This window comes from Dyadobacter sp. 3J3, assembly GCF_009801115.1.
Classification (GTDB): domain Bacteria; phylum Bacteroidota; class Bacteroidia; order Cytophagales; family Spirosomataceae; genus Dyadobacter.
Map to the genome: position 1 here is coordinate 230,687 of NZ_VTOL01000007.1, position 180,159 is coordinate 410,845.

General features: G+C 39.3%; 135 protein-coding genes and 1 pseudogene (1 of these 136 running past the window's edge). 57 read left to right on the plus strand and 79 right to left on the minus strand.

All coding sequences use genetic code 11. The features are described from left to right. From FZF08_RS16815 to tsaE, 13 genes are all read right to left on the minus strand, one after another. Positions 1-740 carry the start of a PVC-type heme-binding CxxCH protein gene (locus FZF08_RS16815; RefSeq protein WP_159470825.1) on the minus strand. 2,431 nt of this gene lie to the left of the window's left edge, so 740 of the gene's 3,171 nt are visible here — the first part of the coding sequence; the start codon lies at positions 738-740; its stop codon lies off the left edge, out of view. A 78-nt stretch (positions 741-818) separates the two neighbouring features. Continuing rightward, positions 819-1,697 carry a ThuA domain-containing protein gene (locus FZF08_RS16820; RefSeq protein ID WP_159470827.1) on the minus strand — a complete coding sequence of 293 codons (879 nt, stop codon included), beginning with the start codon at positions 1,695-1,697 and terminating at the stop codon, positions 819-821. 196 nt (positions 1,698-1,893) lie between these two features. Next, positions 1,894-2,646 (minus strand): outer membrane beta-barrel protein, encoded by a 753-nt coding sequence (locus FZF08_RS16825; protein WP_159470829.1) that lies wholly within the window; start codon positions 2,644-2,646, stop codon positions 1,894-1,896. A 139-nt stretch (positions 2,647-2,785) separates the two neighbouring features. After that, positions 2,786-6,097 (minus strand): VCBS repeat-containing protein, encoded by a 3,312-nt coding sequence (locus tag FZF08_RS16830; RefSeq protein WP_159470831.1) that lies wholly within the window; start codon positions 6,095-6,097, stop codon positions 2,786-2,788. 155 nt (positions 6,098-6,252) lie between these two features. After that, the gene (locus FZF08_RS16835) at positions 6,253-7,836 is read right to left on the minus strand and encodes a SusD/RagB family nutrient-binding outer membrane lipoprotein (RefSeq protein WP_200837113.1); all 1,584 of its coding nucleotides are present in this window, start codon (positions 7,834-7,836) and stop codon (positions 6,253-6,255) included. A 51-nt stretch (positions 7,837-7,887) separates the two neighbouring features. Beyond that, the gene (locus FZF08_RS16840; protein WP_159470833.1) at positions 7,888-10,950 is read right to left on the minus strand and encodes a SusC/RagA family TonB-linked outer membrane protein; all 3,063 of its coding nucleotides are present in this window, start codon (positions 10,948-10,950) and stop codon (positions 7,888-7,890) included. Between the two features lie 171 nt (positions 10,951-11,121). After that, the gene (locus tag FZF08_RS16845) at positions 11,122-12,444 is read right to left on the minus strand and encodes a vanadium-dependent haloperoxidase (protein WP_159470835.1); all 1,323 of its coding nucleotides are present in this window, start codon (positions 12,442-12,444) and stop codon (positions 11,122-11,124) included. Continuing rightward, complete coding sequence (locus tag FZF08_RS16850; protein ID WP_159470837.1) at positions 12,444-15,779, minus strand: VCBS repeat-containing protein; 3,336 nt, start codon at positions 15,777-15,779, stop codon at positions 12,444-12,446. The genes FZF08_RS16845 and FZF08_RS16850 overlap by 1 nt, the downstream gene beginning before the upstream one ends. A 99-nt stretch (positions 15,780-15,878) precedes the next feature. Then, positions 15,879-17,468, minus strand: a complete 1,590-nt coding sequence (locus FZF08_RS16855) for a SusD/RagB family nutrient-binding outer membrane lipoprotein (RefSeq protein WP_159470839.1) — start codon at positions 17,466-17,468, stop codon at positions 15,879-15,881. Between the two features lie 5 nt (positions 17,469-17,473). Further along, positions 17,474-20,587, minus strand: a complete 3,114-nt coding sequence (locus FZF08_RS16860; protein WP_159470841.1) for a SusC/RagA family TonB-linked outer membrane protein — start codon at positions 20,585-20,587, stop codon at positions 17,474-17,476. 300 nt (positions 20,588-20,887) lie between these two features. Then, positions 20,888-21,295, minus strand: coding sequence for a hypothetical protein (locus tag FZF08_RS16865; protein WP_159470843.1), 408 nt, complete (start codon positions 21,293-21,295; stop codon positions 20,888-20,890). A gap of 223 nt (positions 21,296-21,518) precedes the next feature. Beyond that, a complete protein-coding gene (locus FZF08_RS16870) occupies positions 21,519-22,745 on the minus strand; it encodes an alanine dehydrogenase (RefSeq protein ID WP_159470845.1) in 1,227 nt (408 codons plus the stop codon). 58 nt (positions 22,746-22,803) lie between these two features. Further along, positions 22,804-23,244: a tRNA (adenosine(37)-N6)-threonylcarbamoyltransferase complex ATPase subunit type 1 TsaE gene (gene tsaE, locus FZF08_RS16875; protein ID WP_159470847.1), complete on the minus strand. Its 441-nt coding sequence runs from the start codon at positions 23,242-23,244 to the stop codon at positions 22,804-22,806. A 173-nt stretch (positions 23,245-23,417) separates the two neighbouring features. Here tsaE and FZF08_RS16880 point away from each other — a divergent pair, with 173 nt between their 5' ends. The 3 genes from FZF08_RS16880 to FZF08_RS16890 all read left to right on the plus strand — a co-directional run bounded on the left by FZF08_RS16880 (position 23,418) and on the right by FZF08_RS16890 (position 26,807). Continuing rightward, entirely contained in the window at positions 23,418-24,470 is a 1,053-nt protein-coding gene (locus FZF08_RS16880) for a sugar phosphate isomerase/epimerase family protein (RefSeq protein WP_310590601.1), read from the plus strand. A 135-nt stretch (positions 24,471-24,605) separates the two neighbouring features. After that, positions 24,606-25,643, plus strand: coding sequence for a Gfo/Idh/MocA family oxidoreductase (locus tag FZF08_RS16885; protein WP_159470849.1), 1,038 nt, complete (start codon positions 24,606-24,608; stop codon positions 25,641-25,643). 333 nt (positions 25,644-25,976) lie between these two features. Next, positions 25,977-26,807: a hypothetical protein gene (locus FZF08_RS16890; protein WP_200837114.1), complete on the plus strand. Its 831-nt coding sequence runs from the start codon at positions 25,977-25,979 to the stop codon at positions 26,805-26,807. 1,197 nt (positions 26,808-28,004) lie between these two features. Here FZF08_RS16890 and FZF08_RS16895 read toward each other — a convergent pair. The 4 genes from FZF08_RS16895 to FZF08_RS16910 form a co-directional block, all read right to left on the minus strand. Further along, a complete protein-coding gene (locus FZF08_RS16895; RefSeq protein WP_159470851.1) occupies positions 28,005-28,370 on the minus strand; it encodes a hypothetical protein in 366 nt (121 codons plus the stop codon). 513 nt (positions 28,371-28,883) lie between these two features. Further along, positions 28,884-32,387 (minus strand): VCBS repeat-containing protein, encoded by a 3,504-nt coding sequence (locus FZF08_RS16900; protein ID WP_310590602.1) that lies wholly within the window; start codon positions 32,385-32,387, stop codon positions 28,884-28,886. A gap of 188 nt (positions 32,388-32,575) precedes the next feature. Continuing rightward, complete coding sequence (locus FZF08_RS16905) at positions 32,576-34,318, minus strand: RagB/SusD family nutrient uptake outer membrane protein (protein WP_159470855.1); 1,743 nt, start codon at positions 34,316-34,318, stop codon at positions 32,576-32,578. Positions 34,319-34,384: 66 nt separating this feature from the next. Continuing rightward, positions 34,385-37,636, minus strand: coding sequence for a TonB-dependent receptor (locus FZF08_RS16910; protein ID WP_159470857.1), 3,252 nt, complete (start codon positions 37,634-37,636; stop codon positions 34,385-34,387). 247 nt (positions 37,637-37,883) lie between these two features. On the opposite strand from FZF08_RS16910, the gene FZF08_RS16915 reads away from it, so the two are divergent. Next, positions 37,884-39,419, plus strand: coding sequence for a VCBS repeat-containing protein (locus FZF08_RS16915; RefSeq protein ID WP_159470859.1), 1,536 nt, complete (start codon positions 37,884-37,886; stop codon positions 39,417-39,419). A 137-nt stretch (positions 39,420-39,556) separates the two neighbouring features. Here the strand turns inward: FZF08_RS16915 and FZF08_RS16920 are convergent, their stop codons facing one another. The 7 genes from FZF08_RS16920 to FZF08_RS16950 all read right to left on the minus strand — a co-directional run bounded on the left by FZF08_RS16920 (position 39,557) and on the right by FZF08_RS16950 (position 50,075). Continuing rightward, the gene (locus FZF08_RS16920; RefSeq protein ID WP_159470861.1) at positions 39,557-40,693 is read right to left on the minus strand and encodes a carboxypeptidase-like regulatory domain-containing protein; all 1,137 of its coding nucleotides are present in this window, start codon (positions 40,691-40,693) and stop codon (positions 39,557-39,559) included. Positions 40,694-40,858: 165 nt separating this feature from the next. Then, positions 40,859-42,622, minus strand: a complete 1,764-nt coding sequence (locus FZF08_RS16925) for a phospho-sugar mutase (RefSeq protein ID WP_159470863.1) — start codon at positions 42,620-42,622, stop codon at positions 40,859-40,861. 150 nt (positions 42,623-42,772) lie between these two features. Next, complete coding sequence (locus tag FZF08_RS16930; RefSeq protein ID WP_159470864.1) at positions 42,773-45,463, minus strand: MGH1-like glycoside hydrolase domain-containing protein; 2,691 nt, start codon at positions 45,461-45,463, stop codon at positions 42,773-42,775. Positions 45,464-45,631: 168 nt separating this feature from the next. After that, on the minus strand, positions 45,632-47,365 hold the full coding sequence (locus FZF08_RS16935) for a D-alanine--D-alanine ligase (protein ID WP_159470866.1): 1,734 nt from the start codon (positions 47,363-47,365) through the stop codon (positions 45,632-45,634). Between the two features lie 153 nt (positions 47,366-47,518). Then, positions 47,519-47,776 (minus strand): NifU family protein, encoded by a 258-nt coding sequence (locus FZF08_RS16940; protein WP_159470868.1) that lies wholly within the window; start codon positions 47,774-47,776, stop codon positions 47,519-47,521. Between the two features lie 64 nt (positions 47,777-47,840). Continuing rightward, positions 47,841-48,950, minus strand: coding sequence for an Mrp/NBP35 family ATP-binding protein (locus FZF08_RS16945; RefSeq protein WP_159471117.1), 1,110 nt, complete (start codon positions 48,948-48,950; stop codon positions 47,841-47,843). Between the two features lie 123 nt (positions 48,951-49,073). After that, positions 49,074-50,075, minus strand: coding sequence for a GSCFA domain-containing protein (locus FZF08_RS16950; RefSeq protein ID WP_159470870.1), 1,002 nt, complete (start codon positions 50,073-50,075; stop codon positions 49,074-49,076). Positions 50,076-50,566: 491 nt separating this feature from the next. Here FZF08_RS16950 and FZF08_RS16955 point away from each other — a divergent pair, with 491 nt between their 5' ends. The 4 genes from FZF08_RS16955 to FZF08_RS16970 are packed head-to-tail and all read left to right on the plus strand — an operon-like array spanning position 50,567 to position 53,531. After that, positions 50,567-50,728: a hypothetical protein gene (locus FZF08_RS16955; RefSeq protein WP_159470871.1), complete on the plus strand. Its 162-nt coding sequence runs from the start codon at positions 50,567-50,569 to the stop codon at positions 50,726-50,728. Continuing rightward, on the plus strand, positions 50,709-50,849 hold the full coding sequence (locus FZF08_RS16960) for a hypothetical protein (protein WP_159470872.1): 141 nt from the start codon (positions 50,709-50,711) through the stop codon (positions 50,847-50,849). Before FZF08_RS16955 ends, FZF08_RS16960 begins: the two co-directional genes overlap by 20 nt. Positions 50,850-50,862: 13 nt before the next feature. Then, entirely contained in the window at positions 50,863-51,717 is an 855-nt protein-coding gene (locus FZF08_RS16965; protein WP_159470873.1) for a family 16 glycosylhydrolase, read from the plus strand. A gap of 35 nt (positions 51,718-51,752) precedes the next feature. Continuing rightward, entirely contained in the window at positions 51,753-53,531 is a 1,779-nt protein-coding gene (locus tag FZF08_RS16970; protein WP_159470874.1) for a DNA polymerase III subunit gamma/tau, read from the plus strand. A gap of 2 nt (positions 53,532-53,533) precedes the next feature. On the opposite strand, the gene coaE is transcribed toward FZF08_RS16970, so the two are convergent. From coaE to nusB, 6 genes are all read right to left on the minus strand, one after another. After that, positions 53,534-54,130 carry a dephospho-CoA kinase gene (gene coaE / locus FZF08_RS16975; RefSeq protein WP_159470875.1) on the minus strand — a complete coding sequence of 199 codons (597 nt, stop codon included), beginning with the start codon at positions 54,128-54,130 and terminating at the stop codon, positions 53,534-53,536. A 147-nt stretch (positions 54,131-54,277) separates the two neighbouring features. Beyond that, a complete protein-coding gene (locus FZF08_RS16980; RefSeq protein WP_229216574.1) occupies positions 54,278-54,964 on the minus strand; it encodes a hypothetical protein in 687 nt (228 codons plus the stop codon). A gap of 166 nt (positions 54,965-55,130) precedes the next feature. Next, complete coding sequence (gene yajC, locus FZF08_RS16985) at positions 55,131-55,430, minus strand: preprotein translocase subunit YajC (protein WP_159470876.1); 300 nt, start codon at positions 55,428-55,430, stop codon at positions 55,131-55,133. A 75-nt stretch (positions 55,431-55,505) separates the two neighbouring features. Further along, positions 55,506-55,949, minus strand: coding sequence for a DUF1573 domain-containing protein (locus FZF08_RS16990; protein ID WP_159470877.1), 444 nt, complete (start codon positions 55,947-55,949; stop codon positions 55,506-55,508). 14 nt (positions 55,950-55,963) lie between these two features. After that, positions 55,964-56,266 carry a YtxH domain-containing protein gene (locus FZF08_RS16995; protein ID WP_159470878.1) on the minus strand — a complete coding sequence of 101 codons (303 nt, stop codon included), beginning with the start codon at positions 56,264-56,266 and terminating at the stop codon, positions 55,964-55,966. A gap of 75 nt (positions 56,267-56,341) precedes the next feature. Then, positions 56,342-57,508, minus strand: a complete 1,167-nt coding sequence (gene nusB, locus FZF08_RS17000) for a transcription antitermination factor NusB (protein WP_159470879.1) — start codon at positions 57,506-57,508, stop codon at positions 56,342-56,344. Positions 57,509-57,869: 361 nt separating this feature from the next. Here nusB and FZF08_RS17005 point away from each other — a divergent pair, with 361 nt between their 5' ends. Then, positions 57,870-59,651: an ABC transporter ATP-binding protein gene (locus tag FZF08_RS17005; protein WP_159470880.1), complete on the plus strand. Its 1,782-nt coding sequence runs from the start codon at positions 57,870-57,872 to the stop codon at positions 59,649-59,651. 796 nt (positions 59,652-60,447) lie between these two features. Continuing rightward, positions 60,448-63,450, plus strand: coding sequence for a TonB-dependent receptor (locus tag FZF08_RS17010; RefSeq protein ID WP_159470882.1), 3,003 nt, complete (start codon positions 60,448-60,450; stop codon positions 63,448-63,450). 73 nt (positions 63,451-63,523) lie between these two features. On the opposite strand, the gene FZF08_RS17015 is transcribed toward FZF08_RS17010, so the two are convergent. Together FZF08_RS17015 and FZF08_RS17020 are read right to left on the minus strand one after the other, a co-directional pair. After that, positions 63,524-64,120: a 2OG-Fe(II) oxygenase gene (locus tag FZF08_RS17015; RefSeq protein ID WP_159470884.1), complete on the minus strand. Its 597-nt coding sequence runs from the start codon at positions 64,118-64,120 to the stop codon at positions 63,524-63,526. 69 nt (positions 64,121-64,189) lie between these two features. Then, positions 64,190-64,951, minus strand: coding sequence for a LexA family transcriptional regulator (locus FZF08_RS17020; RefSeq protein WP_159470886.1), 762 nt, complete (start codon positions 64,949-64,951; stop codon positions 64,190-64,192). Positions 64,952-65,085: 134 nt separating this feature from the next. Between FZF08_RS17020 and dinB the strand changes: the two genes are divergently transcribed. Next, positions 65,086-66,318, plus strand: coding sequence for a DNA polymerase IV (gene dinB / locus FZF08_RS17025; RefSeq protein ID WP_159470888.1), 1,233 nt, complete (start codon positions 65,086-65,088; stop codon positions 66,316-66,318). Positions 66,319-66,330: 12 nt separating this feature from the next. Here the strand turns inward: dinB and FZF08_RS17030 are convergent, their stop codons facing one another. Beyond that, positions 66,331-66,558, minus strand: a complete 228-nt coding sequence (locus FZF08_RS17030) for a hypothetical protein (protein WP_159470890.1) — start codon at positions 66,556-66,558, stop codon at positions 66,331-66,333. Positions 66,559-66,601: 43 nt separating this feature from the next. Then, positions 66,602-66,901: a HigA family addiction module antitoxin gene (locus FZF08_RS17035; RefSeq protein ID WP_159470892.1), complete on the minus strand. Its 300-nt coding sequence runs from the start codon at positions 66,899-66,901 to the stop codon at positions 66,602-66,604. Between the two features lie 129 nt (positions 66,902-67,030). Between FZF08_RS17035 and FZF08_RS17040 the strand changes: the two genes are divergently transcribed. From FZF08_RS17040 to FZF08_RS17070, 7 genes are all read left to right on the plus strand, one after another. Further along, positions 67,031-69,994 carry a DNA polymerase III subunit alpha gene (locus FZF08_RS17040; protein ID WP_159470894.1) on the plus strand — a complete coding sequence of 988 codons (2,964 nt, stop codon included), beginning with the start codon at positions 67,031-67,033 and terminating at the stop codon, positions 69,992-69,994. A gap of 90 nt (positions 69,995-70,084) precedes the next feature. Then, a complete protein-coding gene (locus FZF08_RS17045) occupies positions 70,085-70,591 on the plus strand; it encodes an RNA polymerase sigma factor (RefSeq protein ID WP_159470896.1) in 507 nt (168 codons plus the stop codon). Between the two features lie 184 nt (positions 70,592-70,775). Beyond that, positions 70,776-71,615, plus strand: a complete 840-nt coding sequence (lgt, locus tag FZF08_RS17050; RefSeq protein WP_159470898.1) for a prolipoprotein diacylglyceryl transferase — start codon at positions 70,776-70,778, stop codon at positions 71,613-71,615. Between the two features lie 153 nt (positions 71,616-71,768). Next, entirely contained in the window at positions 71,769-72,488 is a 720-nt protein-coding gene (locus tag FZF08_RS17055; RefSeq protein ID WP_159470900.1) for a lipocalin family protein, read from the plus strand. Between the two features lie 40 nt (positions 72,489-72,528). Then, complete coding sequence (locus tag FZF08_RS17060) at positions 72,529-74,481, plus strand: LTA synthase family protein (RefSeq protein ID WP_159470902.1); 1,953 nt, start codon at positions 72,529-72,531, stop codon at positions 74,479-74,481. Between the two features lie 21 nt (positions 74,482-74,502). Next, the gene (locus FZF08_RS17065; protein WP_159470904.1) at positions 74,503-75,354 is read left to right on the plus strand and encodes a sugar phosphate isomerase/epimerase; all 852 of its coding nucleotides are present in this window, start codon (positions 74,503-74,505) and stop codon (positions 75,352-75,354) included. Between the two features lie 189 nt (positions 75,355-75,543). Next, positions 75,544-78,351, plus strand: a complete 2,808-nt coding sequence (locus FZF08_RS17070; protein ID WP_159470906.1) for a pitrilysin family protein — start codon at positions 75,544-75,546, stop codon at positions 78,349-78,351. A gap of 254 nt (positions 78,352-78,605) precedes the next feature. On the opposite strand, the pseudogene tnpA reads toward FZF08_RS17070, so the two are convergent. The 3 genes and pseudogenes from tnpA to FZF08_RS17085 form a co-directional block, all read right to left on the minus strand. Continuing rightward, positions 78,606-79,007: pseudogene (gene tnpA, locus FZF08_RS17075) on the minus strand (IS200/IS605 family transposase); the annotation flags it as partial. 123 nt (positions 79,008-79,130) lie between these two features. Then, positions 79,131-79,373 (minus strand): DUF3820 family protein, encoded by a 243-nt coding sequence (locus FZF08_RS17080; protein ID WP_159470910.1) that lies wholly within the window; start codon positions 79,371-79,373, stop codon positions 79,131-79,133. An 18-nt stretch (positions 79,374-79,391) separates the two neighbouring features. Beyond that, positions 79,392-80,855 (minus strand): nicotinate phosphoribosyltransferase, encoded by a 1,464-nt coding sequence (locus tag FZF08_RS17085; protein WP_159470912.1) that lies wholly within the window; start codon positions 80,853-80,855, stop codon positions 79,392-79,394. Positions 80,856-81,058: 203 nt separating this feature from the next. On the opposite strand from FZF08_RS17085, the gene FZF08_RS17090 reads away from it, so the two are divergent. Both FZF08_RS17090 and FZF08_RS17095 read left to right on the plus strand, forming a co-directional pair. Next, positions 81,059-81,328, plus strand: a complete 270-nt coding sequence (locus FZF08_RS17090) for a helix-turn-helix domain-containing protein (RefSeq protein ID WP_159470914.1) — start codon at positions 81,059-81,061, stop codon at positions 81,326-81,328. A gap of 441 nt (positions 81,329-81,769) precedes the next feature. Further along, positions 81,770-84,211 carry an outer membrane beta-barrel protein gene (locus FZF08_RS17095; protein WP_159470916.1) on the plus strand — a complete coding sequence of 814 codons (2,442 nt, stop codon included), beginning with the start codon at positions 81,770-81,772 and terminating at the stop codon, positions 84,209-84,211. A gap of 835 nt (positions 84,212-85,046) precedes the next feature. On the opposite strand, the gene FZF08_RS17100 is transcribed toward FZF08_RS17095, so the two are convergent. Continuing rightward, positions 85,047-86,234: a phosphoglycerate kinase gene (locus tag FZF08_RS17100; protein ID WP_159470918.1), complete on the minus strand. Its 1,188-nt coding sequence runs from the start codon at positions 86,232-86,234 to the stop codon at positions 85,047-85,049. A gap of 299 nt (positions 86,235-86,533) precedes the next feature. Here FZF08_RS17100 and FZF08_RS17105 point away from each other — a divergent pair, with 299 nt between their 5' ends. After that, complete coding sequence (locus tag FZF08_RS17105; protein ID WP_229216575.1) at positions 86,534-88,225, plus strand: VRR-NUC domain-containing protein; 1,692 nt, start codon at positions 86,534-86,536, stop codon at positions 88,223-88,225. 60 nt (positions 88,226-88,285) lie between these two features. On the opposite strand, the gene FZF08_RS17110 is transcribed toward FZF08_RS17105, so the two are convergent. Both FZF08_RS17110 and FZF08_RS17115 read right to left on the minus strand, forming a co-directional pair. After that, complete coding sequence (locus FZF08_RS17110) at positions 88,286-89,905, minus strand: hypothetical protein (protein ID WP_159470920.1); 1,620 nt, start codon at positions 89,903-89,905, stop codon at positions 88,286-88,288. A gap of 270 nt (positions 89,906-90,175) precedes the next feature. After that, on the minus strand, positions 90,176-90,997 hold the full coding sequence (locus tag FZF08_RS17115; RefSeq protein WP_159470922.1) for an endonuclease/exonuclease/phosphatase family protein: 822 nt from the start codon (positions 90,995-90,997) through the stop codon (positions 90,176-90,178). A 212-nt stretch (positions 90,998-91,209) separates the two neighbouring features. On the opposite strand from FZF08_RS17115, the gene FZF08_RS17120 reads away from it, so the two are divergent. After that, on the plus strand, positions 91,210-92,532 hold the full coding sequence (locus FZF08_RS17120) for a pitrilysin family protein (protein ID WP_159470924.1): 1,323 nt from the start codon (positions 91,210-91,212) through the stop codon (positions 92,530-92,532). Positions 92,533-92,586: 54 nt separating this feature from the next. After that, positions 92,587-93,963 (plus strand): pitrilysin family protein, encoded by a 1,377-nt coding sequence (locus FZF08_RS17125; protein WP_159470926.1) that lies wholly within the window; start codon positions 92,587-92,589, stop codon positions 93,961-93,963. Positions 93,964-94,122: 159 nt separating this feature from the next. On the opposite strand, the gene FZF08_RS17130 is transcribed toward FZF08_RS17125, so the two are convergent. The 3 genes from FZF08_RS17130 to FZF08_RS17140 form a co-directional block, all read right to left on the minus strand. Continuing rightward, positions 94,123-95,580, minus strand: a complete 1,458-nt coding sequence (locus FZF08_RS17130; RefSeq protein ID WP_159470928.1) for an amidohydrolase — start codon at positions 95,578-95,580, stop codon at positions 94,123-94,125. A 144-nt stretch (positions 95,581-95,724) separates the two neighbouring features. Further along, positions 95,725-97,407, minus strand: a complete 1,683-nt coding sequence (locus FZF08_RS17135) for a RagB/SusD family nutrient uptake outer membrane protein (RefSeq protein ID WP_159470930.1) — start codon at positions 97,405-97,407, stop codon at positions 95,725-95,727. Between the two features lie 141 nt (positions 97,408-97,548). Continuing rightward, positions 97,549-100,803: a SusC/RagA family TonB-linked outer membrane protein gene (locus tag FZF08_RS17140; RefSeq protein ID WP_159470932.1), complete on the minus strand. Its 3,255-nt coding sequence runs from the start codon at positions 100,801-100,803 to the stop codon at positions 97,549-97,551. Positions 100,804-101,457: 654 nt separating this feature from the next. On the opposite strand from FZF08_RS17140, the gene FZF08_RS17145 reads away from it, so the two are divergent. Beyond that, positions 101,458-102,321 carry a sugar phosphate isomerase/epimerase gene (locus tag FZF08_RS17145; protein WP_159470934.1) on the plus strand — a complete coding sequence of 288 codons (864 nt, stop codon included), beginning with the start codon at positions 101,458-101,460 and terminating at the stop codon, positions 102,319-102,321. A 107-nt stretch (positions 102,322-102,428) separates the two neighbouring features. Here the strand turns inward: FZF08_RS17145 and FZF08_RS17150 are convergent, their stop codons facing one another. From FZF08_RS17150 to FZF08_RS17160, 3 genes are all read right to left on the minus strand, one after another. Beyond that, on the minus strand, positions 102,429-104,468 hold the full coding sequence (locus FZF08_RS17150) for a T9SS type A sorting domain-containing protein (RefSeq protein ID WP_159470936.1): 2,040 nt from the start codon (positions 104,466-104,468) through the stop codon (positions 102,429-102,431). A gap of 367 nt (positions 104,469-104,835) precedes the next feature. Next, positions 104,836-105,882 carry a hypothetical protein gene (locus tag FZF08_RS17155; RefSeq protein ID WP_159470938.1) on the minus strand — a complete coding sequence of 349 codons (1,047 nt, stop codon included), beginning with the start codon at positions 105,880-105,882 and terminating at the stop codon, positions 104,836-104,838. Between the two features lie 3 nt (positions 105,883-105,885). Next, positions 105,886-107,313: an MBOAT family protein gene (locus tag FZF08_RS17160; RefSeq protein WP_159470940.1), complete on the minus strand. Its 1,428-nt coding sequence runs from the start codon at positions 107,311-107,313 to the stop codon at positions 105,886-105,888. Positions 107,314-107,637: 324 nt separating this feature from the next. Between FZF08_RS17160 and FZF08_RS17165 the strand changes: the two genes are divergently transcribed. From FZF08_RS17165 to FZF08_RS17195, 7 genes are all read left to right on the plus strand, one after another. Continuing rightward, positions 107,638-108,594, plus strand: coding sequence for an isopenicillin N synthase family oxygenase (locus FZF08_RS17165; RefSeq protein ID WP_159470942.1), 957 nt, complete (start codon positions 107,638-107,640; stop codon positions 108,592-108,594). A gap of 91 nt (positions 108,595-108,685) precedes the next feature. After that, positions 108,686-109,873: a chromate efflux transporter gene (chrA, locus tag FZF08_RS17170; protein WP_159470944.1), complete on the plus strand. Its 1,188-nt coding sequence runs from the start codon at positions 108,686-108,688 to the stop codon at positions 109,871-109,873. A gap of 109 nt (positions 109,874-109,982) precedes the next feature. Then, the gene (locus FZF08_RS17175; protein ID WP_229216576.1) at positions 109,983-112,949 is read left to right on the plus strand and encodes a glycoside hydrolase family 3 N-terminal domain-containing protein; all 2,967 of its coding nucleotides are present in this window, start codon (positions 109,983-109,985) and stop codon (positions 112,947-112,949) included. Positions 112,950-113,032: 83 nt separating this feature from the next. Then, complete coding sequence (locus tag FZF08_RS17180) at positions 113,033-113,971, plus strand: M20/M25/M40 family metallo-hydrolase (RefSeq protein ID WP_159470947.1); 939 nt, start codon at positions 113,033-113,035, stop codon at positions 113,969-113,971. A 62-nt stretch (positions 113,972-114,033) separates the two neighbouring features. Continuing rightward, positions 114,034-115,584 (plus strand): alpha,alpha-trehalase TreA, encoded by a 1,551-nt coding sequence (gene treA, locus FZF08_RS17185; RefSeq protein ID WP_159470949.1) that lies wholly within the window; start codon positions 114,034-114,036, stop codon positions 115,582-115,584. A 3-nt stretch (positions 115,585-115,587) separates the two neighbouring features. Continuing rightward, complete coding sequence (locus tag FZF08_RS17190) at positions 115,588-116,085, plus strand: YdeI/OmpD-associated family protein (protein WP_159470951.1); 498 nt, start codon at positions 115,588-115,590, stop codon at positions 116,083-116,085. A 129-nt stretch (positions 116,086-116,214) separates the two neighbouring features. Further along, entirely contained in the window at positions 116,215-117,003 is a 789-nt protein-coding gene (locus FZF08_RS17195; RefSeq protein WP_159470952.1) for a PhzF family phenazine biosynthesis protein, read from the plus strand. 56 nt (positions 117,004-117,059) lie between these two features. On the opposite strand, the gene FZF08_RS17200 is transcribed toward FZF08_RS17195, so the two are convergent. Further along, positions 117,060-117,941, minus strand: coding sequence for a DMT family transporter (locus tag FZF08_RS17200; protein WP_159470954.1), 882 nt, complete (start codon positions 117,939-117,941; stop codon positions 117,060-117,062). Positions 117,942-118,014: 73 nt separating this feature from the next. Between FZF08_RS17200 and FZF08_RS17205 the strand changes: the two genes are divergently transcribed. Continuing rightward, a complete protein-coding gene (locus FZF08_RS17205; RefSeq protein ID WP_159470956.1) occupies positions 118,015-119,424 on the plus strand; it encodes an OmpA family protein in 1,410 nt (469 codons plus the stop codon). Between the two features lie 706 nt (positions 119,425-120,130). On the opposite strand, the gene pth is transcribed toward FZF08_RS17205, so the two are convergent. Next, on the minus strand, positions 120,131-120,691 hold the full coding sequence (pth, locus tag FZF08_RS17210; protein ID WP_159470958.1) for an aminoacyl-tRNA hydrolase: 561 nt from the start codon (positions 120,689-120,691) through the stop codon (positions 120,131-120,133). Positions 120,692-120,980: 289 nt separating this feature from the next. On the opposite strand from pth, the gene pyrR reads away from it, so the two are divergent. Further along, positions 120,981-121,520 (plus strand): bifunctional pyr operon transcriptional regulator/uracil phosphoribosyltransferase PyrR, encoded by a 540-nt coding sequence (gene pyrR / locus FZF08_RS17215; RefSeq protein WP_159470960.1) that lies wholly within the window; start codon positions 120,981-120,983, stop codon positions 121,518-121,520. A gap of 186 nt (positions 121,521-121,706) precedes the next feature. Here pyrR and FZF08_RS17220 read toward each other — a convergent pair whose 3' ends face one another. After that, a complete protein-coding gene (locus tag FZF08_RS17220; protein WP_229216577.1) occupies positions 121,707-123,260 on the minus strand; it encodes a hypothetical protein in 1,554 nt (517 codons plus the stop codon). Positions 123,261-123,422: 162 nt separating this feature from the next. Between FZF08_RS17220 and argS the strand changes: the two genes are divergently transcribed. The 4 genes from argS (at position 123,423) to FZF08_RS17240 (ending at position 127,288) form a co-directional block, all read left to right on the plus strand. Further along, complete coding sequence (argS, locus tag FZF08_RS17225) at positions 123,423-125,201, plus strand: arginine--tRNA ligase (protein ID WP_159470963.1); 1,779 nt, start codon at positions 123,423-123,425, stop codon at positions 125,199-125,201. 99 nt (positions 125,202-125,300) lie between these two features. Continuing rightward, positions 125,301-125,885, plus strand: a complete 585-nt coding sequence (locus FZF08_RS17230; protein WP_159470965.1) for a glutathione peroxidase — start codon at positions 125,301-125,303, stop codon at positions 125,883-125,885. 116 nt (positions 125,886-126,001) lie between these two features. Further along, entirely contained in the window at positions 126,002-126,376 is a 375-nt protein-coding gene (locus tag FZF08_RS17235; protein ID WP_159470967.1) for a DUF5618 family protein, read from the plus strand. 18 nt (positions 126,377-126,394) lie between these two features. Further along, complete coding sequence (locus FZF08_RS17240; protein ID WP_159470969.1) at positions 126,395-127,288, plus strand: 1,4-dihydroxy-2-naphthoate polyprenyltransferase; 894 nt, start codon at positions 126,395-126,397, stop codon at positions 127,286-127,288. 13 nt (positions 127,289-127,301) lie between these two features. On the opposite strand, the gene FZF08_RS17245 is transcribed toward FZF08_RS17240, so the two are convergent. The 7 genes from FZF08_RS17245 to FZF08_RS17275 form a co-directional block, all read right to left on the minus strand. Continuing rightward, on the minus strand, positions 127,302-129,071 hold the full coding sequence (locus FZF08_RS17245; protein WP_159470971.1) for an SGNH/GDSL hydrolase family protein: 1,770 nt from the start codon (positions 129,069-129,071) through the stop codon (positions 127,302-127,304). Between the two features lie 287 nt (positions 129,072-129,358). Further along, positions 129,359-129,808 carry a DUF4920 domain-containing protein gene (locus tag FZF08_RS17250; protein ID WP_159470973.1) on the minus strand — a complete coding sequence of 150 codons (450 nt, stop codon included), beginning with the start codon at positions 129,806-129,808 and terminating at the stop codon, positions 129,359-129,361. 78 nt (positions 129,809-129,886) lie between these two features. Further along, on the minus strand, positions 129,887-133,357 hold the full coding sequence (locus FZF08_RS17255; protein ID WP_159470975.1) for a gliding motility-associated C-terminal domain-containing protein: 3,471 nt from the start codon (positions 133,355-133,357) through the stop codon (positions 129,887-129,889). Between the two features lie 21 nt (positions 133,358-133,378). Further along, on the minus strand, positions 133,379-133,996 hold the full coding sequence (locus FZF08_RS17260) for an ABC transporter ATP-binding protein (protein WP_159470977.1): 618 nt from the start codon (positions 133,994-133,996) through the stop codon (positions 133,379-133,381). A gap of 49 nt (positions 133,997-134,045) precedes the next feature. Next, on the minus strand, positions 134,046-134,960 hold the full coding sequence (gene bla, locus FZF08_RS17265; RefSeq protein WP_409012663.1) for a class A beta-lactamase, subclass A2: 915 nt from the start codon (positions 134,958-134,960) through the stop codon (positions 134,046-134,048). Positions 134,961-134,989: 29 nt separating this feature from the next. Then, positions 134,990-136,216: a hemolysin family protein gene (locus tag FZF08_RS17270; RefSeq protein WP_159470981.1), complete on the minus strand. Its 1,227-nt coding sequence runs from the start codon at positions 136,214-136,216 to the stop codon at positions 134,990-134,992. Then, positions 136,213-136,449, minus strand: coding sequence for a hypothetical protein (locus tag FZF08_RS17275; RefSeq protein ID WP_159470983.1), 237 nt, complete (start codon positions 136,447-136,449; stop codon positions 136,213-136,215). The genes FZF08_RS17270 and FZF08_RS17275 overlap by 4 nt, the downstream gene beginning before the upstream one ends. Before the next feature lie 198 nt (positions 136,450-136,647). Here FZF08_RS17275 and fbaA point away from each other — a divergent pair, with 198 nt between their 5' ends. Then, positions 136,648-137,727 (plus strand): class II fructose-bisphosphate aldolase, encoded by a 1,080-nt coding sequence (gene fbaA / locus FZF08_RS17280; RefSeq protein ID WP_159470985.1) that lies wholly within the window; start codon positions 136,648-136,650, stop codon positions 137,725-137,727. Positions 137,728-137,812: 85 nt separating this feature from the next. Here the strand turns inward: fbaA and FZF08_RS17285 are convergent, their stop codons facing one another. Then, positions 137,813-138,214: a helix-turn-helix domain-containing protein gene (locus FZF08_RS17285; RefSeq protein ID WP_229216578.1), complete on the minus strand. Its 402-nt coding sequence runs from the start codon at positions 138,212-138,214 to the stop codon at positions 137,813-137,815. A gap of 97 nt (positions 138,215-138,311) precedes the next feature. Here FZF08_RS17285 and FZF08_RS17290 point away from each other — a divergent pair, with 97 nt between their 5' ends. The 3 genes from FZF08_RS17290 to FZF08_RS17300 all read left to right on the plus strand — a co-directional run bounded on the left by FZF08_RS17290 (position 138,312) and on the right by FZF08_RS17300 (position 142,536). Further along, the gene (locus FZF08_RS17290) at positions 138,312-138,944 is read left to right on the plus strand and encodes an NAD(P)H-dependent oxidoreductase (RefSeq protein WP_159470987.1); all 633 of its coding nucleotides are present in this window, start codon (positions 138,312-138,314) and stop codon (positions 138,942-138,944) included. Between the two features lie 39 nt (positions 138,945-138,983). Then, the gene (locus FZF08_RS17295) at positions 138,984-139,688 is read left to right on the plus strand and encodes a DsbA family protein (protein ID WP_159470989.1); all 705 of its coding nucleotides are present in this window, start codon (positions 138,984-138,986) and stop codon (positions 139,686-139,688) included. 274 nt (positions 139,689-139,962) lie between these two features. Beyond that, positions 139,963-142,536: a DUF5686 and carboxypeptidase regulatory-like domain-containing protein gene (locus FZF08_RS17300; protein WP_159470991.1), complete on the plus strand. Its 2,574-nt coding sequence runs from the start codon at positions 139,963-139,965 to the stop codon at positions 142,534-142,536. A 77-nt stretch (positions 142,537-142,613) separates the two neighbouring features. Here FZF08_RS17300 and FZF08_RS17305 read toward each other — a convergent pair whose 3' ends face one another. Further along, on the minus strand, positions 142,614-144,479 hold the full coding sequence (locus tag FZF08_RS17305) for a M1 family metallopeptidase (RefSeq protein WP_159470994.1): 1,866 nt from the start codon (positions 144,477-144,479) through the stop codon (positions 142,614-142,616). A 325-nt stretch (positions 144,480-144,804) separates the two neighbouring features. Between FZF08_RS17305 and FZF08_RS17310 the strand changes: the two genes are divergently transcribed. Beyond that, positions 144,805-144,969 (plus strand): DUF1328 family protein, encoded by a 165-nt coding sequence (locus FZF08_RS17310; protein ID WP_138477434.1) that lies wholly within the window; start codon positions 144,805-144,807, stop codon positions 144,967-144,969. An 84-nt stretch (positions 144,970-145,053) separates the two neighbouring features. On the opposite strand, the gene guaA is transcribed toward FZF08_RS17310, so the two are convergent. Continuing rightward, positions 145,054-146,583: a glutamine-hydrolyzing GMP synthase gene (gene guaA / locus FZF08_RS17315; protein WP_159470996.1), complete on the minus strand. Its 1,530-nt coding sequence runs from the start codon at positions 146,581-146,583 to the stop codon at positions 145,054-145,056. A gap of 188 nt (positions 146,584-146,771) precedes the next feature. Here guaA and FZF08_RS17320 point away from each other — a divergent pair, with 188 nt between their 5' ends. Next, positions 146,772-146,963 carry a cold-shock protein gene (locus tag FZF08_RS17320; protein WP_159470998.1) on the plus strand — a complete coding sequence of 64 codons (192 nt, stop codon included), beginning with the start codon at positions 146,772-146,774 and terminating at the stop codon, positions 146,961-146,963. A gap of 75 nt (positions 146,964-147,038) precedes the next feature. Here FZF08_RS17320 and FZF08_RS17325 read toward each other — a convergent pair whose 3' ends face one another. After that, on the minus strand, positions 147,039-148,523 hold the full coding sequence (locus FZF08_RS17325) for a glycine--tRNA ligase (protein ID WP_159471000.1): 1,485 nt from the start codon (positions 148,521-148,523) through the stop codon (positions 147,039-147,041). Between the two features lie 153 nt (positions 148,524-148,676). Between FZF08_RS17325 and FZF08_RS17330 the strand changes: the two genes are divergently transcribed. The 3 genes from FZF08_RS17330 to FZF08_RS17340 are packed head-to-tail and all read left to right on the plus strand — an operon-like array spanning position 148,677 to position 150,297. Continuing rightward, on the plus strand, positions 148,677-148,886 hold the full coding sequence (locus FZF08_RS17330; RefSeq protein WP_159471002.1) for a type II toxin-antitoxin system VapB family antitoxin: 210 nt from the start codon (positions 148,677-148,679) through the stop codon (positions 148,884-148,886). After that, complete coding sequence (locus FZF08_RS17335) at positions 148,867-149,271, plus strand: PIN domain nuclease (protein ID WP_159471004.1); 405 nt, start codon at positions 148,867-148,869, stop codon at positions 149,269-149,271. The genes FZF08_RS17330 and FZF08_RS17335 overlap by 20 nt, the downstream gene beginning before the upstream one ends. Positions 149,272-149,322: 51 nt before the next feature. Beyond that, on the plus strand, positions 149,323-150,297 hold the full coding sequence (locus FZF08_RS17340; RefSeq protein WP_159471007.1) for a helix-hairpin-helix domain-containing protein: 975 nt from the start codon (positions 149,323-149,325) through the stop codon (positions 150,295-150,297). 442 nt (positions 150,298-150,739) lie between these two features. On the opposite strand, the gene FZF08_RS17345 is transcribed toward FZF08_RS17340, so the two are convergent. The 4 genes from FZF08_RS17345 to FZF08_RS17360 form a co-directional block, all read right to left on the minus strand. Beyond that, positions 150,740-151,351, minus strand: coding sequence for a hypothetical protein (locus FZF08_RS17345; protein ID WP_159471009.1), 612 nt, complete (start codon positions 151,349-151,351; stop codon positions 150,740-150,742). 183 nt (positions 151,352-151,534) lie between these two features. Continuing rightward, positions 151,535-151,870, minus strand: coding sequence for a Crp/Fnr family transcriptional regulator (locus tag FZF08_RS17350; protein WP_159471011.1), 336 nt, complete (start codon positions 151,868-151,870; stop codon positions 151,535-151,537). Between the two features lie 21 nt (positions 151,871-151,891). Further along, positions 151,892-152,098: a hypothetical protein gene (locus FZF08_RS17355; RefSeq protein ID WP_159471013.1), complete on the minus strand. Its 207-nt coding sequence runs from the start codon at positions 152,096-152,098 to the stop codon at positions 151,892-151,894. Beyond that, positions 152,098-152,868 (minus strand): TIGR00730 family Rossman fold protein, encoded by a 771-nt coding sequence (locus FZF08_RS17360; RefSeq protein ID WP_159471015.1) that lies wholly within the window; start codon positions 152,866-152,868, stop codon positions 152,098-152,100. The genes FZF08_RS17355 and FZF08_RS17360 overlap by 1 nt, the downstream gene beginning before the upstream one ends. A gap of 127 nt (positions 152,869-152,995) precedes the next feature. On the opposite strand from FZF08_RS17360, the gene rpiB reads away from it, so the two are divergent. Then, the gene (gene rpiB, locus FZF08_RS17365; RefSeq protein ID WP_159471017.1) at positions 152,996-153,427 is read left to right on the plus strand and encodes a ribose 5-phosphate isomerase B; all 432 of its coding nucleotides are present in this window, start codon (positions 152,996-152,998) and stop codon (positions 153,425-153,427) included. 68 nt (positions 153,428-153,495) lie between these two features. Here rpiB and FZF08_RS17370 read toward each other — a convergent pair whose 3' ends face one another. After that, on the minus strand, positions 153,496-154,905 hold the full coding sequence (locus FZF08_RS17370) for a hypothetical protein (RefSeq protein WP_159471019.1): 1,410 nt from the start codon (positions 154,903-154,905) through the stop codon (positions 153,496-153,498). 186 nt (positions 154,906-155,091) lie between these two features. Here FZF08_RS17370 and rbfA point away from each other — a divergent pair, with 186 nt between their 5' ends. From rbfA to FZF08_RS17385, 3 genes are all read left to right on the plus strand, one after another. After that, positions 155,092-155,475, plus strand: coding sequence for a 30S ribosome-binding factor RbfA (gene rbfA / locus FZF08_RS17375; RefSeq protein WP_137340808.1), 384 nt, complete (start codon positions 155,092-155,094; stop codon positions 155,473-155,475). Between the two features lie 18 nt (positions 155,476-155,493). After that, a complete protein-coding gene (locus FZF08_RS17380) occupies positions 155,494-156,723 on the plus strand; it encodes an FtsX-like permease family protein (protein WP_159471021.1) in 1,230 nt (409 codons plus the stop codon). A gap of 82 nt (positions 156,724-156,805) precedes the next feature. Further along, positions 156,806-159,406, plus strand: coding sequence for a M1 family metallopeptidase (locus FZF08_RS17385; RefSeq protein WP_159471129.1), 2,601 nt, complete (start codon positions 156,806-156,808; stop codon positions 159,404-159,406). 69 nt (positions 159,407-159,475) lie between these two features. On the opposite strand, the gene FZF08_RS17390 is transcribed toward FZF08_RS17385, so the two are convergent. From FZF08_RS17390 to rplU, 6 genes are all read right to left on the minus strand, one after another. After that, on the minus strand, positions 159,476-160,543 hold the full coding sequence (locus FZF08_RS17390; protein ID WP_159471023.1) for a substrate-binding domain-containing protein: 1,068 nt from the start codon (positions 160,541-160,543) through the stop codon (positions 159,476-159,478). Between the two features lie 470 nt (positions 160,544-161,013). Further along, on the minus strand, positions 161,014-162,069 hold the full coding sequence (locus FZF08_RS17395) for a ferredoxin--NADP reductase (protein WP_159471025.1): 1,056 nt from the start codon (positions 162,067-162,069) through the stop codon (positions 161,014-161,016). Beyond that, on the minus strand, positions 162,057-163,130 hold the full coding sequence (locus FZF08_RS17400; RefSeq protein WP_159471027.1) for a hypothetical protein: 1,074 nt from the start codon (positions 163,128-163,130) through the stop codon (positions 162,057-162,059). Before FZF08_RS17400 ends, FZF08_RS17395 begins: the two co-directional genes overlap by 13 nt. A gap of 145 nt (positions 163,131-163,275) precedes the next feature. Next, positions 163,276-163,872 (minus strand): NifU family protein, encoded by a 597-nt coding sequence (locus tag FZF08_RS17405; protein ID WP_159471029.1) that lies wholly within the window; start codon positions 163,870-163,872, stop codon positions 163,276-163,278. Between the two features lie 169 nt (positions 163,873-164,041). Next, the gene (gene rpmA / locus FZF08_RS17410) at positions 164,042-164,335 is read right to left on the minus strand and encodes a 50S ribosomal protein L27 (RefSeq protein WP_137340813.1); all 294 of its coding nucleotides are present in this window, start codon (positions 164,333-164,335) and stop codon (positions 164,042-164,044) included. Positions 164,336-164,414: 79 nt separating this feature from the next. After that, a complete protein-coding gene (gene rplU, locus FZF08_RS17415) occupies positions 164,415-164,726 on the minus strand; it encodes a 50S ribosomal protein L21 (RefSeq protein WP_090335300.1) in 312 nt (103 codons plus the stop codon). A 337-nt stretch (positions 164,727-165,063) separates the two neighbouring features. On the opposite strand from rplU, the gene FZF08_RS17420 reads away from it, so the two are divergent. The 6 genes from FZF08_RS17420 (at position 165,064) to FZF08_RS17445 (ending at position 169,257) form a co-directional block, all read left to right on the plus strand. Further along, entirely contained in the window at positions 165,064-165,672 is a 609-nt protein-coding gene (locus FZF08_RS17420; protein ID WP_159471031.1) for a thioredoxin family protein, read from the plus strand. Between the two features lie 52 nt (positions 165,673-165,724). Next, positions 165,725-166,627, plus strand: coding sequence for an SMP-30/gluconolactonase/LRE family protein (locus FZF08_RS17425; protein WP_159471033.1), 903 nt, complete (start codon positions 165,725-165,727; stop codon positions 166,625-166,627). 105 nt (positions 166,628-166,732) lie between these two features. Continuing rightward, positions 166,733-167,419, plus strand: coding sequence for a DUF1361 domain-containing protein (locus FZF08_RS17430; RefSeq protein WP_159471035.1), 687 nt, complete (start codon positions 166,733-166,735; stop codon positions 167,417-167,419). After that, on the plus strand, positions 167,394-167,780 hold the full coding sequence (locus FZF08_RS17435; RefSeq protein ID WP_159471037.1) for a diacylglycerol kinase family protein: 387 nt from the start codon (positions 167,394-167,396) through the stop codon (positions 167,778-167,780). Before FZF08_RS17430 ends, FZF08_RS17435 begins: the two co-directional genes overlap by 26 nt. A 30-nt stretch (positions 167,781-167,810) precedes the next feature. Further along, positions 167,811-168,929, plus strand: a complete 1,119-nt coding sequence (locus FZF08_RS32205; protein ID WP_159471039.1) for a hypothetical protein — start codon at positions 167,811-167,813, stop codon at positions 168,927-168,929. A 31-nt stretch (positions 168,930-168,960) separates the two neighbouring features. Then, positions 168,961-169,257 carry a transcriptional regulator gene (locus FZF08_RS17445; RefSeq protein ID WP_159471041.1) on the plus strand — a complete coding sequence of 99 codons (297 nt, stop codon included), beginning with the start codon at positions 168,961-168,963 and terminating at the stop codon, positions 169,255-169,257. A gap of 76 nt (positions 169,258-169,333) precedes the next feature. Here the strand turns inward: FZF08_RS17445 and FZF08_RS17450 are convergent, their stop codons facing one another. After that, positions 169,334-169,846, minus strand: a complete 513-nt coding sequence (locus tag FZF08_RS17450) for a DUF2911 domain-containing protein (RefSeq protein ID WP_159471043.1) — start codon at positions 169,844-169,846, stop codon at positions 169,334-169,336. Positions 169,847-169,944: 98 nt separating this feature from the next. Between FZF08_RS17450 and recG the strand changes: the two genes are divergently transcribed. Next, the gene (recG, locus tag FZF08_RS17455) at positions 169,945-172,065 is read left to right on the plus strand and encodes an ATP-dependent DNA helicase RecG (protein ID WP_159471045.1); all 2,121 of its coding nucleotides are present in this window, start codon (positions 169,945-169,947) and stop codon (positions 172,063-172,065) included. 66 nt (positions 172,066-172,131) lie between these two features. Here the strand turns inward: recG and FZF08_RS17460 are convergent, their stop codons facing one another. The 7 genes from FZF08_RS17460 to FZF08_RS17490 all read right to left on the minus strand — a co-directional run bounded on the left by FZF08_RS17460 (position 172,132) and on the right by FZF08_RS17490 (position 179,607). Next, positions 172,132-173,478: an FGGY-family carbohydrate kinase gene (locus FZF08_RS17460; protein WP_159471047.1), complete on the minus strand. Its 1,347-nt coding sequence runs from the start codon at positions 173,476-173,478 to the stop codon at positions 172,132-172,134. Between the two features lie 144 nt (positions 173,479-173,622). Beyond that, entirely contained in the window at positions 173,623-174,318 is a 696-nt protein-coding gene (locus tag FZF08_RS17465) for a GDSL-type esterase/lipase family protein (RefSeq protein WP_159471049.1), read from the minus strand. A 75-nt stretch (positions 174,319-174,393) separates the two neighbouring features. After that, on the minus strand, positions 174,394-175,092 hold the full coding sequence (locus FZF08_RS17470; protein WP_159471051.1) for a hypothetical protein: 699 nt from the start codon (positions 175,090-175,092) through the stop codon (positions 174,394-174,396). Between the two features lie 12 nt (positions 175,093-175,104). After that, positions 175,105-175,764, minus strand: a complete 660-nt coding sequence (locus FZF08_RS17475; RefSeq protein ID WP_159471053.1) for a hypothetical protein — start codon at positions 175,762-175,764, stop codon at positions 175,105-175,107. A 208-nt stretch (positions 175,765-175,972) separates the two neighbouring features. Beyond that, positions 175,973-177,283 (minus strand): TolC family protein, encoded by a 1,311-nt coding sequence (locus tag FZF08_RS17480; RefSeq protein WP_159471055.1) that lies wholly within the window; start codon positions 177,281-177,283, stop codon positions 175,973-175,975. 35 nt (positions 177,284-177,318) lie between these two features. Further along, on the minus strand, positions 177,319-177,981 hold the full coding sequence (locus tag FZF08_RS17485; protein WP_159471057.1) for an ABC transporter ATP-binding protein: 663 nt from the start codon (positions 177,979-177,981) through the stop codon (positions 177,319-177,321). 210 nt (positions 177,982-178,191) lie between these two features. Beyond that, positions 178,192-179,607: an alkaline phosphatase gene (locus FZF08_RS17490; RefSeq protein ID WP_159471059.1), complete on the minus strand. Its 1,416-nt coding sequence runs from the start codon at positions 179,605-179,607 to the stop codon at positions 178,192-178,194. Between the last annotated feature and the right edge of the window lie 552 nt (positions 179,608-180,159).

Sequence of the window (180,159 nt, forward strand, 5' to 3'; positions counted from 1 at the left end):
GTAAGTTGAGAACCATCAATGGTTAACGGCTCCGTGGTAGTGTCATACCATTTTTGAGATGGAGTGAAAGCATCGACATACAAGACTTTATTTTGATCCGCCACTTCTTTCATCGCTTTTGCATAAAGTGCAATGTTGACGTTTTCTTTCTTCCCGTTTGGCAGATCCATTTTGGCAGACAAATCTTCAAAAGCAATCGGTGAAACCAACGCCAATTGCGGAGCCGTAACTCCATTGTATTTTTGGCTTAATGTATATTTTACAAAAGCATCCAGTTCAGCTTTGTAATTCGCAACACCTTGTGGGCCGTTAAAAGATTCATTATAACCGAAAAAGGCAATAATAATATCCGTTTTCAAACGGGTAAGCCATTGATCCGGCGTTTCGAAGTGACCTTCACTTTGGGAATTATTAGCAAGTTCCGTCTGGAATTTTTCTGCTCCTGGAAACGCCCAGGGAAGGTTACGACTTGCATGTGGACGAAAACCAGGGGTATCACCGCCATCACACATATTGCGGATGTAAAGCGTACTATCAGGATACCGTACCTGCATTTCAGTTTCGAAAGAACCGTAATTCATCATGCGCGATCCCAGATTATTGCCGATCAGCATAATATGAGATCCTTTTTTAATTTTTAGCGTATTCGATTCACTGAACTGAAAAGCGCTGAAAGCAATGATAGCCAACGAGAAAAAGATGACTGAAACATTGAAACTTATTTTTCGGGGTTTAGACATTTTGATTTTTGATAATGATTCAAAAATTTAAGAAAGGTTAGGCTGTGCCAGGGAGTACTCGGCATTGGGCAGAGTGTACTATTTCGCTTCTCGGTAAGGAACGTTGATATCAATTTTGCCTTTCCAGGTTTTTGGTACTTTCTGACCTAATTCCCAGTGAATTGCATTGATTATTAAATGCTGAAAAGGTTCAAGTTTGAAGTCGTCAGGATGGCCCATGGTTGTCATGAAAACCTTTCCACCAAAAGAATTGGTACCTGTCCAGGCAACCGGATTTTCGATTGCTTCTTTATCAGGATTAACAGATTTTCCCATCAAAAGCCAGGTAGAACCTTTGGTCGGATAATCAGGCAAAACGCGGTACAACCATGAACGCACATGGAAATTTGGAGAAACACCGGTAAGGATCGGATTATTTGCTTGTGCAGCAATGACAGAAACATCGGTACTGCTGTTGTGCCCATAATGCGTGTGAGCCGCTTTTCCACCCCAGCCCGGAGGCGCGTTCAGGGCAAATTCGCCGAAGGCGTTCCATTTTTCATTCTCATCTCCTTTTGGATAATTGAATGCGTGCGTTGTGGTACGGAAACCCATAACCGGTTTTCCGGTTTTCAGATAAGCTTCAATATGCGCAAGCTGCTCTTTGGGTAATTGACGCCAGCGAAGATAAAAAACAACCAGATCCGCATCTTTCAATACTTCCAGACCAGGAATATCTTTTTCTGCATTGTGATCAGGATAAGCTTTCAGAACGATCGTCCGCATACCGTAGTTTTTTTCAAGCTCGGCAGCAACCAAAGGCAAAGTTGCTTCACCGCTATACTCATGATCGCCTGTTACAAACACAACGAGCGGCTTTTTGTCCTTACCAGGCTTCGTCTCAGAAGCAAATGCAGTAATGGAAATGCAGCAAATAACTGCGCAAAGGATAAGGAATAAACGGGGTTTTAACATCATACTTCGATTTGTATCCAGTGGTTTAGTCCATGGAAATCTTATGAAAGAAAAGATTGAAAATGCTTAACTGGTTAAGGCCAAAAACGCGAAAATCTACCGTTTGAAAACCGTATTTTAAACCACACTGTTAAGGTTTTGCAAGTAAGACTTTTTTGTCCAACTTTTCCCTTACTTAATCATAAAACAAACGAAAGTATTAGTGCAGAAATTTCAGGCCTAAGGTTATTTCAATACGTGACAACTCTTCAAAATCTTCCCTTGAAAGCTTGATTGCCTCCGTTTGTCCGGCCATTTTTTTTCTGAATTTGTAGGAAGTTCCCAGGTAACAGGCACCTGAAAGATTCAGGGCCAGATGGTCACCCAGTTTTTGTTCAAGTCCAAGACTAACAGCCCAACCCGTTGCGCTGCCTTTTAGTGTAAAATCTTCACCGTAGGCTCTTGCACTGTTTTTGTAGGATTGATACCCCATAGCAAATCCTGCCAAAACAGAGGTTTTCCCATTTTCAAACGGCGACTGATACACGATTGACGGACCGATAAACTGAATGGAAACATCATCTTTAAAATCTGTATTGTATTCACCCTTACTCTTATAAAAATTGTATTTCAACCCTAAACCCACATGTGGCCAGAGAAATTTGTGAGCGTCCGCTCCTATTGAAAAGCCGGTTTTTAATTCTTTCAAATATCTCGAATAAGGAGTATCCGAACGGGTTCCGGCATTTGGCAAACGATAACTGTAACCGCCATTCAATCCAAAACTCCACAAAGACTGAGGTTTTATACTATTAGGTTTGGGTAAAGAATCCGTTTGAACCGGCACTGAGTTTTCAACAGAATCAGATTCAACTTTCAAAGAATATCCTTCTGCTGTTTTAATTTCACGTGCGTTTGTACAGGCTGGGATCAGACAAAATAAAAAGAAGAAAGCAGCTATATATTTATTCATTTATAATTTCCGGACAATTGTTTTCGAATTCACCAGCTACATTCCAGAGTACAGGTTTGCGAGCTAGTGAATTCAAAGATACAATTAATACTTTATGGCGGGTAAATCCTCTAATGCAAAAACCATTTTACGAATTGACTTATGGCTTGGCGTTCTGGTTTAATTTGTAGGTCAGCACGGCCGAATTATTCACTGTTGCGATTAAAATATTTTCATCCCCAACCGGTATCGTCAGCAAATCCCTAACTTCACCTTTAACGAATAATCCGGAATTTTTTTGAGGGATATAGTCAAATTTCAAGCCTCCTTTATTGACAAAAAGCTGGACATAATTGGCATCATTTCTGCCCATTCTTACTCGGGTATGATTCAGATTTCCTCCTAATAAAATATCAGGTTTTCCATCTTTGTTTACATCAACGAGAGAAATGGCATATATCGGAGCAAATTGCGCTTCCAATGGTAACGGGTGAAAAACCATGGTACCATTTTTATTTTCCAAAATTCCGCTTCTCCATTCGTTGGCAACTAATTTTTGTGCAGCGTCCAGTTTTTCCTGTGGCAAAATTTCTGACAAACCGGCCTTTGAATAACTTACATAATTCGGAAATTTCTTTTTGAGGGATGGAATCTGATCAAGCAATTCGTCACGGCTTGCGTATGGATATTGCTTTTCTCCTTCCGCAACGCTGATTACAGGAACAATTCGCCCCAATTTATCATAATCACTGGCATATAGAGTCAGGCCTTTTGGCGATGTGATAGTCCATTGCCAATTCCTCCCCATATTTCCGACCACAAAATCCATATCTCCATCGCCATCCAGATCAGCAGCCTGAATCGTATTCCAGCAACCGCTAAGTTTAGCAGTTCCCCAAGCATTACTTGCGTCTGTTAATTTACCTTTTTGATTAGAAAAAATTCTAATCGGCATCCAGTCAGAAACGATAATTAATTCCGGAAATCCGTCCTTATTCAAGTCCTGCCAGGAAGCATCAGTAACCATTCCGGCTTTTGCTAGTTGCGGTGCAAGTTTAGTTGTCTGGTCTGTGAATTTCCCTTTTCCATTATTGATCAACAATGAACCTCCTGCACTTTCAGGAAATCTGCCGGGCGTAACCCGAACACCTAAAAATATATCCAGGTCACCATCTTTGTCTGCATCTGCTATGGATACAGTTGACGCATTCAAAGCCACGGCCGCAAATTCACCGCGCGACCATTTCCCTTTGTCATTGATATATAACCTGGCTTGCAAAAGTTTATCACCCGCGTTCAGTTCATACCCTGCGCTGGTTACCAGCAGATCCGCATCACCATCATTATCGGCATCAAAAAACTCCATATCCGCATCCTCATAAGCAATGTCCTGCGTGAAAACCTCCTGTGGTGAAAGAATCCACTGACCGGATTTATTACTCATAAAAATTCCTTTGGATTGTCCGCGTGCACCGCCAATGTAAAGATCTTCAATACCATCGCCGTTTAAATCTTTATGTGCAATATGCGGGCCCTGATAGGATAACATAGCGGGAAGCAAAGTTTGCACCCGGAAATCGTTTCTCTGATCTTCGCTGTGTTTAAAATCGAGCATCTCTATTTTTTCAAATATTCCTATTTTGGCAGGAATTTGAGTAGAAACCTGAGGCGATGATTTGTTATAATGAAGGGTTAAATCCCTTCCTGAAATATTTTTCAAAGTCTGCACTTTTCCATCCGCCCAGGTAATTTGCAGTGAATCAATTTTAGTATCATGTCCCAGTCCAAAATGGATTCCATCCCATTGAGCCGACTGGAATCCTCGAACGGGCATGAAATTCTGTGTCTGGGTTAACGAATCACTATAAAGTACTACCCGCGCTCCCGCCATAACGGCGTATTTGGGAGCTTCCAATTTCACTTTAAGATATTTATTTTTAAGCTTTTGCTCTGCATTATTTTTGTAAACAAATGCTTTCTGGTTGACATTATTTGTGATCAGATCAAGATCACCGTCATTATCTAAATCCGCATAAATGGCTCCGTTTGCCTGATTTTTTTCATCAAAACCCCAGTCCGTTGTTTTCTTGGCAAAAGTCAGATTTTTCTGGTTTTGAAAAATATAACTTGGACCGTTAATGGGTGGCATCTTTGCGATAATATCCATCTGGCTTGGCACTTTTCCATTTGATCCGGCTTCTGCCTGTAAATCCGTGGAATATTTCAAAAATTCCATGTTGGTATAATCACGGGCATAACCGTTGGAAATAAAGATGTCTTTCCAGCCATCGTTATCAAAATCCGCCATTAATCCCGACCAACTCCAATCCGTATTTGAAACACCCGCCAGCTGCCCTACTTCGCTGAAAACCGGAATACCCTTTTCATTTACGCCGTTATTAATTTGTAACATATTCCGCATGGTCTGGTCGTGAAACCCGGCGCGAAGAAGTTGCTGGTATTTGTCATAATTGTCGTCACCGGCGGTTAATTTGATACGTTCATTTCCTTCCGGCAACATGTCCAGTGTTAAAATATCCATCCAGCCATCGTTGTTCAAATCGGCCGCATCCGTTCCCATCGAGTAAAGAGAAACGTGACCTGTTGCATCACGGATCACTTCTTTAAACTTTCCGTTTTTATCATTGAGATACAAATAATCATTTTCGTTATAATCATTTGAAATGTAAATATCCGGCCAGCCGTCGTTGTTGAAATCATTTACATTGATACCCAACCCAAAACTTAAAACATTGGAAACGATGCCCGAAGAATCTGTAACGTTGGTAAATTTATTGTTATCATTTCTCAGCAACTTGTTACCATAAATCGGATTTTTCTGCGAGCGGTACTCAGCAATAAGATTTGTAAAACCGGCGTATTTTTGAATCGAATGATTCAATAGAAAACAATCCGTATCCCCATCTTTATCATAATCAAAAAAGACAGCCTGCGTGGTGTAAGAATCATCATCCAGTTCGTACTCTTTTGATTTCTCAGTAAATGTGGGGATACCGTCTGCGGTTTTTCCATTGTTTACATACAACTTATTTCGTCTCAGATTTGCATCCTGCGCACCGGCGAGACTTACGTAAATATCAATCCAGCCATCGTCATTAATGTCAACCAGTGAAACGCCTGTTTTCCAACCCAGATTTAGCGCAGTTCCTGATTTTTCGGACACATCTTCAAATTTGAAATCGCCTTTATTAAGATAAAGTTTGTTAGCCACCATATTGCCGGTGAAATAAACATCAACCAATCCATCGTTATTAAAATCGGCGGCTGCTACGCCTCCGCCATTATAAAAATATCCATATTCCAGGACATTGTTTTCGGCATCCTCGTCAATAAAATTGTTAAATTCTATTCCGGTTTTACCCGAATTGAGTAGTGTGAATAATGTGTCTTTTTTTTGACAGGAAGAAAAAAAAATGATTAGTAATAAAATCGGAATGCGGCTATTTTTCATAATAAAGAATAAACTTAACCTCTCGAAAAGACAAACTCAGGCACATAAATTTGCGGCTTATAATCCGGAATTCAACAAAATAAAATTTACAAATAATAACAAAAAGGCAGGCATAACGCCTGCCTTCTGCTAACTGGTACAATACCCGCGAGGTATTAATTTTTATCCCACCACAGCGGAGTGCTTGCTTTATCGGGACCACCCAATAAGGTCACAGCAGCTGTTACGGCTGCTCCATTACTTGCTTTTTCTGCATCTATGAAAGGAATTCTGCGAATGAACGTACTTTTTGGCACATCGGCATTATCAGAGTTCACTACATTGTACAACTTAGGAAAACGTGTTCTTCTGAACTCGGCCCATGCTTCAATACCATCAGGGTAAATGGCAAGCCATTTTTGAGTACCGATTTGTTCGCGTTTAACAAGCTCGGTTGATCCATCATCCCATTTCACCGGGATATTTGAAATTGCAGGAGAATTTTGCTGATCCGCTGGTGCAACAGGAGTTTTTGTGCTGGCAACAAACGCCGTTGCAGTCGCCCCAGTAATGCTCCATTGCGCCAAAGAGGTAGTAATACCCAATTCGTAATAAGATTTAGCAGTACCACCACCCATGTTCCAGCCATTCAAAGCACCTTCTGCACGAAGGAAATAAGCTTCCGAAGCATGCATAATATCCTGGTGAACCGTCAGTTGACTATCCCAGTTGGCACCTGAACCTGTAACCCAGTGTGCACCAACATTCGAATTATTGTCATTACTGTTCGCATCAATTCCAAGCTCAGCAGCAGTTAAACCATTTCTTACACCTTCAAAAGTGTTGGTTTTGGATGCAGGCTGAAAGTATACACCGATACGAGGATCACCCGTTCCTTTCAAAACCGATTCCATGGAAGCACTCATACGGAACTCGTTCCAGATTGCGATTCTTCCCAAACCGTTGTGATCGTCGCCAGCAAGCGCTTTCACCATATAAGCGTCGTCAGTAATATCCGTAAATACGCCGCCGGCAACCGCAGCTTCAGCTTCTGTTTTTGCACGGGCAGGATCTACTTTTGAAATACGAAGTGCAAGACGAAGTCTCAAAGTATTAGCAAATTTGATCCATTTATTAACATCACCGCCATACATGATATCAAATGTATCGTAAGGTTTTTCTGATGTTTTTGCTTTCAAAGCCGTTGTTGCAGCGGCAAGGCGCTTAAAAAAATCGTCATAAATTAAATTCTGCGCATCATATTTAACCGTGTTTTCACCATTACCTGCATCGAAATAGGGTACCGGGCCGTAATAATCAGTGACACGGTGAAACGCGTAAACCCACATTATACTTGCCAAATTGTATTCAGCCGAAGTAGGATCTGTTAGCTCAAATACCTTTTTCAACTGCGGCACAACATCTGTATAAATAGGATTCCAGTGGCCAGTCAGCCAGTCGAAACGCATTACATAACGGTCAGACGGGAAATAGGTAGCCGTTGTGGCAAAATACTGCGCATATAAATCTGCGAAAAGATTTTGTGCAATCTGGTAAGTACCTCCGGAATAAGAAGCTTGTTGCTGAGCTCTTGAAAACAAAAAGGGAAGCTCGTCCTGTCCAACAGCCGCAGCAGTAAGCTTGGTTTTACTGGTATTCATTTCTTCAAAATCTCCGGTACAGCCGCTCCAAACCACCGCTGTGCCTGAAACTAAACCTACTACTAAAGATTTGCGAAGCAATTTATTGATATTTTTCATATTCTTTACAATGTTTTAGATAAGGTTTAAATCAATTTGTTACTGGATTGATCAGAAACTCAATTTTAGATTTAAACCAATACTTCTGGTTGACGGCATAGTACCATATTCAACACCCTGGTAGTTTCCTGAACCAAGTGTTACGTCCGGATCAAACGGCAATTTTCTTTTCGCGATTCCAGGAATATCCATTGTTGCATATCCTCTATAAATGAAGAAAAGGTTTCTTGCAACAAACGACACACGTGCACTTTTGAAGAAGAATTTCTCACCAACAGGAATGTTATATCCCACTGTAACTTCTCTTAAACGAACATTTGTAGTTGAATAAGTAAAGAATTCAGCCCATGAATATCGACCACCGGAAGCAGTTGTCCAGAAAGTTTCAGCGTTAATTGGCGTAGTATTTACTTCACCTGTTGTTGTTACCGCTGGAATTACCCAGCCACCATCACGGAAGTTAGTCGTGTAGTCAGCATTTCCGTCATTGGCAAGAATAGCCTGGCTACCCGAAGTCATCTGGCCACCAATACGAGCATCGACAAGGAAGCTTGCAACGAAGTTGCCGTAAGAAAATGCGTTGTTCAAACCAGCTGTAAGTTTAGGGTTGAAGTTACCAACTTTCTCATCCTGTGTTGCCGTTGAAACTGGTTTTCCACCATTTTTACCATCTGCATCAGGAGCTGTTACAACGAATCTGCCTTGTGCATCTCTTAACCATTTGTATCCAACAAGATCTCCATAAGAACCTCCTTCTTTAACAATTGGAGAAGCGGTACGGCCGTATCCACCTGAAAGAAATGCAGATTTAATGTTTGGATCAAGTTTAATAATCGTGTTCACATTTCGCGCCATGTTCAACGTTACATCCCAGTTCAGTTTTCCGTTTTTAATCGGCTTCCCGGTTAAAGTAAGTTCAAAACCTTTATTTCTGATTTTACCTGCGTTGATATACTGAGACAAGAAACCTGATGCAGGCGCTTTACCCAAACTTAGCAACTGATTGACGGTGTTTGAAACGTAGTAAGTCGCGTCAATACCAAGTCTTCCGTTGAAGAATCTCAAATCAGCTCCAAATTCAGTAGATGAAGAAATTTCCGGTTTCAGGTTTGTTGCAGGCTGCGTATTATCTCTTGAAATATAACCTCCGCCGTTGCCACCCTGATAAAACGTATAATTTTGGTTAAGACGATATGGATCTGTATCCGCTCCAACCTGCGCCCATGACCCACGTACCTTCGCGAAACTAATCCACTGAGGCATTTTGATTGCTTCGGAAAGAATTACATTACCGCTAAAAGATGAATAGAAATAAGAATAAGGTTTTGGCAATGTAGAAGACCAGTCATTACGGGCAGAAGCATCGATTGTGATGAAATCTTTGTAAGAAAGAGATGCTGTTCCAAATACATACTGCAATTCTCTTTCTGAATAATCTGCAATTTTTGTGAGTGTTCTGGCGAAAGAAAGGTCAAATTTATTTGGAACAGTCAAACCACCTGCGTTACCACCAATTTGTGAATATTCTCTGTGTGTTTGACCAGCACCTAAATTGTAAGATAATACAAAGTCTTTTCCAAGTTTGTTGTTACCTGAAAGAAGAACATCCAGATTTCGCTCCAAAACATTGTTTTGATAATCGCTGTAAGAACCACCTGGCAATCCTCCTAAACTGTTGTTGGCAGTTCTATTGGTTACCACATCATCATAACGGTCATAACTTATACGTCCCTGAACACTTAACCAGCTTGCAAGTTGATATTTTGCAGAACCCAATGCAGTAATCCTGTTTCTTTTTTCCTGTCCTGTGTTTTTGTGAATATTCCAGAACGGGTTTGTATAGATTGATGATGTCGTCCAATAAGTTGGATAACCATCAGAACCTTCATAATTACGATATGTGTCCAAATCAACGCTGCGCGGAATTTTATAAAGCTGCATGACATTACTGGCTTCTCCCGTTAACTGCTTGTTGTCGATTTTCTGATTTACATAAGTAATTTTTGCATCCACAGACAATTTACTTGTAACCTGGCTGCTGATACGCAAATTGAATGTATGACGCATCAAATTATTAGTCGGCACAATTCCCTGGTTGTAATTATTGGTATAAGATGTGTAAGTCTGAATTTTATCCGTACCACCTGAAATACCAATCGAGTTATTTGTAGAAACACCATGACGGAAGAAATCGCTGATGTTATTAGGATAAGTAGTGGTTTTTGGTCCCCAGCTGCTTGCTCCGGTTCCTGTTGCGCCTGCACTTCCCTGTCCATATTCATTTTGTACTTTTGGAAGTAAAAATGGAGATTCCATCGTTACACCTGAGTTTACATTTGTAGAGATCTGACCGGCTTTCCCTTTTTTGGTAGTGATCATGATAACACCATTGGCAGCACGGCTACCATATAATGCAGATGCAGCCGCACCTTTCAATACGTTCATAGACTCGATATCGTCCGGGTTAATGTTTGAAGCTCCATCCGAAGAGTTACTACCACCAAAATCACTGGCTACCTGACCAAGCAAACTGTTATCGATCGGTACACCATCTACTACAAAAAGAGCATTGTTATTACCTGTGATGGATCTGTTACCACGCAAAATAACGCGTGCAGCTGACCCCGGTCCGGCAGCACCTTGTGAAACTACTAAACCAGCCACTTTACCAGAAAGCGTGTTTACAAAGTTTGCATCACGGTTATCTGTCAATTGTTTTCCTGCAATTTGCTGCGTTGCGTAAGTAAGCGATTTCGCGCTTCGCTCGATACCTAAGGCAGTCACCACAACTTCATTTAAACTTCTTACATCCGGTTCCAGACCTACATTTACATTAGATGTTGCAGCGCTTACATTCAATTCTTTTGGCAGATAACCAACAGAAGAAATTACAAATGTTCCGCCTGTTGATGGAACAGCAATACTGAATTTTCCTTCGCCATCTGAATTTGTTCCGCGGGTTGTACCTTTTAGAAGAATGTTCGCTCCTGGTAATCCTGCTCCATTTTCATCCAGAATTTTACCTGTTACAGTCACATCCTGTGCAAAGATCGGAACGCTAAATAAAGCTACTGCGAGTAAAGTCAGCAGCCATGGTCGTAGTTCTTTAAACATAGGTTAATTGGGTTAGTTTTAATTTTCCAATAAATCTAAAAAAAACCAGACACCAATTAACTTATTCGGATATATTTAATTTGATTTTAATAAAATTTTTTATATTTAATAAAATCAGTTATAATAATTCACGAATAATACATATTACAAAATTTTATTCGCCATTATGACTTACTTTACATTTATTGGCATCACACCCGCCCTTTTAATTTTTGCAATAGCAAATTCCCCTACTCTCCTACCCTGATCCTGTCCGTTGACGATAGCATCCCGGAAATGAATACCTCCATAAAGTCTGGAAATAGATGCTTCCTCGGCAGCTTGCCGGAATGAGGTAAAATCCCGGGTTGGTAATTCAAAGATCAATTCCGTGTTATCCGTAAAAGAGAAATTATCTCCTAAAAAATATGTCAGCATTTCAGCCGCCGCAGTTGAAATTACGCTGTGCCCGCTGGTATATTCAGGAAATGGCGGCGTTTGTAAAAGTGGCTGCCAACGGGGATCTATATACCGGTTGATAACGGTTTCAGGCCTTACGCGACTTCCCTTATATTTTTCATCCCAACAGCTGATAAAGGCATCCATCAAAGTGCCCGCAACAATGGCGTGAATCATGATTCCATGATCCAGATCTACTTTTGCTTTCGTAGTAACAATACTCGTTATATTCATCCAGTGCCCGCCCGGACTGATTTTCTTAAATCCAATCATCATATGTCCGGAAGTATTAATCGCAAAAGGATTGCAGTCCCAGTAAGATGCAATAACACGTTTTTTTTCATCCAGGTTTTTCCCGGCTTCAAACACTTCATAAGTAAGTTTGTAAAAAGCACTGGAAGTATCTTTACTGAATGGCACTTCGGGTTTTGGTTTAAACTGGCTACTCGAATCAATCATAACCGGACGAATGGTACGCCAATGCGGCTCCACGCCTTCAATATAGCCGGGAGGTGTCGGGTACCAATATTGTTCTCCTTTCAACGGACGATATCTAAGCCTTGTACTCAGTTTGGAATAATTGTCCTGCGTGGAAAAAACGATTATCTTTTTGGCGACTTCCTGTGCTACCAAAACGGACTGCTGAATAATAGCCTCTGAATAACCTTGCTTTCTTAAAGCATCAACCAGTTTTGTCTCATCTTCTTCCAGCATATATCCGGACGGAAGAATTATTTTACCTGTTTCAAGGATGCAGTATAATGCAGCAATTTTATAATCATACCTGCCCTTTGTTTCTATTTCAATTTTATTCAAATCTTTGATATATGCCGTTGGCGAAACAATGGATTTGTTGTTTTGAGCAACAATCTCCTGTGCTCCTAAAAGGCAATAGGTATAAAACCGGCTGGCTGCTGGTGGATTTGCAACATCATGGATCATGACCATGGTGATGGCAAAAATCGCAGGCTGCAAATGTGAATCCAGCTCTTTTCCTGAATTTTGAGCTAGGGCAAATTGGCAAAAAAACAAATTTACTAACAAGAATTTCTTCATTACTTTTTCTCTGATTGATAAAATTGCAAGGGTTTATTGAAGGCTCCAATTACCAGAAAAGGCTGTTTTTTGACTTTAATTTCAAAAGCCGTTTTTACATCTCCTGTTACAGAAAGTCCGGAAATGGCCTGGTTTACATAAGCAAATTTTCCTTTTCCGTCACCTTTCAGGTAACAGCCATAATTGGCATCCATACTGCCCAGTTTCAAACGGTTGTCAGATTTATTTCCCAGTAATAGTAGATCCTTGTTTCCATCACGGTCAAAATCCTGGTATAAAATGGACGTAATGGGTGCAAACTGAGCCTGAATTGGTAAAATCTGTTTTTCAAAACGTCCGCTTTTGTTCATAAAGCAAACCGTGCGTGCTTCGTTAAAATCCAGCTTAGCCGCTTTTGCCAAAATTTCCGGTGAGAAAATATCGGTGATGCTGACGTTTGCATAATCTTTATAAAAGGCAAATTTCTTCCGCATTGGATAAATCTGGTCATTCAGCTCATCGCGACTTACGAATGGATATGATTTCCCCTGAACGTAAAAACTAAAAAATGGATCGATTGAACCGTTTTTATCAAAATCAGCAAAATACAATTCACCTGGTTCTTTATGGGAAACTTTGATCTGCGAATTAATCCCGAAATTCCCGGCTACGATATCCTTTTTCCCATCGCCGTCCAAATCTTCAATAATCATGGAAGACCAGGAACCCGATTCTTCCCCGGCAAAATATTGAAGCGTTTTATCAACAAAACCTTCTTTGGTATTGGCATAAACCTTAATTGGCATAAATTCTCCGCAGATAATCAAATCCTTTCTTCCATCGTCATCAAGATCAGCCCATTGTGCATCCGTTACCATTCCAACTTTTGAAAAAGGAACCACGGTAACTGAGAATTCTCCTTTTCCATTATTCGTCAGAAGGAATGAAGTCGGTGCTTCGGGATATCTACCTGGAATAATGCGGCCGCCTACAAATAAATCCTGATCGCCGTCGCCGTCATAATCACAGGCCCTAACGCAGGATTTGCTACTTGCCTTCATATTCGGCATCGACAATACGGCCAGGTTCAGTTTTCCTTTTCCATCATTCAGGTAAATTTCGTCCTGAAGGGAAAACGTGTTGGGCTCAAAAAGTGAATATCCTCCTTTCGCAATATACAAATCGTCAAAACCATCGCCATTGGCATCGAAGAAAAGTGCTGCCGAATTGCCGGATAAATTTTCATCCCCAATTGCAAAACCAGGCATTTCTTTGAATTCGCCTTTGGAATCCTGCAAATAAATTTTCGCCTGTTTATTTTGATCTCCGCTAACGTAAATATCTTCCAGACCGTCCTTATTCACATCACCTTTGGCAACGATCGGACCGGTTTGGGAATACATGGATAACATCAAAGGCTGTCTTTTGAAATCATTTTCATTGAAACCCTCATGCTGATACGTTATCAGGTTATCGGCTTTTATAAAAACAGTCCGCTCTTTTTTCTGGTCCGTTTTTACTTTTTTCAGTTTTCCTGATTGCTTTTCAACTACCAGCAACTGATTCGCGGTAACGTTGGTTAAATATTGTTCTTTCTGGTCCGGCCATATTATTCTCACAGAATCTACCTGCGTATCATTCCCTAAACCAAAATGAAGCTTAACCGGCAGGCAGGACAAATATCCACGGTTTGGATTTACTTCCTGATACTGCTGTTTTCCCTTTGAAAATAAATAAACTTTTGCACCAACGGCGTTGATATTACCCTCCGGCTGTTTCAGCTTTATTTGCAAATAAGAAGATTTCGATTGCTCCCGTCCCATGTTCTGATATACAAAAGCAGGCTCGTTAATGTTGTTTACGACAAGATCCAGATCGCCGTCATTATCAAGATCTGCGTAAACTGCTCCGCTCGAAATGGAAGGATTGTTTAATCCCCAGGTATCCTGCATTTTAGTAAAAGTCAGGTCTTTATTATTTTTAAAAATGTAATTGGCAAGTTTGGTTGAAGGCATGGCCTTGATCAGATCCATCAGTAAAAACGGCTCTTTACTGACTGCTTTTTTGATCTTATATTCTCCCCAGTATTTCAAAAAATCCTTATTGGTGTAATCCCTTAGATAACCGTTACTTACGAATAAATCCTTATAACCATCATTGTCAAAATCCGCCAAAAGCGGGCACCAGCTCCAATCCGTATTGGAAACACCCGACACCTGAGCGATTTCACTGAAGGTTCCGTCACCATTATTCAATTGAAGCATATTACGCATGTACTGTTTGTACAGATTTTGCTTCATCATCAATTCAAAAGCTTCATAATTTTCCTGAAGCTGCAAAAGTTTCTGACGCTGATTGTCCTCCGGCAGCATGTCCAGCGACATGATATCCGGCAAACCGTCATTGTTAAAATCAGCTATATCCAACCCCATCGAAAACTGGGCAAGGTGCCGAAAACATTGTTGAGAATCTTCGCGAAAAGTGCCGTCTCCGTTGTTGATATACAAATAATCCGGCTCGTTGTAATCGTTGGTAACGTAGATATCCTGCCAGCCATCCTGATTAATATCGGCAATGGCAACTCCCAAACCAAATGTTAACGGATATTGATAAATACCAGCCTTTTTAGTGACTTCTACGAATTTATTATTCTTGTTTTCAAACAATTTGTTACCTGCCAGTTCGTCCGTTTCTTTACGAAAGTTGGCTAATTCCATGTTATCAATTTTTTTTACACTGTGGTTCAGCAGGAACATATCCAGATCACCGTCGTTATCAAAATCAAAAAAATTGGCTTGTGTGCTGTAACTGATGTTATCCAGTCCGTATTCCTTTGCCTGTTCCAAAAAACTCACCGAGCCATTTTTAACTCCCTGATTTATAAAAAGCTGATTTTTCCGGGTTTCATCATCCACTTTTCCCGAATAACAAATGTGGATATCCAGCAATCCGTCACCGTTTACATCGGCCATTGTGACACCCGTTTTCCATCCGCCTTTTCTGCCTTCTAATCCTTTTCCCGCTGAGCTGGTAATGTCTTTAAATTTTATTCCTCCCCCACTTCCTGTGCCCAAGTTCAGGTAGAGTTTATTGGATTTCATATTCGATGTAAAAAACACATCTTCAAACCCGTCATTGTTCACATCACCTACGGCAACACCACCGCCATTATAAAAATATTCGTAGGCCATTACATTCAGACTTTCGTCTTCATTGATGTCGTTACGAAATTCAATATTGGTCTGTTTTGGTGTCAGTAATTGAAAAAGCGGTTGTTGGGCTTTCACATTCGAAATGAGAAAGCTTAGCAAAAATATTTGTATTGCGTAATGTGGCAACTTCTTATTCGTCAACATGAAATAGTATGAAAAATGTAACGAAAGATATTATATAAAAACTAAAAAAACTTCAACAATGCGTTGAAGTTTTTTTAGTCAAATTATTTAAGCGAAATACTATTTATCCCACCAAACTCTTCCTGTCAATTTATCACCTCCCGAAAGACGGCTAACCGCTTCAGTATAGCTTGTACCATTTGTAATAATCTCAGTTGACAAATAAATCATTCGTCTTGGGATTGTTGCGTTGGTTACATTACTTGGATAGTTCACAGGCGTTAAAACAGGATAACCTGATCTTCTCCAGTTACTCCAGTTTTCCATAAAATCAAAGGTAGTTCCTGTAACGATCCAGTATTGCGTGTTGATCATTTTCAAGGATGCATCCAAAGAGCTAACGTCCAAAGGATGTGCATCAGCAAAGGCAGTTGCCGTAGCAGAGGAAATTGTAGCGGAAGCATCAAGTTGCGCCAACGTTGTCATACCACCAACTACACCATTTTTGTAATGATCAGCAGCAGTTCCCGGAATATTCCAGCCTCTTGCCTTGGCTTCTGCCAAAAGAAGTTCAGTACCAGGATATGTCAACACTTCAAGAGTACCACCTCTTTTCAGGTAAACCGAAATACGTGGTCTTGAATATTTTCCAAGCGGCGCAACGTCATTTCCTGTTCCTGTTGGACCCGGATAACCTGCACTTTTTGTAATATCCGTAGCACCACCGATCAGGTCAAAACCATTAGGTAATCCCATTTGTACAGCAGCAGAATTGTCACCCACAAGCGTTTGAAGTGCGTTAGCAGCAGCACCAGCAGCAGGCACTTCTGCGACTGCGCTTAAACGTGGATCACCGGCAGATTTCAGATTATCAATAAGCGTTTTAGAAAAACGAAGCTCACGGAAATCATCTGTTACCTGATATACATTATATATTGCCGAGTTCGCATTGGCTGCATCTGCAATAACCTTTGCGTTGTCATCAATAGAAGTAAATGTTCCGCCAGCTGCCGCTTTTTCAGCCCATGTTTTTGCTGTTGCAGGATCAATTTTTGTCAAACGCATTGCTACACGAAGCATCAATGAATAACCAAATTTCTTCCATTTAGTGATATCGCCTGCATAAAATAAATCACCGGTTGGTTTCAATTTATTAGCATCAAGACCATTAATCGCTGATTCAAGCTCAGGAAGCATAGCCGCATAAATTGACTGCTGCGTGTCATACTTTGGCGTAGCTACTCCATCTTTCACTTTAAAAGCTTCTGAATATGGAATATCCCCGTAAGTATCCGTTCCCTGCTGAAAATTCATTACCTGAAGAATTCTACCAACGTTATACAGGTTCGTGTACTGATCTTTACCTGCACTCAGACGAATCATTTCTGCAAGTAACTTACCAACATTACCGTAGGTAGTATTGAAAATACTACCCTGATAACTTGTAGAGTTCTGCGTATTTACATACTTGTCACCGTTTCCATAGTAAGAAAATGTAGATGCCAAAACCTGCATCATCAAACTTTGATAGATGATATTTCCGTAACCCAGATTGATGTAATTGATCTGAGCGTTTGGAAGAAAGAAATTCGGATCCCAGGTCGATTCGCTGGACTTTGTCGGATCCGTGTTTATTTCATCAAACTTATCTGTACATCCCGCCATTACAAACAGGACCAGAAAAACACTATATATTGAAAATCTTTTCATAGTCATTATTTTTTGAATCTCGCGTTGATTGTGAAACCATAAGATCTGGTTGAAGGATATTGTGACCCTTCAACACCTGCGTAGCCAACGTTGGAAGAGAAACCCGCTTCCGGATCAAAATTCTTTGTATGTTTTAGCAAAGTAGCAAGGTTTCTTCCAACAGCAGATATTGAAATACCTTCAAATGGCAACTTGTTGTTAAACCATTTTGACGGCATGTTATAGCTGAAAACAACTTGTCTAAGCTTGATAAAATCGGAGCTAAATACGTTGATCTTGGATACGTTCGTTACCAGTTTCGAGTAATACGTTTGTGCATCCACATTCTTTGTATTTGTAGCACCATCAGCAGTAACACCGTCAGCCACAACACCTGTTTCTCTTCCAGGAAGTGTAATCTTGTTAAGACCATCTACGATAGAATAATGGTTTGTTGCAGATAAAACCTTACCGCCGAATTTGTAATCAAACAAGAAAGAAAGTGCAAAAGCTTTGTAATTCAATGTATTATTAAAACCACCATAAACTTTTGGCAAAGTAGAACCCATCGGTTTCAGCTCACCACGAACAGGAATACCGTCAGAACCAACAATTACTTTTCCGCTTGCATTGTAAGAATAATCGTAAGCCATTACTTGAGCAGCAGCCATTCCTCTTACATGTGCAATGTTTGCGTTCAAAGGACGATATGTTCCCAAACCGAAGATTTTGGTTTTTGGCTGTCCTGTTGCATCCAAACCGTCAATATCAACAATTGTGTTTTTCACTTTTGTAACATTGAAAGAAACATCCCATTTGAATTTACCTGTTTGTACCGGTGTAGCCGTCAATAGTAATTCAACACCTGAATTTTTGGTAGAACCAAGGTTTAATACCTGTGAAGTGTACCCTGTTGTTGTAGACAAAGGTCCATTTACGATTTCATCTGATGTTTTACGATTGAAATACGCAACATCAAGTCCGATTCTGTTTTGAAGGAATTTAGTCTCAAATCCAATTTCAAATTCTTTCAATCTATATGGTTTAAGATTGATATTTGGAAGCTGAGAATCAAATCCACCTTGTGGCAAACCGTTTATGGTATTACCCAAAGAATAATACTGACTTGTCAAATAAGCATCAAATGCTTCACCGCTTGTTTGAGCATAAGAAGCTCTGATTTTACCAAAGTCCATTGACGGCACTTTTATCAATTCCGAGAAGATGAAACTACCAGAAACCGAAGGTGCAAAAATACCTCTGTTTTTAGATGGAAGTGTTGAGTAAACATCATATCTACCGGTTGTAGACAAAGTCAGGTAACTCTTGAAATCAAAGTCGGCGGTGTAGTAACCCGACTGAACTTGTCTTTCATTGTAAGAATAACCCTGATTTTTCGTAAGCGTGTTTGACAATGTGTATAAATAAGGAATACTTAAAGTTCCACCACCAACAGAAACAGATTCAAGTTTGTTTTTTCTTAGGTTAGCTCCCAATGCCAGATTAACACCAAAATCGTCTCCAATTTTCTTATTAATTCCCAGAAGACCGTCAAAGTTTAATTCGGTAGTCTGTTGCTTGGCATTTCCAACACTACCTTTGCTGGAAAACGCTGTTCCCCATGGAGTAATACTAAAACCAGCGTCATTGATATTATCATACCCAATACGACCTTGAAGGTAAATCCAGTCTGCAAACTGGTATTTAGTAGTAATGGCAGAAATAAGACGTTTTCTGTTTTGCGTATTTTTGTATTGATTTACTACAAACCAAGGATTGGTCTTGTACGTATCATCACTGAAAGTCAACTCGGCACCAGTAACAGGATTGTAACCAGGTTTTAAAGCTTCCTGATTGAAACTGCTTGCAAGAAACGCAATACCGTAATTGGCATTCAACGGAGCATCACTTAACTGAGCTCTGTTTTTATCACTCTGATCAATGTAATTGGCCATTACACTAACATCCAGTTTGTCTGTTACTTTTTGTGTAAGGTTTAAATTGACCGTTCTTCTGTTCACACCGCTGTTACGCAAAACTGCATCTGCGCTCATGTTGGAAAGTGACAAACGGAAACTGTTTTTTTCACCACCACCTGAAACTGAAACCGTGTTTGTATACGTTGCACCTGTTCTGTAAAACTTGTCGATGTTGTTTTTTACAGGAGAATATGCATACTGTTTGCCATCAAACTGTGTATACTGCGCACCATCCATTTTCTCACCCCAGCTATAAATACCGGAATTTCTTGCACTGTTTACATCCGTTGGACGTTTACCTTGCTGACCCTGACCGTATTCATATTGATAATCAGTGTAATTGATCACCTTGTCAAACTGAGTATTGCTGTTGTATTCAACTGAAAGTGAAGAATTTTTGCTACCTGATTTTGTTGTGATCAAAATTACGCCATTCGCAGCACGAGTACCATATAATGCAGCGGCACTGGCACCTTTCAAAACTGTCATGGTTTCAATATCATCCGGGTTAATGTTACCGATACCGTCACCGTTATCTGCTCCACCCCATTCACCGGCAGTTCCTTTTGGTGTATTATCCATGGGTACGCCGTTAATTACGAAAAGTGGGCTACCACCTTTGAAATTGCTCACACCTCTAAGGTTGATACGAGAAGAAGATGCAGGTCCACCGCTTGCAGGGCTGATGTTCAAACCTGCCACACGTCCCTGAAGTGAATTAACAACGTTGGTTTCACGCGCCTGATTGAACGCCGTTCCTTCTACGGATGTCACAGAATATCCAAGTTTTCTGGTGTCCTTTTTAATACCAAGTGCCGTTACTACAACTTCCTGAAGATTGGCAACATCCGGTTCAAGTTTCACATCGACAACCGTACGGCTTCCGATTGTGATTTCCTGTCTCAAATACCCAATAGTACTAATAACCAGGACGTCAGTTGATTTTGCTCCTGCAATAGAATATTTTCCATTTGCGTCTGCATTAGATCCTTTGGATGATCCCTTTAGCGTTATTGTTGCACCAGGAAGCCCCTGGTCTCTCTCATCTGTTACTGTACCTGTAACGGTCCGTTCCTGAGCAGACGCATTTAAGGAAAATAACAAAAACATCCCAAATGGCACGAAACCTTTCAGGAAAATTTTTAGTAGTTTTTCTTTCATAAACAATTTACTTTTTAAAAATAAAACATAGGTTGCACACCAAAATAGCCAAATATTGGATTGGAGTTCTGGCAGTTGAACAAATATCCTAATATATTTCGTAATTAAATAATTTTAATTAATCTCTTAAGGCCTTATTATTATTATTTAATAATTGTAATAAATACATTTTAAATAGGCCTTTTACTACTAAACCCTTTTAGTAAGGTATTTTTCGAATAAAATGTGGCAAATAAAAAAGCCGCTACCCAAAGTTTGAGTAACAGCTTTTTAAAAAATTTTATCTTAAATAGAATTTTTTTAATTATCCTCCGGATATGGCACAAAAATAAAACCCGAAAAATCTCCAATTAATGCAAAAAGGCAGCAATACTCATCTGCATTTTTATAATTCTCTTTAAACAGATCAACGGACTCCTCTCCTATTAATTTCCTGTCTAAAAATTCCTGCATATATGAGGCTCTGTAATTATAACGGTTCGTCATTTCAGTGGATCCGATCAGTAAAACACCAAGATCTACTTCTTCATTTGTAATGACAAAAATCGGGTTCTCAGAAAATCCTCTTTTACGTATCTGATAAGAAGCATCTTTTAACTGATCCGAAACCCTGACAAAATCCTGTGACACATATCCCATCAATTTCCTGTTCAACTCGGGTGAGTTGGCATCGTCCATCATGGAGTTTTCATTGCTGTTGTTAATCATAATTTTCTTGCTGTTGGCTATTAGCTTTTAGCCGTTAGCTTTTCGCCCGTTAGCCGGTTTTGGTGGTTATTAAGTTTTTGGTGTAGAGAAATTGGCTTTCACAGCTACCCAGTTTATTACCTTACTTTTAATAAAACAATTTGAAAGACAATTTTGATGTATTAACTATTATTCCGAACGCTTGGTCAAGCTAAAAGCCATCCGCTAATAGCCAAAACCTACCTTACATTCTCGCCGCAAGTAACAACGTCAAATCCTTATAACGCATGTTGAAACTCCTGGCGATGTGCGAATTGGTTAATGTTCCTTTATGACAATACACTCCTTTCATAAACCAACGATTTGCATAAATCATTTCTTCGATGCCGCCAATTGTTCCGGTTTGTAATAAAAAAGGCAAAAAAACATTGCTTAAAGCTGTACTGGCTGTGTTGGCTACGCGCGATGGAATGTTTGGGACACAATAATGGATCACGTCCTTGTATTTAAAAGTTGGGTGTTTGTGCGTTGTCATTTTAGAAGTTTCAAAAGATCCTCCCTGATCGATACTCACATCAATAATGACGGAACCCTGTTTCATGCCCGCAACCATTTCTTTTGTCACAACCATCGGACTCATTCCATTTTCAGCGCGCATGGTTCCAATAACCACATCGGCACGGCTGATAGCCTCTGCCAGGGTATCCGAATCAATAATTGAAGTGTAAAGATTTTGCCCGATAGAATATTTCAGTCTTTGTAAACGATAAATATGTTTGTCAAAAATTTTGATATCGGCACCAAAACCCAACGCCGCACGTGTTGCGTATTCTGCTACCGTACCCGCACCAAGAATTACGATTTTTGTCGGTGGCACGCCGGTAATGCCGCCCAGGATAATACCTCGCCCGCCATTCGGGTTAGACAAATATTCCGCCGCGATCAGCAAAACCGTACTTCCTGCAATTTCCCCCATTGCCCTGATAATAGGTTTTCCTCCTACCTGATCCTCAATTAATTCATAACTGATACCGGTAATTTTTGCTTCATTCAGTTTTTCGAAATATTTCTTTTCCAGCGTTGGCAAATTCAATGCGGAAATGAGCGTTGTACCTGCTTTAATAAAACCAAATTCTTCTTCTACCAACGGTTCCACTTTCAAAATCAGATTGGCCTGATAAACTTCCTTAGGTCCGGCAACAATACTGGCTCCGGCCTCACTATAATCATGATCTGAGAAATTGGCACTTTTTCCTGCATTTTTTTCAACCCAAACTTCATGTCCGTTTCTCACCAGAATACTGACTGCATCCGGTGTTAATGCAATACGATTTTCCTGTAACGAAACTTCTCTGGGCAAACCAATAAGTAAGGAATTCTGATTTTTCCGGGTTGCCAGTAATGACTCCTGCGGATAAAGCGCCGACTGTTTTGCCAATTCTTCAAAACCCTTTATTTGCGGTTGTGCCATGGAATAGGTAAAAAATTAAATTTGTACTTGGTGAGTTGTATGAGGATATTTTACTTGATCAGCTTTTCACTTCATTAATTTCCAAAACGCGTTCGCCGGTTTCATCCGAATTTAGTTTTATCAGCAGATGCGGATATGGCCAAAGTGATTCTATTTTTTCAGGCCACTCGACGAAACAAAATCCGCCGGAATCAAAATATTCTTCAATGCCAATATCCAACGCTTCCACTTCACTCCTGATCCGGTAAAAGTCGAAATGATAAATCACTTTCCTGTCCGTGGTAATGTATTCATTGACAATTGAAAACGTAGGACTTTGCACAATAGACTGAACGCCAAGAAGCTCGCAAAGTTTTTTGATCAATGTAGTTTTACCAACGCCCATGGGACCATCAAACAGCCAAACCGGAACATTTTCTCCCAACTGTAATAAAGAAGCCGCAACAGTATCCAACTCGGATAAATCTTGAAAACGGATTGTAACAGGCAATGTATTCATGGTACAAAAATACCACAATTTAAATACAGTAATCACATTTTGTAGGTGACAATTGTTTTAAAACCTACAATCCTTATTGAACAACCGTCAGCTTAATATTTCTCAATACCATACAGCAGGCATTTTCAAACTGATTTTCAAAAATATCATCGCTTTACAAAATTACCCGAAAAATGGAATTATTACGGGTAGTTAGTTTCATTCTTCGTCTCCTTATAGTATCGGTGAATTCGCAATTTTCTATTATCACAGAAGTAAATCAAAAACAAATTATGCCAACCGCATTGTCCCGAAGAAACTTTCTGATCCATACTGCACTTGCCGGAAGCTTGGTTCCTCTGTTAACGCCTGAATCATTTTCCAAAACTGTTATGCCTGTGGCGAACATACCAAAAATCAATATTTTCTCAAAACATTTGCAGTTTTTGAACTATAAGGACATGGCAGAAGCTGCAAAAGAAATTGGTTTCGACGGAATTGATCTGACAGTTCGGCCTAAGGGACATGTGCTGCCAGAACGTGTTGAAAATGATTTACCCCTGGCCGTTGAAGCAATGAAAAAGGTAGGATTTTCTCCTTTATTAATGACAACAGCTATTGAAGATGCGAATAATCCTATGGACAAAAAAGTATTGGAAGTTGCCGCTGCCCAAGGAATAAAATATTACCGAATGAACTGGTATAAATACAACGACCAGAAAACAATTCCGCAGTCGCTGGATGAATACCGGAATAAGGTGGAGGCTTTAAGTAAGCTTAACACAAAACTTGGCATTACCGGTTGCTATCAAAATCATGCAGGAAGAATGGTCGGTGCCTCGTTGTTTGAAATCTGGGAATTATTGAAAAATGCAGATTTAAGCCACATGGGTGCACAATATGACATTCGCCATGCAACGCTGGAAGGTGGACTTTCCTGGCAAACGGGATTTGAATTAATTAAACCAAATATCAAAACCATTGTACTAAAAGATTTCATGTGGGAGAAAACCAAAGGAAAATGGGGACCAAAAAACGTACCGCTGGGTGAAGGTATGGTAGACTTTAAAACCTATTTCAAATTATTAAAAAGCAGCAATATCCAGGCCCCTGTTTGCCTTCACCTGGAATATGATCTGGGCGGTGCCGATCAGGGAGCTGATAAAATTACCGTTGCGCCAAAAGTAGTTTTTGATGCAATGAAAAGAGATTTACGGAAGGTAAAGGAATTGTGGGAGCAGGCGTAGCATTACGATTATTTGTACTCAATTCAGTCTGACATTTGCCCCTGTACACGTAAAAGTTAACTTTGCAACAAGAATTATCAATAGGAATTTGCCTTAGCCCGTTCCTTCATTTATCATTCATCTATTCCATTTATTATGTCTTCCAAAATTCTTAACGTTGGGCTTATCGGTTTCGGGCTTTCCGGCCGGTATTTTCATGCGCCATTTCTTTCAGTCAATCCTCGTTTTAAATTGAAAACAGCCGTTGAAAGAAGTAAAAATGAAGCACAGGAATTTGACGCCTCCATAGAAAACGCTCGCTCCATTGACGAGCTTTTGAGTGATACAGAAATTGACCTTGTATTTATATGTACACCAAATGATACCCATTTTCAATATGCGATGGATGCTCTTGAAAATGGCAAACATGTCGTGATTGAAAAACCATTTTCCGCAACAGAAGAGGAAGGAAAACAATTGGTAGCACTGGCAAAAGAGAAAGGTTTGATTTTGACTGCCTACCAAAACCGTCGCTGGGATTCTGATTTCCTGACCATTAAAAAATTACTGGCGGAAGGAAAACTTGGTGACGTCATTGAATACGAATGCCGTTATGACCGTTTCCGACCAGTGGTTCCCACAGAATCCTGGAAAGAAAAAAAAGTAGATGTGGGTGGAAATTTATATAATCTGGGTCCACACTTGCTTGATCAGGCGCTTAATTTGTTTGGAACTCCCGAAACCGTAACGGCCGAGGTTCGTAGTGTTCGCCCGAATAGTGAAATTGATGATTATTTTGATGTTCGGTTAGGCTATACAGACAAAGTTGTAATATTAAAATCAAGTCTGATGGTTTACGAAAATTTCCTTCGCTACACGATTCATGGCACCAAAGGTTCTTTTATTAAAGGTGGTCTGGATCCTCAGGAAGAAACTTTACGTAAAAATATTTTACCCAATGAAAAACCATGGGGTGTGGAGCCAGAAAATCGTTGGGGGAAACTCTCATCCGCTGAATTTACAGGTATTGTGGAAAGTGAAGCCGGAGATTATATGCCATTTTATGATAATGTTTACGAAGCAATTGTGGACGGTGCCGAACTTGCCGTTAAACCAGAAGAAATTTTAAGAACCTGCCGGGTAATTGACCTTGCCTTTCAGAGCAGTGCAGATAAACAGGTAATGAAGTATTAGTATATAAGCCTTCTTTCAAACAAAACCGCCGCGGAATTCATTTTCTGCGGCGGTTTTGTTTTATATCGCTTGTAAAATACAAGATTAAAAGCCAATCCTAATGTGTATTAGAAAAAAATTAAAAATGTTACTATTTCCAGTTTTTCACCTGGAAGAGGTCATGATAAGTAATTAAATAAATACAATCTTTCTAAATTTGCTCCACGGTTTATTTCATTGGTTTAACTCTGAACTTTATTTTACCAAAATCAATTAAACTACTAGTTTAAAATACAGATGCATAGGAATAAATCGGTGTGTTTGTTTACTTAATATCTCTTCTATCAATATCCTATGAAAAGAATATTCCTCGTCAGCATACTTGTTATGCAAGCTTTTTTCGCGTATTCACAAACTTATGATTTTGCAAAAGCTCACAATCAAAAAGGCAAAATCTTTATTTCCTGGGGATGGAATCAAAGTGCATATACAAAATCTGATATTCACTTTAAGGGAAACGATTATAACTTTACCTTGAAAGATGTTGTGGCAAAAGACCGCCAAACCGGATTTTCTCTACGTTATTTCAATCCTTCAAAAATTACAATTCCGCAGTACAATTTTAGAATAGGATATTATTTCAATTCCAAGTATAGTATATCTTTTGGCTTCGACCACATGAAATATGTAATGAAGCAGGATCAGATTGTTAAAATAAATGGTTCAATAGCCGGAAGCGGAACCGATTATGACCGGACCTATAACAATACTCCCATCCAGCTTAAACCGGACTTTCTGAAATTTGAACATACTAATGGGCTAAATTACCTGAATCTGGAATTGAGAAGAATGGATAATCTTTTTGATCAGCGGTCTCTGAAAATAAAGAATATTGATATCAATCTGATTGAGGGTGTTGGTGCCGGTGTTCTGTATCCTAAGTCGGATGTTACGCTATTAAATTATGCTGAGAATGACCAGTGGCATGTGGCTGGTTATGGTGTAGATTTGGTAACCGGTCTTAATGTTACTTTTTTCAAACATTTCTTTATACAAGCCGAAGCGAAAGGTGGGTATATCAATATGCCTAACATCTTAACGACTAATTTTACTGACGACAGGGCTGCCCAACATTTCTTCTTCCTCCAGGGAAATGTGAATTTTGGTGTGATGTTTAAATTGTAATGTAATCCGCTTCTTAAATAATTCAAATGCCGTAGTTGTGATCATATCGGTCATGATTACGGCATTTTTATTTTAAATTGTTTCCCCGTGTCCCCGGGTTAAAACCCGGCGCTACAATGTCGGTCATGCCTACGGCATTATGTTGTGAAATTTATTCTGGGTAAAGGATCGGCCGAGGGAAACAAGCCTTTGTGAAAAACAATCGATTTAATACAAATCATTTCATCAACCATAACTATTCTAAAAAAATGCCAGCGGCATGACCGATTTGATAGCCGCGGAATTTATTCCGTGGAAAAGGGTCAATTCAAAAAAATTATTTCATTAACCAAACCTATTCCAAAAAAATGCCAGAGGCATGACCGATTTGATAGACGCGGAATTCATTCCGTGGAAAAGGGTCAATTCAAAAAAATTATTTCATTAAACAAACCTATTCCAAAAAAATGCCAGAGGCATGACCGATTTGATAGACGCGGAATTCATTCCGTGGAAAAGGGTCAATTCAAAAAAATTATTTCATTAACCAAACCTATTCCAAAAAAATGCCAGAGGCATGACCGATTTGATAGACGCGGAATTTATTCCGTGGAAAAGGGTCAATTCAAAAAAATTATTTCATTAACCAAACCTGTTCCCAAAAAATGCCAGCGGCATGACCGATTTGATAGCCGCGGAATTTATTCCGTGGAAAAGGGTCAATTCAAAAAAATTATTTCATTAACCAAACCTGTTCCCAAAAAATGCCAGCGGCATGACCGATTTGATAGCCGCGGAATTCATTCCGTGGAAAAGGGTCAATTCAAAAAAATTATTTCATTAAACAAACCTATTCCAAAAAAATGCCAGAGGCATGACCGATTTGATAGCCGCGGAATTTATTCCGTGGAAAAGGGTCAATTCAAAAAAAATATTTCATTAACCAAACCTATTCCAAAAAATGCCAGAAGCATGACCGATTTGATAGCCGCGGAATTCATTCCGTGGAAAGATTGATTCAATACAAATCATTGCAAAGCCAAACAGGTTCATAAAAAAAATGCCAGAGGCATGACCGATTTGGTAGCCGCGGAATCTATTCCGTGGAAAGATTGATTCAATACAAATCATTTAATTCCGTGCGAAACGATTTAAAAAACAAAAAAGGAGAACAGCCTGAGCCATTCTCCTTTTTTTTGTTTTTAAAAACCGTATTCCTTATTTAACCGCAGTTACCAAACGTTTTGTTTCAGTAGCGATAACGAAAGGTTTTTCAGTAATTTCTGAACCGTTGTTCACGATGAAAGTATAGTTACCATCCAAAAGATTGGAAAGGTCAAATACTTTCGAGTAGTTTTCAGATTTAGGAATAGCAGAGCTATAAAGCACAGTTCCGAAATCGTCTTTAATAATTACAGAAGATTTTTCTTTTACGCTGTCAAGTTTCAAACGGAAAGTAACATTGTCACCAGAAACTAATTCGATTGCTGCTGCTGAACTGTTGTTGTTTTTTTCGTTAGCGTAAGAAAAATTTGCAGTTGATACTCCCACCAAAACTGCGATTGCCAAGATTGTTTTTTTCATGATGTCTTTAATTTTATGTTGTTTAATCTTTCTGTTAAGAATTGCACTTTACAGATATAGTTAAATTAATATTCAATTTCTACTCCAATAATCTAAAAGCGCCTTTACATTTGCTTTTGATATGTCAAAGGTAGATAACATTCTTAATATAAGTCAATAGCAATGTTTTCATATTAGAAAATTCCAATTTTGATTCTATGTTAATATTGAAATAATCATACGTTTATGTAAAAAGTACAACAAGTAGTTTAAAATTTGACAATAGTACTTTCACATGAATTGCAAATTAAATTGCACTATTTAAATAAATAGTAATCTTATAGACTTTAACAGAAAATTTGGCAAAAACAGTACTTTACTATCGAATTTCGATTAGTACAAGTATATCTGGAGAATCGCCTATTTTCAAATAAGTTTTAAGCTGATAACATCAATGTTTATTACAGGATAGTATAAAGAAAAAAGAGCAAACGCCATAAGACGATTGCTCTTTTTTCTTTGAGGTAATTATTGTTATTTAACTTTTCTCCTGATTCCCTTTGAATCTATAACATCTGCACTCAAAACATAGCCTGGTAAAAGGAGCTTGTGTGTAGATTGAGACAAAAAGGACGAGCCGTAGTTCAATTCTTCGCGCCTGGACTTACCATTTTTAAGCTTTAAAATCGCTATATTGTCAGTTGTAGAAATGGGGTATGACTTGGCAACAAGCTGTATCTCGTGAAATCTGAGAGAATCTCTGTTTTGGGATGTTATAGAGAGAACCTTTTCATTAATCCCGGCCAATTTGACCATTGCTTTTGCATTTCCCGTCACTGCATAACCGCCATTGGCAAAGTTTAGTGATTTAAAACCGCCTTTTCCGCTTCCTTTTAATATCAATCCATTAAGGGCATCATATCTTCCATTTGAAACATCGGAACCAAAATCATTTCCGCATAAAATCACATCCAGATTTCCGTCACCATCTATATCCTCTGTTACCATACCAAAAATGGGTGCAAACTGCGCCTCTATCGGCAATTCATGCATTTTGAACCGGCCATTTCCAAGATTTTCAATATAACTGCTTTTTAACCAGTTAGCTTTTAATACAAGTGCATCTTTTAATTCCTCCGGTTTAAAAATATCTTTAACCCCAACATCCGAAAACTTCCCATATTCCTGAAAACGCTGACGAACCTGAATAATCTGTTTCCCCATTTCATCGCGCGTATTGTAAGGAAATTCCTTATAAATGTCGTCCTTACCCCGATAAAAAACCGTAGGGATTGCATCAAAAAATCCGTCTTTGTTGAAATCCTTTGCATAGATACCAATCGGCTGCGTGTCGTTGGCTCGGTTTAAGGAGTTCAGCCCAAGATTTCCGGCCACATAATCCATGTCACCGTCATTGTCAAAATCACCGGTGGTTAAAGTACTCCATAGCCCTCTTTGATTCTCCAGACCGGAGGTATGCTTTTTAAATTTACCCTTTTCATTTTTGAGTAGAGTAAGCGGCATCCACTCTCCTGCTGCCATCAGATCAACCCAGCCGTCGTTGTCAAAATCAGTCCAAAGTACATCGCAAACAAGACCAATATTTACCAGTTCCGGTGCTATTTCAGACGTAACATTCTTAAATTTCACTTGTCCATTGGATGAATCATTTCTCAAAATATAGCTTGAAACCGATTTTGGATAAGCACCAGGCTCAACCCTTCCCCCAATAAAAAGATCCAGATCCCCGTCCCTGTCATAATCAGCCGCCTTAACACAAGAGCCGCTTTTCAGAAACTTGGGAAGTGCAGTGATATTCTGAGAAAATTTACCTTTTCCGTCGTTAATAAACAACCGATCCTGCAACGCCTCAGAATTAGCCTGCATCTCGTAACTTCCGCTTACTATATAAAGGTCCAGATCTCCATCCAAATCAGCGTCAAAAAGCAGGACACCCATATCTTCGGAATTTTTAGACGGCCCATCCAAACCTGGAAGTAAGTCAGTATTTTTGAACTGTCCGTTTGCCTGCTGAATAAGAAACCTGCCTTTATGAAACATCGCACCACCGATAAAAACATCATCCAGCTTATCACCATTGATATCCCCTACTGCCAACGCCGGACCATATTGTGATAACTTGTGAGGAAGTAATTTCTGAACATTGAAATCAATATTATCCTGTTCTTCATGTTTATAATTGAGATGAAGGGATGAGGTAATATCTCTCAAATAGCCGCTTTCCAAGACTTTCTGATCAGCAGGTGTTCTGTTTTCTGTAGCGTCTTTTTCAAAAACCGTAAGTACCTGATTGGCTTTGACATTTTTTAAAGTCTGTGTTTTACCCCCCGGCCAGGTAATGACCAGTTTCTCAACTGAATTTATTTTACCCAACCCAAAATGAGTAAAAGGTTCTATCGTTGATAGATAACCCCTGTATGGAGAATTTTCAGAATATTGTTTTTGATTTACTCCGTATGAAATTTCAGCAACTGCGCCAATCCCTTTGCTATTATATTTTTCTCCTTTGAATTGAATCCGCAGGTAATTACTTTCTTGTGGTTTTAACTGAATCGAGTTATTCCTATATACAAAAGCTGAATCGTTTATATTGTTAACTACGTAGTCAAGATCTCCGTCATTATCCAAATCTGCGTAAGCAGCTCCATTTGAAAAACTACCACGCTCAATGCCCCATGCATCCGTAACGTCTTCGAAACGAAGGTTTCCTTTATTTTTATAAGCAAAGTTCTTGATTTTCACGGAAGGAATATAATCTAGCATCATCATTTTGCTCATTACATTTCCAACTTCATTGCGATAGGCAATAAAATCCATATCGGTAATATCTCTTGGAAAACCGTTTGTAATAATCATATCCCTGAAACCGTCATTATCGAAATCGGTAACCATAGGTGTCCAGCTCCAATCCGTTTCTGCCACACCGCTTAATAAACCAATTTCACTAAAAACAGCATACTTGTCTGTTTTCTTCGTTTTGCCCAAATTCAGCTGCAACGTATTGCGTGCAACCTGATATTGGTATTTATATAATTCGTAATTCTGATAGGTAATATAACTGCTGGACGGCGTCATCATTTTCTTTCTGAAATTGGTAGCCGGCATCATATCCAGCGCTACAATATCAGGCAGACCATCATTATTGATATCGGCAATGTCATTACCCATCGCCGAATGGGAAGTGTGTTTGAATGAAACATCCGCCATATCGGTAAATCCGAGATGTTTGCCATTGGCGTCTTTTCCATTATTGATGTATAAAAGATCGTTTGTCAGATAATCGTTTGTGACGTAAATATCTTTCCAACCATCCTGATTTACGTCAGTAACATTTACACCAAGTCCATATCCTTCTATTAGTATTCCTGATTCTTTTGAAACATTTGTAAAAAAGGGATGGCCTTTTGCCTTATCCCAGTCATTGCGATAAAGCCTGTCGGTTCTTTTGGAAGATCCGTCCTTTATCTTTTCATGAAATTTGTTGGGGAAATTATTGTCATCCATTTCATTCACGACCAGAAAAAGATCAAGATCGCCGTCGTTGTCGTAGTCCAAAAAAGCTGCATTTGTTGTGTGCGTTGTATCCGCAATCCCATATTCTTTACCCATTTCCTTAAATACGGGTACTTTATCTTTTCCAAAACCCTGATTTACATATAGCAGGTTTTCTCTCTCCTTCGCAACTTTTCTTACCGTGGAGCAGACATAAATATCCAGCAGTCCATCGTTATTGATATCGATCAAAGCAACCCCTGATGACCACTTGTTTGCGGCAGCAACACCCGCTTTTTTGGTAACATCTTCAAAACTTAACTTGCCGTCATTCGCTCCCTTGTTCAAATAAAGTTTATTATCAACCGAGTTGCCTGTAAAATAGATATCCGGAAGACTGTCATTGTTGAAATCACCCAGTGCTACTCCACCACCATTGTAGATGTACTCAAAGGATAGAATGTTCATGGTATCATTTTCAGCAATCCGGTTTGAAAACGTGATACCCGTATCATCATTATTCAAAAGAGTGAATGTTTTAAGCTCTTTTTTACAGGACGTTAACAGAAAAAAGGTAAAGGTATACAGGAGTAAATATCTTGCAGACATTATTATTAGATAGTAAAACGACAGATTAGCACTAGCTGAAATTAACAAAAGGAGACGGTATATAAATACCATCTCCTTTGTTTTATTGGAAAAATCTCCCTTTATTAATACCCTGGATTCTGAATCAGGATATCCTTACCAACAAGGTCAACCTGATCCTGAGGCAAAGGTAGATATTCATTTTTGTTAGGGGTAAATTTCGATCCTCCCAAAGCTCCGGTCAATTTTTTGCTTTCGTAAGTCAGGTAGGCATTAATCTCCGTCGCCGCTGTACCCCATCTTACCAAGTCAAAGAAACGGTGGCCTTCTCCTGACAGTTCGAGCTTTCTTTCGAAACGAACGGCTGTACGAGCAGCCTCTTTACTTGCAAAAGCTGTTTTGTATATGTCGATCACATAGTTAGCAGCATTTTCACCAGAAGTGCGTTTTACAAAACTTGCCGGATTAGCGGCACGTTCACGAACAAGGTTTACATATTCACGCGCTTTTTCAAGAGATCCAACTTCCACCTCAGCTTCCGCTGCCATTAAAAGCACATCTGAAAAACGGATTATGTTTACGTTGATTGCGGTGTAACCAGGCGTCCATGAACTGTTATCTTGCAACGAACCAATATCCGTTCTGTAATAAGCATATTTCTTGGTCGTGTAAGGACCCGCATTTGACTGATTACGAATCCAGTCATTGCCCGGATGCTCTATCCAGTCAAGATAAGGTATTCCTCTGCGGCCAATTGAGTGATCAAGACGTGGATCCACAGGCCCCGCATCCGGAGTAAACGGATCCGATGATTTCAACCCCATATCTGTTTTCAACTCTTTTCCGGCTGTATTGTAAGAACCGTCCAAAAGAGGAAGTCCTGTTGCATCGGTACGGAAAGAATTACCTAATTCAAAACTCGGTGCAAAGAAGCTACAACAGTTACCCGGGCCATTCGGACCTGTGTTATAAGGCCAGTTAAGGTCAAATTCAGGGTTGGCGTTATTCACACTTCCTGTATTTGCCGCAGCCTGAATAGCAAAAACGGATTCTGAGTTATTATCATTACTTGCTTTAAAAGCATCCTGAAAACGTGGAACCAATGCATATTTCTTACCATTGGTAGTTTGGCCGCCAGCAATGATCAAATCGTAAAGCGCTTTTGCCTCAGTAAACTTTTTCTGGTACATATATACTTTTGCAAGATATGCCCCTGCTGCCCATTTGTTTACGCGACCCGCAGCGTCCTGTGTAGCAGGAAGGTTGTCATAGGCAAACTTAAGATCAGCTTCGATCAAAGGCCAAAGATCTTTTGTGTTTGAAACTTTTTCAATACCAGTACCATAATCAACAGTTTCGTCAACGTATGGCGTATTATTGAAACCTCTTTTCAACTCAAAATAATAATGACCTCTTAAAAATCTGGCCTCGCCTCCGATTCTTTTTTTATCCGCATCCGTTACATCTGCTTTGGCTACACCGATCAATTTCATAACCAGGTTGGCACGCGCAACGCCTTCGTATAAACCAGTCCATTTATCAGCAATAACGCCCTGATTTGTGATATAGGCGTAACGCTGAATCGGGTTGATATCACTGAAATCCCCCGGATCCGTTCCTTTATTAGCATCACCTCCACGGATGCTCCCCCAAACCCAGTTACTGGCACTGGCCATACGGTTCGCACGTCCGTTAAGTTGTCCATAAACCGATACCAATACACCTTCCAAACCTTTTTTATTTGAAAGCTGGTCTTCATCCAGCTGACCTGTCGCAGGCACTTCTAAAAAGCTCTCTTTACAGGAATAACCAATGAGCATAAGTGCAAAAACAAATGCCAGAATTCCTTTTGATCTAATTTTTTTCATTTTATAAATATTTTTGAGTCTAATCTTTATACTGGTTCCTTGCAGAATTTCAAGAATCAATTAGTCTTAAAATCCAAGATTTACCCCGAATGTCCAGCTTCTTGTAATTGGATAGTTTCCTACGTCTATACCGAAGTTTGTATCTGCATTTCCGCCTACACCCGGATCAAGCCCTTTGTATTTGGTTGCAGTGAACAAGTTATTTGTAGAAGCATAAATTCTCAGTTTAGACATTTTCAGTCTACCCAGGATATGGCTTGGAAGCGTATACCCCAAAGTGATATTCTGCATACGGAAGAAAGAACCATTTTCTATATAAAAGCTGTTGGATTGTGTGTTCGTACTAAAATTTGAAGCCGATTCAAAAATTGGAGTTTGCGTATTCGTATGGTCTGGCAACCATGAATCCTTAACCCTTGAACTTACAGCCGCACCCGTAAATGACGGATAGAAATCTGTAAACCATTTGGATACGTTAAAAATCTTGTTACCAATCGAGGTATACATGTAAGTAGCGACATCAAATCCTTTGTAAGTTAACTTGATGTTGATACCACCCGTAAATTTAGGTACCGGACTACCAAGGAAAGTTCTGTCATCTGCATCAATTTTACCGTCCTTATTAAGATCGACATAACGGAAACGGCCTGGTGCAGCTCCATCCTGTGTAGGTGCAGCATCCACTTCGGCTTTATCCTTATATAGACCTTCAACCTTATACCCATAGAAAGAGGAAATAGAATGTCCAATCTGGTTTCTAATCGGGTTAATTCCACGGAAACCTGGATTTACAGATGAAAGATAACTAATGCCAGGTGCTAGAGATTCGATATTGTTTTTAAGCACACCGGCCGTAAAATTCAACTCATAACCCAAATCATTCGTAACTTTTCCACGATTAATGATCTGTAAATCAATACCCTTATTTGACATTTTACCCACGTTGACCGAAGGTGCAGATGCTTTGTAACCAGCTGTTGCTGTAACCGGCACCTGGAACAACAAATCTTTGGTATCTTTTTGCCAGAAATCGATTATTACATCAAATTTACCTTTGAAGAATGTTCCGTCAATACCGATGTTTTTGGTGATACTGGTTTCCCATTTAGCATTTTTGTTACCAATACGAGTCCGGTAATATCCCTCCATTGCGCTGGTATTCGTTCCGTTAAGGTCGTATGCTGATTCTGCAATATTTGCTCCATATAAACTGTACTGGTTATTAGGATCCACGTTATTTGAGTTACCCATCAAACCATAACCTCCACGAATTTTAAGCTCCGTAATGAAAGGAATATTTTTCATGAATTGCTCAGAAGATAAGCGCCATGCTGCAGAGAACGCAGGAAATACACCATAACGGTTGTTTGAACCAAATCTTGAAGATCCATCGCGCCTTACAACACCTGTCACGATATATTTATCATTGAAGGTGTAGTTCGCACGGGCAAAAAGCGAGTAGAAATTAACCCCTTTATAATAATCACTGTTAGAAATTTTAGAACTAACATTGGTCATACTGATATAATTGATATCGGTAGAGAATGGATTCAAACCCGAAGAAGACTGGTTTTTACCGGCACCTGTATTCAGAGCTTCCTGTCCCAAAAGTACATCAAGCGTATGACGACCGAATTGTTTTTTATAGTTTAATGTATTGGTCAATGTCCAGCTTAAACGATTGCCAGAACCTTCATTGTAACCAAATGCAGAGTTATTTTCAGAGTTTTCGTATTGCAACCGGCTATATCCCTTGTTGCTGTAAGTTGTATATTGAGCTCCAAGACTTGAACGGAAGGTCAAACCATGAATGATATCCAGCTCAGCATAAAAGTTACCAAAACCTTGTCCTGAAAATCCTTTATTATTGGCAAGTCCGTCACGTGCAGCAACCGGATTACGAGGGTTATTAAAGCCTTTTGCCGCCGTTCCCGCATAGCCACCAAATTCGTCATAAATAGGTATAATGGAAGGCATACGGAAAGCAGAAAGAATATCATTTTCATCCGCCGATACACCTTGTCCACCGCTACCGCCGCTTTGACCTAATACCTGTAAATAAGTAAACTGTGCATTTTGGCCAATTCTCAGGTTTTTCAAAACATCAAACTCGGTATTTACACGAAAAGCATAACGTTTAAAACCATTGTTGGAAAGAATACCTTGCTGATCCTGAACGCTAAATCCGGTATAGTATCTGCTGGTTTCCGATCCTCCTGAAAATCCAAGAGAATGTCTCTGGATGGGTGCAACACGTGTAATGGCATCATACCAGTCAGTTCCCTGCTTATTCGCTTTTACAACCTGATAAATTGAACCTCTTGTAGGATCAACATTGTATTTCAATTTTTCCGCCGCAAGATCAAGCGTTCCGATTACACCTGTTTTTCCTCCAACATTTATATAATCAGGTAAAACTGGTGTATTTCCATTCCCGTATTGTCCACTCGCAATGCTTGAGAAATTCGGAGCTCTGTTTTCCTGGAAACCATTGTTACGTTCAGCCTGCCATGTCCAATCCGCCTGCTCCTGAGGATTTAACATACTCTGGCCTTTTCCTGGGGTTGTAAATCCCGCAAGACCGTCATATGTAACAGTCAATTTTTTTGCTTTTTTTGTTCCTTTTTTAGTCGTGTAAACAATTACACCATTCGCTGCACGTGCTCCATATATAGAGGCCGCCGCCGCATCCTTAAGAACCGTTGTTGATTCAATATCATCAGGATTCAGGAAATCAGTAGAACCCGTTGGTACACCATCAACAATATACAAAGGTTCATTACCACCAAAAGCACCAAATCCACGTACACGGATCTGGCTGGTCGTACCCGGCTGACCGTTCGTGATTACTGTTACCCCGGCAACTCTACCCTGAAGCTGTTGTTCTACGTTCCCCGAAGGAGAAGCCGTAAGGTCTTTTGATTTTACTGTAGAAACTGCACCCGTTGTTTCCCTGCGGCTATCAACTGTGTAACCTGTTACGATGACCTCTTCCAAAGCGGATACGTCATCTTCCAATTTAATATTGATTACACTTTGATTTCCCACATTGACTTCCTGGGTTTTATACCCAACAAAGCTTACTACTAGTACGTCTGTATTTGATTTTACATTAATGGTGAATTCGCCATCACCATTGGTGTTTGTTCCCAGTTGAGAACCTTTTAAAACCACAGTAGCTCCTGGAATTCCGCCACCTGCCACGTCGATGATTTTACCGCTTACCTTGCGTTCCTGGGCCATTGCAAGAATGGATGAAAAGCTCAGAAATAAACAGCATACTAAGCTCCGGACGGAGCTCGCGTAGATTTTTTTCATACTTTTTGTTAGGTTAATTAATAATGAACTTCCAAATTTATAATTATTAAGTCATTTTTTTTACTTATTTGAATTTTTATTTTTATTTATTGAAAAAATATAAATATATGTATCAAAATAAGATCATTTAAGTAAATTGATGAAATATTAATCACCAAAAGTTACATTTGATATAAAAATATTAATAGCAAAAAAAAAATCACTATTCTCTATTTCCCTCTTACCGCATAATTTCTACCAGCAAGCAATGTTAATTACCAATACCTCTAAAAATATTTATATATTTTTTTCTCTGATTTTTGTCGTATCAACTGGCTGTGAACGGAACGTTGGGGACAATACGCTGGCTCAAAGTGAGGCTCTTGCAAAACTCAGGTGCACAAGTTGCCATATGTTCCCTGACCCGTCTTTACTGGATAAAAAAACCTGGCGGGATGGAATTATGCCGGCCATGGCAGAACATTTTGGAATCGAGGTATTACAGGGCAATGTTTATCTGCCTCATAAAAATTCGACATTATCAATCAAGGAATGGCATGGAATACTCAGGTATTACGAGACTCTGGCACCCGATTCGCTTAAACCGGAAACATCCCAGGATAAAATAAGTGACTGGGCTGTTTTCAAATTAAAAACCCCTGATCCGGATTCCTCACAGGTTGCCGCCACAATTATGACGGGCATCAACCCCAAAGAGAAAAAAATCTTTACCAGCAGCCTGAATTATTCTGCGTTGTTTGAATGGAACACTTTACTAAAACCTTCACTGGTAACAGAGTTATCTACATCTGCTGTGGATATAAACTTCCCCGAACATGGTCCATTTGAGAGTATCATCACATGCATGGGTGGAATGCGTGCATTGGATAATACAAAAGGTGATGTTATTGGAATAACTGACAAGAAGGGCTCACAGAATGTCAACATAGCAAAGGATTTGATAAGACCAATACAAACACAAGTTCTGGATTATAACAAGGACGGCTTAACGGATTATCTCGTTTGTAGCTTCGGACACAATTTTGGAGGATTGTATATATTGCAACAGCTTCCGGATAAGTCATTCAAAAGAGTCACAGTCCGCGAAGTTCCCGGTTCAACCCAATCCGTCATTGTAGATTTCAATAAGGATGGCTGGCCTGATATTATGACATTATTTGCTCATGCAAATGAAGGAATCTGGCTTTTTATAAATGACAAAAAGGGAGGATTTGTTGAAAAAAATATCCTTCGTTTCCCACCGGTTTTTGGATCCAGCAGTTTCCAGTTGATCGATATAAATAAAGACGGAAGACAGGATATTATTTACACAGCCGGTGATAACAGCGATTATTCAAGAATTTTAAAGCCCTATCACGGACTTTACGTTTTTCTGAATAAAGAGGGTAAAAATAAAGGAAGCTTTCATTTTGAAAAATCCTACTTTTCTCAGTTAAATGGTGCTACAAAAGCCATGGCGGCAGATTTTGACAAAGATGGCGACATCGATATTGCCACAATAGCATTCTTTTCCGATTTTAAATCCAAGCCATATGATACGTTCACGTATTTCGAAAACGAAACGAAAACCGGATTAAAGTTCAAAGCTCATAGTATCCCGATTTCTGATAAAGGAAGATGGATTTGTATGGATGTAAATGATTATGACGGCGACGGCGATATGGATATTGTTCTGGGAAATTACTCCAAAGGATTCATGAACCAGGAAAATTTAAAACCGGATTGGAATGTTCATTTGCCATTTGTTGTCCTACAAAACACTGTTGTAATGGTTAAGGATTAATTGTTAATGGTTAATGTTTAAGGGTTAATGATTCAGGGAGCGAACACTAAGTTGTATTATGATTATTGTTGTAAAAAATCAAAGAAGTAACTCGCCACTCCCATTAACAATTAACCCTTAACAATTAACCATTAAAATTAGTCCTCTCTTTTCCAATCAGCTGGCAGTAAAGTTGAATATCTGTCATTCCCTAAAAATCCGGCGATTTCAAATCCCATGGGCATTACAACCCAGCCCTGGGGCGTGATCACGGCATATCCCTGGGGAAATTTGATTTGGGTATAAGCATAGGGCATATCGTTGTAAGGAGAACTTCCGTGTTTTTTGATATAAAAAACTTCCAACATCGTTCTTGATACAACCAGTCTTTCTGTGGATAATTCTCCGTCCCGGATGAGCCTGTCTCCACGAACCTGTTCAATGCGGTTGTGAACGTTATTTGTGATATAATTGTATCCGTTCATACTTCTTACAGAACGAAACATTCTTAAAGAATCAGGAATTTCCTGAAACACCTTGAATCCGTTTTCCTGTAGACTATCCGAAACCATACTTGCGAGCAAATGTTTTAGTGAGCCCTGGTATGCATTCACCTGATTTCTTCGCCAAAGATTCTTTTGAACCGAGTCTTTTGGTGTTAACAACTGAAAACGTGTACTGCCACCATAGTATACCTTTCCTTCATAATAATCAAAGTCGTCCAGATCCTGGAAAATTTTGTAGCCCAGCGCATTGTTTTCAATAATCAGCGCACCGGTTGTTTGTGCGCTCAAATGGCCGTTATCGTCGAGAGAAATTCGAAGAACTTCCGGATTTAAAATTTTGCAGAGTTTGGCAAAAGGAGATTTGCCCAATAATTCCCTGGTGATAATCGCCAGATGTTTTTCACGTTTTTTATTTTTCCTGGCGTAAATCGTCACGCCGCCCAGCTGCATACCTTCAATCAGCTTAAACTGAACAGTTTTTAAGCCTGGTTGTTCAAATCTTAAAGTTTGTTTTACTGTTTCATAACCCAAAAAAGACACCGCCATTTCAATATTACCAATCGTCAGGCCTGTCAATCTGTAATTACCGTTTTCATCCGCATTTGTACCAATCGTAGAATTATTTACAAAAACGTTAGCAAAAGGCAGTGGTTTGCCCGTTTTTCCATCTGTAACTTTTCCGGTAAGTACAACCGCATTATTTTGCTGAGCATTGGAGATTATGATGATAAAGCTAAAAAGGAAGCTTAATAAAAAGAATCTCTGAAAAAAAGATGGATAACGAAACATTATATGACGGATAACTAACGGGTTAAGTGCTTTTCAACTCAAAGATAAATCAGGAGTTTGGAATCTTCATCCTGATACCGATAATGTTGGCGGTCTGTTGCAAAAGAAAATTCCAACCGGAAAATATTTTCCGGTTGGAATTCCTATATCTCGGTAAAAGAAGATTTATTTCAATCCCAACTCCTCACCAATCGCCTTTACTTTTTCTTTCAATCCGGCATAAACGCTATCGAAATCCTCTTTGCTTTCAAGCTCAGCACGAACGCCTACGTAGAATTTAATCTTCGGTTCTGTTCCGGAAGGTCGGCAAGTGAATTTAGTACCGTCGACCGTGAAGAATTGAAGCACGTTTGATGATTCAATTCCCATTTCACCAGATGGAATTTCCGTTGTTATACCTGATGTAAAATCGGTAGTTGTCAATGCTTTGTAATCATCCATACGGATCACTTCAGAACCTGCCAGCGTTTTTGGCGGATTGGCGCGGAAGTCAGCCATCATTTGCTGAATTTCTTCTGCACCTGTTTTTCCTTTTTTGGTTAATGAAATAAGTCCTTCATAATAGAATCCGAATTTCTTATAAATTTCAATCAGCATATCAAAAAGACTCAAACCTTTGTCTTTTGCATAAGCCGTTAATTCCGCAATCATGGCGCAGGAAGCGATCGCATCCTTATCACGAACAGCATCACCGATCAGATAACCATAACTTTCTTCACCGCCACCGATAAATTGTTCAATACCTTCTTTCTCACGAATTACCTGAGCAATGTATTTGAAACCGGTTAATGTATTATAGCATTTCACGTCATAAGACGCAGCCATTTTATCAATCAGATCTGTTGTTACAATTGTTTTACAAACAAACTGCGTTCCGGTTAATTTTCCGGCATCTTTCCATGCGTTCAAAAGATAGTAAATCAGAACACTTGCAGTTTGGTTACCATTCAAAAGCTGAATTTCGCCATGATGGTTTTTGGCTGCGATACCAACTCTGTCCGCGTCAGGATCTGTTCCTAAAACAAGATCAGCATCAATTTCTTTTGCCTTGTTAACGGCCATTGACATCGCTTCGCTTTCTTCCGGGTTTGGATAAACAACGGTTGGAAACTGGCCATTACCGTTTGGTTCTGCCTGTTCTTCAATCACCGTAACCGATTCAAAACCCATTTTTTTCAATAACTGTGGAACAAGTGTAACACCGGTTCCATGCAAAGGCGTATAGACGATCTTTAAATCTTTCTGACGGGCAATTGCATCTTTTGAAATCGAAAGTGAGAGAATATGATCAAGATATTTTTCATCAATATCAGCTCCGATTTTGATAACTTTTGAAGGATCTCCCACAAACTTGATATCATCAATGGATTTGATCGCGTTTACTTCATCAATAATATTGGAATCATGAGGAGCCACAACCTGTGAGCCATCGTTCCAGTAAGCCTTATATCCGTTGTATTCTTTCGGATTGTGCGATGCCGTAACTACCACACCACTCTGACATCCCAGTTGACGGATTGCAAAAGAAAGCTCAGGCGTTGGGCGAAGCGCTTCAAAAAGATAAACAGTAATTCCGCTTGCAGAAAAAATATCCGCGATAATTTGGGAAAACTCATCTGATTTTATGCGGCTGTCATACGCAATGGCTACTTTGATTTCCTGATTTGGAAACGCTTTGTTCAGATAATTCGCTAAACCCTGCGTTGCAGTACCAACGGTGTAGCGGTTCATGCGGTTTGAACCTACACCGATTAATCCACGTAAACCACCCGTGCCAAATTCAAGATCCTTGTAAAATGCGTCAGTAAGTTCAGTATCATTTCCTTCGTCAATCAATTGTTGAATTGATTGTTTGGTATCAATATCGTAATCGCCTTCAAGCCAGGTATTTACTTTGGCAAGAACAGTAGGATCTAATTGTGCGGTCATAATTAAATTGAAAGATTGTTTTCAGAAACAGTTAGTTTTAAATAAGCCGTTACCGGCAAAACAACAGTACTACGCTGTGCTTTGGATAAAGACTAAAAATATCGTTCTCAGTTGAGTAATTAAAAATATAAAAGTAAAAATAATCCGGAATTACTTACTTACCGGCAGTTCTTCCCGGGCAACTTCTTTCATTTTTTCCTGAGAAGTTTTAAGGATCAGCTCGGCTACCAAACCCGTCCAACCAGTCTGGTGGTTTGCACCGCAGCCTCTTCCGTTGTCTCCATGGAAATATTCATAAAATAAAATATGTTCGCTAAAATTCGGATCCGTCTGCATTTTCTCATCGTCTCCGTTAAATGCTCTTCTGCCTTCCGCGTCTTTTTTAAATATATCAATCAAACGATTTGCAATCGCCATGGCTGCATCTTTAATCGTTACCAGATTTCCCGAGTTTGTCGGATATTCTATCTGGAAATCCTCGCCATAGTAAGCATGAAATTTCATTAAAGAGTCAAAAATCAGGTAATTTAAAGGAAACCAGATCGGTCCACGCCAGTTGGAATTACCACCCATGATATCCGTTAAAGCTTCGGCCGGTGTATAATCTACCTGTAAAACTTCTCCGTTGATATAAAACTTGTATGGATTATCCTTATGATATTTAGACAATGCACGCACACCATAATCAGACAAAAACTCATTTTCGTCCAGCATACGCTTCATGATCATTTTCATCCGGTGACCGCGAAGAATCGATAACAAGCGATTTTCTCCTTTTCCGGATTCAAACCAACGTGATATCAAACGCGCAAGATCAGGCCTGTTTGCCAAAACCCATTCCACACGTCGTTTGAATACAGGCATTTTATCAAGATTCGTAGGATCAAGGATCTCCACCGCAAAAAGTGGTATCAAACCTACAATCGAACGCACTTTCAATAATATGCTTTGACCATTCGGAATATGGATTACATCATAATAAAACTGGTCTTCTTCATCCCATAAACTAATCGAAGAATTTTTACCACCAATGGATTCCATCGCTCCGGCAATATGCAGGAAGTGCTCGAAAAATTTCGATGCCATATCCTGATAAACCGGATGCTGCAATGCAATTTCAACCGAAATTCGCAACATGTTCAGCGTATACATCGCCATCCAGCCTGTTGCATCCGCCTGCTGGAGTTTTCCACCAAAAGGCATTGGTGTTGAACGGTCAAATACACCAATATTATCAAGCCCAAGGAAACCACCACTGAAAATATTATTACCGGTATCATCCTTTTGATTGACCCACCAAGTGAAATTCAGCAATAATTTGTGGAATATCTTTTCCAGAAATTCGACATCACCAACGCCATTATTTTGCTCCCGGTCAATTTCGTATACCTTCCATGTTGCCCAACCGTGAACGGGCGGGTTAACGTCAGAGAAATTCCACTCGTATGCAGGAATCTGTCCGTTGGGATGCATGTAATATTCCCGTAGTAAAATTTCTAGTTGTCGTTTGGCAAAATCAGCATCAACCCTGGCGAGCGGTACACAATGGAAAGCCAGATCCCAGGCAGCAAACCACGGATATTCCCACTTATCGGGCATGGAAATAATGTTGGCAGAATACAAATGTTTCCATCCGGAATTCCTCCCCCACTTTCGTCCCTGATTAGGTTCAGGCTGGGCGGGGTCACCTTTTAGCCATTCGTATACATTGTAGTAATAAAACTGCTTGCTCCACAACATCCCGGCATAAGCCTGGCGCTGAATCGAACGGAGATCAGCATCGGCTACATCTTTTTGAATATCATCATAAAATTCATCAGCCTCGCGAATTCTTTTGTTGAAAAGATCTTCAAATCCACCGAAAGGCTCTGATATAGAATGATTTACATAACGCATGCGAAAAACAACACTTTCTCCGGCTTTGATTGTTTTGGTAAACCGTGCCGAAGCTTTTGTACCAATACTATTTGGATTGACGGTGGCCGTTTTTCTGCCGCTGACGATGTAATCGTTTATACCATCTTTTGGATAAGCCGTATTATTGGCTGTACCGTATAACTTTTTAAGATTTGATTCATTTTCACAAAACAAAAGCTCGTCTGCATTATCCAGGTACAGATTATACTTTCCGTGTTTCCGGTGAGTCACCTCGATCAAACGGTTTGAAATCCCGTTCATCATCGGTTTGTAGTTGAACGCCTCATATCCCCACGACCATGTATTCCTGAACATAATCGTTGGTAAAACCGTAATCGGAGCATCTTTTGGGCCACGGTTATGCACCGTCACTTTCATCATGATATCCTCTTCGTCGGCCTTGGCATGTTCTATAAAAATGTCGAAATATTCATTGTTATCGAACACACCCGTATCCATGATTTCATACTCCGGATCCTCTTTCCCCCTCTTCCCATTTTCCTGACGAAGTTTATCATAAGGAAATTGCTGCTGAGGATATTTATAAAGCATTTTGGTGTAGGAATGCGTTGGCGTACTATCCAGATAATAGTACATTTCCTTAACATCCTCCCCGTGATTTGATTCACGGTTTGTCAATCCAAAAATCCGTTCTTTTAAAAATTTATCACGATGGTTCCAAAAAGCGAAAGAGAGACAGATATGTTGTTTGTTATCAGAAAAACCTCCGATGCCATCTTCTCCCCAGCGATATGTTTTGGACAAAGCCATTTCGTGGGTAATGTAATTCCAGGCATCACCATTTCCGCTGTAATCTTCACGTACAGTTCCCCACTGACGCTCAGACAGATATGGCCCCCATTTTTTCCAACCTTTGTTTTCTTTTTGTAGGCTTAACCGTACTTTCTCTGCGCCGTGTGCCATTGGTTCGTCAAATTATCGGAGTCAAAAAACTCAATTAAAAATCTACACCTAACTAAATTCCAGGTTTGAAAAACCGTAAAAGTTGTGTAGAAAATGAAATTTACTAAAAAAGAGCTTTAAACAAGCTCTTTTTTGTCCTTAAAAATGGTAAATAAATTATTAGTCGATTTAGATGACAACCCAGTCCCTAATTAATTCTATGGCTTCTACGTTGTTAAAAACATGAATCTGATCGTCGATTTCACCCGCAAAAAAATCAGTAATTGACTTCGCTTTTTGAGCGGTTTCAGTCAAAAGCGGATGTCTTCCCTGACTTATCAATCCTTCAACATCTACAATATATTCTTTGAACATAAACGGATTCGGAAGCTGGTAGTATTTACCATCGGTTCCGTGTAAAACAGGAACCGGTTTATAAACTCCGTCTGCAAATAATTTACCATAGGTTTGTCTTGCCAAGGCATAATGCTCGTCCGAGGCATCAAAAAGAATCCCCTTAACTGGTTTGACAACATTTTTTTCAGCCGTTATTTTTTCATCCAAACTTTCAAGCAAATGTCTCAGATTCCAGGTATCTTTCCCCAAACGAATTCTTTCTCTAATTGATTGACGAATGAAATAAGTTAACGCTTGTGTAACGCTCAATCCAATTTCTGCCATTTGTTTAAAAATGAAAGAAGTCGGCGACATACCTGGAATCGTGTTCGGGTCATGAAGTAAAATAGTCCCTTCTGGGGTTAAAAATCCATCGATCCGAACGCAAACCGTAATGCCCAGTTGCTGGAAAACCTCTGCTATAACTTTCTGAATTTCCCGGTTTTTTTCAAGCGTAGTATCAACCGGTATTCTTTTCCGACTTGCTCCTGGTTTGTATTTGGCATTAAAATCAAAAACGTCAACCATTTTAATCACTTCACTTGGAGGCAAAGCCAATGGTTTTCCGTTGTCAAATTGAATACAACCACAGGAGAATTCCTGACCTTCAATAAATTCTTCAAGCAAAATCTGATCTTCTGCGTTGGAGCTGCTCAAAACAATAATATCGTCCTGAACAACAAACATATTTGTCAGTTGTTCTAGCAAATCTGCCGGATGATAAATGATTTTATCTCCGTTCACAACAACCGGAAACCCTATTCCTTCATCCAGATTGGCAATGCGCTGCACATATGCGCGTTTCCCGGCTGCGTCCAGTGCTTTCCAGGTTTTACTTTCCAGTTCAACCTGAAAAAAACATTGATTGACAGCCGCGACAAAAGCGTCCAGAGAATCTTCCTTTACAATAGCAACGCCAATCGAAGAACCCTGATGAGGCGCTTTTATTACCAAAGGTAAACCCAGATGTTTTTTAAGGACTGTAAAAAGAATGGAGTATTCGCGTGGAATCCACTGATCATAGCGTAATGTCCAGCTTTTCTTTTGCTGATTGTTAACCAGCGCGATCATTTCATTTTGAAGAATTTTATCAATTCCAACCGCAGAACCCATCAAACCAGGCCCGCTGTATGGAATTTTAAACCATTCCAGTAATCCCTGAATGGCGCCATCTTCACAATCGGGACCGTGCATGGCCAGAAATGCGAAATCAAAATGATCTTTAAATTGATCCGGAGATAAAAGAACACCAATTTCGCGTGAAACCGGTTGTTTTGCCATTTCCGGAAATGACTCTATATAAGTTTTGAAATCGTCTGTCTGATTACTTTTTGCCGGATAGAAGTCCCTGATTTCCTTTGAATACATCAAAGAATGTTCCAGTTTTATAAAGCGACCGAAGCTGTCGACAAAAACGGGAACCGGTTCAAAAAGTGATTTATCCAAGTACTCGAAAGCGGTTTTCCCGCCCGCAAATGAAATTTCCCTTTCGCGGGAGGGACCTCCAAAAAAAACTCCTATGCGCATATTATTGCCTGATTGATGCATTTAAAACGTACCTGCAATATAAGCAGTATTTAAAATGAATCAATTGCAACTTATGGTGCATAGGAAAAATTTATTTCAATTTGGCTGCTTTACAGTCAAACTGAATCAGGTTCGTTAACGATTAACGAACGGTTATGCTAATGAAGGCACGTTTGATGCTACTACGCGGTTGATATGCGGAACTGCCTTACGAATCGATTCTTCAAGACCGGCACGGAAAGTCATGGCACTCATCGGGCAGCTTTGGCAAGAACCTAAAAGTTCCAGTTTTACTGTAAGATCATCCGTCAATTCTACCAACTTCACGTCACCGCCATCTGCATGTAAATACGGACGAACAGTGTCCAACGCCTGCTCAATTAATTCTAATGTTTTTTCTCTTGAATCCATTATTAAAAAAGTCTATTCGGTAATATGCAAGATTTTATTGATAAAGTCAAACAAGGCTACTGTTTTAAGCCTGAATCTCTACAATTTGCGTTTTCTCTTTTGTTGCATTCCTGATGGCAACCTGTTGCGCCAAACCTTCTGCTGCATGGCGGAAAGCGTCATTCACGATCGGATTAACATCCATCACAGCCGGGCGACCTTCATCTCCCGCTTCACGAATGCCTTGTACCAAAGGGATTTGTCCTAACAAAGGTACATCAAATTTATCAGCCAGCGATTGTCCGCCGCCTTTTCCAAAAATATGATATTTACTATCCGGAAGCTCTTCCGGTGTGAACCAGGCCATATTTTCAATTACGCCCAAAATCGGAACATTAATTTGCGGTTGACGGAACATTGACATCCCTTTAACAGCATCTGCTAATGCAACTTTCTGAGGTGTTGTTACGATAATTGCACCTGTAACGGGCACTGTTTGTACCAAGGTAAGGTGAATATCACTCGTTCCCGGAGGAAGATCAATCAACAAATAATCCAGATCGCCCCAATCAGTATCTCCGAAAAATTGTTTCAAAGCCTGACTAGCCATCGGACCACGCCAAACAACGGCACTATCCGCGGGCGTCAGAAATCCGATAGAAATCATTTTGATCCCATACTGACGAATCGGATTAATATAATTTTTCCCATCTTTCGGTGTGATCGTTGGCTGCATGTTTTCTGCACCAAACATCAACGGAATGGAAGGGCCGGAAATATCTGCATCAATAATCCCAACAGAAGCACCTGAACGGTGCAGAGCCATCGCAAGATTAGCTGTAACGGTTGACTTCCCTACTCCACCCTTTCCCGAAGAAATGGCAATCACATTTTTAACACCCGGAATAAGGGCCGCCCCTAATGGCCTGATACTCGTTACATTTGAAGTTAAATTGACGATAACTTCAACATCCGGATTCAAATGTGTATGAATCGCTTCAACACACAATCTCTTTATTAATTCTTTCAAAGGGCAAGCCGGTGTGGTTAAAATAACCGTAAATTTCACCTGGTTTATACCGATTTCGATATCCGTAATCATATTCAGGGTTACCAGATCCTGTTTAAGATCAGGTTCCTGAACAGTGCCTAAAGCCTGTAATACTTTTTCCTTATTGATTGTAAATTCGCCCATCGTAATTATTTCGCCCGGAAAACCGGTGCGGTACTTGATATGAGTTTTGGATTTTCCCAAAACCGCTATTTTTTATATATTTCTTCTGATCTAACTGAACACGGAATACCGTGAATGAGTTTATCAGTTCACAGGAAATTCTCTAATTCTCCGATTTACTTCTATTAATTCATTGGATAAATCTACCTGTCCCTCCAAATCACTCAATCTGACTTGTAGTGTATGCAACAATGCCAGATGGCTCGGTGTAAATCCATGTTGGGCATTATGGTTCAGCATTTTCTGAATTCCCTCCCAGCCTTTCATAAAGTCCAATGCCGACTTATCTATATAAGCCTCCGCAAAAGTACGAAAGATATGCTCCTCAGCCACACTGTTTGGATGAATAAGATCTGGTTTATAAAAGCGGTAATCGCGTAATTCATCGACCATGATCTCATAGGCCGGAAAATAATTAACCTGCTTAAATTTCTCAGACAAGCGGTGACAAACCAAACGTAAAGTCGATTTACTAACCTGATTCAAAGAAAGTGTATCTTTTGTATGACGAACCGGACTAACGGTGAATATAATTTTCAGGTCTCTTTTAATCGATTGCAGTTTGAATAAAAGATGCTCAAGACCGATCATAATCTGATCAAGGTGAAGCAATTCCTTCACAAAACGATCAGAAGGCACTTTATGGCAATTTCCAACGAGCACATTTGTTGCCCTGTGTCGGTAAGCAAAAGCGGTCCCAAGAGTGATGACAAGCACATCAGCATTTCTCAAAAACTGATTCACTTGCTTTTGTTTTTCAATCAGTTTTTCTTCCAAACCTACCCGGCTTGTCGACCAGAGCGAAGAGTGAAAATCATGATGTAACCAGATCCCGTCGGCATTCTGGTGATAAAGCGCTGCATGTGGTGGTTTTCCTTCCAGTGACAAATCAAGAAGTTTGGCAATAGCCAGCGGGTTGAAAACGGTTCCAAAAGGATTATTCAATACCGAAAATTTATTCCCGGAAAGCTGATTCCCTAACACATCGGCAAAACAGGAACCGATGGTTGCTATATTGGATTGATGATTTATTTTCCATTCTGAAGGTATGACGTTGAGTTCTGTGGTAAGTTTTAATTGCTTCATTCGGTCTGTATTATGGGGCGAGCAAAATTAATAAGTTTTGGTCAGTCCGGCACAAAGAACCTGAGGAAGAGGATTTCAATAATTGATTTATAAACGTTAAATTTGATCAATAATGCACACACGGGAGGAATAATGATTGAATTAGTGAATGGGAGAATGATTGAATGTGGGCTTTTCGGAATGGAAACACCAATATTGCCCATTAATAGATTATCGACTTTTTCACGAAATAAAATCGTTGAATTTGCTTGAAGCAATTTTCTTTATCTCGTATTTTGACCTCAACGTGCTCCTTTGGAGCGTCCTGTTTATAGGAATATTTGATTTCCAGCCACTACCCTAACTCCGTCGGAGTTTCCTTAAATCTTAGGAGGCTCCTAAGGAGCCAGAAAAATAAATCTTGAATTACCTTTCTATACACAGAAAGCTCCACAAGAGCTGTTTATTTTGATTATCATTTCAATGTTTGATTTTACCATAACTCTTTGAACATGGCAAAAAATAGAAGGAATACTTCTCTCAAATTAAGCGGCGAGCAAATCGTTAATAAAAAACTAAAAGAAATGAATGAATTATTGAGAGGTGTTGATCTTTCAAATTTACCAAAAAAGCCAAATTCCAACCCGGATTGTTATGAAAACAAAGAAAATTGAGCCTATACAAAAACTTACAGGTGAACAGATTGTTCAAAAAAAGTTAGATGAAGCCAATGCGATGTTAAGAAAAATGGACTTCTCAAAATTACCACAACGAATTGCTAAAAATCAAGGTTAATTTGGATAGTAATATGCAAAAATCCCCTTTCCTAAAACTAAGTTTTCTCTCAGTTTGCCTAATCGGCTTTATTGATTGTTCACAATCCCAAACTCCACCTTCGCAATCTTCCACTGCGATATATGAGTTTGGATCGACACCGATCTGGCAGGATGAATTTAATGATTCAGGAAAACCTGATGTTAAAAAGTGGAGTTATGATTTAGGCGGTGATGGCTGGGGAAATCATGAGCTGGAAAACTATACTGACAAATCAGAAAATGCCCGTGTTGAAAATGGTAATCTTATTATTGAAGCCAGAAAAGAAAGTTCTGGTAAGCAGAATTACAGTTCGGCCCGATTGGTGACAAAAGGAAAAGGAGATTTTCTGTATGGCAAATTTGAGATTCGTGCCAAACTTCCGCTAGGCCGCGGAACCTGGCCTGCAATCTGGATGCTTTTTTCGCAAGAAAACTATGGCAATAAAGGCTGGCCGGATAATGGCGAAATTGACATTATGGAACACGTCGGTTTTGACCAGAATCATATCCACGGAAATATACACACCAAAGCATTTAACCACGTTTTGAAAACAAATAAAGGTGGCGACACACTACTAACCGATGCTTCAACGGCATTTCATACCTATATCTGTGAATGGACACCCGGATACGTCTCCATCGGCATTGACGGAAAAGAATATTTCCGGTTCAATAAAGAATCCGGCTATTCCTGGGAACAATGGCCTTATGACAAATCTTTTCATTTAATATTAAATATGGCTGTTGGCGGCGATTGGGGTGGACAGAAAGGCGTGGATGACAGCATTTTCCCTCAAAAAATGGAAGTTGATTACGTCCGTGTTTATCCGTTGGTAGAGAAAAAGTAATTTGAAATTCCGTCGCACGGAGCTAACTTGCACCCATGGATCATTTCGTTGTTTCGGCCAGAAAGTATCGTCCGGTCACTTTCGACTCGGTAGTTGGCCAATCACATATCACGACTACGCTTAAAAATGCAATTCGTACCAATCACCTCGCACAGGCTTTCCTGTTTTGCGGTCCGCGTGGTGTTGGGAAGACTACCTGTGCCCGTATTCTTGCAAAAACAATTAACTGTCAGAATCTTGGTGACGATGTAGAAGCTTGCGGTGAGTGTGAGTCCTGTGTCAGTTTTCAAAATAATGCCTCTTTCAACATCCACGAACTGGATGCTGCATCCAATAACTCTGTTGAAGATATCCGTAACCTGATCGATCAGGTGCGCTACCCGCCTCAAACCGGAAAATACAAAATCTATATCATTGATGAGGTTCACATGCTTTCGCAGGCTGCTTTTAATGCCTTTTTGAAAACATTGGAAGAACCGCCGGGATATGCGATTTTTATTTTGGCAACAACTGAAAAACATAAAATCCTGCCGACGATCTTATCCCGTTGTCAGATTTTCGATTTCAACCGTATCCAGCCAAAAGATATTGCTTATCACCTCGCTGATATTGCAAAAAAGGAAGGAATTGAAACAGAAAAAGAAGCACTCGAACTGATCGGACAGAAAGCGGACGGAGGTTTGCGTGATGCACTTTCGATGTTTGATTTAAATGTTACTTTCTCAACCGATAATCATTTGACTTATGCAGCGGTTTTAGAAAACCTGCATATTCTGGATTATGATTATTATTTCAAAATAACAGACGCTTTAACAGCTGCAAGTGTAGCACGTTCTTTAATAATATTTGATGAGATATTAAGAAAAGGATTTGACGGACATTTGTTTATTGTCGGTTTGCTTGAACATTTCCGAAATCTTCTGGTCTGTAAAGATCCGGCGACTGTTTCTCTTTTACAGGTTTCAGAATCTGCCGAGCGAAAATACGTTGACCAGTCCAGAGATGCGGATATGAGCTTTTTGCTTTCGGCATTAAGCGTCGCCAGTCAGTGTGATATCAATTATAAAGCTGCAAAAAATCAGCGATTGCATGTGGAGCTTTGCCTGATGAAACTGGCAAATCTCCCCAATATCCTTCAACTTCATTCTCTTGCGGCCGTTGATGAAACGGCAAAAAAAAAAGTTGAGCCTCAACAATCCGTAAATACTAACGAAGCAAAAGAGCCGACGCCGGTTTATGAAAATCAGGCGAAGGAAGTTTCGTATTCCAATGGTAATGTTGCACCTGTTGTTCAGCAACCGGTAATTCAGGCCACGGCAAAACCGTCAAAACTTAGAAGTACAACACAACTTACTCCACAAGACCCAACCGCTCAGAGCGGATCAGCGAAAGAAGTTGCAGCTCCTTCTAACGAAGTTTTAACTGCTCAACAACCCCCGAAAATACTTCTCGAACTTACGTTGGAAAACTTGCAGCAGGTTTGGCACGAATTCGCTGATATAAGAAAACGTACAAAAGATTCTACTACGGAAGGAATCGCATTGAACAGAGCGGTAGAACTGGTTGATTTCACCATTCAGGTTGCGCTTGATAATGATCCGCAAATGGATGCTTTGCAGAGTATGCGTTATGATTTGCTTGGGTATTTGAAAAGCAAATTTAATGCACCCAGATTGGAAATAAATGCGCGTGTAGCACCGCACGAAGTAAATCGGCTACCTTACACGCCTGCGGAGAAATTCAATTACATGGCGGAGAAAAATCCCTATTTGTTAGAGCTAAAACAAGCTTTGGGATTAGATGTAGATTTCTAGATTTACTTCCTGCTAGTTTCCAGAAATAATTTGTGAAGTTTCAAAACCTGCGGAATCAAGGCAACATTTTCGCCGTTATCGATCTTAAAATCTGCAATCTCATCTCGTTCTTCATCTGAAATTTGTCTCTCAATAATTGATTTGATTTCTGCTTCCGAGCGGTTCTTATCACGATTTCTTATACGTGACAAACGTAGTTCAACAGAAGCAGTTACCACAATCACAAAATCCAGATTGTTATTATCACCAGCCTTATTCATAATCGCTGCTTCCTTGATCACATATGGAAAATAGCTATTTTTTTCTAACCAGCCATCGGTATCTTTTCCAACAGCCGGATGAATAATCGCATTAAGTTTTTTAAGAAGATCCGGATCTTTGAAGACCTGTGAGGAAACATAAGGACGATTGTATTCACCATCCAAGGTATAAGATTCCGAGCCAAGTAATTGAATTACGGCCTCGCGGATTGCAGGATCATGGTTTGTAAGCCATTTCGCACGGGAATCAGCGTCATACATTGGAATATCCAGACAGGCAAATAACCTGCAAACAATGCTTTTCCCTGAACCAATGCCACCTGTTACACCAACTTTCATTTTTAATGATTAAGTATTAATTGTTAATTGTTAATGGGGATCAGGATCGAAATGAGATTTTGTCCGTAATAATTAACCTTATTAAACAACCATTCTGTATTATTCAAAAGGCTTCAAATGCCATCATTAATCCTTAACAATTAACAATTAATCCTTGTTTAGGACTTGCGCTACCTCGAAGCTCACATACACATCCCTGTGGCTAACTTCTACCAGTGGAGAAACTGCTATCGGAATTGGCAGGCTTTCATCGTAATTATTTTGAATTTTCTTGGTAGGAATTCCGATTCGGATGGTATCAGGATAATTGCGGATTATAGAAATTGGCCCGTCCACTGAAATCAGAGAAGGCGAAACATTGACAATACTCGAAATCACATAACCTTCGCGCATATTTATTCCGGCACTATCAATTCGGATAGGGATAATTTTCCTGATTTTTCTTTCAAAACTAAGTTCGAAAGTATCGGAAACCACGTAGTTCACTTTCACATCCGGAAACAATTCCGTGATCTGATCGGTCAAAGATGTAGAGTTGATAAAACTGGCTTTGGTTGGATTTAAGACTTTGTAAACAACCGGAAGCGCGTTGAAATTCAGCCATGATTTTCTCAGTAAATTCCACCCGTCGCCCGTTACATTCACAGAAATCCTTTTTGGTAAAGGCTGCAAAGGTACAAAAGAAGCGGCATCATACTCTACTTTTAACGGATAGCTGAGCCTGATGGAATAATCTTCCTTGTTCAGCACATTCATCAACCAGAAAAATGTAGCTGCCAAAAGACACCCTAAAAAAGTATTGATCTTATTCCGACCTGATGGAATGTTACTCACAGCTTGTATTTTAATAATTGTATATTTTACCAATATACAGTTAATACGTATTATACAAAAAAGCGGTGTCAGGATCTGATGTAATTACCTCAATATCAAATATAAAGGCCACCCCTGACACCACTCAAAAAATTATATCAAATAAATAACGTTGTTCTGTTATATATTATTCTGCTATCGTACGGGCAATTGCCGATTTGTCAACAGTCAATTTTACACCTTTATCAAGTTCAAGCGTTACCAAAGTTTCTTCAACTGTGTAAACTCTTGCGTGAATTCCACCGATGGTTACAACCTGATCACCTTTTTTAATAGCGTTCAAAAGTGTTTTAAGATCTTTTTGTTTCTTTTGCTGCGGACGGATCATGAAGAAATAAAATACCCCGATAATCCCAACCCACATCACCACCTGATAAATCATGGCCTGTGAGCCACCTGCTGCTTGTAATAAAATAGAAAGTTTCATTATTGTATTAGGGTTATTGAGATAGTTAAAACAATATCTGGGTATAAAAATTTTTATCGGGAAATTATTTCCCGGTTATTTTGCGGCTTCCGGTTTCGGTGCTGCATTCACTATTCCTCTCAAACGCAGTTCTGAATAAGCAGGATCGGTATTGGCATAAACTGTAACCGTTTTTACCTGTGGACCAGATTTCCCTTTGCTGTTGAAACGAACTTTGATGCTCGATGCAGTATTGGGAGCAATCGGATCACGTGGCCATTCCGGCGTTGTACAACCGCATGATGAGGTAATATTATTCAGTATCAGCGGATAAGGTCCATCATTTTTAAAATGAAAAGTATGTTCCACAACCTCTCCTTCCTGAATCGTACCAAAATCAAAAGATGAACTGTCTGTCAAAGTAAAAACGGGAAGTTTGATATCTCCCGTTTTTGAATCTTTTTTACTTTCAGAACCTGAACAATTTACAAGCATAATAGCAATTCCCGAAAGAATTACGAATGCAGCAAGTTTTTTCATACGTTAAGTTTAAATCAGGTTGTCTGACTTTTTATTTGTGCCATCAAACGATCAACGTCTTCAAGCAATTTCTCAGCTTTTTCACGCGCATCCGTTACAACACGCTCACCCTCAGCTCGTGCGTAGCTATCAGGCTGATTTTTTTTATCAATTAAATCTTCGATCACATCCTGTAACTTTTCACGGTATTTAGACAACCGGTATGTAAGCTGGGTGCGAAGTACATTTCCTTTATCAGGAGCATAGAGAATCCCCAAAGCTGCTCCTGTTGCACATCCAGTCAAAAATGCAATTAAACTACGGCTCGATTTACTCATGGCTTTATAATTTTAGCGGTTAGCCGCAACTGTTGATGATTAACTTTAAAACTAATTATCCTAAAATTTCTATGCCTATTTATTATCTATCAATCCACGGCCACTTTTTCTGATAATACCCTGCGCTGCTAATTTAACAGAAAGTACATCAAGTACACCATTCACAAACTTACCACTTTTGGGAGTACTATACCTTTTTGCGATCTCGATAAATTCATTGATCGTCACTTTTACAGGAATTCCCGGAAAGTGGATTAGCTCAGCCAGAGCTGTTTTCAGGATAATCATATCAACCAAAGCGATACGATCAAGCTCCCAGTTTTTCAGTTGTTCGTCAAGATAAAGATCATACTGATCATTTTCTTCAATTACATATCTGTACAATTCCTCAACAAAGAAACGATCTTCTTCCCAATCCTTTGTCAAAGGTGCCAAGGTGAAAGTTTCCGCTGTATCAGCGGATTTCAACGTTTTGATCGCCAGACCGCGGATCAATTCACTGTGGTCAACCCAGTATAAATCACGCTGTTCAAGGAATTCAAGCGGAATTTCATGTTTCAGAATTACCTGACGTAATATATATTGCACCAGCAATTGATCTTCTTCCGGAGTATGTTCAACTTTATTACAATATTCTTCATAAGTCGCATCCTTGCGTAATGCCTCACGATACGTTTTGCGTATCATGTTCATATCATTACTCCAGTTGATACCGTTTCTGATTATTTCCTCTTCAAGCGTTTTATCTTCCTGCAAAACCATGATCACACGGTTTGTATTCAATCCGCCGTTTTTTGAAAAAGGAGCTTCCGGGTCATCATATTTCCGCTCACGATCCATTTTCGCCTGATACGAAAGTTCCAGTAACATGGAAATAACACGGATAAAATCAACGTAAATAGATTCCGTTTCATTTAACACGCGGCGAACCATTTTCTCTCCGTCCGTTCCGGTTTGTCTTTTGTATGCCTGATATGCGCTGCCGGCAACTTTTGCCACATCGGCCGAAACATCATCATTTGGTTTTAATTCACCGGTTTTGATGAGTTCATCCAACGCCGCTCCTGCCAAATGTTTGTTGCTTGTTAGTTTTTGCTTGTCCTGAAATTCCATGGAATTCAAATCAGGCGCAAACGCTTCTTCAATCTGATCCAAAGCAAGTAAACGATTGGCATCAGCAGTTAATTTGCGTGCGTAAAGAGCTTGAACAGCTTTTGTTCGTAATAATCTTCTATTCAGCATAAGCCGGAATACTAATTGGGTAAAAGGTACAGTAAACCAAAGAACGGGTCTGCGTTTTCAGCAAGGTTTTTAATTTTACAATCCCCCGCGTTAATATTTAAAATTGACCGCAAAATTAGACTATTTTGTTTAGAAATGGAAAAATCGTGGCGATGGTTTTACATTTGCAACGATTTAAAACATTTGAATGTTGCTATTGAAACACCTGCAAATAGGTCTAAAAATCTTCTGGTTTGAAAAAACCGGGATTTATCAATTTAAGTATTTACCTCAATGCGGATAATCGATTAAGTGTGAAATGGATAACGGCCAAATAAATCACTGAAAATTAACGCAAATACAAAATCAACTCTTTTAACTCGTGAAAGCACTTAAGTACCTCAATAAGTACTTCTTGAAATATAAATGGTATCTTATTTTAGGAACAATTTTTACCATTATTTCTAATCTTTTCGGAATTATTCCTGCACAATTGGTTCGTTACGCACTCGATTTGGTAAGCGAAACCCTGGATGTGTATTATTTATTTGCAGGTTCCAAATTGCAAAGTGAAATGTACGACACCTTTGCTTTCACAATTTTGCTATACGGTTTGCTGATTTTGGCCATGGCGCTTTTAAAAGGAATTTTTCTTTTTCTGGTTCGCCAAACCATCATCGTCATGTCGCGTCATATTGAATATGAATTAAAAAATGACGTTTACAATCATTACCAGACTTTGCCGACAAGCTTTTTCAGAAGCCACAATACGGGCGATTTGATGGCACGGATTTCCGAAGATGTTAGTAATGTCAGAATGTACGTTGGTCCTTCTTTAATGTATGGCCTCAACCTGATTGTACTTTTTGTACTGGTTATTTCTTACATGCTGACCGTTAGTACAAAACTTACTGTTTACGTTTTGTTACCGCTACCGCTGCTTTCCATCAGTATTTATGTGGTAAACAATATCATGATGAAACGTTCGCAGGAAATCCAGAAACAGCTTTCCGCGCTTTCAACATATGTTCAGGAAGCATTTTCCGGAATTCGGGTGATCAAATCTTTTGTTCAGGAAAAACATTCTTTTACCAATTTCCAGACTGAGGCAGAAGATTTCAAGGATAAATCGTTGGGGCTGGCCAAAGTGGACGCGATCTTCTACCCTATTATTGTGCTGCTTATCGGTATCAGTAACATCCTGATTATTTACGTTGGTGGAAAAGAAATTATGAACGGCAATCTTACGCCGGGAAATATTACAGAATTTATTCTTTACGTGAATATCCTGACCTGGCCCGTTATGGCACTTGGCTGGACAACAAGCCAGATCCAACGCGCCGCTTCTTCTCAAACACGTATCAATGAGTTTTTAAACGAAAAAAATACGCTTGTTTCTGACAAGAATATTGAAAAAGAACTGGACGGAATTATCACTTTCAAAAACGTTGGATTTATCTATCCTGATTCAGGAATCCAGGCTATTGAGAATTTTGATCTTGAAATTAAACATGGCGAAAGCGTAGCAATTCTTGGAACAACAGGTTCAGGAAAAAGTACGTTAGCACATTTGTTATGCCGACTTTATGATCCGACAGAAGGTGAAATCCTGATCGATAATATTCCGCTTAAAGAGTATAATGTGCACGGTTTCCGCCGTCAGTTGGGTTATGTTCCCCAGGACGTTTTTCTTTTTTCAGATTCTATCGAAAACAATGTACGTTTCGGAACAAAAAACATGCCGCATGCCCAAATCGAACAGGCTGTGAAAGATGCAGATTTGTACCAGAATATTCTCAATTTCCCTCAGGGATTTGATACACGTTTGGGAGAAAGAGGAATTACATTATCCGGTGGGCAAAAGCAACGTCTTTCCATTGCCCGCGCCATCGCCCGTGATCCTAAAATATTGATACTGGACGATTGTCTTTCTGCGGTAGATACCAATACTGAAAATATCATTCTTAATAATCTGAAACGTATCATGGACCAGCGTACTTCGGTGATTATCTCTCACCGGGTTTCTTCTGCGAAACTGGCTGATAAGATAGTTGTACTTCATGAAGGCCGGATTGTTGAACAGGGAACACATGCCAATCTTATGGCTCAAAATGGTGCTTATAAAGAATTGTACGAAAAACAGTTGCTTGCCGAAGAAGTATAATCAAACCTATTCATTTATATAAAAAGTCACCATTAGGCGACTTTTTATATTTATTTCCAGTTTCCAAACCTTGCTTTTGGTAATTGAGAATGACCCTATTGTATTATTAAAATAATAAATTGAATCATTTTGCATTTTTTATTATTTGCATTTTTTTATTGTTTCTAAATTAATTCTACAAAAGTGCCTTCAATGCGATAAATGATGTTTTCCTATCGCTTTTTGAAAAAATTAAGTTATTTTATTTTGTATTTTACAAATACAGCAATACATTTACAGTGTCGATATCGAAAAGACAAAACCCAATCTAACGTCATATATCTTCCAGCCGCACCAGAAGAATATGAATTTTAAAAGTTTGGAGAGCTAACCAACATCCTGTTTACAGGATAGCTTGTGTTTGTTCTTTAACAAATAACACAAAATAATATCCTGTTAAATTTAAAATCGTGAAAGTCTGGCTTGTTATCGGGCTTACCTTATGATTTGCTGAACTTTATTAATTCTTTTTCGAATCCTAAACCATTTTTGAAAGAACGGATTAAAGCTATGAACAATCGTAAACGTATGCGTGCGGGCAGATATCGTATTGTTTCATAGTTTGATTTCAAGCAGGAGTACAAACAGATTTTATTAGTAAATCCTCAATTTATTGAGAAAAAAACGGTCGTTACAGTGTTTACGTCCCTTGGAATTACTATGTACTTACACTTTTGTTCAGAAAGTCGTCCGGCCATATTGCAAGTTAAAATTGTCGTTGTTATCGAAACCTACCATTCACTAACTCAAAAGCATCATGACAAAATCGTTACCATTTAGTGTCAGGTTTGTAATTCTTGTAGCCATTTGCTGTTTCCTGACGAATATATTATTCGCCCAGCAAAAAACCATTTCAGGCCGCGTTATCGCAACCGAGGACGGAGCCGGACTTCCAGGTGTTAGTATTGTCGTAAAAGGTACCAATGTTGGGGCAATAACAGGAGCTGACGGTACTTACAAATTGGCCGTACCAGGCGAAAAATCGATATTATCTTTTTCTTTTGTTGGCTTTGCTACACAGGAAAAAACGGTGGGGACTTCGGGCACAATCGATATATCCCTTGAAAGTGATACCAAACAATTTTCGGAACTGGTCGTAATCGGTTCACGGAATTCATCACGTACCAAACTGGATACGCCAGCGCCGGTGGATGTAATTTCAGTAGCAAAAATATCTCAAAACATGCCCCAGACGGAATTAGGCCAACTCTTGAAACAAGTTGCTCCGTCGTTCAACTCACTTAAAATACCAGGAGGCGACCTTGCCTCACACGTAGATGCTGTGCAGCTGCGTAATCAACCCCCTAACCAGACATTAGTTTTACTAAACGGAAAACGCCGTCATTCGTCTTCATTGCTTTTGGTAGCAAACAATTCAGGCCCGTCGACAACGGTTGATATGCGTACAATTCCTTTGGCAGCCGTTGAAAAAGTAGAAATTCTTCGTGATGGTGCCGCAGCTCAGTATGGTTCTGATGCCATCGCCGGTGTGGTGAACATGGAATTGAAAAAAAGTGTAGGTGTTTTTACAGGGATGTATAACACCGGATTTTATGCAAATGCAGGTTTGGCAAAAAATAAGGATATTGACAAATTTGGCACAGACGGAAAGTTGCAGCAATTCATGGGTAACTATGGTTTTGCATTGGGCGACAAAGGTGGATTTATCAACCTTACTTTTGAATTAAGTCAGCAGGGAAAATCAAGTCGCGTTCCGAAAGGCGGATATAGTGGAGCCGTTTTTGATGACAGCTACCTGAACAACACAAGAAAAGATGAGTACGGCCAGACGATCATTACAAATCCTGAACTGATTGCTAGTCCGGACAATGCATCACTTAAAACCGATCAGGGATTGCAGGATGCCCGCGGCTTGAAAAAGAAAGATTTCGAAATGATCACCGGTTTGAGCAAGGTAGAAAACGGAACGATTTTCATGAACATGGCAATTCCGTTAGGACCCATGAAAGGCAATGAATTTTATGCTTTTGGTGGACTTAATTACCGTAATACATTGAGTGGTTGTTATTATCGTTTCCCACGTCAGCAGGATCGTTTCTTAAATGACCTTTATCCAAACGGATTTCTGCCTCAGTTGACTTCCAATATTTCTGACAGATCATTAACAATGGGTGTTAAAGGAAAAGCAGGAATTTTTGATGTTGATTTCAGCAATTCATTCGGAAACAGCAAATTTGGTTTTGGTATGGTGAATACAATGAACGCATCTTACGGACCTTCAACACCTACGACGATGCGTCTTGGAGACAACAATTTCATCCAGAACACAACCAACCTGGGATTGACAAAATTATTCGAAAACCCGGGAAACGGCGCGCTTAAAAGTATCAACGTAGCTTTCGGCGCTGAAATGCGTATCGAAAATTATCAGATCAAGGCTGGTCAGAAAGAATCTTATACCAAAGGCGATTACGGTACTTTCACGGCTCCTTCTGATAACTACAACTATACAAAAAATGTAAACAAGGATGTAAAATCTGAACAAACCATCAAAACTATTACCGGTGCAGATTCTACGGTTTATGTTGATTTAATCCTTCCTTACAAAGGTGATAAGGTTGATATTAAAGGATATTCTCCAAACTGCCAGTGCTTCCGTGGATTTGCTCCTGAGCAGGAAACAAACGCATTCCGTTCAGTAATGGCCGGTTATGTGGATGTTGAAGTAGACGTTACAAAACGTTTCATGATTGAAGGTGCTGCCCGCTACGAACATTACAGCGATTTCGGTGGTGTACTTACTGGTAAATTTGCAACCCGTTATTCCATTATTCCGGATAGGTTTGCTGTTCGCGGTTCTATTAGCACTGGTTTCCGTGCACCAAGTCTTCAGGAATTGTATTATGCACAAACTTCTACTGGTTTTACACCAGGCGGCGTTCCTTTTGATCAGGGATATTTCACGAACAACAGTACGGCTGCAAAAGCACTTGGTATTCCAAAATTGAAACAGGAACGTTCTACAAACATCAGTTTCGGTCTTACTTCTCAATTAATTACCGGACTTGAAGTAACAGCTGATGCCTATTATATCCATATCAAAGATAAGATCATTCAAACGGGTGGTTTTGGTGGTAGCGTGATCGGTGGTAATTTCAGTAACATTATTACTGCTGATGGTATCGCTCAATTCTTCACCAATGCAGCAGATGTTGAAACAAAAGGTATTGACCTTGTAGCCAATTACCGTGCTGTTGTAGGAAGAGGTGGACAAATGACTTTCTCTCTTGCGGCAAACTGGAATACGGTTGCATTCACAAAAGTTTATCCTGCTCCGCTTAACATCGGTGCAAATAACACTTTGCCAACAGATCCTACTTTACGCGCTCAATATCTTTCGGATATCTACCTTAACCGTAGTTCCCGCGGAAGTTTTGAAAGAGGAAATCCTCGTCAGAAATACATCGCTTCAATTGTTTATACAAAAGGACCTTTGTCTGCGATGATCCGCGGCGTTTATTATGGTGGCGTAAATTATTACAGCAATTATCACGAAACCGACGACATCACTTCTCCTTATGCAGATTACACATTGGGAGCCCGTGCAACAATGGATTTAAGTGTTAGTTACCAAATCATTAAAGCGCTTCGTGTTTCAATTGGTGGAGATAATGTTACAAACACTTATCCTACAAAAACACGTGCTGATTTGACAGATTCTGGTCGTTTTGCTTACGATAACTATCAAATGGGATACCAGGGTGCATATTACTACGCACGTTTGAGCTTCCAGTTTTAAAAGTTTTTCACAAAAAAGATTGGCCTGATTAGTGACAGTATGTTACTAATCAGGCCAATCTTTTTTAACAATATTATGCTTTTAAAATACAGCAGTTAATAGCAAATCGAAAGTCTTTAAAATCAATCCTTGGAGCGGTTACAGGCCTTACTTCATGCGGGGCAAAAGAAGGAAAGGCTAATAAAGAATTATTGTGAGGAGAAATATCTATTGATTTTTCCATTCCCCCACCGATGGCGATCGTATGGATTCGCAGATTTCCGCCTTCAAACTTCTTAGGAAGGCTGTGCAAATAATAAATGGCACTGATCACTCTTGGCTTTCCTGTTTTTCTGTGGACAGCAGTATCAATATGCGGTTTGAAAAGTGACCCGTCTCCATAACAAACAAATTCTGTTTCAATTTCTCCTGTACTGAATTTAGATATTTTCAAACCATCGATCAATTCCGGTATCCTCTTTCTGACATTTTCCTGAATGATACTTTTATAAGGCTCGAAATCTTTTAAAGTTAATGAAATCCGTGATTCCGCTATTTTTGGTATGCCTCTGCTATAAATCACCGACTGCTTGAAATCCAGTTGCCTTTTTACAGCATAAGCCAATATTTCAGCATTTAATTCATCACTAAAAAAGTTTTGAATATGCATGTAAGGAAACAATCTGGCCATCAATAATCTTGTATTTAATAATAACGTTGAGCTAACAAAGGTTTTATACCAATCTGCCGACAGATGAAATTACCTGGCCAGCTTCCTCACCTCCTCTTTCAATTCCTTCATTTCCTGATGAATATTCTGCAAACTGATATTCGCAGCATTTGTTTCCATATCAAACGTCAGCTTACTATTTACCTGCCATAATTCCCTGACCTCACTCCTGTCAACCGAGATCGGAGCGTATTCAGGATTTAATGAAATGAGGCTGACAAATGTATTTTTTTCACTTTTCTGTATTTTTTTCACGAGGATACTATCCGCCGTCACAATCACATACATCCGGTTATTTTTTACCTCATCCCAGCCTTCCACCGCTTTTCCCACAATCCATTCATCCGATTGTAAAACCGGCATCATACTATCTCCATCCACCTGAAATCCGCGAAATGTCGCATTACGATATTCGGGAAGCGGGATACTGAATGCCGGTAAACTTTCAAACCAGCGCGTATCTCCAAGATTCAGCGGGTATCCGGCCGCGGCCTTTGCGTTCACCATTACAATATTTTCCTCTCCTGCATTATCCACCGTCACAACTTTTGGATTGATGGCAGCATCCCCTATCCGCAAATATTTTTGTCCGCTTTCACCAAACAACCAGAGCGGGTTAATATTATGCTGCTTCAAAAGCTCTTTAACAACCTGTCCGGGAATCCGCGTCCGGCCTCTTTCGATGTCGGCCGTCGTCATACTTATACCCAATTGCTCAGCAAATGCAGCCTGCGTCAGGTTCAGTTCTTCCCTTATTTGTTTGAAACGTTTACTTTCCTCTTCGATGGGCATATGTCTGGCAAACTTGTACTTAAATGAGTAATCATATCAAAGATACAATTTTTTGGAATTAATCCATTGTTATATCAGGAAATATTCCATAAATTTGGAAATATTCCATTGAGCAGTAAAAATTCCAAGTCACCATGGAGCGAACCATACTACATATGGATCTTGATACATTTTTTGTATCCGTCGAACGTAAAATTGATAGCCGATTAGAGAATAAACCAATTCTCGTTGGAGGTATTGGTGATCGGGGCGTTGTGGCTGCGTGCAGTTATGAAACACGTCCCTACGGAGTTCATTCGGGTATGCCAATGAAGATGGCTAGAAATCTTTGCCCGGAAGCCATTGTCATTCGGGGTGAAGGAGGAGTTTATTCAAAACACTCAAAAGAAGTTACTGAAATTATCCGTGAAGCAGTTCCTGTTTTTGAGAAAGCCAGTATTGATGAATTTTATGCTGATTTATCCGGTATGGATAAATTTTGCTCTTCATCTTATAAAATGGCGCAGGAACTAAGGATGCGTATCAAAAAAGAAGCAGGATTACCTATTTCCTTTGGACTTTCCGCCAATAAACTGGTTTCAAAAGTAGCCACAGGTACGGCAAAACCAGACAATGAAAGAAAGGTTGAATTTGGAACTGAAAAGTCATTTTTAGCACCCATGCTCGTCAAAAAGATTCCGATGGTAGGTGATAAAACGAATCAGATCCTTTATAATCTTGGCATAAAACATGTAAGAACGATCCAGGAAATGCCCGTGGAAATGATGAGCAAAGTCTTGGGTAAAAATGGTGTTGCACTTTGGAACCGCGCCAATGGAAGAGATGATACGCCTATTATTCCCTTTCACGAGCGAAAGTCAATTTCCAACGAACGGACTTTCGGAAAAGACACTGGAGATACAAAAAGAATGCGGGAAATGATCCGGGCAATGGCTGAAAACCTGGCATATCAGCTTAGAAACGGAGAAAAACTAACATCTTGCATTTCTGTCAAAATACGATATGCGGACTTTAATACTTTTTCCAAACAGCTAAAAATCCCATACACATCGGCAGATCATTTATTGATACCACAAGTGGAAAAATTATTTGATCAGTTATACAACAGAAGAATGCTGGTAAGGCTGGTAGGCGTCACGTTCAGCGATTTGGCGGGAGGAAATTATCAGATTAATTTATTTGACGATTCGGAGGAAAAACTAAACCTGTACCAGGCAATGGATTATTTAAGAAACCGGTACGGTACAGATGATCGAGGAAATGCAATTGTGAGCTGGGGCACCACCATAGGTATCGCCAACATATCAAGTATGGGAAATCCGTTTAACGGAGAACCGCCGATTATTCCGGCGCATAGGAATGCATGAAGATGGAAGGGATTATTTATAAATTTCTTTTAAATCAGCTACGGTGTAAATGTCATCTTCGTCGTGCAAAAAATCAAACGATTTTGACTCGCTGGCTATTTTCTGGATTCCTTCAACTAAAATGGAGTCTCCTGATTTGCTCAAAAGAAATCCTGCAAATTTTGAGACCTTTTCTATTTCCCGATCAGAGAGCTTTGACAAATGGCCTAATACAATTTTTATCAGCGCATTACGTGACATAGCAATCAAGTTTTTATTAAGACAGTTTAACTACATAAGTCAATTACACTTCATCAACTTGCAACGCTTTTATATTATTTAATTCATGAGAACTCGACTGCTGCTCTTCTTCCAGATCAAAATCGTCCTGCAAACCGAGCCAAAACTTGGGAGTAGTACCAAAATACTTACTAAATCGCAATGCTGTATCAGCAGTAATTCTCCTACGCCCCTTTACGATTTCACTAAAACGGGTTTGAGGAATAGCGGTATCCTTTGCTAATCTGTAAGCCGAAATACTCAAAGGATTCAAAAATTCCTCTAACAAAATTTCTCCCGGGTGAATATTATTTAACTTTTCCATAACCGTTTTTTATTTATGATAATCTATTATAGCTACTTCAAAAGCATTGCCGTTAAGCCACTTAAAAATAATATACATCTGCGTTAACGACCTAAAAAGGTAAGTATAAAGTTTAATTCCCCCAAACCCATGTTGCTCAACTGCCACTCCTATTTCAGCCTGCGCTATGGAATGATCCCCGAAAAGGATTTGCTGGAACTTTGTGTACAAAACAATTATAACGCCTTGGCACTGACTGATATTAATAATACTTCCGGCTGCCTGAATTTTATACGTTTGGCAGAAAAATATGATATTAAACCGATCGTGGGTATTGATTTTAGAAATGGGATACGGCAGCAGTTTATAGGATTGGCAAAAAACAATACAGGTTTTCAGGAGCTGAATGCTTATTTATCAAAACATTCTCATCAAAAACTGGAATTTCTGGATCAGGCACCCACGCTTCAAAACGCCTTTTTTATATATCCTTTTGAACAATTGTTAAAGACAAAAAAAGAGATATTTCTTCCAAACGAATACATTGGAATTTCGATCAAGGATTTGAACCGTGTCCAGTTTTCGCCATTGCGTGACCGCCTGGATAAATTTGTCATTTTGCATCCTGTAAGTTTCCGGCATAAAAAGGATTTCAGCGCACATCGTCTTTTACGTTCAATTGATGAAAATACTTTACTAAGTAAAATTGCCGAATTTGGTACTGGTGAAGAAGCTGAACAAATGTTGCCCTCCAATATCCTCAAATATCATTTCAAAAATTTTGATTCCATTGTTTACAATACCGAAAAACTGATGGATGAATGCAATATCCATTTCACTTTTGGAGAAAACAGGCAGAATCAGAATTTAAAAATATATACAGAAAGCGAAGCAGAAGATTACCAGCGTCTACGTCAGAAAAGCTATGATGCGCTCGGATATCGGTATGGCGAAAATATTACTGATCAAATTTTTGACCGCATAGCCATGGAACTGGAAATGATCCAGAAACAGAACTTCATTCCATTCTTTCTGGTCAATCATGACATTGTAAGTTATGCAAGACAAAAAGGCTATTTCTACGTTGGCAGAGGTAGCGGGGCTAATAGTATTGTGGCTTATTTGCTCGGGATAACCAATGTTGACCCGATTGAACTTGATTTATATTTCGAACGCTTCATCAACATGTACAGAAAAAATCCTCCCGATTTTGACATTGATTTTTCATGGAAAGACCGGGAGGATATTACGGATTATATCTTTAAAAAATTCGGGGCAAAAGGTCAGGCTGCGCTCTTAGCCACTTATAGTACCTTTCAGCACAGTGCAGCTGCGAGAGAATTGGGGAAAGTTTTTGGTTTGCCGACCTATGAAATCGATGCGCTCAGTGATAGAAAATATGATCCTAAAAAACTGGATCAGCTTTCCGGGCTGGTTATCAAATATGCGCAGTATTTCCAGGAAAATAATCAACCGAATCATCTCAGTATTCATGCAGGGGGCATACTTATTTCCGAGCGCCCTATAGACTATTTCTCCGCTACCAATTTGCCCCCAAAAGGTTTCCCGACCACCCAGTTCGACATGGTTATTGCGGAAGATGTTGGTTTGAATAAATATGATATCCTTAGTCAGCGCGGATTGGCGAAGATCAAGGAAACGTTGGAAATCATAAAATATAATCGGCCTGATGCTCCGGAAATTGATATTGACGATGTAAAACAATTCAAGCTTGACCCTAAAATCAATAACCTGATTAAAGAAGCGCAATGCATTGGCTGTTTTTATGTGGAATCGCCCGCGATGCGTATGCTTCTGAAAAAGCTGGCAGTTGATAATTATCTGGGGCTTGTCGCAGCAAGTTCGATTATACGTCCCGGCGTTGCCAAAAGTGGAATGATGCGGGAATATATTTTACGCCATCAGGATCATAGCAGAACAAAAGATGCTCATCCGATTTTGCTGGACCTGATGCCTGAAACCTATGGCATCATGGTTTATCAGGAAGATGTGATCAAAGTTGCCCATTATTTTGCAGGTTTAACGCTGGGAGAAGCCGACGTAATCAGGCGCGGGATGAGTGGAAAATTCCGCGGCCGCGACGAGTTTGAATTTGTAAAAGCGAAGTTTTTCAAAAATTGTAAAGACAAAAAATATGATGAAAAAGTAACGCACGATATCTGGGCGCAGATTGCAAGTTTTGCGGGATATGCCTTTGCAAAAGGTCATTCTGCATCCTATGCCGTGGAAAGTTATCAAACACTTTTCCTGAAAGCCTATTATCCGATGGAATTTATGGTGGCGGTTTTGAATAACGGAGGCGGTTTTTACGCACCGGAATTGTATGTCCATGAAGCCCGAATGATGGGTGCAAATGTGCTGGCGCCCTGTGTTAACCATAGCAAAGCCCAGGCTGTTATTCAAGGAACTGACATTTATCTGGGCATGTCAGCATTAAATGAAATTGAAGAAAAAACGATTATCAAAATCCTGGAAGCACGGGAAGCAGAAGGCGATTTTACTTCTTTAAATAATTTTCTGGATCGTGTATCCATTTCCATTGAACAGATCACAATCCTGATTCGGATCAACGCGTTTCGTTTTACCAAAATTGATAAAAAAACATTACTCTGGAAGGCACATTTCCGGTTAAACAAAGCGCCTCAGACAGTACCGCAAAAACAATTATTTCAGGTGGAAGTAAAAGAATTTGATCTTCCCACATTTGAAACTTCTCCTACCGACGAAGCTTATGATCAGATAGAATTGCTGGGATTTCCACTTTGCAGCCCTTTCGAACTCGTTAAAAATCCGATGTCAAAAAGCGTGATGTCAAAAGATTTGGGTCAGTATATCAATCAGGATATTATTCAATATGGATATCTGGTTTCCGTCAAAAATACCAGAACATCAAAAGGAGAACGGATGCAGTTTGGCACATTCCTGGATCAGGAAGGGCAATTTATTGATACTGTACATTTTCCACAAGTAGCAGCAAAATACAATTTCTCAAACAAAGGAGTTTATAAAATCTACGGAAAAGTGATCGACGAATTTGGATTTTTGAGTATCGAAGTGACTGAAATTGTGCGGATGGATTTGGCGTTGAGGTGAAGGGGAATTGAGTAACTTTAAAATTAATGTTACCTTTTTTGTGACATTATCATCGCAATTCATACTAATGTTTTAAACAAAGTAGCAGCAATGGATTCGACAAATAAAACTTATTTCGTACAAATCATCCAGGAGCATCAGGGGATTATTAATAGCATTTGTCGTATCTATTATATTGATAATGAAGACCTGAAAGATGCCCGACAGGATATCATTTTACAACTGTGGAAATCTTTATCAACCTTTCGGAATGACTCCAAAATTAGTACCTGGATTTACAAAGTAGCACTTAATACAATTCTTACAAAAGCAAAAAAAGACCACAAACATCCCCCACGAGAATCATTATCAGAGTATCAACCGATTAGCACTGATAGTCACTACAACGCAAATGACGATATCCAACAACTATTATTTTTGGTCAATCAGCTCGAAGCTACCGATAAAGCCATTATGATTTTACATTTTGAAGGATATAGTAATAAAGAAATTGCCGAAACATTGAAACTGACAGCTACAAATATCAGCACCCGAATGAGCCGAATTAAAATAAAACTTAAAGAAGCCTTTAACACCGTTTTCAATGAATTCAGATAATTTTAAATCATCCTGGAATCAGTTTCGGGAATTGAATAATTCTATTAAAATCAATGATACTGAAATATTGAGTATCATAGAAAATGAAAGCAGCAAGTCATTTTATTTTTTATCAGAACGACTTTTTAAAAATGCAGCTCTATTTTCCTTCCTAATTTTATTTTGCCAAAACTGTTATGTGTAAATGATTTCTCCAACACTATCTTTTATACTTTGGGATGTAAACCCTAATGTATTCCCAGCTTTTGAAATTCCGAAGTGGTATGGTTTGTGTTGGGCACTAGGGATATTCCTGGGGTTTAGGGTCATGTCTTATATTTATAAAAAGGAAGGTAAATCATTAGAAAAACTTGATATTCTGGCAACCTATATAATTATTGGTACGTTACTGGGAGCTCGATTTGGTCATATTCTTTTCTACGACCCAACATACTATTGGCTTCACCCCATTGAAATATTACCCATCCGACTTTCTCCGCATTTTAAATTTACCGGATTATCCGGTCTTGCAAGCCATGGAGGAGGCATAGGAATTTTTCTGTCAATTTATCTTTATTGTAGAAAATACAATGAAGGATATCTCTGGATACTTGACAGAATTTCCATAATCGCTGCCTTAGCTGGTGCTTTTATCAGATTTGGTAATCTGATGAACTCAGAAATGATTGGAATTCCCACTAATCTTCCGTGGGCTTTCATTTTTATAAATCTTGATCCCATTCCGAGACACCCGGCCCAATTGTATGAATCCATTTTCTGCGTATTTCTTTTTGTAATGATGTTTTCAGTATGGAAAGTAAAAGGCAATAAGCTTCATGATGGATTTCTCACTGGAATTTTCCTGATACTACTTTTCAGTTTCAGATTTATTGATGAATATTTCAAAATTAATCAGGAATCTTTTGAAAGTCATTTAGTTATCAATATGGGTCAAATTTTGAGTATTCCATTTATTTTGGCTGGAATTATATTGGTTCAATTAAATTATTTTAGAAACCATATTCCCAAAATTCATAATACCTGAATCTAATTTTCGTCTATCAATCTTCCATTTATCCTTAGACTAATTCTTTCCTCACTCACGATTTTCCTTAATAGAATCATATTTCATACCTTGGTACGTTAAAGCAGAAATATTCTTACATTTTCTGTTTTCAATCGATTATCCGAGGTTTTAATGAAAAATCTATTTCTTTTTACAGTAATAACAAGCTGCATTTTTATTGGATGCAGTAAAGAATCAGGCTCTATCTCCGGAAGTTGGGTTACTGATATCGAAGGGCAACCACAACATCAGCAAGGTTTTACCTTAAAAGACGAAGGGGACGCAGCTTCAATTAATCTGGACGGAAAGCTTTATAGCAAATGGGAAAAATTTGGTGATCTTCTTATTCTTCGTGGTACCAAAGATCCGGAAGCTGGCGACAAATTTTCAGATACACTAAAAATCGTCTCTGTTAGCGACAGTATCCTCGTGCTAAAAACGACAGGCGGAAAAGAAATAACTTATACTAAAACCCATATTCCTGGTAAGCTGGTTAGAGCCTTCGAAGACTTTGACTGCTACACTTTTAATGCAAAAAAAGATACAGCATTTCTCCATATCAACGTGGTAGACAACATTGTGTCGGGAGATTTGGAATATCATTTTTTTGAAAAAGACTATAATAAAGGAACAATCACAGGCAAAATGATTGGCGATACGCTAATTGCCGACTACACATTTTTATCAGAAGGCGCAACTTCAGTACGGGAGGTTGTGATGCTCAAAAAAGACAACAACTTGATAGAAGGTTTTGGTGATGTCCGGGAACTTGATAACAAAACAAGTTTTATCAACAGAGCAAAATTAAGTTTTAAAAATGGTCTGACTTTTAAAAAAACCAATTGTCGCTGAAATCAATATTTAAATTCCACAATTCTCTCCCCTAACTTTAATGATTCCATCCGCCGATTACCCGGTTACACCAAAACGTTCATCTCTTTGCGGGTATTATAATCATTCTTTTGGATTAGCCTTTCTACTGGCCAGCATTCTTATTGTTTTATCAACGTTGACAAGGCTTGCTTTACTTATCAAATCTGCTTCGACGGTTGATTTCACTTTTATAAACCTGCTTGGCATTTTTGGTATCGGACTGTTTTATGATCTGGTCAATGCTCTTTATTTTATTTTACCATTAATGCTTTATATCTGGCTTATGCCAGATAAGGCCTTAAAGAAAAACGGACAGCGAATTTTGCTTTATGGCATTTTCTCTTTTTTCATTTTCGGACTTTTATTTAATACTGTATCAGAATGGTTTTTCTGGGACGAATTCAACGCACGTTTTAACTTTATTGCTGTTGATTATCTGGTTTATACCAATGAAGTAATCGGCAATATCCGCCAGTCGTACCCCGTAGAATTGATCATTATATTTCTCATTTTGACGACTACGGCCCTCGTTTATTTTTTAAAACCGCTGATCAAAAAAGCCGCGGACCACGCAATTTCTTTTAAGTACAGATCAATCTGGATGCTGTGTTATCTACTTGTTCTGATGGTATCATTTTTCCTGGTTAGTAATAAAACCAGACAGTTTTCGGAAAATACCTATGTAAATGAGCTTGCCGGAAACGGGCTTTATGAACTTTTTGCTGCTTATAGAAACAATGAGCTCGATTATGCCCAGTTTTACCAGAAAATTCCGGAAGATGAAGCTTTTAAAATGATCCGCGAAAAAATTAAAACTCCAGAGAGCCATTTTGTGGATAATAATCCTTTCAGCATAGAAAGAAAAATCATAAATAAAGGCGTTGAAAAAAAGATGAATGTAGTGCTGATCAGCGTTGAGAGTTTAAGCGCAGATTTTTTAGGTAGTTTTGGAAATACTCAGAATATTACCCCAAACCTTGATTCTCTGGCAACCCACAGCCTTCTTTTTACGCATTTGTACGCAACCGGAACTAGAACGGTTCGCGGCCTCGAAGCCCTGTCCGTCGGCACACCACCAACCCCGGGACAATCCATTGTCAGACGGCCAAAAAATGAAGGACTTTTTTCAATGGGCAGAGTTTTTAAAGAGAAAGGATATGAAAGTAAATTTCTCTACGGAGGCTATGGTTATTTTGACAATATGGGCTATTTCTTCAAAAATAACGATTATGAAGTAGTTGACCGAAATCAAATTGCCAAGAAAGATATTGCTTACGAGAATATCTGGGGTGTGGCTGATGAAAATTTGTTTACTTTGGCAACCCGTGAAATTGAAAAAACAATTAAGTCAGGAAAACCGGTTTTTGCACATATCATGACGACATCCAATCATAGGCCTTTTACCTATCCTGATGGCAGAATCGATATTCCGTCGCATACGAGCCGGGAAGGTGCAGTAAAATACACGGACTATGCAATCGGAAAATTCATTAAGGAGGCAAAAACAAAACCCTGGTTTAAAAATACACTCTTTGTCATCGTTGCAGATCATTGTGCTTCCAGTGCCGGAAAAGCCGATTTGCCTGTTAACAAATACCTCATTCCGCTTTTGATTTATTCGCCGGGCAACATTCAACCAGCAAAAATGGAACGACTGATGAGCCAGATTGATCTTGGACCAACGATTCTTGGACTGCTTAATTTTTCATATACCAGCAAATTCTTCGGGTACGATATTTTCAAACTGGAAGAAGGTCGCGAAAGGGCATTTATAAGTACTTATCAAAGTTTGGGTTATGTAAGAAAAGATACTTTGATAATACTGAAACCGCAGCGTATTGGTGAATGCTTTGTACCAGATTTCAAAAACGGGACAGCAAAGGAAACACCGGTGAACCAGTCGCTGACCAAAGAGGCCATTACATGGTATCAGACGGCCAGTTATCAGTTTAAAAATGAGCTGATGAAGTAAAAAAAATTAATTTTTTAAATTATGCTAAATCCAAAATTCGGCGCCTCAATTTTATCCTGGATCCCTCCTGTATGGACCCCGGAATCAGGACTTTACGCCATAAAAAAAACAGCAGAAACAGGATTTGATCTATTGGAAATATTACTTCCTGTTTCCATGGATTTCGATGCCCACACCGTCAAGAAGCAATTGAGAGAATATGACATTGAAGCAGTTTGTAGCTTAAATTTACCAAAAAACTGTCACATACCTTTTCATCCACTGGAAGCGACGACGCTGATCAAGGCTGCGTTGGATAAAGCAGCAATACTTGAAGTTAACCATCTTGTAGGGGTTTTACATTCAGGAATCGGGGTTTTCACAGGACTCCCACGTACCAAAGAAGAGGAAGTCATTCTTTGCCAGGTTTGGAGTGAAGTTGCAGCTTATGCGCAAAATCTTGGAATTAAAATTGGAATTGAGCCTATCAACAGATATGAAAGTTACATCTGCACGGCGGCCAGTGAAACTATGACGCTGATTAATAAGGCTAATGCAATGAATCTGGGTTTGCATCTGGATACTTTTCATATGAACATTGAAGAAAGCAATTTCCGTGATCCGGTTCTGGCTGGAGGTTCAAAATTATATCACGTGCATATGACCGACAGTGACCGTGGAATGCTCGGTGAAGGAAATGTACACTGGGACGAATTGTTTCAAGCGTTGTCAGAAATCGATTACAGCGGCGCACTGGTTTTGGAAAATTTTTCTTCTGAAATTAAAGAATTAGTAGGCCCGACATCCTTATGGCGTCCTTCAAAATACAATGCCGAAGATCTGGCAACAGGCAGTCTTGCCTTTATGAAAAAAATGGTTGAAAAGTACCAATAAATTCTATACGCCACAGATAATAAGATACATGTATTTGTGACAGACATTTGTTGTTTTAATTAAAATAATTCTTCTCTTTCAAGTTATAACACTTATACGAATAAAATATTTTAATATACTCCCTTTGCAATCGTACTGATTAACGATATATTTCGTTTTCAAACATTTTATCAACTTAATAGCAGTAAAATGAAAAAATCCCTCTTGGTATTATGCGTTTGGGGTATATCTACGGCATTAATACCAACTTTTGCGCAAGATTTACACACACAGAAAATCCCTCTGGATCCAACCGTAAAAACCGGCAAGCTCAAAAATGGTATTACCTATTATATAAAAAAGAATGTTGAACCGAAAAACCGTGCTGAGCTTCGGCTGATTATAAAGGCAGGTTCTGTATTGGAAACGGATGCGCAGCAAGGTCTTGCACATTTTATGGAACACATGAATTTTAATGGCACAACCAATTTTCCTAAAAATGAACTTGTTAATTTCCTTCAAAAAACCGGTGTCCGTTTCGGTGCTGACTTAAACGCTTACACAGGTTTTGACGAAACCGTATACATGCTTCCGATCCCAACGGATTCAACAGGTTTATTGGAAAAAGGTCTGCAAGTATTGGATGACTGGGCACATGGCGCATTGCTGGACCCTACTGAAATTGAGAAAGAAAGAGGCGTTGTTTTGGAAGAATCACGCATGGGCCGTGGCGCACAGCAGCGGATGCGGGATAAATATCTGAAAATGATCCTGAACAATTCACGTTATGCAGAACGTCTGCCAATAGGGAAAGACAGCATCCTGAAAACTTTCAAGCCTGAAAGCATAAAAGCCTTTTATAAAGATTGGTACCGTCCGGATTTGATGGCCGTTGTCGCTGTCGGAGATTTTGATGTCGCCAAAGTAGAAGCGATCATTGCTCAAAAATTTGGAAAAATACCTTCAGTGGTAAAACCTAAAACCCGGACTGAATATACAATTCCGTTAAACGGCGGTACTGATGTTGCAATAGTAACGGATCCGGAATATCCTCAAAATGTAATTCAGCTGATTTATAAACAGCCAAACTCGAAAGAAAAATCGATGTTTGATGTACGAAATAACATTGCACAGGGATTGTATAATGCCATGATGGGCCAGCGAATGCAGGAACTTACCCAGAAGGCAAATCCACCTTTCCTGTACGGAGCAAGCAGTTATAGCGATTTCCTGGGCAACCTGGATTCCTACACATCTATCGCACTTGCAAAAGATCCAGCGTCTGTTGAAACTGCGCTGACCGCTTTGCTGGAAGAAAATGCACGTGTCCAGAAATTTGGTTTTACTGCACCTGAGCTTGAAAGAGCTAAAAAAGATTTGGTGAATCAGATGGAGCAATCTTTAAAAGAAAAAGATAAGACGAAATCAGCGAATTATGTACAGGAATATCTGGATAACTTCCTTCATCAGAAGCCTTACATGGGCATAGAAGCTTATTATGCTTTCCTTCAAAAGGAAATCGGCGGAATAAAACTTGAAGAGATTAATTTACTTGCTAAGAAATATATTACAGACAAAAACCGGGCAGTGGTTATCATGGGGCCTGAAAAAGGAAAAGATGCTTTGCCTACCGAAGCAAAAATCAGGACGATGCTGGCTCAAACAAATACTGATTTGAAAGCTTATGTTGATGATGTACTGGATTCACCTTTGCTTAAAACAGAACCAAAACCAGGTAAAGTTGTAAGCGAAAAAGCAGAGGAAAAGCTTGGAATAACAGAACTGACTTTATCAAACGGAGTCAAAATCCTTTTAAAACCTACGGATTTTAAAAACGACGAAATCCTGATCCAGGCTACCGGAAAAGGTGGATATTCATTATTCCCAGGTGAAAGAGAAACGGGGATCATGACGGGCTATATGCTTCAATCTGGCGGTGTCGGACCTTATAATCAAACGCAGTTACAGAAGTTTCTGGCTGGAAAGACTGTTGGTGTTGAGCCCTATCTGAATGAATTGAAAGAAGGTGTGGAAGGCAGTACCAATCCAAAAGACCTTGAAACCACGCTTCAATTAATCTATGCCTATTTTACCGAGCCTCGTAAGGACGCAGAAGTGGTAGGTGGGATGCTTGCTAACCAGAAATCGTATCTGGAAAATATGCGCAAGACATTGACACCGGATAAAGTTTATTCTGATACGCTGAACGCAGTTTTGACGAGTAACAATCCAGACCGTCGCCCGCTTACACCGGAGAGTATTGACAAAGTAAGTCTGGATCGTGGTATCGAAATTTATAAAAACCGCTTTGCTGATGCATCTGATTTTGTTTTCACGTTCGTAGGTGCATTCAAAGTAGAAGCAATCAAACCGCTGCTTGAAAAATATATTGGCGGTTTACCGTCGACAGATCGCGATGATACTTACAAACATCCAAATATTTTCCCTCCAAAGGGTCGTATTGAAAAGACTATTTATAAAGGTTTGGAACCGAAAAGCCGTGTCACGATCGTAACCAGCGGCGAATATGATTATAAACCAGAAAATAATATTCAGATTGAAGCATTACAGGAAGTTTTGCAAATTAAATTGATCGAAGCACTTCGCGAGGAAGAAAGTGGTGTTTATGGCGTTCGGGTTTCAGATGATGTAGACAAACTTCCTACGGGACATTATCGTTTCAACATCGGTTTTGGCTGCGCTCCTGAAAATGTAGATAAGCTGGTAAGCCGGACTTTGACTGAAATGAAAAAGATAAAGGACAATGGTGCTGATCCAAAGGATATCGAAAAATTCGTTGCTGAAACCAGACGGAAAACAGAAGTTGCGCTGAAAACGAATGGTTTCTGGATCAACTATATTGACGAAAACACTTTCCTTGGAGATGACCTGAATGAGGTGCTTGAAGAAGATAAGCTATTGAAATCAATAACTGTGGCGAGTACAAAGGCTGCTGCGAATCAGTATTTCTCGGATGATAATTTTATCAAGGTGGTATTGATGCCGGAGAAAAAGTAAAAAAATGCTACGGACTAAAGCCCGGATAATGAGAGTGGTATTCCCTAACCCAAGGTTAAAACCTTGGGTTATTTTTTTGTTCTCGCGGATATAAAAATTCCGGCTAACGCCTGATTCATGACTATTCTCGCAATAAAATCTAACTCGGGTCAACCCTGGGTACCTGAACCTCCAAGAACTGTCTGAGCTTTAGCCCATTGATTTTGGTACAAAAGAGTCCTGGTTTCAAGGTCAACTAGAAGTTCTTGCTTTACCTAAAAGTCTTCATCCGAATATCCCAGGCTATTCAAAAAACTTTTGTATTCTTCACTAAAAGTTTGTTTCCGATGATATTCCTCCTGATTCTCAATATACTTGCTGACAAAATCAATCTTATTATTGCTCACCGAAGATGCAAAGTACTTATCGGCCCAATACAGACGATCTTTTGTGAGTTGCATTTTATTAATCCAGTGTGAACTTTCACCTTTTAACAATTGGATTTGTTTTGATATTCCCAGATCAGGATTCAGAATCATCAGTACATGGATGTGATCATTATGATCATTAATTCTATCAATATAAATTCCATGCTTCTTGGCATTAGCAAAAATTTGATTGCATATTTTCTTTAAAATATTGGGCTTTAAACCCTTCTCAACATTCATCGTTGCCCATACAGCATGAACTCAGATTTTGACATAAGACATAGCGGTATTGCTTTGATAAAACCCTCAATATCAACTAGAGTTGATATGTCCATTGAAGTTTCTGTTTTAATCAAAACATTCCTCAAAATCTTATCTCCGATAAATTTTCTTCAACCCATCAATCAAAAACATCAGGTCATTCAGTCGAATTTCATACATCGTGCTCAGCATCATACCAAGTTTGCCGGCAGGAAATCCTTCCCGTTCAAACCATTCAAGGTAGGAAACCGGCAAGTCAGTAATTAACCAGTCTTTATATTTCCCAAAAGGCATCCGGTAAAGAATAAGTTCTTTCAGGATTTCGGTATCGGGTTTGGGGATTTCATCGCTCATTTTACTCTCAATTTTTAATTATTTGGCAGCCCTCAATTTCACAATCAGATCTGTTTTCATATCAAACAAATCTTTTTCAAGTCCCACAGGATAAGTATGAGGGTTCACAAAACGTTTGATTCCCCTATGGAAATGTGCTAACTGCTGTTCAACACGTTCACGGGTTTCATGAATGGAGGGCAGGCTGTATACCAACTTCCCTTCTGCAAAAATGGCAACCAGTAAATCTTCATAACATTCGGTCTCTGAAAAAGACCTGGTTTTAGTAAAATCATAGGGATCCACCATGGTAGGTTTTCCGGAGAGCGGAGTTTCGATATTGAAAATCATATCCGAAATAAAACCTTTTGCATCTTTGAAACGGCGAACCTGCTGAATTCCGGGTGTAGAAACTTTAATTGCCTGCTCGGATAATTTGAGCTTATAATCCCATTCGCCGGATCCATTTCTGATGGCAGCCAGTTTAAAAACGCCTCCTAATGCAGGCTGATCAAATGCTGTTACAAGCTTGGTCCCAATTCCCCAAACGTTGATTTTAGCCCCCTGGATTTTCAAACTGTCCATGATATATTCATCCAGGTCATTACTGGCTACAATATTTGTTTTTTCAAATCCTGCCTCATCCAGCAATTTTCTCGCTTCAATACTCAAATAAGCCAAATCACCCGAATCCAGACGAATTCCGCCAAGCTCATAACCCCTCTTGCGAAGCTGATTTCCAACAATAATTGCATTTTCTACACCCTGGATAGAATCGTATGTATCAACCAGCAACGTCACATTATTTGGCATGTACTTCGCATAGTTTTCAAAAGATTCGAGCTCGCTGTCAAAAGACATAACCCAGCTATGCGCATGTGTGCCCTTCACCGGAATACCATAAAGTTTGCCAGCCAAAACATTTGAAGTCGCATCAAAACCGCCGATATATGCAGCACGACTGGCCGTCATTCCCCCATCCGGGCCTTGGGCTCGTCTCAATCCAAATTCAAGTAGCGCATCATCCTTCGCAATCAGGCGCATTCTGGCTGCTTTTGTTGCAATTAGCGACTGAAAATTCAGAAGATTTAATAATGGAGTTTCTAATAACTGACATTGTAAAACCGGCCCTTGAATCCTTAGCAATGGTTCATTTGGAAAAACAACGGTACCTTCCGGAATCGCGTCGACACTGCATTTAAATTCCATCGTACGCAGGTAATCAAGAAATTCAGTTTCAAAAAGCACTTTCCCATCACTTCCCGTCAGTGAACCAATGTATTCGAGATCTTCTTCATCAATACGATATTCATTGAGATAATCGATCACGCTGCTTAGTCCACAGGCGATCGTAAAACCACCTTGAAAAGGATGTTTACGAAAATAAAGATTGAAAACAGCTTCCTGTTCTGCTTTGCCAGATTTCCAATAGCCGTAAGCCATCGTTAACTGATACAAATCGGTGAGCAGACTTAACGAGGTGTCATATAGGCGATTGATCATTCCCGAATTTTTTAATTAAAATAGAATGACTAATTACTAAAAATTACCCGGTTTGCATTTATAGAACGGGTATTTTTCTAAGAGTAGGACGAATATTTCCCTTAATATCTTTTCCCTATATGATCTGACAGCAAACCGTTGTCGTATATCACAGCAAAAATTTATCAAAATAATATAGAGATCAACCTAATTTTTAAGGCATTATGAAAGTAGTTGTGGAAGCAAAGTTAAAAGCGGTAGCCACGAATATTAGAAAAATCCGGGAATACAGAGGTTATCCACAGGAATATCTGGCAATGAAATTAGGAATCAGCCAGAATGCTTACAGTAAGATCGAATTGGCGTATACAAGATTGACAGTTGAGCGATTATTTGAAATTACATCAATTCTTGAAATTGATATCGTAACACTTCTTAACAACACAAACGGAGATATGGTACAGCTGAATGCAGCAGCCGTTCAAAATAATTAGTTGATGAATATTGGTTATAATTAGATAGGTGGTAAGTATTGAACAAAAGGCAGAAAACTATTCCAAAAATGGGAAGTCTTCTGCCTTTTTTGAGTTATCCTGGTATTAAAATCCACCATTTTAATCATCCAAAAATAAATAGTAACTGCTATTATTCTGCTCTATTTAACAACGAACATTACCAATTTCATCGTCGAATTTTTACCATTCAAACTTTTTTTCTTTCATCATGCAACATTCTTGCTTCACTTTGTATCTATCAAGAGAAAGCCGGATACTTGGTTTCCGTTCATCCAACAAAATAACCTTTTATGTAATCTAAGGTTCTATGTTATACCAAGTACTTATCTTTGCAATGTACCAGATATTCTTGAATGCCTGAGTTAACACAATTCTGAATATTTGAAAATATCGGGTTCGTAATATAACCATCTATTAGCCATGAAATTCTTTATTAATCTGACAGTAGCGCTGCTACTTAGCGGTAGCTTTGTGCTCGCTCAAACCACAACGACAAAAGGAAAAGTCTCCGGGGCAATTCTGGATGAGAAATCCCAGCCTTTTCCTTTTGTCAATGTTTTACTGTTAAAAGCGAAAGATTCAACCCTTGCCAAAGGACTTGCTGCTGACGAAAACGGAAAATTTCTTTTCGATCAGGTTGATACTGGCGAATACATGGCGATGGTATCCATGGTTGGTTATCAAAAAGCTTACAGCAAAAATTTCTCCGTAAAAGAAAATGCTGTAAATCTTCCCTCTTTTACTTTACAACCAGAATCACAAGCACTGAATGAAGTGACTGTTGTGGCTAAAAAACCCTTCATAGAGCAGCAAATTGACCGTACAGTAATTAATGTTGAGAACAGTATTGTCTCCGCCGGTGCCACCGCGTTGGAAGTTTTGGAACGCTCCCCAGGCATTACAGTCGATCAACAAAACGATAAGCTGCAACTTCGCGGAAAAGATGGTGTCATTGTGCAAATCGATGGCAAACAGACTTATCTGAGTCAGGCTGAGCTTGTGAATCTGCTAAGAAATACGCCGAGCGATAATATTGAAAAAATTGAGCTAATCACCAATCCATCAGCAAAATACGATGCTGCCGGAAACTCAGGGATTATCAATATAAAGTTTAAGAAAAATAAAAATTTCGGAACGAATGGTAACTTTTCAATTGGCGGCGGTATTGCTACACCAGATTATGGACGTGGAAATGGATCGCTGGCATTGAATAACAGAAAAGGAAAAGTTAGCCTTTTTGGAACAGCAAGTGCTTTTAAAGGTGAAGGTTTCAACAACCAAACCATTTACCGCGCTATTCCTTACGAAGGAAAAACGACAACTTTCAACATGATTTCAAAAAGTGAATGGCGGTCACAAAACTATAATTACCGTGTAGGAATGGACTATTTCGCCACGGATAAAACGACAATTGGTGTTCTCTTCTCAGGTTTTTATAATGAATGGAAAAATCCGATCAGAGCAACAAATGCAGAAATATTAAATGATGATCTGAGCCTTCAGCAAACCTATCATACGGATATGAAAGCGAACAATCACATGAATAATATCAGCGCGAATGTTAACCTGAAACATCAATTTAACGACAAAGGTAAAGAATTGACCTTCGATGCCGATTACGTTCAATATGATAGCAAAGGATACAACTTTTTGGATACCAGATATTTTAAACCGGACGGATCTTCAAACGGAAATCCCGACATAGTTAGAAATAATATGCCTGCATTGATCAACATAGGTGTGGCCAAAATGGATTATACACAACCATTAGGTAAAGGAAAATTTGAAGCCGGATTGAAGTCAAGTTATGTCAAATCGGACAACAATATGATTTTTGAAGTGAAAACCGACGACTGGGCTCTTGATCCTACACGTACTAATCAATTCAAATACACCGAAAATATAAATGCGGGATACGCCAATTACAATGGCCAATTCAATGCAAAAACAAAATACCAGCTGGGTTTACGTGCGGAATATACACACGCAGTCGGGAATTCGATAACGCTGAACAGCATCAGAAACCGTAAATATCTGAATGTGTTTCCAAGTGTTTTCTTATCAAGAAACCTTGACAGCAGCAATGTTCTGAATTTGTCATACAGTTACCGGATCGATCGCCCGAATTACCAGTCGCTGAATCCATTTGAATACTATCTGGATCCATATACTTTCCAAAAAGGTAATCCAAACCTTCGTCCGCAGTATACGCATTCGTTTCAGTTGGTGCACGTTTATAAGAGTTTCCTGAACACAACGCTGGCATACAGCCGTGTGAAAGATATGATTGCTGACGAAGTACCGATGTTGGTTCCTGAGAAAAACCAAACCTATGTAACATCAGAAAACCTTGATAACCAGAATTATATAAGTTTAACAATATCAGCACCTATTCCAATTACGAAATGGTGGAATGCACAAACCAATTTATCAGGTGCTTATAATCACTATAAAACCTTTTACCGGAACGCACCGTTTGACATGAAGATTTTCACTTATAACGCTTTTGTCAACAATACTTTTACGCTTTCAAAAACCTGGACAGCAGAGCTTTCAGGATGGTTTAACAGCCCGGCGATATATGGATTGCTGTCAGCTAAATCACAAGGTGCCATCAGTCTTGGTTTGCAGAAATCATTGATGGATAAAAAAGCTACGATCCGTTTTAGCGTTCAGGATCCTTTCTGGACAAATAAATTCAGAGGAACGACGAAGTTTGAAGATATTGATTTGAGAGTTAAAAGCACATGGCCAAGCCGCCAGTTCCGACTTGTTTTCACATACCGATTTGGTAACCAAAATGTAAAAACAAGACAACGCAGCACAGGTTCTGACGATATTCAGTCCCGTGTCAAAAGTTAATCAAAAGAGATAATGACGGTCATGGTTGTGACTTATTTATAAATTAGTTAGGTTAATAATACGGACAATCCATTCTTCATTTGAGGAATGGATTTCTTTTTGAATGGATGCTAGCGATTAGCTTTTGGCTATTAGCAATTAGTTGGCGAAAGAACAAAGTACTAAGCGGATAGAAAATTTGAGTTTATTTTTTGACAAAAAAAATTGAGAACCAAACGACAAGCGTCCTATTCTCAATTTCCTATTATTAACATATCAGCCGTCGGCTTTCGGCAATCGGCTATCAGATTCCAGCTCAAATTAAACAGTTACAAACTAAAAATTCCTTTTTGACAAAAAAAATTGAGAACCAAACGACAAGCGTCCTATTCTCAATTTCCTATTATTAACATATCAGCCGTCGGCTTTCGGCAATCGGCTATCAGATTCCAGCTCAAATTAAACAGTTACAAACTAAAAATTCCTTTTTGACAAAAAAAATTGAGAACCAAACGACAAGCGTCCAATTCTCAATTTCCTATTATTAACATATCAGCCGTCGGCTTTCGGCAATCGGCTATCAGATTCCAGCTCAAATTAAACAGTTACAAACTAAAAATTCCTTTTTGGCACAAAAAAATTGAGAACCAAACGACAAGCGTCCAATTCTCAATTTCCCATCATTAACATATCAGCCGTCGGCTTTCGGCAATCGAAGGTCAGATTCTGTCCGAAATAAAAATCAGGTTTGAAGCTGAATTATGATCAATTTTTGACAAAAAAAATTGAGAACCAAACGACAAGCGTCCTATTCTCAATTTCCCATCATTAACAATTAACAACTAACCATTAACAATTAATCCAAGGCCGCAACCCCAGGCAAAACTTTACCTTCCATATATTCAAGTAACGCACCACCACCTGTTGAAACGTAGCTTACGCGATCTCCGTAACCTGCGTTGTTCACAGCAGAAGCTGAATCTCCACCACCAATTAGTGAGAAAGCATCGTTTTCTTCCGTTGCAGCAACTACTGCCTCAGCGATTGCGTTGGTTCCGATTGCGAAATTAGGGAATTCAAAAACGCCCATCGGACCATTCCAAAGAACAGTTTTCGATGCAGCAATGATTCCTTTGAACAATTCAACCGACTCAGGTCCGATATCCAAACCTTCCCAGTCATCAGGAATTTCAGCAGCAGGGACAGTCTGGCGACTTGCGTCATTGCTAAATTTATCGGCAATTACTGTATCAATCGGCAAAACGATATTTACACCCTTTTCTTTTGCTTTTTCAAGCAATTCAAGAGTTAAATCCATTTTATCCGCTTCAAGTAAAGATTTTCCGATATTTCCGCCTAGTGCTTTTGTAAAAGTATATGACATTCCGCCTCCGATGATCAGGTTATCAACCTTATCAAGCAAACGTTCAATGATCAAAATCTTGTCAGAAATTTTAGCTCCACCCATAATCGCAGTGAAAGGACGTTCTGAATGTTCTAAAAGCCTTTCTGCATTATCAAGCTCAGCCTGCATTACATATCCGCAAACTTTGTCTTTGAAAAACTTACCGATTACAGCAGTGGAAGCATGGGCGCGGTGAGCCGTTCCGAATGCATCCATAACCCAGACATCGCCAAGTTTTGACAATTTTTCAGCGAAAGCTTCGTCACCTTTTTCTTCTTCTTTGTAAAAACGAAGGTTTTCAAGCAACAACACTTCACCTGGTTGCAAAGCAGCGGCCATTTCAGTAGCACTGGCTCCGATACAATCGTCAGCAAACTTAACTGTTTTACCTAAAATTAAAGAAAGAGGGTTAACCAGATGTTTTAAAGAATATTTTTCAGACGGTCCATCTTTCGGACGTCCAAGATGGGACATCAAAATCACAGATCCTCCTTCATTAAGAATCTTGCTGATGGTAGGTATCGTGGCACGGATCCGGGTATCATCCGTAATCTCAAACTTGTCATTAAGCGGTACGTTAAAATCAACGCGCACCAAGGCCTTTTTGCCGGAAAAATTGTAAGAATCTAATGTTGTCATGGGCTCTAAATGTTGTTTTCCATAGGAAACAAATGTAAGTCAATTCTTTATAAAATACTACGTTATTGAAAAATGGGAATAATTTGAATGGGTAAAGTGCAATTTTTACTAATTATATTTTCAATTAATTTTATTTTAATGCACAATTATATGGTTTTTTATAAAAGGTGCTACAATGGCAGTTCTTACTATATAACCGGCCGGATAAATATGGACTTTGTTGAATAATTCTTCTTTTGTCTCGTTATATTTGAATAAAGTTTAGTGGCAAACTGGCTGTACCATCTACAATATTCACTGTGCAAATTAACGAGTTCCCCAAGGATCTTCCCCCCAAATATTACCACGATTACTTTAATTATGTACTGAATTTCGTGCGTAAAATGTATGAAGCATTATTGACTGAAAACGAGCTCGAATTCCTGAATTCTTATAACGGGCTTTCGGAAGAAGCACAATGTCTTTTTATCCGATTCAGTAATCGCAGCAAATCTTTTTTTCGCGTTAATTCACTTTCCTATTCAGAGATCACGGATATACCGGCGGCTTTGAATGAGCTTCATGATGCACAATTTATCCAGCAGCTTTGTGAATTGCATGAGGAACGTTTTGAAGAAGTGATGCATCTGTTTACAAAACCGGAACAACTGGAATTCACTAAAATTCTTCAACCCGAAATAATGCCTTCTAAATCGATCAAAAAAAACGATCTGATTCGCTGGCTTTTATATGAATACGATTTCAAAATAATCTGCGAGATCATTCAGGAAACAGAACCTGTTGTCAAAGTTGATTATGAAGCAGAAGTGATGATGATGAAGTTTCTTTTTTTTGGAAACCGACATGCGGATATGACCGAATTTGTAGTTCGGGATCTGGGTCACGTTCGCTTTCAGTCTTTTGATCAGGAACATTTGTCAGTCCAGTTTGATACCAGGAAAGATGTTGATGATACGTTGATGGTTTCGCTAATGAAGGAAACTTTTGACATACTGAAAAATGACCTGCCACCCGAAGAAATTTTCGACTGGTTTATGAACTGGCAGGTTGGCGTTTCAGCAAATCTTAGTCCCAAGTCACTTCCCTCCTACCACCTTTTCGTACTTCGCGTTGGCGCCTGGCTTGAAAGAAAAAAAATGTTATCGCAAGCTTTGACTGCCTATCAGCTAACCAACGATGCGCCTTCCCGGGAAAGACGCGTTCGACTGTTATATAATCTGGGTGAAACAGAAGAAGCATTGGCGCTTTGTGAAGAAATCGCTGAAAATCCTCAAAACGCCGATGAACGTTATTTTTCACATGACTTTCATGAAAGGATTGTCAACAAAAAAAAGCGTGCTGTCAAACGAACTACGCAGGCATTAAAAGACGCAAGCAGTATCGAAATTCCGATTTCTAATCGTTTTCGGGTTGAAAGAGGCGCAATTCAATATTATCAGGATTTAGGTGCGGAAGCCGTTTTTAGTGAAAATGAACCCTGGCGGGCATTATTCGGACTTTTATTTTGGGATATTATTTATGATACCAATGTGAAGGCAATTCACAATCCATTGCAGCGCGTACCATCTGATTTCTTTTTGCCCGATTTTTATTTTAAAAGGTCAGGACAACTTTTGGCAAGAATGAAGGATGCGGATACACGAGATACTATTTCAGAAATTGTAGAGAAAACTTTTCATGAAAAATTTGGGACAACCAATGTGCTTGTAAGCTGGTATCCGGGCATGCTGGAAATTGTTTTGAAACTGATTTCCTTATTGACACCGGAACAAATCCATGCTGTGCTTTTGGAAATATCTCAAAACATGAGAGAAAACACCAGAGGTTTCCCGGATTTGCTGGTTTGGGATGAAACAGAATATTCCTTTATTGAAATAAAATCACCAACCGATCATTTGTCTTCCCGGCAGTTACACTGGCTTCATTTTTTTGCCAATATTGATATTAAAAGCAGAATTGTAAGAGTGAAATGGATTAAAGAGGAAATATAAAAAGCAAAAGAACCTCTCAAAATTGAAAGGTTCTTTTCTCATTAACACCCAAGTGCAGATTTACTTTTTCTGATAAGCTCTTTTGAAAACCCCGGCTTTACCTTTTTTCACAGGAGCAGAATAATTAACCTTATTTCGTCCCTGAGGAATTCCTGCACAGTCTCCGGCCACAATGGTTTCCACCGAAGTATAAATCGTTGTCGCCCATTTAGGAATTATGATACCAGAAGTTTCGGCATTCAAATCAAGTTTCGATGCATCGCAATTGTCTCGTTTAACCGTTCCCAAAAGATGATACTGAGAAATTGTTTTGGATACTGTATCGATCGGACAAATACAGCCTACACAAGATGTTGGTGATTTCCCGTACTTAACTCTTTTGACTTTAACCTTTTTGTAAGCATATACTTCCAGAAAGCATTGTTTGAAACAACGATCAACAGAATCGACAATTCTGTCTGGCTTTTGAACAGAAAAACCTGTTGTAGTGGCTTCGCTTGTACACGATGCACAAGAAGATATTTGCTGGCTCTGCACCGTCATATAATATTGTCCTTCGACCGGACGTCCCGTTGCCGGATTTAAATATCCCGCCGGCCAGGCCATTTTTGTTTCTTTTTGACAAACAACCTGAGCAATTACATTATCCATTCCGCCATTCAACTGATGAAGACGGGCTGTAAAAGTTTCACTTTTTGTGCTATCCAAAATGCTGCGGCTTTTCCAGCTGATCTGAATACTATCCGCTTTCGTAGAATCAAGCGTACTGAAAACAAGTCCTTTGATTGATTTTCCACCCATCATTAATTCCAGATCAGGCGCTTCGCATAATAAAGGCGGTGTAGGATCTTTTCTGAAAGGAATGTCACGAACAAAATTGCGGCGAAAAGCTAAACCGGCCGAAAATCCGCCATGTTTTCTTTGATAACTATAAATGGTAGCACCGGGGAAAATATAATTCACTTTTGTACGAAAACCCGTTGCTTCCACTCCCCAGGACCAAAGTCCTTTTTTGCTTGGAAAGAACAATCCTAATGTTGTTAAAAGTCCGGCGTGATAGCGCTTTTCCGTAGCCGTTACAGAATAAATATTGCTGGAAGTTGCCTGGTCATAAACAAAAATAGCCGCAGGCGTTGTCTGGAAAATCCCGCCGCGTACCGAAGCTTCAACAAATGGCGATCTTGGCTTTTTCCCAAAAGCATAACTAAGAACAGGACCTGCTACAAAATAATGATCCGCGGAAGCACCTTTTCTAATCACAGCGTTACTTGAACCCGATTCTGCTATAATCTTATCAAGAAAATCGTCCAGATCATTTCTTAAAAAGAAAGTCTGTAAACCGGCGATAGCGCCCACACCGAATTTCAACTGCTTATTTTTCTTTGTATTGAAAAAATAATCTGCATTCAGATTTGCGTGATAACCAATACCGTTAAAAAGCGATTTGTCCCGATATTTATTGGAGTTAAAAGTGCTTGACCACTTTCCGCAAAATGCAACAGTAGGCCCGATAAAACCACCCACCCGCCAGGGACTTACCCGATGTTCAATCCCAACAGTATCACAACCACCGGCAGGGTTTGGACAATTTGAATTTTTTGCTTCCTGGGCGTAAGTAATTGAAAACAGGAAACAGGATAAAATCAGTGAAAAGATTTTAAGTAAAAAATGTTTTTTCATAAACAAATGAATAAAAGTGAGTGATAGTTGTGGCAGTAAAATCTGTTTGTAGCCGAATTTGCAGACGGCACATTAACATTACAGACGCACAAAAATCACTTTGGTAACAGAGACTTTTATCATTATTTTATTCCATCAAAAAACACCTGGCACTAAAAATCCCGTAGCTCGAATAAATTCTAGCTACGGGATTTTAATTATTTAGAATACTGACTATCAAGCAATAGAGAAAATTCTATAATTATTAGCGGTTAAAAATTTTAATAAAACTTATTTGACCAGTATCAGTTCAGCAATAACCGGCAAATGATCGGAAGCGTATTTTTCATCGATCACTTTATGACTTAGCACTTTGAAAGTACCTGCTGGTTTTGACATGATATAGTCAATTGTCTTTTCCGGGTTTACCACAGGGATGGTATGCTGACAGCTCTCCGTGCAGGTCCTGGTAAAATACCTATCGAAATAATTTATGACCTTACTTTCTGGTTCTGCGTTAAAATCTCCGGCCAGAATCATTGGTAATTTTTCTTTACCAAAATGTTCAAGAATGGTTTCAGCCTGCAAAAGTCTGTTAGGTTCATTCAAACCTAAATGTGTACTGGCAAAAATGATTTTCTGTTTTGATGGCAATAGCACGGTGATAGCCGCAATCGTTCTCATTTCTTCAACTAAATCCTTTTTAATTGGTAGCGCAAAACGGGCAGAATCTACAATCGGATATTTTGATAAAACTGCAACCCCATAATCGCCGCCCTGGTGATCAATGGCTTTTGAAAAATAGAATTTCATACCTGTTAAATCAGCAATTTGTTTGGCCTGATTCAATCCTTTTCCTGAACGCTCCGTATTGATATCAACTTCTTGTAAAGCTACAAAATCGGGTTTCGCATTATTAATAACTTTGGCAATTGCCGCGACATCAATTCTTCCACCGGCAGATTCTGGTGGATTACAATGATGAATATTGTAAGTCATGACTCTCAAAGATCGCTTCGGATCTTCGTTTTTAGTCTTCGAAAACTTAGTTTCAGGTGTAGTAAATGAGGAAAAGGCAATTAAAATACAACAAAGGGATAAGATAGATTTCATGATTTGTAAGGATTAATATTGCGGTGCGACGCACCTTCGATTATACAAAAATAGACATTGCTACAAATATTCCGGTGCGCTGCACCTTTCTGTTATGTTGAAATACGCATTATGATAAACATAATAGTGAGCTCCGGTATGCCATTTATCAAAATGATAATTTCCGTCCGTCTTTTTTGATTATTATTACAAAAAAAAACTGAATCGTACCTATGAAGTTACGCAAACTATTGCTGGGAGCAGCGATAATGGCTGGAATTGGCTTTGCTAATGGCCAAAGTAAACCCGAAGATGTCAAAACTTTCACGCTGGCAAACGGCATGAAATTCCTGGTACTAGAAGATCATTCCATCCCGAATGCCAATATGTATTTGTTCTGGAAAGTGGGTTCCAGAAACGAGGTTCATGGAATTACTGGCTTGTCGCACTTTTTCGAACATATGATGTTCAACGGTTCCAAAAATTACGGACCGAAACAATTTGACCGGACCATGGAAGCAAACGGTGGTTCCAATAATGCTTACACGTCTGAAAACGTCACCGTATACACGGACTGGTTCCAAAAAGATGCTTTGGAAACTATTTTCAAACTGGAATCCGACCGGATTGCTGCGCTGACGATTGATCCGAAAATGGTTGAAAGCGAGCGTGGCGTCGTTTTGTCTGAAAGAAGTACAGGTTTGGAAAACAGCAATTACCGTTTGTTAAGTGAATTGGTACAATCCGTTGCTTTTAAGGAACATCCGTATATGTTTCCTGTGATCGGCTTTGAATCTGATATTAAAGCCTGGACACAATCAGATCTTGAAAATTATTTCAAAACGTATTATTCGCCAAATAATGCCACGGTTGTTGTGGTTGGAGATATTACCGTTGATCAGGTAAAAAAAATGGCCGATCAATATATGGCGCCCATACCAGCCAGAGGACTTCCGCCAAAAATCCGTACCGTGGAACCTGAACAAAACGGCGAGCGACGGGTGACAACGTATAAGGATATTACCACTCCAAATGTGTTGCTGTCATATCACACACCGCAAACCGGTCATGAAGATTATTACGCCCTGGATTTGCTAAGCAGTTTATTGACATCAGGAAATTCATCCAGACTGGTTAAATCGCTGGTTATGGATACTACGATCGCTTCTCAGGTTTTCACTTTTATGGGTGAAGGTTTTGATCCGAATCTGTTCAATATTTACGCCGTTGCAGGAGATAGCGTGTCGGCACCAACACTTGAAAAATCGATTCTGAGCCAAATTGATCTTATTATAAAAAGCGGCGTCACGGATAGTGAATTGCAAAAAGTAAAAAACCAGAAACTGATGGAATTTTACAGAAGTATGGAAACCATCAACGGAAAAGCAAACAGTATGGGAACCTATGATGTATTTTTCGGCGATTACCGCAAAATGTTTGACGCACCGAAATTGTATGAAAAAGTGACCGTGGATGATATCAAACGTGTTGCTGCTAAGTATTTCACAGAAAGAAACAGGACCGTGGGTTATTTACTACCGGAAAAGAAAGCCTGATAACCGGCTCAGCATTTGTTTCAAATCTTTTGTAATGATCTAAAAAAAATCAAGATGAAAAATATATTCCTTGTGCTGCTAACCCTGACGACTTTGTCGGTAGCGGCGCAAAACAATTTCAAAGTCCCGAAATATGAAAAATTCAAACTAAAAAACGGGCTGACGGTGTATTTGATGGAACAGCATGAAGTTCCGTTGATCAACGTTTCTGCTGTTTTTGACGCGGGTTCAATTAACGACGGCGACCAGTATGGTTTGGCTACTTTAACGGCTGACGCTTTGGTTTTTGGAACCCAGAAATATACCAAAGCCCAGATTGAAGAAATCACGGATTATGTCGGTGCAAATTTATCCACAACTGCCGGCAAAGAAGGTGCAAGTATCCGTTCTTCCTTTGCAGTAAAGGATCAGGACAAACTTTTTGATGTTTTGCAGCAAATCATGATTCATCCGGTATTTGATGCCGTTGAATTTGATAAACACAAACAGCGGACGCTACTGGAATTAACACAAATAAAAGAACGTCCACGCAATGTGATCGGCAATTATTTCAATGCCTTTATGTTTGACAAACATCCTTATGCTACACCAACCGGCGGTTCCAAATCGACCGTTGAAAAAATTACGAATGATGAGGTAAAGAAATTTTACCAAAATAATTACACAACCGGAAAAGGTGCGATTGCTGTTGTGGGTGATTTTAAAACGGTTGATATGAAGAAAAAAATTACCGCACTTTTTGGAGACTGGAAAACAGCAGAAGCCAGAATGGTGAAACGTACAGTGCCGGAACTTGCTTTTACCAAAAGTCGTGTTTTATTGGTCAATAAAGAGGACGCCAGAGAAACCACATTTTTCATTGGCGGAAAAGGAATTCCGTACAGTTCCCCGGATTACATTCCGGTTCTGGTTGTGAATACAATTTTGGGCGGGCGTTTCACTTCCTGGCTTAATGACGCTTTGCGTGTAAATTCCGGATTGACTTATGGTGCCAACAGCCGGTTTAGCCGTTATAAAATGGCGGGAACTTTTTATATCAGCACTTTTACAAAAAATTCAACTACGGTTCCTGCTGTTGATATGGCTTTGAGCGTGCTTGATAGTTTACATAAAACCGGAATAAGCGAAACGGTTTTAGCTTCTGCAAAATCGTATGTTAAAGGAGATTTCCCGCCGGATTATGAATCAGCCGGAGCTTTGGCCGGATTACTTACGGATATGTTTTTGTACAATTTTGACGAAAACTTTATCAATACTTTCCAGGCAAAAGTGGATGGTTTGACAACAGCTCAGGCTAAAACCATCATTGAACAATATTTCCCAAAAGATAACCTGCAATTTATCATGATCGGAAAATCAGCTGATATCAAAGAGCAGATTAAGAAATATGGAGAGGTTACTGAGAAGCAAATTAAGACAGACGGATATTGAGGGGGACTTCGGCTATCGCCAGTCGGCTTTCAATTTGTTGAATGAAAAATAAATTTGGTATTAAATAAATCATCGGCTTTCGGTTGAAAGTTTTAAGCAAAAATGATTCACTGTCATTATTAGCCGAAAGCTGACTACCGAAAGCCGATGTTTTATTTCTTAATTTCTGTAATCTAATGCTGGTTTACGGTCGCCTACCATTGCTTCGTATTTAAAATTCGCGCCTTTTGCTTTTTCCCAATCCGCATGTGCTTTTTGGATCAAGGCAGGGTCTTTAAATAAATCGATGGCTGTTAAGGCAAGTGTTTTTGATGCAACCATCATCCCTTTTTTACCGATTTCGGTACCTCCTGCTGCAACTGCCTGCCAGCTGTGCGCGGGAGTACCAGGCACCCAGGTTGCTGTGGAGAGACCAACGGTTGGCACGGCCCAGCTTACGTCGCCGACATCCGTAGAACCACCCATTCCTTCAACTTTTGTTGAAAAAGCAGGTACAGTTTCAGCTTCTGTATATTTTGGTTTTGCTTCTGTTGATGCAGGTAGTGTCGCGATTATCTTTTCAGAAAAAGCTATTTCTTCCGGAGTATACTTAACGCCACCGACCGTTTCCAGATTTTTGAACATAACACGGGAAAGTGATTCAATAGGCAGCAAATCATAAGCACCGCCGGTAACTTCCATTTCTACTTTTGTTCCGGTTCCCATGGCAGCACCTTTTGAGGCTTCCACAATTCTGGCCCAAACATCCTTTACCACTTCGCGGTTATTATGGCGGGCATAATAATATACCTCTGCAAATGCCGGAACTACGTTTGGTGCTTCACCTCCTCGGGTGATTACATAGTGAATCCGGGTTTCCTGAGGAATATGCTCGCGCATCATATTCACCATATAATCCATAGCTTCCACCCCATCCAATGCAGAACGTCCTCGTTCGGGTGCGCCGGCTGCGTGCGCAGCTACGCCGTAAAAACGGAATTTTGCAGAAATATTTGCAAGAGATGATGCCGGATTTGCGGAATTTCTGTCGCCCGGATGCCAGTGTAAAACAACATCTGAATCCTTGAAAACACCTTCTCTAACCATATAAACTTTACCAGAACCGCCTTCCTCAGCCGGACATCCCATCAATTTAATGGTACCTGATTTCCCATTTTGTTTGAGCCAGTCCTTTACTGCAATTGCAGCCGCGGTAGAAGCCGTTCCAAAAAGATGATGACCACAGGCATGTCCTGCCTTTTGTCCTTCAATCACTTTTCGCTCGGGCACTGCTTGTTGAGCCATTCCGGGTAGTGCATCATATTCGGCAAGAATACTGATTACCGGCTTGCCTTTTCCATAGGTTGCAACAAAAGCTGTGGGAATACCGGCAACACCTTTTTCAACCGTAAAGCCTTCATTTTCTAATTCCGCTTCAAGAATGGCGGAACTTTTAACTTCTTTATAACCAACTTCTGCCAAATCCCATATCTGCTTTGAAACATCGCCATAATGATCTTTTTTCTTATCCAGACCCGCAATTACTTCTTTTTGTTCTTTTGTAGCAGTGACCTGTCCATAAGTAGTGCAAACACTTAAACTTAATAATGCCAGAAAGCTCAGGTTGATTTTCTTCATAAAAAAGGAATTTAGTATTGATTAAATTTATTGATTTCAGTTTAAAAAACTGAAATCCTAAACCTTTTAAAATAAGACAGGAAGGTAGATCGCTACCTTCCTGTTTCTTACTGCTCAGTTTGAACCGAACATTTTTTTATCTTCTTATTGGAAATTAGGGTTAACCGTAGCCACTCCTGTTGAAGGATTCAGCACCGATTCATCTGCCGGTACATCCCAGTAATCAAGGAAGTTGTAGTTGATAGTCGCTTTTGTATTCACAACACCAGCCGTAGTTACGATTGTGTTTCCGTAGCTTCCACCACCATTTGTGATGTCATAAGTCCAGCCCCATCTTCTATTGTCGTAGAATGATAATCCTTTGTAAATCAGAGCAACTCTTCTTTCTTTAACCAATTGCGTAAGTGCACCGGCCAATGATAAACCTGTTCCTGCAACAGGAGCAACACCTGCACCGAAGTAAGTTCTCACAGCATCAATATAACCAAGACCGGTTTCGATATTCCCTAAGCGGATATTAGCTTCTGCAAGCATAAGTGCGTTTTCTTCATAGCTACCTGCAATGATCACTTCGTAAGCACCCACAGTTTTACTACCATAAACATATACTCCTGCCTGACCTGCACCACCATCAATCTGGTTGTAACGGGTGGTATAGGAGAAGTTGTTTTTGTATGTAGTGGCAGTACTGTAATTGTTTGTAAACCTTTTGTCGCCAGGTGTAAAATTCTGGATAAAACGTTCCTGAACTTTAAAAGTCGAACTTGTATTTACACCCGTTGCTAAGGAAGCCGCTGTACCACCCGTAGCACTAAACATATTATTACTTGCAGTACTTCTTCCTGTAAACACGATATCACCTTTTTTGATACCAGCAGTTGCCAAGGTCAAAACGTTTGTCCAGTCAGCAGCAGTCATCGTTGTTGTAGATGATTTCGCGATTTTTGCATCAGGATTTCCATTTACAAACGGAGCAAGTTTGTTTACCACGATATTACGCGCCAACATCGTATTGATATTTCTCTTCCAAACATCTTTGCTCGGGATTCCACCATTTCCTACCTGAGTAAATTCAGGGATCAATTGTCCCAGAACCGCCTCGTAATCAGGTTGACTGGAAATACCGTCAAGCGTAGTTGCTGTCAGTTTGAAATACTCGTCCGATTTGGCAAGGATTGCATCATGTAATACATAATTACTATTCGTTGCACCAACCTCGTCCACGATCAAACCAGCGTAGTATTGCGAGCCGATAGACGCATAAGCATATCCTTTCCACCAATAGCACCACGCTTTAACCGTAGCAATTTTTGAAGCCGCATCACCTGAAAAAGGAATTTTATCAACAAGGCTCAGTATGGTATTAGATGCATTATTAAGCGCATACATATTCAGCCATTGGTAATAAATGGCGTTGTTACCAGCACCGGTAGCAGCACGTGTATTGTACGTTCTGATAAGGCTGATATTGGGTGAGCCGTTTGTTACTTTCGTTCCGTCATCCAGGATGAAATAGTTGGCCACACCAATCGTAGCAACCTGGTTGTTTGATGCATCCGCTGATACATTGTCAGCCAATAGCTCGCTGTATCCCCATGGTAAAGAAAAGTAGCTGTTTCCAAGCCAGTTATCTCCGTTATAGAAGCCGTTGATATAAACGCCTCCTTGCGCAAGAGAGATCAAACCGGTTTCGGTCGTTACGTTGGCATCAATTGTTGGCGCATTAGGATTTCCAACATCCAGTTTGTCTTTGCAGCTAAAACTCCCTAAAAGTAATGTTGCTGCAAAAATCGTTTGAACAAATTTATTTTTATTCCTGATTTTCATTTTTTTAAATTTTAAAGTTTACAAATAGTAGTGAGCAATAAATCCGGCCACTACTGAATCCTGCGTTTTAAATTTTAGTAATGTTTCAGCGATTCTGCTGACAAAACTTTCTTTCGCCACGAGCGGATAACCCGCTACTTCTTAAAACCCAATATTCAACCCAACCTGATACGATTTTGTATTAGGCAAAGTACTGTGATCTACTCCTCTGTCGAAAGATGAGTTAACAGATCCTGAACTTACCTCAGGATCATATCCTGTGTATTTTGTAAACGTTAGAAGGTTTCTTCCTGTAAATACAAGCTGGCATCTGTTCAACTTAGGAATGTTGAAAAGTTTGGCAAGGTCAAGACCAAGTGAAACGTTTCTCAATCTCATGAAAGATGCATCTTCAAGGAAGTAATCTTTTGTTGCGTTGTTACCTGCGCCACTTGCGCTACCCCAGAGAGCGTAGTATGCGCTACCATAGTAAGAAGAGAACGCACCTGTTTTTCCATTGATCGTAACAGGTTTCTCGAAATCACCGTGGATACCATCACGATACATCCATTCTTTTGTCTGATTGTAAAGATGGCTTTTGTAAACCCAGTCAAACTGGAAACCAAATGTTAGGAAATTTTTGTAAGTAAAGGAGTTGATAAATGAAGCATTGAACTTTGGATTCGGGTTAGCCAAAGCGTAGGTTTCATTAGTAAACTGGATTTGGTAATTATCTTTTCTAACTACACGTCCGTCAAATATTTCGTAATTACCTTCATTAGCTGCTTCAATGTATCTTGTTCCGTCTTTTCTTTTGAAATCAAGGCTGGTCAAAGCTTTGTAGCCATAAAGCTGTCCAATTTGCTGACCACCTGTCAATACAAGAGAAGTACTTCCTGCACCTGATGTAAGAATGATATCTGCACCACCTGCAACCGCATCAATTTGTGATCTCTGATGTCCGAAGTTGGTGGTGAAATCCCATTTGAAAGTTTTAGAGCTATAAACCGGTAAGTTCAAAGAAAACTGAACACCGTTTGACGACATGTCGATTGCGTTAGTCAACTGACCTGTTGAACCGTTTGATGGCGCTATACTAACTGTATAAATTACGTTAGCACTTTTACGTTTCCAATATGTAAACGAACCGTTGATGTTGTTCAACCATGGGCTGCCTTCAATTGCGTTGAAGGTAAAATCTGTACCAAATTCTGTTTCTTTTGACACCTCAACCTGCAAGTTTGAATTGTTGGCCGTTGTTGGAATCGTATAAATCAGCTGGCTTCCAAGGTTACGTTGGCTTAAAACAGGATATCTGTCAAAAGCACCAGGTTGAATACCCGCTTCACCGTATGCTGCTCTCAATTTGAAATAAGGAAGAATGTCCGTTAATCTGGTATTCTTGATAAATGAAAGTGGCAAAATGTGTCCGTCAAAGTGAGGGAATGTAAATGGTTTTGAACCACCACCAAAAGCAGATGACCAGTCACTTCTGAAACCTGCTGTAATTCCACCATAATCACCGAAATCAACTTTTTGATTAATCAAATAACCGTAAGTAACAAATGGTTCTTTGTAATCTCTGTCAACCGCCTGAGAAGATGTTGCAGACAAGTTGGTCGGAGGAGCAAGTGAAAGGCCCAATCCGTAAGTATCGTATTCTTTGTACATTTTGTTACGATAATCAAACGAAACCTGAGTACTTGTCTGAATAGGCAATTTGATATGGAAATCCTTTTCGAAATCTGTTCTGATGTAAGCCGTTGCCAAAAAATTCTGGAAGGTTGAGCTGTATGACCACTCATCAATTTCACCTAAAAGATCAGGAGCGTAAGTACTTACATAGTTGTCGTAGTATTGCGAGTTTGCATTTTCAGATTGGTTTTTGTATGTCCATCTTGAATTTTCAGTACGGTAGTTGATACCGTATTTTGCGTTCAGTTCCAAAAACTTGTTTACGTTATAATTGGCATCGAAGTTCTGGATAATGTCAATTTTGTTATCAATACTGCTTGCATAAGCCTGACGGTAATAAGGATTACCTGCGTTAATACTCAAAAAGTCAGCAGTTTGATAGCCCGGATATGTTCCATCTGCATTTTTTCTTGTCAAATCGAAGAAAGGAGAAGTGTTAAGGAAAGAATAAACACCGCCATTGCTTCCCAAAGAATTTCCTTTTCCATAATCTTCTCCACCTGCACCACCTAAACCCGGTACCAGGTCATTTTTAGTATAAACTAACTGAGTAGTAGATCTGATTTTAAATCCTTTAAACAATTCAGTTCCTACGTTTACAGTAAGGTTACTTCTGTCAACCGAACCATTTTTCATTACCGGGCTCACCGTGTGATTATTTGCAGCAGAAATTGCAAAGTCACTTTTGTCAGATCCGCCAGAAAGGCTAAGGCTGTTATTGAAAGTAGTACCTGTTTTGAATACTTGTTTGAAATGGTCATAATATTTCAAATTGGCATTGTAAGCCTTGTCAGCTATGTTCAAAGGGTTTAGTAGTGCAAGACGTGCAGCACCGCCATTTGTATACGATATGCCTGTAATCGAACCAATGTCCGTGTAATCAAGGATATTTCCTTTTGCATCAACAATATTGTTGTTAGCATCGGTCAAATAAGGATGGAGCTTTGCTTTGTGAACATCACCTGTGTTCAAAAAAGTATTAGCCGAGTAACTGGTTGAGAAATTGACAGCCAGCGCACCTTTTTTACCTTTTTTAGTGAAAATCTGGATTACCCCGTTTGCACCCTGCGCTCCATATATAGAAGCAGAAGCTGCACCCTGAATTACCTCAATTCTTTCAACATTACTTAAATCAAGGGAATTGATATCCGTAGAAGCTATTTGAACTCCATCCACCATGATCAATGGTTTCGTACCGCCTTGTACTGTATTGATACCGCGAAGTACAATGTTTACCGGGTCACCAGGGTTACCTGATACAGATGAGATCTGAGCACCCGGAATTTTACCGATCAATGCCTGATCAATCGATGCGGTCGGCGTCTGAGGGAGGTTTTTACCTGAAATACTTTCAACCGAAATACCAAGTTTCGCCTTTGTTGTAGCCACCCCACTACCTGTTACAACCACTTCACTAAGCATACGCGAATCAGAAACTAGCTTTACATCCACGATAGCAGAATTAGAAAGCGGAATTTCCTGAGGAAGCATACCTACAAAACTAAAAACAAGTTTTCCCTTGGATGGAGCGGAAATTTTGTAGTTCCCGTCGGTGTCTGTGGTTGTTCCCACATTGGAGCCGCCTACAAGAATGTTAACACCAGGCAGTGGCGATCCGTCGTCAGCAGATGTTACTGTACCCGTAACTTGCCTGTCTTGAGCCCATAGAAGTGATGAGCATGAGCATACCCATAGGATGCTCAGTAGTAAAAATTTCTTCATTCAAATTAGTTAGTTAGGTAGAAATAATACTGCACTGAAAACCAAATTTAAATAAAGAAATAACTAATACAAGCTTCTTTGAAAAGGTTTTTTTAGAGAATATAATTTGCCATAAGTATTAAATACGCAATATTTTATTTGCCAAATGTCAAAATATACATTATATGCCAATAAATATCACTTAGATGCAATAAATTATACTCACATGCCTCTGATAAAGAATATTTTTTATTAATATCAGACAATTAAAACAGAATTAAAAAAATTGCAAATTTTTATTAATTCTGAGAAATAATAAAATTTCCGTAGAGAATCCGGCCATTACATCAAAGCTTTTGCGAAATTTTGAAAATATATGAGTAATACACAAAATCTCTAAAATGTAGCAATTATTAGATTAATGACATAAAACATTTCTTTAAGTAATTAGAAAACTATCGGCACCTATGTAGATCTCGATCGATATAGCGAAAGAGACTATACGTGAGACAGGTTTCGAATGATTAAGTAATTGTCGGATACATAACTACGACCTACACAAATAGAAATCATTTAACAGTATTTTTTTACACGTCTGATCTTTTGATTTAACTTCTAAAAATATTAGGTTTTTGAAGAGTCGGGTATTATTCCAAACTTTATACTTTGTCATCTATGAATAAAATTGCTATCTATTCCGGTTTCATTTTGGCTTCGGGCCTTTTACAGCTTAATGCTGTGGCACAGTCCAGGAAACCATTATATAACAAACCTGTTGCGGCTCAGGCCTATACTTTCAGGTCAAGTTTTCCAAGAGGAATTGAAGCCACGCTGGATACGATCCAGTCTCTTGGAATCGTCGAGCTTGAAGGCGGCCCTCAAAAAGGAATGTCTACCGAAGAATTAAGAAAACAACTAGATAAGCGAAATATAAAAATGCCGTCGATCGGCGCGGGGTATGAATCGTTGGTAAACAACCCACAGGAAACTATTGATAACGCCAAAATCCTTGGAGCAAACTTTGTGATGGTGGCGTGGATACCTCATGAAAAAAATAACTTCACGATTGAAACTGCAAAAAAAGCAGTTACCGACTTTAACAAAGCAGGAAAAATATTGAAGGAAAACGGTATTACGCTTTGTTATCATAACCACGGTTACGAATTTCTGCCTTACGAAAACGGAACACTTTTTGACTATATCGTAAAAAACACAAATCCTGAATATGTTTCTTTTGAAATGGATTTGCTTTGGACCGCTTTCCCGGGCCAGGATCCGGTAGCACTGCTCAACAAATACGGGAACAGATGGAAACTGATGCACCTTAAAGATTTAAGAAAAGGTGTTAAAGGAGATAATACCGGCGGAACGCCTGTTGAAAATGACGTTGCGTTGGGAACAGGGCAGATCAATATTCCCGCTGTTTTAAAAGCTGCAAAAAAAGCAGGTATCAAACACTATTTTATTGAAGATGAAAGTCCATCTTTCATGAAACAAGTTCCTCAGACGATCGCCTATATTAAAGGATTAAAAGAATAAACTTTTTTCCTGAAACTAACCGTTTACAACTTCTTTCATCAAAAAATTTAAAAACGAATGCCGTATCAGGGTAAGATCTGATACGGCATTCGTTTTTATAATATTATTTAATTGACTTTAACAAAGCGAAGCGGTGCATTCTGATCGCCATGTAAGACTTTCACGAAATAATAACCCTGGCCAAGCTTGCCAACGTTGATCCGGTAAGAATTCTGACCTGATGTTACATTGATGGTAGAAGTCGACAATTTAATTCCTGCCATATTATATAATTCTATTCCGCTATTACCCGAAGTTCTTGATGTGAACTGTACATTTACGAAATCAACCGCTGGATTTGGGGAAATAAATGCCTCAGATAATAAATCGAATTTTGCTGAAATAATTCTGCTCTTCTCAAATGTTCCATCATAATCAATTTGCTTCAATTGGTAATAATTAATTCCCGGTTCAGGATTTTCATCCAGGAAATGATAGTCACCGATTTTTTGCTCGGTCAGCGCCAATTTCCCGATTGTTTGTGATGCATTCAATTTACTATCGTTAAAACGAATGATTTCAAAACCTTCACCATTTTTCTCACTCAACACTTTCCAGGAAAGGTCTATACCTTTAGATACAGGAGTGGCTACAAAATTTGAGACTTCTATAGGAAGTGGAACACCCAAAGCAAAAGCCCTTGAACTTGGTACAGAATTACATGAACCACCCTGAATTTGAAGCTGATAATTTCCATCCGGCAGGTTGGTATAATTTACCGTTGGACGGTTACTCTGCGGACTAACACTGCTTTGGGTAACTAATGTATTACCCTGCATAATTTTCCAGTTAATGACATAAACACCGTCACCGTCAAACAGAAAGTTCAGGCTTGATTTTGTTACAGCAGCAACCTCGGTAACCACTGGTCCACGATTACAGTCTATATTAATTACAAAACTTTGAGAACTAACAGAGGAACTGCAATCACCACCTTGAATTTCAAGTGTATAAGTGCCGTTTACAATATTGCTGAAAGTAAGGGCTGCATTGTTAGAAGTCAGAGTGCCTGTTTTTCCGCTGGCCAATGGTGAGCCCAAACTATTTTTTATCACCCAATTAAGAGTAGTAATTCCAGTTCCGGCAAAATTTACGTTAAGCCCGTTTGCGGTGATATTTGTAATGGAAGAAATCGTTGGCCCCCCGTTGCACGCAGGTGCCGTAACTGTAAAGGGAAGACTGGTAACACTTGATGTACAATCACCACCTTCAATTTCCAATGTATAATTTCCCATGTCAAGCGAGGCGAACGTCAGGTCCACAGTAGTGGCGTTGGATAATGCACCCGTAGTCCCGGTTCTTATCTCTGTACTACCAGATTTAATTTTCCAAGCTACATTTGGAATGCTAGTGCCGGCAAAATTGAAACGCAGCGAAGTCTTTGTAATATTTGTGATGTTTTGCAACGTAGGCCCTGATGTACAAGTTGGTTTATTTACGACAGGCGTGGCTAAAAGTGGTTCACTAGGCCAAAAACAATTTTTCACTTCGTTCTCACTTAGTGTAAATCCCATGTTCGGATTCATCGAACTTCCGTTTTCTAATGCAATTGTCTGATAAATTAAATTCATGCTAAGTGATCCATAATTCCCGATATTAAATCCTTCACGTTGAAGATTTACTCTTAATCGGCCGTTAAGCACTCTTGCATACTGAAAAGATTTGACGCGGTCTCCACCAATATAAACCCCGAGATAAAGCGAATCTTTGATCAGTTTATTATTACAAGAAATTGCATTTCCTACTTGGGGTTTAAGGTAACCGTTGGTAAACGTGCTAGGATCTGCTGCATTGACACAGCCATTTACGATAGCGTTTCCGGCAGTATTATTTGGGAATAAACCAGTATCCAGATAAAACAAAACCGCAGTGTTATCATGTGCATAAATTCCGCTATTTTCCTTTCGAATATAAATTCGGTTTTCAACAATTAACGTCCAGACCCTGTCTCCATTATCCTTTCCAAGTAGCTCTCCGTCGGTCCATCTGCGCCCCCCACAATCCACCTGCACAGCTGCAACCCGATTTGTCTGCAAACTATCGTACGGCGTTGCGGCCACCAGTACAAAAAATGCACATACATAAATTAATTTTTGTAAAAGTTTCATAGTCAAATTAGTGGTAGTTGAGAAGTAAAAAAATTGAAACAATAAGTTTTAATCAGCTTTCGCTGACATGTAAAAACGGGAAATTGAAAATTAAGGAAATACAGAACTGAACTACATTTGTTAAAAATGTAAGTGACAGTTCAATGCATTGGAACAGGTTATGCTGTCTTTTGGAGGGATTTATAAAGGCAAATATAAAACTATATGTTAGAATACAATAGAATATATTCTACATTAAACAAGTATATTTTCTACCTAAATTTCCGAGAAGATAGTAACTAAGTCTATAATAAAATAGAAATCTATTCAAATTTGCTGTATTGGCACATTTGAGATCTCGCTTCATATAAAAGAGTGCAGGAAAAAATTATTTCTCACTCCAGGTTCTTACCAATTCGTTGGTTTTTTGGAGCCAGTAACGCTTACCGGAAACATTCCAGTGGCCATCACTTTTATGAAACCATTCAGGATGTTTTCTGATGGTAGCCTGCACAGAAATCATTGGAGTTTCAAGCAAAGGATTGTTTTCTATGCGGGATATCTGATGATTATATTCAAATCTGTCATTTTCACAAACGGTCACTTTATTGGGGATAAGGCAAAAATAGACCTCAGCAAAACCACGGTTTTTGTAATAAGTTCTGATTGTATTAATGTGTTTTACAACAGAATCGACAGAAGCTTCTGTAACTTCATGAAATGGAGAAAGAACACTTTTTTTATCTGCTTCAATGGTATAAAAAAGATACTGATGATTTCGCGAAATAATGGCACCCGTATGTGTACGATCAAACCAGCTCAGCATAATAGCCGATTTTAATTCCTTTAATTTCAAAAAAGGATTAAAATTGAATAAAAGAAATTCTATCCGCTGATTGATCTGATCACCAAACTTGTCCCACCAAAAAGAATTTCCCTCGTCTGGGTTTACGATTTCTTTTTCGTTTGAATCACCCTTAATCTGGAATCCTTTTTTGATATACAATCCTTCGTATTCCTGTAATAAACGCTCCTGAATTGTACGCTCAATGACTTCTACCACCAAAATAGATTTTTTTGCAGTATCCAGTTTTACGGTATCAACATTAACACCCAGCCAGATATGGAAATTTTTATCACCGGCGTAAAAACTGGTATCCATCGGTGTAAAACTATCGCCAATGGTATACAAATCAACATTGCTGTACCTTGTTTTAGGTTTGTCTGTTTCTACCAAAGAAGTATTTTTCGCAAAATCAACTTCTTTAAATTTCAACAAATTTGAAGTATTGTAAAGATCTCCAAACCGGTACTGATCCGGAATAAGGCCTTTTGCAGCAATTTTCCGTTGCATCGCAGGTGACAGACTTACAAAGAATACAGCTCCTGAAACAAGAAGCAGTGATAATCGGATCAACTTATTGATATATCCCATGGCTTAAAATTGGAAATAGATAAATTGATTGCTGGTGAAAACACCAAACAAATAACAGCAAAAGCAGATCAACGGAAACAAAATCCAGAACAACCGGGTCTCAGGAATATATCTGGAGAAATATTTATCCTTGACAATCAGAAGAAGCAGCAATCCCAGAGAAAAAATGAACTCACCTGCATTCATGTCAATAACAGGAATGCCATAATCAGAGATATCAAAGATTTTTCTAATTATTTCAAAAGCTTCGGAAACACTATTTGCTCTGAAAAATATCCATGCAAAAGCGACCAGTAAAAAGGTCCAGACAATATGAAAAAGTCTTACGGGTACAGGGCCGCCTTTCCCAACATGCTCCCTTCTGAAAATGGTATGTGTATTAAAAATTTGTGCAAGAATCAGATAAATTCCATGAATACATCCCCATATAATATATTTCCAGTCGGCACCGTGCCATAGTCCACTCAATAAAAATACCATCATAGTATTAAAATAAACTCTGCTTTTTGCCCGTCTGTTTCCTCCTAAGGGTATATAAACGTAATCGCGAAACCAGGTTGAAAGTGAAATATGCCAGCGTTTCCAGAATTCGGAAATGGATTCGGCGAAATATGGCGCGTTAAAATTGGTCATCAGCTTAAAACCCATTACACGGGCTGTTCCTATGGCAATATCCGAATACCCTGAAAAGTCACAGTAAATTTGAAAACAATAGAAAAAAGTTGCTATTAGAAGCGTGGAAGCACTTTGATGGGAAACATCCGAATAAGCAGCATCCGTTACCAAAGCCAATCTGTCGGCAATTACCACTTTTTTGAACATGCCCCAGGCTATAAGTGTCAATCCGGTTCTTATATTTTCCCAGTCGTAATCAAATTTTTCCCGAAACTGCCAAAGGACATTTTGAGGTCTTTCGATCGGCCCAGCCACGAGCTGGGGATAAAAAAGAACATACAATGAGTATATTCCAAAATTATATTCAGCTTTTTGATTTCCACGATAGACCTCGATGGTGTAACTCATGGACTGAAAAGTATGAAATGATAATCCGATCGGAAGAATTAAAGCTGGAAACATTTCTCTAAGCGGAGGTATTTCATTTTTCTGACCAATTAGTTGAAGTGCGTGCGTTATATTGTTATTAAGAAAATCGAAATATTTGAAAAAGGCCAGAAAACCAACATTGGCGACTAAACTCAAAATAAGAAGTAGCAGGCGTTTCTGACCTTTTGAATTTTCGATCCAGATCCCTGCAAAGTAATCGATGACAATAACGACACCAAGAATTATTAAATAAACCGGGATAAAAGAGGCATAAAAATAAGCACTCGCTGCAAGCAAAAGTACCCATCTCAGTTTCCAGGGGATGGTGTAATATAGTGTAGTGACAAAAATGAAGAATAGTAAAAAGTGTAAAGAATTAAAGAGCATTTGCTTTGTTGTAAGTGTTAATATCCAATCCAAATCAAGACAAAACTGCACCAAATTCGGGTTTTACGCGGGGGCAAATATAGAAGTATCTCTTTAAAAATCGTATTTCTTTAAATTTTGAGCGTATTTTTTCTATTAAATGGTTGACAAAACAATCGTAATATTAACTTCTGAAAGCTAACGGGTTGCTTGTATAAGATTATCAAAAACCGGAAAATACGCAAATAACAAACTGCTTGTTATTTGCGTATAATAAGATGGAATGTTCGTGTCAATTAGTTGCATGAACAAGAGATTGTTTTATACTTTGCATAAAAAAGCATTATGGAACCTGCATTATTAAACGAAGTACCATCGCTGGACCTGGCGGACTACACCTCGGGCGATGCCGTGAAAAAGGAAAAATTTGTAGCAGACTTAGGCTCTGCCTTTACCAATATAGGATTTGTTGCTATCAAAAATCATGGTCTTAGCGACGTTTTAAGAATAAAGCTCTACGAAGCCGTTCAGCGTTTTTTCTTCTTACCAGAAACAGAAAAGAAGAAATACGAGCATCCAGAATTGTTTGGTCAGCGCGGATATATCGGCAAAGGAAAAGAAACGGCAAAAGGTTTCAAGGTAGCTGACCTTAAAGAGTTTTATCACATAGGCCAGCCTGAACCTGTGGGTGATATGGCCCATAACGTTTTTCCTGACGAATTCCCGGAATTTGAAGAATATACCACAGAGGTATACCGGACTTTTGAAAATGCCGGTAAAACTTTGCTAAAAGCCATTGCAGTATATCTGAGACTGGAAGAAGATTTTTTTGAGGATAAAGTTAAAAACGGCGATAGCATTCTTCGTGCGCTTCACTATTTCCCCATTGAAAATCCTGACCTGGTACCCGACGGAGCCGTTCGCGCCGCTGCACATGGAGATATTAATCTGATCACATTATTGATGGGCGCCAGTGCCGAAGGACTTGAAGTTTTGCGCCGTGACGGAAAATGGATTGCCATAACTGCACTGCCGGATCAGATTGTTGTGAATGTAGGTGATATGCTGGACCGCCTGACGAATCACAAATTAAAGTCAACAATACACCGGGTTGTAAATCCGCCGCGTGAAAAAATGGGTACTTCACGTTTCTCAATACCTTTCTTTATGCATCCAAGAGCTGATATGAACCTGGCTTGCCTGGAAAGCTGTGTGAGTGTCGAATTTCCTAAATTATATGTAAACATGACCGCAGGTGAATTTCTGGACGAACGTTTGCGTGAACTGGGACTTAAAAAATAATCATAGTCTGCTCGGAGCGTCATTCGAATTTAAATATGGACAATCGTAAGTTGATAACTTACAAGTCCTGAACCCTTTATCAGAAATACCTTTGAGTAGCCCCATCCGTCGTTTTCGTTATATCATTTATCTTCTGGACATCCTTTTGCTGTCATTTACAGCATTTGGAGGTCCACAGGTACATCTTATGATGATGATTGAAAGGCTGGTAAAGAAAAGGAGATATATCACAGAAGAAGAATTGCTTGAATTACAGGCACTTTGCCAGATACTTCCAGGCCCAAGTTCCACACAAACGGTCACTGCTATCGGTTTAAAAATCGGCGGACAACCTTTGGCTTATCTCAGTTTACTCGTTTGGTCGCTGCCTGCCATGTTGCTGATGACGCTGGCTGCAATCGGTGTTCACCTTTTGGAACAGAAGAAAATCTCACTTTCCTTTACCCGTTTTGTTGGCCCTATGGCCGTTGCATTTTTAATGCACGGAGCCTATGCCATTGCCAGGAAAGTGATACATAATTTGCAGGGATGGAGTTTTCTGATCATCTCTACGATTCTGGCCTATTTATTTCCGTCACCTTATATGACGCCGCTTCTCATCGTTTCCGGTGGAGTTGCCGCATCTTTAAATTTCCGGCAGCATGAAAAAATGGAACGTGGCCCGATCAAAATTACCTGGCGCCCGCTGATTTTCTGGATTTCCGTTTTGCTCGTCGCGGCCGGAATTGGTACGGTTACCAAATCTTTGCCCGTTCGTCTTTTCGAAAATTTTTACCGTAACGGAAGTATGGTTTTTGGCGGAGGACAAGTTTTAATCCCTATTCTATATAATGAGTTTGTCGAATTTAAGCATTATCTGACCGATCAGGAATTTCTTTCCGGAATGGCTTTGACGCAGGTAGTTCCGGGTCCTGTTTTTTCTGTTGCTACCTATGTTGGAAGTTTATCCATGCAGTCTTATGGAATAACCGGACAAATTATTGGTGGTTTTGTTTCAACGGTCGGTATTTTTTTACCTGGAACATTTTTTATCTTTTTTGCATATCCGATTTGGGGACAATTGAAAAAATACCGCGGAATACGTGCTTCTCTTGACGGTCTTCACGCTACAAGCTGCGGACTTACAATTGCCGCGGCGATATCACTTTTCGAGCCTATGACCGTTGACTGGCAGTCTGTACTTACAGTTGTAATTACATTGTTAATTCTTTTTTATACTAAAATTCCCTCATATCTGCTCATCATTTTGGGACTCCTTCTGGGATTATTAATTTCCTAATTACGCTCCGAACCAATACTTCCGGCTTTCAATCTAATACATCACAAGCGTTGCTTTAATCCATTTGTTTTCCAAACTTTGGAAAATTGATCCTATTCTTTTCCATTTCATGAAAAAAGCTATAATTTTCTTCGTTTTTCACCTTTCGATGTTTGCTTTTAGCAATTCAAAAGCTCAGACTACGACGCCACCCCAATTTTTAAATAAAAACCGTCAATGGGTAGATTCCGTTTTTGCTACCTTAACACCCGATGAACGAATTTCCCAATTGATCATGGTTGCCGCAGTTTCGGATGTAAAACGGGCATTGATCGACCCCAAAACAAGTAATCCTGCTTTTATTGAAAAACTGATCCGGGAAAATAAAATCGGTGGAATCGTATTTTTTCAGGGTGGACCTGTGCCGCAGGCTAAACTGACAAATTATTACCAATCTATTTCCAAAGTTCCTCTTTTGGTCGCTATGGATGCCGAATTTGGTTTGGCTATGCGGATCGACAGTACAGTTCGTTACCCTTATCAAATGACCTTGGGCGCAATTCAGGGAAATGATGATTTGATTTACTTGATGGGAAAGCAGGTAGCACAACAGGCTAAACGCCTGGGCATGCACATTAATTTCGCGCCTGTTGCTGATATTAACAACAATCCCAACAATCCTGTTATCAGTTTTCGTTCTTTTGGAGAAAACAAATATAAAGTTGCCGAAAAAGCGCTTGCCTATATGAAAGGAATGCAGGACAATGGCTTGTTAACCAGCGCCAAACATTTCCCTGGCCACGGCGATACCGGCACAGATTCTCATTTTGATCTGCCCGTAATTCCGCATAATCTGACAAGGCTTGATACACTTGAACTTTATCCTTTCAAGGTTTTAATGAACAATGGTTTGAGTGGTATGATGATCGCCCATCTTAGTATTCCGGCTTTGGATAATACCCCGAATCTACCATCTACCTTGTCAAAACCAATCGTTACAGATTTGCTGCGCCTTAAATTAGGATATCAGGGTTTGATCTTTTCCGACGCCATGAACATGAAAGGCGTTACCAAATATTTTGCTGATGGAAAAGCAGATGCCATGGGTATAGAAGCTGGGATGGATATCCTGGAATTTACAGAAGATGTTTCCAAAGCTGTTGCTGAAATCAAGAAAAGTATTGCCGAAGGAAAAATAACCCAGGCCGAAATTGATTTTCGTTGCAAAAAAGTCCTGGAAGCAAAAGCCTGGGTTGGCCTGAATCATTATAAACCGGTAGATCTTGCTAATTTATATGAAGATCTTAATCCCAAATCAGCAGAACTTACGAATCGTTTGCTAACTGAAAAAGCACTGACGATTTTAAAAAACGATGCAAGCATACTTCCTCTTCAAGAAATTGATACGATGAAAATTGCCTCGGTTTCACTTGGTGCCGACACACTTACCGTTTTCCAGAAAACACTGGATCTTTATACCAAAGTTGATCATTTCTTTATTCCGGCAAAGGCTACTCCTGCACAAATGGAGCTGGTTCGTGCACAATTAAAAAATTATAATGTGTTATTGGTTGGGGTGCATTTGGGAAGTATTTCTCCAAAAGTAAATTATGGACTCACCGATCAAATGAGCTCCATGTTACAGGAATTGATGGCTACAAAAAAAGCTGTTGTTTCGATTTTTGGTAATCCTTACGTTTTAAATAAAATCCCGAATGCAGAAAATGCCAAAGCACTGGTGATGGCATATCAGCTCACACCTTATACGCAGGATTTATCGGCTCAACTTATTTTTGGTGCGATTCCGGCAAAAGGAAAACTTCCGGTTACCGTTAATACACAATTCCCTTACCTGGCAGGAATTGAAACGAAGGCTTTGGGACGTTTGAAATATACAATTCCGGAAGAACTTGGTCTGGATTCAAAATTGATCACCTTCAAAATTGATTCAATTGCAAACCTGGCTATTACAGAAAAGGCAACCCCGGGATGTGTGGTGCAACTTGCCAAAGACGGAAAAGTATTTTTTAGAAAAGCCTATGGAAAACATACTTATGAAGGAACTGCCAATGTAAAACTGACCGATTTGTACGATCTGGCTTCGGTAACAAAAATTACGGCGTCAACCCTCGCCCTGATGAGTTTGTACGATCAGAAAAAGTTTGATCTCGACGCAACGATGAAAGATTATCTTCCTGAATTTAAAAAATCAAATAAAGCAGATCTTACCTGGCGCAGGGTTTTGACACATAGTGCACGTTTGAAATCTTATATCATGTTCTGGAAGGAAGCTGAAAACCCTGATGGGACTTTGAAGAAAAAGTTTTTCAGTACCAAACAATCTGGCAAATACCCAACCTCGGTAGTAGGTGATAGTCTTTTTATTCGTAAAAATTACATTAAAAAACTTTACAAAGGCATTAAGGATTCTCCGCTAAATAAGGATGAAGGATACGTTTATAGCGATTTATCTTTCCTGCTATATCCAAAAATCGTCAAAAGTTTAACGGGTGTTGATTTTGAAGATTACCTGAAAAATAACTTCTACAGTAAACTGGGTGCGACTACCTTAACTTTTAATCCTAAACGTTTTTACAAACTGGAAGACATTGTTCCTTCGGAAAGAGATACATTTTTCCGTCAGACTTTAATTCACGGTCAGGTTCATGATGAAGCAGCGGCGATGATGGGTGGTTTGAGCGGTCATGCAGGACTCTTTGGAGATGCAAATGACGTGATGAAAGTTTGGCAAATGTATTTACAGAACGGATATTATGGCGGTCAGCAGTTGTTGAGCAAAGATGCTTTATTTGAATTTACACGGTATCAATATCCTGAAATGGGTAGTCGCCGTGGACTTGGATTTGACAAACCAACATTTAAATATTCAGGAAATGCGCCAAAATATGCACATCCAATGAGTTTTGGCCACACAGGTTTCACAGGAATTATGGTTTGGGCTGATCCATCCAACAACCTGAATTATGTTTTTCTTTCCAACCGCGTTTATCCAACAAGAGAAAATCCAAAAATCTCCCAGCTGAATATCAGAACAGCGATCATGGACGTTGTATATGAAGCTTTGAAAAATAAATAAGAATACTTCTTTGCAATTATTTTGAGGAGGTCTAGTGGCCTCCTCTTCTGTTTTAATCTTTTAAAAGAATATTAATTTACCCAATGAAATATCCCCTGTCACTCCTTCTTACACTATTTACATTAAAAACATTTGCTCAAACCCTCATCCCTTCTCCCGAAAATATTTCAAAACATGTTTACGCATTAGCCTCTGACAAAATGAAAGGCCGCGGTACAGGCAGTAAGGAAAACTTCAAAGCTGCGGAATACGTCATCAAACAATTTAAAAAATATGATCTCAAACCTTTGGGAACAGATGGTTTCAAACAATCATTTATCGCAAAAGTAAAACGCGTTGTAGTTCCGGACAGTTTACGAAAAACCGAGAATATCATTGGTTTTCTGGATAATGGGGCTGAATATACCATTGTTATCGGGGCGCATTTTGATCACCTGGGAATGGGAAAACAAGGGAGTTCTAAGGACGAACATCCCCAAGATAAAATTCATAATGGAGCGGATGATAACGCTTCCGGAGTAGCGGGATTGATCGAACTGGCACGTTATTTTTCAGGTAACAATGTTACAGAGCCTTACAATTTTCTCTTCATCGCGTTTGGTGCTGAGGAACTGGGACTTCTGGGATCAAAACATTTTGTAAACAATCCGACACTGCCGTTGAATAAAATCAATTTCATGTGTAATATGGACATGATCGGGCGTTATAACCCAGATCGGGGTGTTGGAATTGGCGGCGTTGGAACCAGTTCGCAGTGGACAGGGATTTTTGAGAACGTGAAAGGTAACGTTAAGTTTTTCACGGATGCTGCCGGAAGTGGTGGATCAGATCACGGATCGTTTTATGCAAAACAAATTCCGGTTCTGTTTTTTCACACCGGTGGTCATGATGATTATCATAAACCTTCTGATGATGCGGAAAAAGTGGATGTAAAATCAGAAGCCGCTATCATCAACATTGAAATAAAACTCATAGAAAACGCTATGAAATTACCTAAATTGAACTTTACCGAAGTGAAATAATTTGTTTTGCTCAATTGGCCCCGATACTATAAATAAACTGTGAACTTTTAATTATTCAGGATTTGTTCGGATTTGTTGCACCCTCAGTTACGTTTGGTCAATCACTGACATCTCCGGAAGAGTTGTTTGGCTCGCTATTTAACGATGTTCAAAATGGTCATATTTTTAATGACTCCAAAACCTTTGCCGACTGTATTCCAACAGAAGATCCGGTACTAATTATTGAAAGATACTATCAGCAAAAAAATGATCCGGAGTTCAATCTGGTTGCGTTTGTAAATCTTCATTTCCGGATTCCAAAAGAAATGAAAGTTGATTTTATTCCGGATCCTGACCTCACAACTGAGGAACATATCCGTAAATTATGGCCTTATCTTACCCGACAACCGGAAGATCAGGAACGAGGAGGCTCATTAATTCCTTTGCCTCTACCCTACGTTGTGCCGGGAGGACGCTTTCGGGAGATCTATTATTGGGACAGTTATTTTACGATGTTGGGTTTAAAAGAATGCGGAAGGGTTGATCTGATCGAAAACATGATCAACAATTTCGCTTATCTTATTAACACTTTCGGGCACATACCTACAGGAAACAGGACTTATTATCTGAGCAGGTCGCAGCCTCCTTTCTTTTCCTTGATGGTAAGGTTGTACAGCGAAATGGAGGGGAAAAAGATATTGAAAAAGTATTTACCCCAAATGAAGAAGGAGTACGATTACTGGATGGATGAGGGAAATTGCGAAAGTGGTGACTTTAATTGTAATCGTCGTGTAGTCCGTTTTCCCGATGGCGCCTTACTGAACAGATATTGGGATGATAAAGCCACGCCAAGACCTGAAGCTTTCCGTGAAGACGTGGAACTGGCCGAGGAAGCTTTTGAAAAACATAACGTATCCAAAGAATCCATTTATCGTCATTTGCGCGCAGCAGCAGAATCTGGCTGGGATTTTAGCAGCAGATGGTTCGCAGATGAGAGCGATTTTTCTACTATTCAAACGACAGATATACTTCCGGTTGATCTGAATTGCCTTATGCACCATTTGGAAAAAACATTGGCCGAAGCATATTTGTTAAACGAAGAATTTGAATCGTCCCAGGATTTTGAATTGAAGGCAAAAAAAAGATGTGAGGCTATTAATACCTATTTTTGGGACAGTAATCTGAATTATTACATGGATTACAATTTCGCAAAAAAAGAGCAGTCAAAAGCAATTACGCTGGCAGGATCTTTTCCATTGTTTTTTAAATTGGCACGAAAACAGCAGTCACATTATGTAAGGGCGTACATTCGGCTAAATTTTATGCGTTCAGGTGGTTTGCTAACTACAAAATTAAAAAGCGGACAACAATGGGATGCGCCAAATGGCTGGGCGCCTTTGCAATGGATTACGTACAAAGGCCTGCGGAATTATAATTTTCACAAAACTGCCAATGAATTGAGTGACGAATGGCTTTCTTTGAATGAAAAAGAATTTAAGCGTACTGGCAAAATGATGGAAAAGTACAACGTATCTGATACCAACCTTGAAGCTGGCGGAGGTGAATACGATGTACAGGAAGGTTTTGGCTGGACTAATGGCGTTTATTTGCGTATGAAAAACAGAAGAAGATAAAATATGCCTGTCCTTTTCAAATCCAAAATTCACCAACTTGAACACCTTGCCGGAACAAGGTATTTACTCGTTCCCCATGAAATTGTAGAGAAGCTTGGCAACTCCTTTTCTATTCGCCTCTGGTGTACGGTTGACGAAAAAATAAAGTGGCAATGTGGTTTGGTAGCTTTAGGTAACGGCGATGCTTATATAAGCATTAATGCCCAGCGGATCAAACAACTAAAAGCAAAGGAAGGTGCGCCATTTACGGTAGCTTTGGAAATCGATGACAGCGAATATGGCCTGGAAGTTCCCGAAGAGCTGAAGGAATTACTTGATCAGGATGAAGAAGGAAACAGACGTTTCAATATGCTGGTAGCCGGAAAGCGACGTTTTATTATTCGTCATATTACAGGAGTTAAAAATAGCCAGCTTCGAATTGAGCGCGCTGTGACACTAATTAAAAACCTCAAAAGACTACCGGCAGGAAAAGAAGGTTTTAAAGAAATTCTGGGTAAATAAATATCAAACAGAATCAGGGCATCATTTATCTGATTTTAATATTAATCTTGAAAAATTCCATACCCGACTACGTTTAATCGAAAAAAAAATTAATACCTTGGAATAAATTAACACCTCGATCCTAATTTCATGAAACTGAATATATACCAAATAGACGCATTTACGGATCAGCTTTTCTCTGGAAATCCAGCTGCGGTAGTACCTCTGGAAAACTGGCTTCCTGATGAAACGCTTCAAAGTATTGCAGCGGAGAATAATCTGGCTGAAACTGCATTTTACGTTCCCAAAGAAAATGGCTTCCACATTCGCTGGTTTACGCCGTTGCTTGAAGTTGAGCTTTGCGGCCACGCCACGCTGGCGGCAGGTTATGTGATCTTTAATATTCAGGGTCACGAAGGAGACCTTATCAAATTCGAATCGCTTAGCGGCGAATTAACGGTTCATTGTAAAGATAACTGGCTCACATTGAACTTTCCGATTGATCCTTATCATATTGCCGTTCCGCCACCTGCCCTGATGGAAGGGCTAAAAGATACTTCAATTTTGGAGGTATATAAAGGAAAAACGGATTATATGGTCGTACTTGATACCGAAGCGGAAGTACGTGATCTGGATTTTGACATTATCGTCCTTTCTACAATTCCTGCACGTGGTATTATAGTTACAGCACCAGGGGATGATGTTGATTTTGTCTCAAGGTTTTTTGCACCGCAATCCGGTGTTGACGAAGATCCCGTAACAGGTTCTGCACATACAACCCTGATTCCTTATTGGGCTGAAAAACTCTCAAAAACGGATCTTACAGCAAAACAGCTTTCAAAACGTGGTGGCTTTTTAAAATGCGACCTAGATGGCGAGCGTGTCAATATTGGCGGCCAGGCTCGTCTTTATCTGAAAGGTGAAATTGAAACTGAATAATCAGGTTTAATCTGATTTTAAAATAGTCATTTATTGTCTTCCGGGTCAATGAATGACTATTTTACTATACTTTGTAATTTTGATCTTTGCCCGGCATACAATCCCGCAATTACGAGGACCGTTCCAATAACCGTATAAATGGTAACAGGCTCGTCCATCAACCACCAGGCAAAGAAAAATCCGAAAAGGGGGCATAAAAAAAGCCATAAAGAGGCACGAACCGTATCAAGCCTAAGCAGATAAAACCAGCATATCAAACCTACTACGGACACGGCCAGGCTTAGCCATAAAACAGCGCTCCAAAATGTCAGATCCCAATTGGTTGCGCTAAAATCACTAAAAGTAATGGTGAAAGGCAATAAAAACAGGCCTCCCAGCATCACTTGCCAGCCATTAATGAGCAAATTAGGCAATTCCCATTTAACACTTGCATAGTACACACTTGCGGCTGAAACGGCAATCATACTAATAAAAAGTAAAGAAATCCCGGTTACCGTGGTGAAGCTATTTTTCAATAAGGGATAGGTTGCAATTGCTACGCCAGTCATGCCCAACATAATGCCTATCCATTCCGCTTTTTCAGGTTTTCTGGAAAGCCACCAGCCAGATAATAAAACAATGATCAGTGGATTTGTCGAAACCGCAAGACTTCCGATTCCGGCAGCCGTATACTTCATTGCACACACGTATAAGCCGAGATACAACGTTGTATTCATAAATCCGAACAAAGCAAGCTGCTTAAATTCGCTGCGATTTGGAAGACGGTATACCGGTTTTTTTTTAAACACGTAAGAAAAACCGAGCAGCAGTATACCAGCAATAAAAAAACGAACGTTTGCTAATATTAAAGGAGAAGCAGACTGAACACCAAACTTGGTTGCGACCGAAGCAGAAGCCCAGAGAATGGAAAAGACAAGACCGATCAAGAAATTTTTCACTTTAAACCATAATTATGTTTCAAAAATACAAGAAGCATTTCGGCTTCGATCTCTCTTTTTCATATTTTTGAAGATGATTAGTAAAAAAAATGCGAAATGGCTTTTAATAATTCTTCTTTTTAGTCATTACTACGTTCCCGCTTTTTCACAGACCCAGTGGACTTATGACTTCAATAATGGCCTCTCTCCTATGGAAAAAGGAGGTCCTCTTTTGCATAAACTCGGGCAATCAGGTCAATTAATCAAAGAGAAAGTTCCGGGAAGCGGTGAAAAAGGCGTTCCCGAAATTATCAGGACCGTGTATCAATTTGAAAAAAATACAGGATTACAATTTGATAATAAAGAAGCCAACGGATTTCTCAATAAATCTTTCACGATTGAAATTTATTTCAAACTAAACGAACTGGATAGCTGGAAACGCGTTCTGGATTTCAAAAACCGCAAGAGTGATTACGGAAGCTACATCTATGACGGGAAATTAAATTTTTACGATTTTGCCATAGGAGAAAAAGCACCTGTAAAAGCCAATCAATACATCCATTACGTTTATTCGCGCGACTTTGATACAAAAGCGATTAAAATGTACGTCAATGGAATTTCAAAAGTTGAATTTAAAGATCCCGGCACCGAAGGCGTTTTAGACAATGAACAGGTCTTGAATTTCTTTCAGGATGATCTTGTTGCAAATCATGAAGCAAGTGCCGGTTCTGTGGCTTTAATCCGGGTTTATGACCGTGTTATGACGCCGGTCTTTATTCGCAGAAGTTTCCAGACAATCAGCAGGTCACCAAAAGAAGTCATCGCTGAAATTGAAGCTGTAAAAGAAGAGACTAAGCCGGTTGAAAAAGAAACTCCCGTTATAAAATCAAATCTTGTACAGGTTACCGGGAAAGTTTTTGAAGGAAAAAATCTTGCTGCCATCGAAAATGCGGATGTTTCTGTTCGTAAAACAAATAATGATTCACTGGTTGCACAAAGCAAAGTTCATAATGGAGCATATGCCTTCCAACTGAAACCGCATGAATCATACCAAATTTCAGTACAAGCCCAGGGTTACCAAACAAAGAATATTCCGGTAAGAACTACAAGCAGGGCAACAGAAGTTAAATCGTTGATTGGCCTTAGCCCGGAAATTTTTGACTCGCCTCTGGCAACTTTATTATTTACACAAAGTACAGAAACACTTGAAAACCAGGCAAAAATGCAACTCGATTCGATGATCTCCTATTTTCAGAAAAGGAATGATCTTAAAATCATGTTGAAAGGCCACACAGATAACATTGGAGATTTTGATAAAAATCTTTTGCTTTCGAATCAGCGCGTGCAGGTTGTTAAAAATTATTTATTGGAAAAAGGAATTGCCAATGAGCGCATTCAAGGTGTAGGTTATGGATCAACCAGACCCAACCAAAAAAATCAATCGGAAGAATTGAGAAAATTAAACCGGCGTGTCGAAGTTTGGGCAGAGCCTTTAAAAAGATAAAGCCATCTCATAAAGACGGCTTTATACTGACTATTCCTAAACCCTTAACCTTTTCTTATCTTTATATTCACCTGAATTGCAGAGTTTTAAATTAAACTACCATCCAGGTTAAATCATTTTTTCTATTTTAAATAACAAAGCTGTTTTTCAATAAAAAAATTCACTTTAAAACTTGCTTAGCCAATTTATTTTAAACTGCTTCAAAAAATTTCATCTATCAGTCTAAAAAATCTATTTCTTTGACGGTACTTCATTACATAAAGTCACACCCTTGTCAATAATACTCCAATTTATTTTCTAAACAAAATCAGATCTTTACTGATTGAATATACGAAGCAAATTGAATTTCAGTTCCAAGCTAAACAATTATGATTCAAATTTTATTAAGCGGCTTCAAAACTTTTAAAACCAGCTTACATAATTCCAAAACAAAGTCGTTACTTAGGATTATTAGTATGCAACTTCATTGATTTGTTCAACTCTTAACCTCATTAATCGATATACAAATATCACAATAAATTTTGATATTACAAATTCTATTAAAACAACAAAACAAAATAATGTTTGGAATAAACGATTAAAAAAAAAGTCTACTTCATCATTTTTAGCACTTTATGAAACAATAAATAGAATATTATTCCAACTAAAATAAAAAAACCAAATAAATTACATTCTTAAAATATTTATATATCTTAAAAAAGTGCAATCATTGATTATAATTATTCATCGCATATTGTATACCCAAAGTACAAAACGAAATAACCATATCACCGGCAGTATCCAGGAAAATTGGTAATTCATCCATTTCTTCTTTGGAAAATGCTTTTAACACATAATCTACTTGCCTTCCTCTGGGAAAATTATTTCCAATACCAAATCGCAATCTTGGATATTCAGAAGTGCCCAAAATTTCCTCAATGTTTCGCAAACCGTTATGTCCGCCATGGCTTCCTTTTGGTTTAATGCGTAATGTTCCAAAAGGTAATTGAAGCTCATCAACAATAACCAGCAAATTTTCCTTGGGTATTTTGAACTGATCCATATAATAACGGATTGCTTTGCCGCTCAAATTCATAAAAGTGGTCGGTTTAATAAAATAAAACTGCCTCCCTTTATGTTTCCATTCCGCTATAAATGCCAGTTTCTCAAAAGTAAACTTGAAATCATTTTGTGCAGCCAGTCTGTCAAGCACCATGAAACCTATGTTGTGTCGCGTAAATGCATATTCAGGACCAATATTCCCAAGTCCTGCGATCAGGTATTTCATTCGTGTTTTTATTAAATTATTATGATCTGCGAAAAGATAAAAATGAATGTGGCAGATCGTTATTTTTATTACTTATTTCCAGATTTTCCTGAAATGATAAATTAATGCTTCAAAATTAAATGAATAAGCGCTAAGAAAGAAAATAACTTATTCTACGACTTTTTATTTCAGTTAATGAAAGCATAATATTATATGATTCTTTGTAGGCTATTTGTACAAATTGCCACGAAAAGTTTTACATTTCATAAATGTGAGCTTAATTTAGGCTTTAATTCAGTAAAATTACAAGATGTCCATCAAACGACTTATTTTAAGCAGCCCTCTGTTAGAGATCATGACCAGCCGGTTGTGTCAGGAACTTATTGAAAATCATCAGGATTTCGATAATTCCGTTATCATGGGCCTACAGCCAAGAGGAATTTTCTTTGCAGAACGTGTTGTTGCTGAATTACGGGAAAGGACGGGAAAAAATATTCCGCTCGGTCATCTTGATGCTACTTTTTACCGGGATGATTTTCGCCGCCGGGACTCCCCTCTTCTTCCCAACAAAACAAATGTTCCTTTTTTGATAGAAGGTAAACGTGTTATTCTCATTGACGATGTTTTGGCCAGCGGACGGATGGTTCGTGCAGCATTGGATGCTATGACAGCGTTTGGAAGACCAAAAATGGTTGAACTTATGGTACTGATCGATCGCCGCTACAACCGTGAATTACCAATAGAACCGGACTACGTTGGTATGAAAGTCAGCACACTTGAAAGCCAGCGCGTGCAGGTTGAATGGAAAGAACAAGGTTTTGAAGCTGATCACATCTGGATGGTAGATTAATAATGGTTAATTGTTAAGGGTTAATTGTTAATGATTCGCTCATTGCCGATTACTTGGATCCGGATCTTCCAGATTAATATTAATACCTTATTAAAAAAATTATAATTCTTTCCAATAGAACAATATTTCATAATCTCGTCGACGCCTGCGCAACCCCATTAACAATTAACCCTTAACCATTAATAATTATCTAGGTACATCATTGCTTTCACGGTTTTCAGCTTTTTGAATTCCTTCGGTTTTGTATGTCAATTTATTGATGTAGAAAACTTCACGTCCCAGTCCGACAGTTGACGGTCCGACACGCTGCATACCGTAGGCCAAAAAATACTGCCCATACCACGGCGCCAGATATGCATTTTCGTTCGTGAGCACTTTATCAGACTGCGATTTGGCTGCTATATCGAATTTTTCATTTTCCACAACCACCTTACCTCTGTTGATAACTTCGGTATGGATAGTACCTTCTTGTGGATAAGCCAAAACAAAATAGTCGTTGACAGGCGTCAGCTGAACCATTTCCTGTAACTCGAAACTGTTCAGGTCTTTAATAGGTATGCAATTATCCCATTTGAATTTCCCATTCCGGTCGAATCCGCATACGATAGCATGTGTATAACGATAGCCTTCGATACTCCTGCCCGAATAAGGCCTGTTAATTCCATTTGTTATGATCGGCGATCCCGCCCGCTGATTGGGATAATACACTTCGGCTACCAGTACGATTTCATCTTCCGTCTGGATTAACTCATGTACCAGCAAGCGGTAACGGAAACGATTTTCCTTCCCCAGACTTTTGCGTTTGCCAATACGTTCCATCACCCGCTGGCGGCGTTTTGGTTTCATAAAATTGAAAAAGTTCTGAAGCTCCGAAAACTCGATAAACTCCGGTGTATCCGGTTCATTATGCGTAATATGCGTAATGTATAGTCCTTGAGAATAAGGTGTACAGCCCACGGAATAATTCCCGATCAAATAAGAATCATCCGGATTCAAAGGAACGATTTGCCCCGAAATAAAACTGTTTTTCGGATCGCTTAACGAAGTTTTCTTTAAAAGTCTACCCTCATAAGAATATGTTTTTATTTCGAAAACACAGTTTTTTTTACGATATGCATACGTGATCACATTGATGATTCCATCCTGCTCGTTAATATCAACATTGTTAAGCTCTGTATTTTTTTCATACAATCCCGGTAAAACTTTGGAAGTATGGTCAAAGAAAGAATGCACTACAACCACAGGACGGGAACGGTGATATCCGGCTATAACTGCTTTGCTTCCAATTACTTTAAACTGGTGAACATCAATCCCTGAGAGAAGATCGCCCTTGAACGTTTCAATGGCTCCATCCAAAAAATTCATTTGGATAAAAAGGAAATGATCTGTATCAGGCTGTGCAAAAAGCCAGTAACCATGATCTTGTCCCTGATGAGCCATGACAGGAGTGTAACGGTTATCTAGTTTGTAATTTATTTTCCAAACAGGATTCAGTGAAATATCGTATTTGGTAAATTCCCATGTTTCGTTACGGTTTCCGATAAAATCATCTCCGCGAACGAGAGAAATGAGCCCTCCGTTCCCCAAAGTAAAAACTTCAAAAACCTCAGAACGGGAGGAGCTTGCAGGTATCTCAAGACGATCAGATTGTTCTAATTGTGCCCAAACCCTGGAAGGTGCAGTCAGCCAAAATTGAATGATCAGACAACTTTGAATCACAAATAGTAAACGGTTCTTCATAAGTTCTTGGTCAGGGGTGTAAGTCTGTTCAATATTTACCCTAATTTTGCATCAAAACGAATAATATATCATTAATATATAAATATTTTTATTCAAATAAAAACTTAGATGATTGTTATGCCGATTTTATAAACAATCATAAATACTATAAAAACAATATTCATGACGATTGAAGCCATACTTAAAGCAGACATTCAAAAAGCGATCCGGAAAAATTTCGATATCCTGGTCGAGGATATCCTTTTACAACCTACGAAAAAGGAATTTGATGGATTTTATACCTTTGTAACCTTTGCTTTAACAAAAGCCACACGCCGCGCCCCTGCCGAAATCGGGCAGCTGATTGCTGCTGATCTTGAAGCAAATTCTACAATTGTAGATAGCTGTAATGTTGTTCAGGGATTTTTGAATATAAGCTTAAATGATGAAACCTGGCTGAAATTATTTGCTGAAATTTTATCAGATCCCAATTATGGAGATTCTCCGGCGAACGGACAGTCTGTAATGATCGAATTTTCGTCTCCGAATACTAATAAACCTTTGCATTTAGGGCATTTGCGCAATGATTTTCTTGGGGATTCACTTTCAAGAATTTTGAAAGCCTGCGGATATGATGTTGTAAAAACCTGTCTGGTAAATGATCGTGGAATCCATATCTGCAAATCCATGCTTGCGTACCGCGAACTGGCCAATGGAGAAACGCCGGAATCGTCCGGCTTAAAAGGTGATCATTTGGCAGGAAAGTATTACGTTCTTTTTGACAAAGAATATAAAAAACAAATTGGTGAGCTGGTGGAAAGCGGCATGACTGCAGAAGAAGCTGCAAAAAAAGCACCGTGGATTCTGGAAGCGCAGAAATTGCTTTTATTATGGGAACAAGGTGATGAAGAAACGGTTGCGCTTTGGAAAAAAATGAACAATTGGGTTTATGATGGTTTCAACCAGACATACAATCAAATTGGCGTAAGTTTTGATAAAACATATTATGAGTCAAATACTTATGTTTTAGGGAAAGATATTATTGAAGAAGGATTACAAAAAGGTGTTTTCTTCAAAAAATCAGATAATTCGGTCTGGATTGATCTTACCGGGGAAGGACTTGATGAAAAACTGGTTTTGCGCGGTGACGGAACTTCCGTTTATATCACTCAGGATATTGGTACTACGGAATTAAAATTCGCTGATTTCCATAATGACCGTTATCTGTGGGTTGTTGGAAATGAGCAGGATTATCATTTTAATGTTTTGTTTGCCATTCTGAAAAGATTAGGCCGTCCGTACGCAGACGGTTGTTACCATATCAGTTACGGTATGGTGGATTTGCCGTCCGGTAAAATGAAATCACGCGAAGGCACTGTTGTAGATGCTGATGATCTTGTAAACCAGATGATTGAAACGGCTGCAAAACGCACACAGGAATTAGGAAAAATTGATGATTTTGACAGCGAAGAGGCTACTGCTTTGTATCATACGCTGGCACTGGGTGCATTAAAATATTATCTTTTGAAAGTTGACCCTAAAAAAAGAATGCTTTTCAACCCGGAAGAATCCATTGATTTCCAGGGACATACAGGTCCATTCATTCAGTATACATATACCCGAATGCGTTCCATTATGAGAAAGGCGGAACAATCCGGAATTGAAATTCAAACGCCACCGGCAAATTATGAATTACACCAGGTTGAACGTGAACTGATTTACACTTTATCTCAATTTCCGTTACGTGTTCTGGCTGCGGGTAACGAATTCGCGCCTTCGGTTGTGTCTTTTTATATGTATGAACTAGCCAAAGTTTACAACCAGTTTTATGCCGAAGTCTCCATTTTTGCGGACAGCGATCCGGTAGCAGTAAAATTCCGTATTGCTTTATCGAAGGTGGTTTCAGAAACAATTCATAAAGGTTTGGGGTTGTTAGGAATAAATGTACCTGAAAGAATGTAAAAGTATTTTTTTACGTTAATTTTATAGTGAAAACAAGCACTGTCAAAACAACATTTTTTCTAAACTTTTTTTATTCCAACTTAACCAAATTGATTTGTTATGGCCTTATTAAAATCAGTACTTATTATGATCACAACGTTGTTCACCGGCATCTTCGCCGATAAAAGCGAAACTGCTGTAAAACCGGCGGAAACTATGGTTGCAAAACAAACTTTGTACGACTTTAAAGTAAAATCTCTTGTTGGCGAGAAAACCATTGATTTGAGCAAATACAAAGGTAAAAAAGTTGTTATCCTGAACGTTGCTTCAAAATGCGGATACACGAAACAGTATGCTGACTGGGAAAAATTCAACAAAGATCACGGCGATAAAGTTGTTGTATTAGGTTTCCCTGCTAACAATTTTGGTGGCCAGGAACCAGGTACAAGCGAAGAAATTGCTACTTTTTGCTCAAAAACATACGGTGTTTCTTTCCCGATGTTTGAAAAAGTTTCAGTACTTGGCGCTGATCAGGCTCCAATTTACAAATGGCTGAGCACAAAAGAATTGAACGGATGGAACGATAAAGTTCCTACCTGGAATTTCTGCAAATATGTGATCAACGAAAAAGGAGAATTAACAAACTTTTTCGCTTCGAAAATATTACCTACTGACGCAGAGTTTTTGACTGCTGTTGGTATCTAAGCAGCTAATAGCAATTGGCATTTAGCTACTAGCTTAAAATCAACAAAATATAAGTTAAATATATCGTATTAAATGTTTGTTAATACTTAATTTAAGCTTATATAAACACACACTAAATGAAAGAAATACTTGAAGCCCAAAGACACATCGAAAATGCAATAGACATCCTGAGTGAAAAAGCCAGAAAAGAAAATGGATATTATCAGGATCGTAAATATGTAAAAATAGCTGGTCACACAGCTTATTCCGGTGTACTTGTAGCATTGGATGCCATTTTAGGTGATAAAAAGAAAGGCCGGAAAAGTGTGGAATGGTATAAGGAAGAACTAGCCAGATTGGATAAAAAGATCCTTTCTTCATTTCTTGCCGCTTATGACACTTTACATTTGGCAATGAGTTATGACGGAAATTTAAGTTCCAAAGTAGCTAGTGCAGGTCTTGAAGACGCAGAGAAAATAATTGCCTGGGCTGAACAAAAAGCCCAGGCCTGATTTTAAGCTTATAGTAAAATGAAATTTTGGATAGAAGCAGCCCGGCCCCGTACATTGCCCCTGGCGCTTTCATGTATATTAATGGGCTGTTTTTTAGCAGCATCAACGGGTCAGTTTAGCTGGCCCGTTGCTTTGTTAAGTGTTCTTACAACCACACTTTTACAAATACTTTCAAACTTTGCCAATGATTACGGCGATGCCGTCAACGGAAAAGATACCGAACTTCGTGAAGGACCAATCAGAGCGGTTCATTCAGGTAGTATTCCGGCTTCTACCATGCTGAGAGCAATTATTATCTTTGCCGTGCTATCCTTGGTTTCCGGTATCTCACTATTATTTATTGCGTTGAAAAATGCTCCTGCCAATACCTTCTGGGTATTTTTAGGAATTGGCATTGCGTGTATAATTGCTGCTATTACCTATACGGCAGGAAAACGGCCTTATGGATATGTTGGTCTTGGTGATTTGTCTGTTTTAATATTTTTCGGTTGGGTCGGAGTGTTGGGCAGCAGTTATTTGCATACGCATGTCTGGAAGTGGGATTTACTTTTACCAGCCACAAGCTGCGGACTTTTTGCCGTAGGCGTTTTGAATATCAACAATATCAGAGATATTGAATCCGACAGAGCTACTGGCAAAAATTCGATTCCTGTCCGCCTTGGAAGAGAAAAAGCGATTATTTACCACTGGGCAATTTTAAGCATCGGAATGCTTTGTGTTTTGATTTATACAGTTCAGCATTTTTCAAGTTACACCAGCCTCATTTTCTTGTTTAGCTTTCCTCTCTTTATCAAAAATGGTCTCGCTATTTCAAGATTAAAAAAGGCGAGTGAACTGGATCCATATCTTAAACAAATGGCGCTTTCAACATTGCTTTTTGTTATTCTTTTTGGAATAGGCGTCATTATTTAGACTGCCGTATGAATCATTTATTTACGAATGGTTCATATGCTTTTCCCAAAATTGAATATCCTTTTGCATTCGGATGAAGTCCGTCTGAAAAAAGTGTTTCATCAATTTTTCCATCCTTTCCAGTTAATATCAAACCGGGATCGACGTAATCTACATTTGCTAATCTCGTAAGTTCTTTCAATCTGGCATTCAGTTTAGTTACACGATCTTCCTGTTGTCTTCTTGGATAAATTCCAACCATGGATATCTTTGCATTTGGCTGACGGTATTTCATTGCCTCAATCAGCATTTGCCAGCCTGCCAAAATTTCCTCATCCGAGTTCATTTGCAGATTATTCGTACCAATATTTAAAAAAATTTGTTTGGCCATAAATCCGTCCAGCTCGCCGTGGTAAACCCGCCATAAAACATTTTCAATCCGATCCCAGCCGTATCCCATATTCCTGGCATTTGCACCAAACGTCTTATCCCATGATTCTGCCCCAGTCGCACGCGGTCCTTTTGGAAGTCCACCCCAGAAATGTGTAATGGAATTTCCAATCACAACAATTTTGGGCTGATCTGATTTGTTTGAATTAAGTATATCAAAATGTCTTTTTTCCCAATCATAATTCGCAAGTTCACGCATCTGCGTGCAGGGAATCGTTGTAGAAACCGTTCCCTTAGGTTCATGTAAAATTTCACGGATTTGTTTTTCATAAGCTTCTGCATAACGCATCATTCCCAAATCCGTAGGGTGCGTGCCGTCCACCATCGTTTCAATATCCTGATGAAAATCTTCCTTTTGAATTAAATAAATACTGGAAATACCTTCCGTTTTCAGCTGAGCAAAAGCCTCTTTTAAAATCACATTTACATCCTGATAACTTTTACGACTGACCGGATTAAGGGCTTCGTCGGTATAGCCGTCATGTTCTGCCAATACAATGGGCGTTTCTGGCCGTTTTGCCCTCAAAACACGCACACCATCCAAAAGTCTTTTCTTGATCTCATCGGCAGGAATATTGACGCTTGCAACAAGATTCGGGAGACAATCCAGAATGTAAATTTTCGCATCAATTTCAGAAACCAGATCAATAAGCTCTTTCTCCATCCTTCCGTTTCCTGAAAAGCCAAGATTAATTAATGGATCATCCAGTTTTCGACCCAGGATAGCTGTCCATGCCATACCCGGACGAGAGGCACAGGCACCTTGCGCGATGGAAGTCCCGTAAACCACAACTGGTTTGTCGGGCCTGACAGGCAGGGGCTCAAAGCGAGTTCCTTCCGGAACGCCAATTTCAAGCCATTTTACATTGTTGTATAGTGGCAAAAAAAGGCGGTATTCTCTTCCCAATCTATGAGTCAGATCAACCGGATCAATATTTTTAAAATTATAGGTTATTGTATCTCCAAAAGCATATTTCCCCGCACACCAGCGCCAGTCACCGTCGTTTGAAATTGCATACAAATCTACGCCACTCACACCTGTTGCAGGCATATGTGGCAGTGCCTGTTTTCCTCCTACTGTATAGCGAACTTTGATTTCACCCGAATTTGCTCTAAAACGGATCATCACACCCGCTGTCTGGGTTGCCAAATTCCAGACCTGCTCCCGGACAACTTTCTCGGCACGTGCTGGCAAACGATCATATTTATTCTTGACTTCATTAGGCCAGGCCTGGCCTTCCAAAACGGGAAACGAATTATTTGCAGGATTCCACCAGGTGACTGCGGTGGTCTGAGCCGATACAAAATGGCCGATAACAGCGAAGAAAAGGAAATAGAGGAATCTAGGTTTCATAAAAATGGAAACGGACACGGTTGGATGGTTACCAAAGTGTTCATTTCGGTGTTTCTTACTGGGATTATTTTGTTATTTGTTTTTTTGGTGAAGTAATTTGCTTTGATAGAGGCAGGAGCGTATTTTCTGATTTAAATCCTAAGGTTAAAACCCTGGATTAGTGTCGGTCAGAAAATCCTGAAGCAGCAAAAAATTAAGCCAAGGCCTTAGTCTTGGGCAAGTCGCCATGAAATATCCGACTTTAGCCATAGCCGCTATACTGCCGCCAGATTCTGTTTACCAAACTATTACTTCACCAAAACCCCATCTGCAATAAACGTCAACTCCTTTTTCGGTTCTGTAATTTTTGCAATTTCTTCATCGCTTTTACCTGCATCTTTCGCATAATGCTGCAAGTGTTCAACCGGAACCGTTTTCATCTGTGCTTCACCTTCAAAAACTACCGTTTTTCCGGCAATATCTTTTGGCACGAAAAATGCGTAGTCCTTAAACATAACACGCATCGTTTCACCATTATCCATTTTCACTTTCATCCAGCAACCCTTTACCTGGCAGACAGACTCCACCGTACCCGTAACCTTTGAAGCCATCTCTTCCTGGTTCCCCATTTTAGCGGGTAAAGCACTAGCTTGAATTGCTTTTTTGTCATTAATTTCCTTACCAAAATGAGCAGCAGTCTGTGCCTTGGCAACAGAAAAACCCGTCAGTATCAATAAAAATATAAATAGCTTTTTCATCTTTAACAGTTGATTATAAATTATTTAACCAATTATAAAATTAACATTTTTTGTTCAATCCCTAACAATTTCAGCAACCTATTCCAGAACCTCCAACCAGCCCTTACAGTGATTTCCGCCCGGTGTATCAACTACGTAAAAATACCTTCCGTTTACAATTCCCTTCCCCCAGTCATTTTTATAAATTTCGGATATATAAATACTTTTCCCCCAGCGGTTATAAATTTCAAGCGTAGATCCAGTTACCGGCACATAGAAAATATCATTTTTTCCATCACCATTTGGCGTTATCACATTGGATAAGATCAACGGTTCCTCAGCACTTATTTCCTTTGAAGTAGAAAGTGAGCATCCAGAAGCATTGTAGGAAGTAAGTGTTACAGTATATTTTCCGGGTGTTTCGTAACTGTAATCTTCAACATTTGCTGTGCTAAAATTATCGGTTGTGCCCAGATTCCATTCGAAGCGCTGAGCATTAGGCGTTTTATTCATCATCGAATATTTCACGGGTTTGTTACATTCTCCGCCTGATCTTACAATTTCAAAAACAGGAACGTACGTACGATCCACATTCACCGTTATTTGCCGTTTAGGCTTACATCCATTTGCGTAAATCCCCTGAACTGTAAATGTCGTTGTCTGATATGGACTTACCGAAACTGACTTCCCTGTTGTTTCAGTCAAAGTTGAATCACCCGACCAAAGATATTGCGCAGCATCACCAGAAGCGGTTAAGGAAACAGGCATTCCCGCACAGGCCGTAACATCCTGCGTCACCGAAAAATCTTTGTTTTCTTCTACAACCACAGTCACTTTCTTAGTAACCGAACATCCGTTTTGAGAACTTACTTTTACAGAATATTCCGTTGTTTTATCAACAGTCACTTTCGGAGTTGCACTTGAAGGATTGTCTAGCCCCGTCGCTGGTGACCACTCATATTTTGTACCTCCACTGACAATTAAAGAGATCGCTTTATTTTCGCACGTCACCGTATCACCCGTTATTTTTGCATTTACGCTTTCAACCGTAATAATTTTCTGGGCTACATCCATTCTTTTACAGCTCAGTTTGTTATACACAGTTAATGTTACTTTGTACTGCCCAGCCTCAGTAAAGGTATACGAGCCACCATCCTCTTCTCTGGAAATCCCGTTTCCGTTAACATCCCAGAAATATTCAACACCACCTTCACTGGTATTGACAAGATCCAGTTTCAGAGGCGCGCAACCTTTCAGTACATTTTTAGTTTCACCCTGATACACATCAAAATCAGCTTTCAATAAATCGATATCAATCTTAAAAGCTGCATTATTACAGTTAGGACTTTTATTTGTTCTGGACCAGGCCTGCGGTGTTGTAGGAAAAAAACTGCCGCCACAGGCGCAGGTTGCATGATAGATCATTCCGTTTTTATCAAACCTGCTTGTCCCGCCATCCACGTGATCGCCATGCGCTACGCCTGTTCTATCCTGACTTCCGAAAAAAGTGGCATACAATAATGATTTGGCATTTTGTTCCAGAATTGCGATATAAAAATTACTTCCGTTTGTTGTCGTCTGTATGGCATTTTCGGTGATGGCCATCCCCAAAGTACTACTAGCCTCATTATAGTTGGTTGCCCGATTAACATCTCCGCCCCATCCCGCCAGATATATATTCCCACATTCACTGACCAGAAAAGCAGTAGGTGAAATATCGGGTACACCGCGGCCCGAACCAATAACCGTAGAAAAAATGGTTTTGGACAAGGAATAATCGAGTGCGTGAACAAACTGCCCGCTGCCCGCATTGCTGTATATTCCGGTACTAACCGGATATTTTCCAAACGTCAATCCATAAACATACACATTTTCGTTAGGGTCAAAATCCAGAAGGTATCCGCCATCTTCCAAATTTGTTCCCATGTAAGTCATTCCTTTCAACCGGCCATCGCTGTAAACAGCTACAAAAGCATCCTCCTTACCACTTAATTTTGGCTGGTAACCAGTTGACTGCGTTTTCAGATCTGCACTTTGTGTTAAACCTGTTACAAAAACATCTCCGTTTTTAGCAGGTTTAGCAGAAAAGGCTGCGTCAAAACCAGTTCCACCGATATAAGTGCTCCACAGTAAACTATTCAAATTGGCAGAAAGCTTAAATAAAACACCATCCTGACGACCCGAAAGTTTGGTTTGATCTGCATTTATGACTGGAAAATCATCCGAATTTGTGGAAGAAACTACGATTACATTATCATCGGCATCCAGTTCAATTTCTCCGCGAAAACTGTCTCCATAATTTTTGACCTTTATACTACTATCCGTTGCGCTGATTCCATCATTATTCTTGCCTCCTACATAGGTGGAAGCGGTAAGCTGCGTTCCGTCCGCTGTGAGTGCGGAAATAAAGATATCACTGCCATTCATAAAGGCAAGTCCCCCCACAGGTACTGCAAACTGGCCACCACCAAATACTTTTTGATAAGCAGTCGCACCGACTGGAAAATTTGTAGAGCTGGTAGTTCCAAAAATAAATAATTGATTTTTACTATTGACAATCAAACTATTAGGAACTTCGGTATCATTACCACCAAGATAAGTGGCATAAATCAACTGACTTCCATCGGGTGTATATTTCAAAATACCAACATCCACAATGGCAGAAAACTTCACCTGAAATGCACCAACGGTAGCAGGAAATCCTGTACCAAAGACAGTTCCACCAGAATATAAATTACCTTGCGCATCATACGTTGCCGTATGTCCCCAGTTGTCCGCGACCGATCCTGAAAATGTTGAAAAGATCAGTTCCGGGTCTATGGTTAAAATCGCAGCATGATTGTAATCTTTTGGCAGGGAAAATTGAATGCGATTTCCTTCGGATAAAACAATCCGCGACGCTACGTCCTGCGATTTATTATTGATTGTCTGAAAAGAATATGGCTGGGCCTCCTTAAATTCTCCAACGGAAGTTTTTACAAGTGTTTGTCCGGATTCATTAACGGAAATATCAGTTGCACCTTCATATTTTAATTTGATCTGGGAAGCATCCGCCTGCGGATGAACGATAAACTCATATTTTAATTTGGTATCATAAATATAAATACGAAGGTCAATTCCTTTGTAAACATTTTCATAAATCACCTCTTCAAATGCTCCGGCATTACCCGCCCATTTTGATTTATCGTTTCCCAGAAAATAATTAAAAGTAGTCTTGACGGGATTTTTCGTGCTAAATTTGATTTCAGAACCGGCATTTTCAAATTTTACCTCAACACCATGCGCGTTGATTACAGGAGCAGTTGTCGGTAAAAATTTTGCATTGGGTGACGAAGGTTGCGAAATTGCTTTTCCGTGCATATCCGACACTTTGGAGGCATCGTAAAGTACATACACGATTGATTTATTTTTCAAAAAAAGAAACCCGCCCGGAATCTCTGTTCTAAATAAAATATCTGCCTCCCACTGTCCTTTATTCTGAACAAAATACATACCGCCACCGAACGAGGAAGTCATCGTTTCCAGGAAAACCAGAACCAAAATCAGAAGAAATTGTATAGTTTTCGTCATAGCCCGCACTTCTGTTTTATTCTATTTGAACGCAGAAACGTTAATGATATTTTCACAAAATTCATATTCCTGCTTAACATTCGAGCCTAGCAGAACAAGTTGTTTTTCAGTCGATTTTCGGACGTTATCAAGATACCAATTTATTCCGGTCACATCGAGATTTGTTGTAGGTTCGTCCAAAAAAATAATAGGGACATCCGACATAAAAGCCAGACCCAGCTTTACCCTTTGTTTCATCCCAGACGAAAAATGACGAATCACTTTTCCGCTTGCATGGGATAACTGGATAAAATCTTCGAAATCCTGACTGCAAATATTATTTTTCAGCGGCTTGAATTTCTTATGAAAATCAATAAGCTCACGCAATGTAAATTCTTCTATCAATTCGAGGTAAGGCGCTGCTATCACCAAATGTTTATACCATTGCTCCACCTCAATTTCCTGTCCTTGATGATTATAAATGATCGTTCCTTCCGTAGCCGGAGTCATGCCCGTAATCAATTGCAGCAAAGTAGATTTTCCACTTCCGTTAGGCCCTACAAAAGTGTACATCTGTCCTTGTTCCAACACAAAACTCGCCCGGCGAATGATCCATTCCTTCACGAATTTCTTTCCTATATTTTCAACTTTAATCCGCACAGTTTAATGATAGAGTGATTGAATAAGTGAATGACAGAATGGGCAGTCACTACTTTTTAGCAAGAAAATAATCGTAGGCCTGTTTTGAAATTTTAGCCATTACTGCATCACGGCTTTTTTCATCCAGTTTTGTGTGCGCTAGAAAAATAACGACCGCCACGTGTTCTCCGTTTGGCAAAGTAATAATACCCACATCATTGGAAGCGGCAGTTATTCCCTGCTCGTTCGTACCCGACATACCGGTTTTGTGCGCAACTTTGGTGTTTTTAGGCAATAAACCTTTGATTTTATTTGGACCCGTCGTAGTTTCCGTCATGGTTTTCATGAGAAAATTAGTACTGGCTTTTGACAAATTTTTGCCCTTGTAAAAAAGATCCAGCAACCGCAGCATGGCTCTCGGTTTGCACCAGTTCTTGAACTGCACATTCCAGGCTTTTGACATCTCCTCTTCGGTAGTTGCAATCGCGATACTTTTTATTCCCAAACTATGAATGTACTGATCCACTTTTTTAGGCCCGCCAACCAAACGGAATAATAGATCACAAGCATTGTTATCACTGTTTGCAACAGCATAACCAATCAATTCCGAAACTTTAATATCGACCTCCCCATTCGGATATTTTTCTCTTAATGGACTCCATGTTTTTGGAAGCAAATCCTTTTTGGTAACATGGATTTTCTGATTTAGAGATAATTTGCCCTTATCGACCTGATCAAGAACAGCCATTGCCAGCGGGAATTTATACACGCTTTGCATTGGATATTTATGTCCTTCATTGAACAAAAAAGTCTCCTTATCTTCAAGACTCATAATTGCGACGCCAACATCACTTTTTGAAGCTGTAATGATTTTATCAATTTCCTGACGAAATATTTCATGCTTTTTTTGTGCCGAAACATTCAGGCTACAAACCAGGAAAAAGGCAATTAGGCAAAAAGGTAAAGATTTGAAGTTTTTGTTGATGGTCATTGGTGTCTGTATGATATAACGTTTTAAGATTTAATTTCGCTGGATTCTGTCTGGCTTTGTCCGTTGCCACTTCTTAAACGTGTAAGCTTAACAAGTTCAATTCTTGTATCCTGCATAGAAATAATTTGAAAAGAATATGGCGACATACTGATATCATCATTTACTTCGGGCAAGTCGCCATGTACGTGAATGAGCATTCCGGCTAATGTATCATAATCTCCTTCCGGCAGATCCCATCCGTATTTTTCGTTAAGGTAATCTACTTCATGACGCGCACTCAAAATGTAAGTATTATCGTCAACTTTGCGCTCCGTCCAGTCTTCTGTCGAATCGTATTCGTCCTGGATTTCTCCAAAAATCTGCTCCACGACATCTTCCACACTGACGAGGCCGGAAGTTCCGCCAAATTCATCCACAACCAAAGCCAGACTTCTGCGTTCTTCCAGAAAGCGTAACATCAGGTCACTTGCGGGCATCGCTTCCGGAACAATCAAAATTGGCGTAACGATACTGCTGATTTCCTTAGGTTTTCTGAAAAGAGATAAGGCGTGACAATAGCCCAAAACATCATCAACGGATTCCCGATATACGATTATTTTCGAATGTCCGCTGGCCAGAAAAGTCCTTTTCAGATCTTCAATCGTATCATTTACGTTGACTGCTGAAATTTCAGTACGTGGAATCATACAATCCCGGATCCTCAAATCCTTAAAATCCAGCGCATTGATAAACATTCGCTCATCAATACTATGATCCTCAAAATCCGGATCATCCGCTGACGCTGCCTCATCACGCAAATGATGTGTAAGCGCGCTTTCTGTAACAAAAGGCTCAACCAGCCAATACAAAGGCGTCATAATCCATTCAGCTAAACGAACCGGAAACGCTTTTAAATCTAAAACTTTTGGAAAAATATACCCGATCCTCACCCATAGCGTGTAACACAAAACCCACAAAATGGCCAGTGCGACAAAAAGAACTAAAATCGTTAATTCTTCTGCAATGCCAAACGAGTCTTTAAGAATTGGAAAGACAAAAGCTACTGCATAAAAACAGCCCAGAGCAACTACGGCAAGCCGGACCATCCGTAAAAGCCGGCGCCAATAAAGCGTCTGAAATATTACATTGGCATTTTCATGTCTGAGTGTATACCTGTCAATTGAAATATCCAGCAGCACAGCACGGACCGCACCATAATAACCAGCCAAAACAAAAAATAAAACCGCCAGACCGACCAGAAGAATGTTCATTTTTTTCTATTTTTAGTAGCAGTCGCTTTTTTTAAAGTCTGTTCTTCAAGTCTTTTCTTTTCAGTTAAAGACGTTTTCAGCCTGTTGAATTGAAAAAAAAGTAAAAATGTAATACTTAGCAGTAAAAGCCAGTAACTTTCAAATAAGGTAGTACGGCGGAATTCAAGCACCCACAAAATTAAAAAACCGATACAGCCGGCAATTAAAATGGTTCGGGTTAATTTTGGAGACATGGAAAAAATTTTTAATCTATTCTTTTTCAAATATACACAGAATGGATTAAAATGGGTAAATCATCTTTGTTCGTCATAATATCACTTACTTATTTCTACCGTTTTCTTTAAAATAGTTAACTTGCGACAATTCCTGTACAATTAGGCCGCAATCCCCTAATTGTAAAATTTTTTCTTGATAAAATATCTTACTTTACTATGAGCGAAACTACACAACGCTTTCCTGCCGGTGTTATCACTGGTGACGGAGTTAGCGAAATCTTCCGTCATGCCAACGAAAATAACTACGCCCTTCCAGCTGTTAACGTAGTTGGAACTAACTCAGTAAACGCGGTTATCGAAACTGCGAAGGCCGTAAATAGTCCTGTTATCGTTCAGTTTTCGAATGGTGGCGGTATCTTTTTTGCAGGAAAATCTCTTTCAAATACTGATCAGAAAGCTGCTATTGCAGGGAGTATCTCAGGCGCTCAGCACGTACATTTGATGGCTGAAGCTTATGGCATTCCTGTAATTTTACATACAGACCATTGCGCTAAAAAACTTCTTCCCTGGATCGACGGTCTTTTGGAAGCTGGCGAACGTCATTTTGATAAGTTCGGCAAACCATTATACAGCTCTCACATGCTGGATCTGTCTGAAGAGCCTTTGGAAGAAAACATCGAAATTTGCAGCCAATATTTCGAGCGTATGGCCAAAATTGGTATGACACTTGAAATTGAATTGGGTGTAACGGGTGGTGAAGAAGATGGTGTTGACAACAGTGATGTTGACAGTTCGAAACTTTACACGCAGCCGGAAGAAGTTGCTTATGCTTACGAAGAGCTTCGCAAAATCTCTCCAAACTTCACAATCGCAGCAGCTTTTGGAAACGTTCACGGTGTATACAAACCAGGTAACGTGAAATTGGAGCCGAAAATCCTTAACAATTCTCAGAAATATATTCAGGAGAAATTTGGAACAGGTGAACTTCCTGTAAACTTCGTATTCCATGGTGGATCAGGTTCTTCACGTGAAGAAATCCGTGAAGCAATTGAATATGGTGCGATCAAAATGAACATCGATACTGACGTTCAGTGGTCAACCTGGGAAGGAATTCTTAAATATTACAAAGAAAAAGAAGGATATCTTCAGACGCAGTTGGGTAACCCTGACGGAGCTGATTCTCCTAACAAAAAATATTATGATCCACGCGTTTGGTTGCGTAAAGGTGAAGAAACAATGATCGCTCGTTTGAAAATTGCTTTCGAAGATTTGAACTGCATCAACCGTTTGGCTTAATTTTTTGCAGCTTGCTGTGATATAAAAAAGGAGTTTCGACCGTGTGATAAACACAATTGAAGCTCCTTTTTTATTTTATTTTATATCAACTTTCTACCTCCAAAGCCTCGCCGACTTCTACCCTTCCCATCACATGATTTCTGTGCTTAATTCCCCAAACTCTCAATACATCAATTAATTCCCTTAAAGATTTTCCGTGTTCGGTTAGCGTGTATTCCACAACAACCGGAATTGAATCATAAACAGTACGTTTTACCAGTTCGTGCGCTTCCAGATCTCTTAATTCTTTCGACAGCATTTTGTCCGTAATATTTGGAATCTCCTTAGCGATTTGCGTAAAACGCTTGTTGCCAAACATCAGAGAAATAATAATTTGTAGTTTCCATTTTCCATTCAACGCGTCGAGCGCATCACGTACAGGTAGCAAACTACGCATACAGTCCGTATGATTTAGCCTTTCCGGCATGACCTCTTCTTTTATTTCCATACTTCTTAAAGATTCTTACTATCCTATTGTATAGTACTTACAAATGTATAGCTTATTTCTTTAAGTTTGCATATCTAAATTTAAAATTGAAACCGAAATGAGTAACCTGATAGAAACATTGAACTGGCGTTACGCTACAAAAAGAATGAATGGCGAGAAAGTACCGGTAGAAAAACTTGCTGTGATACTGGAAGCTATCCAACTTTCACCATCGTCCGCTGGAATGCAGCCCTATACTGTTTTCGTGATTGAAGATCAGGAAATTAAAGAGCAAATACAGAAAGTTGCTTTTATGCAGCCGCAAGTTGCAGAAGCTTCTCACCTGATTGTTTTTGCTTCCTGGACTAGAATTACGGCAGAACATCTTGATCAATACATAAACCTTATCGCTGAAACACGCGGAATTCCTGCCGAATCTCTGGATGGCTTCAAGACGTCCATCACAAATGGCATTCTTAGCCGTCCGGAAGAAATTAATGCAGAATGGGCAGCCCGCCAGGCCTATATCGCTCTGGGACATGGACTGGTTGCAGCTGCTTCTGAACAAATTGATGCAACGCCAATGGAAGGTTTTGACGCAAACGGTCTGGATGAAATTCTTGGTTTAAACGAAAAAGGTTTGCATAGTGTTGTAATTATGACGCTAGGGTACAGAGACACAGAAAATGATATTTTGGCTAGCGCAAAAAAGGTAAGAAGATCACAGGAAGAGCTTTTCGTTACAATCTGATAGATTCTAAACATTGCTCAAACTAAAACATAAGCATGTATGAAAGTTGAAATATGGAGTGATGTGATGTGTCCCTGGTGTTATATCGGGAAACGCAAGTTTGAAAAAGCATTAGAGCAATTTCCACAAAAAGATAAAATTGAAGTGGAATGGAAAAGTTTTCAGTTAAATCCTGATATGAAAACGGATCCATCCAGAAGCATTGTGGAATACCTGGCAGACGCAAAAGGTTTTACAGTTGATCACGCCACGCAAATGCTGGACAATGTGACAAACGTAGCAGCAGAGGTTGGTTTGGAATATCATATGGACAAAACGGTTTTAGCGAATTCTTTCGATAGCCATCGTTTTATCCAGTTTGCCAAGAAAAGTAAACTGGGAGATGCAGCAGAGGAACAACTGTTCCACGCTTATTTTACCGAAGGAAAAAATACAGCTGATCACGCTACGCTTATCGATCTTGGAAAGAAAATCGGGCTTGATGCTGATGAATTAAAGGACGTTCTTGACAGCAACCAGTATGCGGATGAAGTTCGTAAAGATGTTTATGAAGCGCAGCAAGTTGGAGTCCGTGGTGTTCCATTTTTTGTTTTAGACAGAAAATATGCGGTTTCCGGCGCACAGCCGACAGAAACTTTTTTGGGCGCATTGCAACAATCTTTTCAGGAATGGGAAAAAGAGAATCCTGCACCACTTGTTAGCCTCGCCGATGGTGACAGCTGCGACATTGACGGAAACTGCTAGGTAAGGTATTATTTTTCAGATTTTGCCCTTTCATTGCGTATGCAGTGAAGGGGCTTCTTTTTATACGGAATAAATATTTCAAATCCGGTGCTCTGATTTCTTAAAACCAACGTATGTATTGTAAGATTTACAGACTTTCTTGAACCGTCGGCATGATTATATAGGCGATAGTATTGGAGAAATTTCTATTTTCTATATTACATACCAGAAGCGACTGATAATGATCTGTTTTAAGATACAATCGCTTCACAAACGGAACACCTGAACTAAACTTATGCATTTATTCTTTTATTCTCTTCTCTTATGCTTCACTGTTTCCCTTTCCCAAGCCGGAGGAATAAAAGGACGTATTTCAAATAAAAATGGAGATGCACTTCCCTACGCGGGAATTGTAGTACACGGAAGTAGTGACGGAACCATAGCCAATGACGAAGGTTTATACGAATTCAGCCTTACACCCGGAACTTACCAATTGGTTTTTCAATATCTGGGTTTCAAAACATTGACTCAAACCGTTGTTGTAGGAAATGATTTCAAGGAGCTCAATATCACGCTGGAAGAACAGGCGCTGAATCTGGGAGAATTTACAGTTGGAAATAAAAGAGAAGATCCGGCGTATACAATCATGCGGAAAGCAATTTCCAAGGCGCGTTTTCACCAGTTACAAATTCGCTCTTATCAGGCAAAAGTTTATTCCCGCAGTACCGCGCTGCCTACAAAAATTCCTTACCTGATTGAAAAAAGATTTAAAAAAGACGGTATACAGGAAGGAAAAGCAATCATCAATGAAAGTATAGCCGAGATTCAATACCGTAGGCCAAACAGTTTCAAACAGCATATTATTTCAACACGGAACAGTCTGGATAATAGTATTCCTTCACCGAACGAGTATATTTTAGCAAGCTTGTATAGTCCTGAAATTGCCGGAACCATTTCACCGCTTTCTCCCAAAGCATTTGCCTATTACAAGTTTGAATACGAAGGTTATTTTGAAGATCGCGGCCAGATTATCAACAAAATAAAAGTAATTCCACGTGCTTACGGTGAAGGCGTTTTCCGTGGCAGTTTGTATATCATCGACGATCGCTGGGCAATTCACAGCTATGATCTGGAAACGACGACGAGCGGACTGGATATTTTTGCCAAACAGCTTTTCAATCCTGTTCAAAATATTTGGTTACCTGTTAATCAGCAATTTAGAATTAAAGGAAGTTATCTCGGTTTCGCAGGAGAATTCAAATATCTGGTTTCTTTAACTTATCAAAAACTGGATATTGATCCTGGGCTGAAAGAAGAAATTGTGGTCAACGACCCTAAGGCTGATCCTGAAACTGCCGAAAAAGTTAAGAAGAAAAACCTGGAAAAAATGATTCAGGAACAGAAAGCATTTTCAACGAAAAACCTTAGAAAATACACCAAAGAATACGATAAGGAATTAAAAAAAGAGCAAAAAAAGAATGGTGAAGATCAACGGATTGTCCGCGAAGATTCGATTGTTGTAGATTCCTCTGCAAATAAACGTGATTCAACGTACTGGGATAATCTTCGTCCGGTTCCCTTGACTAACACCGAAGTTCAGAGTTATGCTTTACAGGACAGTATCAAAATCGCCAAAGATGAACGTAAAGCGAATGATCATCCGGATTCAACAAATTTCAAACCGCATCATATTCTGATTGGAAATACCTATGTTTTAAGTAAGAGAAATTCGGTTCATATTGAAAGTCCTTTTCTAGGATTTTATTACAATACAGTGGAAGGTTATGCGCTCAATCTGGCAGCAGAATGGCAGAAAAAATGGGGAAAATCGAGCTATTTTTCAGTTAGACCTTATGCACGATATACCTTTGGACGGGATAAATTCAACGGAAATGTTCAGATGAATGTCGGCAATGCAAACTCAAATTTGATGCTGACAGGCGGAGAAATGGTGAATCAAATTAATCGTGATAATCCGATCACACCTTTTGGTAATACGATTTCAACACTGATTTTCGAACGCAACCGGGCAAAATTATATCAATCCAAATTTGCAAAAGCTCAATACGATATCCGCAATATTTTTGACATCGTAAATATCAGTACCAGCCTGGAATATGAACAACGGAAGGAATTGTTCAATATGGAAAATATCAATTCATATATCGACTGGCCCAAACGTGTTTTTACGCCAAATCGCCCCCTAAACGACGAAGAAAGTAATACCGGATTTCCTGATCACGATGCGATGATTTTCCAGGTCAGCGCAGACATTCGTCCATGGCGGCGGTATGTGGTGAGAAACGGAGAAAAGCGTTATTTACGTACAAGAAAACCAGCGTTCAGTATTTTATACAAAAGTGGATTACCTTTCGCCGGTGATGTGGATTACAAATTTTTACAAGGAGGAATTCGTCAATCGATAGAACTTGGACCACGGAACAATGTAAGTTATTCGGTAAAAGGCGGTGGTTTTTTAAGTAAAAAGGAAATGTATTTTCCAGATTTCAGGCATTTTCTAGGTAACGAATCCTTTTTCAGAATGGGGGATCCGTTAACGCAATTCAGGAGTTTGCCTTATTACGAACACAGTACAAAACAATGGTTTATTGAAGGTCACGCGCTTTGGTCGATGCAACGGTTTTTGGTAACCCAGATTCCCGTTTTAAGATTGGCAGGAATCAAAGAAACGGTACAGGTCCATTATCTTTTCTCCCCAACTTCGCGGCATTATTCAGAACTTGTTTATGGTTTAGACCATATTTTCAAATTCTTCCGGATAGAAACCGTTGCCCAGTTTGACGAACAAAAATTGCAAAAAATAGAATTCCGGGTTGGGACGATTTTCAGGATTTCGGATCTGAGATAGGTTTTAGCAATTAGCCGTTAGCAATTAGCTCCCCGATTCGTCGAAGCTAATTGCTAACGGCTAATCGCTACCGGCTGTCACCTTACTTCATTCACCTTTTCCCCTTTAAATCTAGGAGCCATTTTTGGCAATGAAGGATACGTATTATTATCCGGATTAACGTCTGCCATACGACTGCTTGGGTCAATTACGATCCGGTCAACGTCCGTCATAGCGCGATCAATCGTGAACGTGTACTCAGGATAAGTCCAGCCCCAATCTGATAATAAAGTTGTTTTGGAATATAGTTTTTCAGTTTTTTCGCCACGCATCATTTCAAGTGGAATGTAGAAGTTCTCCTGCGACCCGTCTTTGTAACTTACTACGATATCTAGAGGCATGGGCATTTGCCCTATTCTTTCGATGACCACATCCGTTTTCCCGGCATTGGAAACTACCTCTTTGATACCATAATCAATCGTTTTGGTCGTACCTACAAAATCCTCCCAATACCAATCCAGTTCCAGTCCGGATTCTTTTTCCATAATTCGTTTCAGATCCGTCGGGTTAGGATGTTTGTATTTCCACTCGTTGAAATAACGTTTCATTCCGCTTTCCAGCTTGTCCTTTCCAATGATATAACCTAGCTGGTTCAAGAAAACGGCACCTTTGGAATAACTGGCAATGCTATAAGCTCTGTTAGTATTGTAATGATCTGCGTGTGTCGTCATAGGTTCTTCCAAACCTGATTTTACCAGATTTCTATAACTCGCAGTTGTTCCACGCATCGGGTCAGATTTTGACTGAAACAATTCTGCCAAAACAAGATTCTGCGCGTAAGTCGTAAAACCCTCGTCCATCCAGGAATATTTGGATTCATTTGTTCCCAATAAGCCTTGGAACCAGCTGTGAATGGACTCATGAACGGCTACACCAACTAAGCCTGACAAATTTGAATGTCCGGTAATTAAAGTCGCCATTGGATATTCCATTCCACCATCACCTCCCTGAATGATCGAATATTGTTTATACGGATAACGGCCAAATTTCTGGTTCATGATCTTGAAAGACTGAACTGCAAGGGGCTCCATTTCCTTCCAGACATTGGCCAAAGTATCCGTCTGGTAAAAGAAATGAAGATCCAGATTGTCATCCACTTTTACGACATCATGTTTGTAATCACGATCTGCCGCCCACATAAAATCATGAACTTCCGGGGCGATGAAATGCCAGGTCAGTTTATCTCCGGCTTTGTGAGGAACGTCGATTTTGCTATAACCGTAACCAATTTTATCAGGATTCTGGAGATATCCCGTCGCTGCCACCATGTATGAAGCATCCAAGGTAATTTTCACATCAAAATCTCCCCAAATTCCATAAAATTCACGGGCGATATATGGATTTGCGTGCCATCCTTCGTAGTCATATTCACAAAGTTTTGGATACCATTGGGCAACAGAATAATCGATACCTTCGCTATTATTTCTTCCGTTACGACGAATTTGAACAGGAACCTGCGCTTCAAATTCCAGATCAAAAGTGTGCTGACTTTTCGGAAGAATTTTTTCGTTCAAAGTAACTTCCAGAATCGTTCCGACAACCTGATATTTTAAGGGCTTGCCATTTTGTTTAAGCGATAGAATTTTTTCGTATCCAATTTCACTTGGAGATAGTTTTGAAATTCTGTCTTTCACCCTTGGATCCGGATCGCTGATCATTCTTGACCGAACATCCATCTGGCTTCCAGGCTGGAAAGCGTTCATATAAACATGATAAAAAACCTTCGTAAGCGTGTCCGGGGAGTTGTTGCTGTAAACAAGTTTCTGAGTGCCTTTGTATTGGTGTTTTGTTACATCAAAATCAACATTCATCTGATATTTCACGCGTTGTTGCCAGCGATCTGACTGGGCAAAAGTGGCTGTGCAGGTTAATCCAGCCAGAAAAGCAAAAAGCAATCTATTCATTCTACTATACTATTTTTTCAAAATTCAAAGATCACGCAAATTACGGGTAATGATGCAGTTGACAATGTACTCATCGTAATTCATCATTATATTGCTAAGACAACTATGAATAAGTCAATATAATTTCATTCCTATGTTCAATTCCTAACTTTATTCGCCATTTTGAATTAGGTCTGGGAAGCAATTTCTACACAAAAGACAGATTTTATTACACAAGCTCTTTTAAATCACTAGTAATCAAATTATTTCGTAAAATCTTCGACTGGCACATATTTAGTATTAGTGCTATTATATACACGTTAATCAACTAAACTATTTGTCAATTATGCTTAAATGGACAGTAATATTTCTGATCGTTGCCATCATTGCCGGAGTACTTGGATTTGGTGGAATTGCAGCAGGAGCTGCCGGAATCGCTAAAATACTTTTCTTTGTGTTTTTGGTATTATTTGTATTGAGCTTGATCAGCCGCGGAGTCGGGCGATCCTGATGAAGTTTAACATTACTTTTAATACAAAAGAAAAAGCGAGCTGAAACAGCGCGCTTTTATTTTTTGTGTATGAATCTTAAAACCTTATTCCCACTCGATTGTTGCAGGTGGTTTTGAAGAAATATCGTAAACAACGCGGTTGACGCCTTTTACTTTATTGATAATATCATTAGAAACTTCGGCAAGGAAATCGTAAGGCAAGTGCGCCCAGTCGGCCGTCATTCCGTCAACCGATGTAACAGCTCTTAACGCAACCACACTTTCGTAAGTACGCTCATCTCCCATTACACCTACACTTTTCACAGGAAGAAGCATTACGCCAGCCTGCCAAACTTCATTATATAAATTCCATTTCCTTAGTCCGCCGATGAAAATCGCATCAACTTCCTGTAAAATGGCAACTTTTTCAGGAGTAATTTCTCCCAAAATACGAATCGCTAATCCTGGTCCCGGGAAAGGGTGACGACCTAAAATAGTTGGGTCAATTTCCAATGTTTTACCAACAAGTCTTACTTCGTCTTTGAACAAAGTATTTAGTGGCTCAACGATTTTCAATTTCATAAAATCAGGCAAACCACCTACGTTATGATGCGATTTGATCGTCGCAGACGGACCTTTTACAGAAACAGATTCTATCACGTCAGGATAAATTGTACCCTGACCTAACCATTTCACATCCTCTATTAAATGTGACTCCTGATCAAAAACATCGATAAATGCTTTTCCAATCGCTTTTCTTTTTGCTTCCGGATCAGATAAGCCGTCCAAAGCACTATAAAACAAGTCTTTTGCATCAACACCTTTGATATTTAAACCCATATCACGGTATGATTCAAGAACTTGCTCATATTCATCTTTTCTTAACAATCCATTATCGACAAAAATACAAAACAGATTTTTACCAATTGCATGATGCACTAATGTCGCGGCAACTGTTGAATCAACTCCACCAGAAAGTGCCATAACAACACGGTCATCTCCAAGTTTCGCTTTCAATGCGCTAATCGATTGCTCAACGAAAGCATCGGCTGTCCAATCTTGTTTACATCCGCAAATACCAACAACGAAATTGTGCATCAACTGCTTTCCATCCGTAGAATGGGTTACTTCCGGATGAAACTGGATTCCATACGTAAGCTCATTTTCAATTTTGAAAGCGGCCACTTTCACCGATTCTGTAGAAGCGATAATATGGAAATCCTCCGGGATACTAACGATCGTATCGCCATGTGACATCCAAACTTGTGAGGTCTGAGAGATTCCGGTTAAAAGTGAAGAATCTTCATCATCAATTTCCAGACGGGCCCGGCCATATTCTCTGTGCTGGGAAGGTTTAACATCCCCGCCAAAAGAGTGAGCCATGAGCTGAGCGCCATAACAAACACCCAGAATCGGTACTATTTTTCTAAATTTATCAAAATCAAGATACGGCGCGTCTACATCCCTTACTGAGCAAGGACTGCCTGAAAGAATAACACCTTTGATGTTGGGAGTAAGCTCCGGGAAATTGTTGTATGGATGGATTTCACAATATACATTGAGTTCCCGAACCCGACGCGCAATTAATTGCGTGTATTGTGAGCCAAAATCTAGAATAAGAATCTGTTCAGTCATAGAAAATGCGATATAAACCGCAAAGGTACAGTTTAACTATGACAGAAAGAAAAATATCAAAAAAACATATGAAATAACTTTTCGCACTATGGCTTAGCAAAGAAAATACTTCACTATTTTGCTATTAAGACTTGTAAATAAGTATTCGATCTTATTATATTTGTCTAACATTTCACTATTATAATTTTATGAACCAAGGAACAATCAAATTCTTTAACGACGAAAAAGGTTACGGGTTTGTTAAAGACACAGCAACAGGACAAGATTATTTCGTACATATCTCTGGTCTTGTAGACGAAGTTCGCGAAAACGACGAAGTTACTTATGATCTTCAGGAAGGTCGCAAAGGACTGAATGCCGTTAATGTTAAGCTTGCATAATCAGGACTTAATAGAAAACAAAAAAGGGTTACCGATATCGGTAACCCTTTTTTGTTTTCTTGTATTATTCTTCTATCAGATCAATTCAAGGATTCTTTCTACCGAAACCTGATATCCGATTTTCTCTCTCAATTCGCTTATTGCAACACGCTCCTGCTCCATAGTATCACGGTGACGGATTGTAACGGTATCATCTTCCATCGTTTGGTAATCTACTACCACGCAGAATGGCGTTCCGATTAAATCCTGGCGCGTGTAACGTTTTCCAATCGCCGCACCGTCGTCATACGTTGTACGGAAAGCTGATTTTAGAGAATTCGTAATGGCCTGTGCTTTTTCCGCCAAACCATCTTTCTTAACCAGTGGCAAAACGGCTACTTTGAAAGGAGCTAATGCCGGGTGCAATTTCAAATACGTACGTTCCTTTAAAGAATCTCCCTCTCCTACTGTCTCCTTCGTGTAAGCATTGCAGAAAGTCGCAAGGAAAAGACGGTCGGCTCCAACGGAAGTTTCTACAACGTAAGGAATGTAATTTCCGTAAGGTTTTCCATTTTCATCAAGATCAGCATCAAAATATTGAAGTTTTTTACGCGACAATTCCTGGTGGTTACGAAGGTCAAAATCTGTACGTGAGTGAATTCCTTCCATTTCACGGAAACCGAATGGGAATTTATATTCGATATCTACGGCTGCATTTGCATAATGCGCAAGCTTTTCGTGATCATGGAATTTCAAACTATCTGCTGGCAAACCAAGCGCAATATGGAATTTCATACGCGCCTCTTTCCAGTTGTTATACCAGGCCATCTCCGTGCCAGGGCGAATGAAAAATTGCATTTCCATTTGTTCAAATTCACGCATACGGAATGTGAACTGGCGCGCAACGATTTCATTTCGGAAAGCTTTTCCAATTTGTGCAATACCAAACGGAACCTTCATACGACCGCTTTTCTGCACATTCAGGAAGTTTACAAAAATCCCCTGAGCCGTTTCAGGACGCAGGTAAATCAAACTTGAATCTTCTGCCACCGAACCAACCTGTGTACTGAACATCAGATTGAACTGACGAACTTCAGTCCAGTTAGCCGTATTGGAAACAGCGCATTTTATATTTTCTGCAATAATTAATTCTCGAACACCTTCCAGATCCTCCGCACTTAACAAACGTCCCATTTCAGCAAGCAACGCCTGCGCTTTTTCCGGCTGGCCGTCTGATTCGTATTGTTCCGCTTTTCCTTCCAGAAGCTGATCAGCACGGTAACGTTTTTTGGAATCCTTATTATCAATCATCGGATCACTGAAACCATCTACGTGGCCCGATGCTTTCCAGGTAAGCGGATGCATGAAAATGGACGCGTCGATACCAACGATATTGTCGTTCAGCTGCGTCATAGCCTTCCACCACACTGCTTTCAGGTTATTTTTCAATTCCACACCATTCTGACCGTAGTCATAAACGGCTTGCAATCCATCATATATTTCCGAAGAAGGGAACACAAATCCGTATTCTTTGGCATGCCCTACAATATCTTGTAAAGAGGTAGCAGGTGATTCGCTCATTATTGATTCAGACAATTGATTAATAAACAAAGGTTTTGAGATCGTAAATTTTAAGGTTTTTACAATCAGTTGGCAAAATTAGGGAATTTGATGGCAAAGAATAACCATGTGTATAAAATTTGTATATTTGTGTGTATTCAAAATTGTGAGATTATGAGAACGAATGTGGAAATTGATGAAAGTAAAATCGAAAAAATACGAGACTTCGATCAAAATCTGAAGACTAAAAAAGAAATTATAGACTTTGCCTTATCTGAATTAATTAATCAAATGCGTCGTCGGCGATTACTGGACTCTAAAGGCAAAGGCTGCTGGGACGATGACCTTGAAAAAATGAGAACCTATGACGTACCGTCTTTTTGATACCTCTGTTTGGATAGATTTTAGAAATGGAATTAAATCCGGGCAAACGGATCTTTTAACAGAATCCATTAAAGCTAATAAAGTTTGTTGCTGCCCCGTGATTATTCAGGAATTTCTTCAAGGCATTAAAATAGATCGAGAGTTTTATGAGTATGAAGAAGATTTCAAAGGATTAAACTCCTTAAAATTAGACCCCTATTTCGCAGCAACTTCTGCTGCTCAAATTTATCGGTCAATTCGTAAAAGCGGTGTAACCATTCGTAAACCTAATGATTGCCTGATTGCTTTTTATGCAATTCATTTTAATCTTGAACTTTGTCACAACGATATCGATTTTGATCGTATCGCTGAAAATACTTCTCTAAAAATCTGGAAACCATTTTAACTTTACAACGTCAAAAGCCGGACTAACATTCTTGCCCTAAACTTTTGACTTATGCTCCGACGAATACTTGATCAGCTCGAAGATTTTTTCGGTATTTCCAGAAAGCAAGCCCGCGCCGCTTTTGTTTTAATGTTCCTTTCTTTTTTTCTAATCTGGACTCCATTTGTCCTCAGGCGCTGGATACTGCCGCTTTTCCCTACTTCTTCCGAGCCGGTTAATACTCAGAAACTGGACAGCGTAGCAGCGCAACTTGAAAAAGATGCAGTTGCACAGAAAGAAGAAAGAGAAACCACATATTCAAAAAAAGAATATACAAAGACACCTGCCAGACCTGTGCGTTTGTTTTCCTTTGATCCCAATACCGCTTCTATTGATCAGTTAGAAGAAGTTGGCATTCCTGCGTTCATTGCAAAACGCATTGATAAATACAGATCAAAAGGTGGGAAATTCAGAAAGAAAGAGGATTTACTTAACATTTACGATTTCCCTTCTGACGTTTTTCAAAGACTGGAATCGTATATCAAACTTCCCGAATCAGGTCCGAACTATCCCAAGACAAAATATCCGGAGAAATTATACGCAAATAATTCCTTCTCAAAAGAAGTTAAGGCTTATAATAAACCGGTTATTGTTCCTTTTGATATAAACACAACAGACACGACCCAACTTATTAAGCTTAAAGGAATTGGCACTAAATTGTCGTTGAGAATTTTGAAATTCAGAGACGGATTAGGCGGATTTCATTCAACAAGTCAGTTTTCAGAAATATTCGGGCTTGATTCATTGGCTTTAACCGAGCTGAATAAATATGCAAAAATCCAGAGTCCGGTTAACAAGATCAATATTAATACTGCAACCGTTGAAGAACTAGGTCAGCATTCGTATCTGAGAAATAAAAAGATTAATGCTGTAATCATCAATTACAGAACACAACATGGCGCTTTTCAATCGGTTGATGATTTGAAAAAAGTAAGAGTTTTGGATGAAAAAACGATTGAAAAAATTGGGCCTTATTTGGTGTTTTGAATTTTGTTTATAAAGAAAAGTTTATAAAACTCGATGGCAAATCTGATATAGCAGAAAAATATTATATAGTTTGGCAATAAAAGATATGAGCTAAAAAAGTAGATTCCCTTCACTTCTATCGCATCATAAAACAATAGCAGCACTTGTACCAATACGATAATCTTGCTGAGGAGAATCAACAAAACGTTAGCATTCTTTTGAAACAAAACTGTCCACAGAAAAGTCCATGCAGCCAGCATAACGCAGCTAGCTACTCGCATTACAGTATCACATTGAAACAAGCAAATTGGTAAAACAAAATAATTCGGAAGAACTAATTTGTGGCCAATACTGGATACAAAAGGGAAAGCAATGTTGCTGACAATAATTAAAAAGCGAAGTGATTTTGTTATGACCATTTTCTGTAAATATCAGGTTTCTATGGCTAAATTCCCAAAGTCATTCAATGAAGTTTTTGAGTTAATTGGATTAAATCATTGATCATCGACATTATATACATTAAGAAGTAAAAACCCGTAAAACAGGTAAATATAATGCGGACCAGATTTCTGAAATTCATAGTTTCACCCCAAATCATTCGTATCATACCGATGATAAAAAAGATAAAGTAAATGAGTATCCAGAATATATCTATTAATGAAACACCTACTGGCGGAAATAAATAATAATCAAAAAGGATTGTCAGATAACAAGCTACACAAGTTCCGACAAGCAGAAATCCAATATGCCATAGATTATATTTTGCAAGTTCGGCCTTTTCTTTCTCCTTCCTGGCTTGGGAAAATGACATGATCAACCAGATCCCAAAATCATAAACAGAATAAGCGGTCAACAAAACATAGCCGAGGTCGTACCAGCCACGGAAAGATACTTGCAAATTGCTGATACGAATTAATGGAATAACATCGAAAGCAACGTAAGTCAAAAGTAAAGCTGTTGCAACGAATCCAACGTAGCAAAATATCTGATTCTTCGTTCCCAGTAGTACTTTCCAGGAATCTATTAAATCATAAGTAACAAAAATGGTGTATACGCAAACTAGGATAATTTCCATTGCATTAGATTTGGAGTGTTTAATGACTTCAAATCTCTGCTAATTAGAAATTGATTCCTTTGATAATTATCAAAATCAAGTTATCCACTATTACAAAATTTTAATCAAATAAGATTAAATAGGTTCAATTCTTAAAGAAATATTCCGAGCCAAAATAAAAGCTAATCGCTAATAACCAAAAAGCTATTTCCTCGCCCGAATCCGACTCAAATGCTCCTGAGAAATCCCCAGATAAGAAGCGATTTGACCTAACTTAACCTTTTTCAGAATATCAGGAATTTGCATCAGCAAACGCTCATATCTTTCCTCGGCTGTGCAAAAGGCGAAGAGTTTCATGCGTTCATCCAGCAAAAGATAATTATTGGTGATCAGTAAACGTCCAAGTCTTTCCACGCCAGGACATTTTTTAAAAACGGGTTCGATTTTATGATATTGAAGACTCCAAACCACTGAATCTTCCAGGATTTCAATATTGTATTGGGAAGGTTTCCCTGTAAATAAACTGTCAATTGCGCTCACGATCTGGTTAGCAGATGCAAACTAGGCTGTCACTTCTTTTCCATCTTTGTAATAAAAAACACGGGCAAGCCCACTTTCAAGAAAATGGAATTCCTTGCATACATCGCCGTTTTGAAGCAGCAATGTATGCTTGGGAATTGTTCTATGAATCGTAATCTGATTAATCGCCACCGCGGATTCCGGCGGCAAAGGAGTAAGCTGACTTAAATAATTAATGAAATAATTCATTAAAAATTCGGTTTCAGCAAGTATTTCGAATAGAATTCATCGATCACATGTACAACCTCATCCGGAGTATCCACAATACTGATCAATTTCAAATCGGCTTCGTTAATATTACCTGCCGCCAGCATCGTATCTTTTATCCAATCCAATAAACCAGACCAATAGCTGCTACCAACCAAAACAATCGGGAAACGGGCAATTTTCTTTGTCTGGATCAGAGTCATCGCCTCAAACAATTCATCCAATGTTCCAAAACCACCAGGCATTACAATAAAACCCTGTGAATATTTAACAAACATCACTTTACGCACAAAAAAGAAATCGAAATTAATGTTTTTGTCGTGATCAATGTATGGATTACTGTGTTGCTCAAAAGGCAATTTGATATTCAAACCTACCGATTTACCACCTTGCTCAAATGCACCTTTATTACCTGCTTCCATGATACCGGGTCCCCCGCCTGTGATCACGCCGTAGCCGTGACGCACCAATTTTGCCGCAATATCTTCGGTAATTTTATAGTAAGGATTATCAGGTTTCGTCCGGGCAGAACCAAAAATGGTCACACAAGGACCGATCTTTGCCATTTTGTCAAAACCTTCGACAAACTCAGCCATTACTTTAAAAATAACCCAGGAATCCGCACTTTTTATTTCACTCCAGTTACGGTCTTCAAATGCTTCTTTGATTCGTTTTTCATCATCCGGAACGGCGGGGTTAAGAAGGGATACGTCAATTAATTTTGAATTTCCATCTTTTAATTCATCACTCATATTTCAAAAAAATTTTAGTTCATTGATTTGCTGTTACCTTTGTTTTCCTTTTTTAAGAGAGGTGAGAAAATTTAACAATTTCCTATACAGAATTGTTATAAACCTGGACACAATTAACAAAAAAGTAATGAAAAAAATTGCTATCGGTTCCGACCATGCTGGTTTTCCGTACAAGGAACCTATTACCACCTGGCTTACCAATAACGGTTATGAAGTAAAAGATTTCGGAACGTACAGTTCCGAGTCCGCAGATTATGCAGATTTCGCACATCCTGTGGCCAGCGGTGTTGAAAGCAATGAATTTGAAAAAGGAATTCTACTATGCGGAAGCGGACAGGGCGTTTGTATTACAGCCAACAAACATCAGGGAATCCGTGCTGCTTTGGTGTGGGATCTTGAACTTGCGGCTTTGGCACGTCAGCATAATGACGCTAACGTCATTTGCATTCCAGTACGCTTCATAACCTTGGAAAACGCAATTGCGAGTATCGAAGCATTTTTAAATACTGAATTTGAAGGAGGAAGACACCAGACGCGCGTTAATAAAATCGCATGTTGAAAAATATAAGTCACTGTTAAAAGTAAGACCGACCATCGAAAATGGCCGGTCTTTACTTTTTAACTAAATTAAATTTTCTGATAAATCCCCTTCCACTGGCTTAGCTTATATTGACTTTGCAGAGCAGGAACACGTGATAAAAGTTTCGGCATCAGGTTTACTTTATCAATAACATAATCCGGCGGATCTTTTCTAAAATTGTCGTAGACGTGGATAACGCTGTCAAAATGATCCAGATTTCTTAAATCGTAGCTTGATAAATCCCAGTTTAAATAGGGTGTGGCACTGAAATTTTCGGTATACTCACCGTCATGCTGTCCCAAAACAAGTATTCTTTTATTCCGTATTTCCAGAGGCAAGGAAGCCGTTTTGGAGCGCAGGTTTTCCAGTTTGCCCATGGAAATTCCTGGTAAAATTCCTCGTGTGCCCTGATATTGTATAAACACGATAATGGCTGTCATCATCACAAACTGGAATTCATCCCCAATACTTTTTCTTTTGAAACTCTGAAAATAATGCGTTGCAAAAAAAGCAGCCGGAGGAATAAAAATCACAAACTGCATCGGGGCCAGATATTGCATCAATGGAATTGTAAAAACCGCTACAATAAACCACAAAGCCATTACCTGCTGAATTCTGGTTTGATAATTGACAAATCTTAACGTTGTAAAAATTCGTGTAAAACCCATAATCCCGAAACCTAACGGCAAAATCAGCGATGCGATTAAAGAAGAAAAGTCGTTGAGATTGTATTGTTTAACTTGAAAAACAGACGTCAGCAAATTGCGGTTAAGACTTTCAATCCCATCGTTCATATAGAAGAATAACAGTACCATGAGCAACGGAAAAATGGAGCCAAAAAGTCCCAATAAATGATGACGGATTGTTGCGCCCGTATAAAATAGCAAAGCCAGAAATGCCCAGACCATGAATAAGGAAGCAGGCAAATAGAACAGGGTTGCAATTCCAATGTAGAGCCCCATTTCAAAAACCTGGTTGGTAGCCTCTCTTTTTACCAATATTTTTACGATTAAACCAAAAGCAAAAAGTAAAAACGTATTCGCCATCAGCATAGGCGAAAGTGTGCCGAGGTCAAACGATATATTCAGGAAGATTGCGTACAAGGCACCGGGAATGTAGGTACGCTCAGGAAAAACTTCACGGGAATAAATGACATAATTAAAATAAAGTATCTGGATAATTCCCAGTCCGGCAGCGGCCAGCTGATAAGCCCACTGCGCCCTCCCGAACAATGAATCAATGAGCCAGTAAGTCAATCCTGAAAACGGACTGACATTATCCCAGACATCCCGGTAAAGCATAAAACCATGGTTCATTTGCTCTCCGACAAGCATCCAGCTCAATTCAGGTATCAGCAAAGGTATTCCCCCAAAAAAGAACGGCAGCCTTAGTAGCAGGAAAAATACCACTAAACTAATCATCTGATAAGCTGCATTAACCCGAAAAAAACTAAGCAAGAAACTGGATGGTTAGATAGGACGACATGAATACTTTCACGAAATTACAACGGAGGGGTCTACAAAAACAAAATAAGTATGGATATTTGTATTAAATATAGAAGGTAAGACAAGTTAAGGGTGATAGCGGAAAGGTTTATCAAGATGATTAAACTAAAATTCCAAAGTTGCCAATCAGAAAAAAAGATGGAATCGAAGAGACAACAGAAAGTAGGTAGACAAATCCAAAAGGATTTAGGTGAAATTTTCCAACAAGATGCAAAACATTTGGTAAACGGCACTTTCGTGACGATTACAGCCGTACGCGTTTCTCCTGATTTGGGAATTGCACGGGCATATCTAAGTTTTTTACCAGAAAAGAACAAGTTATTTTTACTTGAAACGATAAAGGAAAACACCAAATTTATAAGACAAAAACTGGCTGAACGTGTTCGTCATCAGTTAAGAATTGTGCCTCATTTACAATTTTACATTGATGATACTGCCGAATACGCAGCAAAAATGGACCTATTGTTTGCAGATATAGTAATACCTCCTGCGCAACCAGACGAAGAAGAAGAAACGAATTGATCTTTCGCGTTACTGACAATGAACCTTTCGTACCGAATTGCCATTCGCTATTTTTTTTCCCGTAACAAACGCAGCTTCATCAGTGTGATAGCGCGCATCGCCATGGCCGGTGTTGCAGTGGGCACAATGGCAATGGTTGTGGTCCTTTCTGTTTTTAACGGAATGGAAGATTTGAACCGGAAAATGTTTAAAACTTTTGACGCCGACGTGACCATTACGCCTGCTGAGGGAAAACGTTTTCTTGTTTCTGATTCTCTTCTGAAAATTGTAAAATCAGTAGAAGGTGTAAAAATTGTGACGCAGGTTATAGAAGATAATGCACTGGCCCGTTATGCCAATCAACAAACCATTGTAAAGCTTAAAGGCGTTGACAGCACGTTTTCAAGACGCGGACAACTCGACACGGCTTTGGTTGAAGGTTCATTAAAATTGTACGGGCACAACGGAACACCCTATGCTGTGATTGCAGAAGGTGTCAGGAATGCATTGTCCATATCGTTGCAGGATATCATAACGCCTTTGGAATTGTGGTATCCCAAAACAGGAACAAAAACGCTGAATGTGACTTCTACCGAGGCTTTCAATCAAACTGTAATCCGTCCTGGCGGTGTTTTTTTTATTGAAAACAGGTATGACGATTATGTCATTGCACCTCTGTCTGTCGTGGAATCTCTCTTACAATATAAGGGTCAGCGCTCTTCACTGGAAATCACAATCCTGGCAAAACCTTATCTTGAAAAAGACGTTGCCCGGGACATATCAGCGAAAATCGGCACTCAATTTATAGTCCGTGACAGAGACGCTATGAACGCAGATCTGCTGCGCGCCATTCGTGTAGAAAAATTGTTTGTTGCCGTTACGTTATCCTTTATTATTTTAGTAGCCGCAATCAATATTTTCTTCTCTCTCAGCATGTTAGCGATTGAAAAGAAAAAAGATGTTTCCATGCTTTATGCATTGGGTGCTACGCCTTCCCTGATCAGAAACATATTTCTGGCAGAAGGAGCCATAGTAGCCTTGTCAGGAGCGATTGTCGGGATATTGAGTGGCGTCCTTATTTGCTGGTTACAGATGAGCTACGGACTCGTCTCTATGGGCTTGTCCACAGCACTTGTTGATGCTTATCCTGTAAAATTAATCTGGCAGGATATACTTTTAACCGCAGGTATTATCGTTATCGTAACCCTGGCCGTTTCATACATTCCGGCGCGGCGTGCTGCATTATCCGGCCAGACCCTGATCGTTTAGATCAGACTGATTTCAAAGTAATCCGATTTAATACTTCAACACGTTGACCACAACTAAAAATATGTCCAAACCAAAAGCAGATATGACCGCTAATAAAAATAACGTTTTACTACGTAACGGCCTCTGCAACTTCTTTGGAATAGCCTTGTTCTTTATTGCTTTTGGCGCCAACGCCGGTGATCATACAGCCAAAAGAGATACAGTTTTAAGAAGAAATCCCGGTGTCATTACGCGTCAGGGCCCTTATCGTCCTTCACGTACTCTGAAACATGATCTTATTCACACACGTCTTGATGTTGAATTTGACTGGCTTCGTCAGCATGTACATGGCACTGCGATCATTTCCATGAAATCGCATTTTTATCCTCAGAATACGATTGAACTGGATGCTAAGGGATTTGATATCAAAAGTATCACACAGCTTTCAGATGCAGGGGATTTCGGCTCTGCTTCACTGAAAGAACTATCGGGAAAGTCTGCTAAAAAACTGGATTTTACTTACGATAAACGTAAGCTGATTATCAAACTCACAAAAGAGTACACGGCAAAAGATACTATTGTTGTTAAAATTGACTACGTCGCCAAACCTAACGAGCTGCCCAGCGATGCGCAGAACGAAAATCCGAATGACAAGGGATTGTACTTTATCAATCCGGACGGAATGGAGGAAGGGAAACCAAAACAAATCTGGTCACAAGGTGAAACAGAAGGCAGTTCCTGCTGGTTTCCTACCGTTGACGCTCCGAATGTAAAATTCACACAGGATATTTACCTTACCGTTGACAGCACTTATAAAACGCTTTCCAATGGGTTACTCATCTCTCAGGAGCCTGATAACAGCGGTTTGCGTACGGATCATTGGAAACAGTCACTTCCCGCGGCTCCTTACCTGACCATGATTGCCGTTGGCGATTTTGCCGTTGCAAAGGATATGATGCCTAACGGATTGGAACTTAGCTATTATGTTGAGCCAAAATACGGCGGAGATGCACATGCCATTTTTGGCCGTACACCTGAAATGATGGCATTCTTTTCAAACATTTTCGGAATTGAATATCCCTGGGAAAAATACGCGCAGATTGCTGTAAGAGATTTTGTGGCTGGTGCGATGGAAAATACCACAGCGACGGTCCATGAAGAAGGTGTGCAAACAGATGCCCGCTCTATTTTGGATGGAAATTCGGATGCGGTCATCGCGCATGAATTGGCGCATCACTGGTTTGGTGATTACGTGACAGCCGAAGAATGGGGGCAACTACCTTTAAATGAATCATTTGCTAATTATTCTGAATATTTGTGGAGTGAGTATTATATTGGTAAAAATGAAGCAGACTGGCAGAATTTGCAGGAATTGAAAACCTATCTGGCCGAAGCGGAAACGAAGCAAGTTCCGATGATCCGGTATTTTTACAAGGATCGCGAAAATATGTTTGACAGTCATTCTTATGCAAAAGGAGGTAGAATTCTGCATATGCTTAGAAAATATGTTGGCGACGAGGCTTTTTTCAAATCGCTACAAACCTATCTGAAAGCACATGCTTTGGGAACTGCCGAAATTTCGGATCTCCGAGAAGCTTTTGAAAAAGTAACAGGCGAAGATTTGAACTGGTTTTTTGACCAATGGTTTTTACGTCCGGGACATCCTCTGTTGAAAATAAAACAGGAATATTCGACTGCTACAAATAAGGTTTTGTTGAAAATTACACAAACCCAGGACACGCTGGCTTCAACGGTTTACAGACTTCCTTTGAAAATTGATGTTTGGTCGGGGGGGAAGAAAAACCGTTATAATGTGCTGATCGACAAGGTAAATCAAACACTGGAATTCCCATCCGCCAAAAAGCCCGATCTGGTAATTTTTGATGCTGAATCTCAGTTATTAGGTAGTGTTGAACAGGAAAAAGACCGTGCAGAACTGGTTTATCAATACAACCATTCGGATCAGTTTTTACAAAAATATGAGGCACTGGCACAATTGGAAGGTAAATTAAAGGATTCCACGGCTCGAAATGTTTTGATCAAAGCGATGACAGATCCTTTCTGGAAACTTCGTCAAATGGCTATTTCAAATTTCGCTGAATATGACGGAGAAGGTTTTGCTGAAATTGAAAAGATCATCCAGAGCCGCGCTCGTACCGACAGACATCCGCAAGTGCGTGCAGAAGCGATCATCACGCTTGCTACTTTTGGTGATAATAATAATGACCCTATTTTCCGTGAAGCATTAAGTGACAGCTCTTATCAGGTTGTTTCCGTTGCTCTTGACAAATACCTTGTCAACCAACCAGCTGATGCAAAAGATGTAGCCGCACAATTTGAAGATTCTCCTGATGATGCGGTTGTAGCTTCGGTTGGAAATTATTACGCAGGCCTAGCCGAACCTGATCGTTATGAATGGTTCCTTGAAAAAATGAAGCGCATGAAGCCAACCGAAAAATATAATTTCCTTCAGGTTTTCGGGAAATATCTGATCAAGTCAAAACAGGATGTTCAGCGAAAAAGCATTCCGGTTCTGGAAGGCATGGCGCGCAATAATCCATCCTATTTTGTTCGCTTCGGCGCTTATCAGGCTTTGGGACTGCTAACCGATATTCAAGGTGTTCCATCAATCCGGAAAGATATCCGGGCAAAAGAAACGGAGCCTAAGCTGAAAGAAATGTATACCCAATTTGGTGAATTATAAGATTTCAGATTTAATAAAAAAGAGGATTTCGGCCAGGCTGAAATCCTCTTTTTTGTTTAATACCTTTTCCTATTGTTCCGGATCCAGATAATATTCCAGATTTTCCAGCGTGATAATATCCAACGGGAGAAATTTGATCGGAGCAATATCTTTTTTAAAGACAAGGTAATTGGCAAGCTGAAATATACCCCAATAGCCCTGCCCCAGAGGATTTTGATTGATCACAAAATCAATATAGCCGTTATTGATATAATGTATATTGCGTGGAATTAGATCGTATCCGATCAGTTTAATATCGTTGATTTGATTTCTCTCGAGATAACCGGCAATTTCAAAAGCCTTCGAATTGGTAACATAAATTGCTTTCAGATCAACCGCGGAGTTTATTATTTGATTAAATTTTTCATCAAATGATTCCCCTTGGATAAAATTGATTTCAGTCTCAATCACCTTGTATTTATCTTTCAGGTTATTCTTAACAAAATAATCCTTGAACCCTTTTTCTTTGGTTATAAGGTGGGCAGAGTTGGGTAAATCTTCATTGATGTGCAAAACCATCATGGTACAGGCCGACGGCAGCCCAAAAGTCAGGATCTTAGCCGCTAAAAATCCGCTTTGATAAGAATCCTGCCCGATGTAACACAGCGGGTTGACATCCGCGATCTGGGTGTTGAACAGCACATAAGGAATATTAGATTTTTCCCATTCTTTAAAAAAAGGAAGGACCTCTTTGTAAAATAATGGTGCAACTAACAATCCATCCGGATTTTCGTTTGTAGCCTCTCTCGCTTTTGAAATAAATGAATTCTCATCGTGCGGATCAAAAATAAACCGGCTTATTGAAATCCCGTATTGTCTTAATTCTTTTTCGGCTTTGGCAAGTCCTATTTCAGGAGCCTCCCAATATGGATCCGTTTTGGGATCAGGAACCAGTGCAATGAATTGGTAGGTCCGTTGTGTTTTCAATGACTGAGCCAAAAAATTAGGCTCATAATTCATTTCTTCAATAATTTTCAAGACTTTTTCGCGCACCTCGTCTGACACCCGTCCACGGTTATGCAATACCCGATCCACCGTCCCTTTCGATGTTTCTGCCCTCTCCGCGATATCTTTTATTCTTACAATTTTCTTTTTCACTGGTGCTCTACAATAACGAACGGGAATTTACCCAATAGTATCTATATAAAAATAGTACAATTATTAACTAAGTGGCCAAAATCTTAGCAAATGGTAACGAAAACTCAAAAAACAATAAAATTTCAATACAATATTTAAAATTTCCTTGATTTTTAAATATTGTGTACTAGATTTACAAATCTAACAGCAATTGTACTAAAATAATATGTGTTCGTACACATTGCAAGAAAATTACTGTGTGCTCGTGCACTTTTACTTAAAAATGCTTGCATCATAACAGATTACAATTAATTTTGCATTATAATAAAATATCGTTAGAAAATTTGTCAGTTTAAAACTAGAACCATTGTTTTGTTTAGCATTTTCCAAACACATAATATTATTCCTAAACCCTTATAAAATTACCTACTAATTCTAAACTCTTTAACCGGGCGTGCGGATCTTATTCTGCACGCTTTTTTTGTGTTCTATTATTTTATTTCAATAACAACATCATTGCTTTGCGGGTACCCTGTGCATGTCAAAATCCAGCCTTGTTTGAGATCGTTTTCTGTCAAAACATCGTTAATACTCATATGCACAGTACCACTTTTACATATACCGGCACAGGTTGCACATACACCTCCCTTACAGCTATAAGGCAAATGTATCCCTGAATCTAACGCCGCCTGGAGAATTGTTTTATCTGCCGGAACGTATAACCTGTATTCCTGCTCTTTAAAATCTAACTGGATTTCGTACGCCTTACTTTCCTTAGGAGCAGCCGGGGGACTACCAACCACAAAATTCTCTTTTCTAATCTGCTCCTTTCCAAAACCAAGATAATGCAACGTAATTTCAACAGAACGCATTAATTCAAACGGGCCGCAAATAAAAAAACGTGCTTTATCAGGAGAGTATATCAGCGATGCCTTGATCATTTGTTCGAGCCGGGTATTATTAATTCTTCCACGAACACCATTCCAATGATCTGATGGCTGACTGTGTACGTGAATTACATGCAGCCGATCCGGATAGCGCGTTTTCCAGGCTTCTATTTCTTTGAGAAATAAAGTGCTTTTTTCATTTCTGTTGGCATATAAAAGTGTAACGCGACTTACGGAATCGGTTGAAAGTATTTGTTTTAAAATGGAGAATAATGGAGTAATTCCACTTCCGGCACCAATCAGAATTATATCTTGGGGCAAATTATCGGACGGTTCCAAAGTAAAACGACCCGATGCAGGCAAAACAGTGAAAATATCACCTTCATGCACAAAATCAATCCAGAACCGGGAGATTTCCCCATTGGAAATTCTTTTCACAGTAATCGCTGGAAATTCATCTGTTTCAGGCGCAGAACTCATGGAATACGACCGCCTGATTTCATGGCCATGCATATTGATTAGAAAAGTAAGAAACTGCCCTGCTTCATAATGCAATTTCCAGCCATCGATCCTTTCAAATACAAAAGTTTTTATATCATTACTTTCAATAATAATCTGCCTTACACGCAGAAGGATTGTCGCGTCAACTATGTGTTCCATAAAGTTTCATATTCTGCCAGTAACGTCCAGTTATGCGCCTCGCAAAGCCAGTGCATATGGAAGATTTTACTACTTGAAATCTTGTAAAGTATTTTATTTTCATAGGCCGTCATTAATCCGGCGATGAAAAAATAGAAATTTTGAAAATCTCTGGTTGTAAAATCTTCAACGGCGATCCGTTCTGTTTTTATTCCAAATCGTAATAAAGATGTTGAAAGAATAACCCGGTCCATTGGATTTTTAGTTTCTTTCAAAAGATCAATTGTATCGCTGATCAGTTTTTCTTTAATCGGTTTTAACTGAATTGGATCAAAAGAAGCAATAAGCCTGCTCACGTGATACATGATCAGAGGCGTTCGTGGATATTGATGTGCGCAGCGAAACGGAACATCCAGATAACGATCCGTTGCTATTACCGACCTGATATATTCCAGACTGGCTTCATCATGCTCATTAAGCAGCAAATTGTTCTTAAAAACAAAATAAAGAAGATTACTCAAAACGCAAACATCAAATTCAATATACATATTCTTGCCAAACCATGTTGAATATGCTTTCAGTTTATGATATTCCGGATATGTATTTTGAATCCATTGCTTAGATCCGTTTGTATGTTGTATCAACTTTTCCTTTAACCAGAGAACTTCATCTTGTTTCGGATTGGAAGTCAAATACACAAAGGCTGTATCATCCACATCATCCGGAATACGAAAATGTTCAAAATGGCGAAAAAGGTAACCGTTTGGAAAATGTTTTGAAGGTTTTGTCTTCCAGAAATTATATGTTTTCAATCCATTTTTATTCTCAAAATCAGGGTAATTTTGAATGACCTTTGATATAATAACATCAATTTTAAGCTGTGTTTCCAAATCGCAATTCTCACGAATGGACTGCAAGGTGAAAGAAATTATCGCTGAAAAAAAAATCGTAGTATCCGCGCGGCTGTACCCAATCATTGAATTATCCCGATAGGCAGGAAAAATCCCTTCCGGAAAATATCGGTCTCCATCTGACTGAAGTCCACCAATTTTATCAATAAGAAGCTGTAAAGTATTTTCCATTGACCGGAAAGCTAGCAAATTGTCATTAAAAAAAGAAAACCCCGCCGTCTCGGCAAGGTTTTCATTATATCTATAAATCACCAGATACTCATAATTTCATTCGAGCAAGAAGCCAATTCCTAAAAGCTAACAGCCAAAAGCTAAACTACACTCCTTCCGCAACAACTTCTTTCACATCAGGAACCATACGTGTCAATAAATTTTCAATGCCTGCTTTCAATGTCAAAGTTGATGACGGACATCCGCTGCAAGAACCTTGCAACAAAACTTTTACTGTACCCGTTTCTTCATTGAAAGAGTGGAAATTGATAGCTCCCCCGTCCGATTCTACGGCTGGTCTTACATATTGATCCAATGCTGCTTTAATTTTCTGGATGGTGTCAGAATCTCTTGCATCTACGATCAATGTATTTTTTTCAATCGTTTCCTGAAAAAACACAGGATGATTTTCTTCAAAATATATTTTTATAAACTGTTTTGTATCCCGCAAAACTTCCTCCCAGGCGATATCGTCACTCTTGGAGATCGTTATAAAATTGCTCGCTATAAAAACCCTTTGCACATGAGGAAATTGAAAAAGATCCGCTGCCAAAGGCGAAGCTTTACCTTCTTCCGTCGCCGCTTCAAGAGAAGGGTAATCAAAGGAAAGTCCTTCCGGAACCAATTCAAAATTCAACACGAATTTCATTGAATTCGGGTTCGGGCTTAATTCAGTATATACAAAAACGGGACGTGACAGCATGATAATTAATAAAATTCGGTGATACAGGATGATTTGACTCTTTCAATCCTTGCTTAGAACACAGGAAATTTATTTTTGGTTTAAATCAATCCATTTAAAAACAAAAACCCGGCGGAAAAATCCGTCGGGTTTTTAAAAAATTTTACGGCCTTAACCGAAAATCTTTTGACTATGCTTCTGCAACAACTTCAACAGGAGCAGCTGCAACCGCGATAGGTTCGATATGAACAAAAGATTTGTTCAAACGAGTTTTACGGAAAACAACGTGTCCTTCAACCAAAGCAAATAGAGTATGGTCACGACCGATACCTACGTTGTTACCTGGATTGTGTTTTGTTCCACGCTGACGAACAAGGATATTACCCGCTTTCGCGTGCTCTCCGCCAAATAATTTAACACCCAGACGCTTACTTTCTGATTCACGTCCGTTTCTAGAGCTACCTACACCTTTCTTATGTGCCATGATATCTTAACTTTTAATTTTTTCGATGATTGTGAATAAGCCTGATAAATACCAGGCCGCAGCGGAATACCGCTTTTAATTAAGCTACGATTTCGTCAATGCTGATCTTCGTCAAATACTGACGGTGACCATTCTTAACTTTGTAACCCTTACGTCTCTTCTTTTTGAAGACGATCACTTTTTCACCTTTAAGGTGTTCAAGCACCGTAACTTTTACAGAAGCACCTGCTACTGTAGGAACACCCACTTGTACTGTGCCTTCGTTATCAACGAGTAGGACTTTGTCAAACACAAGAGCAGCGTTCACGTCACCTTCAAGCCTATGCGTGAAGATTTCGCGACCCTTTTCAACTTTAAATTGCTGACCTGCGATTTCTACGATTGCGTACATGATAATAATTTATAGTAAACTGATATTCAAAAACGAGGTGCAAAGATAAGCAGATATCCACAGAATCACAACGCTTTATCATAATTATCATTTGAAATATTTGAAAATTGTCTCAACATGTCACCATTTCAGAGCGTATTGCATTTGAAACGTGAATTAATAACTAAATTTCGTATGTTTAGCCGTGAAGTAATTCGCATAAGATTTCACGCATCGTATAATAGGTAAAAAACGTCAATGCCTGCTTTTACCGGCATTAACAGAACTTAACATTTGTTTCGGTTACTTTTATGTTATCTAACGTCATGAGCATTGAATGATCACTAAATTAAAAAAGATGAAACGCTTTGTGTGGATATCACTTATTACGCTGTTTAGTTTAAATTTCGCATTTGCACAAACAGGTGGTTATCAGGTTGGTGACGCAGTGGCCGTTTTTAAATTAAAAAATATTGACGGAAAAACTGTTTCCCTTGCCGACTATACGAATGCAAAAGGAATTATAGTAATATTCACGAGCAACCACTGTCCTTTCGCGAAGGCTTATGAAGACAGGATTATCGCTTTAAACAACAAGTATTCTTCCCGGAATTTTCCAGTGATTGCTATAAATCCCAGTGATCCGGGCACTCATATGGATGATTCTTTTGAAAAAATGAAAGACAGAGCGTCAGCCAAAGGTTACACCTATCCTTATCTGCAAGATGATGCACAGACAACTGCCCGCGCTTTTGGCGTTGCACGGACACCACAGGCTTTTGTACTGACCAAAACAAATGGCAAATTTACCGTAGCTTATATCGGACTGATCGACGATAATCCACAGGATCCGGCAGGTGCAAGTAAATTTTATGTTGATGAAGCCGTAACAAATCTGCTGGAAGGAAAGCCGGTTGTAACCTTAACGACCAAGCCGGTTGGATGCGCTATTAAGTGGAAAAACTAATCTTTAAAATTTACCATTTCAATTCCCTCAATCAACAAAAGCGTTCCCAGCCATGAAAACTTTTATCTATTTTTTGAGCATATTTTGTTCATTAGGATGCATATCTTATGCCCAGACTTCAAGCAAAAAATTTTCAGCAGAAGGCGAATTTACGGCCAACTGTGAAGGTCCGGCTGTTGATTCGGAAGGGAATGTTTATGCAGTCAATTTTGCAAGGGACGGTACCATTGCCATGATGAATAAAAGAGGAAAATCAGGATTTTTCATAACACTTCCAAAAGGAAGTACCGGAAACGGAATACGTTTTGGAGACAAAAATACTTTTTACGTAGCCGATTTTACAGGACATAATGTTCTGAAAGTTGACATCATTACAAAAACCGTTACTGTTTTGGCCAATGAGCCAAAAATGAACCAGCCAAACGATCTGGCTATTACAAAAAGTGGAAACATTTTTTGTTCGGACCCAAACTGGAAAGATGGAACCGGACAGATCTGGCACGTTTCTCCGGAAGGAAAAACAAGATTGGTAGCCGAAAAAATGGGCACTACGAACGGAATTGACATAAGTCCGGACGAAAAAACACTTTACGTCAATGAAAGTGTCCAGCGAAATGTGTGGGCTTTTGATCTTGCTGCCGACGGAACCTTATCAAACAAACGCCTGATCCATACATTTGCTGATGGCGGTATGGATGGAATGCGTTGTGATGTTGAAGGGAATTTATACATTGCCCGTCATGGAAAAGGTGAAGTTGCAGTATTATCGCCGGATGGAAAAGTAATTCAAACCATCACCACAATCGGTAAAAAAGTATCCAATATCTGCTTTGGTGGCAGCAATGGAAAAACCTGCTACATCACCTTGCAGGATCGTGGCTGCTTGGAAACCTTCAAAGCCAAAACGGCAGGCAGAGAATGGCAGATGATGGAAGCTTATTCTGCAAAAAAATAACCCGTCAGATCAATTTATGTTACTGTTAAAAAATTGCACTAATAATTAGTGAATTAAAGTTCTATATATTTACTTTGTAACTCAAAGTACTTTTATATCAATTTTATGACATTGGATAAAATTCTCCGCTATTTACAAAGCAACTCAAAATTTGCTTTGCTCGCACTGGTTTCAGCTTCTTCGGTTGCACTTCTATTTTTTCGTATTGTCGTAACCCAGAATCTGGGATTTATTTTTATGACCTGGAATCTGTTTTTGGCCTGGGTTCCCTTATTTTATATCAAATGGGCTTGGGAAAGAGAACTGAGCCGCCGTACGCCTACTTTTCTGCTTTGGATTCATCTTGTGATCTGGCTTTTGTTTTTTCCAAATGCGCCTTACATCGTCACCGATCTCTTGCATTTGAGAGCTACCCCTGAAAATATGGTTTGGTATGATGCCGTCATGATATTCACTTTTGCCGTTGCAGGTTTTCTTACCGGGCTTTATTCCATAAGAATTGTTCACCGTTTGCTAACCCATCGCTGGAATCAGTATGCAGCATGGCTGATCGTTGCACTTTCTATGTTTTTGAGTGGATTTGGCGTATTTCTGGGTCGGTATGGCCGCTGGAATAGTTGGGACATTGTGTCAAATCCTGTTGCACTTTCGCGCGGTATTTTGAAAAGCATGATTGATCCGTTTGCCATAAAACATACCTTCACGTTTTCGTTCGTGCTGATGTTGTTGTACTTTGCGTTCCATATTTTCGCAGAACTCAATAGAAATGAATCAACCCATAAATATTCGTAAAGCAATTAAAAGTTTCCGCTACGCAGGTTTTGGTATTTATAGTTTGTTTCGTCATGAAAACAATGCAAAAATACATTTATTGGCCGCAGTGGTTGTTTTTGTTGCCGGAATCTTGTTCAAAATTTCAAACATAGAATGGTGTATCATTATAATCCAGATAGCCCTTGTATGGGCAGCAGAAGCATTTAATACAGCCATTGAAAAAATTGCGGATATGATTTCTTCAACGTATCACCCAACCATTAAAATTATAAAAGATGTTGCTGCGGCCGGCGTTTTGATACTTGCCATTTCAGCCATATTTGTTGCCGGTTTCATTTTCCTGCCCAAAATTTGGGATATATTTCAAACGATAAACTAAACCTTCATTTTAGCATCTGACTTAATCTCTATGTCCTCAAATCAAGACTCGTTACACACACTGAACGAAATCCGAAGCCTGATGGAACGGTCTTCAAAATTCCTGTCTCTAAGCGGATTAAGTGGTGTTTTTGCAGGTTTATTTGCTATTATCGGTGCAGCTGTCGCCTACGTTCGTTTAAAAACAGACTGGTTTTCTGAAAGTTTTTCATACACGCCTGCTGCGGCCACAACTCAAAACGAAGCGATCCGCTTTTTACTTCTTGACGGCTTTCTGGTTTTGTTCTTTTCGCTGGCTGTTGGAATTATTTTCACAGTTAGAAAAGGGAGAAAACGAGGTTTTCATGTATGGAATAGCAGTTCGAGACGGCTTTTGTTAAGTATGATGATACCGCTGGGAACCGGCGGTATCTTCTGCCTGGCTATGCTTTCTTATGGATATATCTGGCTGGTTTTACCGGCAACACTAATTTTTTACGGATTGGCACTCGTCAACGCAAGTCGCTATACATGGCCGGAAGTTTCCTACATGGGAATTTTTGAAATTGCGATTGGTTGCACCGCGCTGTTTTTTACCGGATTTTCTTTACTTTTTTGGGCAATTGGTTTTGGTTTGTTACATATTGTCTATGGACTGGCTATGTACAAAAAATATGACCTGGAAGAAGATAAGGCTAAGAATATCTCAAAAACGGGAGGTTTCGCAGTACTGCTTTTTTTAATTTTATCAACCGGTTATTCTCATGCACAAGTTGCGATACCCATAACGGTTGACAGCACGGCCAGAAAATGGTATGATAAAGAAACAATTTACCTACAGGGAAACAATAGTTACATCAAGAATAACATGGTTTATTCAGGACAAAAAGCAATCCGAAGTGAATTCTCAATTTCACCAGGTGGTATGCAGCTTTATGTTCAGTCGAGACGCAGGAAAAATATTGCTTTGGTAATTTCTCTTGTAGGTTCGGCCGGTTCTATAACTTCGCTGGTCACAGGAAATCGCGATGCCTTGAAAAAATTCTTTTGGGTATCGCTGGGAACTGGCCTGGCATCCACTTTGATTACGGCTCAGGCAAATAATTTACGCGATCAGGCCATATGGCTGAGAAACCGCGATGCACTACTTTTTATGGAAGTCAACAAGTAGTTCGGGAATGACTTCATAACTTGCGGGCAGAATGGAATGGTTAGAAAAATTTAATAAAGTTTTTGAAAGTAAAGTACGGCTGGGAATAATGTCGGTACTGGTGGTGAATGATGCTGTAAGTTTTAATGAGCTGAAAGCGCTATTACAACTCACAGATGGGAATCTTGCGTCACATCTTAAAGCGTTGGAGGAAACTGAATATGTACAGTTTGAGAAACAATTTAATGGAAGAAAACCACTCACAACCTATAAGGCCACAGAAATCGGACAGAAAGCATTTACGGATCATCTTCAGGTTTTGGAAAATATGATCCGGCAGAATATGTAAAAACAACTTGTTGCAACAAAAAGAAACGCCGATCCTGATTTCTCATGACCGGCGTTTCTTTTACAATTATTGAAAATTAGAATTTCAAAGGAACAGTAAAACCAGCTTTATCCCACTGGAATTGTAACTCTGTATCTTTTACCGTGAAAGTAAGTTTTTCCATTGATGTAGAATATGTTTTGGCAGGAACCGTAACTTTCAATACATCTTTGTCTTTAATTTCATCATATTTATAAGCTCCCCATTGTTTCAGAGTGCTGTTAAGAATCAAAGTCCACTCCTTTTCGTTTGGCGTTGCAAACAAAGTATAAGTACCGGCTTTAACTGCTTTGCCACCAAACATTCCGTCTTTTTTGAATGTAATTTCAGTAGCATTATTAGCCCCGATTCTCCATACTTTTCCGAAAGGTTCAAGGCTGCCGCTTCCTTCTTTTCCAAAAACAACACGACCGCGTTTTGATGGCTGTCCGTATGCTACTGAAACATTTTTGCTTTCGGCAGTGATTCTTGGGCTCTCAGGCGCAGTTTGTGCTGATGCAAATGATAAACCGACTAATGTTAGGAATAAACTTAAAAATAAAGATTTCATAAACTTGGTTAAGTGATGGTTGTTGTTTCGAGTAACGAAATACGCAATTGAAAAGTTGTTAACCAAGTGATTTAGTTCAAATTTCGTACTTTTGAAAAATGACTTCCCAAGAGCAAATATCCGTCCGAACAAACTTTTTCGATACCAAAATCGAATTCCTGAAAGGCATGGGGCCACAAAGGGCCGCTTTGCTAAACCAGGAATTGGGAATATTCACGTACGGCGATCTGTTGCAGCACTATCCATTTCGTCACGAAGACCGCACGATATTTCACAGGATCAGCCAGTTATCAGAGTTAATGCCATCAGCCCAGATTAAAGGCAGGCTTAGGGATTGGACACTCGTTGGTGAGGGAAATAAGAAAAGACTGGTTGCTCAATTTTCGGATGGCAGCGGTGTTTTGGAACTGGTATGGTTTCAGGGAATTACTTATTTTGAGAAAAGTCTGAGGCCTAATACTGAATATATCGTTTACGGAAAACCGGTCGCTTTTGGCTCCAAATGGAGTATTACACATCCGGAAATTGAATTACTAACAGCCGAAAACGAGAAAGGCGGCTATTGGCAGCCGGTTTATCCTTTAACTGAAAAACTTCGCAGGAGGTTTGTGGATAGCAAGGTTATCGGAAAGCTTATCCGTACCCTGCTTGAAATTTCCAGGCCACATATTCATGAGACTTTGCCTGAAAATCTGGTTCAGAAATACCGGATGGTTACCAAGGCAGATGCACTTTGGAATCTGCATAATCCGCAAAGCCAGCCATGGTTACATCAATCAGAAAGAAGACTGAAATTTGAAGAGCTTTTTTACAATCAGTTCAGATTGATCAAAAACAAGCTTTTACATAAAACTGAATACCCCGGGCAAGTTTTTACAAAAACTGCCTTGCTAAGGGAATTTTACGAAAATCATCTACCCTTTGAACTTACAGGCGCGCAGGTTCGCGTGTTGCATGAGATTCGTGAAGATCTGAAAACGGGTAAACAAATGAACCGTTTGCTGCAAGGTGATGTGGGTTCAGGAAAAACAATTGTCGCTTTTATTACCATGCTTTTGGCATTGGATAATGATGCACAAGCCTGTTTGATGGCACCAACCGAAATTCTGACCGATCAGCATTATCAGGGACTGAAAAAGTTTGCGGATTCGTTAGGTATCAACATTGGAAAACTGACGGGTTCAACTAAGAAAAAAGATCGTGAAATCATTCATTCCCAGCTTCTGGACGGCTCCATGCAAATCATCGTGGGAACTCATGCATTGATCGAAGATATTGTGCAATTCAAAAATCTGGGACTTTGTGTCATTGACGAACAGCATCGGTTTGGTGTGGCGCAGCGAAGTAAACTTTGGGCTAAAAATAAATATACCAGTCCCCATATGCTGGTGATGACAGCCACGCCAATTCCAAGAACGCTGGCTATGACGCTTTACGGAGATCTTGATATTTCTGCGATTGATGAATTACCGGCGGGGAGAAAACCTATTAAAACCGTTCACCGGTATGATGCGCACCGACTTTCTGTTTTTGGTTTTATTCGTGATGAAATTGCAAAAGGCCGACAGATCTACATGGTTTATCCATTGATTGAAGAATCTGAAAAACTGGATTTGAAGGATTTGATGGACGGTTACGAAAGTGTATCCAGAGCATTTCCTGATGTGCCGCTGAGTATTCTTCATGGTAAAATGAAGCCAAAGGATAAGGATTTCGAAATGGCCCGTTTTGTTAAAGCAGAAACAAAAATCATGGTGGCCACGACTGTTATCGAGGTTGGTGTAAATGTGCCGAATGCATCGGTGATGATTGTTGAAAATGCGGAAAGATTTGGTTTATCTCAATTGCACCAGCTCCGTGGACGCGTTGGCCGGGGTGCGGAGCAATCGTATTGTATTCTGATAACCGATTATAAAATCAGCAAGGAAACAAAACTCCGGCTTGAAACCATGTGCCGGACTAATGATGGTTTTGAAATTGCAGAAGTAGATTTACAGCTTCGTGGACCGGGAGATATTTCGGGAACCCAGCAAAGTGGATTGATGGATTTATTGATTGCAAATCTTGCCCAGGACGGAGAAATTTTGAAAGCGGCAAGAATTTCAGCCGAAGCTATTTTGAATACGGATCCGGATTTAGAATTACCTGAAAATGCTCCGATCAAGAAGCATTTGAGCAATATGCGGAAAGAAGAAACAAACTGGAGCCGGATTAGCTGACATTAGATTATTATTGAGAGCTCCAATTGCCAAAGCAAATGGAGCTCTCAATAATAATTCAACTTTTTAAAAACCTGTAACTTCCTTAATTTCTCCTAAAAACTCAAAAGATTGCGGACGTGTTACATGCAAAGCTGCACCAAGTGAAGTCGCATAAGGCAAATCCGTTGCATATACTTTGTGTTCCGGGAAATTGTGGGCTACGAGTTTTGTAAAAATCTCATTTTTCGAGAATCCACCATCGATATAGATAGCCTGTACTTCATTAATTCCGATAAGATTTAATGAAACTGTCAACATATCGGTAAGCCCTTTCAACAAATGATGATACGCGGCTTCGGCTGTTTTAAAAGCACTAACCTGCCATTCTTTTGTATTTGCTTCAGGGAAAGGACCATTACCGGTCATACATGCGGAATAAAACGGCGGTGTATCTGCGTTTAATATCTCTTCATTAAAGACAACACTTTTATAAAAATCAGCATCCTGATTAAAATACTCTGCGATACGGGCAACCTGAAAATCATGTTCCTTACCCATAAAAAGACGCGAAGTTGTAACCCCGCTTCCCTCAGGCGTAAGATAATTCATACAATCCTGATGCAGCTGATTTCCCGTCAAAGGTTTGGAATAAAATGGATTAAAATTAATACACCAGGTACCTGTTGATAAAAGGACAAACGGTGTTTTTATCGCCAAACGGTAAGGTACCAGAGCAGCCGAACTATCATGCAAGCCAAAACCTGACTGCATACTTTTTTCACCATCTCTGTAAATAAATGATGATGAAGCAAGTACGGGAGGCAGTTTTTTCTGAACCGCCTCTGCTTTTACCCATTCGTGATAGTCCCACATTTCAAAACTCCATAAGGCTGTATGGCATCCCAAAGAGGTATAATCACTTGCTTTTCTGCCTGTTAGTAAATATAAAATGTACTGTGGCAAATGCAGGGAAGAAATTATTTTCTTGTAAACATCCGGTTGGGTATATTTCAACCAATACAACTGCATACCCGAATTGAGCATGCCCATCGCGGGCGAACCTGTTTGAAGCGCTATCCTTGTTGGATCACCATGCGTACTGTAAAATTGGCTCAATAACGCATCCGGCAGCGGTTTAAGATAAGAATACAAAGGTGTAACTGGCCTATTACTTGCATCCAGATGAACAAGACTTGCACCATATGCCGCGGCATTCACAGCCTGAATCTGGTATTTCGGATTATTTTTCAGATCCGTCCAACGTTCCTGAACCCATTCTGTAAGAAGTTCAATATCCTCTGTCGGAAATCCGTCCTCATCAACTGTCTCAGGAAGTGATTCTGTTACCTCCTCTACAATCTGATACTTTTCATCAAAAAGTACATACTTTTTATTGGTCCTGCCAATGTCAAAAACCGCCGTTACTTTCATTATTTTGAATGCGCTATCACTTTTAGTCTCCGGAAATCTATTTTTTCGGTTAATATAGTGACTTTACTTTAAAACCTATACCCTTAATATTACTTTTAAATCTTGAAACCTCACAAAACATCTAAGACAGAAGTCAAATGTATTTTACTCGTCTTTTAGTAAAATTGGTTTCAATACAGAAGTCCACCGTTTGTAACCTTCCTCATTCATATGCAGACTATCACTCAGGAAAATACTTCCATCCGGACGGCCATCTTTGATCATGACCGGCCAGATATCGATATACTCATGATTACGATCACTTTTGATAAAGTCCTTTATTAACTGGTTCGCTATCTGAACATCTTCTTTTTTATTCCAACGCGATGGTGAAGGTTTTAACGAAATCCCGTAAATCTTTGCCTTCGGTTCCTGCTCGTGAATCATTTTAGTAAGTTTCATATACTCGTCCCTCACCTGTTCAGGCGATTTTACCTTCTTGCCAAACATGTCATTTTCGCAATAAATAACAACTGTTTTGGGATGGTATTTAAAGATTGTTTTGTTGGCATAATGGATCACTTCCGGGAAAGTAGAACCTCCAAAACCGCGGTTGATAATCGGTAACGGTGCAAGATCCTGCGCTGCACTTTGCCATTTTGTAAAGGTAGAACTCCCTGCAAAAACGATTCCGCCAGGTGCAGGCATCTTTTCAGAATCTTTCTTTTCAAAGGCTTGAATGGAACTCTCTGACCTGTCTACGGAATAATCCGGCTCCCAAACCTTATCAAGCGCGGTGTAATTCGGCTTATGGCATGAGGAAATGAAGAGAATGCCGAGGATAACAAAATACTTTTTCATTTAAACAAATAAAACGGTAGATACATAAGTAAGGCATATCTACCGTTTTTCTAATAGTGATTGGTTAATTATTTATTATCTGCCATAAAAATAGCGCAAACCAAAACCTACGCTTGGAAATGTAAAACTTGGGCTGAATCCATAATTCAGTGTCTTCTGTTTTACGTAATAATCAGAATCCTCGCTTGTCTGTTTTGTCATTGAATAACTTACATTAATGGGGCTGGATGCAGCAATATTGGCTGTAACCCACCACTTCTCGGAAAATTTATAGTAAAATCCGGCACTTATACCCGCTGAAAGATTAACAGCATTTGCTTTGGTTTTAATCAATTCCGAAGGACCAGAGCTTACAGAATATGTGTCTGAATTATTATAAGATAGATCTATATTCGGCCCGGCATAAACACCTATTTTATCATTAAAGTGTTTATAAAACTGCCAAAATTTACCAATCCCGGCTCCAAATCCTTTTATTCCTGATTTGTCGTGCTCAATTGCAGAACCATCCGGATACGTCCTGTATATTGCTTTCGACCCGGCAAGAGATGTGTTCAGTCTCCATCCGGAAGCGACTGTATTTGTTTTGAATTTCCCCAGACTTATATCAAAATCATAGCCATAACTATTAGTGCTTTTAGCTTCATTAGGATTTCTATTATTGAAACTAACCGATGCAGAGCCAGATATAAATTTCTGGCCTTCAAACTGAGCAAATGCAAGTCGGGAAGAACCCAAAACAAGTATGATGAGTATATAAAATATATTTTTCATGAGTTGAGTTTATTATTGTTTTTGAAGATACCATGCCGCTCTTACAGAAAAAGAACGGGTTAAGTCACTTGTGACGGCAGAATTGAAATACATATTTTTCTCTCCCCATAAGCTTTGATATCCCGCAGCAAGCGACAAAAAATTCAAATCCGACTCCAAAGCAAATCTCGGTGTGATCCAGTAGGATATTCCCGGTGTTAATTGAATCCCTCCCGCATATCCATCAGTTTTAGTGGTTGGCAGTTGATTTCCCGAACTTTTATTGTGTGAATATGTCAGAACAACGGAGGAGTTCAAAAAAACAGCCCACTTAGGGCTCAATGATTTATAATGCCTAATATAAGGAGAAAGCGAGTACGCTACATTCGTTGTCCGGCCATGATATACAACATTTGATGATAAGGTTTTTCCATTGACAAGAATAATATTGGTACCTAATCCTATCCCAATCATTCTATTTTCTTTTATAAATTTCCCGAATTGAAGGGATGGATTTATAGAGATTAGATTCGACTTAATATTATTGTTGTTATAACCAAAATCTGAATTCTGATTATAGCCGTTAAAATTAATCGTGGCACCTACGTACTTTACACCTGGCTGCAATTGTGCCATAACAGAACCGGCATAACAGATAAATGCTGTCAAACCAATAAGAAGAGTTTTTTTCATGACTATGAGTAGTTGATTTCAAGGCCAATATAACAAAGAATATGTAACCAATTTCTTATTTAATAATTTTTAAATTTTTTTAACAAAAAATATAAAAAAAAGAGGCCTGCACTGCATGCGGCCTCTAAGTATTACCAACCTAACTAACTAAGAAACTTCCGGTTTTTGGCACGTAGCCATCAACTTTTGTCCCACGTCAATATCTTTCCTAATATATACCTGTCCAGTTTCCCTGGCGGTAAAATTGAAGTAATCTCTGTTTCATCATATATTCATATTTTGCCTGAATTGCATTGGCCTGTGACTTTCCAAGATTCGCTTTTGCTAATGCATATTCAAAAATATTGGCCGTTCCTGCATTCAATTTACTTTCCACTACTCCGAAACTTTCTGTAAGTGATTCCACCTGGCCTTGCGCCGCACCGAAGCGATCCGCAGTACTGTTTACATCCAGAACAGCCAATTCAACCGACTGACGCAATAATTGTTTGGCAATATCAAACTGGTTTTGCGCCTGGCGTTCCTGCACTTTTGCCAGTTCCACACGTGGACGTGTTACCCAGCGACCCATAATCGGAATGTTTAATCCCAAACTTAAAGAACCATTTCGTGTCGCGTTCAGCTGTTTGAAATAATCAAGACTAGTATTGGTTGAAGCATAAAAGGCTCCGATATTAGCACCCAAAACTAGGGAAGGATAATTGTTTGCCTTGATCGATTTCACCAGATAGTAATAACTTTTACGCGTCAGTTCAGCACTTTTAATTTCAGGAAATTGTTTAAGGGCATCTTCATAAACAGCCTGAATATCTTTCGAATCTACCGGCCATTCGATTGGGTTAAGCGGTTCAAAAATTACCGAATCGTCCGGTTCAAGGTTCATTCTTTGAAACAAAGCCAATCGGGCTGTTTTATAATTATTTAAAGCCGTCACCATATCAAACCGGTCATTGGCAAGGGTGGCTTTGATTTCATAAAGGGTACTCTGCGCTGCCACTCCGGCATTCAATTGTTTTTCAACCCGGTCAACCTGCTGTTTGGACGACTCAACTTGCTGAACATACGATTCATATAAAGATTTTGTTGCCAAAACATTTACATATCCCTGCAAAAGCAAAATCGTTTGTCCGTTCAAAACCGCCTTTCTGTTTTCATCCGCAGATTCCTTCAACACCTGACTTTGGCGAATCTGGTTTTGAATTTTGAATCCCTGGAATATATTCATCTGGAAATTGGCCCCGATAGAATTGTAGTTGTAAAGCTCATCAATATACGCATTGGTATACTGGTCAATACTACGTCCAAGATTTAAGCTATGATTAGCCCCGACGTTAATTTGCGGTAAAATCAACGATTTTGTCTGGCGTAAATTTGCCTGCGCCACTTCCGCCTGAAGATTCCCGGCACGGTATACCAGGTTATTTCTGGACAGAAGTTCGACACAATCTGCAAGAGTCAGCGTTTTTTGCGCGTGTGCAAAACATGGAAACAGACAAAAAAGGAGTAATAAACGTTTCATGGCTAATAGATAAATTGTAGAGGATAGGTAATGAATTAAGCCAGCCAGCCATCTTTCAGCCTGATTACACGGTTTCCATACGTAGCGTTTGCCTCCGAGTGGGTTACCTGCACAATCGTTACCTTATCTTCCTGATTAAGTTTTTGAAATAATTCCATAATTTCCACCGCTTGCTCTGAATGCAGATTTCCGGTTGGTTCATCCGCAAAAATCACTTTTGGATTATGCACAATGGCACGGGCTACACCTACCAACTGCTGCTGTCCGCCTGAAAGCTGATGTGGAAAAAGATCTTTTTTTGCTACCATATTGAAACGATCCAGCAATTCGGCCACACGGCTTTTTCTTTCAGAACCGGAGACACCTTTGTAAAGCAATGGCGTTTCGATGTTTTCATAAACCGTCAGTTCATCAATTAAATGATAAGCCTGAAATACGAAACCAATATGATGACGGTGTAATTCTGTGCGTTTTTTTTCAGTCAGTTTTTGAACCGGATCGTCGAGGAACAAATATTCACCTTCCGATGGCTCTTCAAGCAATCCCAAAATATGCAGCAAAGTTGATTTCCCAGAACCGGACGGGCCCATAATGGAGACAAACTCGCCTTCCTTAATATTCAAATCAATATGACGCAACACGTATGTCTTGCCAAAACCTGCCGGATAGTGCTTGGAAATTTTTTCTAATTTGATCATTATAAAGTATGATTTGAGATTTTGATTCACAAGGATAAAGACATTTACCGGTGATTCTAATTCTCTTTTGTTTATTTCGTTTTGAAAAAGCCTTGCCACAAATTTTTGTTTCTGTATATCAAATAGTTACAGTTTTAAACAAAATAAAACCGTCCGAAATCGTACACTTTTGTACGGTTTCGGACGGTCAGAATTCTTTTTAATATTTGATCAGCTTTGCTTCCTGACATCCGTAGCATCCAGCATAAAATTGTGCAGATCCGTGTTTTTTACAAATGGTTTTAGCATTTCACTTCCTGGGCCAAACATCGCCAGTTCAACATAATCCGCAGAATGATCCATCCCTGCCCAGCCTATCGAAGTATAAGCCGACTGTATTTGGCCAAGTTCTTTGAAAGGCAGTTTTTTAGGATTATATAAACCTTCTTCATTCAAAGTAGTATAATGCGCCAGCAAACTTTCAGCCTCCGCTTTTTTGATTGCGTAACCTTGCGCTTCTTCCAGTCGCTCAATGATTTGTGATGAAGTTGAATTCTTATTGATTCCGTTTAAAACCCAGTCGTTGCTATGTTTGAAATGATGCATATAATCGAAATTTTTCTCGGTCATTGACCCAGAAAATAAACCTGGATTGGCATTTCCGTGATCTGTTGTAATGATGACAAGTGTTTCTTTATCCTGTTCAGCAAAATCAATGGCTATTTTAATAGCATCGTCAAAAGCGATCTGGTCATAAAGTAATCCCGCAGAATCGTTGGAATGTGCAGCCCAATCCACTTTTCCTCCTTCAACCTGCATCACAAAGCCTTTTTTGTTTTTCTTCAATTTATCAATAGCCGCTTTTGTCATTTCAGCCAGGGTCGGAATTTGGTCTATCAAAGCAGTGTCATGCTGATGATCAACTAAAAATGGTAAAGCATTATCGGCAAAAACACCGAGTAAAGGTTTGGTTTCAGAAGCAGAAAGATTGAATAATTCCTTTTTATTTTTAACCGTTACATAACCAGCCTCATCGAATTTTTTGTATACGTTATCCTTGTCTTTTCTTTTTGCAGGATCGAAATAATCCTGTCCTCCACCCATCATCACGTCAAATTTTAAAGGTAAATATTGCAAGGCAATATCGTTCTGATCACCCCTTGATTTGTTATTGATACAAAAACCTGCCGGCGTCGCATGCGTGATCGGAACGGATGTCACACAACCTACGGATTTACCAGCTTCCTTGAATTTCTGTAAAATAGGTTTATTATAACTTCCGTCCGGATTGGCATTCAAAGATCCGTTATTTACCCGTACTCCCCCACCCCAGGCAGAACTCGCCGCAGCCGAATCAGTAACAAATGAGTTTGCTGAGGCCGTATCCATAAACGCACGTTTCGCTTTGTTATCCAGATATAATTGCATCCAGTGGCTTTGTCTTCCTTCTTTTCTTTGTAATAAAAGGCTGGCCATATTGAGTGTGCCGGTACTCATCCCGTCACTTACCATGAAAATAATATTTTTGGCGATAGTGCCGCTTCCTTTTATAATGCTGTTTTTACTTCCTAACAGATCCAATGGAGAAAACAACGATCCTGCTGCTACCGTGAGGGAGGAATTTCTAAAAAAATCTCTTCTTTTCATTTCAATAATTTGATCAGTTTCAACCGGGTTGCGGTTTTGAATAACTGACAAAGTAATGTTTTAAATGTTATCAGATGATGTGCCAAATGTTGTATTTGAGTTAAATAAAAACATTTTAATATATCGACAATCGCAATTATCTGGAAAATTTCTTGTCAAATGAAGAAATATCTCACAATTCCAGGAGACTCCTAACGGAGTCAGGAGATTGAGCGAGCAATTTTCTTCTATAAACAGGACACCACGATGTGGTGGATGGATCAAGCGAGGTTTATTATCTATGGAATACACTTTTTACCATGGAAAAACGAAATCTATAACTTAATAAATATCGGATCACTCAACTAATCACCGCTCGTTAGAGCATCCTATTTATAGAAGAAACCAACAAAGTACAGTCTTGAATAGGATATGGTGAATATTGTATTTGAGTTAAATAAAAACATTTTAATATATCGACAATCGCAATTATCTGGAAAATTTCTTGTCAAATGAAGAAATATCTCACAATTCCAGGAGACTCCTAACGGAGTCAGGAGATTGAGCGAGCAA

Coding starts and splice junctions, on each gene's coding strand:
- FZF08_RS16820 (WP_159470827.1), bottom strand. CDS start 1,697: ATGATGTTAAAACCCCGTTTATTCCTTATCCTTTGCGCAGTTATTTGC.
- FZF08_RS16825 (WP_159470829.1), bottom strand. CDS start 2,646: ATGAATAAATATATAGCTGCTTTCTTCTTTTTATTTTGTCTGATCCCA.
- FZF08_RS16830 (WP_159470831.1), bottom strand. CDS start 6,097: ATGAAAAATAGCCGCATTCCGATTTTATTACTAATCATTTTTTTTTCT.
- FZF08_RS16835 (WP_200837113.1), bottom strand. CDS start 7,836: ATGAAAAATATCAATAAATTGCTTCGCAAATCTTTAGTAGTAGGTTTA.
- FZF08_RS16840 (WP_159470833.1), bottom strand. CDS start 10,950: ATGTTTAAAGAACTACGACCATGGCTGCTGACTTTACTCGCAGTAGCT.
- FZF08_RS16845 (WP_159470835.1), bottom strand. CDS start 12,444: ATGAAGAAATTCTTGTTAGTAAATTTGTTTTTTTGCCAATTTGCCCTA.
- FZF08_RS16850 (WP_159470837.1), bottom strand. CDS start 15,779: ATGTTGACGAATAAGAAGTTGCCACATTACGCAATACAAATATTTTTG.
- FZF08_RS16855 (WP_159470839.1), bottom strand. CDS start 17,468: ATGAAAAGATTTTCAATATATAGTGTTTTTCTGGTCCTGTTTGTAATG.
- FZF08_RS16860 (WP_159470841.1), bottom strand. CDS start 20,587: ATGAAAGAAAAACTACTAAAAATTTTCCTGAAAGGTTTCGTGCCATTT.
- FZF08_RS16865 (WP_159470843.1), bottom strand. CDS start 21,295: ATGATTAACAACAGCAATGAAAACTCCATGATGGACGATGCCAACTCA.
- FZF08_RS16870 (WP_159470845.1), bottom strand. CDS start 22,745: ATGGCACAACCGCAAATAAAGGGTTTTGAAGAATTGGCAAAACAGTCG.
- tsaE (WP_159470847.1), bottom strand. CDS start 23,244: ATGAATACATTGCCTGTTACAATCCGTTTTCAAGATTTATCCGAGTTG.
- FZF08_RS16880 (WP_310590601.1), top strand. CDS start 23,418: ATGGAATTATTACGGGTAGTTAGTTTCATTCTTCGTCTCCTTATAGTA.
- FZF08_RS16885 (WP_159470849.1), top strand. CDS start 24,606: ATGTCTTCCAAAATTCTTAACGTTGGGCTTATCGGTTTCGGGCTTTCC.
- FZF08_RS16890 (WP_200837114.1), top strand. CDS start 25,977: ATGAAAAGAATATTCCTCGTCAGCATACTTGTTATGCAAGCTTTTTTC.
- FZF08_RS16895 (WP_159470851.1), bottom strand. CDS start 28,370: ATGAAAAAAACAATCTTGGCAATCGCAGTTTTGGTGGGAGTATCAACT.
- FZF08_RS16905 (WP_159470855.1), bottom strand. CDS start 34,318: ATGAAAAAAATTAGATCAAAAGGAATTCTGGCATTTGTTTTTGCACTT.
- FZF08_RS16910 (WP_159470857.1), bottom strand. CDS start 37,636: ATGAAAAAAATCTACGCGAGCTCCGTCCGGAGCTTAGTATGCTGTTTA.
- FZF08_RS16915 (WP_159470859.1), top strand. CDS start 37,884: ATGTTAATTACCAATACCTCTAAAAATATTTATATATTTTTTTCTCTG.
- FZF08_RS16920 (WP_159470861.1), bottom strand. CDS start 40,693: ATGTTTCGTTATCCATCTTTTTTTCAGAGATTCTTTTTATTAAGCTTC.
- FZF08_RS16925 (WP_159470863.1), bottom strand. CDS start 42,622: ATGACCGCACAATTAGATCCTACTGTTCTTGCCAAAGTAAATACCTGG.
- FZF08_RS16930 (WP_159470864.1), bottom strand. CDS start 45,463: ATGGCACACGGCGCAGAGAAAGTACGGTTAAGCCTACAAAAAGAAAAC.
- FZF08_RS16935 (WP_159470866.1), bottom strand. CDS start 47,365: ATGCGCATAGGAGTTTTTTTTGGAGGTCCCTCCCGCGAAAGGGAAATT.
- FZF08_RS16940 (WP_159470868.1), bottom strand. CDS start 47,776: ATGGATTCAAGAGAAAAAACATTAGAATTAATTGAGCAGGCGTTGGAC.
- FZF08_RS16945 (WP_159471117.1), bottom strand. CDS start 48,950: ATGGGCGAATTTACAATCAATAAGGAAAAAGTATTACAGGCTTTAGGC.
- FZF08_RS16950 (WP_159470870.1), bottom strand. CDS start 50,075: ATGAAGCAATTAAAACTTACCACAGAACTCAACGTCATACCTTCAGAA.
- FZF08_RS16955 (WP_159470871.1), top strand. CDS start 50,567: ATGGCAAAAAATAGAAGGAATACTTCTCTCAAATTAAGCGGCGAGCAA.
- FZF08_RS16960 (WP_159470872.1), top strand. CDS start 50,709: ATGAAAACAAAGAAAATTGAGCCTATACAAAAACTTACAGGTGAACAG.
- FZF08_RS16965 (WP_159470873.1), top strand. CDS start 50,863: ATGCAAAAATCCCCTTTCCTAAAACTAAGTTTTCTCTCAGTTTGCCTA.
- FZF08_RS16970 (WP_159470874.1), top strand. CDS start 51,753: ATGGATCATTTCGTTGTTTCGGCCAGAAAGTATCGTCCGGTCACTTTC.
- coaE (WP_159470875.1), bottom strand. CDS start 54,130: ATGAAAGTTGGTGTAACAGGTGGCATTGGTTCAGGGAAAAGCATTGTT.
- yajC (WP_159470876.1), bottom strand. CDS start 55,430: ATGAAACTTTCTATTTTATTACAAGCAGCAGGTGGCTCACAGGCCATG.
- FZF08_RS16990 (WP_159470877.1), bottom strand. CDS start 55,949: ATGAAAAAACTTGCTGCATTCGTAATTCTTTCGGGAATTGCTATTATG.
- FZF08_RS16995 (WP_159470878.1), bottom strand. CDS start 56,266: ATGAGTAAATCGAGCCGTAGTTTAATTGCATTTTTGACTGGATGTGCA.
- nusB (WP_159470879.1), bottom strand. CDS start 57,508: ATGCTGAATAGAAGATTATTACGAACAAAAGCTGTTCAAGCTCTTTAC.
- FZF08_RS17010 (WP_159470882.1), top strand. CDS start 60,448: ATGACAAAATCGTTACCATTTAGTGTCAGGTTTGTAATTCTTGTAGCC.
- FZF08_RS17015 (WP_159470884.1), bottom strand. CDS start 64,120: ATGGCCAGATTGTTTCCTTACATGCATATTCAAAACTTTTTTAGTGAT.
- FZF08_RS17020 (WP_159470886.1), bottom strand. CDS start 64,951: ATGCCCATCGAAGAGGAAAGTAAACGTTTCAAACAAATAAGGGAAGAA.
- dinB (WP_159470888.1), top strand. CDS start 65,086: ATGGAGCGAACCATACTACATATGGATCTTGATACATTTTTTGTATCC.
- FZF08_RS17030 (WP_159470890.1), bottom strand. CDS start 66,558: ATGTCACGTAATGCGCTGATAAAAATTGTATTAGGCCATTTGTCAAAG.
- FZF08_RS17035 (WP_159470892.1), bottom strand. CDS start 66,901: ATGGAAAAGTTAAATAATATTCACCCGGGAGAAATTTTGTTAGAGGAA.
- FZF08_RS17040 (WP_159470894.1), top strand. CDS start 67,031: ATGTTGCTCAACTGCCACTCCTATTTCAGCCTGCGCTATGGAATGATC.
- FZF08_RS17045 (WP_159470896.1), top strand. CDS start 70,085: ATGGATTCGACAAATAAAACTTATTTCGTACAAATCATCCAGGAGCAT.
- lgt (WP_159470898.1), top strand. CDS start 70,776: ATGATTTCTCCAACACTATCTTTTATACTTTGGGATGTAAACCCTAAT.
- FZF08_RS17055 (WP_159470900.1), top strand. CDS start 71,769: ATGAAAAATCTATTTCTTTTTACAGTAATAACAAGCTGCATTTTTATT.
- FZF08_RS17060 (WP_159470902.1), top strand. CDS start 72,529: ATGATTCCATCCGCCGATTACCCGGTTACACCAAAACGTTCATCTCTT.
- FZF08_RS17065 (WP_159470904.1), top strand. CDS start 74,503: ATGCTAAATCCAAAATTCGGCGCCTCAATTTTATCCTGGATCCCTCCT.
- FZF08_RS17070 (WP_159470906.1), top strand. CDS start 75,544: ATGAAAAAATCCCTCTTGGTATTATGCGTTTGGGGTATATCTACGGCA.
- FZF08_RS17080 (WP_159470910.1), bottom strand. CDS start 79,373: ATGAGCGATGAAATCCCCAAACCCGATACCGAAATCCTGAAAGAACTT.
- FZF08_RS17085 (WP_159470912.1), bottom strand. CDS start 80,855: ATGATCAATCGCCTATATGACACCTCGTTAAGTCTGCTCACCGATTTG.
- FZF08_RS17090 (WP_159470914.1), top strand. CDS start 81,059: ATGAAAGTAGTTGTGGAAGCAAAGTTAAAAGCGGTAGCCACGAATATT.
- FZF08_RS17095 (WP_159470916.1), top strand. CDS start 81,770: ATGAAATTCTTTATTAATCTGACAGTAGCGCTGCTACTTAGCGGTAGC.
- FZF08_RS17100 (WP_159470918.1), bottom strand. CDS start 86,234: ATGACAACATTAGATTCTTACAATTTTTCCGGCAAAAAGGCCTTGGTG.
- FZF08_RS17110 (WP_159470920.1), bottom strand. CDS start 89,905: ATGAAAAAACATTTTTTACTTAAAATCTTTTCACTGATTTTATCCTGT.
- FZF08_RS17115 (WP_159470922.1), bottom strand. CDS start 90,997: ATGAAATCTATCTTATCCCTTTGTTGTATTTTAATTGCCTTTTCCTCA.
- FZF08_RS17120 (WP_159470924.1), top strand. CDS start 91,210: ATGAAGTTACGCAAACTATTGCTGGGAGCAGCGATAATGGCTGGAATT.
- FZF08_RS17125 (WP_159470926.1), top strand. CDS start 92,587: ATGAAAAATATATTCCTTGTGCTGCTAACCCTGACGACTTTGTCGGTA.
- FZF08_RS17130 (WP_159470928.1), bottom strand. CDS start 95,580: ATGAAGAAAATCAACCTGAGCTTTCTGGCATTATTAAGTTTAAGTGTT.
- FZF08_RS17135 (WP_159470930.1), bottom strand. CDS start 97,407: ATGAAAATCAGGAATAAAAATAAATTTGTTCAAACGATTTTTGCAGCA.
- FZF08_RS17140 (WP_159470932.1), bottom strand. CDS start 100,803: ATGAAGAAATTTTTACTACTGAGCATCCTATGGGTATGCTCATGCTCA.
- FZF08_RS17145 (WP_159470934.1), top strand. CDS start 101,458: ATGAATAAAATTGCTATCTATTCCGGTTTCATTTTGGCTTCGGGCCTT.
- FZF08_RS17150 (WP_159470936.1), bottom strand. CDS start 104,468: ATGAAACTTTTACAAAAATTAATTTATGTATGTGCATTTTTTGTACTG.
- FZF08_RS17155 (WP_159470938.1), bottom strand. CDS start 105,882: ATGGGATATATCAATAAGTTGATCCGATTATCACTGCTTCTTGTTTCA.
- FZF08_RS17160 (WP_159470940.1), bottom strand. CDS start 107,313: ATGCTCTTTAATTCTTTACACTTTTTACTATTCTTCATTTTTGTCACT.
- FZF08_RS17165 (WP_159470942.1), top strand. CDS start 107,638: ATGGAACCTGCATTATTAAACGAAGTACCATCGCTGGACCTGGCGGAC.
- FZF08_RS17175 (WP_229216576.1), top strand. CDS start 109,983: ATGAAAAAAGCTATAATTTTCTTCGTTTTTCACCTTTCGATGTTTGCT.
- FZF08_RS17180 (WP_159470947.1), top strand. CDS start 113,033: ATGAAATATCCCCTGTCACTCCTTCTTACACTATTTACATTAAAAACA.
- FZF08_RS17190 (WP_159470951.1), top strand. CDS start 115,588: ATGCCTGTCCTTTTCAAATCCAAAATTCACCAACTTGAACACCTTGCC.
- FZF08_RS17195 (WP_159470952.1), top strand. CDS start 116,215: ATGAAACTGAATATATACCAAATAGACGCATTTACGGATCAGCTTTTC.
- FZF08_RS17205 (WP_159470956.1), top strand. CDS start 118,015: ATGATTAGTAAAAAAAATGCGAAATGGCTTTTAATAATTCTTCTTTTT.
- pth (WP_159470958.1), bottom strand. CDS start 120,691: ATGAAATACCTGATCGCAGGACTTGGGAATATTGGTCCTGAATATGCA.
- pyrR (WP_159470960.1), top strand. CDS start 120,981: ATGTCCATCAAACGACTTATTTTAAGCAGCCCTCTGTTAGAGATCATG.
- FZF08_RS17220 (WP_229216577.1), bottom strand. CDS start 123,260: ATGAAGAACCGTTTACTATTTGTGATTCAAAGTTGTCTGATCATTCAA.
- argS (WP_159470963.1), top strand. CDS start 123,423: ATGACGATTGAAGCCATACTTAAAGCAGACATTCAAAAAGCGATCCGG.
- FZF08_RS17230 (WP_159470965.1), top strand. CDS start 125,301: ATGGCCTTATTAAAATCAGTACTTATTATGATCACAACGTTGTTCACC.
- FZF08_RS17235 (WP_159470967.1), top strand. CDS start 126,002: ATGAAAGAAATACTTGAAGCCCAAAGACACATCGAAAATGCAATAGAC.
- FZF08_RS17240 (WP_159470969.1), top strand. CDS start 126,395: ATGAAATTTTGGATAGAAGCAGCCCGGCCCCGTACATTGCCCCTGGCG.
- FZF08_RS17245 (WP_159470971.1), bottom strand. CDS start 129,071: ATGAAACCTAGATTCCTCTATTTCCTTTTCTTCGCTGTTATCGGCCAT.
- FZF08_RS17250 (WP_159470973.1), bottom strand. CDS start 129,808: ATGAAAAAGCTATTTATATTTTTATTGATACTGACGGGTTTTTCTGTT.
- FZF08_RS17255 (WP_159470975.1), bottom strand. CDS start 133,357: ATGACGAAAACTATACAATTTCTTCTGATTTTGGTTCTGGTTTTCCTG.
- FZF08_RS17270 (WP_159470981.1), bottom strand. CDS start 136,216: ATGAACATTCTTCTGGTCGGTCTGGCGGTTTTATTTTTTGTTTTGGCT.
- FZF08_RS17275 (WP_159470983.1), bottom strand. CDS start 136,449: ATGTCTCCAAAATTAACCCGAACCATTTTAATTGCCGGCTGTATCGGT.
- fbaA (WP_159470985.1), top strand. CDS start 136,648: ATGAGCGAAACTACACAACGCTTTCCTGCCGGTGTTATCACTGGTGAC.
- FZF08_RS17285 (WP_229216578.1), bottom strand. CDS start 138,214: ATGGAAATAAAAGAAGAGGTCATGCCGGAAAGGCTAAATCATACGGAC.
- FZF08_RS17290 (WP_159470987.1), top strand. CDS start 138,312: ATGAGTAACCTGATAGAAACATTGAACTGGCGTTACGCTACAAAAAGA.
- FZF08_RS17295 (WP_159470989.1), top strand. CDS start 138,984: ATGAAAGTTGAAATATGGAGTGATGTGATGTGTCCCTGGTGTTATATC.
- FZF08_RS17300 (WP_159470991.1), top strand. CDS start 139,963: ATGCATTTATTCTTTTATTCTCTTCTCTTATGCTTCACTGTTTCCCTT.
- FZF08_RS17305 (WP_159470994.1), bottom strand. CDS start 144,479: ATGAATAGATTGCTTTTTGCTTTTCTGGCTGGATTAACCTGCACAGCC.
- FZF08_RS17310 (WP_138477434.1), top strand. CDS start 144,805: ATGCTTAAATGGACAGTAATATTTCTGATCGTTGCCATCATTGCCGGA.
- guaA (WP_159470996.1), bottom strand. CDS start 146,583: ATGACTGAACAGATTCTTATTCTAGATTTTGGCTCACAATACACGCAA.
- FZF08_RS17320 (WP_159470998.1), top strand. CDS start 146,772: ATGAACCAAGGAACAATCAAATTCTTTAACGACGAAAAAGGTTACGGG.
- FZF08_RS17325 (WP_159471000.1), bottom strand. CDS start 148,523: ATGAGCGAATCACCTGCTACCTCTTTACAAGATATTGTAGGGCATGCC.
- FZF08_RS17330 (WP_159471002.1), top strand. CDS start 148,677: ATGAGAACGAATGTGGAAATTGATGAAAGTAAAATCGAAAAAATACGA.
- FZF08_RS17335 (WP_159471004.1), top strand. CDS start 148,867: ATGACGTACCGTCTTTTTGATACCTCTGTTTGGATAGATTTTAGAAAT.
- FZF08_RS17340 (WP_159471007.1), top strand. CDS start 149,323: ATGCTCCGACGAATACTTGATCAGCTCGAAGATTTTTTCGGTATTTCC.
- FZF08_RS17345 (WP_159471009.1), bottom strand. CDS start 151,351: ATGGAAATTATCCTAGTTTGCGTATACACCATTTTTGTTACTTATGAT.
- FZF08_RS17355 (WP_159471013.1), bottom strand. CDS start 152,098: ATGAATTATTTCATTAATTATTTAAGTCAGCTTACTCCTTTGCCGCCG.
- FZF08_RS17360 (WP_159471015.1), bottom strand. CDS start 152,868: ATGAGTGATGAATTAAAAGATGGAAATTCAAAATTAATTGACGTATCC.
- rpiB (WP_159471017.1), top strand. CDS start 152,996: ATGAAAAAAATTGCTATCGGTTCCGACCATGCTGGTTTTCCGTACAAG.
- rbfA (WP_137340808.1), top strand. CDS start 155,092: ATGGAATCGAAGAGACAACAGAAAGTAGGTAGACAAATCCAAAAGGAT.
- FZF08_RS17380 (WP_159471021.1), top strand. CDS start 155,494: ATGAACCTTTCGTACCGAATTGCCATTCGCTATTTTTTTTCCCGTAAC.
- FZF08_RS17385 (WP_159471129.1), top strand. CDS start 156,806: ATGACCGCTAATAAAAATAACGTTTTACTACGTAACGGCCTCTGCAAC.
- FZF08_RS17395 (WP_159471025.1), bottom strand. CDS start 162,069: ATGGAACACATAGTTGACGCGACAATCCTTCTGCGTGTAAGGCAGATT.
- FZF08_RS17400 (WP_159471027.1), bottom strand. CDS start 163,130: ATGGAAAATACTTTACAGCTTCTTATTGATAAAATTGGTGGACTTCAG.
- FZF08_RS17405 (WP_159471029.1), bottom strand. CDS start 163,872: ATGCTGTCACGTCCCGTTTTTGTATATACTGAATTAAGCCCGAACCCG.
- rpmA (WP_137340813.1), bottom strand. CDS start 164,335: ATGGCACATAAGAAAGGTGTAGGTAGCTCTAGAAACGGACGTGAATCA.
- rplU (WP_090335300.1), bottom strand. CDS start 164,726: ATGTACGCAATCGTAGAAATCGCAGGTCAGCAATTTAAAGTTGAAAAG.
- FZF08_RS17420 (WP_159471031.1), top strand. CDS start 165,064: ATGAAACGCTTTGTGTGGATATCACTTATTACGCTGTTTAGTTTAAAT.
- FZF08_RS17425 (WP_159471033.1), top strand. CDS start 165,725: ATGAAAACTTTTATCTATTTTTTGAGCATATTTTGTTCATTAGGATGC.
- FZF08_RS17430 (WP_159471035.1), top strand. CDS start 166,733: ATGACATTGGATAAAATTCTCCGCTATTTACAAAGCAACTCAAAATTT.
- FZF08_RS17435 (WP_159471037.1), top strand. CDS start 167,394: ATGAATCAACCCATAAATATTCGTAAAGCAATTAAAAGTTTCCGCTAC.
- FZF08_RS32205 (WP_159471039.1), top strand. CDS start 167,811: ATGTCCTCAAATCAAGACTCGTTACACACACTGAACGAAATCCGAAGC.
- FZF08_RS17445 (WP_159471041.1), top strand. CDS start 168,961: ATGGAATGGTTAGAAAAATTTAATAAAGTTTTTGAAAGTAAAGTACGG.
- FZF08_RS17450 (WP_159471043.1), bottom strand. CDS start 169,846: ATGAAATCTTTATTTTTAAGTTTATTCCTAACATTAGTCGGTTTATCA.
- recG (WP_159471045.1), top strand. CDS start 169,945: ATGACTTCCCAAGAGCAAATATCCGTCCGAACAAACTTTTTCGATACC.
- FZF08_RS17460 (WP_159471047.1), bottom strand. CDS start 173,478: ATGAAAGTAACGGCGGTTTTTGACATTGGCAGGACCAATAAAAAGTAT.
- FZF08_RS17465 (WP_159471049.1), bottom strand. CDS start 174,318: ATGAAAAAGTATTTTGTTATCCTCGGCATTCTCTTCATTTCCTCATGC.
- FZF08_RS17470 (WP_159471051.1), bottom strand. CDS start 175,092: ATGAAAAATATATTTTATATACTCATCATACTTGTTTTGGGTTCTTCC.
- FZF08_RS17475 (WP_159471053.1), bottom strand. CDS start 175,764: ATGAAAAAAACTCTTCTTATTGGTTTGACAGCATTTATCTGTTATGCC.
- FZF08_RS17480 (WP_159471055.1), bottom strand. CDS start 177,283: ATGAAACGTTTATTACTCCTTTTTTGTCTGTTTCCATGTTTTGCACAC.
- FZF08_RS17485 (WP_159471057.1), bottom strand. CDS start 177,981: ATGATCAAATTAGAAAAAATTTCCAAGCACTATCCGGCAGGTTTTGGC.
- FZF08_RS17490 (WP_159471059.1), bottom strand. CDS start 179,607: ATGAAAAGAAGAGATTTTTTTAGAAATTCCTCCCTCACGGTAGCAGCA.